191 protein-coding genes, 14 tRNA genes, 3 pseudogenes and 1 riboswitch (1 of these 209 running past the window's edge) are annotated in these 230,686 nt (G+C 48.9%); of the genes and pseudogenes, 122 read left to right on the plus strand and 86 right to left on the minus strand.

What is annotated here, in order from left to right; translation table 11 throughout:
* Positions 1 to 9 precede the first annotated feature (9 nt).
* Positions 10 to 312, plus strand: a complete 303-nt coding sequence (locus tag EZMO1_RS09335; protein ID WP_145912547.1) for a hypothetical protein — start codon at positions 10 to 12, stop codon at positions 310 to 312.
* A 24-nt stretch (positions 313 to 336) separates the two neighbouring features.
* Here the strand turns inward: EZMO1_RS09335 and EZMO1_RS09340 are convergent.
* Positions 337 to 422: transfer RNA gene (locus EZMO1_RS09340), tRNA-Leu, on the minus strand.
* A 470-nt stretch (positions 423 to 892) separates the two neighbouring features.
* Here EZMO1_RS09340 and queA point away from each other — a divergent pair.
* The 5 genes from queA (at position 893) to secF (ending at position 6,582) form a co-directional block, all read left to right on the plus strand.
* The gene (queA, locus tag EZMO1_RS09350) at positions 893 to 1,921 is read left to right on the plus strand and encodes a tRNA preQ1(34) S-adenosylmethionine ribosyltransferase-isomerase QueA (RefSeq protein ID WP_034873014.1); all 1,029 of its coding nucleotides are present in this window, start codon (positions 893 to 895) and stop codon (positions 1,919 to 1,921) included.
* A gap of 133 nt (positions 1,922 to 2,054) precedes the next feature.
* Positions 2,055 to 3,170, plus strand: coding sequence for a tRNA guanosine(34) transglycosylase Tgt (tgt, locus tag EZMO1_RS09355; protein ID WP_086936472.1), 1,116 nt, complete (start codon positions 2,055 to 2,057; stop codon positions 3,168 to 3,170).
* A 140-nt stretch (positions 3,171 to 3,310) separates the two neighbouring features.
* Complete coding sequence (gene yajC / locus EZMO1_RS09360) at positions 3,311 to 3,643, plus strand: preprotein translocase subunit YajC (protein WP_034873016.1); 333 nt, start codon at positions 3,311 to 3,313, stop codon at positions 3,641 to 3,643.
* Between the two features lie 133 nt (positions 3,644 to 3,776).
* On the plus strand, positions 3,777 to 5,648 hold the full coding sequence (gene secD, locus EZMO1_RS09365) for a protein translocase subunit SecD (RefSeq protein ID WP_034873017.1): 1,872 nt from the start codon (positions 3,777 to 3,779) through the stop codon (positions 5,646 to 5,648).
* A 10-nt stretch (positions 5,649 to 5,658) separates the two neighbouring features.
* Positions 5,659 to 6,582: a protein translocase subunit SecF gene (gene secF, locus EZMO1_RS09370; protein ID WP_034873018.1), complete on the plus strand. Its 924-nt coding sequence runs from the start codon at positions 5,659 to 5,661 to the stop codon at positions 6,580 to 6,582.
* Positions 6,583 to 7,783: 1,201 nt separating this feature from the next.
* Here secF and EZMO1_RS09380 read toward each other — a convergent pair.
* Positions 7,784 to 9,145, minus strand: a complete 1,362-nt coding sequence (locus EZMO1_RS09380; protein WP_034872820.1) for a transposase — start codon at positions 9,143 to 9,145, stop codon at positions 7,784 to 7,786.
* Between the two features lie 148 nt (positions 9,146 to 9,293).
* Between EZMO1_RS09380 and EZMO1_RS28070 the strand changes: the two genes are divergently transcribed.
* A protein-coding gene (locus EZMO1_RS28070) for an IS1 family transposase (protein WP_420809906.1) occupies positions 9,294 to 10,051 on the plus strand; the annotation gives its coding sequence in 2 pieces (ribosomal slippage) (positions 9,294 to 9,561 and positions 9,561 to 10,051; 759 coding nt in all).
* Positions 10,052 to 10,186: 135 nt separating this feature from the next.
* On the plus strand, positions 10,187 to 11,185 hold the full coding sequence (locus EZMO1_RS26175) for a hypothetical protein (protein ID WP_145912548.1): 999 nt from the start codon (positions 10,187 to 10,189) through the stop codon (positions 11,183 to 11,185).
* Here the strand turns inward: EZMO1_RS26175 and EZMO1_RS28075 are convergent.
* Positions 11,173 to 11,930 (minus strand): IS1 family transposase gene (locus tag EZMO1_RS28075; RefSeq protein ID WP_420809906.1). Its coding sequence is split into 2 segments (ribosomal slippage): positions 11,173 to 11,663 and positions 11,663 to 11,930, totalling 759 coding nucleotides; the frame shifts between segments, so codons are not numbered across the junction. The genes EZMO1_RS26175 and EZMO1_RS28075 overlap by 13 nt on opposite strands.
* Before the next feature lie 100 nt (positions 11,931 to 12,030).
* On the opposite strand from EZMO1_RS28075, the gene EZMO1_RS09415 reads away from it, so the two are divergent.
* Complete coding sequence (locus EZMO1_RS09415) at positions 12,031 to 12,498, plus strand: hypothetical protein (RefSeq protein ID WP_152557005.1); 468 nt, start codon at positions 12,031 to 12,033, stop codon at positions 12,496 to 12,498.
* A gap of 60 nt (positions 12,499 to 12,558) precedes the next feature.
* Here EZMO1_RS09415 and EZMO1_RS09420 read toward each other — a convergent pair whose 3' ends face one another.
* From EZMO1_RS09420 to EZMO1_RS09430, 3 genes are all read right to left on the minus strand, one after another.
* Entirely contained in the window at positions 12,559 to 13,512 is a 954-nt protein-coding gene (locus EZMO1_RS09420; RefSeq protein ID WP_061509408.1) for a transposase, read from the minus strand.
* 184 nt (positions 13,513 to 13,696) lie between these two features.
* The gene (locus EZMO1_RS09425; RefSeq protein ID WP_086936403.1) at positions 13,697 to 13,882 is read right to left on the minus strand and encodes a transposase; all 186 of its coding nucleotides are present in this window, start codon (positions 13,880 to 13,882) and stop codon (positions 13,697 to 13,699) included.
* A complete protein-coding gene (locus tag EZMO1_RS09430) occupies positions 13,879 to 14,190 on the minus strand; it encodes a hypothetical protein (protein ID WP_061509412.1) in 312 nt (103 codons plus the stop codon). The genes EZMO1_RS09425 and EZMO1_RS09430 overlap by 4 nt, the downstream gene beginning before the upstream one ends.
* 258 nt (positions 14,191 to 14,448) lie before the next feature.
* On the opposite strand from EZMO1_RS09430, the gene EZMO1_RS25455 reads away from it, so the two are divergent.
* The gene (locus EZMO1_RS25455) at positions 14,449 to 15,192 is read left to right on the plus strand and encodes an RNA-guided endonuclease InsQ/TnpB family protein (protein WP_082211707.1); all 744 of its coding nucleotides are present in this window, start codon (positions 14,449 to 14,451) and stop codon (positions 15,190 to 15,192) included.
* Here the strand turns inward: EZMO1_RS25455 and EZMO1_RS09445 are convergent.
* Positions 15,189 to 16,616, minus strand: a complete 1,428-nt coding sequence (locus EZMO1_RS09445; protein ID WP_145912468.1) for a transposase — start codon at positions 16,614 to 16,616, stop codon at positions 15,189 to 15,191. The two genes, EZMO1_RS25455 and EZMO1_RS09445, sit on opposite strands and share 4 nt — an antisense overlap.
* A 167-nt stretch (positions 16,617 to 16,783) precedes the next feature.
* Between EZMO1_RS09445 and EZMO1_RS09450 the strand changes: the two are divergent.
* Positions 16,784 to 17,188 (plus strand): annotated as a pseudogene (locus tag EZMO1_RS09450) (RNA-guided endonuclease InsQ/TnpB family protein); the annotation flags it as partial.
* Between the two features lie 494 nt (positions 17,189 to 17,682).
* Here the strand turns inward: EZMO1_RS09450 and EZMO1_RS09455 are convergent.
* Positions 17,683 to 17,940, minus strand: a pseudogene (locus EZMO1_RS09455) (ATP-binding protein); the annotation flags it as partial.
* Positions 17,941 to 18,036: 96 nt separating this feature from the next.
* On the opposite strand from EZMO1_RS09455, the gene EZMO1_RS09460 reads away from it, so the two are divergent.
* Complete coding sequence (locus EZMO1_RS09460; RefSeq protein WP_145912550.1) at positions 18,037 to 18,246, plus strand: hypothetical protein; 210 nt, start codon at positions 18,037 to 18,039, stop codon at positions 18,244 to 18,246.
* Between the two features lie 278 nt (positions 18,247 to 18,524).
* Here the strand turns inward: EZMO1_RS09460 and EZMO1_RS09465 are convergent, their stop codons facing one another.
* Positions 18,525 to 19,322: an inositol monophosphatase family protein gene (locus EZMO1_RS09465; protein WP_420809932.1), complete on the minus strand. Its 798-nt coding sequence runs from the start codon at positions 19,320 to 19,322 to the stop codon at positions 18,525 to 18,527.
* Between the two features lie 371 nt (positions 19,323 to 19,693).
* Here EZMO1_RS09465 and trmJ point away from each other — a divergent pair, with 371 nt between their 5' ends.
* From trmJ to iscX, 10 genes are all read left to right on the plus strand, one after another.
* Positions 19,694 to 20,494 carry a tRNA (cytosine(32)/uridine(32)-2'-O)-methyltransferase TrmJ gene (gene trmJ / locus EZMO1_RS09470; RefSeq protein ID WP_236631936.1) on the plus strand — a complete coding sequence of 267 codons (801 nt, stop codon included), beginning with the start codon at positions 19,694 to 19,696 and terminating at the stop codon, positions 20,492 to 20,494.
* Between the two features lie 85 nt (positions 20,495 to 20,579).
* Positions 20,580 to 21,374 carry a serine O-acetyltransferase gene (gene cysE / locus EZMO1_RS09475; protein ID WP_034873026.1) on the plus strand — a complete coding sequence of 265 codons (795 nt, stop codon included), beginning with the start codon at positions 20,580 to 20,582 and terminating at the stop codon, positions 21,372 to 21,374.
* Between the two features lie 439 nt (positions 21,375 to 21,813).
* Positions 21,814 to 22,290, plus strand: a complete 477-nt coding sequence (gene iscR / locus EZMO1_RS09480) for a Fe-S cluster assembly transcriptional regulator IscR (RefSeq protein WP_034873027.1) — start codon at positions 21,814 to 21,816, stop codon at positions 22,288 to 22,290.
* Positions 22,291 to 22,352: 62 nt separating this feature from the next.
* Positions 22,353 to 23,567 carry an IscS subfamily cysteine desulfurase gene (locus EZMO1_RS09485; protein ID WP_034873028.1) on the plus strand — a complete coding sequence of 405 codons (1,215 nt, stop codon included), beginning with the start codon at positions 22,353 to 22,355 and terminating at the stop codon, positions 23,565 to 23,567.
* A gap of 74 nt (positions 23,568 to 23,641) precedes the next feature.
* Positions 23,642 to 24,037, plus strand: a complete 396-nt coding sequence (gene iscU / locus EZMO1_RS09490; RefSeq protein WP_034873029.1) for a Fe-S cluster assembly scaffold IscU — start codon at positions 23,642 to 23,644, stop codon at positions 24,035 to 24,037.
* 54 nt (positions 24,038 to 24,091) lie between these two features.
* On the plus strand, positions 24,092 to 24,415 hold the full coding sequence (iscA, locus tag EZMO1_RS09495; protein WP_034873566.1) for an iron-sulfur cluster assembly protein IscA: 324 nt from the start codon (positions 24,092 to 24,094) through the stop codon (positions 24,413 to 24,415).
* Between the two features lie 119 nt (positions 24,416 to 24,534).
* Positions 24,535 to 25,104 carry a Fe-S protein assembly co-chaperone HscB gene (gene hscB / locus EZMO1_RS09500; protein WP_034873567.1) on the plus strand — a complete coding sequence of 190 codons (570 nt, stop codon included), beginning with the start codon at positions 24,535 to 24,537 and terminating at the stop codon, positions 25,102 to 25,104.
* Between the two features lie 28 nt (positions 25,105 to 25,132).
* The gene (gene hscA, locus EZMO1_RS09505; RefSeq protein WP_034873030.1) at positions 25,133 to 26,998 is read left to right on the plus strand and encodes a Fe-S protein assembly chaperone HscA; all 1,866 of its coding nucleotides are present in this window, start codon (positions 25,133 to 25,135) and stop codon (positions 26,996 to 26,998) included.
* Between the two features lie 2 nt (positions 26,999 to 27,000).
* Positions 27,001 to 27,339 (plus strand): ISC system 2Fe-2S type ferredoxin, encoded by a 339-nt coding sequence (gene fdx, locus EZMO1_RS09510; RefSeq protein WP_034873031.1) that lies wholly within the window; start codon positions 27,001 to 27,003, stop codon positions 27,337 to 27,339.
* 32 nt (positions 27,340 to 27,371) lie between these two features.
* Positions 27,372 to 27,572 carry a Fe-S cluster assembly protein IscX gene (iscX, locus tag EZMO1_RS09515; protein WP_034873032.1) on the plus strand — a complete coding sequence of 67 codons (201 nt, stop codon included), beginning with the start codon at positions 27,372 to 27,374 and terminating at the stop codon, positions 27,570 to 27,572.
* Between the two features lie 84 nt (positions 27,573 to 27,656).
* On the opposite strand, the gene EZMO1_RS26180 is transcribed toward iscX, so the two are convergent.
* Positions 27,657 to 28,580 carry a coiled-coil domain-containing protein gene (locus tag EZMO1_RS26180; protein WP_145912551.1) on the minus strand — a complete coding sequence of 308 codons (924 nt, stop codon included), beginning with the start codon at positions 28,578 to 28,580 and terminating at the stop codon, positions 27,657 to 27,659.
* 997 nt (positions 28,581 to 29,577) lie between these two features.
* Between EZMO1_RS26180 and ndk the strand changes: the two genes are divergently transcribed.
* The 9 genes from ndk (at position 29,578) to EZMO1_RS09570 (ending at position 38,532) form a co-directional block, all read left to right on the plus strand.
* Positions 29,578 to 30,009 carry a nucleoside-diphosphate kinase gene (ndk, locus tag EZMO1_RS09530; RefSeq protein WP_034873035.1) on the plus strand — a complete coding sequence of 144 codons (432 nt, stop codon included), beginning with the start codon at positions 29,578 to 29,580 and terminating at the stop codon, positions 30,007 to 30,009.
* 46 nt (positions 30,010 to 30,055) lie between these two features.
* On the plus strand, positions 30,056 to 31,201 hold the full coding sequence (rlmN, locus tag EZMO1_RS09535; protein ID WP_201772135.1) for a dual-specificity RNA methyltransferase RlmN: 1,146 nt from the start codon (positions 30,056 to 30,058) through the stop codon (positions 31,199 to 31,201).
* An 81-nt stretch (positions 31,202 to 31,282) separates the two neighbouring features.
* Positions 31,283 to 32,053 (plus strand): type IV pilus biogenesis/stability protein PilW, encoded by a 771-nt coding sequence (pilW, locus tag EZMO1_RS09540; RefSeq protein ID WP_082211617.1) that lies wholly within the window; start codon positions 31,283 to 31,285, stop codon positions 32,051 to 32,053.
* Positions 32,043 to 33,116, plus strand: coding sequence for a helix-turn-helix domain-containing protein (locus EZMO1_RS09545; protein ID WP_034873036.1), 1,074 nt, complete (start codon positions 32,043 to 32,045; stop codon positions 33,114 to 33,116). Before pilW ends, EZMO1_RS09545 begins: the two co-directional genes overlap by 11 nt.
* 105 nt (positions 33,117 to 33,221) lie before the next feature.
* On the plus strand, positions 33,222 to 34,493 hold the full coding sequence (gene hisS / locus EZMO1_RS09550) for a histidine--tRNA ligase (RefSeq protein ID WP_034873037.1): 1,272 nt from the start codon (positions 33,222 to 33,224) through the stop codon (positions 34,491 to 34,493).
* A gap of 77 nt (positions 34,494 to 34,570) precedes the next feature.
* On the plus strand, positions 34,571 to 35,245 hold the full coding sequence (locus EZMO1_RS09555) for a YfgM family protein (protein WP_034873038.1): 675 nt from the start codon (positions 34,571 to 34,573) through the stop codon (positions 35,243 to 35,245).
* Between the two features lie 3 nt (positions 35,246 to 35,248).
* Positions 35,249 to 36,400 carry an outer membrane protein assembly factor BamB gene (gene bamB / locus EZMO1_RS09560; RefSeq protein WP_051789360.1) on the plus strand — a complete coding sequence of 384 codons (1,152 nt, stop codon included), beginning with the start codon at positions 35,249 to 35,251 and terminating at the stop codon, positions 36,398 to 36,400.
* A 291-nt stretch (positions 36,401 to 36,691) separates the two neighbouring features.
* Positions 36,692 to 38,167 carry a ribosome biogenesis GTPase Der gene (gene der, locus EZMO1_RS09565; RefSeq protein WP_034873039.1) on the plus strand — a complete coding sequence of 492 codons (1,476 nt, stop codon included), beginning with the start codon at positions 36,692 to 36,694 and terminating at the stop codon, positions 38,165 to 38,167.
* A 50-nt stretch (positions 38,168 to 38,217) separates the two neighbouring features.
* Positions 38,218 to 38,532 (plus strand): cupin domain-containing protein, encoded by a 315-nt coding sequence (locus EZMO1_RS09570; protein ID WP_034873040.1) that lies wholly within the window; start codon positions 38,218 to 38,220, stop codon positions 38,530 to 38,532.
* A gap of 85 nt (positions 38,533 to 38,617) precedes the next feature.
* Here EZMO1_RS09570 and xseA read toward each other — a convergent pair whose 3' ends face one another.
* The gene (xseA, locus tag EZMO1_RS09575) at positions 38,618 to 40,006 is read right to left on the minus strand and encodes an exodeoxyribonuclease VII large subunit (protein ID WP_082211621.1); all 1,389 of its coding nucleotides are present in this window, start codon (positions 40,004 to 40,006) and stop codon (positions 38,618 to 38,620) included.
* Between the two features lie 172 nt (positions 40,007 to 40,178).
* Here xseA and EZMO1_RS09580 point away from each other — a divergent pair, with 172 nt between their 5' ends.
* The 6 genes from EZMO1_RS09580 to EZMO1_RS09605 all read left to right on the plus strand — a co-directional run bounded on the left by EZMO1_RS09580 (position 40,179) and on the right by EZMO1_RS09605 (position 51,116).
* Positions 40,179 to 41,498, plus strand: a complete 1,320-nt coding sequence (locus EZMO1_RS09580) for an anaerobic C4-dicarboxylate transporter family protein (RefSeq protein ID WP_034873041.1) — start codon at positions 40,179 to 40,181, stop codon at positions 41,496 to 41,498.
* Positions 41,499 to 41,681: 183 nt separating this feature from the next.
* On the plus strand, positions 41,682 to 43,151 hold the full coding sequence (guaB, locus tag EZMO1_RS09585; RefSeq protein ID WP_034873042.1) for an IMP dehydrogenase: 1,470 nt from the start codon (positions 41,682 to 41,684) through the stop codon (positions 43,149 to 43,151).
* A 154-nt stretch (positions 43,152 to 43,305) separates the two neighbouring features.
* Positions 43,306 to 44,883 (plus strand): glutamine-hydrolyzing GMP synthase, encoded by a 1,578-nt coding sequence (guaA, locus tag EZMO1_RS09590; protein ID WP_034873574.1) that lies wholly within the window; start codon positions 43,306 to 43,308, stop codon positions 44,881 to 44,883.
* 298 nt (positions 44,884 to 45,181) lie between these two features.
* A riboswitch (Lysine riboswitch) is annotated at positions 45,182 to 45,375 on the plus strand.
* A gap of 169 nt (positions 45,376 to 45,544) precedes the next feature.
* Positions 45,545 to 47,140: a Na+/H+ antiporter NhaC family protein gene (locus EZMO1_RS09595; RefSeq protein ID WP_034873576.1), complete on the plus strand. Its 1,596-nt coding sequence runs from the start codon at positions 45,545 to 45,547 to the stop codon at positions 47,138 to 47,140.
* Positions 47,141 to 47,274: 134 nt separating this feature from the next.
* A complete protein-coding gene (locus EZMO1_RS09600) occupies positions 47,275 to 47,703 on the plus strand; it encodes a CesT family type III secretion system chaperone (RefSeq protein WP_034873043.1) in 429 nt (142 codons plus the stop codon).
* A gap of 11 nt (positions 47,704 to 47,714) precedes the next feature.
* A complete protein-coding gene (locus tag EZMO1_RS09605) occupies positions 47,715 to 51,116 on the plus strand; it encodes a glycosyltransferase (RefSeq protein WP_034873044.1) in 3,402 nt (1,133 codons plus the stop codon).
* Between the two features lie 6 nt (positions 51,117 to 51,122).
* On the opposite strand, the gene EZMO1_RS09610 is transcribed toward EZMO1_RS09605, so the two are convergent.
* The 4 genes from EZMO1_RS09610 to sctD are packed head-to-tail and all read right to left on the minus strand — an operon-like array spanning position 51,123 to position 53,519.
* On the minus strand, positions 51,123 to 51,497 hold the full coding sequence (locus EZMO1_RS09610; RefSeq protein WP_034873045.1) for a tetratricopeptide repeat protein: 375 nt from the start codon (positions 51,495 to 51,497) through the stop codon (positions 51,123 to 51,125).
* A gap of 20 nt (positions 51,498 to 51,517) precedes the next feature.
* Positions 51,518 to 51,772: an EscF/YscF/HrpA family type III secretion system needle major subunit gene (locus EZMO1_RS09615; protein ID WP_034873046.1), complete on the minus strand. Its 255-nt coding sequence runs from the start codon at positions 51,770 to 51,772 to the stop codon at positions 51,518 to 51,520.
* Between the two features lie 27 nt (positions 51,773 to 51,799).
* On the minus strand, positions 51,800 to 52,051 hold the full coding sequence (locus EZMO1_RS09620; RefSeq protein ID WP_034873047.1) for an EscE/YscE/SsaE family type III secretion system needle protein co-chaperone: 252 nt from the start codon (positions 52,049 to 52,051) through the stop codon (positions 51,800 to 51,802).
* Positions 52,029 to 53,519, minus strand: a complete 1,491-nt coding sequence (gene sctD / locus EZMO1_RS09625) for a type III secretion system inner membrane ring subunit SctD (protein WP_160174010.1) — start codon at positions 53,517 to 53,519, stop codon at positions 52,029 to 52,031. The genes EZMO1_RS09620 and sctD overlap by 23 nt, the downstream gene beginning before the upstream one ends.
* Before the next feature lie 333 nt (positions 53,520 to 53,852).
* On the opposite strand from sctD, the gene EZMO1_RS09630 reads away from it, so the two are divergent.
* Positions 53,853 to 55,556, plus strand: a complete 1,704-nt coding sequence (locus EZMO1_RS09630) for an AMP-binding protein (protein WP_034873049.1) — start codon at positions 53,853 to 53,855, stop codon at positions 55,554 to 55,556.
* 111 nt (positions 55,557 to 55,667) lie between these two features.
* Here EZMO1_RS09630 and EZMO1_RS09635 read toward each other — a convergent pair whose 3' ends face one another.
* Together EZMO1_RS09635 and EZMO1_RS09640 are read right to left on the minus strand one after the other, a co-directional pair.
* Positions 55,668 to 56,069, minus strand: coding sequence for a hypothetical protein (locus EZMO1_RS09635; RefSeq protein ID WP_034873050.1), 402 nt, complete (start codon positions 56,067 to 56,069; stop codon positions 55,668 to 55,670).
* Positions 56,070 to 56,420: 351 nt separating this feature from the next.
* The gene (locus EZMO1_RS09640; RefSeq protein ID WP_034873051.1) at positions 56,421 to 57,002 is read right to left on the minus strand and encodes a DJ-1 family glyoxalase III; all 582 of its coding nucleotides are present in this window, start codon (positions 57,000 to 57,002) and stop codon (positions 56,421 to 56,423) included.
* Positions 57,003 to 57,280: 278 nt separating this feature from the next.
* Between EZMO1_RS09640 and EZMO1_RS09645 the strand changes: the two genes are divergently transcribed.
* Genes EZMO1_RS09645 through EZMO1_RS09655 form a run of 3 tightly spaced genes read left to right on the plus strand, consistent with a single transcriptional unit; the run spans position 57,281 to position 58,705 of the window.
* The gene (locus EZMO1_RS09645; RefSeq protein ID WP_145912552.1) at positions 57,281 to 57,877 is read left to right on the plus strand and encodes a transposase; all 597 of its coding nucleotides are present in this window, start codon (positions 57,281 to 57,283) and stop codon (positions 57,875 to 57,877) included.
* An 8-nt stretch (positions 57,878 to 57,885) separates the two neighbouring features.
* Positions 57,886 to 58,098, plus strand: a complete 213-nt coding sequence (locus EZMO1_RS09650; RefSeq protein WP_222842240.1) for a hypothetical protein — start codon at positions 57,886 to 57,888, stop codon at positions 58,096 to 58,098.
* Between the two features lie 43 nt (positions 58,099 to 58,141).
* Positions 58,142 to 58,705, plus strand: a complete 564-nt coding sequence (locus EZMO1_RS09655) for a transposase (protein WP_051789638.1) — start codon at positions 58,142 to 58,144, stop codon at positions 58,703 to 58,705.
* Between the two features lie 83 nt (positions 58,706 to 58,788).
* On the opposite strand, the gene EZMO1_RS09660 is transcribed toward EZMO1_RS09655, so the two are convergent.
* From EZMO1_RS09660 to acs, 9 genes are all read right to left on the minus strand, one after another.
* On the minus strand, positions 58,789 to 59,679 hold the full coding sequence (locus EZMO1_RS09660; RefSeq protein WP_051789364.1) for a patatin-like phospholipase family protein: 891 nt from the start codon (positions 59,677 to 59,679) through the stop codon (positions 58,789 to 58,791).
* 47 nt (positions 59,680 to 59,726) lie between these two features.
* Positions 59,727 to 59,803: transfer RNA gene (locus tag EZMO1_RS09665), tRNA-Met, on the minus strand.
* 55 nt (positions 59,804 to 59,858) lie between these two features.
* Positions 59,859 to 59,935 (minus strand) — tRNA-Met (locus EZMO1_RS09670).
* A 103-nt stretch (positions 59,936 to 60,038) separates the two neighbouring features.
* Positions 60,039 to 60,115: transfer RNA gene (locus EZMO1_RS09675), tRNA-Met, on the minus strand.
* A 103-nt stretch (positions 60,116 to 60,218) separates the two neighbouring features.
* A tRNA-Met gene (locus EZMO1_RS09680) sits at positions 60,219 to 60,295 on the minus strand.
* Between the two features lie 105 nt (positions 60,296 to 60,400).
* Positions 60,401 to 60,477 (minus strand) — tRNA-Met (locus EZMO1_RS09685).
* A gap of 105 nt (positions 60,478 to 60,582) precedes the next feature.
* Positions 60,583 to 60,659: transfer RNA gene (locus EZMO1_RS09690), tRNA-Met, on the minus strand.
* Positions 60,660 to 60,761: 102 nt separating this feature from the next.
* Positions 60,762 to 60,838 (minus strand) — tRNA-Met (locus EZMO1_RS09695).
* A gap of 375 nt (positions 60,839 to 61,213) precedes the next feature.
* Positions 61,214 to 63,175, minus strand: a complete 1,962-nt coding sequence (gene acs / locus EZMO1_RS09700; RefSeq protein WP_034873052.1) for an acetate--CoA ligase — start codon at positions 63,173 to 63,175, stop codon at positions 61,214 to 61,216.
* 422 nt (positions 63,176 to 63,597) lie between these two features.
* Between acs and EZMO1_RS09705 the strand changes: the two genes are divergently transcribed.
* The gene (locus EZMO1_RS09705; protein WP_034873578.1) at positions 63,598 to 67,077 is read left to right on the plus strand and encodes a hybrid sensor histidine kinase/response regulator; all 3,480 of its coding nucleotides are present in this window, start codon (positions 63,598 to 63,600) and stop codon (positions 67,075 to 67,077) included.
* Here EZMO1_RS09705 and EZMO1_RS09710 read toward each other — a convergent pair.
* Entirely contained in the window at positions 67,059 to 67,730 is a 672-nt protein-coding gene (locus tag EZMO1_RS09710) for a response regulator transcription factor (RefSeq protein WP_034873053.1), read from the minus strand. The genes EZMO1_RS09705 and EZMO1_RS09710 overlap by 19 nt on opposite strands.
* A 137-nt stretch (positions 67,731 to 67,867) precedes the next feature.
* Positions 67,868 to 68,512 (minus strand): lysophospholipid acyltransferase family protein, encoded by a 645-nt coding sequence (locus EZMO1_RS09715; protein ID WP_082211627.1) that lies wholly within the window; start codon positions 68,510 to 68,512, stop codon positions 67,868 to 67,870.
* 396 nt (positions 68,513 to 68,908) lie between these two features.
* On the opposite strand from EZMO1_RS09715, the gene dinB reads away from it, so the two are divergent.
* Positions 68,909 to 70,030 carry a DNA polymerase IV gene (dinB, locus tag EZMO1_RS09720; protein ID WP_034873054.1) on the plus strand — a complete coding sequence of 374 codons (1,122 nt, stop codon included), beginning with the start codon at positions 68,909 to 68,911 and terminating at the stop codon, positions 70,028 to 70,030.
* 248 nt (positions 70,031 to 70,278) lie between these two features.
* Positions 70,279 to 70,671: a DUF2721 domain-containing protein gene (locus EZMO1_RS09725; RefSeq protein ID WP_034873055.1), complete on the plus strand. Its 393-nt coding sequence runs from the start codon at positions 70,279 to 70,281 to the stop codon at positions 70,669 to 70,671.
* Between the two features lie 69 nt (positions 70,672 to 70,740).
* Here the strand turns inward: EZMO1_RS09725 and EZMO1_RS09730 are convergent, their stop codons facing one another.
* From EZMO1_RS09730 to recJ, 3 genes are all read right to left on the minus strand, one after another.
* Positions 70,741 to 72,057 (minus strand): hypothetical protein, encoded by a 1,317-nt coding sequence (locus tag EZMO1_RS09730; RefSeq protein ID WP_034873056.1) that lies wholly within the window; start codon positions 72,055 to 72,057, stop codon positions 70,741 to 70,743.
* A 121-nt stretch (positions 72,058 to 72,178) separates the two neighbouring features.
* Positions 72,179 to 72,781, minus strand: coding sequence for a paraquat-inducible protein A (locus EZMO1_RS09735; RefSeq protein WP_034873057.1), 603 nt, complete (start codon positions 72,779 to 72,781; stop codon positions 72,179 to 72,181).
* A gap of 96 nt (positions 72,782 to 72,877) precedes the next feature.
* Complete coding sequence (recJ, locus tag EZMO1_RS09740) at positions 72,878 to 74,596, minus strand: single-stranded-DNA-specific exonuclease RecJ (protein ID WP_034873058.1); 1,719 nt, start codon at positions 74,594 to 74,596, stop codon at positions 72,878 to 72,880.
* A gap of 233 nt (positions 74,597 to 74,829) precedes the next feature.
* On the opposite strand from recJ, the gene EZMO1_RS09745 reads away from it, so the two are divergent.
* From EZMO1_RS09745 to EZMO1_RS09770, 6 genes are all read left to right on the plus strand, one after another.
* Positions 74,830 to 75,948: a hypothetical protein gene (locus EZMO1_RS09745; protein WP_061509418.1), complete on the plus strand. Its 1,119-nt coding sequence runs from the start codon at positions 74,830 to 74,832 to the stop codon at positions 75,946 to 75,948.
* The gene (locus EZMO1_RS09750) at positions 75,945 to 76,265 is read left to right on the plus strand and encodes a hypothetical protein (RefSeq protein ID WP_145912553.1); all 321 of its coding nucleotides are present in this window, start codon (positions 75,945 to 75,947) and stop codon (positions 76,263 to 76,265) included. Before EZMO1_RS09745 ends, EZMO1_RS09750 begins: the two co-directional genes overlap by 4 nt.
* Before the next feature lie 455 nt (positions 76,266 to 76,720).
* Positions 76,721 to 78,157 carry a hypothetical protein gene (locus EZMO1_RS09755; RefSeq protein ID WP_034872942.1) on the plus strand — a complete coding sequence of 479 codons (1,437 nt, stop codon included), beginning with the start codon at positions 76,721 to 76,723 and terminating at the stop codon, positions 78,155 to 78,157.
* Between the two features lie 270 nt (positions 78,158 to 78,427).
* The gene (locus EZMO1_RS26710) at positions 78,428 to 78,586 is read left to right on the plus strand and encodes an IS1-like element transposase (RefSeq protein ID WP_034872907.1); all 159 of its coding nucleotides are present in this window, start codon (positions 78,428 to 78,430) and stop codon (positions 78,584 to 78,586) included.
* 47 nt (positions 78,587 to 78,633) lie between these two features.
* Positions 78,634 to 79,086, plus strand: a complete 453-nt coding sequence (locus EZMO1_RS09765; RefSeq protein WP_244886746.1) for an IS1 family transposase — start codon at positions 78,634 to 78,636, stop codon at positions 79,084 to 79,086.
* A 42-nt stretch (positions 79,087 to 79,128) separates the two neighbouring features.
* Positions 79,129 to 80,565 (plus strand): hypothetical protein, encoded by a 1,437-nt coding sequence (locus EZMO1_RS09770; protein WP_034872942.1) that lies wholly within the window; start codon positions 79,129 to 79,131, stop codon positions 80,563 to 80,565.
* Positions 80,566 to 80,671: 106 nt separating this feature from the next.
* On the opposite strand, the gene EZMO1_RS09775 is transcribed toward EZMO1_RS09770, so the two are convergent.
* From EZMO1_RS09775 to rpsP, 9 genes are all read right to left on the minus strand, one after another.
* Positions 80,672 to 80,869 (minus strand): hypothetical protein, encoded by a 198-nt coding sequence (locus EZMO1_RS09775; RefSeq protein WP_034873060.1) that lies wholly within the window; start codon positions 80,867 to 80,869, stop codon positions 80,672 to 80,674.
* A gap of 114 nt (positions 80,870 to 80,983) precedes the next feature.
* Positions 80,984 to 82,396, minus strand: a complete 1,413-nt coding sequence (gene thrC / locus EZMO1_RS09780; RefSeq protein WP_034873061.1) for a threonine synthase — start codon at positions 82,394 to 82,396, stop codon at positions 80,984 to 80,986.
* Positions 82,397 to 82,507: 111 nt separating this feature from the next.
* Positions 82,508 to 83,809 (minus strand): homoserine dehydrogenase, encoded by a 1,302-nt coding sequence (locus EZMO1_RS09785; protein WP_034873062.1) that lies wholly within the window; start codon positions 83,807 to 83,809, stop codon positions 82,508 to 82,510.
* Positions 83,810 to 84,103: 294 nt separating this feature from the next.
* On the minus strand, positions 84,104 to 84,964 hold the full coding sequence (locus EZMO1_RS09790) for a DsbC family protein (RefSeq protein WP_051789368.1): 861 nt from the start codon (positions 84,962 to 84,964) through the stop codon (positions 84,104 to 84,106).
* Positions 84,965 to 85,086: 122 nt separating this feature from the next.
* Complete coding sequence (xerD, locus tag EZMO1_RS09795; protein ID WP_034873063.1) at positions 85,087 to 85,992, minus strand: site-specific tyrosine recombinase XerD; 906 nt, start codon at positions 85,990 to 85,992, stop codon at positions 85,087 to 85,089.
* A gap of 204 nt (positions 85,993 to 86,196) precedes the next feature.
* Positions 86,197 to 86,550 (minus strand): 50S ribosomal protein L19, encoded by a 354-nt coding sequence (gene rplS / locus EZMO1_RS09800; protein ID WP_034873064.1) that lies wholly within the window; start codon positions 86,548 to 86,550, stop codon positions 86,197 to 86,199.
* Positions 86,551 to 86,596: 46 nt separating this feature from the next.
* Complete coding sequence (gene trmD / locus EZMO1_RS09805; protein WP_034873581.1) at positions 86,597 to 87,349, minus strand: tRNA (guanosine(37)-N1)-methyltransferase TrmD; 753 nt, start codon at positions 87,347 to 87,349, stop codon at positions 86,597 to 86,599.
* A 60-nt stretch (positions 87,350 to 87,409) separates the two neighbouring features.
* Positions 87,410 to 87,967 (minus strand): ribosome maturation factor RimM, encoded by a 558-nt coding sequence (gene rimM / locus EZMO1_RS09810; protein WP_051789370.1) that lies wholly within the window; start codon positions 87,965 to 87,967, stop codon positions 87,410 to 87,412.
* A 24-nt stretch (positions 87,968 to 87,991) separates the two neighbouring features.
* On the minus strand, positions 87,992 to 88,240 hold the full coding sequence (gene rpsP / locus EZMO1_RS09815; RefSeq protein ID WP_034873065.1) for a 30S ribosomal protein S16: 249 nt from the start codon (positions 88,238 to 88,240) through the stop codon (positions 87,992 to 87,994).
* 236 nt (positions 88,241 to 88,476) lie between these two features.
* Between rpsP and EZMO1_RS09820 the strand changes: the two genes are divergently transcribed.
* Positions 88,477 to 89,526: a hypothetical protein gene (locus EZMO1_RS09820; RefSeq protein WP_034873066.1), complete on the plus strand. Its 1,050-nt coding sequence runs from the start codon at positions 88,477 to 88,479 to the stop codon at positions 89,524 to 89,526.
* 1,124 nt (positions 89,527 to 90,650) lie between these two features.
* Positions 90,651 to 90,866 carry a serine protease family protein gene (locus EZMO1_RS28080; RefSeq protein WP_034873067.1) on the plus strand — a complete coding sequence of 72 codons (216 nt, stop codon included), beginning with the start codon at positions 90,651 to 90,653 and terminating at the stop codon, positions 90,864 to 90,866.
* Positions 90,867 to 90,999: 133 nt separating this feature from the next.
* Here EZMO1_RS28080 and EZMO1_RS25460 read toward each other — a convergent pair.
* Positions 91,000 to 92,423 (minus strand): ISNCY family transposase gene (locus EZMO1_RS25460; protein WP_244886736.1). Its coding sequence is split into 2 segments (ribosomal slippage): positions 91,000 to 91,979 and positions 91,979 to 92,423, totalling 1,425 coding nucleotides; the frame shifts between segments, so codons are not numbered across the junction.
* Between EZMO1_RS25460 and EZMO1_RS09840 the strand changes: the two genes are divergently transcribed.
* The gene (locus EZMO1_RS09840) at positions 92,410 to 93,123 is read left to right on the plus strand and encodes a S1 family serine peptidase (protein ID WP_061509425.1); all 714 of its coding nucleotides are present in this window, start codon (positions 92,410 to 92,412) and stop codon (positions 93,121 to 93,123) included. The two genes, EZMO1_RS25460 and EZMO1_RS09840, sit on opposite strands and share 14 nt — an antisense overlap.
* Positions 93,124 to 93,312: 189 nt before the next feature.
* On the opposite strand, the gene ffh is transcribed toward EZMO1_RS09840, so the two are convergent.
* Positions 93,313 to 94,719, minus strand: coding sequence for a signal recognition particle protein (gene ffh / locus EZMO1_RS09845; protein WP_034873070.1), 1,407 nt, complete (start codon positions 94,717 to 94,719; stop codon positions 93,313 to 93,315).
* 220 nt (positions 94,720 to 94,939) lie between these two features.
* Here ffh and EZMO1_RS09850 point away from each other — a divergent pair, with 220 nt between their 5' ends.
* The 3 genes from EZMO1_RS09850 to EZMO1_RS09860 all read left to right on the plus strand — a co-directional run bounded on the left by EZMO1_RS09850 (position 94,940) and on the right by EZMO1_RS09860 (position 98,857).
* Complete coding sequence (locus tag EZMO1_RS09850) at positions 94,940 to 95,761, plus strand: cytochrome C assembly family protein (RefSeq protein ID WP_051789372.1); 822 nt, start codon at positions 94,940 to 94,942, stop codon at positions 95,759 to 95,761.
* A gap of 97 nt (positions 95,762 to 95,858) precedes the next feature.
* Positions 95,859 to 97,109 carry an HlyC/CorC family transporter gene (locus tag EZMO1_RS09855; protein WP_034873071.1) on the plus strand — a complete coding sequence of 417 codons (1,251 nt, stop codon included), beginning with the start codon at positions 95,859 to 95,861 and terminating at the stop codon, positions 97,107 to 97,109.
* Positions 97,110 to 97,222: 113 nt separating this feature from the next.
* A complete protein-coding gene (locus EZMO1_RS09860) occupies positions 97,223 to 98,857 on the plus strand; it encodes an IS1182 family transposase (protein WP_061509427.1) in 1,635 nt (544 codons plus the stop codon).
* A gap of 63 nt (positions 98,858 to 98,920) precedes the next feature.
* Here the strand turns inward: EZMO1_RS09860 and tnpA are convergent, their stop codons facing one another.
* Positions 98,921 to 99,343: an IS200/IS605 family transposase gene (tnpA, locus tag EZMO1_RS09865; RefSeq protein ID WP_413783201.1), complete on the minus strand. Its 423-nt coding sequence runs from the start codon at positions 99,341 to 99,343 to the stop codon at positions 98,921 to 98,923.
* A 47-nt stretch (positions 99,344 to 99,390) separates the two neighbouring features.
* On the opposite strand from tnpA, the gene EZMO1_RS09870 reads away from it, so the two are divergent.
* Positions 99,391 to 100,563, plus strand: a complete 1,173-nt coding sequence (locus EZMO1_RS09870; RefSeq protein ID WP_034873072.1) for an RNA-guided endonuclease TnpB family protein — start codon at positions 99,391 to 99,393, stop codon at positions 100,561 to 100,563.
* Between the two features lie 46 nt (positions 100,564 to 100,609).
* Here the strand turns inward: EZMO1_RS09870 and EZMO1_RS09875 are convergent, their stop codons facing one another.
* The 3 genes from EZMO1_RS09875 to EZMO1_RS09885 all read right to left on the minus strand — a co-directional run bounded on the left by EZMO1_RS09875 (position 100,610) and on the right by EZMO1_RS09885 (position 104,826).
* On the minus strand, positions 100,610 to 102,247 hold the full coding sequence (locus EZMO1_RS09875) for an IS1182 family transposase (RefSeq protein WP_086936405.1): 1,638 nt from the start codon (positions 102,245 to 102,247) through the stop codon (positions 100,610 to 100,612).
* Positions 102,248 to 102,499: 252 nt separating this feature from the next.
* Positions 102,500 to 104,122: a patatin-like phospholipase family protein gene (locus EZMO1_RS09880; RefSeq protein WP_034873073.1), complete on the minus strand. Its 1,623-nt coding sequence runs from the start codon at positions 104,120 to 104,122 to the stop codon at positions 102,500 to 102,502.
* A gap of 80 nt (positions 104,123 to 104,202) precedes the next feature.
* A complete protein-coding gene (locus EZMO1_RS09885; RefSeq protein WP_034873587.1) occupies positions 104,203 to 104,826 on the minus strand; it encodes a CoA pyrophosphatase in 624 nt (207 codons plus the stop codon).
* A gap of 248 nt (positions 104,827 to 105,074) precedes the next feature.
* Here EZMO1_RS09885 and EZMO1_RS09890 point away from each other — a divergent pair, with 248 nt between their 5' ends.
* Entirely contained in the window at positions 105,075 to 105,644 is a 570-nt protein-coding gene (locus tag EZMO1_RS09890; protein WP_051789539.1) for an NUDIX hydrolase, read from the plus strand.
* Here the strand turns inward: EZMO1_RS09890 and EZMO1_RS09895 are convergent.
* Complete coding sequence (locus EZMO1_RS09895) at positions 105,610 to 105,942, minus strand: YqfO family protein (RefSeq protein ID WP_034873074.1); 333 nt, start codon at positions 105,940 to 105,942, stop codon at positions 105,610 to 105,612. The two genes, EZMO1_RS09890 and EZMO1_RS09895, sit on opposite strands and share 35 nt — an antisense overlap.
* Positions 105,935 to 107,080 carry a 1-acyl-sn-glycerol-3-phosphate acyltransferase gene (locus EZMO1_RS09900; RefSeq protein ID WP_034873075.1) on the minus strand — a complete coding sequence of 382 codons (1,146 nt, stop codon included), beginning with the start codon at positions 107,078 to 107,080 and terminating at the stop codon, positions 105,935 to 105,937. The genes EZMO1_RS09895 and EZMO1_RS09900 overlap by 8 nt, the downstream gene beginning before the upstream one ends.
* Positions 107,081 to 107,443: 363 nt before the next feature.
* Between EZMO1_RS09900 and EZMO1_RS09905 the strand changes: the two genes are divergently transcribed.
* The 15 genes from EZMO1_RS09905 to EZMO1_RS09980 all read left to right on the plus strand — a co-directional run bounded on the left by EZMO1_RS09905 (position 107,444) and on the right by EZMO1_RS09980 (position 124,537).
* On the plus strand, positions 107,444 to 107,959 hold the full coding sequence (locus tag EZMO1_RS09905) for a tetratricopeptide repeat protein (RefSeq protein WP_160174011.1): 516 nt from the start codon (positions 107,444 to 107,446) through the stop codon (positions 107,957 to 107,959).
* Positions 107,960 to 107,971: 12 nt separating this feature from the next.
* On the plus strand, positions 107,972 to 108,202 hold the full coding sequence (locus tag EZMO1_RS09910) for a putative signal transducing protein (protein WP_034873077.1): 231 nt from the start codon (positions 107,972 to 107,974) through the stop codon (positions 108,200 to 108,202).
* A gap of 45 nt (positions 108,203 to 108,247) precedes the next feature.
* The gene (locus EZMO1_RS09920) at positions 108,248 to 112,702 is read left to right on the plus strand and encodes an OTU domain-containing protein (protein ID WP_145912555.1); all 4,455 of its coding nucleotides are present in this window, start codon (positions 108,248 to 108,250) and stop codon (positions 112,700 to 112,702) included.
* Positions 112,703 to 112,785: 83 nt separating this feature from the next.
* Positions 112,786 to 116,076 carry a hybrid sensor histidine kinase/response regulator gene (locus EZMO1_RS09925; protein WP_051789376.1) on the plus strand — a complete coding sequence of 1,097 codons (3,291 nt, stop codon included), beginning with the start codon at positions 112,786 to 112,788 and terminating at the stop codon, positions 116,074 to 116,076.
* 134 nt (positions 116,077 to 116,210) lie between these two features.
* Positions 116,211 to 116,693 (plus strand): CinA family protein, encoded by a 483-nt coding sequence (locus EZMO1_RS09930; protein WP_034873080.1) that lies wholly within the window; start codon positions 116,211 to 116,213, stop codon positions 116,691 to 116,693.
* A 132-nt stretch (positions 116,694 to 116,825) separates the two neighbouring features.
* Positions 116,826 to 117,869, plus strand: coding sequence for a recombinase RecA (gene recA, locus EZMO1_RS09935; protein ID WP_034873081.1), 1,044 nt, complete (start codon positions 116,826 to 116,828; stop codon positions 117,867 to 117,869).
* Positions 117,869 to 118,339 carry a regulatory protein RecX gene (locus EZMO1_RS09940; protein ID WP_034873082.1) on the plus strand — a complete coding sequence of 157 codons (471 nt, stop codon included), beginning with the start codon at positions 117,869 to 117,871 and terminating at the stop codon, positions 118,337 to 118,339. The genes recA and EZMO1_RS09940 overlap by 1 nt, the downstream gene beginning before the upstream one ends.
* Before the next feature lie 172 nt (positions 118,340 to 118,511).
* The gene (locus tag EZMO1_RS09945) at positions 118,512 to 119,072 is read left to right on the plus strand and encodes a tRNA-uridine aminocarboxypropyltransferase (protein WP_160174012.1); all 561 of its coding nucleotides are present in this window, start codon (positions 118,512 to 118,514) and stop codon (positions 119,070 to 119,072) included.
* A 130-nt stretch (positions 119,073 to 119,202) separates the two neighbouring features.
* Positions 119,203 to 121,824 carry an alanine--tRNA ligase gene (alaS, locus tag EZMO1_RS09950; RefSeq protein WP_034873083.1) on the plus strand — a complete coding sequence of 874 codons (2,622 nt, stop codon included), beginning with the start codon at positions 119,203 to 119,205 and terminating at the stop codon, positions 121,822 to 121,824.
* A 129-nt stretch (positions 121,825 to 121,953) separates the two neighbouring features.
* Positions 121,954 to 123,195, plus strand: coding sequence for an aspartate kinase (locus tag EZMO1_RS09955; RefSeq protein WP_034873084.1), 1,242 nt, complete (start codon positions 121,954 to 121,956; stop codon positions 123,193 to 123,195).
* A 458-nt stretch (positions 123,196 to 123,653) separates the two neighbouring features.
* Entirely contained in the window at positions 123,654 to 123,857 is a 204-nt protein-coding gene (csrA, locus tag EZMO1_RS09960; RefSeq protein WP_034873085.1) for a carbon storage regulator CsrA, read from the plus strand.
* A 219-nt stretch (positions 123,858 to 124,076) separates the two neighbouring features.
* A tRNA-Ser gene (locus EZMO1_RS09965) sits at positions 124,077 to 124,169 on the plus strand.
* 25 nt (positions 124,170 to 124,194) lie between these two features.
* A tRNA-Arg gene (locus EZMO1_RS09970) sits at positions 124,195 to 124,271 on the plus strand.
* A 71-nt stretch (positions 124,272 to 124,342) separates the two neighbouring features.
* A tRNA-Ser gene (locus EZMO1_RS09975) sits at positions 124,343 to 124,435 on the plus strand.
* A 25-nt stretch (positions 124,436 to 124,460) separates the two neighbouring features.
* Positions 124,461 to 124,537, plus strand: a tRNA-Arg gene (locus tag EZMO1_RS09980).
* 17 nt (positions 124,538 to 124,554) lie between these two features.
* On the opposite strand, the gene EZMO1_RS09985 is transcribed toward EZMO1_RS09980, so the two are convergent.
* On the minus strand, positions 124,555 to 125,247 hold the full coding sequence (locus tag EZMO1_RS09985) for an alpha/beta hydrolase family protein (protein WP_160174013.1): 693 nt from the start codon (positions 125,245 to 125,247) through the stop codon (positions 124,555 to 124,557).
* Between the two features lie 466 nt (positions 125,248 to 125,713).
* Here EZMO1_RS09985 and EZMO1_RS09990 point away from each other — a divergent pair, with 466 nt between their 5' ends.
* The 3 genes from EZMO1_RS09990 (at position 125,714) to EZMO1_RS10000 (ending at position 130,018) form a co-directional block, all read left to right on the plus strand.
* Positions 125,714 to 129,604, plus strand: a complete 3,891-nt coding sequence (locus EZMO1_RS09990; protein WP_034873086.1) for an autotransporter outer membrane beta-barrel domain-containing protein — start codon at positions 125,714 to 125,716, stop codon at positions 129,602 to 129,604.
* Positions 129,605 to 129,828: 224 nt separating this feature from the next.
* A tRNA-Arg gene (locus EZMO1_RS09995) sits at positions 129,829 to 129,905 on the plus strand.
* Between the two features lie 36 nt (positions 129,906 to 129,941).
* Positions 129,942 to 130,018, plus strand: a tRNA-Arg gene (locus EZMO1_RS10000).
* Between the two features lie 101 nt (positions 130,019 to 130,119).
* On the opposite strand, the gene EZMO1_RS28085 is transcribed toward EZMO1_RS10000, so the two are convergent.
* Positions 130,120 to 130,332, minus strand: a complete 213-nt coding sequence (locus EZMO1_RS28085) for a DUF4250 family protein (protein WP_034873087.1) — start codon at positions 130,330 to 130,332, stop codon at positions 130,120 to 130,122.
* Complete coding sequence (locus tag EZMO1_RS10010; protein ID WP_034873592.1) at positions 130,329 to 130,535, minus strand: DUF2061 domain-containing protein; 207 nt, start codon at positions 130,533 to 130,535, stop codon at positions 130,329 to 130,331. Before EZMO1_RS10010 ends, EZMO1_RS28085 begins: the two co-directional genes overlap by 4 nt.
* Positions 130,536 to 131,060: 525 nt before the next feature.
* Here EZMO1_RS10010 and EZMO1_RS10015 point away from each other — a divergent pair.
* Positions 131,061 to 132,230, plus strand: a complete 1,170-nt coding sequence (locus EZMO1_RS10015) for a tyrosine-type recombinase/integrase (RefSeq protein WP_222842219.1) — start codon at positions 131,061 to 131,063, stop codon at positions 132,228 to 132,230.
* An 8-nt stretch (positions 132,231 to 132,238) separates the two neighbouring features.
* Here EZMO1_RS10015 and EZMO1_RS10020 read toward each other — a convergent pair whose 3' ends face one another.
* Positions 132,239 to 132,490: a pyocin activator PrtN family protein gene (locus tag EZMO1_RS10020; RefSeq protein WP_034873088.1), complete on the minus strand. Its 252-nt coding sequence runs from the start codon at positions 132,488 to 132,490 to the stop codon at positions 132,239 to 132,241.
* Positions 132,487 to 132,780, minus strand: coding sequence for a hypothetical protein (locus EZMO1_RS10025; protein ID WP_034873089.1), 294 nt, complete (start codon positions 132,778 to 132,780; stop codon positions 132,487 to 132,489). The genes EZMO1_RS10020 and EZMO1_RS10025 overlap by 4 nt, the downstream gene beginning before the upstream one ends.
* On the opposite strand from EZMO1_RS10025, the gene EZMO1_RS10030 reads away from it, so the two are divergent.
* Both EZMO1_RS10030 and EZMO1_RS10035 read left to right on the plus strand, forming a co-directional pair.
* Positions 132,779 to 133,567 (plus strand): hypothetical protein, encoded by a 789-nt coding sequence (locus EZMO1_RS10030; RefSeq protein WP_034873090.1) that lies wholly within the window; start codon positions 132,779 to 132,781, stop codon positions 133,565 to 133,567. The genes EZMO1_RS10025 and EZMO1_RS10030 overlap by 2 nt on opposite strands.
* Positions 133,567 to 133,956 (plus strand): hypothetical protein, encoded by a 390-nt coding sequence (locus tag EZMO1_RS10035; protein ID WP_034873091.1) that lies wholly within the window; start codon positions 133,567 to 133,569, stop codon positions 133,954 to 133,956. The genes EZMO1_RS10030 and EZMO1_RS10035 overlap by 1 nt, the downstream gene beginning before the upstream one ends.
* Here EZMO1_RS10035 and EZMO1_RS10040 read toward each other — a convergent pair.
* Positions 133,943 to 134,449: a hypothetical protein gene (locus EZMO1_RS10040; RefSeq protein WP_034873092.1), complete on the minus strand. Its 507-nt coding sequence runs from the start codon at positions 134,447 to 134,449 to the stop codon at positions 133,943 to 133,945. The genes EZMO1_RS10035 and EZMO1_RS10040 overlap by 14 nt on opposite strands.
* Before the next feature lie 14 nt (positions 134,450 to 134,463).
* Between EZMO1_RS10040 and EZMO1_RS10045 the strand changes: the two genes are divergently transcribed.
* The 3 genes from EZMO1_RS10045 to EZMO1_RS10055 are packed head-to-tail and all read left to right on the plus strand — an operon-like array spanning position 134,464 to position 141,053.
* Positions 134,464 to 138,051, plus strand: a complete 3,588-nt coding sequence (locus EZMO1_RS10045) for a hypothetical protein (RefSeq protein WP_034873094.1) — start codon at positions 134,464 to 134,466, stop codon at positions 138,049 to 138,051.
* The gene (locus EZMO1_RS10050) at positions 138,051 to 139,166 is read left to right on the plus strand and encodes a LamG-like jellyroll fold domain-containing protein (protein WP_034873095.1); all 1,116 of its coding nucleotides are present in this window, start codon (positions 138,051 to 138,053) and stop codon (positions 139,164 to 139,166) included. Before EZMO1_RS10045 ends, EZMO1_RS10050 begins: the two co-directional genes overlap by 1 nt.
* A complete protein-coding gene (locus tag EZMO1_RS10055; protein WP_051789384.1) occupies positions 139,167 to 141,053 on the plus strand; it encodes a hypothetical protein in 1,887 nt (628 codons plus the stop codon).
* Here EZMO1_RS10055 and EZMO1_RS10060 read toward each other — a convergent pair.
* Entirely contained in the window at positions 141,020 to 141,769 is a 750-nt protein-coding gene (locus EZMO1_RS10060; RefSeq protein WP_034873096.1) for a hypothetical protein, read from the minus strand. The genes EZMO1_RS10055 and EZMO1_RS10060 overlap by 34 nt on opposite strands.
* 102 nt (positions 141,770 to 141,871) lie before the next feature.
* On the opposite strand from EZMO1_RS10060, the gene EZMO1_RS10065 reads away from it, so the two are divergent.
* Positions 141,872 to 142,105: a hypothetical protein gene (locus tag EZMO1_RS10065; protein WP_034873097.1), complete on the plus strand. Its 234-nt coding sequence runs from the start codon at positions 141,872 to 141,874 to the stop codon at positions 142,103 to 142,105.
* A 2-nt stretch (positions 142,106 to 142,107) separates the two neighbouring features.
* On the opposite strand, the gene EZMO1_RS10070 is transcribed toward EZMO1_RS10065, so the two are convergent.
* The 9 genes from EZMO1_RS10070 to EZMO1_RS10105 all read right to left on the minus strand — a co-directional run bounded on the left by EZMO1_RS10070 (position 142,108) and on the right by EZMO1_RS10105 (position 153,349).
* Positions 142,108 to 142,911, minus strand: coding sequence for a hypothetical protein (locus tag EZMO1_RS10070; RefSeq protein ID WP_051789387.1), 804 nt, complete (start codon positions 142,909 to 142,911; stop codon positions 142,108 to 142,110).
* 66 nt (positions 142,912 to 142,977) lie between these two features.
* Positions 142,978 to 144,405, minus strand: coding sequence for a transposase (locus tag EZMO1_RS10075; protein WP_145912468.1), 1,428 nt, complete (start codon positions 144,403 to 144,405; stop codon positions 142,978 to 142,980).
* Positions 144,406 to 144,708: 303 nt separating this feature from the next.
* The gene (locus EZMO1_RS10080) at positions 144,709 to 145,134 is read right to left on the minus strand and encodes a GIY-YIG nuclease family protein (protein WP_187300061.1); all 426 of its coding nucleotides are present in this window, start codon (positions 145,132 to 145,134) and stop codon (positions 144,709 to 144,711) included.
* Positions 145,135 to 145,207: 73 nt separating this feature from the next.
* A complete protein-coding gene (locus EZMO1_RS10085; RefSeq protein WP_034873098.1) occupies positions 145,208 to 146,296 on the minus strand; it encodes an HNH endonuclease in 1,089 nt (362 codons plus the stop codon).
* Positions 146,297 to 146,302: 6 nt separating this feature from the next.
* Entirely contained in the window at positions 146,303 to 146,632 is a 330-nt protein-coding gene (locus EZMO1_RS27275; RefSeq protein WP_201772138.1) for an OmpA family protein, read from the minus strand.
* Complete coding sequence (locus tag EZMO1_RS27280) at positions 146,629 to 147,006, minus strand: hypothetical protein (RefSeq protein ID WP_201772139.1); 378 nt, start codon at positions 147,004 to 147,006, stop codon at positions 146,629 to 146,631. Before EZMO1_RS27280 ends, EZMO1_RS27275 begins: the two co-directional genes overlap by 4 nt.
* 2 nt (positions 147,007 to 147,008) lie before the next feature.
* Positions 147,009 to 148,505 carry a MotA/TolQ/ExbB proton channel family protein gene (locus tag EZMO1_RS10095; RefSeq protein ID WP_051789391.1) on the minus strand — a complete coding sequence of 499 codons (1,497 nt, stop codon included), beginning with the start codon at positions 148,503 to 148,505 and terminating at the stop codon, positions 147,009 to 147,011.
* 122 nt (positions 148,506 to 148,627) lie between these two features.
* Positions 148,628 to 151,216, minus strand: coding sequence for a DEAD/DEAH box helicase (locus EZMO1_RS10100; protein WP_034873099.1), 2,589 nt, complete (start codon positions 151,214 to 151,216; stop codon positions 148,628 to 148,630).
* 3 nt (positions 151,217 to 151,219) lie between these two features.
* Positions 151,220 to 153,349: a site-specific DNA-methyltransferase gene (locus tag EZMO1_RS10105; RefSeq protein WP_034873100.1), complete on the minus strand. Its 2,130-nt coding sequence runs from the start codon at positions 153,347 to 153,349 to the stop codon at positions 151,220 to 151,222.
* A 186-nt stretch (positions 153,350 to 153,535) separates the two neighbouring features.
* Between EZMO1_RS10105 and EZMO1_RS10110 the strand changes: the two genes are divergently transcribed.
* Positions 153,536 to 153,964, plus strand: coding sequence for a hypothetical protein (locus tag EZMO1_RS10110; protein WP_034873101.1), 429 nt, complete (start codon positions 153,536 to 153,538; stop codon positions 153,962 to 153,964).
* Between the two features lie 13 nt (positions 153,965 to 153,977).
* Here the strand turns inward: EZMO1_RS10110 and EZMO1_RS10115 are convergent, their stop codons facing one another.
* The 9 genes from EZMO1_RS10115 to brnQ all read right to left on the minus strand — a co-directional run bounded on the left by EZMO1_RS10115 (position 153,978) and on the right by brnQ (position 165,402).
* Entirely contained in the window at positions 153,978 to 154,244 is a 267-nt protein-coding gene (locus EZMO1_RS10115) for a hypothetical protein (RefSeq protein WP_051789541.1), read from the minus strand.
* A gap of 391 nt (positions 154,245 to 154,635) precedes the next feature.
* On the minus strand, positions 154,636 to 154,758 hold the full coding sequence (cydX, locus tag EZMO1_RS10120; RefSeq protein WP_034873102.1) for a cytochrome bd-I oxidase subunit CydX: 123 nt from the start codon (positions 154,756 to 154,758) through the stop codon (positions 154,636 to 154,638).
* Positions 154,759 to 154,770: 12 nt separating this feature from the next.
* Complete coding sequence (gene cydB, locus EZMO1_RS10125) at positions 154,771 to 155,907, minus strand: cytochrome d ubiquinol oxidase subunit II (RefSeq protein ID WP_034873103.1); 1,137 nt, start codon at positions 155,905 to 155,907, stop codon at positions 154,771 to 154,773.
* Between the two features lie 11 nt (positions 155,908 to 155,918).
* Positions 155,919 to 157,508 carry a cytochrome ubiquinol oxidase subunit I gene (locus EZMO1_RS10130; protein ID WP_034873104.1) on the minus strand — a complete coding sequence of 530 codons (1,590 nt, stop codon included), beginning with the start codon at positions 157,506 to 157,508 and terminating at the stop codon, positions 155,919 to 155,921.
* A gap of 493 nt (positions 157,509 to 158,001) precedes the next feature.
* A complete protein-coding gene (locus EZMO1_RS10135; RefSeq protein ID WP_051789394.1) occupies positions 158,002 to 159,987 on the minus strand; it encodes a diguanylate cyclase in 1,986 nt (661 codons plus the stop codon).
* A gap of 172 nt (positions 159,988 to 160,159) precedes the next feature.
* The gene (locus EZMO1_RS10140; protein WP_051789396.1) at positions 160,160 to 161,143 is read right to left on the minus strand and encodes an alpha-L-glutamate ligase-like protein; all 984 of its coding nucleotides are present in this window, start codon (positions 161,141 to 161,143) and stop codon (positions 160,160 to 160,162) included.
* Positions 161,144 to 161,149: 6 nt separating this feature from the next.
* Complete coding sequence (locus tag EZMO1_RS10145) at positions 161,150 to 162,685, minus strand: inactive transglutaminase family protein (protein ID WP_034873106.1); 1,536 nt, start codon at positions 162,683 to 162,685, stop codon at positions 161,150 to 161,152.
* Complete coding sequence (locus EZMO1_RS10150; RefSeq protein WP_034873107.1) at positions 162,682 to 163,851, minus strand: ATP-dependent zinc protease family protein; 1,170 nt, start codon at positions 163,849 to 163,851, stop codon at positions 162,682 to 162,684. Before EZMO1_RS10150 ends, EZMO1_RS10145 begins: the two co-directional genes overlap by 4 nt.
* A gap of 219 nt (positions 163,852 to 164,070) precedes the next feature.
* Positions 164,071 to 165,402: a branched-chain amino acid transport system II carrier protein gene (gene brnQ, locus EZMO1_RS10155; RefSeq protein WP_034873108.1), complete on the minus strand. Its 1,332-nt coding sequence runs from the start codon at positions 165,400 to 165,402 to the stop codon at positions 164,071 to 164,073.
* A gap of 213 nt (positions 165,403 to 165,615) precedes the next feature.
* Between brnQ and EZMO1_RS10160 the strand changes: the two genes are divergently transcribed.
* The gene (locus EZMO1_RS10160) at positions 165,616 to 165,990 is read left to right on the plus strand and encodes a lipase secretion chaperone (protein WP_034873109.1); all 375 of its coding nucleotides are present in this window, start codon (positions 165,616 to 165,618) and stop codon (positions 165,988 to 165,990) included.
* 91 nt (positions 165,991 to 166,081) lie between these two features.
* Here EZMO1_RS10160 and glnD read toward each other — a convergent pair whose 3' ends face one another.
* The 3 genes from glnD to EZMO1_RS10175 all read right to left on the minus strand — a co-directional run bounded on the left by glnD (position 166,082) and on the right by EZMO1_RS10175 (position 171,309).
* Positions 166,082 to 168,790: a [protein-PII] uridylyltransferase gene (glnD, locus tag EZMO1_RS10165; RefSeq protein WP_034873110.1), complete on the minus strand. Its 2,709-nt coding sequence runs from the start codon at positions 168,788 to 168,790 to the stop codon at positions 166,082 to 166,084.
* Positions 168,791 to 168,907: 117 nt separating this feature from the next.
* Positions 168,908 to 169,699 carry a type I methionyl aminopeptidase gene (gene map / locus EZMO1_RS10170; RefSeq protein WP_034873111.1) on the minus strand — a complete coding sequence of 264 codons (792 nt, stop codon included), beginning with the start codon at positions 169,697 to 169,699 and terminating at the stop codon, positions 168,908 to 168,910.
* A gap of 107 nt (positions 169,700 to 169,806) precedes the next feature.
* Positions 169,807 to 171,309 (minus strand): hypothetical protein, encoded by a 1,503-nt coding sequence (locus EZMO1_RS10175; RefSeq protein ID WP_034873112.1) that lies wholly within the window; start codon positions 171,307 to 171,309, stop codon positions 169,807 to 169,809.
* Positions 171,310 to 171,652: 343 nt separating this feature from the next.
* Between EZMO1_RS10175 and rpsB the strand changes: the two genes are divergently transcribed.
* From rpsB to EZMO1_RS10255, 16 genes and pseudogenes are all read left to right on the plus strand, one after another.
* Positions 171,653 to 172,429, plus strand: a complete 777-nt coding sequence (rpsB, locus tag EZMO1_RS10180) for a 30S ribosomal protein S2 (protein WP_034873113.1) — start codon at positions 171,653 to 171,655, stop codon at positions 172,427 to 172,429.
* 162 nt (positions 172,430 to 172,591) lie between these two features.
* Positions 172,592 to 173,455, plus strand: coding sequence for a translation elongation factor Ts (gene tsf / locus EZMO1_RS10185; RefSeq protein WP_034873114.1), 864 nt, complete (start codon positions 172,592 to 172,594; stop codon positions 173,453 to 173,455).
* 294 nt (positions 173,456 to 173,749) lie between these two features.
* The gene (pyrH, locus tag EZMO1_RS10190; protein WP_051789397.1) at positions 173,750 to 174,487 is read left to right on the plus strand and encodes a UMP kinase; all 738 of its coding nucleotides are present in this window, start codon (positions 173,750 to 173,752) and stop codon (positions 174,485 to 174,487) included.
* Complete coding sequence (gene frr, locus EZMO1_RS10195; protein ID WP_034873115.1) at positions 174,484 to 175,041, plus strand: ribosome recycling factor; 558 nt, start codon at positions 174,484 to 174,486, stop codon at positions 175,039 to 175,041. The genes pyrH and frr overlap by 4 nt, the downstream gene beginning before the upstream one ends.
* 107 nt (positions 175,042 to 175,148) lie before the next feature.
* The gene (uppS, locus tag EZMO1_RS10200; protein ID WP_051789399.1) at positions 175,149 to 175,928 is read left to right on the plus strand and encodes a polyprenyl diphosphate synthase; all 780 of its coding nucleotides are present in this window, start codon (positions 175,149 to 175,151) and stop codon (positions 175,926 to 175,928) included.
* Positions 175,922 to 176,722, plus strand: coding sequence for a phosphatidate cytidylyltransferase (locus EZMO1_RS10205; protein WP_034873117.1), 801 nt, complete (start codon positions 175,922 to 175,924; stop codon positions 176,720 to 176,722). The genes uppS and EZMO1_RS10205 overlap by 7 nt, the downstream gene beginning before the upstream one ends.
* Positions 176,723 to 176,731: 9 nt before the next feature.
* The gene (gene ispC, locus EZMO1_RS10210; protein WP_051789543.1) at positions 176,732 to 177,958 is read left to right on the plus strand and encodes a 1-deoxy-D-xylulose-5-phosphate reductoisomerase; all 1,227 of its coding nucleotides are present in this window, start codon (positions 176,732 to 176,734) and stop codon (positions 177,956 to 177,958) included.
* A 111-nt stretch (positions 177,959 to 178,069) separates the two neighbouring features.
* Positions 178,070 to 179,455, plus strand: coding sequence for a sigma E protease regulator RseP (gene rseP / locus EZMO1_RS10215; protein WP_034873119.1), 1,386 nt, complete (start codon positions 178,070 to 178,072; stop codon positions 179,453 to 179,455).
* A 158-nt stretch (positions 179,456 to 179,613) separates the two neighbouring features.
* Entirely contained in the window at positions 179,614 to 181,980 is a 2,367-nt protein-coding gene (gene bamA, locus EZMO1_RS10220; protein WP_034873121.1) for an outer membrane protein assembly factor BamA, read from the plus strand.
* 426 nt (positions 181,981 to 182,406) lie between these two features.
* Positions 182,407 to 182,916, plus strand: coding sequence for an OmpH/Skp family outer membrane protein (locus tag EZMO1_RS10225; protein ID WP_034873123.1), 510 nt, complete (start codon positions 182,407 to 182,409; stop codon positions 182,914 to 182,916).
* 4 nt (positions 182,917 to 182,920) lie between these two features.
* Positions 182,921 to 183,940, plus strand: a complete 1,020-nt coding sequence (gene lpxD, locus EZMO1_RS10230; RefSeq protein WP_034873125.1) for a UDP-3-O-(3-hydroxymyristoyl)glucosamine N-acyltransferase — start codon at positions 182,921 to 182,923, stop codon at positions 183,938 to 183,940.
* 201 nt (positions 183,941 to 184,141) lie between these two features.
* A complete protein-coding gene (gene fabZ / locus EZMO1_RS10235) occupies positions 184,142 to 184,582 on the plus strand; it encodes a 3-hydroxyacyl-ACP dehydratase FabZ (RefSeq protein ID WP_034873126.1) in 441 nt (146 codons plus the stop codon).
* 80 nt (positions 184,583 to 184,662) lie between these two features.
* Entirely contained in the window at positions 184,663 to 185,427 is a 765-nt protein-coding gene (lpxA, locus tag EZMO1_RS10240) for an acyl-ACP--UDP-N-acetylglucosamine O-acyltransferase (RefSeq protein ID WP_222842235.1), read from the plus strand.
* Between the two features lie 44 nt (positions 185,428 to 185,471).
* Entirely contained in the window at positions 185,472 to 186,620 is a 1,149-nt protein-coding gene (lpxB, locus tag EZMO1_RS10245; RefSeq protein ID WP_034873127.1) for a lipid-A-disaccharide synthase, read from the plus strand.
* 89 nt (positions 186,621 to 186,709) lie between these two features.
* Positions 186,710 to 187,282, plus strand: coding sequence for a ribonuclease HII (rnhB, locus tag EZMO1_RS10250; RefSeq protein ID WP_086936475.1), 573 nt, complete (start codon positions 186,710 to 186,712; stop codon positions 187,280 to 187,282).
* A 232-nt stretch (positions 187,283 to 187,514) separates the two neighbouring features.
* Positions 187,515 to 188,578, plus strand: a pseudogene (locus EZMO1_RS10255) (IS701 family transposase).
* A gap of 649 nt (positions 188,579 to 189,227) precedes the next feature.
* Here EZMO1_RS10255 and EZMO1_RS10260 read toward each other — a convergent pair.
* Entirely contained in the window at positions 189,228 to 190,682 is a 1,455-nt protein-coding gene (locus tag EZMO1_RS10260; RefSeq protein WP_034873128.1) for a hypothetical protein, read from the minus strand.
* Between the two features lie 931 nt (positions 190,683 to 191,613).
* Here EZMO1_RS10260 and dnaE point away from each other — a divergent pair.
* The 14 genes from dnaE to EZMO1_RS10330 all read left to right on the plus strand — a co-directional run bounded on the left by dnaE (position 191,614) and on the right by EZMO1_RS10330 (position 208,825).
* A complete protein-coding gene (gene dnaE, locus EZMO1_RS10265) occupies positions 191,614 to 195,123 on the plus strand; it encodes a DNA polymerase III subunit alpha (RefSeq protein ID WP_034873129.1) in 3,510 nt (1,169 codons plus the stop codon).
* Between the two features lie 309 nt (positions 195,124 to 195,432).
* Positions 195,433 to 196,389, plus strand: a complete 957-nt coding sequence (locus EZMO1_RS10270; protein WP_034873130.1) for a hypothetical protein — start codon at positions 195,433 to 195,435, stop codon at positions 196,387 to 196,389.
* 226 nt (positions 196,390 to 196,615) lie between these two features.
* Positions 196,616 to 197,566 carry an acetyl-CoA carboxylase carboxyl transferase subunit alpha gene (gene accA, locus EZMO1_RS10275; RefSeq protein ID WP_034873131.1) on the plus strand — a complete coding sequence of 317 codons (951 nt, stop codon included), beginning with the start codon at positions 196,616 to 196,618 and terminating at the stop codon, positions 197,564 to 197,566.
* Positions 197,566 to 199,002 (plus strand): tRNA lysidine(34) synthetase TilS, encoded by a 1,437-nt coding sequence (gene tilS, locus EZMO1_RS10280; protein WP_034873132.1) that lies wholly within the window; start codon positions 197,566 to 197,568, stop codon positions 199,000 to 199,002. The genes accA and tilS overlap by 1 nt, the downstream gene beginning before the upstream one ends.
* 119 nt (positions 199,003 to 199,121) lie before the next feature.
* Complete coding sequence (locus EZMO1_RS10285; protein ID WP_034873133.1) at positions 199,122 to 200,747, plus strand: CTP synthase; 1,626 nt, start codon at positions 199,122 to 199,124, stop codon at positions 200,745 to 200,747.
* Between the two features lie 117 nt (positions 200,748 to 200,864).
* Positions 200,865 to 201,716 (plus strand): 3-deoxy-8-phosphooctulonate synthase, encoded by an 852-nt coding sequence (gene kdsA, locus EZMO1_RS10290; RefSeq protein ID WP_034873617.1) that lies wholly within the window; start codon positions 200,865 to 200,867, stop codon positions 201,714 to 201,716.
* 586 nt (positions 201,717 to 202,302) lie between these two features.
* On the plus strand, positions 202,303 to 203,595 hold the full coding sequence (eno, locus tag EZMO1_RS10295) for a phosphopyruvate hydratase (RefSeq protein WP_034873619.1): 1,293 nt from the start codon (positions 202,303 to 202,305) through the stop codon (positions 203,593 to 203,595).
* A gap of 151 nt (positions 203,596 to 203,746) precedes the next feature.
* Complete coding sequence (locus EZMO1_RS10300) at positions 203,747 to 204,019, plus strand: septum formation initiator family protein (RefSeq protein ID WP_034873134.1); 273 nt, start codon at positions 203,747 to 203,749, stop codon at positions 204,017 to 204,019.
* A gap of 68 nt (positions 204,020 to 204,087) precedes the next feature.
* On the plus strand, positions 204,088 to 204,822 hold the full coding sequence (gene ispD, locus EZMO1_RS10305; RefSeq protein WP_051789404.1) for a 2-C-methyl-D-erythritol 4-phosphate cytidylyltransferase: 735 nt from the start codon (positions 204,088 to 204,090) through the stop codon (positions 204,820 to 204,822).
* The gene (gene ispF / locus EZMO1_RS10310) at positions 204,822 to 205,313 is read left to right on the plus strand and encodes a 2-C-methyl-D-erythritol 2,4-cyclodiphosphate synthase (RefSeq protein ID WP_034873135.1); all 492 of its coding nucleotides are present in this window, start codon (positions 204,822 to 204,824) and stop codon (positions 205,311 to 205,313) included. The genes ispD and ispF overlap by 1 nt, the downstream gene beginning before the upstream one ends.
* Positions 205,314 to 205,364: 51 nt before the next feature.
* On the plus strand, positions 205,365 to 206,423 hold the full coding sequence (truD, locus tag EZMO1_RS10315; protein WP_051789405.1) for a tRNA pseudouridine(13) synthase TruD: 1,059 nt from the start codon (positions 205,365 to 205,367) through the stop codon (positions 206,421 to 206,423).
* Positions 206,404 to 207,147, plus strand: a complete 744-nt coding sequence (gene surE, locus EZMO1_RS10320; protein WP_034873138.1) for a 5'/3'-nucleotidase SurE — start codon at positions 206,404 to 206,406, stop codon at positions 207,145 to 207,147. The genes truD and surE overlap by 20 nt, the downstream gene beginning before the upstream one ends.
* A 3-nt stretch (positions 207,148 to 207,150) precedes the next feature.
* Positions 207,151 to 207,816, plus strand: coding sequence for a protein-L-isoaspartate(D-aspartate) O-methyltransferase (locus tag EZMO1_RS10325; RefSeq protein ID WP_034873139.1), 666 nt, complete (start codon positions 207,151 to 207,153; stop codon positions 207,814 to 207,816).
* Between the two features lie 82 nt (positions 207,817 to 207,898).
* On the plus strand, positions 207,899 to 208,825 hold the full coding sequence (locus tag EZMO1_RS10330; protein ID WP_034873140.1) for a polyprenyl-phosphate transporter: 927 nt from the start codon (positions 207,899 to 207,901) through the stop codon (positions 208,823 to 208,825).
* A gap of 42 nt (positions 208,826 to 208,867) precedes the next feature.
* On the opposite strand, the gene EZMO1_RS10335 is transcribed toward EZMO1_RS10330, so the two are convergent.
* Positions 208,868 to 210,265 carry an IS110 family RNA-guided transposase gene (locus EZMO1_RS10335; RefSeq protein WP_061509430.1) on the minus strand — a complete coding sequence of 466 codons (1,398 nt, stop codon included), beginning with the start codon at positions 210,263 to 210,265 and terminating at the stop codon, positions 208,868 to 208,870.
* 513 nt (positions 210,266 to 210,778) lie between these two features.
* On the opposite strand from EZMO1_RS10335, the gene EZMO1_RS10340 reads away from it, so the two are divergent.
* The 3 genes from EZMO1_RS10340 to EZMO1_RS10350 all read left to right on the plus strand — a co-directional run bounded on the left by EZMO1_RS10340 (position 210,779) and on the right by EZMO1_RS10350 (position 214,506).
* Complete coding sequence (locus EZMO1_RS10340; protein WP_236631939.1) at positions 210,779 to 211,666, plus strand: peptidoglycan DD-metalloendopeptidase family protein; 888 nt, start codon at positions 210,779 to 210,781, stop codon at positions 211,664 to 211,666.
* A 112-nt stretch (positions 211,667 to 211,778) separates the two neighbouring features.
* A complete protein-coding gene (gene rpoS / locus EZMO1_RS10345) occupies positions 211,779 to 212,807 on the plus strand; it encodes an RNA polymerase sigma factor RpoS (RefSeq protein WP_034873142.1) in 1,029 nt (342 codons plus the stop codon).
* 169 nt (positions 212,808 to 212,976) lie between these two features.
* A complete protein-coding gene (locus EZMO1_RS10350) occupies positions 212,977 to 214,506 on the plus strand; it encodes a hypothetical protein (RefSeq protein WP_034873143.1) in 1,530 nt (509 codons plus the stop codon).
* Positions 214,507 to 214,594: 88 nt separating this feature from the next.
* Here EZMO1_RS10350 and fdxA read toward each other — a convergent pair whose 3' ends face one another.
* The 5 genes from fdxA to EZMO1_RS26725 all read right to left on the minus strand — a co-directional run bounded on the left by fdxA (position 214,595) and on the right by EZMO1_RS26725 (position 220,199).
* Positions 214,595 to 214,918: a ferredoxin FdxA gene (gene fdxA, locus EZMO1_RS10355; RefSeq protein ID WP_034873144.1), complete on the minus strand. Its 324-nt coding sequence runs from the start codon at positions 214,916 to 214,918 to the stop codon at positions 214,595 to 214,597.
* Positions 214,919 to 215,116: 198 nt separating this feature from the next.
* Complete coding sequence (mutS, locus tag EZMO1_RS10360) at positions 215,117 to 217,732, minus strand: DNA mismatch repair protein MutS (RefSeq protein WP_034873145.1); 2,616 nt, start codon at positions 217,730 to 217,732, stop codon at positions 215,117 to 215,119.
* Between the two features lie 395 nt (positions 217,733 to 218,127).
* The gene (locus tag EZMO1_RS10365) at positions 218,128 to 219,555 is read right to left on the minus strand and encodes a transposase (RefSeq protein WP_145912468.1); all 1,428 of its coding nucleotides are present in this window, start codon (positions 219,553 to 219,555) and stop codon (positions 218,128 to 218,130) included.
* 151 nt (positions 219,556 to 219,706) lie between these two features.
* Positions 219,707 to 219,877 carry a hypothetical protein gene (locus tag EZMO1_RS26720; protein WP_187300062.1) on the minus strand — a complete coding sequence of 57 codons (171 nt, stop codon included), beginning with the start codon at positions 219,875 to 219,877 and terminating at the stop codon, positions 219,707 to 219,709.
* Between the two features lie 151 nt (positions 219,878 to 220,028).
* Entirely contained in the window at positions 220,029 to 220,199 is a 171-nt protein-coding gene (locus tag EZMO1_RS26725) for a hypothetical protein (RefSeq protein WP_187300062.1), read from the minus strand.
* 412 nt (positions 220,200 to 220,611) lie between these two features.
* Here EZMO1_RS26725 and EZMO1_RS10370 point away from each other — a divergent pair, with 412 nt between their 5' ends.
* From EZMO1_RS10370 to EZMO1_RS10385, 4 genes are all read left to right on the plus strand, one after another.
* Positions 220,612 to 222,918: an McrB family protein gene (locus EZMO1_RS10370; protein ID WP_244886737.1), complete on the plus strand. Its 2,307-nt coding sequence runs from the start codon at positions 220,612 to 220,614 to the stop codon at positions 222,916 to 222,918.
* A complete protein-coding gene (mcrC, locus tag EZMO1_RS10375; protein WP_034873146.1) occupies positions 222,918 to 224,006 on the plus strand; it encodes a 5-methylcytosine-specific restriction endonuclease system specificity protein McrC in 1,089 nt (362 codons plus the stop codon). Before EZMO1_RS10370 ends, mcrC begins: the two co-directional genes overlap by 1 nt.
* A gap of 123 nt (positions 224,007 to 224,129) precedes the next feature.
* On the plus strand, positions 224,130 to 225,536 hold the full coding sequence (locus tag EZMO1_RS10380) for an AAA family ATPase (RefSeq protein WP_222842220.1): 1,407 nt from the start codon (positions 224,130 to 224,132) through the stop codon (positions 225,534 to 225,536).
* Positions 225,520 to 226,185, plus strand: a complete 666-nt coding sequence (locus tag EZMO1_RS10385) for an RloB family protein (RefSeq protein ID WP_034873148.1) — start codon at positions 225,520 to 225,522, stop codon at positions 226,183 to 226,185. The genes EZMO1_RS10380 and EZMO1_RS10385 overlap by 17 nt, the downstream gene beginning before the upstream one ends.
* A 66-nt stretch (positions 226,186 to 226,251) precedes the next feature.
* On the opposite strand, the gene EZMO1_RS10390 is transcribed toward EZMO1_RS10385, so the two are convergent.
* The 3 genes in view from EZMO1_RS10390 to EZMO1_RS10400 are tightly spaced (at most 42 nt apart) and all read right to left on the minus strand, a layout consistent with a single transcriptional unit that may run on beyond the window.
* Complete coding sequence (locus EZMO1_RS10390; protein WP_034873149.1) at positions 226,252 to 227,967, minus strand: hypothetical protein; 1,716 nt, start codon at positions 227,965 to 227,967, stop codon at positions 226,252 to 226,254.
* The gene (locus EZMO1_RS10395) at positions 227,904 to 228,845 is read right to left on the minus strand and encodes a hypothetical protein (protein ID WP_034873150.1); all 942 of its coding nucleotides are present in this window, start codon (positions 228,843 to 228,845) and stop codon (positions 227,904 to 227,906) included. Before EZMO1_RS10395 ends, EZMO1_RS10390 begins: the two co-directional genes overlap by 64 nt.
* Before the next feature lie 42 nt (positions 228,846 to 228,887).
* Positions 228,888 to 230,686: the 3' portion of a hypothetical protein gene (locus EZMO1_RS10400; protein WP_034873151.1), read on the minus strand. The gene runs 265 nt beyond the window's last position; 1,799 of the gene's 2,064 nt are visible here — the last part of the coding sequence; the start codon falls outside the window, past its right edge; the stop codon is at positions 228,888 to 228,890.

Below are 230,686 nucleotides of genomic sequence, written 5' to 3' on the forward strand. Positions count from 1 at the left end.
CTGGCTGCCATGGCGCAGGGCAAATTGCCGGCATTTTTAAAAAATCAGCCGCAGCCCGCAAAAAATCTGGCTCCCCGGGAAAAAAACACTCATTCGCCCCACCCACCTGCGGCCTTTTTGGCTCGTTTTGTGCAACTTTTCAGGGTGGGTGCAGTGCCTTCCAGCCCGCGCCAGTTGTGGCGTGTGCTATATAAATCCTTTATTGCACGCAGTGCAGGAAAACGAAAGGGTGTGCAAGCTGGTTGCGTAAAACAGGATAAGGGAGGAATGCCGGAAAGGCGCAGAAATAGAAGGCTTGAGCCGTTTTTTTGAAAAATCAGACTTTTATTTGAAGATTGGTACCGGTGGGCGGACTCGAACCGCCACGCCCAGAGGGCAAGTGATTTTGAATCACTCATGTCTACCAATTCCATCACACCGGCACTGTATCACGCTGCAAATTTTTAACCTGTGTCAGCAGCATTTTGTTCCCTGTGTCAGAAAATTTTTTGACACGGTTTTGACACAAATTAGCGATTTTTCGCCTTAAAACCCTTTTGACACATCGATGACACGAAGGCTTAAAAGGTTTTGTTTTCTATCTGTAGCTCTTTATTTATAGGGCTTCTGCCGTTTTTCTGAAGTTGGAGAAAGTCGAGATTTAAAACCTTTTTCAGGATTTTGAATCCCCTATGTCTACCAATTTCATCACACCGGCAGAACGTTGTGGAAAGCTGCTCGCTGTCCCGTTCAGATGCTGCGTAGTATACTGAAAGCTCTTTGATTATCAAGGGCTTGTTTAAAAGTTCATGACCAAAGAGTCGGTGAACCGTGTTTAACACGCCTGACAGACTGCCGACTTTGCAGTATCCTTCACGACCTTCCCTGTAATTTGTAGACAAACCACACGTTCATGCGCGTCAGTGATTTTGATTTTGATCTGCCTGATGAGCAGATTGCCCGTTTTCCTGCCAAGGAAAGAACCGGAAGCCGCCTGTTGTGCCTTGAGGGCGACTCGGGTGAGATCGCTCATCGTCAGTTTGCAGACATAGAAAGCTTTTTGAATCCCGGCGACCTGCTGGTGATGAACAATACCCGGGTGATTCCTGCCCGTCTGTTTGGTCGTAAGGAAACCGGCGGTAAACTGGAAGTTCTGATTGAGCGGGTATTGGAAGAGAAGAAGGTGCTGGCTCACGTTCGTTCCAGTAAATCCCCCAAGCCGGGCAGTCGTATTTATCTGGCGGATGACCAGATTATGGCTGAAGTGACCGGGCGACAGGGCACGCTGTTCCTGATCGACTTCGACAAGCCGGTTCTGCCACAGTTGCAGGAATACGGACATATGCCTCTGCCTCCTTATATAGACCGTGAAGATGGCAGTGCTGACCGGTTGCGCTATCAGACCGTTTTCGCCGAAAAAGACGGTGCTGTTGCAGCTCCTACCGCCGGACTGCATTTTGATGAAGCCATGCTGGAACGTCTGGAAAAGAAAGGCGTTAATAAAGCGTTTGTAACCTTGCACGTTGGTTCTGGTACGTTTCAGCCGGTGCGGGTCGATAATATTGCCGACCATGAAATGCATTCGGAATACATTGAAGTGCCTGAAGCGGTTTGTCAGGCGGTTCGTGAAACCCGTGCCCGCGGTAATAAAGTGGTGGCAGTGGGTACCACGTCGGTGCGCAGTCTGGAATCGGCATCGACTTCCGGCGAGATCCAACCTTTTACCGGCGATACCGACATCTTTATCTATCCCGGTTATCAGTTCCGTTCGGTCGATGCCATGATCACCAACTTCCATCTGCCGCAGTCTACTCTGCTGATGCTGGTGAGTGCCTTTTCTGGTCAGGAAGCCATTCTTGACGCTTATAACGAAGCGGTGAAAGAAGGCTATCGCTTCTTCAGTTATGGCGATGCCATGTGGTTAACCAGAAAGAGTGGTTAACACGCAAAGAATTCTGATCAGCCCTTGAAGTTTATGGGATTTATACCCATTAACCTGTCTATTGCCTGAATACAGCCACAGCCTGTTTAGCTGTGGCTGAAACGAGAGAGTCATGAAAAGAGAAGAATGCTTCATGCAGTTCGAGCGTCTTGCCACTGATGGCAAGGCCCGACGAGGACGCCTGACGTTTCCGCGCGGAACCGTTGAAACCCCCTGTTTTATGCCGGTGGGTACTTATGGCACGGTGAAAGGTATGATGCCGGACGACATCAAGAAAATTGGTGCCGAGATTATTCTGGGCAACACCTTTCACCTGATGCTGCGTCCCGGTACTGAAGTGATTAAAGAACACGGTGATCTGCATGATTTTAATCAGTGGGAAGGCCCTATTCTGACCGACTCCGGCGGCTTTCAGGTCTTCAGTCTCGGCAAAATGCGCAAAATTACAGAAGAAGGCGTTTCGTTCCGTTCTCCGGTGGATGGCTCCAAAGTCTTCCTGAGTCCGGAAATCTCCATGCAGGTGCAGAAAGATCTGGGTTCTGACATCGTCATGATTTTTGACGAATGCACCGACGGTGAAGCGACCGAGAAAGAAGCGGAAGAATCCATGGAATTGTCCCTGCGCTGGGCAGCTCGTTCCAGAAAGGCTCACGGTGACAGCCCTTCAGCACTGTTTGGCATTATCCAGGGCGGTATGTTTGAGCACCTGCGTGACCGGTCCATGAATGCGCTGGTGGATATCGGCTTTGACGGATACGCCATTGGTGGTCTTTCAGTGGGTGAAAGCAAAGAAGACATGATGCGCATCCTGTCTCACACTGCCCACCAGATTCCGGATGATTATCCGCGTTATCTGATGGGTGTTGGCAAGCCGGAAGATATTGTGGAAGCGGTGCGTCGTGGTGTGGATATGTTTGACTGCGTAATGCCAACCCGTAACGCCCGTAATGGTCACCTGTTTACCGAATCCGGTGTGATCAAGATTCGTAACGCGGTGCATAAGCGTGACACCTCTCCGCTTGAAGAAAACTGTGACTGCTACACTTGCCGGAATTTCAGTCGTGCCTACCTGCACCATCTCGATAAATGCGGAGAGATTCTGGGGTCAATGCTGAACACTATTCATAACCTGCGTTATTACCAGCGTGTGATGGCTGGATTGCGGGAGGCGATTGAACAAGGTAAATTGGACGCCTTTGTTAACGAATTTTACCAGAAGCGCGGTCAGCCGGTCCCTCCGCTGGATTAATGCTGTCCGCTGTTAACGGTTTTTACCAAAGTGCTGCAGTCATTGTTCGGGAGCTGTTCCTGATGGATTGCTTCCTGATAGAGTGCTTCCTGATAAGGAAAGCAGCACGATTTATAACTTCCAAGAGCAAGGAGTAGTCAATGATTCCATTTATCAGCCCGGCGTTTGCTGACGGCGCAGTACCAGCAGGTCCAAGCATGATGGGACAACTGATCATGCTGGGTGGCTTTGTACTGATTTTCTGGTTGCTGATCTGGCGTCCACAGTCCAAGCGTGCCAAAGAACACAAAAACCTGATTGCCGGACTGAACAAGGGTGATGAGGTGGTGACCACCGGCGGTATTCTGGGCAAAGTCACCAATAGTACTGAAGAGTTTGTCACTCTGCAGGTGGCTGACAACATGGAGCTGAACTTTCAGAAAGCGTCTGTAGCGGCTACCCTGCCTAAGGGCACGATCAAGGCGATCAAATAAATAAACGACGGGCTGCTGGCTCGTGCGTTTATGTTACTGCGCCGGGAATGATGAATTCCCGGTTTTTTTGGAGAAATGGATATAGTCGGGCGATCCGACGATTCATACTTAAAATATCAGGAACCGGTGAGCCATGCTCAATCGTTATCCCCTGTGGAAATACCTGCTCATAGCATTTGTTGTGGTACTGGGGTTTATTTACTCCCTGCCCAACCTTTACCCCGATGATCCGGCAATTCAGATTTCCGGCTCCAGCTCTTCAACCGTGCTGGAACCGGCTGTGTTGGAACGGGCTGAAAAGACCCTCAATGAGGCGGGTATTGCTATTAAAGCCGCCGAAGGCGACGAACGCACCCAAATGATCCGTCTGGTTCAGGCCGATCAGCAGCAACTGGCCAGAAGTCTGGTTAAAGATGCACTGGGTGATGATTATGTCGTTGCGCTGAACCTTGCGCCAACAACCCCTGACTGGCTGACTGCTATTGGTGCTTACCCAATGAAACTGGGTCTGGACTTGTCAGGTGGTGTGCACTTCCTGCTGGAGGTCGATACTGACCGGGCAGTGAAGCAGCGACTGGATATTGCCAACAGCGAAATTCGTGCCCAGCTGCGTCAGGAACGTCTGCGTTATCGCACCATGCCGGAACGTGAAGACGGTGCCCGTCAGCTGGCCTTTCTGGATGCGGCTACCCGCAATGCCGCCCAGCGCGTGATTGCCCGTGAAAACCCTGATCTGCAAGTTGAGACTGACGATCAGGGTGAACGTTATGTTGTGTCTTTTGGCTTCAGTGAACAACGTATTCGTGAACTGGAAGACGACGCTGTACGTCAGAACCTGACGTCTATCCGTAACCGTGTGGACGAACTGGGTGTGTCCGAGCCGCTGGTTCAGCGACAGGGTCGCAACAACATTGTGGTGCAGTTGCCGGGTGTTCAGGACACTGCAGAAGCCAAGCGTATTCTGGGTCAGACTGCGAACCTTGAGTTCCGTCTGGAAGCGCTGCCCAATGCAGCACGCACCAGTACAGAGGCTTTCTCGTTCCGCGATGAGCGTCGTCCGGATGCATTACTTGAGCGTGACATCATCATCACCGGTGACCGTGTTTCCAGCGCCCAGTCTAACTTCGATTCCGAAAGTGGTCAGCCGCAGGTTAACATCAACCTGGATACCACCGGTGGTCGTCGTATGAACGATGCGACCCGTGGCAACATTGGTCGTTCCATGGCGGTGCTGTTTATTGAACAGAAGCCGACGACTCGTGTCGAGACCCAGGAAATCGACGGGGAAATGGTGCGTCTTGAGGTGCCTGGCTTCCGTGAAGAAAAGCACATCATCAGTCTGGCGACTATTCAGTCTGCATTGGGTAACCAGTTCCGTATTACGGGTCTGAACTCTGTGGCGGAAGCGTCTGAACTGGCGCTGTTGCTGCGTGCAGGTTCTCTGGCGGCGCCGATGTACTTCGTCGAAGAGCGAACTGTGGGTCCAAGTCTCGGTGCTGAAAACATCAAGATGGGTGTTGATTCCACACTGATGGGTCTTGGTCTGATCGTCATGTTCATGATTGTGGTCTATCGCGTGTTTGGCCTGCTGGCGAATATCGCGCTGACCATCAATCTTATGCTGTTGCTGGCGGTAATGAGCCTGTTTGGCGCCACCCTGACTATGCCGGGTATTGCCGGTATCGTACTGACTCTGGGTATGGCAGTAGATGCCAACGTGTTGGTGTTCTCGCGTATTCGTGAAGAAATAAAGCTGGGCCGTCCGATACAGCGAGCCATTCACGATGGTTACGATCGTGCCTTTATCTCCATCTTCGACGGTAACATTACCACCCTGCTGGTCGGTGTGATTCTGTTTGCGGTGGGTACCGGCCCGATTAAAGGTTTTGCCGTGACTCTGTCCATCGGTATCTTAACGTCCATGTTCACTGCGATTATGGTGACCCGTTCACTGGTTAACCTGGTGTACGGTGGTCGTCGTGACCTGAAGAAACTGAACATCTGAGGTGACAGCGATGACTGATAAGACAGATGAAAAAATCATAAACTTTATGCGCCTGCGCTTCATCGCTACCATCCTTTCGGTGGTGCTGGTGGCGGGTTCTATCGTGTCCCTGGCGACCAAAGGTTTGAGCTGGGGGCTGGACTTTACCGGCGGTACGCTGATCGAGCTGGTGTATGATAACCCTGTATCCACAGAGGAGATTCGTGAACAGCTGGTTGATTCTGGCTATACGGACGCTGTCGTGCAGGAGTTTGGCTCTGCGCAGGATATTCTGGTACGTATGCCGGGTGAAGACCCTGGGCTTGCCCGGGTGTTGTCTGAGCTGCTGAACGACCAGTATGACGGTGTGGTCGAGGTGAAACGCGTTGAGTTCGTTGGCCCGCAGGTCGGCGAGCAGCTGCGTGAGCAGGGCGGTCTGGGTATGCTGTTGGCGCTGGGCATGGTAATGCTCTACATTGCTTTCCGCTTCCAGTTCAAGTTCTCCGTAGGTGCGGTTCTGGCGCTGGCGCACGACTCTATTATTGCCATGGGTCTGTTCTCGGTGCTGGGTATTCAGTTTGACCTGACTGTTCTGGCTGCGATTCTGGCACTGGTGGGTTACTCCCTGAACGATACCATTATCGTATACGACCGTGTTCGTGAGAACTTCCGCAAGCGCCGCAAGGGTTCGCCGGTAGAAATCATCAATGTGTCCCTGACCCAGACTCTGGGTCGTACATTGGCGACTTCCGGTACCACCTTGATGGTGCTGATGGCGTTGTTCCTGTTTGGTGGTGAAATGATTAATGGTTTTGCCACCATGCTGATTGCCGGTGTACTGGTGGGTACCTACTCATCCATCTACATTGCATCGAACCTGTTGCTGTACATGAACATCAGTCGTGAAGATCTGGTGGTACCAGTGAAGGAAGATGAGGTTGATGAGCGTCCATAAAAGGTGCTGTTCACTCTTCGAAGCGGTTCACACGACTTTCTTCAGAAAAAACAGATTATGTTCGGTAATCCGAAGTTGTTTAGCGAAGTGCTCTAGCGTGTCTGTCCGTTTATAACGAAAGCCGTGGGGGCGTTAAGCAAACACCTCGACGGCCTCTGTTTTTGCTGTTTGGATACTAGCATTCCAGACAGCAGAAACATTAATGAACTGTGTAATGCCAATTCCACCTTCTGAGTAACTCACTCCACAAGCCCTGTTGTCACTGGATTTATATTTTTGATAATAAAGTACAAGAAAGGGCTTATTGGAACGTTAGTTACTCATAGATGTTTGGCCGCGTTCGGCCTGGGGCGCTTCTAAACATGAATTGCGCAGCCATTCAGAATCACGGGAGCTGCGTTGGAACTCCTTGCAATAGCTCGTTATTACTCGTCGTACCGCCTTTGTGCCCTTCAGGGTATTGTCCCGTGACCCATATGACGTGCTCATGGTCATATTTAGAAAGCGGAATTGGTATAACACTGCATACCATCAGGAGCTGTTATGATTTTCCCCTTATCTGGATGTGTGCAAAACCCTCCACTGCAGTAATCAGGGTCATTGTCATCACCTTCCTTTTTCTTGTGCCAAAAAGTCGTAGCCCCACTACAGTAATATGGATGCGGAGGGGAGGGCTGCAAAGTGATGCGAGCAAGAATGACGGTAACTACTGCTAATACTAATTCCGTCTTCTAAACATGAATTGCGCAGCCATTCCAAACCGCTGGTTCTGCGTCAGAACTCCTCGCAATAGCCAGCTATTACTCGTCGTTCTTCCTTGCCCAGCGATTTGGATTGGCTTGCTCATGGTCATATTTAGAAAACGGAATTGGTATAACTGTTGAAAAGCATAGGCCTGCTCCTCATCCTCCTGATGAATATGGAGGGCAGCGACCTTGTTTGAAAGCCTTGATGATTGAAAAGGCGTGGCAGCGTTTCGTGTGTTGAAAGTTCTCAGGTGCAACTCCGGGTAGCTGCTATGCTTTCTCATTCTTTGGACATATCAACAAGTTGTCAGCTATTCCCGCTGAATATACGTCTTAAGACGTTTAAGTTGGTGTAGGCAAGGAACATTTAATACGTTCAGGGAGTGTCCTTCACTTCCAGCGAATCTTGAACGAACAAAAATTTTGAACCCTGAAACCAGACTGCCCCACATTCTTTATGAACTGTCGTAAGGCACTATTCCCGCGACGGTACGGCTAATGATGGCATCAAACAACCCTTCCCAGGTTTTGATCAGCCAGGTCTGGAAATAACCTTTCATCAACTCCCACAGATGTATTCGTACACCTCGCGTTCGTTCTTTCAGGGCTTTTTGAAACTCCGGGCTGCCCAGTTGTTGCAGCTGGTCAACCAGAAAGGCCAGTACCGTCAGGTAAGCCAGATTGGTGGCAAGGTGCTGTTCACCGTGCCCGTAGTTGTGCTCAAGGTGGTAGTCTTGTTTCTTCAGGGTATTGAACGTTTGGTTTTCAATGTGCCATCGGCATCGTCCTCCTTTCATCAGGGCTTCAATGGTCTTTTCTGTCAGAGGTATGTCAGTGATCCAACTCCAGGTGTGACGATCACCTTTTTTGTCCGTCTCAACAAAATCCAGCACGTTGACATGCTCAACGGGGTTAGACTTGTTGAGGGGCACATCGTTAGTAAAACGATACCAGTACTTGATGCCAGTCACCGGGTCAGTTTTGAGGCAACGTGCCACTTTTCCTTGCTTATCCAGTTCATCTACAGCTTCAATCAGCGAGCCGTGATTGCCGTCTTTCGCAATGATAATGTAATGCCAGCCGTAACTCTTGATCAGGCGGATAGTTGGTCCGTCAGCATACAAGCCATCCAGTACGATAATCAGTTTCAGGTAGGGGTGGTCTTTTTTTACGTTGGCAAGAAAGCGCTTAAGGGCACTCTTTTCACAGTCGTTCTTGGTACAACCATCCTGTCGTACAATAGCTTCGGGAGCCAATGGTATAACGACTTTCTGGTCGGGGTGGACAATGCAACCGCCCATCAGCTGGTGATAATAAGCCTCATTGGCTTTGCCCTGATTTTTTACGCAGCAGTCGTCGCAGTGTAGCTTTCCGGAGAAGAAGGTTTGTGTACCATCAATGGCCAGCAAATAATGGTTTTTAAGGTGGCCGATGTGAAACTCAAACTTCTGCAGGTGCCCCGAACGCTGAAAGCGTGAGAAGATTTTTTTGTAAGGCTTCTGAAACCAGTGTGGAGAAAGCTGGTCAAGTACTTCTCGCATCCGGGTGTCACTGGGAACTCTGCCATTGACGACATCAAACAGGGTTTCCAGATTGTGAGCCTGGACAGGGTCTTCCCTTTGGCTATCAAAGCGGAGCATGGACGGCATTTTCATTTGCATCATGGCAAAAGCGGACTTGGCAAAGTTGCCAAAGGGAATGCCATTCTTGCAGTGATTAGGTCGGTGATCGGGAATGTCAACCAGACAGTCAGTAACCTCTTTAATAAGGTGGCTGGCAGTCAGGTGCGTGCAATTTTTTTGAATGGGCTTGGCCATGGTTGCAACCGGTCAGATCATGCAGCATAAGGTCAAAAATAGTCGTTCAATTGTGCGGTTGCAGATTTTGGTAGTGGCACAGTTCTGTGATTCTAGCCCTGTCTGCTAAAATACGACATTCGGCAACTTTGAAAAATGCGGTTTAAAAATGTGCCTTACGCAAGTCCTCTGTACAACATGTGGCAGTAACCAAGTTCGGCCTTTCGGATACAGCACTCATGATGTTCCACGATACTATTGCTGTAATGACAAATGTGAAATCAAAACCTTCATGCTTGAATATCGCTACAAGGCCTGTGAGCCTGGCGTTAAAGAAAAAATCATCGATATGGCAATAAATGGCAGCGGAATCAGGGATACAAGTAAAGTACTCGGAATAAGCAAGACAACAGTAATAAAGACTCTAAAAAAAAAGAAAGCGGTCTGGTAAAGGTCAACCCAAATATTCAAACTATTGATCTCAAGTCAGATGCAATTATTCATGTAGGGCTTGTCTGCCAAGAGGCTGAGCTAGATGAGCAGTGGTCGTATGTTCATGATAAATCGAACCAACGCTGGCTTTGGTATGCTGTTGATCACGCTACAAATACCGTGCTTGCTTATGTTTTCGGAAAACGGAAAGATGAAGTTTTTAAAGAACTCAAAACACTTCTGAAGCCATTTGGTATTAATAAATTTTACACCGATGATTGGGGAGCCTATGAGCGACACCTTGATGAAAACATGCATATTATTGGTAAAGCAAACACTCAGAAGATAGAGCGTAAAAACCTTAATTTTCGGACTTGGATTAAACGGTTGGCCAGAAAGACAATTTGTTTTTCAAAGCTCGAAAAGATGCACGATATTGTTATTGGATTATTGATTAATAAAGTTGAGTTTGGGGTCAATATTCACGCGATATAACAGTTCTGGCCCACTACCCAGATTTTTTTATCACGCTCTAAAGCCTGATAGCTGGGGGCTTTTGATAAAGGTCGGGAATTGCTGACAAGTTGTTCTGTCGGGTATCCATCTTTTCAACCAACCTGAGTCTGGTTTATGAATTCCATAAAAATACATTGCAGGCTGCTTTTGGTCTTGACTCTGTTTTCTTCTTCTCTCTGGGCTGTAAATGCTGAGGCCGAAGCGAATGATGAGGCTGAAGCTGATGGCTTGTTGAGTGCTCTGTACGATGATCAAGAGCCTGAAACCGCTGCTTCTGAAAGAAGTAAAAGGGCGGCACGAGGTGGAGGGAGAGGCGGAAGCTCTTCCAAAGGAAGTTCCAGAGGAAGTTCCAAAGGAAGTTCCAAAGGAAGTTCCAGGGGCGGTGGTGGCTCCAAAGGAAAAAGCAGCTATAAAAAAGGCTCTCTTGTTTTTCATAACGTTGGAGGTAATAGATACCGGGCGATCAAGGGAGTGACAAGCTATATAAAGTCATTATCAGGCACCATGGTTAAACTTGACAGGTTCATGAAAGGTTTTTCCATGACCACGCCTAAGAAAATATTCGTTTCCGTTAATCCGCTGGGTAAAACTGTGCGGGGAAGTCAGCCAATCAGAAAAATTGAGTCGAAAGTCCGGTTTCAGGCTAAAGAGTCAGATTTTCTCTACTATAAGATCAGGGGGGGCCGTTCAAAGACCTTCTTCCATCTGGTTTTAATGGAACAGGCGACTAATTTTTCGAAACTGTATCTTGGTTACTATGAAGAGGATGAGGATAGGGTTATTAATGTGGCTGATTCCCGTGCAACGCCTGCACCCGTTTTTTTGCGGGACGTTTTAGGTAGACCTGACGAGCCAGATACTGCAATCAATGGTACTGCTATTAACAGCACAGCTTCAACACCCCATTCAGGTCAATCTCTTAATGACACGTTTACAAACGCTACTGTGAATTCCCGTAATGCAACCGGGTTGTGGGATTTGATGTCAAAAAGGCCTGATTTTAAACTCTTCAGACCGATCCTTAGTTTGGACAAGGAACAGGAATATTCTATTGAAGTAGCCTGGATATCGATAGATGCAGCGGTAGTGGGCCAGAACTGTTATATCGCGTGAATATTGACCCCAAACTCAACTTTATTAATCAATAATCCAATAACAATATCGTGCATCTTTTCGAGCTTTGAAAAACAAATTGTCTTTCTGGCCAACCGTTTAATCCAAGTCCGAAAATTAAGGTTTTTACGCTCTATCTTCTGAGTGTTTGCTTTACCAATAATATGCATGTTTTCATCAAGGTGTCGCTCATAGGCTCCCCAATCATCGGTGTAAAATTTATTAATACCAAATGGCTTCAGAAGTGTTTTGAGTTCTTTAAAAACTTCATCTTTCCGTTTTCCGAAAACATAAGCAAGCACGGTATTTGTAGCGTGATCAACAGCATACCAAAGCCAGCGTTGGTTCGATTTATCATGAACATACGACCACTGCTCATCTAGCTCAGCCTCTTGGCAGACAAGCCCTACATGAATAATTGCATCTGACTTGAGATCAATAGTTTGAATATTTGGGTTGACCTTTACCAGACCGCTTTCTTTTTTTTTAGAGTCTTTATTACTGTTGTCTTGCTTATTCCGAGTACTTTACTTGTATCCCTGATTCCGCTGCCATTTATTGCCATATCGATGATTTTTTCTTTAACGCCAGGCTCACAGGCCTTGTAGCGATATTCAAGCATGAAGGTTTTGATTTCACATTTGTCATTACAGCAATAGTATCGTGGAACATCATGAGTGCTGTATCCGAAAGGCCGAACTTGGTTACTGCCACATGTTGTACAGAGGACTTGCGTAAGGCACATTTTTAAACCGCATTTTTCAAAGTTGCCGAATGTCGTATTTTAGCAGACAGGGCTAGAATCACAGAACTGTGCCACTACCGATGCAGCAACATCGGTTTCAATGTCTGATGCGACTAGAATGACCTATACAACTGTTATCCCTTCACCCTCACCGACATTCTCTTCACCAACATTGTCCTCAACAGCCTGGATAATGCCAGATGCCTCAGCAGCAATTCCCGAAGATGTCGGCACTCAGATTATTGTCAGAAATAAAGAAGGGGAGATTCTGGCAACAGTAAATCTTGACCTGAAGCCCGATTACTTCTCATTCAGTGGTAAAAATGGGTATTTATTAGAATACGGGATTGATGATTCCGGGATTCATCAGTTAACCAAAATTCATACAAAGCCTGAATATGTGTACGAAGATCACAATTATTCTTTCCCCAATTCCAATCAAGAAGAAACGAAATTTAACATGAAGGTGTTTTGGGCGACTTTGGGGGGGGTAGGTGTAACTATTTTGATTGGAGTAATGTACTGCGCTTGGGATTCTTGGAAAAAGAGACATAATCTTAATCCCTGAATTTTTACCGGATTGAGTGAAAAGCCCCGTACTTTTAGAGGGTGTCTTAAAAGCCAAAATTTAAACCCAGTGAAGCACTTTTCTCTGCAAAGAATGACGCTTCACTGGATCTCTTTCCCAGCTGCCCCATTTTCTGTCAAATGGCCGATACCGCTCAAAGTACAACCAGAGAATCCTGTTGTACCTGAAAATAGCTTGAAAACTGGCTTTTACAGCCCGGCTCAGGTTATAGGCCAGCAGGTGTAAGCCAAACTCCAGTTTAACTTTCTCCAACCCCTTGCGACGAAAACGGTTTAACCCCTGTATATCCCGTAAATAGGCAAAGACAGGCTCAACCATCGCCTTTCTTTTGCTGAAAGACTTTTTAGCTTTCGGGTGCTGCATAACCTGCCTCAGTGCATCCTTGGCATCATCCATCGCATAGCGTTTTATGCGGCGCCCTTTCTTATTGGTCGTACACTGATCTTTGAGAGGACAACCTTCACACGGTCCATTGCCATATATCTTTTGCTCTTTTGTGCGAATGCTTCCCTTTATCTGCCCGATGAGAACCAGCTCTTTTCCTGCAGGGCAACGATAAACGTCATTAGTCTCATCATAATAAAAATGTCCCTTCTGGAACTTTTTGGATTCTTTGGGCTTGCCTGGCTCTTTACCCTCAGGGCATAGCAGGCTGATGTCGCGTTCCAGACTGGTTGAAATGACTTCATCATTGAAGTAACCAGCATCCAGAAGCATTTCATCTACTGGTTTGCCCGTGATCTGCATTGACTGATCAAGCATTGGACTTACGACAGTTGTTTCATTGGTGGGATCAACAGCCTGAGCCAGTACCACCCGCTTGTTATTGGCTAACACGGATGGTTTGTAACCCGTTGTATAACCTCGCCCCCGTTTCATCTTTTGAACAACGGCTTCAGGCTCTGTAGGGCTAACGACAGCACTTCCTGATTTACCATTCTTTTTTCGCTTCTCGTTGCGTTCAATAACTGCTTCGAGAGTACTGCTGGCCATCTCCAGTTTTTTTTGTTTTCAGGACAGTCTGGATGGTTGTCAGCTTGCTTTGGTGCTGTTTCATGAGCCTGTTGTGCAGCCTCCTGCTTCATCAGGTTGTAGCTTGAGCAGGCGGCTTCTATGACCGTTCCATCACCAGCCAGACAGCTACCATCAGAGTTCGTCTTTTTGAGGACGGCTCGTGTCAGGCTTTCAAAAATGCACCGCCCATGGACTTGCTATGCATATTGATGAAGCGACCAATAATGGCGTGGTCTGGAAAAATCCCACCGGTAACCCACATACAGCCAAGATCAACACGAGCTAGTCGCTCCAGAGTTCTCAGCGAGGTAATGCCCTGCATAATGCCATAGAGAATCAAACCCATCATGTTACGGGGTGAATAAGGAGGCGACCTTCTGAGGCATATCTTTGCTCAAAATCTGACCAGTCTTGCTCATCAAGAAGGGATGCAACAGTAAAAGGTGTTTTTTGACCAGTTAGCTCAAGGTGTTCTTTCAGGTTAGTGTTGCCAAGGGTGATGCCGTTGGGGTCGGGAGCAACAAAACGTCGTTTGTCTGTTTTGTTGCCTGATCCTTTGGGCTTATCGTGTTTTTTGTGATCCGGACTACTGGCTGCACCTGAAAAAATATCGAGCTGTGGAGCTGTATTAATCTTGATTTGCGGTCTTGCTGTCATACTGAAGCCGGTAAAGCTACTTTATATCCAGATTACCGGCTTGTAGTGGGTTTTGCGACACCCTCTTTAGTGCGGGGATGGATAGCTCGCAGTCTGAAAGACTGCCTATACTCGATACTTGTTTTGGTTACAGATGTTGAGAGATACTGTAAATATGACTAAGGATTTGTCTGAAAATAAGTTCCTTATTTCACTATCGCTTACCTCAAGCCATTACTGGCTGATGATTGCAGCAAATCGGGAAGTTATTTTTAGACGATTCCTAAGCGAGCCTACAAATACCGATTCTATCCAACCCCTGAGCAGGAAAAATTACTTGCTCAATCGTTTGGTTGTGTTCGCTTTGTCTATAACAATACTCTCCGTTATCGCACTGATGCCTACTACAAAGATGGAACCAGTATTTCTCATGCTCAAGCTGAAAAACGCCTTGTATCACTCAAGTCTGAGTTTCCATTTTTAACCGATGTTTCCAGTGTCATCCTGCAACAGACTCTCAGAGATCAGCAGGAAGCATTCAAGAATTTCTGGGCTGGCAGAGCTAAGTACCCAAAGTTTAAGAAAAGACATTCAAGGCAGAGTATCAGGCTGACCAAGGTGGCATTCAAATACAAAAACGGGCAGCTATTCATTGCCAAGAGCAAAGAACCTCTGAATATCCGGTGGAGCCGTGAGCTGCCTTCAGCACCTTCCAGTATCACCATCAGCAAACACAGAGCCGGACGGTACTTTGTTTCCATGCTGTATGAGTTTGAAGCTAAACCAATGCCCATTAGTAAAAAGACAGTGGGTATTGATTTAGGTTTGAATGATCTGTTCATCACATCAGACGGCGAAAAATCCGGTAATCCGAGGCACACCAGATGCTACGAGCAAAAGCTCGCCTACCTTCAGCGTAAATTGGCGAAAAAGCAGAAAGGCAGCAGCAACAGAGCCAAAGCAAAACTGAAACTCGATGCTGCAGTTTTACCTAAACAAGTAACGTATTTATCTCGATTCTAAGCTGCATCTAAAAGTTTAAACTTCCGGGCGTGTGCTTTGAGTGAGTCAGTTGCCTTTTGTTCTCCCAGGTCTCTACCAGCCATATGCCTGCTCGACTCCCGCTTGGGCAAAGTATGCTCTAAGGCTAAGGCCAGAGCCTTAAGCTCGGTATCTGGATCTTCCGATTCAACCACTGATTTCACCGTAGCAAGCAAGGCTTCTGCATTGAGGCGTTCGATCAGACAGCCTGCGGGCATTCCGGCCTGTTTGTTTTTCAGTAGGACGAATTGCTCAGGGTGCAGTAACAGCATGTGTTCGCACAGCAGGCTCAGGATCACGCCGCGCTGCGATCCGTCAGCACCTTGCTGTTTGCTCAACCTGTTCCAGCCACAATGAGCTTTCCAGTCTTGAATGAAAACCTCGACCAACCACCTCAAGGTGTAAATCCTGGCTATGTCGGTATGCCGCCATGACATATCTGAAGCCACCAGATAGCGATAATCCTCTTCACCCTCATACTTCAGGGCAATAACAAAACGTCTTTTCCCATGAGCCTTAACATACAGCCGAGCAGCCAGCATCGTGACCTGCTCTTCTTTGCCACCGCGTATTATGAGTTGAGTTTCAGCGCCTTTCTGGCGCGAAAAGTAAGCTTTGAGAGTCGCTTCCGAGTGGTTTCGGTTGGATACTTTCTGATTCGAGCGCAGTTGGCTGACAACCTGGGCTCCGCCTGTTATTTCCGCAGCCTTATCCATAAAGTCTCCTGTGCCATACAGTGCATCAGCGAGAATTGCTTTGATCGTAATGTTGGGAAACGAATCAACAAATTCTTGCAGCATAACCAGCGTCAACGACTGCATGGTGGGGTAACGAACATGATCTGGCTCAGGACGGTTCGGTCGTTCTTTTTTCTGAATGCCTTGCTTCCTGAGCGCCTTGTCTTTCTTCCTCCATGCAGATAACTCAGGGTCAGGAATATAAAAGCGAAACCCTACTGGAAAGGTAGCTACTTCAGTAACGAGCACCATAAACACCAGTTCCTGCCCATTAAAATAACCACCTGTTGATTTGTCTTTTATCTTATGGGCACCGTCGATTTTTGAAGTCCTTTTAGTGCGCTTTTTTCCTGTATCGTCGATAGCAAGGGTTCCACTTTGTATTCCATAGCGTAGAAGAATATTTCTGACGCTGGCCTGTAGCAGGCTTTGCCATGCAATTTCTGCTTGATAAAACATCCAGCACAGACGGGTCGCTTTGAATCTGCCTAAGCTTCTGCGCTCAAAAGCAGCCCAGTTAATAGTTTTAGTTACCACGATTCCCATGATAAAAACGCCCAGTGCCACTTTCTGGGATCTACTCAACTGCGCAGAGGAATTGATGGACTTGAGCGAATCATTCAAAGCATCCAGAAAGGCAGTGACAACGGGTAATGGGCGAATTAGCAAGATACGACACTTGACGGTTATTAAGTTCCTATGAGATCTTACCTCCAACCTGCTGCTGTGGCTATGATGGAATCTCGCAAGGCTTGAATTCGGAGCTGCAGTAGTAGTCTGCTCTTATGCCACCCTGCCATTTCCTGCTCTCCCTCAAATATCAAAAACTGCAGCATCGAGTGAAAGTTGCCCGTGTACATGCAAAGATCGCTGACTGCCGGATGGAAGCTACCCACAAAGCATCCCGCAAACTCATAAACGAGAACCAAGTTGTTTGTGTAGAGTCCCTGAATGTGAAAGGCATGATCAGAAACCCGAAGCTGGCAAAGCATATAGCTGATGCAAACTGGGGCGAATTTGTCCGACAGTTGCAGTACAAGGCTGAATGGGCGGGGAGGCAGGTCGTTCAGATAGACCGATTCTTCCCAAGTTCAAAGCGTTGTCCGGGTTGCGGGTTCGTCCATGAAAGTATGCCGCTATCAATCCGTGAATGGGATTGCCCCGAGTGTAAAACCCACTGGGACAGAGACATAGCGGCAGCCATGAATATAAAAACCGCCGGACTGGCAGGGTTAGCCTGAGGAGCGACTGGAACGGGGATGGCTGCGTAAGCAACCATCTAGGGAAAGCGTGTTGAAACAGGAGCCCTATTTGGTGACGAATAGGAATCCCCGTCCTTCAGAGGTTGTCGCAAAAGTAATGGAATGACGGAATTAACTCTCAATCGTCATCTCCGTGAAGACGGAGATCCACTATTTATGGTGGGTTCCCTGCGCAGGAACGACGAAGTTTTAATACTTCGCGTTTTCAGGACTTTTGCGACAGCCTCTTCAGGGCGGGGAGGATGTCAAAACAGGCTACCACGATGCCTCAGGACTATATCTTTGGCATTAACCCATTTTCTGACCAGCTGGGTGATTGATATTGGAAGTATCTGAGAATCCCTTGGGTGCGGTTCTCTTCCTGCGGTTAACTCCGCTTTGAAATGACTTTCTTCCACTGGTTTGAGATGACCCGTTTTCAGCGATACTTTTGAACCGCATTCAAAAGGTTAGGTTCACTGTGGTTTTCAGATTTATTTTTTGGTGGTAGTACCTTTAGGGAGTCCGACTTTGCGCTTTTCTTTCAGACGGTAGCTTTCACCTTTGATATTCAGAGTGGTTGCCTGGTGCAGCAACCGGTTAAGTATCGCTGTGGCTATGGCCTGATCACCAAAGATTTCACTCCAGTCTACAAAGCTTTTATTCGAGGTCAGGATGATGCTTGCCTTTTCGTAACGGCGAGTTATAAGTCGAAAGTGGCGAGCTTCGCGTTGTCTGGGAAGAATTGCCAAAAGGGCTCCAAGGTTAATGGCACACTGGCGTATTGGCTGTGTGTCAGCGGTTGTATAAGAAGAGCCTTATGAGCTGAGAGGTTCAAGTACGGTTCCGTGAGCAGCCATGATGAGATGGGTTTGCTCAGTCTGATTGAGGTGGCAGTAGTTATCTTTATTATGCCTTCAGTTTTGCAAGGTGAATACTCGTTACCGGAGCGACTTTCTGGAAATCATGAGTTTAAACCGGTAACCCGTACTCATCCAGACTATCAATATTATTACTGGAACGGGGCGAAGTTTGATCGTCGTCCGGGGGGGTGGTGACGAGTCTGGTTGTGGTCGTGGAGGAATTCGCAGAGCCTCCTATTCGCAGAGCCTCCTAGAGTAGGGGTGCATGTATTGGGGCCTGGTAATCAGTGTTATGCAATACATTAACTGATGTTACGCACTTTAAGCGAAGGAATCAGGGCTACAGAGTGTAATGACCTCGTTCGGAAACCTTGATGATTCGTAGAGGGTGCGTAACTCCAGACATTAATGCTTTTGCTGTCTGAAATCGTGGTTGCCAGACAGCAAAAAGCACAGATTGGTCAGGCTGTTACTCAGCGCCCCATGCCTTCCGCAACAAACGGACGAATGCGCTTCAGCATTTCTTTGAAGATCTTAGGGTTACCACAAACGATCTGGTTCTTGTCCAGAAAGTCGTGACCGCCCATAAAGTCACCACACAGGCCGCCTGCTTCCTGAATGATCAGGGAGCCTGCTGCCATGTCGTAGTTCTGCAGACCGAATTCCCAGAAGCAGTCCAGCTTGCCGGAAGCCACGTAAGCCAGATCCAGAGATGCAGCGCCGCAACGACGGATGCCGGCGGTATCGCCCAGCATGGCGCGCATCATGTTCAGGTAGCCGTCCAGGTAGTTCAGGTTGTTGCCGGAGAAAGGAATACCGGTACCTACCAGAGCGCCTTCCATGGAACGACGATCAGTTACACGAATGCGCTTGCTGTTCAGGGTTGCGCCCTGACCACGGCTGGCGCAGTAGGTTTCGTCCTTGATTGGATCCAGAATAACAGCGTGCTCAATGCGGCCGCGGTACTGGCAGGCAATAGAGATAGCGAACTGAGGGATACCACGGATGAAGTTAGTGGTACCGTCCAGAGGGTCGATGATCCAGAGGTAATCCTTGCCTTCACCTTTACCTTCAGTGTGGCCACTTTCTTCACCGAAGAAACCGTGGTCCGGGTACGCTTTACGCAGAGAGGAGATGATCATCTCTTCAGAAGCGCGATCCACCTGGGTAACGAAGTCGTTGCGGTCTTTCGCTTCAACTTTGAGGCTCTCAAGATCACGGTAAGCGTGAACAATAATTTCGGCAGCGGCGCGAGCGGCGCGCAGCGCCATGTTTACCATCGGTTGCATAGGCTGGATTACATCTGAAATGTGAAAGATCGAATATGAATATCGGAAGAAGTTGCCATAGGGGTAGCCCCCGGTACCTTCGAGCCAGTGACAGACTGACTCTGATTTCATATCACATGCATTAACTGTCTAGGAACTCGTTAAGAGCTTGTTCAGAGCTTGTTCAGAGCTCATGCAAAGAAAGCTACGCGAAAAAGTGCGCGGATTATAAAGAAGAATGCACCACTAATTCAAACCTATTGTTCATTATTTGTGGGGTTTTCCGGTAAACTGCCGGATTTGGCTTTGAAAGCTGTCGGCGCAACAGGCAGCTTTTCAGAACCCCTTCTGGATTAAAAAGGAGATGGTCTGTAGTGAACGACTCCGTTGTGAACGAGCCGGCAGTAAACGGCTCGCTGGCTCTCGATAATATTTCCATTGTCCTGATTAATACCACTCATCCCGGTAATATCGGTGCGGCTGCCCGGGCTATGAAGGCGATGGGGCTCAGCAAGCTGGTACTCGTCGGGCCGGCCGATTTTCCTTCCGGTCATGCCACTGCTCTGGCATCCGGTGCGGACGATATTCTTGCCAATGCAAAAGTGGTTGAGACGTTGGATGAGGCGCTGGCCGGTTGTGAGTTTGTTGTGGGCACCAGTGCCCGTGTGCGTGGTGTGTCGCTGGACCTGGTTGAGCCGAAGGCGTGTGCCAGTCAGATTCTGGATGAAGCCGAACAGGCGCAGGTGGCGCTGGTATTTGGCCGGGAAGACCGGGGGATGACTAACGAAGAGTTAAGGCGTTGTCATTTGCAGGTGCATATTCCAACCAATCCTGACTTTAGCTCCTTGAATCTGGGAGCGGCGGTTCAGGTAATGGCTTATGAGTTGCGGATGACGCATCTGGCTCGTCAGGGGGGTGTTGAGGTGCCCAAAACCAAACAGATGACGCATGCTTCTCAGGACGATATGGAGCGGTTTTATCAGCATCTTTATGAAACACTCGTACAAATAGGCTTTCTTGAGTACAGCAGTCATGAGAAGATCATGGCGAAATTGAGACGACTGTACGGACGCATTCGTCCGGATCGGGTGGAGCTGAGCATCCTGCGCGGCATTCTGTCCGAAACCGGTAAATTTGCGAAGGAATCTTCAGAACACTCTTCAACAGATGCATAGAAGCTGTTTATAAGTAGCTTCTTGTTATAAGTAGCTCCTTAGCGATGCTGTGAAGAGTAACAGGAACAAGACTGACGATTGAATTATGTTTGAGCGACTCAAAGAAGACATCAGAACCGTCATGCAGCGTGACCCTGCCGCCAGAGGGACGTTTGAAGTGGTGACGAATTATCCCGGTTTGCACGCGCTGTTGATGCACCGCGTTGCCCACAGATTGTGGAATGCCGGGTTCTGTTGGCTGGGTCGCAGCCTTTCAACGTTCAGTCGCTGGTTTACCGGTATTGAAATTCACCCCGGGGCGACCATCGGGCGACGCTTCTTTATTGACCATGGTATGGGGGTGGTGATTGGTGAAACCGCGATTATTCACGACGATGTCACCCTGTACCACGGAGCAACGCTGGGCGGTACCTCGCCCAATAAAGGCAAGGATCATCCGGTCAATCAGGGTAAGCGGCATCCGACACTGGCCAATAACGTAGTAGTGGGTGCCGGTGCCAAGATTCTCGGGCCTTTTACCGTCGGTGAGGGGGCTAAGGTTGGATCAAACGCTGTGGTGGTAAAAGAGGTGCCACCGCGTGCGACTGTTGTCGGCATTCCCGGGCGCATTGTTGAGAAACGCACGGAAATCGATTCCCGCCGCCAGCAAATGGCTGAAAAAATAGGCTTTGATGCTTATGCGGTAACGGAAGATATGCCGGATCCGACGTCGAATGCCATTACCGCCATGCTGGATCATCTGCACGCGATGGACGACAGAATGCTGGAAATCTGCAAGGTGCTTGAGGATCGCGAGTTGTGCGGTGATATGAATCCTATCCCCGAGTTGAAAGATGAGGATTTTGCCTCTTTGAAAAGTCGGGAGCAGGCAGAGGCGTAGCTGTCGCTCATAAATCTCAGACCTGTTGGATTTAAGTCTGGCAGGCTCTGGTTTGTCTCTGCAGTCGGGTATCTTGATCCAGATTAATGACTTCGGGCTGTTTAAAGTTGATCGGTGATGACGAAGTCTGTGGACTTGTATAAAATAGCCTGCCGCTATAAATAAACCTCTTTTTAATTCACTCCTGTTTGCTTCTCTCCAATATTTTCTAGAATTCTATTAATACTTGACTGTTTTACTCAGGTATTTCATAATCCGCTTAAATGCTACCGTCAGGTTGTGTTTCAGATGCATGAATCAGCCGACCGGAACCCTGCAAAAGGCTTGTAAGCTGGGCAGGATTTTCGAGCAAATGATCGGGCAAAGATAGTGCAAAGATAGCGCAAAGCAAAGATAGTGCTGATGACGATAACCAGCTTATTGAGAGTGAGAATCCAGCATGCGATTGACCACAAAAGGACGCTATGCCGTAACTGCCATGTTGGACCTGGCGCTGCATGCGGATCAGGGGCCGGTAGCCCTTGCTGACATTTCCGAACGTCAGGGTATTTCACTCTCCTATCTGGAGCAGCTGTTCTCTCGCCTGCGCAGAAGCGAGCTGGTGTGCAGCGTGCGCGGGCCGGGTGGGGGTTACCGCCTCAGTCGTGACTGTGAAGCCATTTACGTGGCTCAGGTGATTGATGCGGTGAATGAATCCGTTGATGCAACCCGCTGTCATGGCGACGGTGGTTGTCAGCAGGGTGCCAAGTGCCTGACGCACCATTTATGGCATGACCTGAGCAAACAGATTCACGAGTTTCTTGGCAATATCAGTCTGGCTGATCTTGTCGCAAAAAGAGAAGTTCAAAATGTCGCTGTTCGTCAGGACGAACAGCAGGGCCAGGACAACAAGAGTGTGATTAACAGCCTGCTGTAATGCTGTTTTCACAGGGATAATACGACAGCCTGGAGCGTGTGAAACGCCTGGAGATGTACGGGATGAAACTACCAATTTACCTTGACTACTCAGCAACGACACCGGTCGATCCTCGTGTCGCCGAAAAAATGAGTCAGTGCCTGGTTGCTGAAGGTAACTTCGGCAACCCTGCCTCTCGATCGCATGTGTTTGGCTGGAAGGCCGAGGAAGCCGTGGAAGATGCACGTCGCAATGTCGCCGACGTGCTGGGTGCCGACCCCCGCGAAATTGTCTGGACTTCCGGTGCGACCGAGTCAGACAACCTTGCGATTAAAGGTGTTGCTCACTTCTATGCCAAAAAAGGCAAGCACATTATTACCTCCAGAATCGAACACAAAGCGGTTCTGGACACCTGTCGTCAGCTGGAGCGTGAGGGCTATGAAGTCACTTACCTCGATCCGGATGCGGACGGCATTATTACTCCGGAAATGGTGGAATCCGCCCTGCGTGATGACACAATTCTGGTTAGCCTGATGCATGTCAATAACGAGATCGGCGTAATCAACGATATTGCGGCTATTGGTGAAGTCACTCGAGCCCGCAAGGTTCTGTTCCATGTGGATGCTGCCCAGAGTGTGGGTAAAATTCCTCTGGACATGAACGCTGTGAAAGTCGATCTGCTCTCTGTTTCTGCCCACAAAATGTACGGACCCAAAGGTATTGGTGCGTTGTATGTGCGCCGTAAACCCCGTGTGCGTCTGGAAGCCCAGCTTCATGGTGGTGGGCACGAGCGCGGCATGCGTTCCGGCACTTTGCCAACACACCAGATTGTTGGGCTGGGTGAAGCCTGTCGTATTGCCAGAGAAGAAATGGTCACAGACCATGAACATTGCCTGAGCCTGCGTCAGCGTTTCCTGAACCACTTTGAGGGTATGGAAGAAGTACACGTCAATGGCAGTCTGGAGCAGAGAGTGGCTGGTAACCTGAACATCAGCTTCGCTTTTGTGGAAGGTGAATCCCTGATCATGGCGCTGAAAGACGTTGCGGTTTCTTCGGGTTCCGCCTGTACTTCAGCCAGTCTGGAACCTTCTTATGTGTTACGTGCGTTGGGGCTGGATGATGAACTGGCACACAGTTCCCTGCGTTTCAGCTTCGGGCGTTTCTCGACACCCGAGGAAGTGGATTATGCCGCTACCCAGGTGAAGGATGCAGTGGTTAAGCTGCGTGAACTGTCGCCTCTGTGGGACATGTACAAGGACGGCGTTGACCTGAAATCTGTGCAGTGGGTTGCACACTAAGTGAGTTTCGGTGCCGGCTCCGGCCTGAATGACCGGAACCGCATCATCGCAGAATAGGGTGGGAGGATAGAACCATGGCTTACAGTAAAAAGGTGGAAGACCATTACGAGAACCCTCGTAATGTCGGCAAGCTTGATGACAAGGCCGAAAATGTCGGCACCGGCATGGTGGGTGCACCCGCCTGTGGCGACGTGATGCGTCTGCAGATTCAGGTGAGTGAGGAAGGGGTGATTGAAGACGCCCGTTTCAAAACTTACGGTTGCGGTGCTGCCATTGCTTCCAGCTCTCTGGCAACAGAGTGGATGAAAGGCAAAACGCTGGAAGAGGCATCCGAGATCAAAAACACCGATATCGCGGAAGAACTGGCACTGCCGCCAGTCAAGATTCACTGCTCGGTACTGGCTGAAGATGCCATTAAAGCGGCAGTGGATGACTATCGTAGTAAACATGACGGTGAATCCGCAGCCTGATTCACCGCAGTGACAGGCGGAACCTGTCGCGGTTAATTTTAGTTGGAGTATTTCATGGCGATCACCATGACCGCTGCCGCAGCAAGGCATATCAGGGATCAGTTGAAAAAACGCGGTAAAGGCGTTGGCATCAAGGTGGCTGTTCGTACGTCGGGCTGTTCCGGCATGGCCTACGTGCTGGAATTTGTCGATGTAAAAGCCGACGAAGACAGCATGTTTATCAGTCAGGATCTGGAAATTCATTCTGACCCGAAAAGCCTTGTTTATCTGGACGGTACCGAGCTGGACTTTGTGAAAGAAGGCTTGAACGAAGGTTTCCAGTTTAATAATCCTAACGTCGCCAGTGAGTGCGGCTGCGGTGAAAGCTTCAACGTCTGATTTTATAGTTAACCCGGCCTTTTCTCAGGTCGGGTTTCTTGTTTTATCCCCTCTAAATTCTTACTTCCGGATAGCAGCATTTTTTGCCACTCCCGAAGCCATTTGGAACAAGCATCGCCGTGGTTGATATATCGAAGAACTATTTTGAACTGTTTCAGCTTCCTGTTGCCTGTCAGGTTGATCTGTCACTGTTGTCGGAACGGTATCGGGAACTTCAGAAAACCGTACACCCTGATCGTTTTGCCGGTGCTGACGACCGTCAACAGCGACTGGCTATTCAATACGCGGCCTATGTTAACGAAGGCTATGAAACGCTGAAGTCGCCTATGACAAGATCGTTATATCTTTTGGATCAGGCGGGTTATAAGGTTGATCTTGAAAACAATACGGTGATGGATCCGATGTTTCTGATGGAACAGATGGAATTGCGCGAGGCTATATCAGAAATGCGCGATCATGCTGATCCTGAATCAGAACTGGAGCGTCTGGTTGATGACGTGGGTGAAGGGATTGAAGCCCTGTTTGGTACCTTTGAACAGCTGTGGCTGATTGCTAGCGAAGCCGGTACTGATGCGCCCGCCAGAGACGATGCGATGAAAAAGGCACAGGATACTGTACGAAAGATGCAGTTCATGGTTAAGCTTGCGGCTGAACTGGAACAGCTGGAATCCGAGCTGCTTGATAGCTAAAGACCAGTTGCAGATATAAGGCAATAGAATGGCATTACTACAGATTTCCGAACCGGGGCAAACGCCTGAACCGCACCAGCGTAAAAGGGCGGTGGGTATTGACCTGGGTACAACCAATTCCTTGGTGGCGTCGGTGCGTTCTGGCAACGCGGATACGCTGCCTGATCATCAGGGTGAACATATACTGCCTTCTGTCGTGCATTACGGGGAGCAGGGTGTCACTGTTGGTCAGCAGGCTGAGCAACATATGATCAGCGATGCACTGGATACCATTGTTTCCGTCAAGCGTCTTATGGGGCGAGGGTTGCACGATCTATCGACTCTGGGTGGTGTGATGCCATACCGTTTTGTCGAGTCTGAAAGTCAGATGCCTCTGATTGAAACTCGCCGCGGTGCAGTCAGTCCGGTGGAAGTTTCTGCTGAAATTTTGCGTTCCCTGGCAGTGCGTGCCACTGAAACGCTGGGGGGCGAGCTGGACGGAGCTGTGATTACCGTACCGGCCTATTTTGATGAATCCCAGCGACAGGCGACGAAAGACGCGGCTAAGCTGGCAGGTCTTAATGTTTATCGCCTGTTGAATGAGCCAACGGCGGCGGCTGTCGCTTATGGACTGGATCAGGGTGGTGAAGGTCTGATTGCTGTTTACGACCTTGGTGGCGGCACGTTTGATATTTCCATTCTGCGTCTGCAAAAAGGTGTGTTCGAAGTATTGGCAACCGGTGGTGATACAGCGCTTGGGGGCGATGATTTCGATAAAGCGGTTGCAGGCTGGATGTTGGCTCAGGCTGGTGTGAATGAATCCACCCTGACGAATGAACAGCATCGTCAGATTATGCTGGAAGGTCGCCGTGCTAAAGAAGCATTGACTGATCATGAAAGCGTGGATGTGTCGTTTAATGGCTGGTCTGGTGTGTTAACCACACAACCGTTTAATGCGCTGGCTGACGAGCTGATTGACCGAACCCTGCGAGCGTTCAAACGCGCACTGAGAGATGCAGGCTTTAAAGCCAAAGATATTGAAGCGGTGGTGATGGTCGGCGGTTCGACCCGAATGCCACGGGTTCGCTCGCGTATTGCCGATTTTGCCAAAAAGCAACCGTTGACGTCTATTGATCCGGATCGTGTTGTGGCCGTCGGTGCTGCTCTGCAGGCGGACGTGTTGGCGGGGAATAAGTCAGGCGACGATATGTTGTTGCTGGATGTTATTCCACTGTCGCTGGGTCTGGAAACCATGGGCGGCCTGATGGAAAAGGTGGTTCATCGCAATACCACCATTCCGGTTGCCAGAGCTCAGGAGTTTACCACTTATAAAGACGGTCAGACGGCAATGGCCATTAACGTCTTTCAGGGTGAGCGAGAGCTGATTAAGGATAACCGTTCTCTGGCGCGCTTTGAGCTTCGTGGCATTCCGGCACTGCCTGCCGGTGGTGCTAAAATTCGTGTCACTTTCCAGGTCGATGCAGACGGCTTGCTGGGTGTGTCGGCGGAAGAAATGTCTACCGGTGTCAAAAGCAGTATTCAGGTGAAGCCGTCCTATGGCCTCACGGATGATGAAATTGCCCGTATGCTCAAAGACTCTTATTCTCATGCGGTGGATGATCGAAACAGTCGCCGTTTGCTGGAGCAGCAGGTCGAGGCGGACCGTCTGTTGGAGGCTCTGGTAGCCGCCATGCAGGCGGATGGTGAAGCCCTCTTGAATGAAGAAGAATACCGGTCTGTTCTGGCAGATATGGAGCAGCTGAAAGCGACCCGTCAGGGTGACGATGCTGACGCCATTACCCGCGAGATTGAACGGGTGAGCAAGGCGACGGAAGAATTTGCCGCGCGTCGTATGAATCAGGGTATCCGCAAGGCCCTGTCCGGCCATAGTATTGATGACTTTGAGGAGTCCTGATTATGCCTCAGATTGTATTTCTGCCCCACGATGAACTCTGCCCGGAAGGAGCGGTGGTTGAAGCTGAAGCCGGTGTGTCGGTGCTGGATGTTGCTCTGCAGAATAACATCGAGATTGAGCACGCCTGTGAAAAATCCTGTGCCTGTACCACCTGTCATGTCATTGTTCGGGAAGGGTTTGACAGCCTCGAAGAGTCCGACGAGCTGGAAGACGACTTGCTGGATAAGGCATGGGGTCTTGAGCCAGAGTCCCGACTGAGTTGTCAGGCCGTGGTCGCGGATGAAGATCTGGTGGTTGATATTCCCAAGTACACCATTAATCAGGTTTCCGAGCGTCATTAAGGGGCGCTTGTTCATAACGAGGGGGAAGTGTTATGAGTCTGAAGTGGACCGATATTTACGATATTGCCATTGAGCTATCGGAAGCTTATCCGGACACCGATCCGCAGTATGTCAATTTTGTTGACCTGCGCAACTGGGTTCTGGCGCTGGAAAACTTTGATGATGACCCTGAGCACTGCGGTGAAAAGGTGCTGGAGGCGATTCAGATGGCCTGGATTGAAGAAATCGGTTAATGGCCGTTATCGTGAGTCAATGCTGATGGGTGGTCGTCCCTGCTTCCTGTAGACAGGGACGTGCTTTAACTAACCATTATTATTTTACTCAGTAAGCTGGAACTCAAACAATAAGTCGTCTGCTGCCTGAAGTTGTTGTTTTAGGGATATAATCTGATTTTCAGCCTCCTTCAGGAGCGTACTCAAGTGTTCAATTTCTTCTGTTTGGGCAGACTGGCTGTTTCTTTGTTCCGCAAGCTTTGCTGAATTTTCTTCAAATGTGTTCTCAAGGCTTTCCTTTTCCAGAGTGATGTTTTCTATGTCTTGCTCAAGGCTTTCCTTTTCCAGAGCGATGCTTTCTATGTCCTGCTCAAGGGACTCAATCTGCTGATTTCTTTGTCTTAAATTTTCTAAAATAACGCTCACGTTGTTTTGACTGCTTTCTAGCTTCTGTTCCATTACCCTGTTGGCTTCCTGTAACCTCAGGCGCTCGCTTTCCTGAAGTTTGAGTTCGTTCTCCAAAAACTGTAACTGCCCTATGAAGGATCGACAGCGGCATTGTAAGCCTTCAAATTGCGCTGAAAGCTCGGTAAGGGTAGCCTCTTTTGTAGTCAGGGTGCGGACTAATTCAGCTTTTGTCTTGCTTAGCCTTATAATGCGACCTTCCTGTATGTCCTGATATCTTTTTCTGGATTCGAGAGCTTGAGTCAGTTCTTCTTGGCTTTCATAGGATTGTATCTTGGCCAGTTGCAGATCCTTGGTCGCTTTTTCAAGTTTCTGATTGAGTCTGAACTGCTTTCTATCGGTTTGCATCGACCGTTCGGTATTGCTTTTCTTTAGTCTGGTATATTCTTCCACTAATCCCTTGCAACCCAGTTGCGCTGTTTCGAGTTTGTACTCCAATTGTCTAATGGTTTTTTCCAAGTTTTGCCTGACTGCGGTTGTACGACGATTAGTAGATTCACGTTCTATTCTGAGTTGCTCTTCTTCCTCCCATTTTTGTGCCTGTTCTGCCAGTCTCAGGCTCATCTGTCTTTCCTGTTTCGCGGCACTGGCTTCTGATGCTTTTGTTCGATCGTCACTGATGCAGTTAACAGCGTAACTGACTGCGCTGGCTAGAAGAGAGAGTGGTGCGCCAATGGTAAGAGTTCCCAAAAGTGGTATGCCTGTGGAGAGTATTGAGGAACTGTACGATGTGTCTGATAGGGCATTGGACTCATGAGCGGAAGCCAGTGTATTGATTCTGCTGGCCTGATTTCTGACATCATGAATGGCTTTAGCATATTCTCTGTTTTTGATCAGACTACCGGCTTCGCACACGATCTCGTAATTACTATGTTCGAGTGCCGATAGCTCACTGGCTTGTTGATTTTCCTGCAAAAGCATTCTGGAGACCGGGCCGATGACTGGAGTGATACTAAAGGCGGTCTCTAGGGCTTTTGTGGCGGGCAGGTAATGATCCAGCTGTTGCAGTAGCCGGTTGCACCCATTGGTTACAGCGTCAACAGCATGGCCGAGAAAGCTGCGTTTTGGCACGATGCCGGACGGTTTCCATGACTCAAACGGTGTGGTCTGGTCGGTAAGTGTTCCGGCTAATCCTGCAAAGTCCATAGATTTCATCCTTGAATCTGGTCGTAAAATTACTCAGATCATTGAGACAAGGCTCGGGTGTATTGGTTCCCATTTAAACCGGAATACTTCAGGAAATTCACGGCTCATTTTCTGTACGGAATGCTGGAATGTATTGTGGTCTTTACCACTTCCGGGGTGGTAGTTATTACCTTCTGACTGGACACTTCCTATGCTATTTGCCGCCTTGCTGCGGGTCATAAAGACTGACAGTTTCACTGTCATCGTTTACAATGCCGCCATGCCATTCTTCATGATGTCCCTGTAAGTAAAGCTCTATGATTTGCAGTTGGTTGTGAAGAATGTCTCGAACTGAATTATAAGAACGGTCCCTTTCCGGTCGCTGAGCAGGCCGGGACTGGCGGGCCACGAACAAAGACAAGTTTGGAGAGTCTAAATGGCCGTAGAACGCACTTTGTCGATTATTAAGCCGGACGCTGTTGCCAAGAATATAATCGGTAAAATATACAAGCGCTTTGAAAAAGCGGGTCTGAAAATCGTTGGCTCAAGGATGATCCATTTGAGTCAGGAGAAAGCAGAAGGCTTTTATGCAGAACATAAAGAACGGCCATTTTTCCCTGATCTGGTGGCCTTTATGACGTCGGGCCCTGTGGTGGTCTCTGTTCTGGAAGGGGACAATGCAGTGGCTCTGCACAGAGAGCTGATGGGCGCAACCAACCCGGCTGAAGCGGCACCAGGAACCATTCGTGCGGATTTTGCTCAAACCATTGACGAAAACGCCGTACACGGTTCGGACTCTCCAACATCAGCAGCTCGGGAGATTGATTATTTCTTTGATGAAGCGGAACTCTGTCCGCGAACGAGATGATAGTACGATTGCCGGGCTTTGCGCCCGGCAATTTTGAGGTATAGAAATGTCAGAAACAGTCGGTCAGTCCGTCTCTGAAGTGAATGAAATGGCTAAAACGAACCTGCTGGGTTTGTCCCGCAGCAAGATGGAAGCCTTCTTTGTCAGCATTGGTGAAAAGAAGTTTCGTGCCCAGCAGGTGCTGAAGTGGATTCATCATGAGCGTGTTGACAGCTTCGACGATATGACCAATGTCAGCAAGGCTTTGCGTGAGCGACTGAAACAGGTCGCCGAGATTCGCGGGCCTGAAATTGTCAGCAGTCATTTTTCTGAGGATGGTACCTGTAAATGGGTGGTCAGGGTGACCAGTGGCAGTTGTGTAGAAACCGTTTACATCCCGGAAGGGGATCGTGGCACATTGTGTGTGTCTTCTCAGGCAGGTTGCTCGCTGGACTGCAGCTTCTGTTCAACGGGCAAGCAGGGTTTTAACTCGGATCTGACGGTCGCCGAAATCATTGGTCAGGTCTGGGTAGCAGCCCGGCACTTTGGTAACGTGCCTGCTAAAATCGATCGTCGCATTACCAATGTGGTGATGATGGGCATGGGTGAGCCACTCATGAACTTCGATAATGTGGTCGATGCCATGAATCTGATGATGGATGACTTTGGTTATGGTCTTTCCAAGCGTCGGGTGACACTGAGTACTTCCGGTGTGGTGCCCATGCTGCGCAAGCTGGGTGAAGTGACCGATGTGTCACTCGCGGTATCGCTGCATGCACCCAACGACGAACTTCGTAATGTGCTGGTTCCGATCAATAAGAAGTATCCGTTGGCTCAATTGATGGATGCTATTGATTTTTACATGAATTCACTACCGGACAACCGTCGTGTGGTGACGATTGAGTATACCTTGCTGGCAGGTGTGAATGATCAGCCTGAGCAAGCCGAACAGCTGATTGAGTTGTTGAAAGATGTGCCCTGCAAGCTGAATCTGATACCCTTTAATCCATTCCCTCATTCCGGTTACGACCGACCCAGCAATAATGCGGTTCGTCGTTTTCAGGAAAGAATGCAGGCTGCCGGTTTTAATACAACGGTACGCAAAACCCGTGGGGATGATATTGATGCTGCCTGTGGTCAGCTGGTGGGACAGGTGAATGACCGAACACGCCGAAGCCAGCGCTATATTGAAGCAAGGCAGCTGGAAGCCTGAATAAGCCCTGATAAGGCAGTGCTCTTTCTCAATAAGGTTGCACTGTCTTTTGCGGGCAATACTAATAATCAGGGGAGTAGCATGACTGCAAGAAGGAAGCCTTGTTCAGCTTTCATGTGTGCAATGCTGGCGGTTGTATTAACCGGTTGTGTGTCAACAGGTGGCCGGCAGACGGATGAAAATCAGGCTGTGCGTAGCTATATTGATCTCGCCAGAGGCTATGTGCAGGAAGGGTATACGGAGAATGCCATTAAGCCGTTGAACCGGGCTTTGGAAATTCAACCAGGTTCGTCTGATGTACATGCTATGTTTGCTCTCGTCTATCAGCTTCAGGGCGAGAACAGGTTGGCAGAACAATCGTTCCGCAAGGCGCTTTCTCTCAGTTCCGGCTCTTCTGAAATACACAACAACTATGGTGCATTTCTTTTCAGTCAGAACCGTTTGAGCGAAGCTTACCGTCAGTTTACACTGGCTGGAGATGATGTCCGCTATCCTCAGCGCAGTCGCGTTTTCGAGAATATGGGGCTGGTTGCACTGCAGCAGGGGCAGCGCGACAGGGCTCGGCAGAATTTTGAAAAATCCCTGAAACTGAATGCCAATTTACCCAGGGCCAGGCTTGAGCTGGCGTCTCTTTTCTATGAACAGGGACAGTACCCTCTGGCCTGGGAGCATTATCAGACATTTGTCACAATGTCGTCGCAAAATGAGCGTAGCCTGCAGCTGGGAATCAGGCTGGCAAGAGCTAACGGCGACAACAGCGCAGCAGCCCGTTATGCTGATGAGCTGCAGCGTTATTATCCCAACTCAAAAGCGGGGTGGGATTCCCGGAGTCGAAGCAGTTATGACTACTGACTTATTAGAAGCAAAGACCGAAACAGAAAGCGAAAGCCTCTTGGATGAAACAGTAAATGCCGATATTCAGTCGGCGCACGATCAAAAATCCGCTCAGGCAGAAGAAAGAGGTACCCTGTCTCCCGGTGAGAGGCTACAACGATCCCGTGAGATAAAAGGGCTGACACCGGAAGAGGTGGCGGACCTCCTCAAAATTCCTGCATCTTATATTGTTGCTATTGATCAGAATGCTTTCGATAAACTGCCGGGGCTGATGTTCGCCCGGGGGTACCTGCGAAGTTATGCCCGACTGGTAGAGCTTGATGCGGATGAAATTATCCATCACTTCGATCAGTTTACCGGTGACAACGGTAAGGAAACCCCCAGGCTTTCCGAGGGGAAGGATGTAGAAATTCGCCGCCATGTATCGCCGGTGGTGAGTGTTGGTGGAGTGGTCAGTATTGTTTCCATTCTGCTGGTGGTAGCTTTTAGTTATTACAACTGGGGCGGAGGACGCACCGATGCGGCTTCGGAAACGGACGTTGCAGAACTTGTAGCCCCATCGCTGCCTGATACTGCTGCTCTTCAGCCTGTGGCTGTCGAGCCAGAGATTTTGCCTCAGGTGACTGAGCCAGACCCTGCTGTTCTGATGCCTGATGACCTGGGTGAGCCCGTGGCTGATACTCGTCAAGACGAAATAGTTCCTGCAGAGGTCGTTGCGTCAGAGGCTCCGGTTCAGGAAGTCGTTAACCCGGTTGAGACTGTTAATCCGGTTGAGACTACAGCACAAGCAATTGTTCCTCCTGTGGAACCGGCACTGCCGGGTATGACGCATCTGGTGATTCGCTTTATTGAGGATTGCTGGATTCAGGTGCGTGATATGGCGGGTAAAAGTCTCTATACCGATGTGCAGAAAGCGGGTTCCAGTCTGGATCTGGAAGTGCCTGATACCATTCAGGTTCGGTTTGGTAACGTGGCGGGTGTGCAGTCGGTAACTTTCAATGGTGAACCGGTTGAGGTGAAGGCCTCGGAACCGGGTCGTAATGTGGTCAGTCTGGTGCTTGGCTCTGAAGATGCCGGTTAATCAGTATTTTGACTGTTATCATTAAGCCGGAACCGTTATAGTTGCTCCCTTTGTCCGACCGGCCTGTCTGGTTGGCATAGTTGAGGATTGAGAGGACGTCAGAAGTTGGCAAAGCAACTGAAAGCTATTCGTGGCATGAACGATCTCCTGCCAGGTCAGAGTCCGGCATGGCAGTATCTTGAAGGTAAGTTTCGGCAGCTGATGGCCCATTATGGCTACAGTGAAGTTCGTATGCCGATCGTTGAGCCCACTGATCTGTTCTGCCGTGGTATTGGTGCTGGCACCGATGTCATAGAAAAAGAGATGTACACCTTTAATGATCGCAACGGTGAAAGTCTTTCTTTACGCCCGGAATCAACCGCCAGTTGTGTGAGAGCGGCGATAGAACACGGGCTGCTTTATAATCAGGTTCAACGCATGTGGACGTCAGGTCCGATGTTCCGCTATGAGCGTCCTCAAAAAGGTCGCTATCGTCAATTTCATCAGTTTAGTGTTGAAACCTTTGGCATGGCCGGCGCAGATATTGATGCTGAACTGATTCTTCTCACTGCCCGCTTCTGGAAAGAACTGGGATTGACTGAGCATGTTCGGCTAGAGTTGAATACGCTGGGGACGCTGGAAGCGCGTAAGGCCTATCGTACCGCTCTGGTTGAATACCTGAGCCGCTACGAATCTGAACTGGATGAAGACAGTCAGCGTCGCCTGAGCATCAATCCGATGCGCATTCTGGATAGCAAAGATGCACGTACTCAGGAGATCGTAAAAGATGCGCCTGTATTGCAGGACTATCTTGATGACGAGTCCAGAGAGCACTTTGAAACCCTGAAAAGCATTCTTGATGCTGCCGGTGTTCAATACGTCGTCAACCCGACGCTGGTGAGAGGGCTGGATTACTACAGTCGAACCGTGTTTGAATGGATTACAGACAGTCTGGGCGCTCAGGGCACCGTCTGTGGCGGCGGGCGCTACGACGCTCTGGTTGAGTTGCTGGGTGGTAAGCCAACGCCTGCGGTAGGTTTTGCCATGGGTATCGAACGCCTGGTGCTGTTGCTGGAAACCCTGAATCTGATTCCGGACAGTGTCAGTAAAACCATTGATGTTGCAGTGGTGACCCGTGGTGAAGGCGTTAGCGGGCGTGCCATGCCAATGTTGGAAACCCTTCGCAATGGCTTGCCGGAACTGCGCATGCAGGTGAACTGCGGCGGTGGTTTCAAAGGACAGATGAAGCGTGCTTATAGTAGTGGCGCTGATATTGCCCTGATTATTGGTGAGGACGAGCTGGCGAACCATTCAGTCACCGTTAAACCACTGAACAGTGACGAGCCTCAGCAAACGATGGACGTGAATGCAGCGATTGAGTATCTGCAGGCAAAATAACCCTGACATCTGCTGTTTGATGTGGCACGTTGCCCGACAGTTAAGATGATTAGAAAAGGTTTCTCAGGAGTAAGAGTGTGAACCGTACTGACGAAGAAGAAATTGAGCTGCTTAAACGCGTCTGGTCTGAATACGGTAAGCCAGCCGTTTATGGTGTGGCGATTACCATGGCGGTTATTTTTGGTTACAAGGGTTACCAGAAGCATCAGTATGAAACGGCTTCTGCCGCATCTGCCCTGTACCAGAATCTGTTGGAGGCCACACAGGCTGGTCAGATGGCTCAAACGCTGTCTGAAGATCAGAAGAGCACGATGACTCATGTGGTCAGCAGCCTTCAGGATGACTACAGCGGTACACGTTACGCGTCGTTTGCCACCATGATTCAGGCGCAGCAACAGGTGCTGGAGAATGATCTGGACTCGGCACGCGCCTCTCTGGAGTGGGTGTTGAATAACAAGCCTGAAGCTGAGGTAGAGCAGGTGGCTCGTGCCCGTCTGGCTCGTGTCATTCTGGGTCAGGGTGACGAACATGCTCAGGCGGCTCTGGATGTTCTTGCCAAGGCAAAAGCGGACGAGGCCTTTGTAGCGACTGTTGAAGGTGTTCGTGGTGATGCTTACGTGGCTCTGGGTCAGCTGGATCAGGCACGCGATGCATACCAGAAAGCGCTGGATGCGGCTCGTGATCATGGCGAGTCCCTGCCAATACTGCAATTTAAACTGGACGATCTGGCAGCTAACGTACAAGAGGGCTAATGCATGGAACGGTTTTTCAGGTCGCTGATGGTGGTTACTCTGTCAGTGGGTTTGACAGCCTGTGGTATGTTCTCCAAGGATGACGAGGAGGTGCGTACCCCCAAACCCCTGACCAGCTTTGAAGCCAGTGTCGAAATGAAGCAGGTCTGGTCCCATAACATCGGTGAAGGTGTCAGAGACAGCTATGAACAGCTGTTGCCTTCCGTGTTTGGTGATGTCATTTACACCGCTGGTGCTAATGGAACCGTTACCGCGCTGGAATTGGAATCAGGCAAACGGGTCTGGAACCGCAAGCTGGGCGTTCAGGTAGGTGGTGGTATCAATGCCATGCAGGGCATGCTGCTGCTGGGTACGCTCGATGGCCGGGTTCTGGCTCTGAGTGCTGAAGATGGTAGCGACCTCTGGGAAACCCGTGTTAGCAGTGAAGTGATTTCGATCCCTCAGATGAGTGGCAATACGGTTATTGTGCAGAGCATTGATGACACCGTATCGGCGATTAACGCTGAGACCGGCGAGATTGTCTGGACGCAGGAGAATCTGCAGCCTGCTCTGACATTAAGGGGTTCCAGCTCGCCACGGATTGAAAGTGGTGCGGTGTTTGCCGGGTTCCACAGTGGTGAAGCCCGGGCGTATCGCATTGAAGACGGCACGCCGCTCTGGGCCAGCAAGGTGGCATTACCTAAGGGTTCCTCGGAACTGGAACGAATGGTTGATATTAATGCATCGCCGCTGATTGTGGGTGATAACGTATTTATGGTCAGCTATCAGGGTAATGCGGCTGCACTGGATATGTACAGTGGCAGGGTGCGCTGGAATCGTGAGATTTCCAGTTACAAGCCGATGTCTTCCGGTTTTGGCTCTCTGTACCTGACGGATCAGGACAGCTATGTCAGCTCCATTGATCAGCGAACCGGTGCGGTTGGCTGGCGTCAGGATCAGCTGGAGTATCGTCAGGTGAGTGCGCCGGCAGCTTACAGCAGCTATGTTGCAGTGGGCGATCTGGATGGCTACGTGCACCTCCTGTCCCAGGTGGATGGCAGTATGGCAGGCCGCTATAAGGTGGGTACTGCGATCAGGTCGCAGCCAGTCTCTGCCGGGAATCTGTTGCTGGTGCTGGATGCTAAAGGCAAGCTGTATGCCTTTGCTCAAAAGTAGCTATCGTAAGTAGCTTCTAAAATAATTTATAACCGGAATCAGCTGGTTCCGGTTGTTTGTCTCTCATCGGGCTGAATCCTGAACAGGTTCAGCCCGTTTTGTGTTTTTAAAACAGCTGCGAAAGTCACTGTACTTGCGTTGTTGTTTCTATTGAAATGTTGCCTGATGGTTTTCTGTTCAGAAGCTTTCGGAGCGTGGCTTGGTGTTCGAATAGTTTAATGTCCGAATAGCCTGAAGTCCGAAAAGCTCGTAGTCAGAAAGTCATCTGGCAACGTTTATGGTAAGAGAAGTATGGTTCCTGTTATTGCTCTGGTGGGGCGCCCTAATGTCGGTAAGTCCACCCTGTTTAATCGTCTGACGCGCTCCCGTGATGCGCTGGTAGCCAATGTTGCCGGTCTGACCCGCGACCGCAAATACGGTGAAGGTAAAATCGGTGCCAGTCCTTATATTGTTGTTGATACCGGCGGTATCAGTGGTGATGAGGAAGGTATTGATTCTGTTATGGCTGAGCAGTCTCTGGCGGCTATTCGGGAAGCGGACATTGTCTTGTTCCTGGTGGATGCCCGTGCAGGTTTGACCGCTGCTGATGAAATGATTGCGGATCATTTGCGCAAACAGAACAAACGCTACCACCTGGTGTTGAATAAAACTGACAGCATCGATGCCGATCAGGCTGAGACCGATTTTGCCGTACTGGGTTTTGGTGAAGCGTTCCATATCGCTGCGGTTCATGGTCGTGGCGTGCGCGGCATGATTGATGGCGTACTGGAAGAAAACAAGGCGCTCAACCCTGAAGAGTTTGATGAAGAATACGAAGCGGAAACCGTAAAAGCTCGCGGCATCAAGATTGGTATTGTCGGTCGTCCGAATGTGGGTAAATCCACACTGGTTAACCGTCTGCTGGGTGAAGACCGGGTGGTGGTTTACGATCAGGCCGGTACTACCCGGGACAGCGTTTATATTCCTTACGAGCGGTTTGGTCAGGAGTACACGCTGATTGATACGGCCGGTGTGCGTCGTCGTGGCAAGGTGCATGAGATTGCCGAGAAGTTCTCGGTGGTCAAAACCCTGAAAGCCATTGAAGATGCCAACGTGGTCGTACTGGTGGTGGATGCCCGTGAAGGTATTGTGGAACAGGACCTGCATATGCTGGGCTTTGTTCTGGATGCCGGTCGTGCCGTTGTGATTGCGGTCAACAAGTGGGACGGTATGAAGGAAGAAGAACGCAAGCGGGTGAAGGAAGAGCTTTCACGTCGCCTTGAGTTCATCAACTTTGCCCGGATTCATATGATCTCTGCGCTCCACGGTACCAATGTGGGTCACCTTTACGAGTCCATTGATGAAGCTTATGAGTGTGCTACCCGCAAGCTGTCCACTAATCAACTGACCCGTATTCTGGAAGATGCGGTGAAGATTCATCAACCGCCCATGGTGCGTAACCGTCGAATCAAACTGCGTTACTGTCATGCCGGTGCGATGAATCCGCCAACGATCATCATTCACGGCAACCAGACGGAAGAAGTGCCAGCGTCTTATAAACGTTATCTGGAAAATACCTTCCGTAAAGTACTGAAAATCATGGGAACACCGATTCGTATTGAGTTCCGCACCAGTGAGAACCCGTACGAGGATCGCAAGCGCGAGCATCGCAAGAATACCGGTGAAGGCCGCAAGGTGACCCATAAGCGCCGTACCATTGAAGTCAGTGAGAAAAAGCTGAACAAGAAAAAGAAGAAGGTGCAGTCGCGCAGAAAAGGTACGTCCTGAAGCCTTGATGTTTTAGAGTAAAGGTTGGCAAGTGCTTTCTGGAGATGACAATGAATCTGTTTAACAATGTTCCCCGGTCACTACCTCAGGAATTTATCGAGGTGCTGGCTGAAGGTAAAGACGTAACGATTGAACGCATTGTTTCCAGAGGGCATGTGACGCCTGAGGGCGATTGGTATGATCAGGAGAGGCACGAATGGGTGGTTCTTCTGACCGGTGCTGCGGCAATAAAAATAGAAGGAAAGCCAGAGCTGATTCGTTTGGCTCCCGGCGATACTCTATACCTGCCTGCGCATTTGCGACATCGGGTGGAGTGGACCGACCCGGATCAGGATTCTCTATGGATTGCTGTTCATTACCGATAGAAAACAGACTGTTGCTGTAACCAGAAAGGCCGCGAATCAATCGCGGTCTTTCTGGTTTTGGGGTTCTTCCTTTTAAGTGCTGGCTTCAGGTTTCTGATATTTCTGGATAAAGTGTGTCCACCGTACAGGCTGCTGAGCCTGAGCTGAAGCGGGCAGTGATCTGATCTCCCGGCTTGAGTGAGTCTGCCGTTGTGATGATGCCTTCATCCTTCTGTACGATTGAGTAACCCCTTGAAAGCGTGGCAAGCGGGCTGACAGCGTTCAAATGTCCTGATAGTTGTTGTAGCTGGTGATTGCGGCGTTCCAGCTTTTGTTGCACCAGATGTTGCAGGTTTTCTGATGCTTGTTCAGTGCGATGTCTTATCTGTTCGAGTAATCTGTCCGGGGATTGTTGAAATAACCGGTTTTGTAGCTGTTGAGCCTGTCCGGACTGCTGTTGCAGTGAAATTCTCATACCCTGATGCAATCGTATTTCAAGGTCGTTCAGGCGTTGGTGGTGTTCTCGCAGCCGTTCACCCGGGTGCCTCAGGCGCAGGCTGATGCTGTCCAGTGACTGGCTGGTGGATTGCAGCTTGTGCTGAATATGGATGTTGAGTTTGCGATGCAGCATATCCAGTTTGTGCAGCCACTCCTGTCGGTCAGGGCTAAGAATTTCTGCGGCGGCTGAAGGTGTGGGTGCCCGGTAATCAGCAACAAAATCGGCAATAGTAAAATCAATTTCATGTCCGATGGCGCTGACAACCGGAAGTTGGCTACCGGCTATGGCTCTGGCAACAGCTTCTTCATTAAAAGGCCAGAGATCTTCCAGTGATCCGCCGCCTCTGCCCACAATCAATACATCAAGGTTGGGCATCCGGTTTGCCAGAGTGATGGCATCAACGATCTCTCGGGCAGCACCTTTGCCCTGAACCGCAGCAGGAATGATGGTGATCTTAATGGCAGGAAAGCGTCGTTTAAGTACCGCCACTATGTCTTTAATGGCTGCTCCGGTGGGCGAGGTGACTACGCCGATATGGCGGGGTAGTGCCGGAATCTCTCTTTTGCGTTCTGCGCTGAACAGCCCTTCGTCGGCCAGTTTGGTTTTCAATGCTTCAAAAGCCCGTTGCAGGGCTCCGGCACCTGCTTCTTCCAAGTGATCCACAATCAGCTGGTAGTCGCCGCGCCCTTCGTACAGGCTGACCCTTCCTCTCAGAAGCAGTTGCATGCCTTCAGTTGGCGAGAATTTCAGGCCGCTGTTTCGGTTTTTAAACATGGCGCAGCGTATCTGCGCATTGGCATCTTTTAAAGTGAAGTACCAGTGTCCGGAACGTGGGCGTGCCAGTGCCGACAGTTCGCCTTCAACGCGAACATTGCCGAAATGCGTTTCCAGCATGCGGCGACTACGACTGTTCAGTTCTGTGACAGTCAGTGGGCGATGTGTTGACGATTGTGAGAATGAGTCGTCAGAAAAATTGTATAAGTTTTGACCGCGCATTATTCGGCTCAGGCTTGGTGGTGTTTGAAAATGTCTTCGTATTTCCGTCTATATCACTGAAAAGCAACGGAAATTACCTAATAATTAATACGTTATCACTAATATGTTAATTAATACGTAATGCTTACAATTCAGACGTTAACTGTTTTTTAGTTTCCTGTTAAGGATTGTTATGTTTCTTGTGCAACTTCTGGTCGTTCTGGCCTGTATTCTGATCGGTGCCCGCATTGGTGGTGTGGGTCTTGGTTTGATGGGTGGTGTGGGTCTTGCCATTCTGAGTTTCGTCTTCGGTCTGCAGCCAACCAGCCCGCCGATTGACGTTATGCTGATGATTGTTGCTGTGGTGTCTGCTGCTGCGTGTATGCAGGCTGCGGGTGGTCTGGATTATCTGGTTCAGGTCGCTGAAAAAATTCTGCGTAAGAATCCTAAGCGTATCACCTTTATGGCACCTGCGGTGACTTATGTATTCACCATGTTTGCCGGTACGGGTCACGTAGCTTACTCTGTACTGCCGGTGATTGCTGAAGTATCCCGTCGTACTGGTGTTCGTCCTGAGCGTCCACTGTCCATGGCGGTTATTGCTTCCCAGGTGGGTATTGTTGCCAGCCCGATTGCGGCGGCGACTGTTGCCATGCTGGGCTTCCTGAGTGGTTTTGAGGGCGTGACCCTGGCGACTATTCTCGGTATCACCATTCCTTCGACGGTGATCGGTCTGGGGCTGGCGGCGCTGGTGACCAACAAGCTGGGTAAAGAGCTGAAAGATGACCCTGAATTCCAGAAGCGTATGCAGGATCCTGCGTTCCGCGCCAAGATGGAAGAAGAGTCTGGTGATCTGGTTAAAGAACTGAAGCCGGGTGCCAAGAAGTCTGTGGCGATCTTCCTGCTGGCGGCTGTATCTGTAGTGGTAATGGGTGCGTTCCCGTCCCTGCGTCCTGTATTTGAGTCCGGTGCCCGCATGGGTATGGCTCACACCATTGAAATCATTATGCTGTGTGCCGGTGCGGCCATGGTGGCGTTCTGCGGTATCAATGTTGCTGATGTGACCCGTGGTGATGTATTCATCGCTGGTATGCGTGCGGTTATCGCGATTTTCGGTATCGCCTGGTTGGGTGACACCTTCTTCGGTGCCCACGACGCTATGCTGAAGTCCGGCATCGGCGAAATGGTCAGCATGTACCCATGGGCCTTTGCTATCGCACTGTTTGTACTGTCTGTGATGGTGAACAGTCAGGGCGCCACCACCGGTACCCTGATGCCTCTGGGTGTGGCTCTGGGTCTGCCAGCGGGTGCTTTGATTGCTATGTTCCCTGCGGTAAACGGTTACTTCTTTGTGCCTAACTACGGTCCGATCATTGCTTCCATCGACTTTGATAGCACCGGAACCACCAAGATCGGTAAGTATGTGTTCAACCACAGCTTTATGCTGCCGGGTCTGATGTCGATCATCTTCTCCGTGATCGCTGGCTTTGTGATCTCCGGTATTGTGATGTAATACTCTGATAATAAAGAGAAAATTACATATTCTGCAAAAACCGCAACCGAGAAGTTGCGGTTTTTTTGTATTGGCATTCGAATAATTTCAAGGTATTCTGCGTTTGATAGGAATGCGGACTGCGGTAGGATCCCAGAAATTTTATCCGCGATTTTTATCAACGTACTGGATCGGTAACAGGTAATGCTGAGAATTGCCCAAGAAGCCCTCACCTTCGATGATGTCCTGCTTTTGCCAGGTTATTCCGAAGTCCTCCCGAATGATGTTTCTCTTAAAACCCGTCTGACCCGTGACATTGAGCTGAATATTCCTCTGATCTCTGCTGCTATGGATACAGTGACTGAAGCTCGTCTGGCGATTGCCATGGCTCAGGAAGGCGGTATTGGTATTATTCACAAGAATATGACCGTTGAGCAGCAGGCGCATGAAGTTCGCAAGGTTAAGAAGCATGAAAGTGGTGTGGTGAAAGACCCGATCACTATTGATTCTTCAGCCACGGTGCGTGATTTGCTGGAATTGACCGGGAAGCACAAGATTTCCGGTGTACCAGTGCTGGACGGTGACGACCTGGTGGGTATTGTAACCAGCCGTGACGTTCGTTTTGTCTCTAATCTGGACAAAATTGTGTCCCAGATCATGACCCCTAAAGACCGTCTGGTGACGGTTGTAGAAGGCACAGATCAGGAAACAGTGCGCAAGTTATTGCACAAACACCGCATTGAAAAAGTGCTGGTCGTTGATGAAAGCTTTGGCCTGGTCGGCATGATGACCGTTAAAGACATCAAGAAAGCACAAGACTATCCTCTCGCCAGTAAAGATGACCATGGTCAGCTGCGTGTCGGTGCTGCTGTAGGTACCGGGCCGGAAACACCGGAGCGTGTTGCTGCGTTGGTTGAAGCGGGTGTTGATGTGGTCATTGTTGATACGGCCCACGGTCACTCCAAAGGTGTCATTGATCGCGTTCGCTGGGTCAAGGAGACTTACCCGCACGTTCAGGTGATCGGCGGTAACATCGCTACGGGTGCAGCAGCACTGGCGCTGGCTGAAGCCGGAGCCGATGGCGTCAAAGTGGGTATTGGTCCGGGTTCTATCTGTACCACCCGAATTGTAACCGGTATCGGAGTGCCGCAGATTTCCGCAGTCGCCAATGTCGTTGAGGCTCTGAAAGGTACTGATATTCCGGTCATTGCAGACGGTGGTATCCGTTTCTCCGGTGATCTTGCCAAGGCGATTGTGGCCGGTGCCGGTACGGTGATGCTGGGCAGTATGCTGGCCGGTACGGAAGAAGCGCCGGGCGAAGTTGAGCTGTTTCAGGGTCGAAGCTATAAGGCTTACCGTGGTATGGGTTCACTCGGTGCCATGGCTCAGGCTTCAGGCTCCAGTGACCGTTATTTCCAGAGCACGGAAGACGGCACAGAAAAACTGGTGCCGGAAGGTATTGAAGGTCGTGTGCCCTACAAAGGCCCGCTGAATGCCATTATTCACCAGATGGTGGGTGGTCTGCGTGCAGCAATGGGTTACACCGGTTCTGCCGATATGCTGACCATGCGCACGGTGCCGGAATTTGTCCGGGTGACCAATGCCGGTATGAAGGAATCTCATGTACACGACGTGACGATTACCAAAGAAGCACCGAACTATCGTGTTGGCTGACTTCAGTTGAATACATTAAAGAACAGTCGGATTTATTCCGGCTGTTCTGCTTTTAGTTTCCATATAAATGTTGGAAATGATTGGCTGTTTGCAGTCATTTTCTTTTGCCCAAGGCTGTTTTGAGAAGACTATGTCTAACGCAATGTCTAACGCAATGTCTAAGGATATTCACGCTGAACGAATTCTGATTCTGGATTTCGGTTCCCAGTATACGCAGCTGATTGCCCGTCGAGTGCGTGAAATCGGTGTTTACTGTGAATTGCATCCGTGCGATATGAATGAACAGAAAATTCGCGAATTCGCTCCTAAGGCTGTCATTCTGTCCGGTGGCCCGGAATCGGTGACCGGTGATGATTCCCCTCGGGCGCCAGACGTTGTTTTTGATCTGGGCGTGCCGGTTCTGGGTGTCTGCTACGGTATGCAGACCATGGCTGAACAGATGGGCGGTAAAGTATCGACCTCCAATCTGCGTGAGTTTGGTTATGCCCAGGTGACGCTGGAGGAAAAGAGTCGTCTGTTTGATGGCATTGAAGACCATATCTGTGATCACGGCCGTCTGAGTCTGGATGTATGGATGAGTCATGGAGACAAGGTCAGCCAGTTGCCGGAAGGCTTTGCGCTGGCCGCTTCTACTGAATCCTGCCCGATTGCAGCTATGTCCTGTGAAGAAAAACAGTTCTATGGCATTCAGTTCCACCCTGAAGTGACCCATACCAAGCAGGGTCATCGCATCCTTGAGCGTTTCGTGGTGGATATTGCCGGTTGTGAAAAGCTGTGGACACCGGGTCAGATTATTGAAGACGCTATTGCCCGTGTGCGTGAGCAGGTAGGTGACAAGCAGGTACTGCTGGGTCTGTCTGGCGGTGTGGATTCCAGCGTTGTGGCGGCACTGTTGCACAAGGCGATTGGTGATCAGCTGGTCTGTGTATTTGTTGATAATGGTCTGCTGCGCCTGAACGAAGGCGATCAGGTGATGTCCATGTTCGCGGAAAACATGGGTGTGCGCGTGATTCGTGCGGATTCTGAAGATCTGTTCCTGGGCAAGCTGAAAGGTGTGGATGAGCCGGAAGCCAAGCGCAAGATCATCGGTAACACTTTTATTGAGGTGTTTGATGAGCAGGCAACGGCTCTGAATGGTGTTGATTTTCTGGCGCAGGGTACCATCTATCCGGACGTGATTGAGTCGGCTGGTGCAGAAAGCGGCAAAGCGCACGTGATCAAGTCTCACCACAATGTGGGTGGTCTGCCGGAAGACATGAAGATGGAGCTGGTTGAGCCACTGCGTGAGCTGTTTAAGGACGAAGTGCGCAAGATTGGTCTGGAGCTGGGTCTTCCGTACGACATGGTTTACCGTCATCCGTTCCCGGGACCAGGTCTGGGTGTGCGTGTGCTGGGCGAGGTGAAGAAGGAATACTGTGATATTCTCCGTCGTGCCGATGCCATCTTTATTGAAGAGCTGCGCAAGGCGGACTGGTATCACAAGACCAGTCAGGCATTTGCGGTATTCCTGCCGGTGAAATCTGTGGGTGTTGTGGGTGATGGTCGTCGTTACGAGTACGTGATTGCTCTGCGAGCAGTAGAGACCATTGACTTTATGACCGCACGCTGGGCGCATTTGCCTTATGAGCTGCTGGAAAAAGTATCGGGTCGTATTATTAACGAAATTGAGCATGTCTCTCGTGTGACATACGACGTTTCCAGTAAGCCGCCTGCGACCATCGAATGGGAGTGATTTGCCTGTCGCTATGCTGAGCAGTAAAGGTAAATGAGTTGTACTATTGATCCCCCGTCATCCTGTATGGCGGGGGTTTTTAGTTAAAAAGTGTTTGAAAAACATTAATTTACGGAACCTTTTGCTAGAATATTGATCTATTTCAGGGAATGGGAGAAGTTTTTGTGCTGGTCACGGTTGTCAGGCTGTGATCATTGTGCATAATAGTCTTCCATCAGGGGTGACGTGGCAGGAAGCCGTCGCTACGTCCCTGCCTGTGATCCTCTTGAATGAGTACTCTTGAACGAGAACTCTTGAACTAGAAAGTAGAGGCGCACTGTTTTAATAGTAATCCGGAGTAGGGTGACTCCGTTGGTCTGAGCATTTCAGCCAGTAAACCGGATGAAAGGAAAAAGTGCCGAAGTGGATACGATGGTCATGTCGGTCCGCTGGTGGTGCATCGAAGAGGTGTACTACTGTCACGGTTTTTAACTGTGGAGAGCTACTGGAAGTCTGCGTGGTCTGGTGTTTGAACCATCAGTGCGTCACGCAAATAGAAGTATGAACAAACCCGTCGTGCTTCTCATCCAACTGCCTCCTGATCTGACACCTGCAAGTTCAACTGAACAGTCTGTTATGGATAACGGCCTATGGAATGACTTGTTATTACGAGATCAGTTTTATGGATTTATTAAGTTTTAGTCATTCGCCATTATCTCTGACCGCCCCGGTTGTCGCTATTTTGCTGGCGATTCTTACCCGTAAAGTACTTCTGTCCCTGGGAGCGGGTATTCTCACCGGTACCCTTTTGCTCACCGGCTACAGCCCGCTGGACTCTCTCACCTACATCGGTAAAAGCTTTGTTGCTGTTTTCTGGGAGGAAGGCATCAATGTAGACAGTGTTTTCATTCTGCTGTTTCTGATGCTGTTGGGTGTGATTACCACCCTGATTGATATTTCCGGCGGTGCCCGCGCCTTTGGTGACTGGGCCCGTGCACGGGTAAAAACCCGTCAGGGCTCGCAGCTGCTGACGGTTCTGCTGGGTGTGATTATATTTATTGATGATTACTTTAACAGTCTGGCTGTGGGTAATATCAGCCGCCCTTTGACCGATCGTCATGGCGTGTCTCGTGCCAAACTGTCTTATCTGATTGACTCTACAGCAGCGCCTGTCTGTGTTATTACACCAGTGTCCAGCTGGGGAGCCTATATTATCGCCCTGATTGGTACCATTCTGGCGACCCATGAAATTACGGATATCAGTGCCATTTCTGCCTTTGTTGCCATGGTACCAATGAATTTGTACGCCGTGTTTGCTCTGGCTCTGGTGATCTGCAGTGCCTGGATGGATCTGAACGTTGGCCCGATGCGCACTCATGAACGTCGTGCCCGTGCTGGTGAACTTTATGATGCCCGTAAGGGGAATCCTCCGGGTGCCAGTGTTGAGCTGGGCCGAAGCTCTAAAGGAACGGTATCTGATCTGGTGATTCCGGTGGTCACTCTGGTGGTAGCTACCACTGCTTCTCTGATTGCGACGGGTGGCGCTGCATTGTCTGAAGCAGGCGAAGCATTTTCTGTTCTGGGCGCTTTTGAAAACACCGACGTCGTTCACTCTCTGGTCTACGGTGGTCTGATTGGCTTGGCGGTGACCATGGTGCGTATGGTTCGTCACGATCTGGACGGTCCTGCATGGAGCAAGGCGATTATCGAAGGTGTTCGTTCCATGCTGCCGGCAATTTACATTCTGGTCTTTGCCTGGATGCTGGTGGACGTGATCAGTTCTCTGGAGACGGGTCGTTATCTGGCGGGACTGGTGAGCAGTTCTTCTCTGGAGCCTGGTTATCTGCCAATGATTCTGTTTCTGGTGTCCGGTGCCATGGCTTTCGCGACCGGTACCAGCTGGGGGACTTTTGGTATTATGCTGCCTATCGCGGGTGATATGGCGGCAGCCGCAGAAATCTCCATGATGTTGCCCATGCTGGCTTCGGTTCTGGCGGGTGCTGTGTTTGGTGATCACTGTTCACCTATCTCAGATACAACAATTCTGTCTTCTACCGGTGCTTCCTGTCACCATATTGACCACGTTACTACACAATTGCCTTATGCTCTGGGTGTTGCCTTTGTCGCTATGTCAGGTTATCTGGTCATGGGTATGGCAGACTCTGCAGCGGCAGGATTTACCACGGCACTGGTGGTGTTCGGACTGCTTCTGATGCTGTTCCGCAAGCTGTCTGGTTGTTCGGCAAGTCCTGAAGATGCTGTGCTGGTCAAGGAATAGCCCCCTACACTGAAAGAATGAAGTCGAAAGACAGAAGACAGGGACGTCTTTTTATTCATTTGACCTCAAGCTTGCTCCTGAGATGGTGATCGGACCCGCCAGAGCAAGTTGAGGTACCAGCAAGCAGGGATGCTATGAGCTTTGATAATCTGATTAAATCCGTCGCCCAGCGCAACCAGATGGGAGAGCTGGAGTTCAGGGATAACCGTTACTACATTTCTATAGATGACCGCATTGAGCTGGCCTGCTTTCAGGCCAACGGCAAGTTCTACCTTCACGGCGTTATCGCCGAATTACCTTCTAAGCCCGATGAGCAGGAAAAGCTTCTGAAAAAGATTTTGCAGAAGCATCTGGGGTTGATTCAGACCCAGCGTATCAGTTTGTGTATTGAGCCGGACTCAAATGAATTGTCGCTATCAACCACACGGACGGCGCTCGGGCTCAATGAAGATATTATTGAAGAGGCTCTGGCCGAGTTTGCCAATAACTTTGATTACATTCTGACACTGATTAATGAAGATGCGCTGACCATGCCTTCTGCGCCCATTATGATTATGCCTTGACGGGAGGCTGAATGAGCGTTTTAAGCAATGGTCTGTTTGGTTGTCTGGCGACTCACCGGCCCGGCGAGCAATTGGGGTACAATGGCCTTAACAGTGCCAATGATTCATTTTTAAAAGCCATTATTCGTTACAGTCAGTTCACCGAGTTACATCTGTTCCTTATGCCTGTGGAAATGGATGCCTTCCGCAATGAGTGGCAATCCTATTTTGATACTTTTGGTTCCGATAAAATCATCCGGCTGATCAGCGTTCATCAGCTGCCAGAGCATTTCTCCCGTTGCCAGTATGCCGTTTTTCACTCTGGTGACCCCTATATTTCAGATTTGGCTGCGTTGCGTGATTATCATGCTGAACGCTGCTTTCCTGTAGTAGGCAGAGCGCACACTATGAGCGACGATTTACGGCTTTCCAGAATTCGAGACCTCGTTATGTCGCCGGTAAAAAGCTGTGACGCCATTTTATGCAGCTCGGATGCTCAACGGCAGGTGCTGAAGCGGCTGCTTTCAACGGCTTCTGCCTCAATCAGCAATAGCCTGGGGATAGCGCTTCCTTATCGAGGTCGGCTTGAACGGCAGTTGTTGGGTTTGGATGGTGAATCTGGGTGTCAGGATGGCAAAGAAGCCGCCAGAGCGTCGCTTAACTTGCCGGACGATAAAAAAATAATTCTTTGCCTTGGCCGCTTATCTCCCTTCGATAAAATGGATCTTCATCCTATGCTTCTGGCGTTGAATGACCTCATTGAGGAGTGGCGGGTTGATGACTTTCTGCTGGTGATTGCGGGTTCCGGGGATGCGGGTGGGGCGTATGTTCAGTCTCTGCTCCGGCGAGCTAGTGAACTGAATATTGAAGATCATATTCGTTTAGAACTGTCGCTGGATGAAGACAGGAAATATCAGCTCTACAAGGCTGCCGATCTATTCGTATCGCTGGCGGATAGCGTGCAGGAAAGCTTTGGAATTACGCCGTTGGAAGCTATGCGTGATGAAGTGCCTGTGGTTTTGTCAGACTGGAATGGTTATCGGGAGCTGGTGGAGAACGGAAAAAGTGGTTATCTGATACCTACTACGGGCGTGGATAATGATGATATTAATCGCTCCCTGACCATTTTGCATGCCCCCCAGGCTCGCTTGCTCGAATCCCAGAGCGTTTCAGTGGATCTTGATTCGCTGGTTTCAGTGCTTGCCAGTTTGCTCAGGGATGATGGCCTTAGAAGACGAATGGGCCAGGCAGGCCGACAGCACTTTGATGAGCGATTTACCTGGCCCGGACTTGTTGATGCTTATCAGGAAATGGTGTTGGCACTGGGTAAAGAGGCGGCTTCGGTACCGTTTCGAAAGGGTAGGCCGGCAGGATTGTCACTGGATCATGTCTTTGGTCATTATCCCTCAGAACAGCTTGATGCTTCTCATAAGCTTGTGGCAACGGATCGGGGTCTTCGAGTAGTGATGCAGTCGGAGCATGGTTTTTATTTTTCCGAACTGGAAGGCTGGTTGAATCAGGAGCTCATTTACCGCCTTCTTGAACAGTGTATAGAGCCGAAATCAATCGAAGTGTTGGAGGAAGTCAATGAAGATTTGTCTACTCGATTTGCTCTCGCCTGGATGTTGAAGTATCAACTGTTGCAAGTATCTGATGGTAAGCCTGTGGCTTCCTCATTTGTCAAAATCATTCAATGGGACGAGCCTTTTGATGGGAGCAGATTAACCTTTCCTGAGCAGAGGCGTGCTCGGTTTCTGAGACCATTTCTGGCACCGGGAATGGCGGTCTTATCCAAAGCGGTGTCTCCTTTTAACGATTCCAGCGGGTCATTATTGAAGTCTCTGGGAGATGAGCTGGTCAGTATTCTGGACAATTCATTGCTTCAGGCCGTTGGATGGTTTGCCAAAGAAAAAAATATTAGCGCTTACAGTGATGTGTTGGAGCAGCTTGAACAGTCGGGTGGTGTTGAGTATCTGGCTCGTTCCTATCCCTGCTGGTATCGCTCCCGTCGGGCACTGGTTTTCAGGTATTTACGGACTGTACGGTTTTTGCTGCGCAGGGTTGAGCAAGATACAGACCTTATTCAGAGAGCTTTTGGTGAAGGCTCAGAAAACCCGATAGATGCATTGGCTGACATTAATTTCTTTTCGCATCATCACGAATACTCGGTGTTTCTTTTGACATTTAATTATGGTCAGAAGTTGGTCTATAAAGCCAGGGATATGCGGCTGGATTGTGCGCTGACGGGCACAAGTGGCAGTGTGGTGAGTTCGGTGAATCAATGGCTGTCGAATGTCAGTATTGGTACGCACCAATTTTTGTGCTGTCAGGAGGTTCTGAAGGGTAAAACGGTTCATTATGGCTATGTCGAGTATCTGGATGGCAGTGATCAGGGCATTGATCTCTCCGAGAATGAAGCTGCGCAGTACTATCGGCAGTCAGGTGCACTGATGGCCTATGTGCTGCTGCTGGGTGTAGCGGATCTGCATCAGCACAACATGATCAGCCATAACGGTATGATGTATTTGATTGATCCTAAAACCGCTTTTCATCGTCGTTGTCATCAGAGACTGTTAAATGAGCTGAAGCAGCCTGAGATAGCGTTCTTGAGGGGACTTGATGGTAGTAGTTTGGAAGCGACTGGCTTCTTCCATGTCTGGCAGGGTTTTCATATGGCCAGTTTCAATCATTCTCCGGTCAGGTTGGTCAATGGTGAATTACTGGATGCGGAGCGTCAGACTTTCAAGCCGGTTTTGAAGCATCTGGTTTCTATTGACGGGGTGAGTTGTCTGGAAGTAAACCCTATGGACAGGTTTTTCGGAGATGTCCTGTCAGGATTTACTGAAGTGGTTACGAGCATTGTAGAGCATGCTGATGAATTCAGAGAGCAATTGTCAGGGCTGGCCGGGTATCAGGTTCGCTATCAGCCGTTTATAAATCTGGGTGAAGCCAGAAAATTGTTATGTGACATGCATTCTGCTTATCCGCTGCAGTCGCTGGGGCGAGAGCGTATAGAGAGATTTGTGCGTCGCTCGTCCAGAAGGGTCACGATAACAGGGGAAGTCAGTCAGCGTTGGGTTGAGCCTGAGTGGCAGGAAGCTGTTACGGTATTGGGAGACTCGTTGGCGGATCATATTCTTGCACTGGATTTGCCTCTTTATGTTAGCCAAGTGGGCGAGCGCAGTGTTTCTGTTTGTCATAGCAGTGGCGTAATTGATCCAGTGGCTGAGAACTTTTTTAATACTGATGTTCTCGATAACACGGTGGAAGTGTTGCAGGCGTTAAGCGATGAAGAGTTAAGGCAGCGTTTTGTTTCGGCTTATTCTAATATGCTGCAACTATGGCTGACGCAGCAGTTGGTACCTGGCGAAGGGATGCCTGAAGAGATCAGGCAGGCTGTTGATAAGCTAAAGACAAATAAGGGCTTGAGTTAGACCTACTTAGCGTTTGTGAATGTGGCTCAGAAGTTCATTGGCCATGATTTTAGCACTTTCATCATCGGCAGCAGATACATCTGCCAGATAGTCTTCACTCTCTTTATTTCTTCCTTCAAACATCAGTGCCATCCCAATGAATGCCTTGGTAACCGGGTTGTTTTCATCCAGAGGCAGGGCTTTTTTGTGCAGTATATCCAGTGCATCCCTGTGCAGCTTTTTGTTCATATATTGAAAGGCGTAGCCAATGTGGGGAAGCGGGCTGTCGGGGCGAGCTTTTTCCAATCCGTAAAAAATGGCAAAGGCCTGCTTGGGCATATTGTTGGAGGTGGCCATAAAGCCGATGTCAGCCAATGTTTTAACCAGTGAGTCGTCAGCCATGACTTAAGCTCTCCCTGTGCTTAAAGCTTCTGAATAATACTTTGAATGGTATCTTTGATGGATTTGATAATGCTGGATCGCAGACCCTCAATGATCATGTATTTGTTAAAGTCAACCTGAAACTCCACCATATCCTTGGTGCTGTTCGGATCCATGGTCGAAACTTTGTTTTTAAGAGCGATGTCCAGTTCGTTGGCTTTGGTACCAAACTCTGACTGAATTTTGTCAAAATTGAAGTTATTACCGCCTGTTGATCCTGTTCCGCCTTGGGACATGATGCGTGCTCCTTGTAAGGGTCTCCCTTAGGGTTCTTTATGGTGCTTTTCCCATGTCTGGTCAACGACGTCGGCAGCTGCCAGAAGTGCCAGCATCATGCTGGTGTTTTTCTCGAATTCTTCAGGTGAGTTGCCACGATCCACCAGAGCCTTGAGGCGTATGGCTTCATCCATCAGCTCTTTCAGCAATTGCTCACGGTATTCGCCGCTTTTATCGTTAATCAGGAGATCTTCAGTACCGGAGAGGTTGATCACCTCACTGTTTTTTTTGTCCGTCACGGTTCCCTCCAAGACGGTATTTGACCCGATCTGTTCCTTTTACTAATAAAAGATAGTCGAGGTTAATATCTTCAATTATATACCCGTTCGCCAGTTTTGCCCCGATCAGGTACTTTCCGCCGTCTTCCATAATCACATACGGTACCCTGCCCATGCTGATGCCGCGGATGCTCAAAGAGGGTATTAGCCCGCCCTGTGAGCCTTTTGCATCGTTAGCGGTGCGGGTTGCTACCTTCAGCACCGGGTTATCTCGATACCTTTTTCTGAAACGACTGACAATATCATTCAGGTTATATACCTGTTCATCGTCCAAAAGGTGGCCTTCTATAGTGATGAGGTTGGGTTTTTGTACCAGATGAATGCGGGCGCTGAGATTTTTTTCCCTGAGCATGGATTTGAGGGTGTTCAGGCGACTTGACTGGTTTTCAACCTGATCAACAATCGAGACCAGTCCATGAATTTCCTGTTTCAACATGTCGATCAGGTTTGTCAATTCTTCGGCACTGGCGACATAACCGGTCATCACCAGTGAGCCGGGCGTGTTGTCCAGTTCCAGTCGAATATCGGTATAGTCTTTGTTCTGGAGCAAAGCGTCGGCACTGGCACGTAATTCATTCATTATCACCAGTTTTGAGGTAAAGGGGACTCCCTGCTCATGCAGACTGCGTTGCAGGTTCTGTTTGTCTTTAAGGGTGCTGGTGTAACCTGTGACCAGTATGCTCTGGTCTGGCAGGGTTTTGACCCGGACGTGTTTCTGGTTCAGCTTGTCTCTGATGGTTCTCGCTGTCATGGCATGATCCACCGGCTGGTTTTCCGGGGCGAGTTCTTCGGGTTCTTCATTCAGAAGCAAAAAGACGACTGTGAGTGAAATGACACAGATCAGAGCGAGTGGCAGTCCGATCAGGATTTTTTTGACAATGGGAGGCGGCGATGGGCGAGATTCATTTTCGTCAATGTCGGCACCTTCTTCGCTTGACAGAATGTCTGATTCATCGCCCAGATCAAGGTCATCATCAAGGTTTTCATCGTCTTCATTGTCGTCGTCGAGTTCGACATCAGGAAGTCCATCATCGTTGTCGATGTCTTCGGAAGGTGTCTCACTATCGGTTTCCCCGGGCTCCGGCTCTGGACGCTGAAGTTCTGGAAGTGTTATTTCAGGCCAGTCGGCATCGGTAGGGCCAAGGGTAAAAAACAGGTTGTTGGCAGTCACAACATCAAAGGCTGCTATTGTGAAGGGTTTTTCAACAGGCTGGCCGTTGTGGTAAAGCGGTTCCTCTTCGTGTTTGGGGAAGATATTCAGTTGCCCTTCCGGGGTAATCTGGATAACCAGCTCACTGTCACGAAGACTGGCATCGCTCAATACCAGGTCACAGCTTTCATCTTTGCCAAGGGAGTATTGCCCCGGTTCGAGAGGTATTTCAGCTCCGATGTGATTGCCTGACAGGATTTTTAGATAATATTCACTCACAGAGGCACCTCGGCAGAGTGTCAGTGCCAGCATGAAAGAAGGAGTCGATGGCTGAATGGGAAAAGTTACAGTCCCTGTCGTTTAATCTGATCATCCTGATCCACAGCCGTGAAGGTGTTCAATATTAGATTAAGTGAATACGCAGGGCTTTACCACCCTGAAATTTCAGAGGTATCCGGTTTGTTGTTTTGTGATGATGTAGAGAAGTTTTCTGGAATCTTTTGTCAGTTACTTTTAATATTATCGCGTCAGTTTCCTGATGTCCGGTTGCTTTTGGCGCTGGTATTTTGACCATTCATAACGATAAAAATAGTACGATGGGGGCGGTAATTGATGGAAACCAGTTTTTGGAGTGGTAAGCGACCTGAGGGGGTTGCGAATACAGTTGATCCTGATAGTTACCCGAATGTTCTGGCGCTGATTAACAGTATGCTTGCCAGAAATGCAAGTCGTCCGGCGTTTACCAGTATTGGGCATACCCTGACTTTTGCAGATATTGATCAATACAGTCATCACTTTGCCGCTTATCTTCAAAGTTGTCGGGGCCTCAAGCCCGGGGATCGTATAGCGATCCAGATGCCTAACCTGTTGCAATACTGTATTGCTGTTTATGGAGCCTTTCGTGCCGGGCTGGTTGTCGTAAACACCAATCCTCTTTATACCGCCAGAGAAATGCTGCACCAGTTCCGGGATTCGGAAGTAAAGGCTCTGGTGTATCTGGAAAACTTTGCACACCTTATTGAAGAGGTGGTTGAAGATACCAGCATAGAAGTGTTGATTGCTACACAGTTGGCTGACATCCTGCCCGCACCAAAAAGACAGCTGATTAACTTTGCGGCAAAGTATGTAAAAAAAACGGTGCCACCCCATGGTTTGAAGCCTACGGTCACATTTCGGGAGGCTCTGAAAAAAGGCGGTATCCTGACTTATCAGCCGCCGGAAGATGCAGACCTGAATGAACCGGCTGTACTGCAATATACAGGAGGTACAACGGGTGTAGCGAAAGGTGCCGTGCTGACACATCGAAACCTGATCGCCAACATGCTCCAGGCCAAGGAAGTGTTATCGCAAAAAATGGAAAAACAACAGCTGGGACTGGAGCCGGGTAAAGAGATTATTGTGGCACCTCTGCCGCTTTACCATATCTATGCTTTCACCGTGCACCTGTTGTGTATGCCTTACCTTGGAAATCGAAATATTCTCATTGCCAATCCCCGGGATACGGAAACGTTTATCAAATTTATTAAACCATGGCGGTTTACCGGCTTTGTCGGGCTGAATACATTATTTGTCAGTCTGATGAATCACCCGGATTTTGCTGAATGTAATTTTTCCGGGTTGAAGTTCACCCTTTCCGGAGGGACGGCATTACAAGAGGATACCGGTCTGCGCTGGCATAAATTTACGGGCTGCCGGGTTTCAGAAGCGTATGGTCTGACTGAATGCACGCCTGCGGTGTGCATCAACCCGATGGGGGAGTTGTCTCAGCTTGGTACAGCGGGATTACCGGTGCCTGACACAGCCCTGAAGATCGTGGCAGATAGTGGTGATGAACTGCCCGTAGGGGAAGTCGGGGAGCTGTGTGTCAAAGGCCCTCAGGTGATGAAGGGTTACTGGAAAAACGATGAAGCAACCCGGAAGGCCATTGATGAAAATGGCTGGCTGAGAACCGGTGATGTGGCTCTTATTCAGGATGATGGTTTCGTGCGAATTGTTGATCGCATCAAGGATATGATTCTGGTTTCCGGATTTAATGTTTATCCCAATGAAATTGAAGATGTTGTCAGTGGCTTTGACAAAATAGACAACTGTGCAGCTATCGGGGTGCCTGATGACAAGACCGGGGAGGCGGTTAAATTGTTTGTCATTCCCAAGGATAAAGAGTTGGGTAAAAACGAAGTAATTGACTACTGTCGTCAACATCTGGCGGGTTATAAAGTGCCGAAACAGATTGAATTTCGCGACGAGCTTCCTATGACGCCAGTCGGGAAAATTCTGAGAAAAGACCTGCGCCGGGAAGAGCGGAGTAAAGGTTGAATCCTGCCTTTAACAGTTTAGATCGCGCAGTTGCCATTAAAAAAAACGCCACCTTGCCTCTCGGGCAGGTGGCGCTTTCGTATTTCATAGTCGTTTATTAGATAAGGGTCTTCAGGTGTGATTGGCGGGCTCTTTGTCTGAAAAGTAACGGCTGAAGCACTCGGGGTCGTCTTTCAGGGCTTCGCTCGCTTCTTCATTGGTAACGGGAGTAATGCAGGTGGAGTGGACTTTCATTAATCGGATGCTGGCATCAAACCAGAACCATTCATTGTTTTCTGTCAGGCAGAGTGCGCGGACACTGAAATTCACAGAGGGAATGCAGGGAAGGTTAGGAAAGCTGAACAGTTTTTTTTTGACAACCGTTGAATCCTGACAGGTGTAGGTGACATTGTTGTAACGACGTTCAAATCGTTCAAAGGCTTCGGCAAACATTAAGTTTGCCATATAGTCCTGTTTCAGACTCAGATAATAAAGAGCAAAAGCACTGATAGCGATTAAGATAACGCTTTCCATTGAAGACCTACCCCTTGGGTTTATTATAAGTAGTGCTAGCGTCCGTACTGGCTTTTTCTAAACCCTTATTTTCAATATAAGCATAAGTACTCGATCAAATGAAATCACCTATTTCTGACTCATTGTTCAGGCACTGCTCTGCGTTGCAACTCTGGTCACATAGCCTGCTATGCTCCCGTCGTTGCGCCTTGCTCAGTACCTGCCCAATAAGCTATGAATAGTGGATTCCATATGAACGAGTACTTAAGTCTTTTATTAAATGAATGACTGCTAAAGAGTTGTCGCTTGGAGACGGTCATGCAAGTATCTTCAGTATCAGGTTTTGAATGAAATTCGCTCAGGTTTGAATAGCTATTTGATTGCCCAGTAAGCGAGCATCTGTTTGGCAATGGGCCGGTGTGTATCTTTGCCATAAAGGGCATCAATCAGAGCAAAGCTGAAACCCATGGCATTACCAGGTCCCTGGGCAGTGATGACTTTACTTTTCTGATCAACCACTACCGGATCGCTTGGTCGGGGGAGTGCGCCTTCCAGTTGGTCGAGAAAGCTTGGGTAGCAGGTGGCGCTGACATTATCCAGCAACGAGTGGTGTGCCAGTACCACGGCTGGAGCCGCGCAAATAGCAGCATACCAGCGGTCAGCTTGCTGCTGTTCATGAAGCAGTTGGATCAGGGGTTCGCAATCTCTCAGGTTTGCCGCACCGGGCATACCGCCCGGGAGAGCAATCATATGAAAGGTTTTATCCTGACACTGGTCAATTTGGGTGTCAGCAGTCAGTTTTACGCCTCTTGAAGCCTCAATGTCCAGATCGCCATCAATGGTGCAGGCAGCCACCGTTACATTGGCTCCAGCCCTGCGCAGAGTATCGATGATAGTCACTGCTTCAATTTCTTCGCAACCTTGTGCGATGGGAACGAGAACAGGTCTGGACATGGGAAGCCTCTCGTAACGGAAGTAGACCGTAATAATCACTATCGGAAAACCAGCACTACAAGCCTAGTCCGTAATTGAAAGAACGCCAGATGGTTGTTTTTTTGATACTCGATGCTGCAGTTTTTGATATTTGAGGGAGAGCAGGAAATGGCAGGGTGGCATAAGAGCAGACTACTACTGCAGCTCCGAATTCAAGCCTTGCGAGATTCCATCATAGCCACAGCAGCAGGTTGGAGGTAAGATCTCATAGGAACTTAATAACCGTCAAGTGTCGTATCTTGCTAATTCGCCCATTACCCGTTGTCACTGCCTTTCTGGATGCTTTGAATGATTCGCTCAAGTCCATCAATTCCTCTGCGCAGTTGAGTAGATCCCAGAAAGTGGCACTGGGCGTTTTTATCATGGGAATCGTGGTAACTAAAACTATTAACTGGGCTGCTTTTGAGCGCAGAAGCTTAGGCAGATTCAAAGCGACCCGTCTGTGCTGGATGTTTTATCAAGCAGAAATTGCATGGCAAAGCCTGCTACAGGCCAGCGTCAGAAATATTCTTCTACGCTATGGAATACAAAGTGGAACCCTTGCTATCGACGATACAGGAAAAAAGCGCACTAAAAGGACTTCAAAAATCGACGGTGCCCATAAGATAAAAGACAAATCAACAGGTGGTTATTTTAATGGGCAGGAACTGGTGTTTATGGTGCTCGTTACTGAAGTAGCTACCTTTCCAGTAGGGTTTCGCTTTTATATTCCTGACCCTGAGTTATCTGCATGGAGGAAGAAAGACAAGGCGCTCAGGAAGCAAGGCATTCAGAAAAAAGAACGACCGAACCGTCCTGAGCCAGATCATGTTCGTTACCCACCATGCAGTCGTTGACGCTGGTTATGCTGCAAGAATTTGTTGATTCGTTTCCCAACATTACGATCAAAGCAATTCTCGCTGATGCACTGTATGGCACAGGAGACTTTATGGATAAGGCTGCGGAAATAACAGGCGGAGCCCAGGTTGTCAGCCAACTGCGCTCGAATCAGAAAGTATCCAACCGAAACCACTCGGAAGCGACTCTCAAAGCTTACTTTTCGCCAGAAAGGCGCTGAAACTCAACTCATAATACGCGGTGGCAAAGAAGAGCAGGTCACGATGCTGGCTGCTCGGCTGTATGTTAAGGCTCATGGGAAAAGACGTTTTGTTATTGCCCTGAAGTATGAGGGTGAAGAGGATTATCGCTATCTGGTGGCTTCAGATATGTCATGGCGGCATACCGACATAGCCAGGATTTACACCTTGAGGTGGTTGGTCGAGGTTTTCATTCAAGACTGGAAAGCTCATTGTGGCTGGAACAGGTTGAGCAAACAGCAAGGTGCTGACGGATCGCAGCGCGGCGTGATCCTGAGCCTGCTGTGCGAACACATGCTGTTACTGCACCCTGAGCAATTCGTCCTACTGAAAAACAAACAGGCCGGAATGCCCGCAGGCTGTCTGATCGAACGCCTCAATGCAGAAGCCTTGCTTGCTACGGTGAAATCAGTGGTTGAATCGGAAGATCCAGATACCGAGCTTAAGGCTCTGGCCTTAGCCTTAGAGCATACTTTGCCCAAGCGGGAGTCGAGCAGGCATATGGCTGGTAGAGACCTGGGAGAACAAAAGGCAACTGACTCACTCAAAGCACACGCCCGGAAGTTTAAACTTTTAGATGCAGCTTAGAATCGAGATAAATACGTTACTTGTTTAGGTAAAACTGCAGCATCGAGTGATAGGGGGAAGAAGAGTGACAGTCTGAATGGCTGTCACTCGGTTGCAGGTTTGTCCTGACCAAACAGGTTATAACCAATGGCATAACCCCGGTGATAATCGGCGACCAGTCTGTTGCGGTTGCGTGTGCTGCGGGTCGAGTTCAGAGGGGTATCAGGGCAGATTTCAGTAATGGAAATGCCTTTTTCACGAAAGTCGTCCAGCTGGTCAAGTGTCTCGTTATAGAGAGTGTACTGCTGGCGAATCAGGCTGGACAGGGCGGGCTGTTTGCGAAATTGCCAGGCGAGCAGACGGTTGCTGGAAGATGCGGTTTTGCGGTAATTGCTTTCTCTTGTGCGAATGATGACCAGCTCTTTAAAGCCATCTTCAATAGCCTTGATAACCGGCAGGGGGTCGGAAAGACTTCCGTCCATGAGGATGCGTTCTCCAATATGGATGGGAGAACGATAAATCATCGGCAGAGCGCTGGAGGCTTTAAGAACCTGAAACAGTTCATCGTTTTCAGTATCCGGTGTTATATCGTGGTAGACCGGATAACCTGTGCGGGTGCAGGTGGTTACCACTGTCATCCGGCTTTTTTCAAGGGTTTGATAGAAGCGGCGACTGTCAATGGTAAATTGCTTGCTGATTCTCTCGAAAAACCAGTCCAGATCAAACAGATTGCCACCTCGAATGTGACGGGCAAGACTGATGAAATTGGGTTCGAGACAAGTGCCGGTATAAATATCGAGGTTTCGTCCTCGTTGACCAGACAAGAATGAAAGCAGATTGAGAGCGCCTGCAGAAACACCGTAGTAGCCTGCGAAAGGCTTGTGTCTCTTGTCAAGAAATGCATCCAGCACGCCTGCAGCGAAAACACCGCGCATGCCACCGCCTTCAACAATTAAAGCGGTTTTTGGCTGATTAGAAGAATCGGAGGTTTGCATTGACCTGAAAAACAAAAAAAATCGGACAAGCCGATTTGATCAAATGATGGTAGCGGGGGCCGGATTCGAACCGACGACCTTCGGGTTATGAGCCCGACGAGCTACCAGACTGCTCCACCCCGCATCTAAATTTGAGAATCAGATCAGACCTGACATGTATGTCTGAAATAGTAATAAGTTGGTAGCGGGGGCCAGATTCGAACTGACGACCTTCGGATTATGAGCCCGACGAGCTACCAGGCTGCTCCACCCCGCATCCATTCTCTATAAAAGAGTCTGTAGACTGATCACTGGACTGGTAGATGTGACCGTCGTTTTTACTTAAGCGTTACAACTGCAAAGATTGCTGCTGTAAAAATTGGTAGCGGGGGCCAGATTCGAACTGACGACCTTCGGGTTATGAGCCCGACGAGCTACCAGGCTGCTCCACCCCGCATCCATACTCTGTAAAAGAGTCTGTAGACTGGTCACTGAACTGGTATATGTGACCGTCGTTTTAACTTAAGCGTTACAACTGCAAAAAATGCCGTTGTAAAAATTGGTAGCGGGGGCCAGATTCGAACTGACGACCTTCGGGTTATGAGCCCGACGAGCTACCAGACTGCTCCACCCCGCATCCATACTCTGTAAAAGAGTCTGTAGACTGATCACTAAACTGGTAGGTGTGACCGTCGTTTTACTTAAGCAGTTACAACCGCAAAAAAAATGCTGCTGTAAAAATTGGTAGCGGGAGCCAGATTCGAACTGACGACCTTCGGGTTATGAGCCCGACGAGCTACCAGGCTGCTCCATCCCGCATCCATTCTCTATAAATAGAGTCTGTAGACTGATCACTAAACTGGTAGATGTGACCGTCGTTTTACTTAAGCGTTACAACTGCAAAAAAAATGCTGCTGTAAAAATTGGTAGCGGGAGCCAGATTCGAACTGACGACCTTCGGGTTATGAGCCCGACGAGCTACCAGGCTGCTCCATCCCGCATCCATACTCTGTAAAAGAGTCTGTAGACTGATCACTGAACTGGTAGGTGTGACCGTCGTTTTACTTAAGCGTTACAACTGCAAAAAATGAAGTTGTAAAAATTGGTAGCGGGGGCCAGATTCGAACTGACGACCTTCGGGTTATGAGCCCGACGAGCTACCAGGCTGCTCCACCCCGCATCAACGAGGTGCGAATCTTATGGACGATCATTCTTAAAGTCAATAACAAGTTGCTTTTTTATTGATAAATAAAGGTTTTTTATTTCGAACGATAATTCAGAGAGGTGCAGGCCGATGGTGTCAGGCTGTCGAATTAAACGTCTTTGAACGGCTAATAATCACAGGGCAGGTAATGCCGTAGCCGGTGGTTTTATCCACCGGCTACGGTTGAGCTTAAGTACTCCACCTTAGGAAAACGCATATTTCTGACTCAATGGTTCAGCCACTCTGCCGCGTTGCAACTCCGGTCACATAGCCAGCTATGCTCCCTACGTTGCGCCTTGCATAGTAGCTGTCCCATTGGCCAGAAATATTAGTTTCCATAAGGCGAAGTACTTAACTGGCTAAAGCCCGGTCACTGATCAACTGTTCAACAACACCGGGATCAGCCAGAGTAGATGTGTCTCCCAGGTTTTCATATTCACCTGAGGCTATTTTACGCAGAATTCGTCGCATGATTTTTCCGGAGCGGGTTTTCGGTAGACCGGGAGCCCACTGGATAATATCCGGTGTGGCGATAGGGCCTATCTCTTTACGAACCCATTGTCGTAAATTGGCTTTGAGTTCATCCGAGTATTCAGTGCCAGAGTTCAGGGTGACATAAACGTATATCCCTTCCCCTTTAATATCATGGGGGAAACCGACAACGGCGGCTTCGGCAACATTTTTATGTGCCACCATGGCTGACTCAATCTCGGCGGTTCCCATGCGATGCCCGGAAACGTTCAGTACATCGTCAACCCGTCCGGTTATCCAGTAATAGCCGTCTTCGTCTCTTCGGGCGCCGTCACCCGTGGTGTACATGCCTTTAAAGTGGGTGAAGTAAGTCTGTATAAAGCGATCATGATCACCAAAAACGGTTCTGGCCTGTCCTGGCCAGCTGTCAAGAATCACCAGGTTGCCTTCGCCTGCACCCTCAATCAGCAGGCCTGCGTTATCCACCAGTGCAGGTTGCACTCCAAAGAAGGGACGTGTGGCAGAACCGGGTTTCAGGTCTGTTGCGCCAGGCAGTGGCGTCAGCATGGCTGCGCCGGTTTCTGTTTGCCACCATGTGTCAACGATGGCACAACGCTCTTCGCCGACGGTTTTGTAATACCAGTGCCAGGCTTCCGGGTTAATGGGTTCGCCGACGGTGCCCAGCAATCTAAGGCTTTTACGACTAGTGCCTTCTACAGCCTTGTCACCTTCAGCCATCAGTGCCCGTATGGCAGTAGGAGCAATATAAAGAATATTAACGTTATGCTTGTCCACGATTTTGCTGACGCGGTTCACTTCCGGATAATTTGGCAAACCTTCATGCATCACAATAGTGGCGCCATTTAGCAGCGGGCCATAAGTGACATAAGAGTGACCGGTGACCCAGCCGATATCCGCGTTACACCAGAATACTTCACCGGGTTTGTAGTCAAAGACGTACTCATGGGTCATGGAGGCATAAACCAGATAACCTCCGGTGGTGTGCAATACGCCTTTGGGTTTGCCGGTTGAGCCGGAGGTGTAGAGAATGAAGAGCGGATCTTCGGCGTTCATTTCCCTTGGCTGACAATAGGGAGAAGCAATGGCGGTCATGTCGGTCCAGGACACATCGCGGTGATCGTGCCAGGCAATTTCGGCCTGGGTATGGCGATAGACGATGACTTTTTCAATGGTTTTGATGTCCGGGTGGGTCAGGGCTTCATCGACGTTTTCTTTCAGTGGTACCTTTTTGCCGCCACGAACGCCTTCGTCTGCAGTGATGACAATTTTGGCACTGGAGTCAATAATTCGACCTGCCAGCGCTTCCGGCGAGAAACCGCCAAACACCACCGAATGAATAGCACCTATCCGGCTGCAGGCCTGCATGGCGACCACAGCCTCGACAACCATGGGCATATAAATCGCCACCACATCACCCTGACGAACGCCCTGACTCTTGAGTGCATTGGCAAAGCGGCAGACCTGTTCATGCAGTTCTTTATAGGTGACTTTTCTGGCTTCACCTTCGTCATCGGGTTCCCAGATAATAGCGACCTGATCACCACGGGTTTCCAGGTGTCGGTCAAGGCAGTTGTATGAAGCGTTGGTGGTGCCGTCGAAGAACCAGTTGATATCGACAAAGTGGTCGTCGAAGGAGACTTTTTTAACTTTTGTGAAAGGGTTGAACCAGTCGATGCGCTGGCCATGCTCACGCCAGAAACCTTCGGGGTTTATAATGGACTGCTGATACATGGCCTGATAACGCTCGTTATCCACCAGTGAGCGGGCTTGAAGTTCTGGAGAGACAGGGTAAACAGTGCCATGGGCGGTGCCGGTACTCATACAATGTATCCTGATGTTGTTATTTTTATAATGCTCCGGATGTCAGGGACTTATCTTACGGATGACAGCGCTTCAGAAAATTAGACCTTTGTCTTAATCAGGGAGTTTACGTGGGGTGGGTATTGTCAGGCCCAGAATAAAAAAAGGCGGAGGGCATAACCATCCGCCAATAGCACCTACTTGCTAGTAACCAGAATCACACAGGGCGTTAAGTAGTGAACCAGGTTCACACTGTACAATCTGGTTACGAGACAGAAAATTAGCAGTCAAAGACCATATCACCATGAGACTTTAGTCGAAGACCGGTGTATAACTGCGCATAAGAACAATAAACCTCCCCAGACTGCCTGCTGAAGGATATGATTCGAATTAGCTGAATGTTGACTGTGGCAGCGGCCTGACGTATCGGGAAGATAATGATTATGACGGGTTGGTTACTGGCATTAATCGCTATGTTGTACGTGGCAGGCCTGTTTGGAGTGGCCTGGTACGGTGATCGCATTGATCTGAAGAAAAAAAAACAATTGCGATCTTACATTTACTCTTTTTCCTTGGCGGTTTACTGCTCTTCCTGGTCTTTCTTTGGCACGGTCGGTCAGGCCAGTGAAGAATCCTGGTCTTTTGTACCGGTTTTCCTCGGGCCTATGCTGATGTTCACACTGTTCTGGAAAGTGCTGAACAAGCTGATTCTGGTCAGTAAAAAAGCCAATATCACGTCTATTGCCGACTTTATCGCTTCCCGCCATGGTAAGTCCCGCGGGCTGGCTGCACTGGTAACCGTTATTCTGGTGATGGGTTCGCTGCCGTATATTGCCCTGCAGTTGAAAGCCATTGTTATGGGGTTTCAGCTACTGTCGTTTCCGGGCGACAAGTATCTGAACCTTCAGGATCTGGTGTTGGTCGTGACAATATTGCTAGCGGTATTTGTCATCATCTTCGGAACCCGGCGGATTGATACCACGGAACACCAGCAGGGGGTGATGACGGCGATAGCGTTTGAATCGGTTTTGAAGTTGGCAGCCTTTCTCGTGGTGGGTGGCTGGGTGTGCTGGCAGGTGTCGGCTTCCGGCGCGAGTCCGGTTCAATTGCCCGAAGCCAGAGAGTGGCTGCAGCCGCCGGAAAGCTGGTTCCAGACACTGGTTTTTCCCACCTTTATCATGATGGCTTCGGTCATTTGTCTGCCCAGAGAGTTTCACACGATTGTGGTAGAAAACTCGGAAATTAAGGATTTTCATCGCTCCCGCTGGTTGTTTCCTCTCTATCTGCTTTTGATCAGCGTTCTGGTACTGCCCCTGACGTATGCAGGGAAACAGGTGTTCGGAGATACCGTGTCTGCGGATAGTTATGTGATTCTATTACCTCAGGCACTGGGCTCGGAAGCATTAGCGGCACTGGCTTATATGGGCGGTGTGTCAGCGGCCATTAGTATGGTGATCGTTGCCACTCTGGCGCTGTCAACCATGGTATCGAACGAGATTTTCATGCCGATGATTCTGCGCAGCTCTGGCGATGGGGAGAGAAACTATTATCGCTTCAGTGGTCTGCTGCTGAATGTCCGCCGAACCGTCATTATTTCTTTGCTGTTGTTAACCTATCTGCTCTACCGGTTAATGGAAGCCAGCACTGGCATGCCCGGGCTGGCGGGTTTGGGGCAGCTGTCACTGGGAGCGGGCATTCAGCTTTTGCCAGCCGTTCTCGGTGGGTTGTATATTCGTGACAGTAACCTCAAGGCGGTCTATCTGGGATTGCTGACGGGGGCGTCCATATGGTTTTTTACTCTGGTTGTGCCGCTGTTTGTTCAGGCTGGCTGGCTGCCAACGTCTATTACAGAAGACGGGTTGTTTGGCCTGTCGGCTCTGAAACCCCAGTCTCTGTTCGGTTTTGAAGCGACGTCTGATCCGTTTAGCGGGACACTAATCGCTTTTGCTGCGAATACCTTGCTGTACATTGCCGGTTGTTTCTGTATGCGTCCCTCGTCAGTGGAAGTGCGTCAGGCGGTTCAATTTATGAATGTGTCTGAAAGTGATACGGAGTCCTATCGTCATGTGAGGGTGAACCGGAAAGAGTTAAAGGCACTGCTTACCCGTTTTGTTGATGCGGATAAGGTTGAAGGGTTGATTCATTATCAGCTTCATGATGTTCCGGATAACGGTCTGGTGAACCGGGAAGCCCTGTTAGCCGCCGAGCGATTGCTGGCCGGTGTGATGGGAGCGACCTCGGCTAAAGTGGTTATGAAAACTTCGCTAACAGGTGGGCAGGTGCGCCTTGAGGATGTCGAGGCCATTGTCGATGAAGCGTCAGAGGTGCTGCAGTTTAATCGGGAATTATTACAGGGAGCCATCGAAAACCTGGAACAGGGTGTCAGTGTCGTCGATAAAAATCTGCAACTGGTCGCCTGGAATCGCCGTTATGTCGAGTTGTTTGATTATCCCGAATCCCTCATTAAAGTGGGTCGCCCTGTGGAAGAGATTATTGACCATAATGCCCGACGGGGTTTATGTGGTCCGGGACGGGCGGAAGATCATGTGAACAAACGTGTTGCTTATATGCAGCAAGGCTGCGCACACAAATCGGAGCGGATGCATCCCAATGGCAAAGTGATAGAGATTCGCGGCAACCCCATGCCGGGCGGCGGGTTTGTTATGAGCTTTACCGACATTACCGAATTCAGGGAGGTTGAACAGGCTCTGAAAGAGGTGAATGAAAGCCTTGAACAGCGGGTACATGAACGCACGCAGGCATTGTCAGAGCTGAACCGTGAACTGGTTTCAGCGAAAGCCCAGGCCGAAGCCGCCAATCGCTCACGTTCGCGCTTTTTTGCTGCGGTCAGTCACGACCTGATGCAGCCGATGAATGCCGCAAGGCTGTTTTCAGCGTCACTGGAATCTTCTCCGTTGCCTCCGGAGTCCCACGTTCTTACGACTCATCTGAGCAGCTCTCTGGAGTCGGCCGAACGATTGTTGAATGACATACTGGATATGTCGAGGCTGGAGGCTGGAAAGCTGCGAGCCACTGTTCGTGAGTTTTGTCTGTCTGAGGTGTTGGGGCCATTAAAATCGGAATTTGATTTGCTGGCCGAGCAGGATGCGCTGACATTCAGGCTGTCTTCCCGGGCAGTCTGGGTTCGCAGTGATCCGAGCTTGCTGCGGCGAATTCTGCAGAACTTTTTGACCAATGCTTTTCGTTACAGCGGTTCCGGTGTCAGCCCCGGCAGGGTGATGTTAGTGGTTCGCAGAGCGAATGATCAGCAGGTTCGCATAGAAGTCAGGGACAATGGTTCAGGCATTCCTTTGGATAAACAGGAGCTGATTTTCAGTGAGTTTGAACGCCTGCGAAATGATGGCAAGGGCTTGGGGCTTGGGCTGTCTATTGCCAAGGGTATTGCTGATATTCTGGGGCACCGGTTGCAGTTACGCTCGCTGCCAGACAAGGGCACCGTTTTTTCAGTCTGCCTCAACACGGTTGAACGGAAAGTGGTGCAGCAGCACAGGGTGTCTATGCCGGTAGGTTCTCTTAATCACCTGAAGGTTCTGTGTATTGATAATGAGCAGGAGATTCTTGTGGGCATGTCCAGTCTGTTGCAGCGGTGGGGGTGCTCGGTCGTCTGTGCTGGCGGGCGGGAACAGGCTGTTGCTGAAGTTGGGCGACATGCGCCTGATGTATTGCTGGTTGATTTTCAGTTGGAATCTGACTGCGATGGCATCGAATTAATTCAGGAACTCAGGGTGCTTATCGATAATGATGTTAACGACGAAGTACCGGCAGTTCTGATAACTGCAAATACCCGTCAGGGATTGCGCGAGCAGTGTCGGGATCAGAATATCCGGTTTCTCAATAAGCCCGTTAAACCGGCTGCTTTGCGGGCGTTGCTCACTTCGTTTGCTCAGTCGTCGAGAGTTTGAGAGTCATTTTGATTGCCTGGCTGGTCAATTTCCAGTTCCTTCATGGCAATGACCGCCTGAGTTCGGTTGCGCACGCCCAGCTTTTTAAAAATCGCGGTGACATGTGCCTTGATAGTGGCTTCTGACACTTCCAGATCGTAGGCAATCTGTTTATTCAGCATACCTTCGCTGATCATACCCAGTACCCGGAACTGCTGGGGAGTGAGTGAAGCCAGCTTCTGTTCGATATCGTGGGTTGCCTGCGGTGTGGAAAGGCCAGCGGCACTGCCGGGCAGCCAGACTTCGCCATCCAGTACATGGGTGATGGCTTCTTTCAGGGTATCCAGCGGTGAAGACTTGGGAATGAAGCCGTTAGCACCGTGTTGCATTGCCCGTTGAATGACCTGCTGGTCTTCGGTGGCTGAAACAATGGCAACAGGCACTTCGGGATAATGCCCACGAAGAAAAATAAGTCCGGAAAAACCATGTGCTCCGGGCATATGCAAATCAAGCAGAATAAGATCCGGGCTGGGAACCTGCTGCAACACAGATTGCAGCGCTGCTATTGAGCCTGCCTCGTGTATTTCAGGATTTTGTAACCCCTGTCGAAGTGCAGCCTGCAGAGCCGTTCGGAACAGAGGATGGTCATCGGCAATTATTATGGTGTGTTCCATAACATTGAGATTGCCATCATGTTTCGAAGGTGTAAAGCGATAGTTTGTTATGAAAAAGCGGTTTTCATAATCGGGGAGTTAAAAAAACGACGGTCTTTAGTTAATGAGACTTTGTGACAGCCTCATTAGCCTGAATACTATTTTGCCAGTGCCGTTTTAGCAGGAGTATCGCAGTACTGGGCGCAACAGTTTTTAGAGAGTACCGGGCTGAATCGCTCGGGGAACTTACCGTTGATGCCATCGTAAAAAGCCTGAATCTCGCAGAGGTCTTTTTCCATGTTATCTGTTGGCTTGATGATGGGGCCAAAACCACCGACTTTGCGTTTAAAATCCAGATAACCCAGCACGATAGGAATGTTGGCATTTTTGGCCACATGGTAAAAACCTGTGCGCCAGCGATCACCTTTGGCCCGGGTGCCTTCAGGGCAGATAACCAGACGGAGCTGTTTATTACCTTTGAAGCAGCAGACGGTCTGATTCACCATACTTTTAGGCTTGGTGCGGTCAACCGCTATGCCACCCAGCCATCTCATGACAGGGCCGAAAGGCCCCCAGAACAGGCTGGATTTACCCATCCAGTAACATTGTACACCGGTGCAAAGACTGATAGCGATGCCATAGAAAAAATCCCAGTTACTGGTATGGGGGGCAGCAACAATTATATAACGTGGTGCCTTGGGTTTTTTGCCTTCAATTTTCCAGCCGGACAGAAACAGTGCCAGTCGGGCAATCAGAGAGCATATCGGACGAATAACCGGAGTATTGAAAATCGTAAAGCGCATATTGCAGAGCCGTGATTCTCTCGCTGGATAAATGAGCTGTTTAGCAACCTTTATGCAACGATGTTGTTGAAATAATGGTTATGAGGCATCCCTCATAAATGCACTGATGCAACACACTTATGAGGAATGGCTCGTAAAATGAACCTGTCTGGTTCACTGCCGGGTTTTGGATTTAGCTTGGTCTTATGGCCCGGTAACGAAGTCAGTGGAGCGCATTCAACGCCTTTCTGGGCAGCATGGGAATACGGGGAAGTGGCTATTGTCAAAATGATGTACTTTTGGTTCATATAGCCAGTAGGTTCGCTTATATTGCTGTATAAAAAGACAGTTTTTCTTGCGCATCTGACTTCTGAATCAGTACCATAGAAGTACTTATTTTGCTGTTAATAATCCGTTATGTCTGATCTGTCTTCTACTTCACTGCCAGACGAACAACGCAAAATTCTGCATGTTGATGCGGATGCGTTTTACTGTTCGGTTGAAGAACGTGAAGACCCGTCCTTGAAAGGTAAGGCTTTTGCGGTGGGTGGAAGACCGGAACGACGTGGTGTCATTGCCACCTGCAGCTATACGGCCAGGGCATCAGGTGTGCGCTCGGCCATGGCATCGTTTCAGGCGGTCAGATTGTGCCCTGAATTGAAAATTATCCCTCCACGTTTTGATGTTTATCAGGAAGCATCAAAAAAAATGCACGACATCTTTCACCGTTATACATCGCTGATTGAACCTTTGTCGCTTGATGAAGCTTATCTTGATGTCACTGGCGTCGAGTTGTGCAAAGGCAGCGCCACATTAATGGCTCGGGAAATTATGCAGGCAGTCAGAGATGAAATAGGCATTACGGTGTCGGTGGGCGCTGCCCCGAACAAATTTCTGGCCAAAATTGCCAGTGACTGGAATAAGCCTAATGGTCTGTTTGTTATTCCCCCTGCTGATATTGAAGACTTTGTGTTCGAATTGCCCGTAGAACGAATACACGGCGTTGGTAAGGTCACGACAGAAAAAATGCACAACAAAGGTATTTTTACCTGTGGTCAGCTGCGTCAATACTCGCCATTGGAGCTGTGTCGCTGGTTCGGTACATTTGGTGAAAGGCTCTGGGAAATGGCTCGTGGTGTGGATGATCGCCCTGTTGAAACCGGTCGCCGTCGTAAGTCATTGTCCGTTGAGCATACTTACGACACTGATCTGATGGATGAAGCTGCTATTGTGTCAAAGGTGAAGCCGCTATTTGATGATTTGTCCCGGCGCTTTTCCGACATCAGTTCGGAATACGCGGTGCAGAAGCGGTTTGTGAAAGTTAAATTTGCCGATTTCAGTCAGACTACGCTGGAAGAGATTCTTGACCGGGATGATCTGGATGCGCAATCGCATTTTACCACCCTGATGATCAGGGCCTGGGAGCGGGGGAAAAAGCCAGTGCGGTTGTTGGGGCTGGGAGTCAGGCTGATTGATTTGCGTGCGCCGGAGCAGTTTTTGCAACTGGAACTGTTTGAGCGTAAACGTTCCCGAGTCTGAATGCGGAAATTTTAATATTCAAATCATTTGACAGTTAGGTATTTATCGAAATAATAAGCACTCAACCATACGAAATCATATTTTCTGACTTATTGTTCAGGCACTGCACGGCGTTGCAACTCTGGTCACATAGCTCGCTATGCTCCCGCCGTTGCGCCTTGTTCAGTACCTGCCCAATAAGCCAGAAATATGCGATTTTGTATGGCTGAGTACTTAAGTCTTTTTTCTTGAACCTGACCGGTTGTTTTATGCAGTTGACCCTGACGACGCCTGCGCTGTTATTTCCAGCCATTTCCCTGTTATTTCTGTCCTACACCAATAAGTTTCTGGCGCTGGCCTCCCTGATCCGGACGCTGCATGCTGAAGATCAGGAAAACCCTGATAGCCGGATCATCAGAGGGCAGCTTGAAAACCTCCGGCGCCGCATGAAGCTGATCAAGCATATGCAGGGTGCAGGCATTATGAGTTTTATCTGTTGTGTGGTGGTGATGTTTCTACTGCATCTCAACCTGTTTCAGTGGGGGTTTGTGCTTTTTGGGTTAAGCCTTTTGTTTTTGCTATTGTCGCTGGTGATCTGCCTGATGGAAATCAAGATATCCATTGATGCACTGGAATTGCAGGTTCAGCAGATGGATCATTGATATATCAAACAACACCTGATCAGGCTTCCTTTTTGATCAGGTGTTGCTTTTAGCTTTGTTGTGAGTGTTTTAATACCCCAGAACTTGTTGATTAGGTTGTTGATTCAATGGTTGATAGGACTGTCCAGAGGCTGGTTGTGTTGAGGCTTCAATGCCTGATTTTGCAGCAGGTATGGTGCCTTTTAAAGAATTTGCATTCAGCTTTAGAGTGACTTCCTTATTAAAGTCAGCCTGAGATTTAATACTAAGCCAACTTTCTTCCTCAGACAGATAGTTTGTTCCGTTGGTTGATTGTTCTACAAGCCAGTTATGCAATTTGAATACGTGGGTGGTTGCAGAGTTTTCTTGCTTTCCACCTTTGCCGTCATCTGATGTTCCTGTGTTGCCCTTGCCTCCATCTTGACTTTGCTGCGCGTTATTTCCTGTAAAAAGGTTTACGAATGGAAGATTTGCTAGGTATCCTCTTATTCCATTCGGAGAGGGCTTGCCACCTTTGTCATCATCGTCATCTTTTTTATATTGGTCATCACGTTTTTTGCCGTATTCCGGAGCGCCTAGAGCAAGAGAATCAGAGGCATTTGGAATAGCTAAAGTTATGCGTAACAGTTTGTAGTTGCCGTGCTTGTCCAGTTTGATGCGAATTTCAAAAGTAACAAAAGTCAAACCCTTATAGCTAGCCAGACAATTTCCGAATAGTTTGCATTTAGCCATATATCCCAGTCCAGAGTGTACATATGAGCCTATGCGGAATGCTCTCAGACTGGTGGAGGTTACTCTTCCCTGGGTGAACATGCTGTCAAGTTGTCCGGCAAAGACAGGGTGACGGAGGATTTCTTGTATAGCTTTAGCTTCAATTCTGTCGTTATTTCGATCTTTCAATGCGACTATTAAGCGGGAAAAAAAACTGCTGCCTTCTGCTGGAGGCTCCGGAGTGTAATATGGGTTTTGCGGAGAACCCTGAGAGTCGTCTACATGAAAGAGCACTGGATTTTCAGTGCCGTGTCTACTCTCTACGATCATCCAGTCTTCATGTTCTGGCACTGGTGTGATGGCCAGGTGTTTTTTTTCCTGAAAAAGGCGAAAGACGGTGTTGTCATCGTCGTTCGACGTTGAGGGGCAGCCCTGATTGGGTAGTGGTTGATCCTCAATTTTAGATTCTTCTTGTGAGACTGTGTCATTTCCCTCTGAAGTCTCTGAGGTTTTCTCTCCGGTGACGACTGTTTTCTGACCTGAATATTTTGAGGTGATATGAATCTGGTTATCGTCCTCTGAGACGGTGAAGATGTGATACCCGTTGAGCCAGCCTTCGAGATCTTCACCCGAAGCGGTATTGATAAAAAATAATAGGAATGCTGCTAATATCGGCAGCACTTTAGGCTTGTCCATGAATCTGACCCCTTGAATTGAAGGTTTCAATTAGCAATAGCCATCGCTTGACGACATGCAGAAAAGTCTAGTTCATAGAGTCGTTTGTATTGTAATTTACACAGTCATGTCAGCTTGTATTTCAATCTTTTCTGATCAGAAGCTGTGACCCAACCGTAGATAAAAGACAGTAGGCAACAAACCAGTAGAAGCCACTGTGCAGTTGGGCATTGAAATTGACAGCAGCGGTTTCTGAGGAAGCTGCATTGGCAGCCAGTAAGGCAATAATCACGCCCATGGCAAAAACATCAGACATAGACCACTTACTTAACAGGGCGTTGGCTTTAAGCAGTCTGGTTGATGACGATGAAAGGCAGGCCAGCGTCAGCAAGATCGATTTAATGGCCGGAATCACAACACTGAACAGCAGAATCAGTACCGCCACAAACCGGTAGCCAAACTGCCATAGATCTTCGGCAGTGCCAAGAATGCTACGCGTTTTGTCATACACCAGACTGTCCCCGCTCACTTTCAGGCTTCCCAAAAATTGACTGGCCATGGATTTCATCGCCGGGTGCATATCCTGCTGTTCAACCAGTGTTTGACCGGTTTCCACCATGGCCTGATGGCTGAGTGATGCCTGTAGTGTAATTAATGGCTGGGTAATGCCCGGAATAAGCAGGGCTAGGGAAATGATCAGAATGATCAGGGGAGCCAAGCGTTTTGTTCGGGTGTTTGTCGTCATTGTTATAGCCAGATTGTTATAGCCAGCGAATGATAGGAATCCTGATTACATCAGGTTAGAGTAAATAGTGACTAATGCAAACGCTGGCTGTTTATGTCAGCTTACCGGTTCAAAATAATCAACCAGCAATTGCAGCGATTGTTGCCCGCGAAATTCGTTGATGTCCAGTTTATAGACCACGCGAATGTTGTTAATGGCCGGATTGGGCCAGAGCTGTGGGTCGATATTAAACGCAATGCCATCCAGAAAAAATTCGCTGTCAGGGACTTTCAATACCATTTTCAGGTGTTTTTGTCCTACCAGTCGTTGCTGAACCAGCTGAAAGGTGCCGTCAAAGCACGGTTCCGGAAAGCTCTGTCCCCAGGGACCGGCATCTCTGAGCATTTGTGCATTTTGCAAAGTGAACTCGTGGGTCTCCAGTGAACCATCGGTATGAATTTTGGCTTCCAGGTCATCGGCGTCCAGCTGTTCCCGAACAACCTGATCAAAACAGTCGGAAAAGGTCGCAAGCCCGCTTTGTTTGATGCTCAGTCCCGCAGCCATGGCATGACCACCAAACTTGATGATCAGATCCGGATGCTGCCTGGCAACAGCATCGAGTGCGTCACGCATATGCAATCCTTTAACGGAACGGGCAGAGCCCTTAAGTTCGCCATTTTCGGCTGCAGCAAAGGCAATAACCGGACGGTGTAGCCGGTCTTTGATGCGCGAAGCCAGAATACCAATGACCCCCTGATGCCAGCCATCCTGATACAGACTGACACCCCAAGGCAATTCGGCGGTACTGTCCAGATTCAGTTTGGCCAGCTCTGCCAGTGCTTCCTGTTGCATACCTGCTTCTATGTCTTTCCGGTCACGGTTCAGTGTGTCCAGTTCCGAGGCAATCTCTCTGGCCTGTTCCGGGTGAGGTGTCAGCAGTAGCTCGATACCGGTGGACATGTCGTCCAGTCGTCCTGCTGCATTCAGTCTTGGCCCCAAAGCAAAGCCCAGATCACTGGCAACCAGCCGGGACTGGCTTCGACCTGACACTTCGATTAAGGCTTTGATGCCAGGGCGGCACTGCCCGGCTCGAATACGTGCCAGTCCCTGATAGGCGAGAATACGATTGTTTTTATCAAGGCTGACGACATCGGCAACCGTACCTAATGCGACCAGATCCAGCAGATCAAAAGGATTAAAAGCGGGATGATGTTCAAACCAGCCACGCTGGTTCAGCTCGGTGCGCAGGGCGCACATAACATAAAAGATAATGCCAACCCCTGCCGTGCTTTTGCCCGGAAAAGGGCAGTCGGGCTGGTTCGGGTTCACAATGGCATCTGCTTCTGGCAGTTCTCTGCCTGCCAGATGGTGATCGGTCACCACCACCTGCCACCCTCTGGCGCGAGCGGCTGCAACGCCTGAGAGGCTGGAGATACCATTATCAACGGTGACCAGAACGTCCGGCTGATAGCTTTCAGCCACTTCAACGATTTCCGGTGTTAAGCCATAACCGTATTCAAACCGGTTGGGTACCAGATAATCCACTTGTCCGCCCATGGCCCGAATCGCCAGGACGCCCAGTGCGCTGCTGGTGGCACCATCACAGTCAAAATCCCCGACAATCAGAATCTTTTTTTGCTGTACAATGGCATCCGCAAGAATACGGGCTGCTGTGCCAATATCTTTTAGCTGGTTGTAATGATGTAACCCTTTTAGCTGGCGTGCGATGTCATCTTCGCTGGCAATGCCGCGGGCGGAGTATATACGTACCAGAAGCGGGGGGAGAGATGACGACAGTAACTCGGTGACATTGCGACGGATAATCTGTTTTTGCATGATAGCCAGAAAGCGGAACTGTGATCCGCTTAATGATGGGGAAACATGGCAGGATTCTCAATAGCTTGATGATGAAATGATTGGGTGAAAGTCTCATACTGACCATTTTTTCTGGGCTTGCCGTCCGTGGTTTATACAGCAGCTACAAATTTTCTCTGGACTTACATAGGAACGGCCAAACACCGCTATGATCGTTACTGTAAAAGATACCGCAACAGTGAAAGGCCGCCCCGATGCAAGTATGTCAGCCACTAGCTGAAGCCGCCAATTTTTCTTGTCATGCTATCCAACAGCTTGAGCAAAAACTGGCCGTTCTTCGTCAGGAACACAGCCCAATCAAGCACTTTGAAGACTATGAAGGTGAGATCCATAAACTCTTTATCGAAGCAGAGCAAAGCGTTCTGGCAGAAGACCTGACCGGGCTTGATATTGACGTTCCTGCGATTGAGGTAAGCGGTGTCTGTTACCATCGGGTGTTGCGATCTTCAGAAACTTATCAATCCGCTGTCGGCCCTGTCCGGGTTTTGCGTACGCTCTATCGTAACGGTAAGGATCACTCTATCATCCCTTTGGAGCTACAGGCAGGTATTGTAGAGGGGTATTGGACACCAAAAGCAGCTAAACAAGCTGTCTGGATGGTTGCGCAAATGCCTCCCGGAGAGGCTAAAAGCCTACTTGATCTGATAGGGAACATGACGCCCTCGGAAAGCTCTCTGGCCAGACTACCCAAAAAGTTCAATGCGCAGTGGGAACCCAATAGGGAAGCCTTTGAAGACTTTCTCTGGGAAAGCGTCAAGGTTCCTGAAGAAGCTGTGACTGCCGCCGCTTCTCTTGATGGCGTCATGTTGCCGATGAAAGATGGTAAACGTCAGGAAAAGCGGGAACAGAATAGAGTCGATGGCAAGCGAACCCGTGGCCCTGCTGGCTGTCAGGAGGCCAGTTGTGGAACATTGTCGTTTTACGATGCACAGGGTGAACGCCTCTCAACGGTCAGGATGAGTCGAATGCCTGAAAGCAAGAAAGTGACTTTGAAACAATCACTCTCCGCACTCCTGAGCGAAGCTCTTCGACAGAGGCCAGATCTGACGCTTGTTAAAGTCGCTGATGGGGCAAAAGACAACTGGACCTACCTTGCCAATGAACTCCCTGAAGGTCACGAGGTTGTAGACTTCTATCATGCCGCAGAGCACCTGAAGAAAGCGTTTGACCTGTCCTATGGTGAAAACAGCAACAAATCCAGAGAAAAGTTCATCACCTATCGCCACATCCTCAAAGAGAGCCCGAAGGTGTTGAAAAAGTCATCAAAGCTCTGGCTTACCAGCATAAACGACACCCTCGTCGATCGAAGTTGAAAACAGAGCTGGAGTACTTCAGAAGTAATCGAACCCGCATGAACTATGCTGAACACTTGTCGCACAACTTGCCAATAGGCTCAGGGGTTATTGAGGCTACTTGTAAAACCTTGGTAACGCAGCGAATGAAGTGTTCTGGAATGAGGTGGCGGCATCCCGGAGGCCAAGGTATTTTGACAGCAAGGTCATTAATTCAGAGTGGCATGTTCGACAATGGCTGGAAGTTACTGGCGGTGACCTACTGCGCCAAGGTCACGAAAGTGGGTATGGACAATGTCATCCCATTCCCCATGCAGAAAGGTGACTTGGAATTATAGTACCAGTCAATATGAGACTTTCACCCAAATGATTCATTTTTGACTGAACTGCTTCAGCCGGGGTGTTTATGGAATCGCATGAGGATGTTTTGTGGTAACGGGCATCAACCTGTTCCAGTTAGCTCAAGCCATTGACTCTGGTCGTAGCAGTGCCATTCATGCTTGTTGAAGGACACTGCATGAGGACTTGAACCGGGTGAGGACTGTCTGCGTATTAGAGGAAGCTTTCCAGCCAGTATGAAACAACTCCCTTGGTAATCGGGGCGAGTGTTTCTTTGCTGTATACTGAGTCCGTCAATAGTTTGGGTGAAAGTCTCATACTGACCATTTTTTCTGGGCTTGCCGTCCGTGGTTTATACAGCAGCTACAAATTTTCTCTGGACTTACATAGGAACGGCCAAACACCGCTATGATCGTTACTGTAAAAGATACCGCAACAGTGAAAGGCCGCCCCGATGCAAGTATGTCAGCCACTAGCTGAAGCCGCCAATTTTTCTTGTCATGCTATCCAACAGCTTGAGCAAAAACTGGCCGTTCTTCGTCAGGAACACAGCCCAATCAAGCACTTTGAAGACTATGAAGGTGAGATCCATAAACTCTTTATCGAAGCAGAGCAAAGCGTTCTGGCAGAAGACCTGACCGGGCTTGATATTGACGTTCCTGCGATTGAGGTAAGCGGTGTCTGTTACCATCGGGTGTTGCGATCTTCAGAAACTTATCAATCCGCTGTCGGCCCTGTCCGGGTTTTGCGTACGCTCTATCGTAACGGTAAGGATCACTCTATCATCCCTTTGGAGCTACAGGCAGGTATTGTAGAGGGGTATTGGACACCAAAAGCAGCTAAACAAGCTGTCTGGATGGTTGCGCAAATGCCTCCCGGAGAGGCTAAAAGCCTACTTGATCTGATAGGGAACATGACGCCCTCGGAAAGCTCTCTGGCCAGACTACCCAAAAAGTTCAATGCGCAGTGGGAACCCAATAGGGAAGCCTTTGAAGACTTTCTCTGGGAAAGCGTCAAGGTTCCTGAAGAAGCTGTGACTGCGGCCGCTTCTCTTGATGGCGTCATGTTGCCGATGAAAGATGGTAAACGTCAGGAAAAGCGGGAACAGAATAGAGTCGATGGCAAGCGAACCCGTGGCCCTGCTGGCTGTCAGGAGGCCAGTTGTGGAACATTGTCGTTTTACGATGCACAGGGTGAACGCCTCTCAACGGTCAGGATGAGTCGAATGCCTGAAAGCAAGAAAGTGACTTTGAAACAATCACTCTCCGCACTCCTGAGCGAAGCTCTTCGACAGAGGCCAGATCTGACGCTTGTTAAAGTCGCTGATGGGGCAAAAGACAACTGGACCTACCTTGCCAATGAACTCCCTGAAGGTCACGAGGTTGTAGACTTCTATCATGCCGCAGAGCACCTGAAGAAAGCGTTTGACCTGTCCTATGGTGAAAACAGCAACAAATCCAGAGAAAAGTTCATCACCTATCGCCACATCCTCAAAGAGGAGCCCGAAGGTGTTGAAAAAGTCATCAAAGCTCTGGCTTACCAGCATAAACGACACCCTCGTCGATCGAAGTTGAAAACAGAGCTGGAGTACTTCAGAAGTAATCGAACCCGCATGAACTATGCTGAACACTTGTCGCACAACTTGCCAATAGGCTCAGGGGTTATTGAGGCTACTTGTAAAACCTTGGTAACGCAGCGAATGAAGTGTTCTGGAATGAGGTGGCGGCATCCCGGAGGCCAAGGTATTTTGACAGCAAGGTCATTAATTCAGAGTGGCATGTTCGACAATGGCTGGAAGTTACTGGCGGTGACCTACTGCGCCAAGGTCACGGAAGTGGGTATGGACAATGTCATCCCATTCCCCATGCAGAAAGGTGACTTGGAATTATAGTACCAGTCAATATGAGACTTTCACCCAATAGTTTCAGCTCTTCCTGGCTGGGTGGGGCTACGAAGATTGGTAGTGGCACAGTTCTGTGATTCTAGCCCTGTCTGCTAAAATACGACATTCGGCAACTTTGAAAAATGCGGTTTAAAAATGTGCCTTACGCAAGTCCTCTGTACAACATGTGGCAGTAACCAAGTTCGGCCTTTCGGATACAGCACTCATGATGTTCCACGATACTATTGCTGTAATGACAAATGTGAAATCAAAACCTTCATGCTTGAATATCGCTACAAGGCCTGTGAGCCTGGCGTTAAAGAAAAAATCATCGATATGGCAATAAATGGCAGCGGAATCAGGGATACAAGTAAAGTACTCGGAATAAGCAAGACAACAGTAATAAAGACTCTAAAAAAAAAGAAAGCGGTCTGGTAAAGGTCAACCCAAATATTCAAACTATTGATCTCAAGTCAGATGCAATTATTCATGTAGGGCTTGTCTGCCAAGAGGCTGAGCTAGATGAGCAGTGGTCGTATGTTCATGATAAATCGAACCAACGCTGGCTTTGGTATGCTGTTGATCACGCTACAAATACCGTGCTTGCTTATGTTTTCGGAAAACGGAAAGATGAAGTTTTTAAAGAACTCAAAACACTTCTGAAGCCATTTGGTATTAATAAATTTTACACCGATGATTGGGGAGCCTATGAGCGACACCTTGATGAAAACATGCATATTATTGGTAAAGCAAACACTCAGAAGATAGAGCGTAAAAACCTTAATTTTCGGACTTGGATTAAACGGTTGGCCAGAAAGACAATTTGTTTGGGTGAAAGTCTCATACTGACCATTTTTTCTGGGCTTGCCGTCCGTGGTTTATACAGCAGCTACAAATTTTCTCTGGACTTACATAGGAACGGCCAAACACCGCTATGATCGTTACTGTAAAAGATACCGCAACAGTGAAAGGCCGCCCCGATGCAAGTATGTCAGCCACTAGCTGAAGCCGCCAATTTTTCTTGTCATGCTATCCAACAGCTTGAGCAAAAACTGGCCGTTCTTCGTCAGGAACACAGCCCAATCAAGCACTTTGAAGACTATGAAGGTGAGATCCATAAACTCTTTATCGAAGCAGAGCAAAGCGTTCTGGCAGAAGACCTGACCGGGCTTGATATTGACGTTCCTGCGATTGAGGTAAGCGGTGTCTGTTACCATCGGGTGTTGCGATCTTCAGAAACTTATCAATCCGCTGTCGGCCCTGTCCGGGTTTTGCGTACGCTCTATCGTAACGGTAAGGATCACTCTATCATCCCTTTGGAGCTACAGGCAGGTATTGTAGAGGGGTATTGGACACCAAAAGCAGCTAAACAAGCTGTCTGGATGGTTGCGCAAATGCCTCCCGGAGAGGCTAAAAGCCTACTTGATCTGATAGGGAACATGACGCCCTCGGAAAGCTCTCTGGCCAGACTACCCAAAAAGTTCAATGCGCAGTGGGAACCCAATAGGGAAGCCTTTGAAGACTTTCTCTGGGAAAGCGTCAAGGTTCCTGAAGAAGCTGTGACTGCGGCCGCTTCTCTTGATGGCGTCATGTTGCCGATGAAAGATGGTAAACGTCAGGAAAAGCGGGAACAGAATAGAGTCGATGGCAAGCGAACCCGTGGCCCTGCTGGCTGTCAGGAGGCCAGTTGTGGAACATTGTCGTTTTACGATGCACAGGGTGAACGCCTCTCAACGGTCAGGATGAGTCGAATGCCTGAAAGCAAGAAAGTGACTTTGAAACAATCACTCTCCGCACTCCTGAGCGAAGCTCTTCGACAGAGGCCAGATCTGACGCTTGTTAAAGTCGCTGATGGGGCAAAAGACAACTGGACCTACCTTGCCAATGAACTCCCTGAAGGTCACGAGGTTGTAGACTTCTATCATGCCGCAGAGCACCTGAAGAAAGCGTTTGACCTGTCCTATGGTGAAAACAGCAACAAATCCAGAGAAAAGTTCATCACCTATCGCCACATCCTCAAAGAGGAGCCCGAAGGTGTTGAAAAAGTCATCAAAGCTCTGGCTTACCAGCATAAACGACACCCTCGTCGATCGAAGTTGAAAACAGAGCTGGAGTACTTCAGAAGTAATCGAACCCGCATGAACTATGCTGAACACTTGTCGCACAACTTGCCAATAGGCTCAGGGGTTATTGAGGCTACTTGTAAAACCTTGGTAACGCAGCGAATGAAGTGTTCTGGAATGAGGTGGCGGCATCCCGGAGGCCAAGGTATTTTGACAGCAAGGTCATTAATTCAGAGTGGCATGTTCGACAATGGCTGGAAGTTACTGGCGGTGACCTACTGCGCCAAGGTCACGGAAGTGGGTATGGACAATGTCATCCCATTCCCCATGCAGAAAGGTGACTTGGAATTATAGTACCAGTCAATATGAGACTTTCACCCATTTGTTTTTCAAAGCTCGAAAAGATGCACGATATTGTTATTGGATTATTGATTAATAAAGTTGAGTTTGGGGTCAATATTCACGCGATATAACAGTTCTGGCCCACTACCGAACCTTTATTGGCTTTTTGTTTGAGCAGTTTGATGACAGGATCTGATGTACTGACAGAACGCCCTGAAAACAGGGCAACAAAGTTCTTCAGACTTTTCTGGTTAACGAATATCTGAACCCGTTCGCTGAATGTTAATCGAAACGATGTGTTGGTTAGTTCTGGCATGACCGTCATCCTGATTGCAGGGCTTTCAGGCGTTATCGGCAGTGGTGCGGTGTTTTCTTAGACAGTTAGTGAAGCAGGGGTGGGAATAATACCCCTGCTGATTACTGCCTGGTGTTAGCTGTGGCGAGTCTGTTCTTTGATAAATGAGTGCAGCACGGCCAGATCGTGCTCGAGCACGCTGTAACGTTCTTCCCGTTGCAGCAGGTCGCTCATGGAGGCAGGCAGAGAAGGGGATTGCAGACCGGCCTTTTCAATGGCTTCAGGGAACTTGACCGGGTGAGCCGTTGCCAGCACGACTTTTGGCATTCTTGCATCAAGCTGAAGTTCTCGCAGGGCACGAACACCGGTGGCGGTGTGCGGGTCAGCCAGATAGCCGGTTTCCCTGTGCAGCTCGGCGATGGTTGCGCAGGTATCGTCGTCGCCGGTACGACAACTGTCAAACAGTGTTTTGATGTTCAGCCATTCTGTTTCCGGTGCCTGCAGCTGACCAGTGCTCTGGAACGTTTCCATCAGTTGAGCCAGGCGATCGCCGTCTCGTCCCAGCATATCAAACAGCAGTCGCTCAAAGTTGCTGGATACCATGATATCCATGCTGGGCGATAGTGTATGCTCCAGCTGTTGCTTGCGGTAATCGTTGTCTTTGAAGAAGCGATGCAGAATGTCGTTCTGATTGGTGGCGACCACCAGTTTGCCAATCGGCAGGCCCATTCCACGGGCAATGTAACCGGCAAAAATATCACCAAAGTTACCAGTCGGTACCGAGAACGCGACTTCACGTTCCGGAGCGCCCAGAAGCAGAGCCGCATGGAAGTAATACACCACCTGAGCCATGATTCGAGCCCAGTTAATGGAGTTAACAGCAACGAGTCGTGTGTTATCGGGCAGGAAGGGCTGGTCGGCAAAGGACTGTTTGACCATCGCCTGACAGTCATCAAAATTACCTTTGATGGCAATGTTATTGACATTGTCTGCCATTACGCTGGTCATCTGGCGACGCTGTACTTCTGAAACCCTTTGATAAGGATGAAGGATAAAGATATCCAGAGCATCGCTGTGGCGACAGCCTTCAATCGCAGCTGAGCCGGTATCACCAGAAGTGGCGCCCAGTACAATGGCTTTTTCGCCACGTTCTGTCAAAACATGGTTGAGCAGCCGCCCAAGCAGTTGCAGGGCAAAATCTTTGAATGCCAGTGTCGGGCCGTGGAACAGCTCCATAATCCATTCGTTGCTGCCAACCTGATGCAAAGGAGCCACAGCGCTGTGAGAGAAAATCTCTGATGTGCTGTAGCTGTCGTCAATGAGCTGCTTCAGGGTGCTGTCGTCAATTTCACCGCCAACAAAAGGTTTGATGATGGTAAAGGCGAGTTCGTTATACGGCAGCCCTCTTAACTGACGGATGTCTTCTTTTGAAAACTGTGGCAGCTCTGCGGGCACATAAAGACCACCATCACTGGCAAGGCCAGCCAGCAGCACGTCCTGAAATCCTTTTTCTTCACCCTTTGCGGATCGGGTTGTTATATATTTCACTCTTTATTCCTCTGTAATTCGTGTCGAAGCTTTGTGTTATGGCAAAGTGCGTTATGACATAGTGCGTTATGACATAGTGCGTTATGACATAGTGCGCTATGGCATAGCGGGTTATGCCATAGCCTCAACACGAATAAGTGCAACCCGGGACTGAACTTCCTCGAGCGCTTCAATTTTCTTCACCGCCTGTTTCATGACAGCTTCTTTAACGGTTTCAGTGAGGATAACGACATCGGCGTGCCTGTCGTGTTCCCGCGCCGCTTTCTGGGTCAGTGCAGAGATGTTGATGTTGTACTCGTCCAGTACCGAGCTGAGTGCTCTGATCACGCCGGGGTGGTCGTCTACATGGATGCGCAGGTAGTAAGGGCATTCAACGTCGTCTACCGACAGGACTTCTGTGGGCTGCATAGAATCGCTATGGAAACCCAGCGGGAAGGGCATGGAAGCGGGTGTTTCAAGGTTGCGGGCTATATCGATAATATCTGCAACAACGGAGGAAGCTGTGGGTTCTGAACCGGCGCCAGGTCCAACCAGCATGGTTTCACCAATAGCGTCAGCATTGATGACAACCGAGTTAAGAACGCCATTAATGTTTGCCATCGGGCGATCAGCAGGAATAAGGGCAGGATGTACCCGTAACTCAATGCCCTGTTCTGTCTTGCGCGAGATACCCAGATGTTTGATCCGGTAACCAAAGTCTTCGGCGTACTGAATATCGCCCGGCGTCACCTGGCTGATGCCTTCAGTAAAAGCTTTGTTGAATTGCAGCGGAATACCAAAGGCGATGGAAGCCATGATGGTCAGTTTGTGGCAGGCATCAATGCCTTCCACATCAAAAGTCGGGTCGGCTTCGGCGTAACCCAGTTCCTGGGCTTCTTGCAGCACATCTTCAAACGGACGGTTTTTGTCGCCCATTTCGGTAAGAATAAAGTTGCCGGTGCCATTGATGATGCCAGCCAGCCAGTTGATGTCATTGGCTGCCAGACCTTCACGCAGGGTTTTGATGACCGGAATACCGCCAGCTACCGCTGCTTCATAGGCGACAATAACATTGTTTTCCCGGGCGGCTTTGAAAATCTCGTTACCATGTTCGGCAATCAGGGCTTTGTTGGCCGTGACAACATGCTTGCCATTGTTGATGGCGGTCAGGATCAAATCCTTGGCAACATCGTAGCCACCGATCAGTTCAACAAGGATGTCGATGTCAGGGTTTTGTGCCACATCGAAGATATCGGTGGTGACTGGTGTCTGGCTGGTATCGCAGGCTGGGTTGCCCCGGCGGGTGGCGACCTGTTCAATGATGACCTGTCTGCCAGTTCGGGCAGTAATGCTATCGGTGTTTCGGGTTAATACATTGAAGGTACCACCACCGACGGTACCCAGACCGCATATTCCTACCTTTACCGGTTTCAAGATGCTTCACCTACTTATGAGACGCTTGTTGTTAATGGTCTGTTCGTTGTTATGACATGCTGCTGAAAATCAGGAAGTGTATTGTTGCTGTGATTTTCACACGGATGTGATGTTGACTTCCCGGACAGAGCAGAATAAATCTGGTTTGATAAACGCAGAAGGGCGATTATAGCCGTAAATACTCGACTGATGCGAGCCTTGCCGAAGTCAGGTCGGCTTCAGCTGAGCTGTTGTCCAGTGTGGATAAGGGAATCGACCAGGGAATAGCCCTGTCGTGTGACAGGGCTATCGGTTCTATTTGGCAGGAGCAGGCAGAGCAGGTTTTTCAGAGGCTGGGGTGATCCCCATGATTTTGGCCAGTTCTGAAGCTGGACGATAGCCGGGTATAGACCTTCCGTCTTCCAGAAATAAGGCTGGTGTTCCGTTTACGCCGAGGTTGATACCGAGCTGGTATTGTTCGTCAACCAAGGCGCCGCAAGAGCCTGCTGGCTGTGGACCACCTTTTTTTGCTGCGTCGGTAATGGGTATCTCTTTACCGGTTTTCAGGTCAGTAATGGCCTGCTTGCGATCTTTGGAGCACCAGGCGCTGACCATTTTCTGATAAGCGGGAGAACGATCGCCACCTCTTGGGAATGCCAGATAACGTAGCTCAATGCCAAGGTCGTTCATGGCCTGTAGTTCCTGATGGAGCTTTCGGCAGTAGCCACAATCGACGTCGGTGAACGCATAAACCACTCCTTTTACGTTGCCTTTGGGTTTAAAGGCTATCGTATCGGCCGGTTTTAGTTGGGCGAGTTGTTTGGCGATAGCGGTGGTGCGTACGTTTTCAGTCAGGTTGGTTATGTTGCCGTCGTCTTCCAGTTTCAGCATGTCGCCTCTGAGAATCAGGCGACCGTCGCTGCTGGCATAGATGACGTTGCCGCCACTGAGGACAATCATGTACACCCCCTTCCAGTCAGTGCGTTCCACACGCTCTATGGGGATATTGGGATCGCGGGATTTCAACTGGATTTCAATGGCTTTTGCCACTTCTGCCAGCTCCTTATTCACGGTGGTCACCGCTGTGACGGGGGCTTTTGGGTCTGTTTTGACGTCCGCCTGAAGTGCCGGGGTGGCGATCAGCCCGGCCAGAAGAAGTAGTGCGCTGTAACGCATGAGGAGTCCTCGTTGCTATTTTTGTTGTCAAAGCCTTTTGGCCGGACGATGGCTCAAGCCGAAATGCTACCGAATATGATCGGATGGTATGGCACAGAAGTTTAGCCGGTGTTGTGGCTTTGTCATCCTCGCGGGTGATGTTTGGCGTGCAGTGTTCCCAGCCGGTGTCGCGCTACATGGGTATAAATCTGGGTGGTGGAGAGGTCACTGTGCCCGAGCAGTAATTGTACAACCCGCAAATCGGCACCATGATTAAGCAGATGGGTGGCAAATGCATGGCGAAGTACGTGGGGTGACACATCGGCTGTTATGCCTGCTGTCTGCTGGTGGTGCTTGATTCGATGCCAGAAAGTCTGACGAGTCATGGGTTGCTCCTGTCTTCCGGGAAACATGACCGGGCTGTTAACGTTGTTGAGAAGGTCCGGTCTGGCTTGTTTCATATAGCTCTGCACCCAGTTCAGAGCCTCTTCGCCCATGGGACTTAATCGCTCTTTGCCGCCTTTGCCGCTGATTCGGATGATGCCCTGTCGAAGGTTGATCTGCTCAACCCTCAGGTTGACCAGCTCGGAGACTCTCAGTCCGCAGGCGTAAAGCAGTTCCAGCATGCACCGGTCACGCAGCCCCAGGTTGGTTTCGGTATCGGGTGCATTCAGAAGGGCTTCCACTTCAGACTCTGTCAACGTTTTGGGGAGTGATCGCCCCTGTTTTGGAAGTTCGATGTTGTCAGTTATGTCTCTGTCCAGTTCGCCCTCCCTGAGCAGATAGCGGTAGAAGCCTCTCAGGCTGGAGAGGCTTCGGGCCGTTGAAGCGGGTTTGTAGTGTTGCTGATAACGCCAGGCAAGGTAATGGCTGATGCTGTCTGGGGTGGCCTCTGTTATCGGTATTTTCTCGTGTTCGCTGAGCCATTGTTGAAATTGTTTCAAATCGCGCTGATAAGAGGATCGGGTGTTGTCGCTAAGACCTTTTTCCAGCCAAAGGTGTTGAAGGAATCGTTCAGTGGACGCAGCGATTTGAAAATGTGCAGGCATGGCGATGTCGGAATGATGGTTTGCTCTGATGGTATAGGAGTTTGGTCCGTGCAGGCAAACGGCAAGGGAGGAAGTGGGAATAAGGCAGGAACAAAAAAAAGCGACCGAAGTCGCTTTCCCTGATGTCTAACAAAAGTTGCCGGATTGTCAGAACAATAAATAAAGACGTTTCTGGTTCCGGCCTGAGCCGGAATCAAAGCAATCTTACTTGAGCTTTTCCTTGATGCGAGCAGCCTTACCGCTACGCTCACGCAAGTAGTACAGCTTAGCTTGACGAACATCACCACGGCGCTTGACAGTGATGGAGTCGATCAGTGGGCTGTAAGTCTGGAATACACGCTCAACGCCAACACCGCTGGAGATTTTACGAACGGTGAAAGCAGAGTTCAGGCCACGCTTACGAACGGCGATAACAACACCTTCGAACGCCTGCAGACGCTCACGGTTGCCTTCTTTTACCTTAACTTGTACAACAACGGTATCACCCTGTGCGAACGCAGGGATTTCCTTGTTCATTTGCTCGTTTTCGAGCGCTTCAATAATTCTGTTCTTGCTCATTTTAGCTTTTGCTCCCGATAGTCAAGATTGCCGCCAAATTGGGGTTTTAGCCTTTGCTGGCTTCGCTGTGTTCCTGCTGGAATTCAGCGAGTAATTTCTTTTCCTCGCGGCTTAGCTCACGACCTTCAAGAAGGTCAGGGCGTCGCAGCCAGGTTCTGCCCAGAGACTGTTTCAGTCGCCACTCGCGAATACGCTGGTGGTTGCCTGACATCAGTACTTCCGGCACTTCCTGTCCTTCAAACACTTCCGGACGGGTGTAGTGCGGGCAATCAAGAAGGCCATCCGCAAAGGAGTCTTCTTGGGCGGAATCCTTATGACCCAGGGTGCCCGGTACAAAGCGTGATACTGCATCAATCAGAGTCATGGAGGCGAGTTCGCCACCACTTAATACGTAATCCCCAATCGACCATTCCTCGTCAATTTCAGCGTTGATTACGCGCTCATCAATACCTTCATACCGCCCCGCTACCAAAATGATCCGCTTTTTCGCGGCGAGTTCCTGAACCCCTGCCTGATCTAACGGGCGTCCCTGGGGAGACAGGTATATCACTGTGGCATCGGTTCCAGCAGCTTGTCTGGCTGCATGGATGGCGTCACGCAGAGGTTGAATTTTCATCAACATGCCGGGACCACCGCCATAAGGTCGGTCATCCACAGTCCGGTGTTTGTCGTGGGTAAAATCCCGGGGATTCCAGATTTCTACCGCAACACTGCCTTCTTTAACGGCTCGTCCGGTAATACCGTGATCGGTAATCGCACGAAACATTTCAGGAAACAGTGTGACAACACCGAACCACATTTTATCCTTTAAGGACAATTGCGCCGTTATGGCTGCATCGTTGTGCTGTTCCATAACGGATTAAAATTCCGGATCCCAGTCAATCCGAATGAACCCTTCTTCAGAGTTCACTTCTTCAATCACCTGATCGACCAGCCAGGGCACAAGGCGCTGGGACTTGTCGATACTGCCCCTGCAGGGGCGGATCACCAGAACATCATTTGCTCCGGTTTCCATCAGGTGACTGACTTTGCCCAGAAGGATCTTTTCATCCGCATCGTTGCGGGTAAAAACATCCAGTCCTTCGAGTTCATGCCAATAAATTTCATCATCGGCAGTCTCGGGCAACTCGCTGGAGTGTACCTTGATTTCGGCGCCACAATACTGGCGGGCGATATCCCGGTCATCACAGCCAACGATGTGTGCGATCAAGCCCTTTGCCTGACGGCGGCCCTGATCGACTTCAATGGTCTGCTGGCGACCATTGTGATCCAGAATCCAGTGCTTGTAATCCAGGATGTTCGTCATGGGGTTGGTGTGTGAATACACCTTCACCCAGCCTTTTATCCCGTATACAGCAGTGATTTTTCCCAGAGTCACCAGACTCTTGCTGGATGCTTCAACTGCAGTTTGGGTCACTGGTAAATTCCTTCAAACAGCGGATTAAGCAGCTTTTTTAGCGTCTTTAATCAGCTGGGCTACGCGATCGGACATGCCTGCGCCCTGGCCCAGCCAGAACTCAACACGTTCGTTATCTACACGCAGACGCTCTTCCTGACCACGAGCAGTAGGGTTGAAGAAACCTACACGCTCGATGAAACGGCCGCTGTTAGCCTTACGGCTGTCAGCTACGGTCAGGTGGTAAAATGGGCGCTTCTTGGAACCGCCGCGAGCGAGACGAATTGTTACCATGGAATGGTTTTCCTGTAATCGTGGTCCGGCAACTTTTGCATGGGTATTCTGGCCTGCTTCCGCTGCTTATGAAATAAGCATTTTCTGCAGGTATAGAACACCACGATGGAGTAAACCCCATCACAAAGGGCGCATATTCTAAGGAATAAAATCAATGCTGACAACTGCAAGTGGTTTATTTACAGGACAAAAAGGTCGATAAATGAAGGTATTGGGCAGATTAGAAGGAATATTTGATGAAAATAGCTGGATTTCTGTTGGTCTGTGTTTTGTGGAGTTGCCGGGTGTGGTCAGACATTTTTCCTGAAGGTTTGACGGACTTTGGCGACTTGGCTGATCAGGCCTCGGCCGTTTCCATGCTTTATGACCAGAACTATACGAGTCTGGAGGAATTAGCCAAAGGAGAGGGGGGACAGCATGCTGCCAGCTTTATAGTTGTTTTTGATAATCGAAAATGGTTTGTGAAAACAATAAGAAAAAACAAGTCCATGGAAACTGGTCCGGACAGCATGACGTCTTATATACGAAGCCTATTACTTAAAGTCACAGAAATTCTATTACTTAAAGTCACAGATTGGGGCAGTAGTTTGAGCAATGAAAATATGAACCTTGCTTATGAGTGGGAACTGGTGAAGCGAAAGGCTGACTTTGATTATTTGTCTGAATTTAAAACGGGGCTGGTTCTCCCGGAGAGAGCTGCTTTTTTTTCAACAGCTGGTGAAGAGTTTTATATTGTCAGCTATCCCATGGTATCTGGTAAGTCCATGAAAGCTGTTATCGAAAGTGGGAATTATGCTTCAGAATCTGAAGCAAAAAAAACATGGCTCAAGCTTGCCTACCGGTATGCTCATGCCACAGCAGCACTCAATTTTGGGCCGTATACAGACGGGGATGAGGCAACGGACTTTTATAGACTGAGTGAGAAACCGTCTTATGTACACTTAGATGACAGGAATTCGACTAACCAACTCTATGATAAAGATAATGACTGGGTATACTTTATTGATTTGGCTTCAGAAGAGGGTAAGGCTCGTAAGAATGATTCAGTATTGTCGAGTCAAAGGCAAATGATAAGAACGCTGCTAAAGATATTGAAACAGCCAGCTTGTATGAATAAAGAGTGCTTTGATGCATTAAAAGACGCCATTGTTGATGGCTATACATCTGCCCTTCCAAGGTTTGATAGTAAATCAGTGAGTGAAAAAATTGAAATGATGTTTCGTGTGTCTGTTGATTTAAAGTGTGAAGAATATTACCCACCGGAGTACTGTCAGTTTTCGAAGTGAGCAGTTAACGCCATATTGGTTGATTTACTCGAGTTTAGAGAATTATAAGCACGAAAGTTCTGCATTTTTCAAATAAGAATAGAGTTAAGAAACCGTTTCACCTACCAAGAGGAAACGGCTGCCATGCTCACTTCAGAACAAAGAACAATCCTTCAGGAGCTTTCTCTACATACGACATTTCTTGTCGGAGCGCCATCTTCAAATGCAGTACCAACGTTCTGCGAACTGCTCCTTGGCGGTATGCTGTCCGGTGAAGGCTTTGTTATACCAATTCCACCCTACAAGTAACTCACTCCACAAGCCTTGTTATCACTGGATTTGTATTTTTGATAATAAAGTACAAGAAAGGGCTTATTGGAGCGTTAGTTACATCATAGATGTTTGGCTAAACATGAATTGCGCAGCCATTCTGAATCACGGGAGCATTTAAAACTCTAAATTAGAGAACTAATTAGGAAGTCTGTTTAATGTTGGCATAAACTCTTGTACTGCGTAAAAGTTCAGAAAAGGCTTGAATTCTTATGAACAAACCTTCTTTTTTTATCCGGTTGGCAGTACTGCAAAACTCGTGGGTTTTTGGCAGCTTGCTTTTTGTTTCCGCTTCCGGGTTTGGAGTGTCGATCAAAATCGATAGCAGTACCGCCTCATACCACGCAACTGAAGAGCAGGCTGGGTCACAGGAGGAATCGCTTGAAAATGTTGCTCACCAAAGGCAGCGTCGAGTGATCGGGGGGCAGGCTTCGGATTGGAGACAGTATCCGTGGTTAGTCGGGCTTGAGCAGATTAGGAGGGACACACGTGACAAATTGCTCAAAACCGACCCGGCTTACTCTTTATCGTCAACGACCGCCCCAGCCCCGGCTGACTCTTTATCGTCAACGACCACCCCAGCCCCGGCTGACTCTATATCGTCAACGACCACCCCAGCCCCGGCTCACTCTTTATCATCAACGACCGCCCCAGCCCCGGCTCGCTCTTTATCATCAACGACTGCCTCAGCCCCGGCTCACTCTTTATCGTCAACGACCGCTCCAATAGACTCTCTGACGGTTCCAGTTAGCGTTCTGCCTTCCATTCCGAAGATAAAAAAATATCAGGAAACATCAGGTTTTGAGTGCTCTGGAATGCTTGTGGATCGCTTGTGGGTGATGACTGCAGCGCATTGTCTGGATAGCAATAAAGGAAAAGCATTGAAAAAGTTTGTCAAACTCACCTTTGTTAACCCTCTCACCGATGAAGTGATAGTCCGAACCAGTCGCTTTTATTTAGTGCCTGTCAGAAAACCTCTGAAAAACGGCAGTCGTTCTTGGCCGACAGAAGTTGATAACGGCTGGATTTGAGTTACCAGACGAACAAAGGATGTTTTTTGTACCGCACTGTTCAAAATACAACCTGATTCGACTATCTACAAGCGCAGTAATCTCTCATGCCCGGCATGATCAAAAGTAAACTGACGGAAGCCTGGCTGAAAGGCTACTGACGATCTCTGGTCAGCAGAATTTTACCCAGCCGTTTCAGGTTGCTGGCGACAACAGCCAGTGCGACATAGCGCTCAAAGCCTTCTATCCCTTTATCCGGGCATTTGTCGAGACCATTCGCTTCCAGTGCATTGATATCGGATTCAACGGCTGAGTGCTTCCTTCTTGCCCGGATAAATTCCGGGTGGCATTCCCGTTTTTTGTCATTGGCTGACAGCCTGCCTTTCTTGGGAAGAACTGAATGCTCCAGAAGAACTTCCAGCTTTTCAAGATTGCCCGGACTCCAGAAGCCTTTGTCGTAGCTCACCTGGCTTAATGTCGGGAACCGCTTTTTGGCAGCCTCGGCCATAGGTACTGTAACCTGGTCGTCTGTTTGTTTTTGCATGACCTGATGATGCAAAGTAAAACCGAACTGATCCTGCAACACGCAGACCCGTAACCCCAGTTCAACCGGAGTTCCGGCTTTGCCTTTGCTGATCCATTCTGTATGAGGCTCAAAGATTGAGAACACCTTCTCATTATGGGGAATCTGCTCATGTTCTATCACCCGTCGGTAAATCAGGTTTATCTGGTGACGGCTGTGGGCTATGTGGTATTTGAGGTTTTCCAGCCTTGGCTCATCCGGTTGTTTTTTCAACAGCAAGGACAAGGTCGTTTCAGCTTTGCGGACAATTGAAAGGCTGTACTTTATGTACTCAAGGTGAGCCATTTCAATGTCGTGCTGCCGCTGCTGTTGTTTCAGTTCACAGGTTGCGCTGGAATGCTTCAGGTTTCGAGCCTTGTTGTAGCGTTTGCGATGCTGGTCTTTAAGATATTTGCTCTGACGCCAGCCCGGAAGCTGGTACTGATTGGAGAGAGCGGATGCAAACTCAATGCTTTTACGGCAAGCGTCGCTCAGAAGGCTGATATCCGTGGGGAAATGGACATCGGTTTTGACTACGAAGGAATCGGCACGGCCATGTAGCGGCTCATCTTTTTTTTAACCAGCTGGTGACCTGCATCCACCGTGACCTGGTTAATCTGATCCAGTATCTCCGGTGTGAAGAGGCTGATGTTATCCTGCAATGTTTGTATGTGGTAGGAATGGGTACAATATGGGCCGTGACCGAGCATTTTCCGTAATGTCCCATGTTCATTAGCCAACTCTTGCAGGCGGTCGTAGTCACAATTAGTGACAAGGCGCAGAGTGCCAAAGACCAGAATGTTCCAGAGGTCCATACCGGGACGACCATTGTGCCGACTGGCAGGAATCATGTTCTCAAGCACCTGAAAAACCCTGTGTCGCAGCTCAGGTGTTATCCAGATATGTTGCAGCCCCCGAAGCAGACGGGGAATGTCGTCTCTGGACTTGGGATTAAACGTGATGGCGGAGATATCAACTTCGCCCAACTGCATTTGTGGGTTGATGGTTTGGCGCATAAATGTGGAAACAGCCTGTTTTGGAAAATCTTCGAGTACTATATGGGGCTGCAGGCTGCTGTTTTCAAGTGTTTGTGGGTTTTCGGACAGGCACTATTTACGTCATCCTGATTTTCGTAGTGTTGGTGATGGCAATGACATTGCTTTCATTTTGCTTGACGAGGCCGTTGACGATATCACTCCCGTTAACATTGACTGGAGAGAAATGACCGATGATGAGGTTGAATCAACGAAGCCAGTGGTGAATGCATGTGGCTGGGGGCGAATGAAAGCCAGGGAAGATGTTTACCCTAAACGTTTACAATGTACTCAACTGAATTTGTTATCAGGAAGGTTATGTAATGATCTTTATAACCCTTACAAGGAGCTAGGGTTAATCAGCCATTCAGACTCTGAACTGTGTGCGAGTGTTAGCGATTATAAAAAAGATACTTGTTATGGAGATAGTGGCGGTCCTTTATTTCAAATTAGAATGAATTCGCAAACAAGCAAAATGGAAGCGTATTTGGTGGCTATTGTTTCGCATGGTGATCGCTGTGCCAAAAGAGAGAAACCGGGGGTATATGTACGGCTTTCCCATTTTGAACATTTTGGGCGGTGTATTCTTGAAGATGGCCTTGAGTGTGACTATGTCAGCAATTTCCTCACCAAACACCAAAAGAACAAATTGAAAGGTGGTTTTTTGAGAGCCTCTCCGTAATTTTTTTGCAAGCTGCGATAAAAAAGGCTCCGGTTTTTGATGCTTTTTGTAGCATAACACCATTATGATGCTTCTCAAAAAACCAAAAACAGGAGCCATTCCTTGTGGCTTTTGATATTCACAAAAGATTATGGTCAGTCCGATAGCGTAACAACTTGAACTGACAAGGAAAATGATTGGCAATCCCTGTTAGAAAGGGAACTTCTTGCCACCACCCGGAGGCATCATACCACCCATGCCGCCCGGCATCTGACCTTTCATGCCGCCCAGTCCACGCATCAGTTTGCTCATGCCGCCTTTTTTGGAGACTTTCTTCATCATCTTGGACATCTGCTTGTGCTGTTTAATCAGACGGTTGATGTCCTGAATCTGTGTGCCGGAACCGGCTGCGATGCGTTTTTTGCGCGAACCGTTCATAATGTCCGGGTTGGCGCGCTCGGCAGGTGTCATAGAGTTGATGATGGCCTCCATTTGGACAAAAATCTTATTGTCCATCTGCCCCGGCATATTGGCAGGCATGCCGGGCATTCCCGGTAGCTTGTCCATGACGCCGGCAAGGCCGCCCATTTTTTTCATCTGCTGTAGCTGGTCGCGGAAGTCTTCGAGGTCGAAGCCTTTGCCTTTCTTCAGCTTGGTGGCCAGTTTGTCGGCTTTTTTCTTGTCGAGCTTCTGCTCGGCTTCTTCGATCAGGGAGAGAACGTCACCCATGCCGAGGATTCGGGAGGCGATACGATCCGGATGGAACGGATCCAGTGCGTCGATTTTTTCACCCACACCAATAAACTTGATCGGTTTGCCGGTAATGTGGCGCACGGACAGGGCAGCACCACCGCGGGCATCACCATCGGCTTTGGTCAGAATAACACCGGTCAGTGGCAGAGCGTCGCCAAACGCTTTGGCCGTATTGGCGGCATCCTGACCGGTCATGGCATCGACCACGAACAGGGTTTCTACCGGATTGATGGCAGAGTGCAGAGACTGAATCTCTTCCATCATTTCGCCATCAATATGCAAACGACCGGCGGTATCGACAATCAGAACATCATAGTGACCAATGCGGGCTTCCTGAATAGCGGCATTGGCAATATCAACAGGCTTTTGCTGAATGTCGGACGGGAAGAATTCCACGCCCACTTCGCCTGCCAGTGTTTCCAGCTGTTTAATCGCTGCCGGACGGTACACGTCGGCAGACACCACCAAGACTTTCTTTTTGTGGCGTTCTTTCAGGAATTTGGACAGCTTGGCGACCGAGGTGGTTTTACCCGCACCCTGCAAGCCTGCCATCAGGATGACAGCGGGCGGCTGGGTGGCAAGGTTCAGCTCGTCATTGGCTGCACCCATCACCTCGATCAGTTCGGCCTGAACGATTTTGACAAACGCCTGACCCGGGCTCAGGCTGGACTGAACTTCCTGACCAATGGCGCGTTCTTTGATGCGGCTGATGAACTCTCTGACCACTGGCAGGGCAACGTCTGCCTCCAGCAGCGCCATGCGCACTTCGCGCAGGGTGTCTTTAATGTTGTCTTCAGACAGCTTGGCCTTGCCGGTGACGTTTTTTAACGTTTGCGACAGGCGTTCGGTTAAATTCTCAAACATTCTGTATTCCCGAAGTCACGGTAGAACAAGGTGACTCTTAGAAGATGTGAAGCAGGTTGTGAGGTATTATATCCAAAATTCGCAGAAAAGGGGCAGTGTGATGTGTTGATCAGTGAGGCTGAGGCTGTTGCAATGATTATCCAGATTGAAGCAGGCCGTAAAAGTCTGTTCATTGAGTCTTAACCGGACATGTGACACACTCACCCGATAACAACACCGCATGGTTAAGAGTGTTACAGCCGAAATGAATGTTATGCTGGCGAGTATCGGGGCGTTTGTGTTTTATTCTCTGGGGGCTTTTACCCAGGGGCGCAGGGTATTCATCCAGTCCGGTTCCCGTCAGATGGTGCTGGCGGCTACGGCTGTTGGTGCGGTGTTCCAGACAGTTGCTCTGTACTTTTCACTGCATGGTTCTGGTGGTATCAATCTTGGGTTGTTTAATATTGCTTCTTTAAGCACCTTGATGGTCACCATGGTGGTGCTGCTCAGTAGTCTGAAAAAACCTTCCGAAAGCCTGTTTCTTCTGATTCTTCCTTTTACGATATTAACGGTTCTGCTGGCCTGGCTGGCTCCGGTGGATCATATTGTCTGGCGACCGCCTTCAATGATGGTGGCGCACGTTCTTTTATCGGTACTAGCGTATGGCATTCTGATGGTGGCTGCGTTTCAGGCATTGATGCTGTCTTATCAGGAGCGTCAGCTAAAGCATCATAATCGCCGTAAAATCATGCAGGCACTGCCGCCCTTGCAGACGATGGAAAAGCTGCTGTTTGAATATGTCGCGGTCGGACTGATTTTGCTGACACTGGCCCTGATGACCGGCTTTTTGTTTATGGACGATATGTTCGCTACCCGCATTATTCATAAAACCGTTCTTTCTATCATGGCGTGGGGACTGTTTGCTACATTGCTGATTGGGCGAAAGCTGTACGGTTGGCGGGGGCAGACCGCCATGCGCTGGACCGTGGCCGGACTGGTGATGTTGATGGTGGCTTACTTTGGTTGGCACCTGATGGTTGAATTGTGGCTGTCTACTACATAATCCACTGCATAAATCGTGGTGAAGGGCTGCCTTTTGAGGCGGTCTGACGGTAAACTACTGGCTTACACTATTTTCCAAAAACGAGGCGTTACCCCCCTTGAGTGAAGCATCCCTGAGTGTTCTGGTGGGCATTCTTATTTCCCTGCTGCTGTTCTCTGCTTTTTTCTCCAGTTCTGAAACCGGCATGATGGCGATTAACCGCTATCGTCTGCGTCATCTGGTTCGTAAAGGGCATCGTGCTGCCCGACGCACCCATGGTCTGCTGGAGCGTCCGGATCGGTTGATCGGGGTCATTCTGATTGGTAACAACTTCGTTAATATTCTTGCTTCGGCACTGGCAACGGTGATCGCAACCCGAATCTGGGGCGATAGCGGTATTGCCATTGCCACCTTTGGCCTGACGCTGGTGGTGCTGATTTTTGGTGAGGTCACGCCGAAAACCCTGGCTGCCATGTTTCCCGAGCGCATTGCATTTCCGGCTTCTGTCGTGTTATCGCCTATGCTGAAAGTGCTGTACCCGGCGGTGGTTGCCCTGAACTGGATTTGTGGCATGTTGCTCAGGCCGTTTGGTATCAAGCCTGGTCAAAGGAGTCAGGATCAGTTAAATGTTGAAGAACTGCGAACCCTGGTCAACGATCCGGGCATGTTATTACCGCAAAAGCGTCGTGGTATGCTGCTGGGCATTCTGGATCTGGAAAAGGTGCGGGTTGATGACATTATGGTGCCCCGTAATGAAGTAGTGGGCATTGATCTTGATGATGATATTAAAGATATTATTGACCAGTTACACGACACCCAGCACACACGGCTGCCGGTATTTCGCGGGGATGTGAATAACATTGTCGGTATGCTGCATATGCGTAAGGTTGCCCGCCTACTGAGTCAGGAAGAGGTGAATAAGGCGATGTTGATGCAGGAAACCATTGAACCCTATTACGTGCCGGAAAGTACGCCGCTTCATACCCAGCTGTTCAACTTTCAGCAAACCAAAGAGCGGGTGGCGCTGGTGGTGGATGAGTACGGCGACATTCTCGGACTGGTCACGCTGGAAGATATTCTGGAAGAAATTGTGGGTGACTTTACCACCGATGTCTCTGACAGCAGTCAGGATATAACGCCGCAGGAAGATGGTACCTATATTATTGATGGCTCGGCATCTCTGCGTGATATTAACCGGGCGCTGGGTTGGGCTCTGCCAACGGAAGAAGCGAGAACCCTGAATGGCCTGATTACGGAAGAAATGGAAACCATTCCTGATTCGAGTGTTTGTCTGAAGGTGGGTGGTTACAAGCTGGAAATTATGCTGGTGAAGGATAACCGTGTGAAGTCGGTGAAGGTCTGGCAGTAGTCAGGCCTTCACAGGTTAGCATTTTCGCCGTAAGCCCCCTGACTTTTAGAGGGTGTCGCAAAACCCACTACAAGCCGGTAATCTGGATATAAAGTAGCTTTACCGGCTTCAGTATGACAGCAAGACCGCAAATCAAGATTAATACAGCTCCACAGCTCGATATTTTTTCAGGTGCAGCCAGTAGTCCGGATCACAAAAAACACGATAAGCCCAAAGGATCAGGCAACAAAACAGACAAACGACGTTTTGTTGCTCCGAACCCCAACGCCATCACCCTTGGCAACTCTAACTTGAAAGAACACCTTGAGCTAACTGGTCAGAAAACACCTTTTACTGTTGCATCCCTTCTTGATGAGCAAGACTGGTCTGATTTTGAGCAAAGGTATGCCTCAGAAGGTCGCCCTCCTTATTCACCCCGTAACATGATGGGTTTGATTCTCTATGGCATTATGCAGGGCATTACCTCGCTGAGAACTCTGGAGCGACTAGCCCGTGTTGATCTTGGCTGTATGTGGGTTACCGGTGGGATTTTTCCAGACCACGCCATTATTGGTCGCTTCATCAATATGCATAGCAAGTCCATGGCCGGTGCATTTTTTGAAAGCCTGACACGAGCCGTCCTCAAAAAGACGAACTCTGATGGTAGCTGTCTGGCTGGTGATGGAACGGTCATAGAAGCCGCCTGCTCAAGCTACAACCTGATGAAGCAGGAGGCTGCACAACAGGCTCATGAAACAGCACAAAAGCAAGCTGACAACCATCCAGACTGTCCTGAAAACAAAAAGAAACTGGAGATGGCCAGCAGTACTCTCGAAGCAGTTATTGAACGCAACGAGAAGCGAAAAAAGAATGGTAAATCAGGAAGTGCTGTCGTTAGCCCTACAGAGCCTGAAGCCGTTGTTCAAAAGATGAAACGGGGGCGAGGTTATACAACGGGTTACAAACCATCCGTGTTAGCCAATAACAAGCGGGTGGTACTGGCTCAGGCTGTTGATCCCACCAATGAAACAACTGTCGTAAGTCCAATGCTTGATCAGTCAATGCAGATCACGGGCAAACCAGTAGATGAAATGCTTCTGGATGCTGGTTACTTCAATGATGAAGTCATTTCAACCAGTCTGGAACGCGACATCAGCCTGCTATGCCCTGAGGGTAAAGAGCCAGGCAAGCCCAAAGAATCCAAAAAGTTCCAGAAGGGACATTTTTATTATGATGAGACTAATGACGTTTATCGTTGCCCTGCAGGAAAAGAGCTGGTTCTCATCGGGCAGATAAAGGGAAGCATTCGCACAAAAGAGCAAAAGATATATGGCAATGGACCGTGTGAAGGTTGTCCTCTCAAAGATCAGTGTACGACCAATAAGAAAGGGCGCCGCATAAAACGCTATGCGATGGATGATGCCAAGGATGCACTGAGGCAGGTTATGCAGCACCCGAAAGCTAAAAAGTCTTTCAGCAAAAGAAAGGCGATGGTTGAGCCTGTCTTTGCCTATTTACGGGATATACAGGGGTTAAACCGTTTTCGTCGCAAGGGGTTGGAGAAAGTTAAACTGGAGTTTGGCTTACACCTGCTGGCCTATAACCTGAGCCGGGCTGTAAAAGCCAGTTTTCACGCTATTTTCAGGTACAACAGGATTCTCTGGCTGTACTTTGAGCGGTATCGGCCATTTGACAGAAAATGGGGCAGCTGGGAAAGAGATCCAGTGAAGCGTCATTCTTTGCAGAGAAAAGTGCTTCACTGGGTTTAAATTTTGGCTTTTAAGACACCCTCTTTTAGGCAGGGGATATAAGGCGGGAGTCCGCAAGGACTCCTAATCAGGTCTGGCTTGATTCTCAATGTAGGTTTTGAGCACATCAATGCTTGCGCCGCCGCAACTGCCAGCAAAGTAACTTCTTGCCCATAAAGCATTTTTCAAATAGGCAGGCTTTACCAGTTCTGGATGATGTAGCTTCATTTTTCGGCTGCTGACCCCTTTGAGGCTATTCACTAGCTTTGATAGCTGTACTTTTGGTGGATAGTGAATGAGCAGGTGTATATGGTCAGTTTCTCCATTAAATTCGATCAGCTCTACCTCAAACTCATTGCACACATGCCGGAAAATATTTTCCAGAGTCTTGAGGTGCTTATCATTAAACACTTTACCTCTATATTTGGTGGAGAAAACCAAGTGGGCGTGAAGCTCAAAAGCGCAGTGCCTACCTTTTCGTATTGTCAAAATACACCAACCTGCTATTATGCGTTATAAATATTTAAATCAAAGTATATAGCAGATATACACCAATGCTTAAAGCCACTAAAGTACGCATCTACCCAACGCCAGAACAGACGGTTTTTTTAAACCGTCAGTTTGGTGCTGTGCGTATGGTCTGGAATAAGGCACTGGCGATAAAGACTCATTACTATAAGGTACGGGAGCAAAATCTTTCCCCGAGAAAAGACCTGAAACCTCTGCTGGTCACTGCCAAGAAAAGCCGCAAATATTCATGGCTGAAAGAAGCTGATTCGATTGCCTTGCAGCAGTCTGTTATCAATCTGGACAAGGCGTTCCAGAACTTCTTTAACCCGAAGCTGGAAGCCCGCTTTCCCCGCTTCAAGTCGAAACACGGTAAACAGAGTAGTTACCATTGCATGTCGGTTGCTGTGGGCGAAAACTGGGTCAAAGTCCCCAAGTGCAAACCAATCAAGGCAAGGATTCACAGAGAAATAACCGGAACAGTCAAGTCCATCACTCTGACCAAAACACCAACAGGTAAGTTCTACGCTTCTGTTTTGGCTGAAGATGATATGTCTGAAGCGAGGCAGATAACCGAACTGCAAAGCTCTCGCATAGTTGGCGTTGATGTTGGTTTAACTGACATTGCCATTACCAGTACCGGAGTAAAAACCGGCAATCCCCGATTCATAAAAAATGCACAACGCAACCTGAAGCGAAAACAGAAGGCTTTATCAAGATGCAAGAAAGGCTCTAAAGGCAGAGTCAAAGCAAGATTACTCGTGGCAAAGGCGCATGAGCGTGTAGCCTTTGCCCGTAATGACTTTCAGCACAAACTTTCCAGACAACTCATTGACGAAAACCAAGCGGTGATTGTGGAAACGCTGAAGGTCAAGAACATGCTCAAGAACCATTGCCTTGCCCGATCCATAGCTGATGCAGGCTGGCACTCCCTTGTCATCAAGCTCGACTACAAAGCGAAACAGGCAGGTAAGCATCTGGTGAAGATCGACCAGTGGTTTGCTTCCTCGAAGACGTGTTCCTGCTGTGATCGAAAGCAAGAGGAAATGCCGCTGAATATCCGGTCATGGACGTGTGAATGCGGGTATGTCGCAGATCGTGACATCAACGCTGCCATCAACGTGAAGAAGCAAGGTATTTTGAAATTAAAGGCGGAAGGGCTGTCCGTCTCTGCTGATGGAGGCAAGCGTAAATCCAGCACAGTGCTGGTTGCTGCCTGAGAAGTCAGAAGCCCCCAACTTTAGAGGGTGTCTTAAAAGTCAAAACTCAAATCCAGTGAAGCACTACTTTTTGCAAAGCATGATGCTTCATTGTGATTCTTCCCTTATTCGTTCGTTTGCTGCCAAATGACCAACGTGATCCAGATAGCAACCAGAGAAGCCAGTTTAACCATAAAATGACGTAAATACTGACTTTTACAGCACGACTCAGGTTATAGGCCAACAGGTGTAGGCCAAATTCCAGTTTAACTTTCTCCAGTCCCCTGCGACGAAAACGGTTTAACCCCTGTATATCCCGTAAATAGGCAAAAACAGGCTCAACCATCGCCTTTCTTTTGCTGAAAGACTTTTTAGCTTTCGGGTGCTGCATAACCTGCCTCAGTGCATCCTTGGCATCATCCATCGCATAGCGTTTTATGCGGCGCCCTTTCTTATTGGTCGTACACTGATCTTTGAGGGGGCAACCTTCACACGGCCCATTGCCATATATCTTTTGCTCTTTTGTGCGAGTGCTTCCCTTTATCTTGCCGATGAGAACCAGCTCTTTTCCAGCAGGGCAATGATAAACGTCATTGGTTTCATCATAATAAAAATGCCCCTTCTGGAACTTTGCTGACTCTTTGGGTTTGCCTGGCTCTTTACCCTCAGGGCATAGCAAACTGATATCGCGCTTCAGGCTGGTTGCAATAACGTCATCATTGAAATAACCCGCATCCAGTAGCATTTCATCAACAGGTTCACCCGTTACTTGCATTGACTGGTCAAGCATTGGGTTTACAACAGTCGTTTCATTGGTAGGGTCAACAGCCTGTGCCAGTACCACACGCTTGCTATTGGCTAATACCGATGGTTTGTAGCCTGTCGTGTATCCTCGCCCCCGTTTCATCTTTTGAACAACGGCTTCAGGCTCTGTGGGGCTTACGACAGCACTTCCTGATTTACCGTTTTTCTTTCGCTTCTCATTGCGGTCAATAACTGCTTCGTAAGCACCGCTGGCCATCTCCAGGTTCTTTTGATTTTTAGCGGAATCTGGATGGTTGTCAGCTTTCTGTTGCGCTGCTTCAAGAGCTTGCTGCGCGGCTTCCTGCTTAATCAGGTTGTAGCTTGAGCAGGCTGCTTCTATGACCGTTCCATCACCAGCCAGACAACTTCCATCGGAGTCTGTTTTTTTGAGAACAGCTCGTGTCAGGCTTTCAAAAAATGCACCGGTCATGGACTCGCTATGCATGTTGATGAAGCGACCAATAATGGCATGATCTGGAAAAATCCCTCCGGTAACCCACATACAACCAAGGTCAACACGAGCTAATCGTTCCAAAGTTCTCAGCGAGGTAATGCCCTGCATAATGCCATAGAGAATCAAACCCATCATATTACGGGGTGAATAAGGAGGACGTCCTTCCGGGGCATACCTTTGCTCAAAATCAGACCAGTCCTGCTCATCAAGAAGTGCTGCAACCATGAAGGGCGTTTTTTGACCAGCCTGCTCAAGGTGCTCTTTCAGGCTCGTGTTACCGAGGGTGATAGTGTTGGGGTCAGGAGCAACAAAACGACGATTGTCTGATTTATGGCCTCCTGATCGTTTGGATTTGTCCTGCTTTTTGTGATCAGGACTACTGGCTGCACCTGAAAAAATATCGAGCTGTGGAGCAGTATTAATCTTTATTTGCGGTCTTGTTGTCATGCTGGAGCCGGTAGAGCTACTTTATATTCAGATTACCGGCTTATGAAGGCTTTTGCGACACCCTCTTTAGTTGGGGGAGCAGTCACTTATACCAATCAAAGTTATTATACCAATCGCAGTTATTAGCTATTCTATTGCGCTGGCTTTTTGAGCGATTATCCTGCGTTGGCGATCGTCGCCTTTATGCCCTATGGGTATTGTCTAATCGCCCAAAAACCATGCTCATAACGAAGCTAATAACTTTGATTGGTATTAGTCTTCAAAAAAGGGACGCCAGATATATTGTGTTTCGTCGATAGTCCACTTTGCCAAGGCAACCATCAGGTTGGCAACGGGCGGCTTCAGGTACAGCTCTTTGAAGCCGTAGTGAGGGAAGAGATCAAAGTCTTTATCGGCTTTGATTTTTCCCACAAGGGCTGGCAAGTGTGTTTGAAACCAGTTTTCTGGCAGGTCATTGTATATCCAGATAATGTCTACTTTCTCCCCACCGGGAATGCCGTAACAGTCATTCTTCAAAGTCGTCAGGCCGGTTTGTTTGTAAACAATGGGCTTGCCGTTTTCCTTGGCCTTCCATAATGCCTCGGCCAATGGTTGATAATGCGCATCACCAAAAACCTTATTTCTTGAACTGAGAACGCTACAGTCCTGCTGATGAATGTGCGTATCAGGTTGATAGAATTTTTTTTCTGCAGACTCATCAGGAATAATTCCGAAATAAGAAGGGATGACTTTATCCATCCCAATAATGCCTGTCCCGCCTGTTTTTTTCGGAGTATGTTTTAGCGGAATATCAGTGTGTACGAACGCAATGATTTTTTTCTGTCCGCGCCGTAGCAGGGGCATGATGCTGACATAATCTTCGTTGCCACTGTCTGCAAACATTCGGCTTGAAGATTTAATGGTTTTTTCTTGCAGATTGGGTTCCGGGTACTGGAATTCAGGTGGAAAGTAACTGAATGGGATTGTATCAACATAGTTGGCACCGGTAGTCGCCATGGCATTCGCTACTGTCAGCCCTTTACCCTCACCAAGTTTTACTTCACAGTAGTCATTGCTGCATGACAGCTTTTGCTCTTTGATGTCGCGGTTGAAGCCGCAGGGCGGAAGTGTATAGGCACCCTCTTTAAAGCTGGTTATGGCTCCGCCAACCCATTCAGGCGTCATTTCGATGGGTATCTTTTCTTCATGCTGACCCTTCAGGTAAGCATTGATGATCAGTTCGCCTTTATTGGTCAGACCCGGAAAGGCTGCAGGTGCAAGCTTGGCGTCAGGCTTCAAGTCGAAGCGTTCTAACAGTGCGTAGGAGAGATATTCTTCCCACCCTTTGTAGCCTGGGAAGATGAACGGGAAATGACGCCACAGGAAGAAGGAAAGAGCTGCGGAGTAGTAGCCCAGATGCTGCGCCACACTGGCCAGTCGATCGCCTTTCAGTTGGGCGATATTGTTTTCTGCAGGTGTTTTTTCAGTATCGTCCCAGTAAAGCTTATTCAGTTCAATATTGGGTGAGCCAAGAAATGCCTCTACCTTCTTTGGAGAATGCATCAGGGTAGCCGTAATTGCCCAGGCTCCCCCGGAGGAGGCAGAGAATCGGGATATTTCAGTCTTGTATTCCGGTTGCATAAACTGACTAAGGGCTTCAAGCAGGACTAAAGCCCGGGAGCCGCCACCAGACAGGGCCAGTCCGACTTTTTCAGACAATGCCTGTTGTCTCTTGTAATCAGCATCAGAGGTGTTTTTTTTATTCAGCAGGTGAATGTCAGTGGTTGAATCAAGACATGTCAGGAGAGGGGTGTCGTCTGAATGGGTCATCGGGCAGCTCAGTGCCAAAGCAACCAGACAGGGTTGAATCAATCGCAATCGTTGAAACGGATTCATAGCAGTCTACATCAGTTCACAGTGATAGCTACAAGTTTAGTTCCAATTGTGTGATTTGCCGTCTGATTCTGTTGTGTGCTTTATGATTTAAATCGTTGCCTCGGGCGAAGGCCAAACTCGCGGTCAAAATGCGGAACGTCAAGGGGGATGTTGGTGCCGAATCCGGCATTGAGACACTCTGCCAGCATGATGGCTGTCAGCCCCCAGATCCGGTATTCCCGATACTGAAAAAAGGGCATCCGGTATGTGTGTTCGCTCATCTGCCAGAGATCGCTCTGAAGGTTGTCCGGATTCAGCAGAAATTCCAGGGGGACGGTGAATATTCGATCCAGTTCATCGGTATTTGCCCTCAGTTCCGGAAGCTGGGCAATGACTCCGACAAAAGGCGTGACTTCCAGTCCAAAGCGGGACACTACACTACTGCCTCGTCCGATGATTTTGACTAATCCCGGTTCAAGGCTGATTTCCTCCCAGGATTCTCGTAAAGCTGTAGACAGAAGGTCTGTGTCGGCTTCATCTTTTTTTCCACCGGGGAAGGCGACTTCTCCACTGTGGGTATTCATGTGGGAGGCTCGACGGGTCAGGATCAGGTGGAAACTGTTGTCTTGTCTGACCAGAGGAATAAGAACGGCTGCTTGTGGCAGGTCGCTATTCAGGCTTTGGTAGGGGTAGTTTTGAAATTTTTGTTCTAATTCTCTAAGCATAAACAGTCTGAAGTGTTGTCTATTATTTTTATTATAATTCAGAGCATCTTTATTCAAAATTCAGATTCAGTCTTCGTCAGCTTCTTGGCGATGAAAGATGCTTTTTACCGGTACTTTTCATACTAACACAGTCTTTTAAAATTACCCGTCTTTTGTCGCTTTACCCACACGCCGACCAACAAGTGATGGACAAGCAAGAGCTCCTCGTTTTAATGTGGAATGAAAGACTGGTGAGGAAGGGAGTGAACGTGAAGTATTGCAGCCACTGTGGTGCCCGGGTGCGACAAGAAATTCCGAATGGAGATAATCGACCGAGGGATGTGTGCGGCGAATGCGGCATGATTCATTATCAAAACCCCAGAGTCGTCGCGGGCTGTCTGCCGGTATACGACAACAAAGTATTGCTTTGTCGGCGCGCAATAGAACCCCGTAAAGGTTTATGGACGTTACCCGGTGGGTTTCTGGAGCTTGGTGAAACCATTGAGCAGGGTGCGATCAGGGAGACTTTTGAAGAAGCCGGGGCAGAGGTGACTGTCACACAGCTTTATACGCTGTTTAATGTCCTGCATGTCGGTCAGTTGTCGCTTTTCTTTCTGGCCGAAATGGATGTGCCGGTTTTTTCTGCGGGCGTGGAAAGTCTGGAAGTGCAACTGTTTGGTGAACAGGATATTCCCTGGGATGAGCTGGCTTTTACCACCATTCGTCTGACCCTTGAATACTATTTTTCAGATCGGCGTCGAGGTGAGTTTGTACAACGCATTCAGGATATTAATTACAACACTGCTAAGACTCAGACTCTGAAAGCGGGAAGTGCCTGACGGGCCAGACTTCAAAGGCGGGCTCTTCGTAGGGGTGTGCTTTAATCAGTGCTGTGACAGCGGCTTCAACCTGTTCATCAGGGCACATCATTTCAACCTTGTATTCTTCAAACTGCTCTAATGTTTCGGGTTTTCCACGAAAGGGATTGCTGCTTTTCAGTCCCCGAAACTGCATTTGTCCCAGAGCTTGCCAGCAACACCGATCATAGTGCCTGTATTTCCCAGCCCCGGCGTTAAAAACAGCGTCTTTAACCGTTTCCAGATGAGAGGCCGGGACATAGAAACAAAGCTTATGCATAACGATTAAAGACGGGTGTCGCGTACATGGTTAGCAACCATTTGCGATGATCATTGTCTGCAGCTGCCAGCCTCTGCTCAAACTCCGATCGTTTGCTATCCAGATCCACATCGGGAAACAAGCTGTTCAGGTCTGGAACCGGAGCGCCTGTGTGCAGGTTTTTCATGGCTTTCCAGGCAAAAAGGTTGGCAGGCTGCAGCTGATAGTTCTTATGAATTTGTCGGTCAACTTCCATCACTACATCATTCGCCGAGTCATAGTCGCCTGTCAGTGGTGTGCCAAAAGCAATGTGGACATGGCCTTTCTGGCCTTCGATGCCTTTAACGATGCTGTGCATGTCTTCGCCTTCCGATTTCATGTAGCTACCGTTGTGCTCGGTTTCATACAGTTCTCTGGCTTTCATGGTGTCGCAGGGGTCGTACTCATAGGAAATAGCCACTGGCACAATGTTCATGGAGCGAATACTGTCTGAAAAAGAAGTGTCAGCCCCTTTGCGACTCATATGAAACATCTTGATGATGGCGCTGTCGGTCAGGTCATTGCCGTCTTTGGCCCGGCCTTCACTCTGGGCAATCCAGACGGAATGACCGGTGTCGATGGAGTGGTGGATATAGGCCGACAAGGTCTGGAAAGCCTTCAGTTTTTCCCGGCGCCCGGACACCGAACGCTTAACAATAAAGCTTTTGTTAAGGCGCATCAGGTCACTCACGAACGGTCGCTGTAGCAGATTGTCGCCAATGGCAATACGAACGGTATCCATACCGTTTTTATAAACGCCGTAATTCACAAAAGCCGGATCCATAACGATATCGCGATGATTGGACAGGTAAGTGTAGGCAACACCTGGCTTCAGGTTTTCAATGCCTGAATAGGTGATGTGACTGGTGGTGGATTCAATCACCTGAGACAGATACGGCTCAATCACTTTCTGCAGGGCATCGATATTGTGAACGTCTTTAAGGCGGGAGCGCAGGCCTCTGCCTGTCAGCCAGTACATGATGCCGCCGAGCCACTGGGACAGGCGTGGGAATTGATGATGTGACAGTGCGTGCAGTAACTCATGATCCTGAAGCAGTCGTTCAAGCGTCGGGCGTACTTCATCATCGTGATAGGGTCTTATTTCGTCGAAGCGTTCCATCAGATCATTGTTCTATGGTTGGTTTGTACAGCTATGGTTTGTGCAGCTATGGCTTGTGCGGCTATGGTTGGCTGAATAGCACCAGCGAATTATATAGCCAGTTTTTTTGCGGGTCTGTAGTCAACGTGTTCCTCTTTGTAACCGTTGCTCTGTTATTACAATCTGCCCTCTGTGTTTGTCCTGTCAGGCCTTGTTCGGGTCTTGTTCCGGCCTTGTTCCGGTATAGTGGCTTTGCCTTGGTATTATACGTATTATTCCCGTGAGTGTAATATGCCCTACAAGCCAAATGGCAATTCAGTGCAGTAAGGTTTTTTAAAAATGTCTATAAAAACAAAATGCCAATGCGGAGTCTTTGCAACTTTAATGCTATTTTCAATGTCCGGCTGGAGTTCGGATTTTGAAAAACAGGCTGATTCTTCTGAGTCCGGGGCGTCCGTGCTCGAAGCCGGAATCACTCTTTTAAAGTCGCCGGGTCGATCCGGTTCAGCCAAAGCGGCATCCCTGTTGCAACCTCTTGCCGATGAGGGTAATTCCCGTGCACAGTTATGGCTCGGCAGGGCTTATCGCGATGGTCTGGGAGGTATGGAAAAAGATACCAGGAAATCTTTTCAGTACTTTCAGGAAGCCGGTGGACGCGAGGGGATGAATCCGGAAGCTCAGCTCGAACTCGGGCGGGCTTACATGAAGGGCGAGGGAACGGACAGAAATTTAATTGCTGCTTATATGTGGACAGCATTGAGTGCTGACAAACAGGGTAGCTGGACCAGTGATGCCATTGTACAACGAGATGATTTACTGAACCGGCTGACACCTGCCCAGCGAGAGAAAGCCGGGGAGCTGGTGGAGCAGCTGCGCTCAATTTACCTGAAACAACCCTGATGCTGGTTGCTTATGATCAAAATATACAGTCCCGAAAATGTCATGGAAGCGCAATGTCTGAAAGACTTTCTTGAACAACAGCGCATTAACTGTTTTATAGGAGGTCAATATCTGGCAGGTGCGATCGGTGAACTACCAGTGACCGGCCTTCTCGGGCTGTATGTTGAAGAGATTGACGCAGAGCTGGCGAAAAGTCTGATCTGTGACTACCTCAGTGCAACGCCTGTTTTTCATAGTAAATAATGTTTTTGAAGTACTACTGAATATTTTACAACAACTTAATGATTAATGAAGTCAGGTAATAACAGAAGACAGGGGTCAGGTGGTTTTGTTTGCTGTCTGGCTCTGCTGTTGTTGTTTTGTTCCAGTTTGATGTTCACTGCCGCGTCTGTCTGGGCAGGAGGAAATGAGGATACACCACCAAACTTTCTTTCTACACTTCAGTTGCTGAATTTGAGGCGTGACGAGTTTATTGATGCGATATTGATGCTGATGGCAAGGCGACAGGATCAAAGTGTTCTGATGGATTCAATGCACTACTATCGCATGATAGTCAGATCCCCAAGAGTCTCTTCCTCTCCGAAACCTGGAAGTCCCGCAAAAAAGAGTAAGGTAGAAGGTCACTTTTTGTCACCGTCCCGTAAGTCGTCATCCAGTAGTACACCTCCGTTTTCGCCCAAACGGGCGTCGGGATTATTTTCCAGTTCGCCTCAGCCAATGTGTCCGGCTCGTTTTTCATTCAGTCCGGAGTCAGGCGTCTCTTCTGGCTCCAGTTCACCAATTGCGATGACTTTCAGGTCGAGAAACAGGTCTTCAAACGACTTTGGGGGGCGCCTGAGTATGGGGTTATCAAACTTGGCCCTGTTGTCTCTTCCTACTGATACCAGTCAGTCATCGGGTATTTCCGGTGAAGGGAAAGACGATTTTGTTGAGGGTGATGTTTTCGGTATGTCAATGGAACTGTCGGAGTCCGACAGACCAATAAAAAAAGAAAGTACACAGGGGGCTTTGAAAAAAGATCAGGCAGGCAGGAATTTCCGTCCGGCAGGTTTTGGTCTGAGTTTTTTTATTGAAAAAGACTATATCAAAGAAGATGAGACGGACTCTGTTTTGAACGAGTTGGCTAAATCTCCGTCGAAGTTTGATACCGCAGAGGCAGCAAGCGACAGCCCTCTGGGACGTAGCCCTGCTCTTCTGAGTGGTCTGGATTCGGGTAAGTTACACAAAGACCTGATTGACAGAAATCGTGCCCGAAACAAGCGTCGGCGCAGCTCTCAGCCTAACATTGATGAGTCTGAGCAGGTGGTCGGGTCGCCTCCTGGCTGGTATATACAGTCAGGCCCTAAAGCAAAGGTCTTCGACTGTGACAGGATTGACCTGTTTAATGATGCTAAATTTGGCAAAGCCTATAAGGAGTATGCTCATTGGTGTCGGTATTATCGAAACATTCCTCAGCCTGCGGATCGGGAAGCTGACTTTTTTGAAGTGTTTGTCAGAGTGATTGATGATAGAAAACCGAGGAGCGACAGAGCTTATATTCATGATGATATGTTGTGCATTGTTACCTCTCTGGGCGACTCTGGAACACCAATGACTTTTGAGTTTTGCGCCAAGTTCCAGAGGTATGAGCAATACAGTCTCGCAGCGCTGGCCAGAAATGAATACAAGTCGGCTGCAAGAGCCAGTCCGACTGACCAGGCTTTTGATGCGAGTGTTGAGCTTTTCCTGCGAGAATTCGAAAATAATGCCCGCTTTGAAATGTTCAACGAGTGTGAACAGCAAGTGATTAAAGTGGACGGATATGACAAAGACATTCTGTTTCGATGCATCGGGCGTGGGCAATGCAAGGCGGTCTTTGAAATCGATGAGCTGTTTCCCGGCCTTGCCTTTTCATGGCAGCGGGGTCATACCCAGGACAGTGCCAGACTGCTTGAAGGGCTTCAGTCGGCTAGCCTGACGGTTTACGAAGAGCTTGCCATGGGGCGGGATCCAAAAACCCGGGAGTTGCTCGATACCGACCAGATTAAGAAACCACCGCACAAAAGTATAGATTCCACCCGTATGCCCTCGGTCTATCGTCTGATCCCGGCTGTGGATGGTTCAACCACTGTCGTCGAGATTCAGCACCGGATAAAGCCTGAGAACCTGGCCCAGACTTATATTGTTGAAGCCCTGAGGCATGGGTTAGACCATGCTGTTGAGATAAAGGTGAAGTTCAGGGAAGATATTCCTACCACCGTTATGGACTTTAACCGCGTTCCGAAAGAGGGAAGCTATGTTGCTTATAACTATGAAATAATGCGCTACCCTCTCGTTAATATTTTAGAAGCGATTTTTGAAACACTGATTGACCAGCTGATTCAGTTTACCAACACACTGGGAGAGTTCAGATCATTACGAAATATGCCTGTCAGCATTGGTGTAGACTCAAAACTGCCAAACTATTACGTGTCTTTCTATATGGGTGCAGATGGTTCTCTGAAAGCCGACCTTAAAAATTTTGATAATGAACCGCCCAACCTTAAATTACTTGATAATGGTGAACCTCTTTATCACGGCGGCCCCTTATTCGACTGTATCACAGACCTGTTTCCAGACTCACACCTTCAAGAGGATTTCGTTGAGCGGGTACAGAAAATAACCGCATTTCGCAGTTTGCTAAAAAAACTTCTGGCCAGTATTGCTGCGGATTACATTAAGTATCAGCAGGGCGCTACCTTTGATTTTCAATGGGTGATTGATCAGATTAATGATGAAGCTCACAGTCAGGAAGCCGGAGAGCCGCCTGTGACCTGGAGTGAAATTGAAGAGTACATGGAGAAAAGCAAGAGATCCCATCAGGCTTTCCGGTTGTATGTGTGGGTGTGTCAGCTGGTCGCCAAATTCCGGCCCGATCGAATTAAAATGCCTCAGGCCTTTATTCCTGTCAATCACGACCAGAAAGACTGGCTAAAGCGTATTCAGCAGAAATATGAACGTGCTATTGTTGGCCTGATTTTGCAGAATCGCCTGCAAGAGCTGGATCAGCTCTTGCAGGCGATTCTTTCCGACGAGATTGATTACCCTTCCGACGCGCCTTTACCGTTAACAGCTTCGCCCTGGCTTCGGCAATACATGGCTCGTTTTCATGTTCTGGAACAGAGGTTTGGGGGGCTCTTTTCCCATTATATGAACCAGATGCAAGGTGAGGATCCGGTTGTGTCGGCTCTGGAGGTCTTGCTAGACGACTTTCTTAATTCAACATTGGAGTCGTTAGATAATGATTTAGCCAATGGATACGGTGCCTACTGCCTGAGTGCCCGGCTACCCGTTATCAACCAGTTAGAGCATAAGCACTTTCATAGTTGGTGGAACGCCTGGCGACTTGTGCGGCTGCAGTGCGGTACCGCTTCCCGGCTTACGGATGCACAGCAACAGCGGTTTGTCGGGCAGGCAGATCCAACGTTTGTATTCAAGGCATTGAATGAAAGCTGGAACAGTACTCTGCAGATGGTGCGCTTTGGTAGTCCACAACTGGCCGTTGCTCACCTGTTGGGTTTGAATCGTGACCGGGCCCGGGCACTGTTGCATCGCCTGCTGTTTACTGTACGTGGAGACGGGGCTGAGCCTGCAACCCAATGGCTTTTTGACCTGCGGCAATGGTTTGATGCCCGACAGTTATCCGATGGTGATCATTACAGGTTGTTAGCCTTGTTTGCCGGGCTGCTTTTGAAGGGCGACATTCATGTTTTTGAGTTCGATGGAGGCCGGTTTATAGGTGTGACTGTGTTGGGGATGAGTTATGACTCATCTCAAAGCTGGGTTCACAGTGAGAGATTTATTCCTTTTGAGGAGGTGAACCTGTCGCATTACTCCCCCGGACAAAGGCCGGAGCATTATATTTTATTTCACAATGTTATCCGGGGGCAGACTACTGGATATAGTCCACAGCAACTCTGGTGGAGTGTTGGCGTGCCCTTGCCTCCAGTGCAAACGGATCCTGATTTTGATGAGTTGCTTCACCCGGCACAGGTGTATGATGTTCAGAATCCGGTGAACCGGGCCCGGTTAAATCAGCCCGCCGGGCACCACGCCGACTTCCTGAGACAATATATTGGCAATTGGAGAACGCTGTTTGTGGCTGCCGGTTTCAGGGTTATTCATACCCCCAAAGATAATTCCTGTCTTTATCACGCCATTGCCGAAGTGTTGTCACGAAAGCTGAACCGAACCATCAAAGCTGACGAAGTAAAAGCAATAATCAGGCAGTTTCTGGCTCGACTTAAACATAAGTTTCAACTCAATATGGGGGCATACAATAATCAGGATCCGCGTGTGATTGAGCCTTACACCGGGGAAGAACTGTATCTGTTAAATACGATGGGTGGCATGCTGGATGTACTGGATGCCGAGATTAATGTTGAGGGGCTCTGGAATGATTACAATATGGTGATTGTTGCTGCAAATGCCTTTCAGACACCTTTGCACTTTATTGTGCCTCATCTTGCGCCTATTCAGAACGAGGCGCACGCTGCGGTTAATGTGATACAGGTGAACCCTGCCCAAGACAATCAGGTGATTGACGCCGTGCCCTATGAGGCTGTCATTTTCTACACCGGCGGAGCACACTGGGAAGCAGCTGAACCATCGGGTGAACGCGGTACTTCTTCGCTGGAAGGTACCTTTTCGGAAGAGTGTGCAGTCCATGGTCTGGCTGCTGTACTGGCTTTATTACAAGCGCATGGAATGAATCCTGTTAAGTAATAGTACGCTGATTCTGAAGCATTTTGTTTATAGAAATATGGTCTATTCTTAGCGTTCAATTCTAATAACGTGACAGTTGAGCTGTGCTGTTCTCAATTCGCAAAAAAATCATCTTTTTTACGGTCGTTCCTGTCACGCTGCTTTACAACCTGATTTTTGGTATTCATCTCTATTTATCTATTCATCAGGCAACGGATACCGTGGCCAAACGCCTCACCGAACAGGTCTGGCACTATGCCAACGAGGTAGATGCCTACATTGTTAATCTGGTGCAGCAGGCTGACATTGTTGCGGGGATGATCGGTTCTACTAGTGACGGATTAAGTTGGTTGCCCGGAGACTTGTTGCTGAGAACGCTGGACAGTAATGCGTTGTTGAGAGGGATTGGTCTGATCTGGTTTGATCAGGGTTCCGGCCAGCTGGAAGGTATTCAGGCTTTACGGTATGGGCAATCCATCAAAGTTGTAGAAGGAATTGATACCTTTGGTTCCCTGTTGGTAAAAGCCTGGCCGAGAGTGGACGATGATGACCATAGTCTTTGGGTTGAGTCGGATTCGTTACAGAACGGTGGCAAGATCATCAGCTATGTGCAGCCTTTGTTAAAAGGGGGGAAGCGTCTCGGTATTTTAAAACTGGATGTTTGTCTCAGTGACCTCAGGGTTCGGGTGATTGATACGAATGTGGGGCAGCCCAAATTCTCGATTATCAGCCAACAGGGTGACTATCTCCATACCGACAGTAAAACGGCTCGCAGGGCTCACCACCATACTATTTTCGAGACGCTGGATGTCTATGGTACCCCGGGCTTGTGGGATGATCTGTCAAGGTTGATCGAAAAAGGCAAACCGGTACTGCGTAAATCGTGGATTCCCATGCGTGAACACGAGTACTGGTTTTTTGGCGCGCCTATACGGTCGGGGCCCTGGTGGCTGATTACCCATATCCGGCGGGATGTCGCTTTGGGCATGGTCAGGGAGCAGGCCAAGGTCGATGCCTTGATTATGTTGATCTCGCTGTTACTGATTTTTACCTGCGCCTGTCTGGTGTCTGATCGTATTACGCGTCCGCTGACGCAGCTGAAGCAGTCGATGGATGATTTTACCTACCGGCAGAGCTACCCGATTATCGCCAAAATGTCTGACGATGAAGTGGGCAGTCTGGCAGAAAGCTTTCAGCAATTGCTTGAAAAACTGGCTGAACGGGATCAGGCGCTTCATGACATGCGTGCCAATAATATTGGCCACTTGGTGCAAAAGCTCAGGGGGCAGTACTTTTATTTTAATCTGGATGAACAGGGAAGGATTATTCATGTCAGCCCGTCGATTCAATCGATACTGGGCTATAAGCCCGTAGAGTTTTTAGGTCCATTCAGTCGTTTTATTGTCGAGGACTCACAGCGAGAGCTGTTTAAGGAGCAGCTGCAAGGTGTGCTGTCGGATAACCCGACGACCTTTGAGCTGGAAGTGTTGCACAGCGATGGTCGCCACCGGCGTCTGGAAATATTCTGGAGCGATATGTTCGATGTTAAAGGCAGCTACTCGATAATAGAGGGGATGGCCAACGACATTACCGAGCGTATTAATGATACCCGCAAATTCAAGGCACTGCTGGATTCGGCGCCGGACGCGACGGTGATTTCCACGCCGGAAGGCATTATCAGCATGATTAATGGGCGCGCTGAAAGGTTGTTTGGCTTTGAACAGCATGAACTGGTGAACATGCCCCTGCGTTTGTTGACCCCTCTGAACTGTCGCTCGACGCACCCGTTGCTGGGTGATCTGGGGTCTGTTAGTTGGGAACAGTTTTGCCTGACGGGGTTTGAGTCTTACGGTATTGATCGCAATGGCAGAGTATTTCCGGTTGATATCACCAGTAATCCACTGGAAACCGATGATGGCTTGCTGATTTCCATGGTGGTCAGGGATATTACCGAGCGTAAGCGGATTGAATGCGAACTGACAGAAGCCAAGGAACAGGCAGAACGGGCGAACCGTGCCAAAGGATTATTTCTTTCCAATATGAGTCATGAACTCAGAACGCCTCTCAATGGTGTTCTGGGTTATACGCAGGTGTTGCTGCAGGATCGTGAGATTCGGGCAGAGCATGAAAAAAGTCTGCGTACGATTGAATCCAGTGGAAGGCACCTGTTGTCTTTAATCAACGATATTCTGGATCTGACCAAAATCGAATCGAGCCAGATTGAATTGCATCCGGTGACCATGGACTTGCGGGAAATGTTGTCGGATGTTCGCAACATGTTATTGGAAAAAGCCAATAGCAAAGGTCTGGTATTGAAAGTCGAGTCTTCCTCCGATTTGCCGCCAGTGATTGTTGCGGACGAAATCAAGCTAAGACAGATTCTGCTGAATCTCATGAGCAATGGTGTGAAATACACTCACTCCGGCTGGATCAGGATGCTGGTTGAGCAGAGAGGCGAGACACTTTACTTTGCTGTTGAAGATACGGGAATCGGTATCGATAAATCAGGACTGCAAAGGGTGTTTGAGCCGTTCAGACAGTTAAAGTCAGGCTATATGGCCGGGGGAACCGGTCTGGGGCTGGCAATCAGTCGCCACCTTGTGACTGCCATGGGAGGGGAGTTGACGGTGTCGAGTGAAGTGGGCAGGGGGAGCTGCTTTGAGTTTGATATTCCTTTGGAAGTCGGTAACGTTGAGGACCTTCAGGGGTGTTACCGGGTGCATCGTGATTCCTATTGTCCTGAGTTGCCCGAGAGTTGGAAGGGCCAGTCCATTCTGGTAGTGGATGATATTGACAGTAATCGGGATATGCTGGCGCGTTTGCTGGAAATTCCCGGGTTTTCGGTTCAGCAGGCCTGTAATGGCGCAGAAGCGCTTGAGGCTCTGGATCAGCACGATTTTGTTATGGTGCTGATGGATATTCGTATGCCGGTGCTGGATGGTATTGAAGCCTTGCGTCGTATAAGGCAGCGTCCCCACGGTCGGCGTATCAAGGTGATTGCTGTCACAGCCAGTGTCAGTCAGGAAGCCCGATCCGGATTGTTGATGGAAGGGTTTGACGGGTTTATTGGCAAGCCGTTTGATGCGGCCGAACTCTATGAGCTGATTGAGCGGCAGCTGGGGATCGAGTTTAAATTGACCCGCAGTAAACAGATGCTGTCTGCGGATCTGGATGAACTCATTGCCCGACTGGACAAAGAAGAACGGGAATGTTTTGTCCAATACATTCGGGAAGCAGTGGAAATGGGTGATCTGGAGTCTCTGCAGGAGCGGGTGAAACAGTTTGAAGGCCATCCTGGCTTTCAGGAGCTGAACCTTTACGTTGTGCAGTTGTGTGAAACCATGGATCTAGAACAGCTTGAATGTTTGATTAACAAGATGAACGTGAATGGGTAGTGGTTTATCGGGCATTATACCAATTCATATTTAGAAGACGGAATTGGTATTACTGCTGCTATGTTGTCTGCTTCCGTTCTTGGCGTAAGAGGCATAATATAACGATCTTGCGTAACAGACCCCGGGAGGTTGCAGTGACTGAAACATTATCCGATCTGGCTCTGCAGCTGTCGGTTGAGCTGGAGAAACAATCGTTGACCATGGCGACGGCAGAATCCTGTACAGGTGGCTGGGTCAGTCAGGTACTGACGGCGGTTCCCGGCAGCTCTGGCTGGTTTGAAGGAGGCATTGTCAGCTATTCAAACGCCATGAAGCACCGGCTTCTTGATGTTTCTGAAGAACTGCTGAGCACCTACGGTGCTGTCAGTCAGCCGGTGGCAGAACAGATGGCGCGGGGGGTTGCCAGAAAGCTTGGTGTGCAGGCCAGTATTGCCATCAGTGGAATTGCCGGACCAGGTGGTGGCACGGTTGATAAACCGGTGGGCACTGTACACATCGCGTGGTATCGTCGGGGAAAAACCTTTTCCGAAGCCTTCCTGTTTACAGGTGACCGGCAGCAGGTGCGTGAGCAGTCGGTCAGAGTTGCGCTATCCGAACTGATCAGGCTGCTTCAATAATTTGCAACTGAAACCAAAACTTAAATCGACAAATATACTGGACAAATATACAGATAGTGTTTAAATATACAGTATATGTAGCATTTATACCCGCCATGCCATGCGCAGGCAAGCACTGAGGATGATCAGACAATGGATGATAACAGAAAGAAAGCACTGGCAGCGGCTCTGAGTCAGATTGACCGCCAGTTTGGTAAAGGTGCTGTCATGCGGATGGGCGACCAGAAGCAGGAAGCCATTCCGGCTATTTCTACAGGCTCTCTGCAGCTGGATATTGCTCTGGGTATTGGCGGGTTGCCCAAAGGCCGGATTGTTGAAATTTACGGACCGGAGTCTTCCGGTAAGACCACACTGACTCTGAGCGTTATTGCCGAAGCCCAGAAACAGGGGGCAACCTGTGCTTTCGTGGATGCCGAGCATGCGCTGGATCCTCAGTACGCTGGCAAGCTGGGTGTTAACGTTGAAGACCTGTATGTCTCGCAGCCCGATACCGGCGAGCAGGCTCTGGAAATTACCGACATGCTGGTTCGTTCCGCTGCCGTCGATGTGATTGTTGTGGATTCGGTGGCCGCCCTTGTACCTAAAGCCGAGATCGAAGGTGATATGGGTGACTCCCATGTAGGTCTGCAGGCGCGCCTGATGTCGCAGGCACTGCGTAAACTGACCGGCTCCATCAAGCAGACCAATTGCATGGTGATCTTCATCAACCAGATCCGGATGAAGATTGGCGTGATGTTTGGTAACCCTGAAACCACCACCGGTGGTAACGCTCTGAAATTCTACTCTTCTGTGCGTCTGGACATTCGTCGCACCGGTGCAGTGAAGCAGGGTGATGAAATTATTGGTAATGAAACCCGGGTCAAGGTGGTTAAGAACAAAGTTTCACCACCGTTCAAGCAGGCTGAATTCCAGATTCTTTATGGTCAGGGCATCTACCACATGGGTGAAGTGATTGATCTGGGTGTGAAGCAGAAACTGGTTGAGAAGTCTGGTGCCTGGTATGCCTACAAAGGCACCAAAATTGGTCAGGGTAAGGCCAATGCCTGTAAATACCTGGCAGAAAATCCTGAAACTGCTAACGAAATTGAGACTCAGATTCGTGCAGAATTGTTGAATACGGCTTCTGAAACAGAAGAGTCGAAGAGTGCTGGTCAGGAACAGCTGTTAGCAGAATAATGCCGGAGCTATCCATACAGCAGCCATCTGTACAACAGCAGCCTGAACAGGACGTTCGCCGGGCAGCAATGGACTTGCTGGCCCGGCGTGAACACAGTTATTCCGAGCTGTGTTATAAACTGAAGGGTCGCTTTGAGGCACAGTCTGTTGAAACTGCCCTGAATAAATTGGTTGATGATGGCTTACAGAGTGATGACCGTTTTGCTGAAGCTTATGTACGTGCCAGAGGGAACAAAGGTTATGGCCCGGCACGTATCAGAATGGAGCTGTTGCAAAAAGGACTGTCACAGAGCCTGATTTCAAATTACCTGTTTGACGATGACGACAAATGGTTTGAAGAAGCCAGTCGAATGAAAACTAAAAAGTTGAGAGAAGATAGAAATCCTACATCTGCGGAGCGAGCGAAGTTGTATCGCTTTCTGGCGCAACGAGGCTTTTTAACCTGCCATATCAATGCCTGCCTGAGTTGAGCCTGTCTGAGTTGAACCATCCTGAGTTGAACCATCCTGAGTTGAAATAGTTTCAGTCTTTTAATTCAATTGTTCAGATAGTGCTTTCTGTGTCATAAATGGGAAGCATTTTTTTGAGTTTTTATCCATGTCCTGTTGTTCCCGCTGTGGTTTTGCAGTCTATTCTCGGGCAGTGCCCAACTGCTTCTGTCAGTCTCTGTCAGAATTCAACTGTGAGCATCGATTTTGTCTGCTCACCCATCCGGTAGAATTCGCCAAAACCAGCAATACCGGCAAGCTGGTAAAGGCAATGCTGCCTGATACGTTGGTGGTGCCATGGAATAGAGTCGAACCATCAGAAGAGCTAATGAATGCACTGGATGATCCGGACTGGCAACCGTATCTGTTGATGCCTGAAACCTATGCGATTTACCAGCAGGATGGGTTTGAAAGAAAGCCTGCTGCATCAGGTAAACTCTTTATTCTGTTAGATGCGACCTGGCAGCAGGCGCGAAAAATGTATCGGCAAAGTCCTTATCTACACAATTTGCCCCTGATGTCTCTGGAGCAAGTGCCCGAGTCGTCTTATACGCTGCGCAGAAACCAAAAGTCGGGTCATCTTTGTACTGCAGAGGTGGCTGCTGAAGTCCTCAGGAAGGAAGGAGCAGTGAAATTATCCCGTCACCTTCATCAATCCGTGTTTGATTTTTGCAGTCACTATCGCCAGTTACAGCAGGCTGGACAGCTCACCTGACCAGTGTTCCTGTTGAATATTTGAAAGAAAATACCTCACAGGTGGACATTTCCTGCTGATTCTGCGGCCTGCTTCTATATAATGTCCGGTTTACTATTGCTATCTAAAACCTCCTTGACGGAAGACCTGTATGAAAAGCTCTGAGATACGATCTGCCTTCCTTAACTTCTTTAAGGAAAGAGGGCATGAAATTGTGCCCAGCAGTTCGCTGGTGCCTCACGACGATCCAACCCTGCTGTTCACCAATGCCGGGATGAATCAGTTCAAGGATACATTCCTTGGGCGTGAAAACAGGGCTTACACCCGGGCCACCACGTCCCAGAAGTGTGTACGTGCCGGTGGTAAACACAACGATCTGGAAAATGTGGGTTACACCGCCCGTCATCACACCTTCTTTGAAATGCTGGGTAACTTCAGCTTTGGCGACTACTTCAAGCAGGATGCCATCCAGTACGCCTGGGAATTTCTGACCGGTACTCTGAACCTGCCAGCAGACAAACTCTGCGTTACTGTGTACGAAACGGACGATGAAGCCTATAACATCTGGCTGAAGGAAGTAGGTGTACCGGCTGACAATATCATCCGTATTGGCGACAACAAAGGCGCACCGTACGCCTCTGATAACTTCTGGCAGATGGGCGACACTGGCCCCTGTGGTCCATGTACCGAAGTGTTCTACGACCATGGTGATCATATCCGGGGTGGGCGTCCGGGCACGCCGGAAGAAGATGGTGATCGCTTTATCGAGATCTGGAACATCGTATTCATGCAGTACAACCGTCAGGCTGACGGTACCATGGAGCCTCTGCCTAAGCCTTCTGTGGATACCGGCATGGGTCTGGAGCGTATCTCCACCATTCTGCAGGGTGGTCACAGCAACTACGACATCGATATCTTCCAGGGTCTGCTGAACGATGCTTCCAAGCTGCTGGGTGGCGTTGATACCACGGTTGGTTCACTGCGAGTGATTGCAGACCACATTCGTTCCAGTGCTTTCCTGATCTCTGATGGCGTTATGCCGTCTAACGAAAGTCGCGGCTACACCCTGCGTCGTATTATTCGTCGCGCCTGCCGTCATGGTCACAAGCTGGGTGCAACTGAAACCTTCTTCTACAAGCTGGTGGGTTCTCTGGTACGTGAAATGGGTGATGCGTATCCCGAACTGAAGTCTGATCAGGCTCAGATTGAGCGCATTCTGTTGCAGGAAGAAGAGCAGTTTACCAAAACTCTGGATAAAGGCATGCGACTGCTGGAAGACAAACTGTCTGCTCTGGATGGCTCAGTTATTCCAGGTGATGTTGTCTTTACACTGTACGACACTTATGGTTTTCCGGTGGACCTGACGGAAGATATTGCCCGTGAACGTGAACTGACGGTCGATACGGAAGGCTTTAATCAGGCGCTGGAAGCCCAGCGTGAGCGCGCCCGTGCTGCCAGCAAGTTTGGTATGGACTACAACGAACAGCTGACCATTGATGGTGTCACTGAATTTACCGGTTATCAGTCGCTGCAGGGCGGCTCGGCGGTTAAAGCACTGTTTGTGGAAGGGCAGGCCGTTAACTCTGTCACCGAAGGTCAGCAGGCTACTGTGGTTCTGGAAGCAACACCGTTTTATGCAGAATCCGGCGGTCAGGTGGGTGATACTGGCAACCTGACGTTTGCCGGTGGTGCTATCGAAGTGCTGGATACTCTGAAGCAGGGTGACAGTCACCTGCACATTGCCCGTATTCTCTCCGGCGAACTGAACGTTGGCGATAAGGTTGAAGCTGAAGTCAATGCTGAAAATCGTCACGCAACGGCATTGAACCACTCTGCCACTCATCTGCTGCACGCAGCCCTGCGCAAGGTGCTGGGTGATCATGTGACCCAGAAAGGTTCTCTGGTTGATCCTGAGCGTCTGCGCTTTGACTTCTCTCACTTTGAGGCGGTTAAACCGGAAGAACTGCGTGCCATTGAGCGCATGGTTAACGAACAGATTCGTGCCAATACGGAAGTCACCACCGAACTGCTGGATATGGAAGCAGCCCAGAAGAAAGGCGCCATGGCGCTGTTCGGTGAAAAATACGGCGATGAAGTGCGTGTGTTGTCCATGGGAGCCGGGAACTTCTCTGTTGAATTGTGCGGTGGTACTCACGTAGTTCGTACAGGTGATATCGGTTCCATTCGTATTCTGGCTGAATCAGGCATTGCCGCGGGTGTGCGTCGTATCGAAGCAGTGACCGGCCAGAATGCAGATGAACGTCAGGAAAGTCTGGAAGATACGCTGAAGTCCGTGGCTGCATTGGTCAAAGGCTCTCAGGATTCTGTTCTGGACAAGGTGAAAGGGCTTCTGGAACAGAATCGCAAGCTGGAAAAAGAGATGCAGCAGCTCAAACAGAAGCTGGCATCTGCTGGCAGTGCTGATCTGCTAAGCAAGGCTGTTGAAGTTAATGGTGTGAAGGTTCTGGCAACAGCTGTTGAAGGCGTTGATCCGAAGTCACTGCGCGATATGGTCGATCAGCTCAAGAACAAACTGGAATCCGGTATTGTTTTCCTGGCCGTACCTGCTGAAGGCAAATTCCCGCTGGCAGCCGGTGTCACCAAAGATCTGACCGGTAAGGTCAAGGCCGGTGATCTGCTGAAAATGGTGGCAGAACAGGTAGGTGGTAAAGGTGGCGGTCGTCCGGATTTTGCTCAGGGTGGCGGTTCTCAGCCTGAACATCTGAACGCTGCTATCGAGTCAATTGCTGGCTGGCTGGAAGCAAAACTGTAACGGAGCGGCTAGCTCCGGGCTTAAGTCCGGGGCTTGCCTGACTGGACTGATTGTGCCAGACAGCTTTTTACCCAGGGTCATTCGTGGTAAATTTCTGTCTCGGCACAATGATGTAAGAAAGAAATAAAAATGGCGCTGTTAGTACAAAAATTTGGCGGCACCTCCGTAGGCGATCTGGATCGCATTCAGGGGGTCGCTGACAAGGTGAAAGGATTCAGAGATCAAGGGCATGACATCGTAGTGGTTGTTTCCGCTATGAGTGGAGAAACCAATCGTCTGACCGATCTCGCCACCACCCTTCAGAAACACCCCTCTCCCAGGGAAATGGACGTACTCCTGTCTACCGGTGAGCAGGTCACTATTGCACTGCTGTCTATGGCTCTGGAAGAAAGAGGCTGTCCAGCCCGGTCCTACACCGGTGGGCAGGTTCGAATTACCACCGATGATGCTCACACCAAGGCCCGCATCCGGGATATCGACACCCATCGTATGAAGCAGGATCTGGCTGAAGGCAGGGTGCTGGTGGTTGCCGGTTTTCAGGGTTGTGATGCACAAGGCAATATTACCACTTTGGGGCGTGGTGGCTCCGATACCACTGCTGTAGCCCTGGCAGCTGCCCTGAAAGCGGATGAATGTCAGATTTACACCGATGTCGATGGTGTCTACACCACAGATCCACGGGTGGTAGACAGTGCGCGCCGGCTGGATCAGGTGACCTTTGAGGAAATGCTGGAAATGGCCAGCCTTGGTTCAAAGGTGTTGCAGATTCGTGCCGTGGAATTTGCCGGAAAATACAACGTTAATTTAAGAGTCTTGCATACGTTCCAGGATGGACCTGGTACTTTGATCACGCTGGAAGAGGACGTCGCCATGGAATCACCGGTTGTATCCGGCATTGCCTTTAACCGAGATGAAGCAAAAATCACCATCAAGGGTGTTCCGGATATTCCCGGCGTTGCCTCTCGTATACTGGGGCCGGTCAGTGCTGCCAATATTGAAGTGGACATGATTGTTCAGAACGTCGCGGATGATCGTACCACTGACTTTACTTTCACGGTTCATCGTAACGATTATCACCGTACCATGGACGTGGTGGCCCGGATCTGTGAAGAGCTGGGGGCAAAAGAGCACGATGGCGACAGTAAAATTGCCAAAGTGTCCATTGTGGGTGTGGGTATGCGCTCTCATGCCGGTGTGGCAACAAAAATGTTTCAGGCTCTGGCTTATGAGGGAATTAACATTCAGATTATTTCCACCTCTGAAATCAAGGTGTCTGTGATCATCGCTGAAAAGTATCTGGAGCTGGCCGTTCGGGCTTTGCACTCGGTTTTTGAACTGGATAAGGAACCAGCCGCCGAAAACGATGTCTAACCACCCGAACGTACCTTGACTCGGGTATGATGGCGTCGGGGTAGTATCGACTATTAGGGTCGATAGGAAAAAAACTACCGTCATTCCCAACGGGTGCAGATATATCAACTAGACTGTCTGTGCTCAAACATGCTGTTTAATTTGAATGATTTATGACTACATTTCTCTGCTAGTAAAAATACGCATGGAAATGTTGAGTTCGGCGGCTAGACTTGTTGTGCTGAGTAATTCTTAAGCATGAATCGGTGGGCTGGCATATCCCATGCCCGGGCTGATAACAAGGCAGTCAAAAGAGTAGAAAGCAGGGTAGGCTAACCGCCGCTGTGATTTCGCCTCTGTTCTGGTGAATTATGAACCATTCTGGCTCAGGCCTGATTGCTTCGGTAATAAAACCATTGCGCCGCCGTGCTCAGGATTGACGGTCGTTGACTTACAGAGATGTAAATAAGGAGATTGTAATGCTGATTCTGACTCGCCGTGTAGGAGAGACCCTGATGGTTGGGGACGAGGTCACGGTCACTGTACTGGGCGTAAAAGGTAACCAGGTGCGCATTGGAGTGAATGCCCCCAAAGAAGTCGCCGTCCACCGCGAAGAAATATACCAGCGAATCCAGAAGGAAAAAGAGCATGGCGTCCCTGTTTCCGCACCTGAGAATTACTGATACTCACAAATAAATCAGCCGTTCTGGCTGGCAGAGAATTTGCGGTTAAATAAAACACCTGACTCTTTAGTCGGGTGTTTTTGTATGGCATGTATGACACATGTTGTTTGTCAGAATCGGATTAGATTCGGTTAAATAAAAAGGTTGTGTCGTTTAATGAGTCGTTGAATAAAAAAGCTTGCATTTCAGGGCGTTGAAGGTAATATAGCGAGCGTTCCCGGTGAGGTGGCCGAGAGGCTGAAGGCGCTCCCCTGCTAAGGGAGTATACGGTTTGTAGCCGTATCGAGGGTTCGAATCCCTCCCTCACCGCCATACTTGATTAGACAAAAGAATTTGCGCGCTCGTAGCTCAGCTGGATAGAGTACCTGGCTACGAACCAGGCGGTCGGAGGTTCGAATCCTCCCGGACGCGCCATTTGTTGATTGAATGGCTAATTAAGTATTTGAAAGCTAACGACAATTGTTGTTAGTATTGAGTCGTCTGCTGGTGAGGTGGCCGAGAGGCTGAAGGCGCTCCCCTGCTAAGGGAGTATACGGTTTGTAGCCGTATCGAGGGTTCGAATCCCTCCCTCACCGCCATACTTGATTAGACAAAAGAATTTGCGCGCTCGTAGCTCAGCTGGATAGAGTACCTGGCTACGAACCAGGCGGTCGGAGGTTCGAATCCTCCCGAGCGCGCCATTATATTCAAGCCCACATCATTTGATGTGGGCTTTTTTCGTATGGCACGGAATCTCTTTTTCTAATAATTCAGCCCATTCTGTTGTCCAGCCATCATGATGGTTTGCGCCTTCAATCGCCATTGTCTTGATGCAGTGTGGCTCGGGGAATCGACTGACATAATGCCGGCTGACATCTCCGGTGATGACGGAATCTTTTTTTCCATAAAAGTGAATTTGTGGCACCTGTTTTAACTCATTAATGTGTCTGATTGGGTTAAGAGCGTCTGGCATTGGGCTGACACGATGGAAATGATTTGTGAATGCCGGATCAAGGTTGCCTGCGATGGTGCGGACACTGATCACATCATCGCGTCTGGCTGCAATCAGAAGTGCAATGGTGGCTCCGCCGGAATAGCCAACCAGTTCAAGGGTTTTGAATTTGTACTGGTGCTTAAGACTTGAGATGGCATCATTCATGGAGTTTGCGACACTGTTACTGTATCTGCCAAAGGTCCAGGTGTGAGGGGTGCAACCTTTTTCCATTGAAAACTGACAGGGGCGAGCCAGATAGGCTATTTCCGGTTTGGGGTCCTGCAGCATAAGTTGATGCACCAGTCTGTTGACCGGTGTCGGGTCGGGGGAAGGGCGTCCACTGCGCATCCAGGCTTTGCCATCGCCTTCAATATAGATTCTGAAAATGTCTGATTTTATCGGCTGGTCCGGTTGCATTGATGCAATTGAGTAACCCGTGGTGGGTATTATTTTTTTACTGAAGTGTTTGTGTTTGGTGAGTTGCTCTGTTACTTCCTCAGAATGAAAAGACTGGCAGGAAGTAAGAAGGAAAAGTGCTGATATAAATAATAACCGATGCATTTTTGTTTTGAACTCATCCGTTTTTTAATAGAACGATGTTACCACTCAATAAAATAATGTTCTTTTCTTTCGGCACACTTCACATAGCAAACCTAAGAAAATAGTTATAGAAAAACAGATTGTAAAGTTTTTCACTTTTAGCAACTTAAAGAATTTATAAAACCTTTTTTAATTCTAAAACAATATTTAAGTTTATTGTTCGCCAACTGTACGATACCGAGCCTTCAGGCTGTGTGTCTGACACTTTTATTTATTTGTGAGAGCTCAAAATCGAGATAATTCAACGAGCATAAAATCCAGACTAGAAGTTGGAGTTGGAATAATGAAACAAGTTCAGGTGTTTAAAAAAACACTGCTTTCTTTGGCCGTGGTATCGGCACTCGGTGGTTATGGGACATATCTACAAGCTGATGATCAGCCTAAGTTCAATCCGGAAACTTTTTTGAACGGTAAGCAAGCTGATTCTGATGAGCAAATGAAAATTTTGCGAGAAATTTCGGATGGACTCAAAACAGACCTTGATAAAAATACCGCTAACTTTGGGATTAAGGCGATTTTCGCCGAAATGCAAAAGAAATCAGTGGATGCAGTCAGCAAGCTTTCTGGATTAGAAACTCAGCTTAAGAGTGCCGAGGCTGCTTTCAACGAGCCTAATGGTTCAGACAATAAGCCGAAACCACAAAACATTAAAGACAGTGAAAAGGCAGAAGTTGATAGGCTAACGGGTGAAGTTGAAACTGCAAAGAAAGAAGTGCAAACAGCCCGGGAAGGCGTTCTTAACTACGTCAAAGCAAATAGAGATGCTTTTGGCCTTAAAGATCTTTTCGCCAAGCAGGATGCAAAGAATGATACTGGTGAAGGTGGAAAAAAACCGCAGGCAGGTCGCAAAGAGCTATATGCTGAGCCGGCTGAGAAAGTTGACTTTGCTGCTGCCCGTAATCCAGCCAAGGCGACAGTCGCTTCTGTAGAAGCGTCGTCGGTCGGTATTGGTGCTTTAGCTCCTAAGGCTAAAGGTGAAGACGATGCAAAATACCAAGAAAAAGTTGATAAAGCACTCAAGCAGCTGAGTGAAATCAAATCAGATGATTTTAAAAAGATGTTTCTGGTAAAAGATCCTGCTGCAAAGGATCCTAAAGCCAAAGCGGACACTGCTCCACAGGTTATCAGGCTTAAGGGTTTCGATTTACGCAATCCAGAGCTTTTTGACGCTTTCATGGCGCGCGTTCAGGCAGAAGTGCCTGAGTTGTTTAATAAAACAGGCGATCCTCAAGACGTCGTTTTCACTGAAAGTACGGTAGAGCTGGATAAGTTCAAAACCAGTGCTGCGAAGCCAATGCCTGGTGTGCACTTTGCAACACCTGAAAAGGCCGTAGCTACCGATCCGTATGGTACCTATGTCATCGCAGACAGCTCTGACGTTTATCAGGAATCAGTTGGTAAAGAAAAGCCGGTTGATACCTTTATTGTGACAGAGAAGTCCTCTTTCCATTCGAAAGAAAGTGTGAATGCTGCCAAGGTTCAGATCAAAGACGCTGAAAATGTGGCTGGCTTCACCGCTGACGCCGACGGTAAGGTGACGGAAACCTACCTGCCATTGGTTGGCAAACCTTATGAAAATACAGAAGTTCGTGCAGAGACCAAAGATGGCAAATCTGGCGATGTCATAGCACGCAAGCGTACCCGTGCTGAAATTCAGTCGAAAAAAGGTATGGTGACCGTTAGTGGTTATCAGGATGTAGAGATTACTTCTTCAAACCTGAAATCTGATGGTCTGGGTGTTCCTGTAACCGAGGGAGGTGCAGGTACCCAGAATATGACCATCAGGGATTCTGAAATCGGTATGAAAGACGGTACGGAAATCGTTGCAGAGAATCTGGTGATTGAAGGCAAGTCCACGATTCAGTCAGTCGTTGCAGCTGCCGCTACATCATCTTCGGATAAGAAAGATGAAAAGGCTGGCAAGCAAGATGCCAAGACTAAAGAAACCGCTGGCCTGACAACAATTCGTGGTGCGAATCAGCAGAAAGAGTTCGAAGTTACCACTATCAATAAAGACGGAGAGAAATCTGTCACTCAAGAGCGGATTGCTGGCGTAGATACCTTCAAGATTGGTAAAGACGCTAAAGTCATGGCTAATGTTGAAAAGTTTGAAGAAGGAACCGTTGACGGTACTTTGATCTCTGATCACATTGGTAGTAAAGATGACAGAATCAACAAGTTGACACTGGGTGAAGGTGCCAAGGTTCTCAGGTATTCACTGGCTGGCAATACTATTCACGGTAGCGATAAACTGGATCTCACCGTGGGTAAGGGCGTAACTGTTATTCATGATGTTGATGGTTTCCATACCATTGTTCTGGATGGCGGTTTGCTGGAAGGTAATCTTGCTGGTCTGGATGCTCATGAAACTGCGTCTGAAAACGAGAAGGCTTTTGAAGGGTCTTCTGTTGACTTGAAATCCGGTGTCTATCAGGGCGGTAATGTGACAAATGTTAAGTCATTTACCATTTCTGGTCCTGTTCATCTTGCTCCTGGCAGTACTAAGCTCTCCAAGATGAAAGATGACGGTACTGGTTTTGAGACGACTGAAACTCGGTCAATTATTATTACTGGCAACGTGGATGTCAGAGGTGGTGCGGAACCTGTCATCTACAAGTCAAAAGATCTAGCGGATGATGTCTCCCCAGTGACTGTCAAAGGTAATGTAACCTTCGAGCAGGGTGCAAAGCTTGGGGTTGCCTTAGACCTTGCAGATGTTAATGAGGCTCGACTCAGTACGCCTTATCTGAAAATTGAGGACGGTAGTGGTGCTGTAGCCCCTGCAGAAGTTGGAAATGGAACCTTGACTTTAAAAGGGAACAACAGGGTCGTACTCAAAAATGATTTGAATCAGAGCAGTGAGCAGGACGTTTACGCACGTCTGAAAGCCATCCATGACAAGGCTAAGGAAGGTGATGTCGTTTATGATCTTGCGGTGGTTAGCTACGAGCATAGGGAAGGAGAGTTTGAGAAGCCCGATAGTGACAACCCACTGTTTGATGTGACAGTGAAAGAGCCTAAGGCTAATGATGGTAGTACCACATACACCATTAGTATGAAGTACAACACTGACCTCAGATCTGCATTGCGATCCAAGGGGTTAAGTACTAATGATTCTGAAGTTGCCAATGCTGCATATCAGTCAGCCATGAATGCACCCAGTACTCAGATTGGTACTGAAATGTTGAAAGCTATCAGTACTGAAGGCTATCAGAGAGTGGCTTCTGAGAACCAGTGGGATCCACATGTAGGCATGGGTATGGCTGCTGTCACAGTGACTCAGAAAGCCAATCAGTCTATCAGCCGTCACCTCAACAGACATCGTACCGGTATTGCCACTGGTGATATGTTTGAGTCGCAAGGCTTCTGGGGTGAGTACTTCCACAGCAGCGGTGAGATGGACGACAAGAAAGATATCCGTGGCTTTGAAAACAAAGTTAACGGTATCAACCTTGGTCTTGATGCCATGCTGAATGAGGAGCTGACCGTTGGTTTTGCCTTCACTTATGGTGATGTTAAAACCGAAACCAACAAATCAGGTCGTGACGCCAGTGGTGATACCTTCATGGGTACTCTCTACACTGGCTGGACCATGAATAACTACTTCTTCGATACCATGTGGACCTATGGTCGCGGCGATATCGACATGAAGCGGAAGACCAGTCAGGGTACTTATAAATCCGATACCAAGAGTGACACCCTGGGTGCCCGCTTGGTGGGTGGTTACAACTACCAGTACAACCAGTGGCTCATCCAGCCTCAGGTAGAGTTTAATTACGTCAAGGTTAAATTCGACGACTTCAAAGAAAAGCAGAGTCAGGGTGCGTTTGCACAGTCTGTGAAACTGGATGACTTTGAAGTGATGGAACTGGGTGCTGGTCTGAAACTGATGGCTGACTTCGATGTTTCCAACGGTGTACTGAAGCCTGAGTTTACCCTGATGGGGTACCACGACTTTAAGGACAAGAAGCCAAAAGTTGAAGGTACTTTCCTGAACGGTGGTGGAACTTATCGCTTAACCGGCAAAGGTCGTGAAGAAAATCGAGTACTGGCCGGTGTTGGCGTGAAGTACGAGATGAACAACAACCTGACTCTGGGTCTGAATTATGACTACAACTGGCAGGATGACTACACTGCCCACGGTATTGTAGCCAGTGTTCGTTATGACTTCTGATTCAGGACTGGTCAATTATGATCAGAGACAATTTTAACCACCAGTGTCTGTAACAAGACCTGAACTTATTGCCCCGCTTTCGCGGGGCTTTTTTTATGCGTCTTCATTGAGTAGTCAGTGTCTCTGAAAAACTATTCAATATTCATAATAAAATCAGCCAATTGCGTTAATAACCGTTGACTCATTACCGTGAAATCTCTATAGTTCGCCTCCGTTGACGCAGGGCGCTCGTAGCTCAGCTGGATAGAGTACCTGGCTACGAACCAGGCGGTCGGAGGTTCGAATCCTCCCGAGCGCGCCAAGTTAACAATTTTGAGATGATCTTTGCTCAAATACAGCGTCCGTAGCTCAGCTGGATAGAGTACCTGGCTACGAACCAGGCGGTCGGAGGTTCGAATCCTCCCGAGCGCGCCATATTAAAAAGCCCTGCTAGTGAATTAGCAGGGCTTTTTTCGTATACGCAATCGATAAAATCCATAGTCTGGTCATCGTCGCTATTTAAAATAGCCTTCTCCTTATTCTGTGAGCTTTAGCTGATTATGCTTCTGATCGTAGTGCCAGTTGTTCGATAGTAACAGCTGCTCAGTAAACCCTTCTGATAAATCATAGTAACTTGTCAATTTCTGCCAGGATGAAAACTGATTACGCAGTTTCATATTAATCAGACTAAGGCTAATGGCTGGCTCCATTTGCTTAAGGCTCTGTTCAGTTAATGACAGGTTATTCATATGGCCACCATATTTTGAGGGTTGACTACCTCTTTCCTGAACTTGATCCGCTCCCAGATGCGTTCATGAATTGCATAAGCGACAGTGTTCACCATTGGTTCAACCAGCGCGATAGCACCACCTACAACAAAGCTACCGGTTAAGGGGTAAGCAACGGCGAAAGCAACAGTAAAATGTGTGACGGCAAAGGTGAATGTTTTCATTTCTCTATCGTCGCTGGGCTTGTGTCTTAGTTGCATGGTATGCGAACAAGTCAGTGCAGTTCTAATTGAGATTGTCTATGCAATCGATAGATAAATGATAATTATTATCATTTGATGTTTGTATAGGTAAATTCCCTGCTTAATACTTGTTGGTTAACGTTCCGGGTCAAGAGAATAGCGGGATGAATCTAGAGCTGGCTTTTTTGCTCTTTACTGAACAAAAACAAAACAGCCCCGGCTGAATGAGCCAGGGCTGTTATCACGTGGCAGGCTTAAAGGCTGGATGTAAACTCAGCCCTCTAGCTCGTTGACATCTTCATCAAAACCGCCTTCCTGAAATTCGTACCACATATCACAATAAAATAGGTATAATATCCTAACTAATTGATTTTAATGGATTAAAATCACCTGATAATCTACAAAAGCACACGATAATACCCTATAAACTCATTGCGATTGCATACTGTTTTGCATACTGCGCCAATTCCAATAATACGACTATGGTGTCATATGACGATTCAATGTTTGAAAAGAAAACGACGCAAAGGAACTGTTTATACCTATCAAGTGACTGTACGACAGCAGCACTTTTCTGCCAGAGAAAGCCTGACTTTTCCTGATAAAGCATCCGGCAGGGCATGGGCAAAGCAAGTTGAAAAAGACATGCTTGAACAAGCCGAAAAAGCTGAGCAAGGTCAGTCCAAATATGAGTCTGCAAAATCCAGAACTGGCGATATAAAGCTTAAAGACTATTTGGCTCGTTATCGTGAGAAGCAGAAGTCCTTACCTGAAGACCAAAGAATCAGCAAAAGGGATATATACGCTATAGAGTTCTGGGAGAGAAGCAGGTTGGGAGAAAAACATTCTAACGAGATTCTTGATTCTGATCTTATCGATTTACTTGATGAACGGATTCAAACGGTAGCCCCTGCCACCAATCATTTGTACGTTTCGGTTTTAAGACGAGCTATCGACTGGCAAAAGCGACTGCGGTTATATTTTCGAAAATTTATCACGGATGAAGTGATGAAAGAGCTTTGGAAAATGAAGCTGATTGGCAAGTCTAAAGAAGATGATACACGACCAACCGAAGATCAGGTTTATCTTTTATATGAGCGATTTTTGAGTGGCTATCAATTTGCTCAAGCCAAGATACCGCATCATCACCTAATGCTGTTCAGTATATACAGCACTTTCCGGGAAGGTGAGATTTGTCGCATCAGGCATAGTGATCTGGATATAGAAAATGGATTCATTATTATTCGGGACAGAAAAGACCCCAAGAAAAAGTATGGCAATCATCATAAGGTGCCGTTGTCGAAGGAGTGCTTGGAGATCATATCGATTCAACCCAAAATTGATGGGGAGGATAGAATATTTCCCTACGTTCCAAACACACTTTCAACTGTGTTCTCTACTAAAACCCGGCTGTTAGGTTGTCCAGAGCTGCGCTTTCACTCTTTTCGTCATGATGGAATATCCCGGTTGTTCGAGCAGAAAATGAGCATTCCCGAAGTAGCCATACGAAGTGGGCATAAGACATGGGATAACCTACGACGCTACACTCATTTGATCCATAAAAACCCACCGGATTTATGGAGCCGCTGTAAAGAAATAGAGAGCGAGTTTTGGTCAGAGCATGAGCCAAAAGGTCGGATGACAAAGGCTATTTACAGAGGTGAAGAAGAGTCTTGATCAAGACTCTATTTCACCTTTTCCCAAACTTTGGTGTACTCCTCATGCCGAGCGTCCAGATACTCTGCCAGATCAGACAGCTTGATCATCAACGGTGATTTTCTACTGCCTGTCATTCTTAAAACAGGCACTGGCAATGACTGTGAAGCGGCAGCTTCTTTTGCTTTTCGCTCACACAAATTAAACAACTCCTCACAAACATCTTCCAGCCTTACATAAGGCTTCTCATAGCGGGCAAACAGCATTAATTCAGTGTTCATGGCATGTCCTTATTTGCAGGCTTGATGGTGGCATTGAATTCTGACTTGAGAGTCTGGATGCGTTCGTCGGTCAGCAAAGATTTGTCTTCAGTGTTTTTTATGTCCGCGGATGTGAAAGCATCCGGGTTTTCGCCGGTCACGAACTCCTGATCATTTTGCTTATGGCGGTAACGAACCCAGAACACAACCAAACTGAAATCCACCGGCGCTGGCCTTGCGGCTATTTTTAACCACACCACTGCAGAGCTGTATTCATTAAGCGCACAGGCAGAAGACGCTTTTCTTGCCATGCAGGGTGCTACCCAAATTGATACCAGTGACACCCTTGACCAACTCGGGCAATTAAATTATCAGTTGAAGGAAGCCAGAGAAGAAGCCAGGCGTCTTGCCAATGCAACGGCAGGCTTCGACCCTACCGGCATCGGAAGCTGGCTGGTCGATACTGCTGCGAATGCCGCCTATGTCAAAGCGCAGTTTTTAGAACAGAAGGTGACTCTGGAATCCCTGTTATCTGGTTATGAAGATGGCACCCTGACAGCTCAGGGACTGGCTTACGCCGGACGAGAAGCAGCTAACTCTCTTGATCTGTTGAATCACCAGGACCTTGATCGACTGACGGATGCCATTGACCAGGCTGAAGACAGTATGGAGCAACTGGGCGACAGTACACGCAGCACATTAGAAAGCATGCAGGATGAACTGGATCAGCTTCAGGGCAAACAGGAATCCATAGAGCAACGCCGGTTTGAAAGTCGCAAAAGGAACCTTGGACAACAACTGAAAGAAGCTCAACAAGACGGCAACGCCCAGTCAGTCAGCGATATCCAGCAAGCACTTAATCTTAATCAGCAAATTTACAGTGAACGACGCAGAAAAATTCAACAGGACAAGCTGGAAGAACGACAGCTTGAGTTTAAAAAACTACCAGCACCACCACCTCCTAAACGTGACTGGCGCAACAGTGAAAAAGTCATCCGTCTGGAATATCCGGGCGGTAACGTCAAAGTCGGCATTCGTCACAGTAATGAATCCAAATTACTCGAAGCCTTAAAGCTGGCAGGATTGAGGTCACTGTAATGACTCTGGACGAAATAGAACTGCCTGATGATTTACTCTGGATCAACGAGTTCAACTGGAACCCGGTAGAGCAAACCACAGACCGAAGCTTGTCCGGTGCGTTGCTGGTGCAGGAACAGAGCCTTCTGCACGGTCGTCCTATCGAACTGTCGGGGAACGATGAGTCTGGTTGGGTGCCAAGATCAACAGTAGAAGCCCTGCTGCTGTTGGCACAGACACCCAACAAAATCATGACCCTGACATTGCCTGATGAGCGAACCTTTACGGTGATTTTTGATCGCAGGAATGGTTCACCGATACAGGCGCAACAAGTGCTGCCTTACGCTTATCCGGATGATGGTTATCAGTATCGATTAACCATTTTGTTTTTAACGGTCAGTCACCAATAATTCGATTCAGAATGAATTGCTCTCCTATACCCATTTTTAAAACATCAGCGTAGGTCAGAGTTCTTTTATTCAGGTCAACTAAGCAGCAAAGATAAAGAGAAAATTTATAATCGGCATGATACATATTCTGACAATAGGTTGAGTGGCTAAAATATTTATGTGAATCCGGTATTTTTGATGTTGTTAAATATTCCATAGCAAAGTAGATCGGTATGGGATAAAAGAGCTCTCGCGAGACAGTGTGGACGTGCTTTTTGTCAGACCACAATTCCATAACGCCATCATCCAGCCCATCAAGTGGTCTGTAATGTACGAGTGTATTCGTCTGTTTCAGGAAATCGAAAAGACTTCGTTGATTGGCAACTTCAGAAAAAACAAACTCCAAAGCAACATCGTAGTTATCTAATACGCTCTTGCATTCCTGTTGGGTTAACGCCCACCCATTAGCAGCAATAAAAATAACGACCCAGCTCAACGTTTTTAGTTGGAACAAGGTACTACTCCTCCATGTCAATTAAAAATTCTGATGTAAAACTGTTCGAAAGCCAACGACTCACCGACGAAGAAGACGGCGGAGGTCGGGCAACCGGAAACGAAGTGATTGACGGCAACGTCAACAACCTGTTTCAGGACATCTCAAGGATAGACCGTACTATCGGGGATGTGGCATTACGTAAGGCTTATGTGGGTATCAGCACCGACAACAACGATGCTTATCTGGGCAGCCACCTGATTCTGACCGAGCCACCCAAAGACGAAAACGTCAGCGTTCTTCTATTCAACACCGATGATCAGACCGACGAGCGCAGCAGTGCCAGAAATCGCATAGAGGCTTATGTGGTTCCGGGCACCTCTGCCAGTTTTGAACTGTTGGGTAATCAGCAGGAGGGGCAACGAAGTATTGCAGGTATTCAGCGGGAAGAAAGCAAGCTTCCAGAGGTGGGCGAGGTCTATCGGTTGTACGACCCCACCACCAAAAAAGAACAGTATGTTCGTTTAACCAACGTTGAAAGCCGTCTGGAAGTGTTCACCTATCAATACGGTAATGACAATTTTGTGGACTTTGAACGCCGTCGAATTGATATGGAAATAAGCTCTGCCCTTGTTTACACCTTTCCCGGAGGGATACCTACCCCCGGAGGCACTCGAATAGCGACAGACACAGAAGGTGTTATCACCGAGAAGACGGTCATACAAAGCACACAAATTGCGGATGCTTCCCGCTATTACGGTATCAAACCCACCAGTGCTGACATTAACAAAGGGGATTTAAGTGTTCGGGTTCAAAGCGTTTATGAATCTCTGGTACCCAGTGCCAGAGTGGAAAGCCCTGTAGTGGATCAGTACGGCGGTTACACCGCCAAACGCATGGTGGCAACATCTTCAGCCATAAGAAGTGTCACACCAAAATTTGTTCATCTGACTGGTAACCAGAGTCGTGCATTTTTACAGACCGGAGCGTTACCGGGAAGCATTACTCTGAGCATGGGCGGAGGAAGCTTTACGGATGATGGCAAAGGGTACATGGCTCACAGTGGGGGCACTAATACGTTTTCAGAGATCACCATCAACTATGAAAACGGAGAAATAAACGCCTATCGAAACAGCGGTTATTTCAGTAGTACTGCTTCAGCAACGTATAAACCTGCCGCTGCCATCGTAGGCTCTGCCATCAGTGGCATGGAAGATGTACCGGCTCAGAATCGTGGTTTTAATTACACCTTCAATTTTGCTGAAGCCAAGCCCAAGCCGGGAACGTTGACCATCAGCTATATGGCTTTGGGAAAGTGGCAGGATGTCAGCGATTCAGGCAGTGGGCAACTGGAAGGTTCCGGCAAAGGGAATATAGATTTTAGCACTGGCAGTGTTGCCGTGACCTTTGATGCAGTTCCAGACCCTGACAGCAAGCTGGTGTTCAGTTATATCACGCAGGCTACTGAAGACATTACCCTTCGTACAGGTTCCTTGCCTGTAGAGCAGTTTGCCTTTCGTCATACCACTGAAAAACCGGGCATCAAACCGGGCAGTGTGATCATTCGTTACCTTGCCAATGACCTGAATAGAACCCTGACGGATCAGGGTAATGGGTTATTATCCGGCGATGGTTCGGGCAGTGTTTACTACGCTTCGGGCGAATTAGGCTTTGTTCTGAATGCCATCCCTGACAATGGCACCGAGATAGAGATTGAATATCAGGAGGGTGAGGTCGCCGGAGGTCAGGTTGAAGTCACAGTTGATCCGGCAGGCTTGATGACGGGAATTATTAATGGTGCGCCTTTGCTTCCCGGCTCGGTTCAGATTCAGTTTGCCGTAGAAAGAGAGTCAGTGACGCATAACGGTGCGTATGTGGGTTTTATAGAGTACACCAGCACCTACAACCGCAATAAAACCTTCAGCGATAATGCTCAGGGTGGATGGCAGAACGGGGCAGGCACCATTGATTACCAGACAGGTGAATTCACGATTCAGGCGACAGAAAATTATACTGTCCGAAAAACCAATGCTTATTCTTACATCCATTCTTTTCAAAGCTGGGGTGTTACAACGAGCCGAACTATTCACACAATGGCCTCTGCCAATGTCACCAAAGCTGAAGTGTATTCCGGTAGCACCGTCACCAGTAAAGCCCAGAGCAACACGCTCAGCCATCTGCCCAATACTGAAGCTTTGCCTTCACCGGAACTGACTATCGACCTGTTACCACTGATCGAAGAACCATTGATACCGGGCAGTCTGATTTTTGAATGGAATGGCGAGTCTTACTTTGATCGTGATGGATTGCTTTATAAAAATATCAGTACTGAAACCAATGCCGGTACGCAGGTAGGCACCATCGACTATACCGGCGGTGTGGCGACCATGACGGTTTATCCGTCCGGTACAGTCGGCAACGCCACCCTGACATCAGCAGCCACCTTCTCCGCTGACTTTAAAACAAACTCTGTCGCCTTTCGTACACCCGGCGCACCCGTGAGAGCAGGCAGTTTGCAACTCACCGCTATTCGAGCCGACAACGCTGATATTCTCACCGGAACAGCCGACTTCAACGGCGACATTAACACCTCTGAAATGCAGGGATACTTTGATGCCACGACAGGCTGGTGCGAGGTGTTTTTCAGGGGTGGTCATTCACCAGAAAACGACCCTATTCAGATTATCCCGCAAAGCGTTCGTTATAACTGTGTCATAGAAACCAGTCTTCCAATGGATGCTGACCTTATTGGACTTGATCCGGTTCGTCTACCTTCGGACGGGCGAGTGCCTATCTACAGACCCGGAGATATTGTAGTTATCAGCCACAAGCAGCAAACTGATGTAGCGACCCCAACAGCAGGGCAGAATGTTGTTCTGGCAAGAGATCATCAGGCAGAGATAACGGTTCAGGATTTTGATGGAAATGATCTTGATCCTGCACAATTCAACGCCGACAAGCAGGCTGGCACTCTGACCTTTGCCGATCCATTACAGCTTCAGGACATCGAGGGCAACAACCTAACTGCACCCTTTACCATCACCGACAGAGTGGAGCATATGAGTGTGGTCAGCGATGCACAGATTAACGGGGAGCTTTCTATCATTGCTCCGGTGCCTTGGGATTTACCGGCAGGTGAAACAACCGTCAGCAGTGCACTGGTCTATGGCGACTTACAAGCGAGAGTCCATCACTTCTTCAGTCAGAAGGTCTGGGATAACGGCAATCCTAACTGGACGGACGAGCGCAACGAGGACAACACCACAGCTCAATACAACACCATTAACTACCCAATACAGGTAGCCAACCGTGGAGCTATCTATGGCAAGTGGGCACTGATTTTTACCAGCGGTGCCAGCTTTCAGGTGGTAGAGGAAAAACTGGGTATCATCGAAACCGGTAATACTGCCACCAATACAGCACCGATGAACCCGGAAACCGGAACCCCGTATTTTTCTATTCTGGCTGATGGTTGGGGAACGGGCTGGGCAGCGGGTAACGTTGTACGGTTTAACACGGATGGCTGCTTGGCTCCGGTGTGGATTTGCCGAACCGTTCTTTCAGGACAAGGAACGGAATCAGACGACAAGTTTACCCTACAGATCAGAGGGGATGCTGATTAATGAGCGACTTTACTGATCTGGTGAATAGCTTGCACCCTCTGGCATGGTATCGGCTCAACGAAACCGAAGGTAGTTCTTTAAGCGACAGTGCCCGGTTTTATGATGCCACGGCAACAGACATTCAGGTGCAAGAAGCTTTATCCCTGTTTCCCGGTACATACGGTGCCCACTTCAACGGAAACACCTCTCTGGCAACAACAGACATTCACTCTGCACTTCAAATAACAGGAGATATAACCATTGCAGGGCTGATTAAGCCGACAGGTTCAATGACTGGATCAAAGTATTTGATTCATTGCAGTACCAGTGGCGAGTCCATGACTGAGAACTTTTTATGGGGCTTTGGTATTCGGGATGGGAAGTTTCGATGGTTCCATGAAAACAGCTTCGGAACCAACGTGAGCGTTTCAGGCGTGACCTTTGACTTCCAACTAGATACCGAATACTTCTATGCAGCAGTAAGAGATTCAGCCAGCCAAACCATTCACTTCTATATCAATGGCATCCTGCAGGAGTCCATCAGTTACTCTTATAATGCAGACGGTGGAGAAGTGTGCCCTGCGATGATCGGAGGTATAGCTCCGGGAGGCAGTAATTTTGAAGGTCATGCTGCCGAGATAATGCTGTTTGATTACCGGCTGACGACAGAGCAAGTTATGGCACTTTATAACGCCGGGATCAATCAGATTGTTACTCAGCAGTACCAAGTGTCCGGAACGATTTATGAGAACGACTCTCCTTCAGAAAAAGACGTTCTAGCTTGCACTTGGGAAACCGGAGAACTCCTTGCCAGAAGCCGAAGTAATAGTGCAGGTGATTATCATTTGATATGGGATAACTACGACAAGGAGGTTTTAGTGGTAGCTCTGGATGACTGGGGAGCCGAGTGGCAGCCCGATACCCTTTATCAAACTGGTGACATTATCAGACCGACGTATTTTACCGGATACGTTTATGAATGTACGGTATCAGGCACTAGCAACAGCGCTGAACCGCAATGGTGGATAGAAGCTGAAGAACAGCAGGCAGTAGGCACCGCACAATTTAAAGTAAAACCCTTCAATCGACCTCTTGCTCATGCGCCCGTCACTCCAGAGCTGGTGGTGGAAAGTTAAGTGCCTTATTTACCCAGCAATAGTCAGGACTTTCAGTTCACGGCAGATCCTTACCAGCCATCGGCAGACTTCAGCTTTTATCCGCAACAGGGTATTCCTTTTCTAACACCTCCCTCCGTCACCAGTACCTATCAGAGCCAGTGGCAAAAAGGGCAGGTCAAACAGCAGGCACATTATGCACTTTACGGCAGTAGTGTGACGATAAACACGGAACGACAGCAAATTAGTCATCAAGCGATGCCCGTACAAGCCAGAGAAACCGGACTGTTCTGGAGCAAGGTGCCTGATTTGCAAGTTCGCGTACAAAGTCGCCACGGTTATAGCCAAAGTAAAAGCAGTCAAACAAGACAGGAATGGAACCAGCTAACAGCACAGGACGTACAGCCAGAAGTCGTATGGGATCAATCGGTAACGCCAAAGAATATTCAGCCTGAATACCAATGGAAACAAGCCAGAGAATTAGACCGGCAAAAGACAGAACGATTTGATCGGGTCGATGAATACAGTACCGTCATCGAGCAGGAAAAAACAGGTTATACCATTGCTCAGCCCAGCCTTCTGAACTTTGCGTTCAACGGCAAGCGTTACACTCCGGCAATATCTCCCAATGTTTACTTCAGACTGGACAACTCAGCAGTCAACCAAACTATACGACCAACAGACAGTCATCAACGAGCCTCTTACAGCAGTAATCAAACCCAAGATGAAGCCATTGTTATCCCTTGGGGCAAAGGGCATAAGCACACCGACAATGAATACACAGGGAACTATGGCGGGGAAACAAAACCTGAAGACCCGAAAAAGCCAGAACCTATTCAGCCAGATATTAGAGAGAGCTATCTGCTTATGAATACTGTAACCATTGTCACCCTGCCAGACAGAACCCCCATAGAGCTAAAGCAGATAAGCATTAATCTGGATATTGATAGCTTTAGTTGGGAATTTAGCGGTGAACTGTGGGGAGCATCCAGCCTTGCGTTAGTGGAACCCAATCATAATGGGATAAAGCAGATCGAGGTGGATATCAACGGCTGGAAATGGATATTTATGGTCGAGCGTTACACTAGCCAGAGACAGTTAGGGCAGGAACAGTACACAATATACGGAACCAGTCGCACACAATTACTGGCAGCCCCTTACGCACCCCAACGAAGCAAAAGCAGTTCAAGTAATATCAACGCAAAGCAAGCCATTAGTGAAGAATTACAGAACACAGGATTCACGGCTGAATATCCAGACCTCAACGAATATGCAACGCCGGACTGGATTATCCCCGGAGGCACTTTCAGCTATCAGAATGAAACCCCTATGAAAGTCATAGGCGGATTAGCGACAACAGCGGGATCGGTCATTATTCCAGCCAGAGACAGCGATACACTGTTCATTCAGTCAAGATACCCTGCTAGTCCTTGGGCGTGGGATGCAGCAACGATGGACGCTGTTATACCTGCCAGTATGGTCATTAGTTTGAGCGCGAGCTGGCGACCCGAACCACAATACAATGCTGTTTATGTATCCGGTACTCATTCAGGCGTTTCCGTCAATGTGAAACGGACAGGAACAGCAGGGGATAAACCAGCCCCGGATATTCTGGAAGACTGGCTAACCGAAACGCAGGTCAATACAGAACGGGGCAGGAACGAATTGGCCAAAGGAGGGCATCAGAGCGTGATAATGGTAGATATTCCGCTGACCGATACCAACACAGCACCGGGACTCATACAACCGGGACAGTTGGTAGAAGTTATGGATTCTCTTAATGGGCAAAGTGGCAACTGGCGGGCTTTATGCCTGTCTACCAGCATTAGCTTATCAGGTGGGAAGGTAACTCAGAGCATAGAGCTGGAGCGACATTATTTTACAGCCAGCTCATCAGGCAGCCAGTAGAACTTATCAGACCCAACAACCCAGTCAGTGTCCAGTTCAAACTGATCAACATCTGTTACTTTAGCCTTCTGCTCCAGCCATTCTTTAGCCACAGTGTCTAATAGTGAGAAGCGTTTGCAAACCATTTGCACCATTCGTCTGCAAATGTAGCCATAGCACTTTGTTGGAAGTTTCTGCCAGGCGGCATCATAAATCCCCATGGAGTGCCTGATGGTTTTAAAAACAGCGCGTAGTCTGGTGCGGGTTGATGTTTCGTGGAATTCGTCAGGGTATGTCTGTTTGGCAACTTCCAGCCAGTCCTGATAGGACAGAACATAAGGAATAATAATGGTGTTGTTGCTATCCACCAGAATTTTTACAGAACCATCCACAAACGGAATCACTGATTCAAGATTGAAGTTGGCCTTAATCAGAGGGATAAGCCCTCTCTTTTCCAGCATCACCATATTGCGTTTGATGTAGGTTTCCCTCAAGCCTGTCGCCAGCTTTTTTGCCTGAAGACCTTGAATATTATTGAGCAGTAAAGGGTGCGTTTCAGAAATCAGGAAGTCGGTCTTTAATCGGTGAGGGTCTTTTGTTGCCAGTCCGATACACTTTTCATTGAATTGATCTGCCATTTTCTTGTTGCACACCATACCCCTGATCATTCGAAGCTTTTCTTCTTTTTCTTCGAATAACGAGGCATACATGCACTTTTCAAGAAAATGAGGGTTCATTGACTACTCCTTCGCCCAGATATGACAGTCCTGAAGGCTTAGAGCTTTTTGTCGGTATAAAGTTCCTTTTATAACAAACAGTTACCAATGGGGTGGTAAAGCATGGCAACAACCAATATTTGGCAGCAGTTCAAGGCTCTGATTCCTCAAGGAGCCAGAACTGTGGTGATGATAACAGGTAATAATGGGAATGGTACGAGTACGGCGGTTTTGCGGGATGGGACAGCGGTTGTAGTGAAGGGTGAGTCTGTGGGGGCCGGGAAGAAGGCGTTTGTGCAGGATGGGGAAATTAAAGGGGCTGCGCCGGAGTTGGGGCATTATGAGGCAGAGGTTTGAAACTATTCATCCGGAGCTACCAGCCGCCCTTTAAAGGCTGGAATATCAAGATAATCACCCTGATCTTGCTGAAGCATTAAAGCAGCACATTTCCCTTCTCTTGCAAGATGGTCGAGATCCGTCTCTGAATAAGCAAGATGAACTGACTCATTACAGTGATCGCAGAATCGTTCATTCGGGTTGTCGATTACCTTCAGCTCGCTCCATTCTTTTGGACAGACATAGTCAAAACGACAACGGATTTTATCGACCTCCATTACTTCTTGAGGTTCCCGTTCAGATCGCATAGAAATATGTATACCCCGTGTCATTAGTAACAAGTGACCTTCCGGGCAGAGCTGACGGTTAAAATTCCAGCCCGGCAAGCCCCGGTCATTATCAGCGGTCAGCTTGCTGACATCGTAATAAGTCTGGCAGGTCAAACAGTGTACCTCACCCAACCCATCATCGATCAGTTGATTGGCTATGTACTCAAAGCGATGCCATGTTTTCGGAACAGAAATCGGGTCAGACAGGTTGGGGTTATAGTGCCTGGTTACCCAGTTCAGGATAGCGCCCTCATGGTCATAATGCAGGTGTGGGTTTTCAGATAGCTTTCCTTTCAAGTGTTCTTCCACATCTTTTCTGGAAAAAATGAAGCCACCGCAGGCTTCAGTAGAGTCGATTCCCTGATGGAAAAAGAGTCGTTCCCCACAAGGAGGTGGTATATCTCTTAAACGGGCTTCATCGGCTTGTAGGGAACCATCGTCTAATATTTCGGAAGGATCGATCAGAAACTTGGGTTTGAGAAAAAACAGAGGCCACAACAGTGAAAATACAGTGATACTCGATGCTGCAGTTTTACCTAAACAAGTAACGTATTTATCTCGATTCTAAGCTGCATCTAAAAGTTTAAACTTCCGGGCGTGTGCTTTGAGTGAGTCAGTTGCCTTTTGTTCTCCCAGGTCTCTACCAGCCATATGCCTGCTCGACTCCCGCTTGGGCAAAGTATGCTCTAAGGCTAAGGCCAGAGCCTTAAGCTCGGTATCTGGATCTTCCGATTCAACCACTGATTTCACCGTAGCAAGCAAGGCTTCTGCATTGAGGCGTTCGATCAGACAGCCTGCGGGCATTCCGGCCTGTTTGTTTTTCAGTAGGACGAATTGCTCAGGGTGCAGTAACAGCATGTGTTCGCACAGCAGGCTCAGGATCACGCCGCGCTGCGATCCGTCAGCACCTTGCTGTTTGCTCAACCTGTTCCAGCCACAATGAGCTTTCCAGTCTTGAATGAAAACCTCGACCAACCACCTCAAGGTGTAAATCCTGGCTATGTCGGTATGCCGCCATGACATATCTGAAGCCACCAGATAGCGATAATCCTCTTCACCCTCATACTTCAGGGCAATAACAAAACGTCTTTTCCCATGAGCCTTAACATACAGCCGAGCAGCCAGCATCGTGACCTGCTCTTCTTTGCCACCGCGTATTATGAGTTGAGTTTCAGCGCCTTTCTGGCGCGAAAAGTAAGCTTTGAGAGTCGCTTCCGAGTGGTTTCGGTTGGATACTTTCTGATTCGAGCGCAGTTGGCTGACAACCTGGGCTCCGCCTGTTATTTCCGCAGCCTTATCCATAAAGTCTCCTGTGCCATACAGTGCATCAGCGAGAATTGCTTTGATCGTAATGTTGGGAAACGAATCAACAAATTCTTGCAGCATAACCAGCGTCAACGACTGCATGGTGGGGTAACGAACATGATCTGGCTCAGGACGGTTCGGTCGTTCTTTTTTCTGAATGCCTTGCTTCCTGAGCGCCTTGTCTTTCTTCCTCCATGCAGATAACTCAGGGTCAGGAATATAAAAGCGAAACCCTACTGGAAAGGTAGCTACTTCAGTAACGAGCACCATAAACACCAGTTCCTGCCCATTAAAATAACCACCTGTTGATTTGTCTTTTATCTTATGGGCACCGTCGATTTTTGAAGTCCTTTTAGTGCGCTTTTTTCCTGTATCGTCGATAGCAAGGGTTCCACTTTGTATTCCATAGCGTAGAAGAATATTTCTGACGCTGGCCTGTAGCAGGCTTTGCCATGCAATTTCTGCTTGATAAAACATCCAGCACAGACGGGTCGCTTTGAATCTGCCTAAGCTTCTGCGCTCAAAAGCAGCCCAGTTAATAGTTTTAGTTACCACGATTCCCATGATAAAAACGCCCAGTGCCACTTTCTGGGATCTACTCAACTGCGCAGAGGAATTGATGGACTTGAGCGAATCATTCAAAGCATCCAGAAAGGCAGTGACAACGGGTAATGGGCGAATTAGCAAGATACGACACTTGACGGTTATTAAGTTCCTATGAGATCTTACCTCCAACCTGCTGCTGTGGCTATGATGGAATCTCGCAAGGCTTGAATTCGGAGCTGCAGTAGTAGTCTGCTCTTATGCCACCCTGCCATTTCCTGCTCTCCCTCAAATATCAAAAACTGCAGCATCGAGTGATAGGGAAAGCTACTTCTCGGTACTTTCGGTCATATTGGTCGTATTTAAAAATATAATGCCATCCAAGCCTGAGAGCCGCTAAAAGGGCAGCGGAAAAGTAAATAACCAGAACGGAATAAAATGTACTCATCAGACTCCCAACGATTTCTTCGTCACTCGCTCCAGCTCAAGCTGTTTTTCCGTCTCTCTTCGAACTTGAGTCAGAGGTTTATAAGTCTGTTGAATATTCAGGATATTGCTGCGAGAGTCAAATCGATAGAGTTGCCGAAACAGCCCTTCCAGCTCCTGAATTTCAGTATCAGTGATGTTGTCCCACACTTCGAAATAAGAGAAGTGCGTCCAGTCACCGACTCGTTTCCGCTTGTGTGAAAACAGGCGTTTACGGATTTTACCGTTGGCATCTTTGCCGGACATGCCGATGTAGACGAGGTTGTAGGACTTGCCCTTTTTTTGGTATAGGGCGTAGATGCCTCGCAACTGCATGGGAACTGCATCAAGCTCGGTGATGTGGCGGTATTCCAGAGCTGATTTGATGAAGTGCATGGGGCTTTTCAATGTGATTTCTCTTTAGAGAAGTTCACTATTGATAGCGGAATGTTGTGGAAATTCTGAAGACCCTTGATCAGACCTATAAATCTTTTGACAAGTATTCTTCTGGCGTAAATAATTTCCAACCTGAAATTTTACTCTCAGGTTTTACGACGACGATTGCAAACCTCTCATTTGGCCAAGCGACATCGGCGGTGTAAATAGTATCATTGCTGGATATAGAGTAGCCGATAGTTGGTGGTTGATAACCCTGATCTTGAAGCTTTTTCAATACGCCATAAAGTGCTGGATCTGCGAGTCTCAATATTGAGTCCCAATTTTGCTCGATTACTCCCTGATCACGCCTAAGCTTTGTTATTGTCTGCATTTCTGTGTGACGAACATACATATGCCCATGTTCTTTACGGTGGCAGTCAATACAAAGAGCTAGCAGATTAGAATAATTATTGTTGCCAGGAATGCCATCAATGTGATGAGTATGAAGAAGATTTCTGTGATCATTTAAATCAACATGACAGTGCTCACAGGTGTAGTTTTTAGACTGTCGGTAGCTTGTTGATATTTTACTCCAATTCTTAGGATAATTGCTGTTTGCTGGATTGGCTGCCATACCATTGGGCATAAATGGGAAAAATGAGCTATAGATTGAAAAAAATTCAGCTATATCAAAGGAATCACGTACTTGCCTTCTGATAGAAGTGCTGGAAGCACCTTTGTAGTTCAGCTTTTTTAAGCAGTACATACAGACATTTAACTCAACTTCACCTTCTTTTAACGTTCTGCTCTGCTTACTAGTGCCAAATATTTTAAATAACCCTGTTAACCGATTAGTTGCAATATATCGATCAATAGTGTTTTGTTTTTTTCTTTTTTCCAAGTATTCGCAATAGGTGACATGGAATTTATTTCTACTTTTTAACTCTGATAAAGATTTTTCTATATCCCATGAGTGATTGGGTATGTAGAGAACTACTTGTCGGCCTTCATACTCAAAAGGACCACCTCTTAGTTTGAGATTTGAAGGGTCAGCCTCAATGCCTTGCTCATCGAGTATCACGTCTATCGGGTCAACAGGATTGATTTCATCATTTAATACAAAATCAATCTCATTGGCACCTATTTCATTTGCAATACTTCTTAGCTCCAAAAAATCTACATTTATAGGCATGTCTGATTATTCCGTTAGAATTTTTCTAATTTGTGTTTCAGCATTAGTAACAACTTTAAAATCAACACGCCGAGATCGTTCCCGATCCTCTAAACCATCTTTAGTCAGTATTAGCCTTGATGAAGAGTAGCCTGCGGCAGCCACATTTTTTCTGATCCACTTACGCATGTCAGAATCATCTTCTGTAAAATGAACATAAGTTAAAACTGCATTGGTTCTGTCCTGTGAAAGTTTCATGTTGAAAAAATAAGCATCTTCTTCGCTTGCTCCAACCCAGATAGAGCTGGTGTGTCCTTCTATTCTTATTTCTTCAAGAACACCATGAAATGAGTTCAATGTGGAAAGGAATCTTGGAAAAAGTCACTAAGAATCACCTGAAAGGAATTGGTTAGATTAGATTTCCCCGAGGCAAATAAAATATCCGGGGACTTAAATCGAAATGCAAGTGAGTCTTTGTCAATCTCTGCATCCCACTTGTCAAGATCATCCTTAAATTCGGCCATCAAGCTTTCATAAATGGCAACTTGGTTGCCCTGGTAAGCAACAGCGACCTCTTTAATCTTATCTCGTTCAATGAGTGCAGAACGCATCAAAGCGATAGAGATAAAGAGAAAAACCATCATAAGACCTGCCATGAGGTCGGAGACATTCATCCAATGCTCGCTATCATGATGATTTGACTGGCTGGCAGCTCCGATTATTTTTTTCATTGCTACCTCCTGTCGTTACCGGGAGGGGTATGAGTCACCATCCTGTTATATTCTTCTGTCATCTTGCGGGCAATGCCACCCAATGTACTACCAAGCTTCTCCATGACTCTTGTCAATTCTTGCTGTAATGCATCATCCATTGCTTTAAGCTGAGTATTAACATTCTTTCCGGTCTGCTCCACAACACCTTTAATATGACTTTCTACACCTCCAAGAGTTGTTTCGCTATTATCTTTCAGTGATTGAAGGGCCGCCGTAATTCTTCGCTCAATTTCAGCTTGCAGGTGTTGGCTGCTGTGATCCAAACGCCCTACCATATCTCGGGTTTTGTTGCTGACTTCTGTCGAACCATCCCGTAAGGTTGTGGTAATTGAGTCAGCGTTTACAGTGAGGCTATCAGCCATACTAATGATAGCGGCATTGGTTTGGTTGACGGAGTCTGAAAATTCGGTAGCCCCTTGGGACACAACTCTCTGCATTTCCTGTGCGCCCTGCTGTAATTGCAGTCCTACATCCTCTACCTTTGACTGAATTTCTGGAACTGCTTCGATAGCCCTATCTCGCATACTGACAAAGGCTTCAAGATGGCGCTGAAGTTCTGCGATCTGATGCTGGTTCACTTCCATCACACCTTTAAGCTGATCCATCGACGCAGGAATTTCTCCTGTTTTTTCACTGATAATGGATACAGCTTCTCTTGTGCTGTCAATCGCACTGACACCTTCACCATACTGAACACTCATTTGGTTGAGCTGCTCCATGTACTGCTCCTGCCAGACAACCAGCTTTTTAACGGACTCATCAAGGGCTTTAAAGTTCTCACCAAATTCGGTAGTCAACTTCTGATTAAAGTCTTGTATAACATTATCAAGTGCCTTTATTGCTTGTTCAGTTGCAGATTTGGAAAGTACTTCTGCGAAATTCTCCATTTGGCTCCATAATTTTTCGGCGAATGCTTTTTGATCACTTTCACGTTTAGTTGTTGCCTGTTGAAGATCAAAACGAAGGTTTTTTAACTGACCATTGAGAGAGCCATCTTCATTACCAGAAAGGCTTTCACGTAGCTGGGTAAGGAGGTCGGTCTGGTCGGAAAGCTGACTGTAGATATCCTTTGGCGTGATATCTTCCTTTACATTGTCGGCATCTCGCATGGGTGCAAACTTCCAAGCATCCAGACCCTTAAACACGATAGAGGCAAACAAACCTACCAGGCTGGTGATAAAGGCTGTTTTTAGACCTTCCAGAAGCAGGTTAATACTGGTGTCAATTTGATCAGGTTGGAAATGCAGTAGACCAATAACAATACCGGTAAACGTCCCCAGAATACCCAGCGATGTCATAACATTGGGGGCATGCTCAAGAAATCGGGAGTGCTTTTTCCTACTGGCCTCGTAAACAGCAAGGACAAAAATACCAAGGATCAGGCAGATAAAAATATCTGTCCACAATTCAGATGGGGCTTTGTAAAACAGTTCTTCAAGAAATTTGCCGGGCGACATGAAATTACCTGTAAATATTATTTTTATCTGTAAAGGTAAGATTTTGTAAGCATTGAGGTCAGCGGTTACCCATAAGCTGACCTCTACCTTTGCAAAAGGTTAATGCAGGTATTGCGCTACCTTCAATAATTTATTGCCAAGGCACTTTCAAAAAGACTTTTTGCATCTTCTGACTCATTGACCGCTTTTCGAACAGCGGGATCAGTAAGGTCAAGTACACGCAAAGTGTCTCTTACTTTAGCGATGGATTCAATACGGCGATAAACCCTCGAATGTTCTTCGGCGTAACGTGCCAATCCTTGAAGTTTCGGCAGTGCATCACTGAAATGAGTGCCGTGGGGGTCTACAATATCAGCCACGACCTCGCCGTCATTCTTTTCAGAAAAGAAGATAAAGTCAGGTCGCATGATTTTGTATTCAGAGCTTTCTATGTGCGAAATGCCAAGCGAATCTTGAGTAGGACGAGAAGGGTTGCGATACCATGCTCTAAAATCAGAACGTTTGGTTTCAGTGTCAACCACTTCCTTTTCCCAATCATTCATATCTGCAGGGAATTCGCCCTTGTCATTACACAACATATGTTGCTTATAAGTAGGCAAAGGAGTGACCGTTTCATCAGCCTCCATTACTGCGGTCGCTTCCATCCATGAGTGGGGCTTAACAAGATCAAGGTCTTCAGGCTCTTTACTCATTTCCTTTAACTGACGGTACGCTTCTTGACGTTCATCAGATAAATTCTTGATGTCGATTCGATACGAGTTTAACCACCTTTTTGCCATTTTATCCGCTTCAGCATCAAGATATTCCTGAACATCAGACACCAAACCCATCGCAGCGATATCAGCGTGAGCGTCCATCAGGGCTTCTTCAAGAAGATCTGGGTCAGTATTCTGATAAGCCAGATATTCAGCATAGGTTCTGGATAAATCCGGGCTGAACATTCGTGAAGCCCGACGATAAGCATCTTCTATCACGGCGTAATCGGCGGCTTCGCAAAAGTCATCGAATGACATGTCCTTGCCTTTCAAGTCCGCTCGCAGGCTTTTTCCTTCAACCGTCATGACTGCTTTTCGAGCCGTCGCAATTTCAGCCGAATAGCGGGCGCTGGCAGCATCCAAGACTTTGTGCATCTCTGCATGAGCCAATTTTCCTGCGCCTGCCAACAGACCGTCGGCTGCCAGCTCATGGGCGATGGCAGTTAAACGCTTTACAGGTTTAGCATTACGTTTGGGTAGTGACTGGGACGGTAGAGAGGTTAGCTTGTCCCACACCGATTCTGGCACCGATGGGTTTGGCTTCATCTCTTCTGGATTGATAAGCACGCGGCGCCCCGGCAATGGGCTACCATCACTGCCATCCCCTCCTGTCATCAGGGCTTGAGCCACATCTTCAACTGACTTTTTATCAAAGAAAGGCAACAGGCAGTCTACAGAATTCAGGCGATCATTCCCCGGAATCCTGCGAGCAAGAGGTGTGCGAACCATACGTCCTAATAGCTGGGTAATGTGCGTTTTATCTTTTGCGGGACGAAACGACACCATTACTTCAGCTCTTGGGCAGTCCCAACCTGTGCTGATTGCGTCCTTGGCGATCAGTATCCGAATACCCTTGGCATCCTGCACCCGTTCAGGAGAGATATGAGGAACATGATAACCACCGAATGACTGGCTAGTGTGATCACCAAAAACATGAGCCACCGAGTCTCGTTTAAGATCAGGCCATTGTTGGAAAATTGTATCCAATGCCTGACCAATATCATCAGAATCGGGTTTGTTGGGTACTTGCAGAACCATCAACGGTTCCACAGTCTCAGTGTCTGCTTGTTGTTTGGCGTATTCTGCCCACGCTTCACTGGAAGCTTTTATCTTGTCCGTAGCTCGGCGTACCAGAACAGTATCGAACTGACCGGTTTTTTCTGGAATATCCAGATTGATCGTATCTTTAAGCAGGCCGGAGTCTTGCACTTTGGCAGCGTCTACTTTTACGTCTGGCAGAGTGCTGCGCCCCTTGGCTTCCGCCATCGCTTTTTGAAATCGCTCTACTGTTGCTGAAATACCCCATACAACGGGAACGGCAGGAACGGAACCAGACCCGTTAATCAGGCGCTTTACGATAGTAGATTTGTCATTTTGTGCTTGTCTGGAGGTTTTACCCATGCCTCTGTGTGCTTCGTCCAGTACCAAGTACAAAGTCAGTTCGGGATCTTCAATGGTATTTTGAATGGTATCCCAGATACTGTGCGCTCTCAGGTCTGGTGGCGTTGAGGGAAACAGTTCATCATTTTTACCTTCCGGTTCATGACCGCGAACCAAAAGGCTTTTCTTGCCCAGTTTCTGAGTATTCAGAAAATAAACCTTTCCGGCCTCAAACGTTTCTCGGCTGAAGCTGTTGTCAATCACTTTAAGGTCGCTGGGGTTCAGGCGGTCAGAAGCTTCAAACAGACGAAACCGGGTCTGCTCATTCAAAGACGGATCATCACTGAACCAGAGCACCACAGCGCCAGGATCGGCTTCAAAGTTGAGATCATCGTCGCCATGAAACAGGGCTTCAAAAACAGCCGCAGCCATAACGGTTTTACCGGCACCGGTAGTCGCAGTCAGGGAAAAAGAGTGGATGTCCCTGTCGTCATGCCACCGTTTATGGGCTTTGTGTAGATTGGAGAGTACCTCAGCGACAGCCTCTTCCTGATAGTCTTTTAAGGTAAACTTCATGCATCACTCTCCGATAGCGAATTGAAAGTTCTTTAAATAAGATTCGTAGAGCCGAACGGGTTCCACGGCTTCTGGCAGACGGCGAGCTATGGATTGAAAGCGTCGGTCGTCGTTGGTAACGATATAAGCAATGCGCAGTTTTTGTACCTGTTTAACGGCATTGCAAAACGCAGTAGCCTGATCCAGATCAGTCAGCAAGCCATAGGTGTCTGCTACATCCCAACCTTTTTCCGATGGTTGCTCAATTCGTTGCCCTTGGCTACCAGCCCGCATCCATAATAAAGGAGCTATTCGTTCGAAAGCGAGGTTGTGTCGTATAGCAACCGGCGTTTCATAGGTCAGGGTAAAGAACTCGGCGTTTTCTTCAAAACCATCAGCCATTGGGAATTCATCGGTGAACTTATAGTCACCTTTTATGGGTTCTCCGTCTGGTGTTTGGCCAGTAATAGCCGCCTTTACACGAGGCTTGGTGATATAGTCACAAATGCCCCATTGTTCCCAATCGGCATCTCCGGGGCGCAAACCCTGCTCACGCAGTTTTTTATGTTCATCGGCGGCCACTTCGTTATTGGTAATGGAGATGCACTGGCGCTGGCCTCCGTCCTGGCGATTTAGGCGCATGATGGCGTGAGCCGTTGTGCCTGAGCCTGAAAAAAAGTCAAGGATTGTTGCGTTTGGTTTGTTTGAAACGAAGAATCGTACAGCGTCTTCAACCGCATAGAGGCTCTTTGGAAAAGGGAACTTGCGACCGGGAATAAAGGACTTTTGTAAGTTGGTTCCGCCCTGTTCGGCATTGTGAGAAGCAATACGCCATTGAGTGCCGGGAATAAACGTGGGTTGATATGCGGCATCATCAACGATGACTGAGTTGTCAATGCGCCTTCCAATAACAGGAAAAACTCCACCTTCAACTTTGGTTTGTTCACCACGCTTTAAGTAGGTCACAGCGGTTTTGTCTTCCCTCCATCGTCCTAACTTCGCAAACCCTTTCTCGATCAGAACACGCAGGCTTTCCGCACTGTTTTGCCAGTTACCTTCAGTCCCGTCTGAGCGTATTGGCCAGATGGCAAAGCATCCTTCGGGCACTGTCATAGATCGCCAATCATCTCCGAAATACGCCTCGCCTACCGAATGAAAAGCGGGGCCGCATTCAAGTTGGTGAACGAAGATGGGATAAAACTGGTTTGGGCTGTCTTCTCGCTGTGTATTCGAACCAGAGCGCAACAATTCTGCCCAGCGGAGTTTTGCCGCTCGTTTATCCTGCACAACTTTCCATTCGCTGGGCAGCGGTACAGGTGTTGGCGCTGCGTTCCCTTGAGAGACAAAGAACAAATACTCATCCGTTCGACCAAATGACGATTGTCGGGTTGCGCCTTTAGGGTTGATTACACTGGAAACCATTTGAACTCGACCTTCGGGAAACACTTGCTCAAGAAGCAGGCCAAGTCGTAGGTATTCCTTTTCATCAATAGACACGATTAGTGTGGAGTTTTGGGGGTTGAGCAACTGTGCAGCAAGTTTCAATCGCCGCTCCATAAACGCCAACCACTTTGAATGACGATAGAGATCGTCCCCTTCCACATAATCGTTGTTGTACTTCCAGTCTTTCGCCCCGGTATTGTAGGGTGGGTCGATATAGATAATGTCGATCTTGCCCCAATGGGTATAAGTCAGGGCTTTCAGGGCGTGGTAGTTCTCACCATTAATCACGGTATGGCAGGGCTTATCACCGCCCCGTTCAACTTTGCCCGTACTGACCAGCCCCGGGAGAATGTGATCCCGAAACTCTGCTACCACCACAAGATCATCTACAGCAATATTGTCAGTTTCCGGCTCTGCATGCCCCATTAGTTCTATCTGGGCAAACCGTTGACCATTGTCTTTTATAATTTTTTTGACCTGCCATAGTCGTTGGTCGCCTTTTTTAACCGTGCCACGCTCTGGCAAAACCCGGACTTTATCACCCTTACGAACAGGGCGTTGGGGCAACTCAACAGTTTCCGGGCGGTGCCGCTCAAAATTAAGACCAAAAGCTCGACGTGAAGAGAGTGCTTTAAATTCACGTTCAAGGTCAGCTCCCATCTGGGGATCTTTTGCCTTGGCTTGGGCTATGAGATCTGTGAGTCGTGACACATAAACTCCTTAATAACCGTATTCGACAGCAGCAAACTGCAAAGAAAAATAGAAGGGTTTGATTGTACCCGTAAAGCACCACCTTTCAGTAGACGTAATACTACAGAAAAACCGTTGACTGTATTTATATACAGTACTAAAATTTTGAGTCCCCCAATAAATAATCAGACACACACGGACAGTGCTATGATGATCGACTTTTTCCAGCTCTACCTGCATTCTCTCGGACTGAAAACCCCACTGAAAGAAGTGACCATTCAGCCTCTGCCTACTTACCTTAAACACTTGAACTTGCCTGTTTCGGGAGGCCATAGCTCCCAAACCGTTGCAGAGACTATTTTCAATCTGGAAGTAGACGGCTGTAGCCATCTTTCTTATGTATTGGGTTATGGGTTGTATCGGATTCCACTTGAGCAGGCGGTGATTGGAGCAGGTGAGTATTATTATGACCCGATTGAACGGTTGCAGGCGGGCTCAAAGCTGGTGGTTGTTTGTGAGTTGTCGGCTGATGAGCTGACGGAGTTTGCTGCGGCGAATAATCGTCCTCCAGAGCTGTATGATTGGCTGCAATGGCAAAGTAATTGCGTGAAAAAAAGCCCCAGCATGGGGCTTTAGATGTTCTGATTCATCAGGACAGTTTGAATGATTCCTCCTTCTCTTCGCCATTCTCAAACCTTGCCTTCATCCGATCCAGTGACTCTTTCAACGCTTCATAAATCTGCTTGATCTGTTTGTCGGTGTATTCGTATTTTTCCTTGTCCGATAAGTTAGCCACCATGCCGATCTGTTTCAGAGCTTTGGGAACCCGGGTTTCGGCCAGTTCGATGAACTTGTCTTTTTTACTTTTGGCTTCATTTTTTGCAGCGGGTTTCTGTTCGTTCTTTGCTTTTGTCATGATCGTTCTCCAATCGTTTTGTTGTTTGTAGTACGCCAGTTTGGACAGATGATTATCTGCCGCATGACGTGTACTCAAAGTAGGGTCAGGCTTGAGGGTTTTGTAGCTGGATGTAAGAAGAACTGTGGTTCTACAAAGCTAAACAAAAGTGCAATTTGTGTGAGGGCGGCAAGGACAACGCTGGTTGGGTCGTTTTTTTGATGATACGTCTGGATCGTTTGAAAATGCACTCGTTGAATAAGGCGTTAGAAGGGCGTTCAGGGTGAAATGAGGTCAGGGGAGAGGGTTCTCCCCTGTGAGATTGATACATTATTATGTACTATAGTTTCGTACACGATAACGCACTATTTTCAGCGGCAGTATGCAATGAAATTGTATACTAAAGTTAAACTCAGCCTTCTAAGTCATTGATATTATTATCAAAACCGCCTTCCTGAAATTCATACCACATAACATTAATAATCCCGAAAGCGCAGGCCAGAAGCACTCCAAGAATCCAGGCAAAATACCACATTGTCGAACTCCTTCAGTACAGTGAGTGGTTGTTTTCAGTGACGTGCTCGGCGGTTATTCGCCCCCACAAGTGGTAGAAACACCATATTGTGTAGCCGAGTATGGTGGGCACAAAAATAGCGGCAACAAAGGTCATTATGCTCAGGGTCATATGGCTGGATGTTGCGTCCCAAAGGGTCAGGCTGGCATCCGGCATGGTGCTGGACGGCAGAATGAATGGGAATAGCGAAAAGCCAGCGGTGAGAATAACACCGGCCAGCGTGAGGCTTGAGCAGACAAAGGTTAAACCGGCAAACCGGCTTTTTGCCAGCAGCAAAACGCCTGTGCCGCCAAGATAGGCCAGAACTGGTGCGATCAGTGTCACTGGATACAGGCTGTAGTTAGCCATCCAGCGTCCTGATTCAACAATGGCGACGGTTTTGTTCAGAGGGTTTGAAACCGCAGCCGGATCCAGTTGGCTGGTGACTTCGTACCCGGGAATGGAGGCTACCCAGATGCCGCCAATGGTAAACAGTACCAGTGTTATCATGGCACCAAAACGGGCGACAGTGGCCGCACGTTCCTGAATGGGCTCGCCTGCACGCAGTTTCTGCCATGTCGCCCCATGGGTGGTCAGCATGCTGACACTGACCAGTCCGCACAGCAGTGCAAATGGGTTGAGCAGGTGGAAGAAGTTTTCCGAGAAAGTGGAGCGCATGGTGCTGTCCAGCTCAAAGCCAAAGCCCTGGAACAGGTTGCCAAAGGCAACACCAAAGACCAGAGTAGGAATCGCGCCACTGGCAAACAGTCCCCAGTCACAGGCATTGCGCCAGTTTGGATCGTCTATTTTTGAACGATAGTCAAAGGCCATTGGGCGTACCAGCAGTGCAAACAGTACCAGCACCATTGCCCAGTAAAAGCCTGAGAAAGCGGTGGCGTAGACAATAGGCCAGGCAGCAAACAGTGCGCCACCGGCGGTAATGAGCCATACCTGATTGCCGTCCCAGTGAGGGGCGACGGCGTTGATCATAATTCGACGCTCAGTGTCGTTTTTAGCCATAAAGGGCAGCAGGTTGGCAGACCCCATGTTGTAGCCATCCATAATGGAAAAGCCAATCAACAGAACGCCGATCAGAACCCACCATATAAACTTTAATACTTCATATTCCATAGCGTGGCTCCTTATCCCTGCTGTGTTGTAAGTTCGTGCACACGAGGTTGTGGGCGCTCAAAGTGATAACGTCCGGTGTGTAGACAGCTGGGGCCTTTTTTAGCGTATTTCACCATCAGCCAGACTTCGATGACGGCAAAGATGCCGTAGAACAGGGTGAATCCGGCGATACTGAGATACAGGTCGGTCACTGTCCGACTGGATGCAGATAGGTAGGTGGGCAGGATGCCTGAAATGGACCAGGGTTGGCGCCCGTACTCGGCGACAAACCAGCCCATTTCGCTGGCAATGAAGGGGAGCGGTAGTGACCACAGGCAGAGCTTCAGGAACAGTTTGCTCTTATGCTCTCTACGACGGGCGGTCTTGTAAAAGGCGGTCAGTAGCAGCATCAGCATTAGTACACCGCAGCCCACCATGATGCGGAATGAGAAAAACAGCGGCCACACGGTTGGAATGGCATCTTCTGCTGCCTGTCGAACCAGTGCCGGTGAGGCATTGGGAATGTCATCGGTGTAACGAGTCAGCAGTAGTCCATAGCCAAGGTCGTCAACCACGTCGGCAAAAGCAGCACGGTTTTCCGGTGTATCGCCGTCTTCTGATTTCAAGGTATCGAGCAGGGCAACGGCGGTTTTGCCGTTTTCTACACGAATTTCCTTGTCGGCAATCAGTTCTTTGATGCCGGGCACTTCTTCATCAAGGGAGCGGGTTGCAATCAGACCCATCAGCCAGGGGATTTTAATGGCGTATTCGGTTTCCATTTTCTCCTGATTCGGAATACCAATCACGGTAAAGCTGGCCGGTGCGGGCTGGGTTTCCCATTCTGCCTCAATGGTCGCCAGTTTAACCTGCTGAACATCGCCCAGTTCATAGCCGGACTCATCACCCAGCAACAGGGTGGAAAGAATGGCGGCAGTACCGAAACCGGCAGCAATAGCAAAGGAGCGACGGGCAAAGCCAATGTCACGATTATTCAGCAGATAGTAAGCGCTGATGGACAGAACAAAAATGGCACCGGTGGTGTATCCCGCTGCAACGGTGTGAACAAACTTAACCTGCGCCACCGGGTTGAGGAACAGCTCGGCAAAGCTGGTCATTTCCATACGCATGGTTTCAAAATTGAATTCAGCACCCACGGGGTTCTGCATCCAGGCGTTGGCAACCAGTATCCACAGTGCGGACAGATTGGTGCCGATGGCCATCAGCCAGGTGCAGGCAAGGTGTTTGACCTTGCTTAGACGATCCCAGCCAAAGAAAAACATACCGACAAAGGTAGACTCCAGAAAAAAGGCCATCAGGGCTTCGATAGCGAGCGGGGCACCGAAAATATCGCCAACGTAGTAGGAATAAAAAGACCAGTTGGTGCCAAACTGGAACTCCATGGTCAGGCCGGTGGCCACGCCCAGGGCAAAGTTGATACCAAACAACTTACCCCAGAATTTGGTCATGTCCTTATAGACCTGTTTGCCGGTCATCACATAGACCGACTCCATGATGGCCAGCATAAAGGTCATACCCAGGGTGAGCGGGACGAACAGGAAATGGTAAAGTGCCGTTATGGCAAACTGAAAGCGCGACAGCTCTATGACTTCTGCGGGGATCATAACGTTCCTCGTGACATCTTCAGGGAAACTTACTCCGGTTTCCACGAGACCCGGGAAGTGATGGCTTCCTGCCAAAACCATGAACCATTTATTGCATCAGGGTGTATCTGCAGCATCTGCATGCCTGCAGCTATACGGTTATTGATGCACTTTGGATCAGGTTAATGCATTACAGTGCATCCGGTCATAGGGAACCGCGCGGGTTCCTGCTGACTTACTTCCCTTGGTGGTGAGCCCTTAATCGATAATGCTGTCTGAACCCGGCAGACGTTTTAGAAAAACGCAGCGGGCGCAGCAGGTGGATATTTCATAGGGGAATTGACCACGTCTGCGGACATCCTTTGAGACAAGCCGAATGGTACAACGTTTTAATACGTATCTGAACTTCGGTAAAGTCCCGGGATTGATATAAATCAATAAAGATGTAAATCATTTGAATAAATAGAGGATTATCATCTTTATTTTGCAAATGCGTTATTAAAATTCTGCGAAGTTACGGTTCTTGCCAGCTCAATCGAATGTCTGAGCAGGAAGGACCGGGTTCCAGCCGGTTTTTGCCACGCTTCTTGGCGGTGTACATTGCATTATCGGCTTCGTTGATCAGCTGATTCAGACTGGAGAGTTCACTGCTCAGGGTGGCGAGCCCAAGGCTGAGGGTGGCAGGCGTCGGGCTGGCGTTGTATTGCTCAACACGTTTTCGGATTCTTTCTGCAATCTGTGCGCCCTGCCATGCCGAGGTTACAGGTAACAGAATCACGAACTCTTCTCCACCGTAGCGGGCGATAAGGTCCTGATGTCGCAGGCTATCCCGGATCAGGTGGGCAATATCCACCAGAACCTTGTCGCCTGCCGGGTGCCCGAGTTTGTCGTTGATTCGCTTGAAGTCATCAACGTCTATAAACAGCAGGCAGCAGGGGGTTTGTTGTTGCTTACAGGCTTCGACCTGCTTTTCCGCTTCGTGAAAGAAGTGGTTGCGGTTCAGTAATCCGGTCAGGGGGTCGAGACTGGCCTGCAATTGCCAGAAGCGGGTTTGCTGATTAGCTTTCAGAATGGTTTTGATATAGCTGCACAGGTCAAGTGCCTGCTGTCGGCTGATGGTTTCTTTTTGATACTTGCCGGGAAACAGTAATAAAAACAGCTGGCGTTCGCCGTCGTCGTTTAAATGAAAACCCCAGATACTGTTACTGTGTTTATCCTGAAAATGGATCTGGTCATCTGAACCTTGGGTAAGGAGTTTTGTCAGCGGTGTAACAAAGTACTCCAGCTCTTTTTCAACCTGACGCTTCACCCTGGGGGAGAGAGAGCTGAGTTGCCATTCATTGTTTTCAAGCGTTAGTAAAACAGCCGGGGCTTGATCTAATGTAGCGTCGATAATGGCAAGAATGGGAGCGGACAGCTCTGTGGTGTTGTCGGACAGATTCAGGTCAGCGAGATTGTCGCGAAAGTGCTGGCTGAACACCCTGCGTTTCTTGTCACTGCTTTTAATCAGGTTGATGGTGAAAGGTTGTCCTTTGCGATCAGGTTGTAGCAGATAATGAAGCACAGACAGTGAAATGGACTGCAGGCAGAGTAAGAGTACCAGTGGCAGCGAGGGAATGGTGTTGCCGGTGGCAAATATGAAACCAAACGTCAGGCCGCAGGCCACCAGTATTGCACCTGATAGAATCATCGTGCTTCTGGGCGTCGGCCGGGTGGTTCGGAACAGATTCAGGTAACAGGTGAGGGCGGACAGCATTGTGAGTACCGTCAGTATCGAAATCAGCTGGGCCGGGTCAAAACTATGGGGAATCACCCGGAACAGTCTGCCATTCAGGGCCACCATAAGCAGACTCATGGCACTGAGGTGAAGACTGAGTGGCAGGTAAAGCAGAGTTCTTTTCACCACCATGACGGCCAGGGCTGCAGTCAGGATGACCAGTAAAATAGTTTGCAGAGAGGCTGCCAGTGCATGATAGCGATATTCGCTCAGAGAATAGAGTGAAGCGGGCCAGAGTTCCGGGTTCAGTGTCTGGACGGATTGTTGGCTGACTTTGAACAGTAATCGGTGTGACTGTCCGCTGGTGAGAGGTAGCCTTATGGTTCTTGCGTCAGGGTTTGCTGCTGATAGTCCGTCAAGCCCCATTCTTTTTACCTGATAGTTGCCATTCTCAGGCAGATAGACGTCCAGTGTAAGATGGGGAATGCGGCTGAATACCAGAAACCAGTCCGTTGAAAAATCCGGGCTTAACACCAGATCGAGTTGATACCAGGAAAAATCGGAAGGTGTGTTGTTGGCTGTGGCGGCAAAAGGGTCTGTAATGGGCGTCAGGTGTGGACTCAGGCTGACCGGTTTGTCGATTGTGCCTGTAGCAGCCGATGAAGAAGCTGCAGGGCTTGTCAGTGTGCTGGCTGTTGCCGGGACCATTAACAGGATGAGTAGCAATGAAAAGCTACTCCAAAGCACGGACTGCAGATAGCGTCTGGGTAAATTAACCATCATTGCAGCTGCCCTCCGTGGTGGCTGTATGAGGTGAATCGTTATCAGTATGTATCGACCAATTGTGACATAGCTGTTTTTATTGTGCTAGAAGGCTGCTGTGCCTGATGGGTCGTTAGGCGTTTAAACAGTAAAGCCATGGCTATGCAGGTTTTACTGTTTAGGGTAGGAAGTCTTACAGGCTGGAGAAGTGCTGTTTGGCAAAGGCTACCTTTTCCGGTATCGGAAGGTTCCAGTCAGGCATGGCCTCAACTTTCTGTAACCTTGGGTGAATACCACAGCCGTTGGCAATCTGAATAGCCAGTCCTGGTCGTGCATTCAGTTCCAGAATTAACGGTCCGTGGTGTTTGTCCAGCACCATATCCACACCGAGATAGCCCAGTCCTGTCATGCCATAACAGGCAGCGGTCAGTTCCAGTAGCCGGTCCCAGTGTGGAACTTTAAGGCTTTCAAAACTGTGATTGGTATCGGGGTGAAGCTCAATCGGTGTGTCAAACTGCACAGCCCGCAGGCTTTGCCCCGTGGCAATATCCAGCCCGACACCAACAGCACCTTGGTGCAGGTTGGCTTTGCCGTCGGATGCCCGGGTTGCAAGTCGTAACATCGCCATGACCGGAAAGCCCCGAAAAACGATCATACGGATGTCGGGTACGCCTTCAAAGCTGTAGTCATTAAACACCGGGTCGGCCTGAATCAGGCCTTCAATCATGGCGACATCGGACTTGCCGCCCAGTGAATACAAACCGCCGAGGATGTTAGACACATGTCGGTTAATATCCTCAAACTCAAGGGTATCACCACTGGCTTTGACATAGCGGTCACCGTCTCGGCCAGTGATCACCAGAATACCCTTTCCGCCGCTGCCCTGGGCCGGTTTGATAACGAAATGCTCGTGTGCCTGAAGCATTTGACGGAGATTTTTGATCTCCGACTGGTATGACACGACGCCCAGCAGCTCCGGTACAGCTACGCCAGCCTGTTGAGCCATTTGTTTGGTGGTGAGTTTGTTATCCACCTGTGGCAGCAGTTTTCTGGGGTTGTACTTGATAACGTAATCCAGATTTCGGCTGTTCATGCTCAGGATGCCGGCTTTTTTGAGCTGCTCGGGTCTGGCAAAGCTGTCTGCGAGCTGGGTAACGAAGCGACTAATTACTCCCATGGTCGTTTATTCCTGAGCCAGAGGTTTAAAGCGTCGCAGTTCCAGCAGGCGGTACCCTGTGTACTGTCCCAGCATCAGCGTTACACCCAGCACCGCAAACAGAAGTTCCGGGAAGTTAAACGTCAGGTGTTCAACGGTCGGGTTGGACATCAGCAGGTAGCTAATGCTGGCAACCAGCAAACTGCCAAAACCTTCTATGAGTACGTCCCTTGGCCCTTCTTCTTCCCAGAGAATTGACATCCTTTCAATGGTCCATGCCAGGATGATCATCGGGAAGAAGGTAACGGTCAGTGCCTGGGTGATGCCCAGCTTCCAGCTCAGGATACTCATGGCGCCCATAATGCCGATGACCACTATCATTACGGCGGCCAGCCTTGCGACCAGAAGCATATTTAACTGACTGAGTATCGAGCGCATCCACAGCCCGATGGAGACAATGGTGATGAAAATGGTCAGACCGGGTAATAACTGGGTTTCCAGAAAGGCGACGGAAATCAGAACCGGCATAAAGGTACCTGATGTGCGCAGGCCCACAATGATTCGCATGAACAGCACGACAAGGGTGCCGATCGGAATCAGCAGAATACTTTTGAAGGCATTCTGTACTTCCAGAGGCAAGGCATAAATCGAGAAATCAACCAGAGCGACTTCATCAGCCTGCGAGTTCTGGATAGCCAGCTCTCTGGCAGGAACAGCCTGAGAAATCATGGAGAAGCTGACCCTTGAATTGGTGCCGCCCATGACGTCCAGCAGGGACTTGCCACCCCGTTGCCACAGGAAGAAGTTGGCAGGGTTGCCAGACTCGCCAGTGACCGGATCAAACATCAGCCAGCCATCGCTGGTATAGACTTCCAGCATATCGAGCATAGGCTGACGTCGTCGTCCGTCTTCAAGGTATAAGCCTCTGACCATGCGCACCGGAATGTCTGCCATGGTCAACAGGTCAATGAGCAGGCGTGTACGGGATTCCCGGTCGCTGACCATGCCCAGCAGCATATTGGTGTTCTGGCCTGGGCTTTGCTGTAAGAATTCATTGATCAGAGTGCCGGTAAAACTGCGGGCATCCGCCGAGCGTTCCGTGACCGATTCGATCAAACTTTCTGCAGCAGTCTGGTAAGGCTCTGGCAGTCTTGGCTTGACCGTGAGCGTGTCACTTTCAACGGGTGGTTCTTCATCCGGTGCAGCAACAGAGTCAGGGTAGAGGTTTACTTTGTAATAGAGTGTCTGTCGGCCTTTGGCCTCGCGGATACTCCATTCCGCCCGTCGTTGGCCATTGTCGTCAAACTGGTTGATACCGTAGCCGGGCGAGGCAAAGGATTCATCGAGAATGCGGACATCGGACTGATGATCGGGCAGGGTCAGGGTGGCTTTGGCCGGGCCGCCATCGGCAGTAAAATCGACTTCGGCCTCAATACTCCAGATGGTATTGGTTTCACCCCTGAGCAATGGAAAGCCGAGCGCAAAGTGCTTGTAAAGAGTAAGACCCAGTCCGAGTGCGACAAGCAGCACTACGGCCAGACTGAGTTGAAAACGGCCTTTCATTGGTTACCTCGTGGCATTTTGTCCGCAATGAATTCCTGACTGACATCCACCAGTGCGGTGTTAGCCAGAAACTGTTCTGCGAGCAGAACCGGAAACTCGTAACTGCTCCGATCACGCAGTGTGAATTCGGTGGTTTTTGTGATGTTGCCTACCTTTGTCTGCATGTTGACAACAGGACGCCTCTCGGAATCAAGGCCGCCATGACGTTTGATGAGAACAAAACGGGAGACAGGGAGTTCAAGGCTAAAAGACTGTTCACCGGAGATCAGTTTGAACCGAACCCAGGGCTGGCCGTCTTTTTGGAATTCTTCCAGCTCGCGTGCATCCAGTGACGAGGTTTCTGCTCCGGTATCGACACGGGCTTTAAGAGGTTCGTCAACACCGTTCAGGCGAACCATTTCCAGTGCGCCAAAAACGGGCAGGTCATTGAGGCTGACTTTTTGGTAAATAGTTTGATCAATAGTTTGATCAATACTGCCTGTCTGGGTGACAGGAACGCTGCGTTGAATGGTTTTTAATGGTTTTTCAGTGGCGATATAGGTTTTGCCGACGTCTGCAATAGCCAGATCCTGAAGGAAGTCACGACCGACCAGCATCGGGTATTCGTAAGTGCTGCGGTTGTTCAGAGATATGTTGGCAGTCTGGGTCAGGTTACCAATCTGAATGGCAAGGTTGACCACCGGGCGGCGCTGGGATTCTTCCCCGGGGCGTTTTATGGAAATGAATTCCTGTATAGGGAGTTCCAGTTCCTGTGTGCCTTTGCTGGTGCGGTGAAGCTCAAACCGTACCCAGGGGCGGCCGTCACGTTCGAACTGTTGGATATTGCGTGCATCCAGAGAGCTTCGCGCGGCTCCTGTGTCTATTTTGGCAGACATGGCTAAACCGAGGTCGGGTAAACGACCTTCTTCAGAAAATCCTAGAACCAGTTTGCCGTCAAGGTAAGCAGGCGTTTGTATGTAGGTCTGGGTAACGGTGACTTCCGGTACCGGAGCGGGTTTTTCTGCGGTTGGTTTTTCCTGAGGTTCAGACACCGGTTTTTCGGCCTTTGGTCGATCCTCTGTGGTTTTTGTTGTGTCTGCTGGTTCCTCGCCGGGCGGGAACGTCTGGCAGCCAGTCAGTGCCGCTGCAGTAAGGATCAAAGCGGTAATTGCCGGGAAACGGATCATGGGGAACACTTGTTGAATTAGATAAATGAACCTATGGATGATTGGCAAACAATCAAATGCTGCGCAGCTTACTGTAAGTCCTGACACTTGCCAATGGCGAACAGCCGCAATCCAGCCGAATTTTTGAGGGTTAATTGACGTAGGCAGGCAGAATGCAGAAATGGCTGCACCCGGTTGCTCAGAATTAAAGCAGAAGTCTGGCAGGCACTATTGCCAGTGTTACAAGTTATCTTTCACGGGTTCTGGTGTGATGAGCTTTCCCATTATGCCTGTGACTAAAACACACAGAGCGCAGGGGAGAACCCAGCCGAGATTGGCATCAAACCCGGGTAGCATCTTGCAGGAAGAGGTGACTAACTGAATGAATGGATGCTGTATCTCTTTCACGGCATCAATGGTGCTGAAAACCAATGCGATCAGCAGGGTCGAGCGGTAGACCAGTGTTGGGTTGGCAAACAGGTCGCGTATCAGTCCTAGCAATATCAGTACAATGCAGACCGGGTAAAGGATCAGCAGTACCGGGATAAACAGCTCTATGATCTGGTTCAACCCCAAGTTGGCAAAGGCAATGCAGCTGGCTGTAATGGCAATGACCAGTGGGCGGTAACTGAACTGTTTAAACACATCGTCAAAATATTCTGCAGCAGCGGTTATGCAGCCAATAGCCGTTGTCAGGCAGGCGAGTGTCACGACGCCTGCCAGCAGACTTTTGCCTGGTGTGCCGAATAGAGTATCAACATAGATAGACAGAATCTGGCCTCCATTATCCGGGTTCGGGGCAATGTCCCGGCTGGTGGCGCCCAGATAAAACAAAGAGACGTAAACCAGTGTCAGTCCAATAGCGGCTATAAAACCGGTCACAACACTGTGCCGGAACAGAGCCCGTGTTGACGTAATACCGTGAGAGCGTAGGTTGGTGATGATGACGATACCAAACAGCAAAGCTGCTAAGGCATCCATGGTCATATAGCCTTCAAGAAAGCCCGTCAGAAAAGGGTTTTCAGAGTATGGGTCGGTGGCTTTGGAGGGCGTTCCCTGGGGAGATAGAACGGGTGACAGACCAAGCACTGTCAGCAAGATAATTAAGGCCGGGGTTATAATCTTTCCAACCGATTCCAGCAGACGTCCGGGGTTCAGGCACAGGTAGGCGCAGATAACAAAGAACACCAGGCTGAAGATCAGGCGGGAAAGCGTATCAGGCGCATCAAGGAACGGCACCATTCCCACTTCATAAGCCACCATGGCTGTTCTCGGAACTGCGTAAAGGGGGCCAATCACCAGAAAGATAAAGCTTCCCATGGCAATGATCAGCCATTTGGGTAATTCCCGGGTGATTTCGTTAAAGCCTCCTCCCACTCTGGAAATAACGACGACACCCAACAGCGGAAGCCCGACGCCGGTGACCAGAAAACCGGCAGCAGCCTGCCAGACACTGGTACCAGCCATCTGGCCGGCCAGTGGGGGAAAAATCAGGTTGCCAGCACCAAGAAACATGGCAAATACCATGAATCCCATGCCAATAATGTTTTGCAGACTTAATCTCTGTTTCATTGCAGCTGCCGTCGTCAGGCGTTCATTTTAGAGGCTAATCAGAGGCTGTTGTGTATGTAATTACTCAGCCACTTAATAGCTTAGCTTCCATGATAGCTCTCAAGTATGGACGCAATTTTTGAAAGTGGTAGCAACGTTCGTCGCACGATCTGCAATATTTGACTGATTGACATAGAAAATGTTCCAAATCCTTCGGTTATCAGGATCTGGCGCATGTTCTCGGACAGACTCCGGCTTTTCTTTTATTGTTATTCGCAGGGTTATGGAGCCGGATCTGAGGGGGCAGTTCCTAAGCGGGTGCAGGCGATCAGACAGCAGCCGCAAAGTAGTCAGTACAACCTGCTCGCAGCCGAGTTTGGTGATGACGTGGCTGAACGAATGACTCGGACATGGGATCAGCAGGCGCTCTGGCAACAGCGTGTTCAGGCTTTCGTTGTTGATAAAGAGCGTATTCTTGCCGATCAGAGCTTGAATGGAGTGCAACAGGCTGCACAGATTGCCGAGTTACGGAAGAGTAGATTCAGTTCTCAGGAGCAGAAGCGTTTCAGGGTGTTTTTGGAAAATCCGAACTTGATCGTCATTAAATAACAGAAAATAAGAGCCTGTTGTATTGGTGAAAGAGCAGCTCTCCTGACTGAAGGCTGCTCGTACTCGTTGTTTTTTGATCTGTGCTCACAGTTTAGCGCGATGAAATATGGTCGGCCTGAGTGGCTCTCTGCAAGGTTTCCTTTAATGATTCACAGATGGTTTTGGCAAACTCGGGATCATTGATAGGCTGTTGCCGGTCATCAGTAATGTAAAACCGATCTTCTACTTTTTCACCAAACGTAGCAATTTTCGCGTTATGTACCTGCAGGTTGAGTGACATGAAAGTTCGTCCGATTTTAGCCAGCAGCCCGGGGCGGTCAGTGGCTTTAATCTCCAGGAGTGTGCGACGTATGCCGGGTATATTGCTGATTAATACCTCGGGTCTGCGGGCAAAGTGGCGAAGCTGCCTTGGGGTGCGACGGCTGATCAGGTCGGGGAAGTCCTCGGTGTTTTCCAGAATGAGCTGCAGATGACGTTTGATTTGCTGGATGCGCTTTGGGTTCTGGCCTATGGCCCGGCCGTCGTCTTCCAGTACGGTAAAGGTGTCCATGCTGTAATTGTCGGACGATGTGATGATTTTGGCATCCTGAATGCTCAGGTGCAGCTGATCCAGTGCTGCCACAGCTGCAGCAAACAGGTTGGGCTGATCCGGGGTGTAGATGAATACCCTTGATCCTCCCAGCTCCTGCTGGTCAATATCGGTTTCCTGAACGATAACGAGGGGTTTGCTGCTGCCGTGTTTCAGGATGTTTTCTGTGTGCCAGGCAATTTCTCTGGAGCCATGACGGGTAAAGTACTCAACCCCCAGCGTTGACCAGAGTTGTGAGATGGCCTGATGATCCAGTGACTGTCCGGCCAGTCGTTTTATGGCTCTTTCTTTAACACCTTCAACCCGTTCTTTAATGTCGGTGAGGCTGCTCATGTCGCCTTCCAGCATGCGTCGTGTGCGACGGTAAAGTTGCTGAAGCAGCGAAGATCGCCAGCCGTTCCAAAGCTCCGAGTTGGTCGCGTTGATGTCGGCCACCGTGAGCAGATAGAGAAAGTTGAGGTAGTTGACGGAGCCCATTTTTCGGGCAAAGTCCTGAATGACCTGAGGATCGGACAGGTCCTGCTTCTGCGCTGTGGTGGACAATGTCAGGTGCTCCCTGACCAGCCAGATAACAAGGCGTGTGTCGTTTGCTTTCAGGCCGTGCCGGCGACAGAACAGTTCGGCATCCACCGCCCCCAGCTGGGAATGATCACCGCCACGCCCTTTGCCGATGTCGTGATAGATGGCAGCAATGTAGAGCAGTTCAGGATTTTTAATCTCCTTAATCAGCTGGGAGGCAACCGGGTACCTCTGTTGGTTTTCCTGATAATTGAAACTGCGCAGGTGTTTGACCAACAGAAGCGTGTGTGCATCGACGGTGTAGGTGTGAAACAGGTCAAACTGCATCTGTCCGATAATTCGTCCGAACTCTGGCAGGTAGCGCCCCAGAATGCCATAGCGTGCCATGCGGCGGAGGTTGGCTGTAAGAGCATAGGGTGCTTGCAGCAATTTGATAAACAGTTTGGCGCAACGGGGGTCTTTGCGGAAGTCGCTGTCTACCAAATGCCTATGTTCTCTGAGGCGACGAATGGTTTCAGCCGTTGGGCCGAGAATGTCTGAATTTCTTGTCATCAGGACAAACATTTCAAGCATCGCCGGGGGGTGCTCGTCAAAGACGTTTTCGCTGGTGGTTTCGATGTACTGGTTACGTATCTGAAAGCGTTCGTTGATGGATGTAATGGTCTGAGGCTGGTCGGCGTTCAGGATGGCGTCGTCAAAGTGTTGCAGCAGCAGGTCTTTTAATTGTCCGACAATCAGTACCGTGCGGAAATAGCTCTGCATGAACTGTTCAACCGCCAGCGAGTCGTTGTGGTCGTGGTAACCAAACAGGGTTGCCAGTGTGCGCTGGTGGTCGAACAACAGGCGGTCTTCGCAGCGACCGGCAATGGTGTGAAGACCCCAGCGGACTTTCCACAAAAAAGCTTTACAGCGTTGCATCTGTTGGTGTTCGTTCGGACTGAGAAAGCCAATGTCCACCAGTTCTTTCAGGTCGTGAGTGCCAAAGTGGCGGCGAGTAACCCAGCCCAGCATATGGATGTCGCGAATACCGCCCGGGGAGCTTTTAATATTGGGTTCCAGATTGTATTCCGAATCGTCGAACTTCCTGTGCCGCTCCCGCTGCTCATCAAACTTCGCCTGCAAATACGTTTTGCTGGGCCACATGTGCAGTGGGCTGATGCGCTCCTGCAGCTGTTCAGGCAAGGTTTCAGGCCCCGACAACAGGCGTGCTTCCAACAGGTTGGTCATAATGGTCAGGTCGTCTTTTGCCTGAATAGCGCACTCATCGACTGAGCGGACGCTGGAGCCGACTTTCAGACCAATATCCCACAACAGCGTAAGAAAGCGTTCAATGTTGTCTTTGTGGCTTTCGTAGTGGTTATCTGCCAGCAAGAGCAGGATGTCGATATCAGACGCCGGGTGCAGTTCTTCCCGGCCATAACCGCCAACCGCCAGCAGGGCAATATCACAGCCGTTGCTCCAGTCCAGATGCTCCCAGGCAACCGTCAGTATTTCATCCATAAACCAGGTGTGGGCTCCGATCAGGGATTCAATATCCCTTTCTTCTCTGAACCACTGGTTCAGACGTTCTCTGGCCGAACTGATGGCTTTTTTGTAAGCCGGTATGGCGCTGTTGGACAAGGTGATGTCAGCACGAAACTGACTGCGGTTGAATAACTCGTTTTGCAGAAGGTGGGAAGTGTGGGTGGTCATGATATTGAAACCTGAAGGCTGGCGCTGTTGTTGTATTTTTATCCTTGTCGGGGTAAGTGAATAGCTGGTGAGACCCCGATGACGGGAGCCTGTTGGCAACAGGCTCCCGGCTGATGATCAGAAGTTTTCTTCTGAACGGCGGGTCAGTACTTCTACACCGTCAGCTGTGACCAGCAGGGTGTGTTCCCACTGGGCCGAGGAACGACGGTCTTTGGTGACAGCAGTCCAGCCGTCACCCAGTAGTTTGGTGTTTTTCTTGCCTGCGTTGATCATCGGCTCAATGGTAAACGTCATGCCTTCTTGCAGTATGCAATCGTTGTTTTCGTTGTAGCCGTTGTAATGCAATACTTGCGGATCTTCGTGAAAGCCTTTGCCAATCCCGTGACCACAGTATTCTTCTACCACGGTAAAATGGTTAGCGTGGGCGTGTGCCTGAATAACCCGGCCGATATCACTCAGGCGCGCACCCGGGCGAACCAGATCGATGGCTTTATACAGGCATTCCTGAGTTACCTGTACCAGTCGTTCATTAAACGGCTGGGTATCACCAATGATGAACATTTTACTGGTGTCACCGTGGTAGCCGTCTTTGATGATGGTGACGTCGATGTTCATTACGTCACCTTTTTTTAGCTTCTTCTCACCGGGAATGCCGTGGCACACCACATGGTTGATGGACGTGCAGATAGATTTAGGGAAGCCCTGACGACCTGGGGCGGCACCGTAGTTCAAGGGTGCCGGAATGGCTTTCTGTTCATTCACGATGTAGTCGTGGCACAGGCGATCCAGCTCGTCTGTAGTGACGCCAGCCTTGACGTGCGGGGTGATCATTTCCAGCACTTCTGCTGCCAGACGTCCGGCAACGCGCATGCCTTCGATATCTTCAGGGGTTTTGATAATTACGTTCATAGAAATAAACTGGTTGTCAGCCGTTGGATCGGATGATTGGGTATTAATGGTTCGATTCTATCAGAAGTTGTTGGTTTGTGTATGCAGTAACGGTTTTTGCTGAACTGTCAGATTTTAAGCCAGCTCCTGGCCTGCTCAATATGTTCTGATGTCCAGCCCTTGAGTTCGTTCAGGTGTTCTGTTTCCATGCTGGACAGGCTCCATAGCTTTGCCAGCTCACTCATCGATTCCGGTTCGCCTTCGTTTTCAATCCGCTGTTGAATCTCGGTTAATTCATCATGGACCCGGGCTTTTTCTCCAATAAATATCTCCAGCTGTGCCTGTTTTGGAGCGTTGTTTTCTGCTGACTTTATTAGCGAAGCCAGTGCGAGCAGGTTGCCATGGCCGGATTTGAGTGCGGTAAAATCATGACGCCAGTGGTCGCTGGTGTCTGACTGAGATGTTGTCAGCTGATTGGCTTTGTCAAATTCTGCCATCAGCTGGTCATGGGGAAGTTTAGAATTCTGAAGCAGTTTTTCAAGCTGGTCGCGCGCCAGTAATCGTGATTCAGAGTCGCTGGTCTGTGATACTTGGTGTTCATAAAGTGTTGCAGCCGTGCTGATCAGTTTCTTCTGAAGCTGGCTTTGGATAGCCGGATCTTCAACGACACTGCTCATCCAGGTCTGAAAATCTTTCAGCAGGAACAGGTTCAGGTCGTCCGGATTGCCGCTTTTGGCTTCTTTCCTGCACTCATCGAGAAATGCACTGGCATCCTGACAGAAAGGCTCGGGATAGGCTTGTTCTTTTAAAGCGTCCAGCCGGTGTGAAAACGGAAAGTTTAGCATGTTTTCCAGCTGGATTTTCCCCCAGCTGTATTTGGTATGGCCGGCTGTTAACTGAGTCTCTTCCAGAGTGTCTTCAGGGAATTGAGACTCTTCCAGAACATCTTCAGGATCGTCCGGACCCATTCCCTGCATCTGCGCCTGATAGATAGCCAATATGTCATCATCATCCATTTCGGCTTCCGTGGTGATCTGATCAAGGAGGTTGGCAATTTTCTGTTGAACGGATCGTAATGACGGGTGTTCATGCAAGGTTTCCAGAAGTGTTTCAAGATCCTTTTGTTGCTCTGAGCCTGCCTGATGAGTCGCCAGCTTATCCCATTTTTTTTCGATATGTTCAAAGAGATGTTTGGCCAGTCGCCTTCTGGCTCTTGGAGGAAGGGTGGATATTGTGTCGTACAGCTCAAGCAGTTGTGAAGGGGTGTCAGCCTGCTCTATCTCAGGTTTGATCACCTGCTCCAGTCTGGCGTTGTATGTGCTGGTGAGGGCTTCCTGCTTTTCCGGTTTCAGACTGATGATATGACTTTTCAGGCTGAGCAGTTCATTAATGCTGTTGGCCTGATCGAGCTGACTGGTCAGATGGCTGGCGGATATCTGTTTTGTGTGAATGGTTTGCCCGGAGCGGCTGGTGGTGTTGCCCTTCAGGCCGCTGGTGGGGCTGGCGCTGGTTTTGCGAACCTTTCGATGCTCGTGTTTACCGGTGGAGATTTGCTCGGGAATATCGGGTTGGGCAGAAATCAGGCTGTCGCTGGCGTTGATTCCCTGCAGATTGCTAATATCCCTTGACATTGGCCTGTGTCCACCTTCGTTGATAACGTCTACTTCTAAGAGTAGTCACCGGGTCTTCAGGGTACAGATCAGGAAATATCCTGACTCTGAAGGTGAAAGGTTTTAGTTCGATTTTTTTTGTGGTATAAATCGCCGTCTTCGTTCAATGGGGTCTGTGTGCAAACCGTTCCGGCTGCACTCTGAATCCGTTAGCGAAGCTTTTTTAACGACTTACAGAACTCACATGCACCGTCACATGACTCAGGGTGCCCAAAGGTTTGATGGTTCATCGGAAAGATCAAACCTGCCAGGGGTCGAACTCATGGGGTGCGTGGAGGCATAACCCTGTATCAGGAGAGATAAAATGGCGCAAGCCCATAACGTTACCATGCGTGACATGCTCAAGGCGGGCGTGCACTTCGGTCACCAGACCCGTTTCTGGAACCCAAAGATGAACAAATTCATCTTCGGTGCGCGCAACAAGATTCATATCATCAACCTTGAGCACACCATGCCTGCGTTCACCGAAGCTATGGAGTTTATCCGTAAGCTGGCTGAAGGCAAGAACAAGGTTATGTTCGTAGGCACCAAGCGTGCTGCGGGCAAGATCATCCGCGAAGAAGCTGCCCGTGCCGGTCAGCCATTCGTTGCTCACCGCTGGTTGGGCGGTATGCTGACTAACTACAAGACTATTCGTCAGTCTGTACGTCGTCTGCGTGATCTGGAAGCTCAGTCTCAGGACGGTACCTTCGAGAAGCTGACCAAGAAAGAAGCTCTGATGCGTACTCGTGATCTGGAGAAGCTGGATCGCTCTCTGGGTGGTATCAAGGAAATGGGCGGCCTGCCAGACGCGCTGTTCGTTATCGACGTTGAGCACGAGCGCATCGCTATTCAGGAAGCCAACAAGCTGGGTATTCCTGTTATCGGTATCGTTGATACCAACTCCAGCCCGGAAGGCGTAGACTTCGTTATCCCAGGTAACGATGACGCTATCCGCGCTATCCAGTTGTACGTTAAAGCTGCTGCTGACGTTATTCTGGAAGCTCGCGCTGCTGCCAGCACTGGCGCTGAAAGCGAATTTGTAGAAGTTGAAGTTGAAGCGGAAGCTGAAACCAAGGCTGACGACGCCGCGGAAGCTTAATCTTCCAGGTGTTAGAAAAAGGGGGGGGGCTGAAGCCCCCTTTTTCGGATTACGGGTATACCGAATTTAACCTGAAAATGCCGATGAAATGTATGAGTTGTTCGATACTTCAATGGGCATTTTTCAGGAAATGACATTGAACTTTTGCGAGAGGAATTCACCATGGCAGCAATTTCTGCAGCACTGGTAAAGGAGCTGCGTGAGCGCACCGGTCTGGGCATGATGGAGTGCAAGCGCGCTCTGAAAGAAGCCGGTGGCGACATCGAGAAAGCCATCGAAGAGATGCGTAAGTCCGGTCAGGCTAAAGCCGCCAAGAAAGCGGGTCGTACCGCTGCTGAAGGCATCGTGATGACCAAGGTAGCTGACGACGCTTCCTTCGGTATCGTTGTTGAAGTGAACAGTGAAACCGACTTCGTTGCCCGTGACGACGGTTTTGTTGCTTTCGTTCAGAAAGTAACTGACGCTGCATTCGAGCGCAAGGAAACCAACATCGCTGCACTGATGGAAGGTGAACTGGAAGCTGCTCGTCTGGAACTGGTTCAGAAAATCGGTGAGAACATCAGCGTTCGTCGCGCTGTAATCGTAGAAGGTGGTGTTGTTGGTTCTTACGTGCACGGCAACAAGCGTATCGCTGTTCTGGTTAGCCAGGAAGGTGGTGACGTAGAGCTGGCTCGTGATGTATCTATGCACGTTGCCGCTGTTAACCCTCAGGTGGTTAACAAGGAAGACATGCCTGCTGAGCTGGTAGAAAAAGAGAAGGAAATCTTCAAGGCTCAGGCAGAGCAGTCCGGTAAGCCAGCTGAAATCATCGAGAAGATGATTGTTGGTCGTATCAACAAGTTCCTGTCCGAAAGCAGCCTGGTTGAACAGCCTTTCGTTAAAGATCCTGACACCAAAGTGGGCGCTCTGGCTAAGAAAGCCGGCGCGACCATCAACAGCTTCGTGCGTTTCGAAGTGGGTGAAGGTATCGAGAAAGAAGAAGTGGATTTTGCTGCTGAAGTGGCAGCAGCAGCTGCAGGCGCTTAATTTCTCTGCAGTATGCCGGGGTTTGTTGCATTGACATCCTCCGGCCTTGCCAGGCTGGAAGCAGTTGGTTATCAACGGTTTGCCGTTCTTTGTAGCGGGTATGCTGGTGGTAGTCTGGTGCTGTGACGGCTTCAGGCGACAAGGCTGAAAGCTTCCAGCCGGAAGCTCTCTGAGTTCGGAGAGCTTCTGATCCAACATCCGGTATTTCTGACAGCAGGATTTCTGACAGCAGGATTTCTGACAACAGAGGCACCGGGTGTTATTATCCGCCTATCTTTGATACGGAAGCTGAACATGCCGGTAAATGATCGACAACCGAAATACAAGCGTATTCTTCTCAAGCTCAGCGGTGAGGCACTGCAGGGCTCCAATGATTTCGGCATAGACCCTGGTGTACTGGATCGTATGGCCCTGGAAATTGGTCAACTGGTAGGTATCGGTGTCCAGGTTGGTATCGTTATTGGTGGTGGTAACCTGTTTCGTGGTGCAGAACTGAGTGCTGCGGGTCTGGATCGCGTCACTGGCGATCACATGGGTATGCTGGCAACGGTAATGAATGCCCTGGCTATGCGTGATGCCCTGGAACGTTCCAATATCAATACCCGGGTTATGTCTTCTATCCCGATGAGTGGTGTGGTTGAACACTACGATCATCGTCGTGCAATGCGTCACCTCAGTGAAGGTGATGTCGTAATTTTCTCCGCCGGTACCGGCAATCCTTTCTTTACCACTGATTCTGCTGCCTGCCTGCGCGGCATCGAAGTCGATGTTGACGCGGTGCTGAAAGCCACCAAAGTGGATGGTGTCTACGACAAAGACCCTGTTAAACATTCCGATGCGGTCAAGTTTGAGCACCTGACTTACGATGAAGTGCTGGACCGTAAACTCGGCGTGATGGATCTGACAGCAATCTGTCTGGTGCGTGACCAGAATATGCCTTTGCGTGTATTTAACATGAACAAGCCCGGTGCATTGCTGAGTGTTGTAGTAGGTAGTAATGAAGGAACACTTGTTTCAGGGGGTCAACAATGATTAATGAAATTAAAGACGACGCTAAAGAGCGTATGGGGAAGACACTGGATTCCCTGACAATCGCGTTTAACAAAATCCGCACAGGTCGTGCACACCCAAGCTTGCTGGATGGTATCAAGGTTTCTTACTACGGTTCCGAGACACCACTGGGGCAGATGGCCAACATCTCTGCTGAAGACGCTCGTACTCTGGCAGTACGTGTCTGGGAAAAGTCCATGGTGCCTGATATTGAGAAGGCCATCATCAAGTCTGATCTGGGTCTGAACCCTTCAACCGCTGGTGAGGTGATTCGTATTCCTCTGCCGCCTCTGACCGAAGAAACCCGTAAGGGTTATGTTCGCCAGGCGCGTGCTGAAGCTGAAAACGCCAAAATTGCCATTCGTAACATTCGTCGCGATGCTCTGTCTGACTTCAAAGAGCTGGAGAAAGAAAAAGAGATCAGTGAAGACGAAGAGCGTCGTGCAGCTGATGATACTCAGAAGATCACTGACAGCTTTGTGGCTGAAGTGGACAAGGCGCTGGCTGCCAAAGAAAGCGATCTGATGGAAGTCTGATCTCTGCCAGTTACTTTGCAGGTGCTTGCTTTTTTGGGCTGGCTCCTGCAAGGTTTTCTTATAAGCCTGTTGTTTCTCTTCAATTTTTTCAGATCAGCATAGACTTCATGGCAATGACACCGCAAATGGAAACCGGCAGTGCGCAGGGAATTCCCAAAGATAAGCTGCCACAACATATTGCCATTATTCTGGATGGCAACAACCGCTGGGCAAAAAAACGACGACTGCCTGGTCTGGCGGGTCATCGCGCCGGTGTGTCAGCAGTACGTAATATTGTTGAAGCCTGTGGTGAATATGGCGTAAAAGTACTTACGCTGTTTGCCTTTAGCAGTGAAAACTGGAATCGCCCCCGTAACGAAGTCAATGGCCTTATGGAGCTTTTTCTCCGGGCCCTGAGGCGGGAAACCCGTCGCCTCAAGCGCAACCAGATTCGCCTTAAAATTATTGGTGATGTGTCCGGTTTCAGTCCTGATATTCAACGTCATATCCGTGAAGCGGAGGCTCTGACCGCTAATGAGCATAAAGTAACGCTTGTGATTGCTGCGAACTATGGTGGCATGTGGGATATTGCCCAGGCCAGCCAGCAGATAGCGCGAAAGGTCAAGCAAGGCGAATTGCATGCTGATGAAGTGACTCAGGAAGTGATTGAATCGCACCTGAGTACAGCAGGTTTACCGGCTCCGGATTTGCTGATTCGTACCAGTGGTGAACAGCGGATCAGTAACTTTTTGCTATGGCAGTGTGCCTACAGCGAGTTTTATTTTACCGATACTCTGTGGCCGGATTTTGACCGGGCAGAGTTTCATCGTGCGCTCCTGGATTATGTAGGCCGACAGCGACGTTTCGGCAAGACCAGTGAGCAGGTGGAGGCTGAGGCTACGTGTTAAAACAACGAATTCTGACCGCGCTGGTGTTGGCCCCTCTGGCCCTTGCTGGCGTGATTTTTCTTTCCCCGGCGGTTTTTTCTGTCCTGACAGCGCTTATCATCATGCTGGCTGCCTGGGAGTGGGCTAATCTGGCTGGTTTTGAACAGTCAGGGAAGCGGATATTATTTTCCCTGTTTACCGGATTGGTTTGCTGGCTGGTTTCCGGCTTGTCTCATACTCTGGTGCTAAGTATCGGAGCCGCCTGGTGGGTGGTTGCGCTGGTGCTGGTGAAAGGTTACCCAAAGACTGCAGCCTATTGCCAGAATCAGGTGTTACGCCTGTTTATGGGTATTCTGACTCTGGTACCTGCCTGGTTTGCGCTGGTTCAGCTGAAGCAGTTTGACCATACGGGTATGACCATTTTATTTGTCTTTTTCCTGGTCTGGGCTGCCGATGTCGGCGCTTATTTTGCGGGCCGGGCACTGGGTAAGCATAAGCTGGCTGTGAATGTCAGTCCCAAGAAAACCCTCGAAGGTCTGGTAGGTGGGCTGTTGCTGTCTTTGCTGGTAGCGGCCTGTGTCGGCTTGTACTTCGAGTTTACTTTCGCCAGAGGTATGGGGTTGCTGCTGTTGACCGTAGTGGTTGGCATTGTGTCGGTGCTGGGTGATCTGTTTGAAAGCCTGCTCAAGCGTGAGCGAGGCATAAAGGACAGCAGTAACCTGTTGCCGGGGCATGGCGGTATTCTTGATCGCATCGACAGTCTGACGGCTGCAGTCCCTGTGTTTGCTCTCGCACTGCTTGGCAGTGGAGGTTGATAGATGGTTATGGGACAGGGTAAAGCCAGTCAGCAGGGCATTGTCGCCGGAAGTAGAGTGCAACAACTTTGCGTGCTGGGATCGACCGGTTCGATCGGTAAAAGTACGTTGGATGTTGTAGCCCGCAATGCTGACCGTTATAGAGTACGTTCACTGGTGGCGGGTAAAAATGCCCGTATGATGCTTGAACAGGTGCGTCAGTTTGCTCCGGAATATGCGGTTATGGCCGATCCGGAAGCGGCGGATACGCTGAGGGAATGGGTCAGGCAAGAACAGCTGGCCACCGAAGTGTTGTCTGGTACTCTGTCTGTTGCACAAGCGGCTGCAGACAGTGAAGTTGATGTAGTGATGGCTGCCATTGTCGGGGCGGCGGGGTTGTTGCCAACGCTGGCTGCGGTTAAGGCGGGTAAAAAAGTTCTGCTGGCAAATAAAGAAGCGCTGGTGATGACGGGGGCGCTGTTTATGGACTCGGTTAAAGAGTCAGGCTCGCTGCTGTTGCCCATTGACAGTGAACATAATGCCATTTTTCAGTGCATGCCGCCTGATTATCAGCAAGGGTTGGAGCAGGTGGGTGTGGAGCGTATTCTGTTAACGGCTTCTGGTGGCCCCTTTCGGGATACCCCGCTGGACACCTTTGCCGGTATTACGCCTGAGCAGGCTTGCGCCCATCCAAACTGGAGCATGGGGCGCAAAATTTCCGTAGATTCGGCCACCATGATGAACAAAGGTCTTGAGTATATTGAAGCCTGCTGGCTGTTCGGGGCAACGCCGGATCAAGTGGATGTGGTGATTCATCCGCAAAGTATCATTCACTCGCTGGTGGACTATAAAGATGGTTCCATGCTGGCGCAAATGGGTAATCCGGATATGCGCACCCCTATTGCCCATGCCATGGCCTGGCCAGAACGTATTCAGTCGGGTGTGAGGTCATTGTCTCTGGCTGATATCGGTCGCCTTGATTTTTATGATCCCTGCATGGAGCGTTTCCGTTGCCTTAAGCTGGCACAGGATGCCGCTTTTGCAGGTGGTACAGCAGCCGCTATGCTGAATGCTGCCAACGAGGAGGCTGTTGATGCTTTTTTGGAAAAGGGTTTGCGTTTTGACCGGATTCCGGAAGTGGTTGATGCAACCCTTCAGGTATTGCAGGTGCATAATGCGGGAGATATTGAGCAGGTTCTGGATGCTGACCGGCAAGCCCGTAAACTGGCGCGGCAACAAATAGTTCGCTGGCATTGAACAACCTGCCTGTTTGAAATGATGATAACAGTTTCCGGCGTGGTGCCGGACTAATGATAATGATGATTACTACGAATTTGCAGGAAGCAGCTGGGAGGCTTTAGGTACTCTATGATTTTTGGGTCTTTACAAACGCTGGCTGCTTTTGTCATCACGCTGGGAATACTGGTCAGCATACATGAGTTCGGACACTTCTGGGTGGCGCGTAAATGCGGTGTCAAAGTGTTACGATTTTCGGTTGGCTTTGGTAAGCCTCTCTGGACCTGGACAGACAGGTTGGGCACCGAATATGTAGTGGCGCTGATACCGCTTGGCGGCTACGTTAAAATGCTGGATGAGCGCGAAGGGCCGGTTGCCGAAAGCGAGAGGCACGAGTCATTCAACTCCAAGCCTGTGCTGTCTCGTATTGCCATTGTGGCCGCTGGGCCAATTGCCAATTTTATCCTGGCTGTTTTTGCCCTTTGGCTGATGTACATGGCAGGTATTCGTACCATTGTTCCCCAGGTGGGCAGTGTGTTGCCCGATTCGCCAGCCGCAGTGGCTGGCATTATACCAGGCGATGAAATTGTCAGTATTGATGGTGAGGAAACCCCGGGCTGGCAGCAGGTAAATCTGGAATTATTGTCTTCCATTGGAGATACGCGCAATCTTTCGGTTGCAACGCGGGCAGGCGTTCCCGGTGAGTTGTCGTCCGCGGCGGTGCGAAATAAAACCGTTGCCATTTCTGACTGGCTGGTGGATGACAGTGGAGACGGTATTGCTGATCCGGTCAGGGCGCTGGGTATTGAGCCTTATACGCCGTTAATTCCTGCAGTGCTGGGCGAATTGAGCCCGGACGGTGCTGCCAGAGCGGCCGGACTGCAAGCCGGTGACCGGATTCTTACCAGTAATGGGCAGCCTGTTAAAGACTGGCTGAGCTGGGTTCAGGTGATTCGTGCGAATGCCGGAAAGACTATTCAGGTTGAGCTGGAGAGGGAAGGTCGGCGGCTGAATCTTGCCTTGACGCCGGGTACCCGGGAGTTGAATGGTGAACCTTCCGGTTATATTGGTGCAGGTGTTCAGCAGGTAGGCTGGCCGGACGATATGGTTCGAAAGCTCCAGTTTAATCCGGTTGCGGCTTTACCGAAAGCGCTTGACAGTACCTGGACTCTGACCAGTATGACGGTGGAGTCGTTGTGGAAAATGGTGGCCGGACTGGTTTCAGTGAAAAACTTGAGTGGCCCGATAACCATTGCTAAAGTGGCTGGCGCATCGCTGCAATCCGGACTGGAAAATTTTCTCTATTTTCTGTCGATGTTGAGTGTCAGCCTGGGTGTTTTGAATCTGTTACCGATACCGGTACTTGATGGTGGACACCTGTTGTTTTATCTGATTGAACTGGTTCGGGGTAAGCCGGTTTCGGAACGAGTGCAGGTACTTGGTCTGAAAATTGGTGTAACCTTTGTGGTCGGTATAATGATGCTGGCTCTGTATAACGATTTGAGCAGACTGTTTTGATGTAGACTGGATGCCACGGGCGGTCAGTGATTCTGGCCATCAGGCGGTATCTGGTCATTGGTTAATAGCCATGAGCGAAGAAAGTTGCGTTTTCATCGCGTCACGAATTGAAAAGCGACTTTTATGGTAAAAACGAACACGGACAAAGAACGGATTCCATGAAGCGATCATTGTTGTCTTTGCTGATTGGCTCGATGGCCTACGCGTCAGGCGCCAACGCATTTGTTGTGTCTGATATTCGAATTGATGGCCTGCAGAGGGTGTCAGCAGGTACCGTATTTAATTCACTGCCTATTGAGGTAGGCGACGATGTTCTGTCGCCTCAAATTGCCGATGCAGCCAAGTCGCTGTTCCGTACCGGATATTTTAAGGATATCCAGATGGGGCGTGACGGTGATGTTCTGGTGGTTTCAGTAGTTGAGCGTCCTTCCATCAGTCAAATTAAAATTGAAGGAAACAAGGCGATCAAAACAGATGACCTGATGAACGGTTTGCGTTCTTCAGGCTTATCCGAGGGTGAGATCTTTCAGCAGGCGACGCTGGAAGCCATTCGTCTTGAACTTGAACGCCAGTATGTATCTCAGGGGCGTTATGGCGCCAGTATTTCAGCCAATGTTGAGGCATTGCCGCGCAACCGTGTCAAACTGACGATTAACGTCAAGGAAGGCAAGGTAGCAACCATTCGACATATTAACGTCGTAGGCAATACCGTCTTTCCTCAGAGTGAAGTTCTGGATCTGTTCGAACTCAAAGAGACTGGTATGTTCTCTTTCTTTGGTTCCAGTGATAAGTACTCTCGAGAGAAACTATCCGGTGATCTGGAACGTCTGCGTTCTCATTATCTGGATCGTGGTTACATCAACTTTAATATCCGGTCTACTCAGGTTTCCATTAGCCCGGACAAGCAGAGTGTATTTATCACCGTCAATATTGACGAGGGTGATAAGTACACCATTAATGAGGTCAAGCTGGCGGGTGACCTGATTATTGATGAGGAAGAAGCCCGTAATCTGGTGCTGGCGAAGCCGGATCAGACCTTCTCCCGTCGTGTTATCACCACCACGGAAGAAATCCTCAGTCGCCGACTGGGTAATGAAGGTTACACCTTTGCCAACGTGTCGGGCATTCCGACACCGGATCATGAAAATAAAACGGTTGATCTGACCTTCTTTGTTGATCCTGGTCGCCGGGCTTATGTGCGCCGTATTAATTTCTCGGGTAATACCAAAACGGAAGATGAGGTGCTGCGTCGCGAAATGCGTCAGATGGAAGGTGCCTCAGCCAATACCCAGAATATTGAGCAGTCCAAAGTCCGTCTTGAGCGCCTCGGCTTTTTCCGTCAGGTGGATGTAGAAACGCCGCCAGTGCCGGGCAGTAGTGACCAGATTGATGTGAACTACACCGTTGAAGAGCAGCCTTCCGGCAGTATTACCGCCAGTGTCGGTTACTCCCAGTCTGATGGTCTCTTGTTGGGTGGTTCCATCAGTCAGAGTAACTTTCTGGGAACCGGTAACAATGTTTCGGTAGGTCTGAACAAGAGTGACGTCAGTCAGCTCTATAACTTCAGCTTCACAGATCCTTATTACACGGTCGATGGTGTCAGTCGTGGTTTTGGAGTGTATTACCGAACCTATGACTATGACGATTCTGATATTTCCAGTTATGCGGCAGATACCTGGGGCACCGATGTTCGCTTTGGTTATCCGATTTCTGAAACCCAGTCGATCAATTTCAGTGCGGGCGTTGAAGGAACGAAAATTTCAACCGGTAATGATACGCCGCAGTACATCCGGGATTACATCGCCAATGAAGGTAATCAGTTCACTAACGTGAAAGGTACTATTGGCTGGTCTGAGTCTGAACTGAACCGTGGTTTGCTGCCAACGCGGGGGTACTCGCAAAGTGCCTCTGCTCAGGTGACGATTCCCGGGTCTGATGTCACGTTCTATAAGCTGAATTACCGTGCGCAGTACTTCCAGCCACTGACAAAGAATCTGACGGCTCGCTTTGCCGGTCGTCTGGGTTATATTGGTGGTTATGGCAGTACCAACGATATTCCGTTCTTTGAACATTACTACGGTGGTGGTTTTGCCTCGGTACGGGGTTACAAGGATAATACTCTGGGACCTAAAGCCAAGGAGTTTAATGGTAATAACTATAACTCCATTGGTGGTGATGTGATTTTTGAAGGTACCGCTGAAATCCTGTTCCCGCTGCCGTTCGTTAAAGATCAGCGCTCTTTGAGAACCAGTTTGTTCCTGGATTTCGGTAATGTCTATGACACCAGTTGTAGCAACAAGAAGAACAGTGGGTCTAACCTGCCCGACAAAGAGCCGTTAAGCAGTCAGCCCAATATTGTGGATTGTTACAGCCCTGATCTGAGCCAGCTGCGATACAGTGTTGGTCTCGGGTTGACCTGGATAACTCCTCTGGGTCCACTCACATTCAGTTTGGCGAAAGCACTGAATGCTGACGGTGAAGACGAGACACAAGTGTTCCAGTTCTCTCTGGGCGCTCCGTTCTAAGCTGATTTCTTTGGCTGATTGACTGACTTCAGGGGCTCAAATTGAGCCCCTGATTCTATTCTGGACTACTATTCATCTTCGTGAATGACTCGAAAGTGTTGTCCTGAGACAGTTTTTTATTCGGTTTTTCAATGGGTTGCAAATATCTGGTTGATAAATTGATGCGTTCCAGCGTCTTTTCATTATAATAACCATTTGCTTAATTCTGCCTAAGTGCTCGTATGGTCGAGTGCTTATACTCGGAGCCTGCGTGACTTTCGCATCTGCTACCGTCGGATTGCTTAAAGTTGCTAAGTCTCATTATTGCCCCCTGACAGGATATGGTACTGAACTGCTTTTAAGGCAACAGGCTTTTGTTGCCTCAGTTAGTCCCTGAATGTCAGGCGCTTAATAAGCATGTACATTATTTCAGGAATTATCAGGAGAATGAGTTTGAAACAGATTGGATTGGCGCTGCTGGCTCTGGTCATGCTGGTACCTGCAGTGGATGCTGCAGAAATGAAAATTGCTGTCATTGATTCAGAGATGGCGGTACTGGAATCTGATGCGTCCAAGCGTTACGCAAAAGAGTCGGAGAAGAAGTTTGCGCCACGTATCAAGCTGATTCAGTCCCTGCAGGAAGAGTTGCAGAAGATGGAGGCGGATCTGGAGAGAAATGCACCGACCCTCTCCCAGACTCAGGTAGAAGCTAAACAACTGGAGATGCGCCGTAAATACGAAGATCTGCAAATGCAGGATCGCCAGTTGCGAATGGATAAAAACCAGGCCGATCAACAGGAGCTGAGCCAGCTTCGCCCCAAGCTTGAGAAAGCGATTGAAGAAGTTTCCAAAGAGCTCAAATACGATATGGTCATCGAGCGTGGTGCGGTGCGCTATGTTAAACCGGATTACGACATTACCCGTCAGGTGATTGAACGCCTGAACAAGATGAAGTGAATCGATGAAGCAGTCTTATTCCTACACACTGGCAGAGCTGACGGACAGGCTTGGAGCCAGTTTGAAGGGTGATGCCGGCAAAGTGATCACGGGGCTGAATACGTTGCAGGAAGCCAACGAGTCCGAGTTGGCGTTTCTGGCGAATCCGGCTTATGCACGTTATCTGCAAACCAGTCAGGCTGCGGCGGTGATCCTGTCACCGGAATCGGCAGAGGGCTATTCAGGTAACGCACTGATACTGGCTAACCCTTATCTTGGTTATGCTGAAGTATCGCACCTGTTCGACACTGATAAAGGTTTGCCGGCCGGTATTGCTGAATCAGCGGTTGTTAGTTCCGATGCCGAGGTTCATGAAACCGCGGCTATCGGTGAGAACGCAGTGGTTGAATCCGGGGTGGTGATTGAAGCGGGTGCCCGTATTGATGCGGGTGCTGTGATCGGACATGACTCCGTTATCAGTAAGGACGCTCACATTTGCCGTAATGTCACCATTTGTCATGGTGTGTTTATTGGGCAACGTACCATTATTCACGCCAATGCCGTTATTGGTGCTGACGGTTTTGGCAATGCTCATGCTGATGGACGTTGGCATAAAATTGCCCAAATCGGCGGAGTCGTGATTGGCGATGATGTTGAAATTGGCTCGTGCACTTGTATTGACCGGGGCGCATTGGGCGACACCATCATTAAAAACGGTGCCCGATTGGATAACCTGATCCAGATAGCCCACAATGTGGTGATTGGTGAAAATACAGCCGTCGCAGCGAATGTCGGTATTTCCGGCAGTACAGTGGTTGGTAAAAACTGCACCATAGCGGGTGCAGCAGGTCTGGCGGGTCATATTACCATTGCTGACAATGTTCATCTCGGTGGTATGGCAATGGTGACCAAGTCGGTCAATAAGCCAGGTGCCTATGCGTCAGGAACCGGATTGATGGAAGCAGGGGAATGGCGACGTAACGCTGTTCGATTCCGCAAGCTGGATGATATGGCCCGGCGGATCAGGGTACTCGATAAACGTTAACCTGCGCTGCGGATTTGACCGTGACTTTGCACAGAGGCTGGAGTTTCCAGCCTTTTTGTATAAGTAGGTGTCAGATTATCGTATAAGCTGTATTCCACTACTGGCGGAGGTTCTGTTTTTATCTGGGCCTTTGTGGTTTTTCCACTGTTTACACGCTTTGCTGTGTGATCTTTTTCAATTTAACAGTTGAGTCGATATTACATGATCTCAATCGAGGAAATCAGGAAAATATTACCCCATCGTTACCCTTTTCTTCTGGTCGATCGGGTGCTGGATGTAGATCTTGAAAATAATGTGATTGAGTGCATCAAAAACATCTCCGTCAATGAGCCCCAGTTTAACGGTCATTTTCCTGAGCACCCTATCATGCCCGGAGTGTTGTTGATTGAGTCAATGGCTCAGGCGGCGGGTATACTGGGCCATCAGATGAGATCCAAAGATGTCAGGGATCAGAAGATTTATTATTTTGCCGGTGCTGACAAGGTTCGTTTTCGTCAGCCAGTGGTTCCGGGTGATCAGGTCAGGCTACGGGCAGAATTTGTTGCAATGAAACGCGAGATATGGAAATTTTCCTGTAATGCCTCGGTTGATGGTAAGATAGTCTGCTCTGCTGATGTAACCTGTGCAAGAAAGGAACTTTAGTCTTGGCTGATTCTGATTCCAGCAACCTTTCCAACCATGCCACCGCTGCTGATCAGCTGGCGGTGCACCCAACGGCCGATATTCATCCTGCGGCCATTGTAGATCCGACTGCCCGTATTGGGGCAGGCGTAAAAATCGGCCCCTGGACATTGATTGGCCCCGGTGTAGAAGTCGGTGAAGGAACGGTTGTTCATTCAAATGTTGTGATTAAAGGGCCAACCCGAATTGGCCGAAATAACCAGATTTTTCAGTTTGCCAGTGTTGGTGAAGACTGTCAGGACAAGAAGTTTGCCGGTGAGCCAACCCGTCTTGAAATTGGTGACAGCAACATCATCCGTGAAGGATGTACGATTCATCGCGGTACCATTCAGGATCAGAGCCTGACTCGTATTGGCAGTAATAACCTGCTGATGGCTTATGTCCATATCGCTCACGACTGCATGCTGGGTGACAACATCATCATGGCGAATAATGCGACTCTGGCCGGGCATGTAAAAGTGGGTAACGGTGTTATCCTGGGCGGTTTCACCACTGTTCATCAGTTTTGTCATATTGGTGACTACAGTATGAGTGCAGCCCAGGCTGCCATTTTCAAGGATGTGCCTGCTTTCGTAATGGTCAGCGGTAATCCTGCCAAACCTCATGGTATGAATTTCGAAGGTATGCGTCGTCGGGGTTATGCTCCGGAGTTGATTCGCACCTTGCGCAACAGCTACAAAGTGATCTACCGTCAGGGGTTACGCACGGCTGAAGCCATTGATCGTCTGGAAACCATGCCTGCCTGCAATGAAGTACAGCTTCTGATTGATTCTCTCAAAGCCTCTACCCGTGGCATTACTCGATAACCGCTGTGCAGCTAAAGGGGTTGTGCAGCAGAAAGGGATAGTTCATGTCTGAATCTCTGACGTTTGCCATGGTGGCTGGTGAAGCATCGGGTGATTTGCTTGGAGCCGCTCTGGTTCGGGAAATTAAACGACATCACCCTGACGCTCGCTGCTATGGCATTGGTGGTCCGAAAATGATTGCCGAAGGCTTTGAAAGCCTGTTTCCCATGGAAAGGTTATCGGTCATGGGCTTGGTAGAGGTGCTTGGGCGGTTGCGTGAGCTGCTGGGTATTCGTAAACGACTGCGGGACACCTTTCTGGCGGATCAGCCGGATGTATTTATTGGCATTGATGCACCGGACTTTAATCTGGCTCTTGAACGTCAACTGAAAAGTGGTGGAATCCCTACTGTTCACTATGTCAGTCCACAAGTCTGGGCCTGGCGCGAAGGACGGTTGAAAAAGATTCGTCGCTCTGTTGATCATATGCTCTGTCTGCTGCCTTTTGAAGCAGATTACTATCAGGGACATGGTGTACCCGTGACGTTTGTAGGTCACCCGCTGGCAGACCAGGTGGCAATGGAGCCTGACCAGAAAGCTGCCCGACAGTCGTTGCAAATGGCTGAAGATGGTCCGGTGATGGCGATTCTGCCGGGTAGTCGTAAGGCAGAGGTGGCTCGTCTGGCTGAGTTGTTTCTGGATACTGCCCGTGAGGTTCGGAAAAAGATTCCATCCATTCGTTTTCTGATTCCTGCTGCGAATGACCGGCGAAAGCAACAGTTGTTACCCATTCTGGAAGCCTGCCCTGATCTGGATATTGTTCTGACAGATGGCAGGGCTTCCGAGGTGATGGCAGCCTCCGATGCGATTTTGATTGCTTCAGGCACGGCTTCACTGGAAGCGGCATTGCATAAACGCCCGATGGTCATCAGTTACCGTATGGCCAGACTCAGCTTTGCAATTTTAAGCCGTCTGGTGAAAGTGAAGCACGTCGGGTTGCCCAATCTGTTGAGTGATCGGCCCATGGTGCCTGAGTTGTTACAGGATCAGGCGACAGTTGAAAATCTTACCAGTGCCATGCTGAAAGCACTTCAGGATGAATGCTGGCGTCAGGATGTCACCAGTAATTTTGCTCATATTCATCAGACTTTAAAACGGGATGCCAGTGTTCTTGCCTGGCAGGCCATTCAGTCAGTGATTGGAAAAACAGAATGAGTACTGACAAACCAGTCATTAATCAGACTTCTAACAGCAGCCAGCAGGTTGAACTCGATCTGTTTGCTGAACCAGAAACCACTGTTCACATGGTTTGTGGTGTTGATGAGGTAGGCCGCGGCCCTTTATGCGGGCCGGTGGTGACGGCCGCCGTTATCCTTGATCCTGCCAGACCGATTGAAGGTCTGAACGATTCCAAGAAACTGTCTGGGAAAAAGCGTGAAGCCCTGTTTGATGAAATCAGGGAGAAAGCTCTGGCCTGGTGCATTGCGCGGGCGGAGGTTGAGGAAATTGATGAACTCAACATCCTTCACGCCACCATGCTGGCTATGCAGAGGGCGGTTGTCGGTCTGGGTGTAAAGCCAGACTTGGCATTGATTGACGGCAATCGTTGCCCAACACTACCCTGTCGTGCCGAGGCAGTGATAAAAGGTGATGGAAAAGTGCCGGAAATTGGCGCGGCTTCCATTCTTGCCAAAGTGGCCCGTGATCGGGAAATGTTGGAAATGGAAGAGAAGTACCCCGGCTATGGAATTGGCGGGCATAAGGGATACCCGACTAAAGTGCACATGGAAGCACTGAAAAAACTGGGTGCGACGCCTATACATCGTCGTTCATTTAAGCCGGTTCGTGAAGCGATTGAATCGAGTTCGCCATCTTAAGATGAAGGAAATTCGGCACTACTCATGCGAGGTCAGTTGAAGGATTTAACTGATCCATCGCAGCTGTTCATACAATCGGGTGGACACTTCGCTTATTCTATCCCTTTCAGTCACAGGTGCGTTCATCGGAAGTTTTGTTAAGCCTGCCTGCTATCGACCCGGACTTGCTGATTGTCAGATGTTCTTATTAACTGGAGTTACGCACCCAGAAAAATCTGCCATGCTTTAGAGCATGAACACAGAGCTGTTTGAGCTGTATAGCGATTACCTGCTGTCCTCATTCGGCAAAACGACAGCTACACAGCTGTCATCTTTGCTGGACGGCGCATACAGCCATGATCAGGTAACACGCCTTCTGTCCCGTAATCACTTCGACAGTAAGACTCTTTGGCACCATGTTAAAGCCGTTGTGCGTCAGGAAGAGCGCGATGATGGAGTACTTATTGCCGACGACACTATTCAGGAGAAACTCTACACTGATGAGAACGACCTGATTGCATGGCACTTTGATCACACCTTTGGTCGTTCGGTAAAAGGTATCAACCTTCTCAACTTTGTTTACCATGTCGGTGATATCTCTATTCCCGTGGCCTACAAGCTTATCAAAAAGCCTATTCAATACTCCGACGTAAAAACTCAAAAAGTTAAACGCAAGGCTGAAACCACCAAGAACGAAGACTTTCGGGAGATGCTGAAAGTTTGCTGTGATAATCAGATCAAATATCGTTACGTGCTGGCAGATAGCTGGTTCTGTTCTAACGACAACATGCTGTATATACGACATGAATGCGATAAGCATTTTGTCATGGCCAGCAAGTCAAACCGAAAGCTTTCGCTGAGTGAGGAAGATAAAAGCCAGGGGCGCTCACAGCGTATAGATTCCATTGACTTCTCAGAAGAAAAGCCCATCAAAGGCTGGATTGCAGGCGTGGACTTCCCCGTTCTGCTGTTCCGGCAGGTCTTTACAAACAAAGATGGCAGTAAGGGCATTCTCTATCTGATATGCAGTGATCTTGAGTGTGACGCAAAGGCTTTGAAGGCGATCTACAAAAAACGGTGGAAAGTTGAAGTCTTCCATAAAACACTTAAATCTAATGCATCAATGGCCAAGTCACCGACTTATACAGTTTTGACGCAGAGTAATCATCTGTTCATGTCGATATATTCGGCATTTCGTCTCGAGTTTCTGGCTAATAAGCTTGATTTAAACCATTTGAGTTGCGGGCAAAGCTTTATCTTACTGCATTGAAATCATCGTTCCAGAAACTTCAGTCGATGAAGGGGTGCGTAACATGAGTTATTTTCAGACAAATCCTAAGTCAGTCCTTTCGCTCCACTTCCATTACAGAGGCTTCATCACTACACCGGACTGATCCTTCTCTGTGTTCTGTATTGGTACTCACAGCCTCCGCAGTTCAGCTGCCTGGCTGGCTCCCTTAACACCAGAACGACAGGCTCCCACGTTCCACAAAAGAGCCTGAAATCAGTTCATGCCACCTATGCCCCGGACACCATTCAGGCAGTAACCGGATTTCCCCTGAACTTTTCACGAGGCAGGCATACCCCTCGTTTTTGATGTCATCGGAACCCATTTCGAGGCGTCATCAGTGGTTTACTTGCGTTCATCTCCTGATTTCATACCTGACGCAGTCAAGCTACGCCTTTTCCGTAACGCTCACCACACCGGCTCTTTACCGGCGCAGCTTACGGTGGTTTGATGGCCGCTTCCAGAAGCCGCCACCGGAGGGCCTACCTCCATCTCAATTGCAGTTACGAGCAGACCGACTCTGCTCTCGTGTCACACTATGCCCTTCAGGGTATTGTCCCGTGACCCATAATGACTTGCTCATGGTCATATTTAGAAAGCGGAATTGGTATTATACCCACGCCTGAAGTATACGACGTGGGTTCTTTTGTTGTTGAGACAGAAGCCTGCTGAACGGGGTTAGTCGGTCCGGGGAACATTAGGTTCTGTTGTTGTTATTATTGATTGAGTGCTTAAATTCTTGCTGTACTTGTCTACAGGATTGAGTCTTAGCCTTCTGAACATGGAAAGTATTGGTGTGCGGAAATTCCAGAGGATTGTTGCTGTTTCAATCGCGACGGTTATAGCAAGGACTGTAGTGGCTGTTTGGTAATGTTTGATTGTGTCGTGCAGGTTTTTAGTATCATACAGGTTTTTAGTATCATACAGTTTCTGAAGGTTAACCGGGCTTGCCGTGCTTTGGGCATCTGTATTGGCGACAGGCTGATAGTGATGCAGAGTATTCTTCATGGTGCTGTCAAAGCGTTGTGGACAAAAATACGCCATTTCGAAAGTCTTCTGCCTTGGTGTGTAGCTGTTGCCTATTTTTGTGTTACTGATGGTTGTTGACAGGCTGCCGTGGAATGCCTCCTCTCTGGTTACGAACAGAACTTGCTCTTCCGTAGCGGGTTGAAAAGTTAAATCGTCATCATAGGGTGCGAATAGTACCCTGTTACAGACACTCTCCTGGAATTTTATCATTCCAGCAATACTGAGGAAAATACCGATATCGTGCTCGAGAGGTGTTATTTTTTCAGTTGCAGTGGTTAAAGGTGATGGTGTGGTAGTGCTATTAGTCAGAGTGTCGGGTGAAGCATTGTTGGTATGTTTTTGCAGCAGCAGTTCGCTGGCCTTGAGTATTATTTTAGAGAATGCGAATTGTACTATGAAGGAATGCTTTGGATTCATGCAAACGGCACTAAGGCCGTAGGCGTTATTTTCAGGTAGTACCAAGTAAGAATTGACAATGTTGATGTGCGTTTCTGAATTCTTGCCAGCGCACTCAAAACTGAGAGCTCGCTGGTGATACAAGGACTTGATTGTCAGCTCGTTTGCTTTAACCGTTTTTGCGGACTGGATATCTATCAGGCTATCCGGACTTAGTCCTCCTATAGGCAAAATAATGTAGGGATCATGGTCACTAAAAACAATATTATAAAACATCAGTTCACCGTCAGGACTATTAAACCTGAGAGATGTGCCTGCTGGTCCATGATGCGGCTTTGGATCTAAAACGATATAAGCGGGATTTTTTCTATCCACCCCGATGAACGCAACATTGGTATTATTGATTAAAATAGATTCATCTAGCGTGTACAAACTATCAGTAAGAAAGAAGACAATACTGCTGTTGGCTTTATCCTTGAGTATGTCTGTAATTGTTTTAAAAACACTGTCGGTACTAGGGATAACATACGGGGTATAATCTTTAAATCTTTCATCCTGAAAAAAGTTAGTGCATACATCCAACAGTTGGTCATTGTCACTTTTGGTCAGAGTCCGGCACTGTTCAGGCAGCAGCGGCTTAGAATGACACAGCAGGGAAAACGAGAACAATAAACCAGCTAATAAAATCTGAGCAGCGCGATATATCATGGCGAACACCTTCTAGGTACTTTCGTACGAATAAAACACGCAGCAGCCGTATGCTGTGCCAGTCCGGTGTATATGTTTTATTCGATCATAATGACAAGCTTTTTTATGACAATACTGTGGGAAGTTTTCTAAAATTCTACACTGATGCACAAAAGCTTGTGCCATAAGGGCTGGTAGGCTGCACGGGAATGAAAAAACCGCTTTTGTTCGTTGAATAACTTGCTATTCACCTTTCAAAACCGAATTCTTATCCTCAATTTTCTACGATCCTCGCTACGGGCGCTATTCTCGGACAGCCTCCCGGGATCACGGGGCTTCGCTTGCTTGGCGCCTACCCGTATCTCCAAATTCAATGGGTATAACATTATTGATTTTTCAGTAACAAATTCTTTAAAACAGCCTTTTGATTAATCCTTTAGCATCATAGCAGAGCTTCTGTAAAAGTGGTTTCTTTCTGAAGAAAAAAAAACGGGCGGCAATGTTAACAGTTGTTTGCCGTGAAAATTCCTGAACCCAGGCAAAGAGTTACCCGCTAAAAGCCAGCAATTCCCGATATTTATATGACACTGGAAGCCTCGTATGCCAAGGTTTCTTACTGAACACATTGGCTGCGGGAAAGGTGGTGCGGCTAAAAACACAGATCAAGCAGAGAATCGAATAAGCAGTGAATCGAATAAGCAGTGAATCGAATAAAAAGGAGCAGGGCGATCACGGACACAAGCTGATACTGTGAACCAGACTGCGATGTGTGTAAAAAACTGTACTCTGCTGCCAAAAGTACAACTTGTTCGCTCACTGCTTTTGTTCGCTCACTGCTTTTGTTTGCTCACTGCTTTAAAGTTAAGCGGGAGTCAAGGTTTTTTCCGGGGCTGGAGAAGGGGCAGCCAGAGCTGTTAAACTATGGCTTTACGGTTTCCGGTTTCCTATCTCCATGTCCGCACGTTTTATACACCTGAGATTGCACACTGAATTTTCCCTGAGTGATGGCTTGGTTCGGGTCAAACCCTTAATCAAGGCTGCCTCGGCGGCGGGTTTTCCTGCCATTGCGGTGACGGACCAGTCGAATCTGTGCTCACTGGTGAAGTTTTACAGTGGCGCCCAGGGGGCGGGTGTTAAACCCATCAGCGGAGCCGATTTGTGGGTCTCCAACAGTGATCCGGAACTGGAGCCGGTTCGTTTGGTGCTGCTGTCCATGAACGAGAAGGGTTACCGTAACCTCACCGAACTGATCTCTCAGTCTTTTCTGGAAAACCAGGTGCATGGCAGGGCTATCGTCAAACGTGAGTGGATCCGGGAGAAATCGGAAGGCTTGATTGCCCTGTCGGGTGCCAAAGACGGTGATGTCGGGCAGGCGATTATTAATGGTAATGAAGAACTGGCTGAGCAGTTGCTAACGGAATGGATGGATGTTTTTCCGGACCGTTATTATCTGGAGCTGCATCGTACCAACCGAACCGGTGATGAAGAGTGCGTGCACGGTTCTGTCGCGCTGGCGTCGAAGCTCGGTTGTCCGGTGGTGGCGACCAATGATGTGATGTTCCTGACTCGTGAGGAATTTGAAGCTCACGAATCCAGAGTGTGTATCGGTGAGAGCATGACGCTGGACGACCCTCGCCGTATTAAGCGTTACAGTGAAGAACAGTACCTCAAATCTGAAGATGAGATGATTGAACTGTTCTCGGACATTCCTGAAGCGATTGAGAACAGTGTCGAAATTGCCCGCCGCTGTTCGGTGTATGTGCATCTGGGTGAATACTTCCTGCCGGAATTTCCGGTGCCGGAAGGCATGACCATGGATGACTATTTCCGCAAGTTTTCCCACGATGGTCTGACCGAGCGTCTGCAGTTTATTCTGAAGCCGGATGATCCTGAATACGCCGAAAAAGAAAAGATCTACCGGGATCGCCTTGATTTTGAGCTGGATATTATCTTGCAGATGGGATTTCCGGGTTACTTCCTGATCGTAATGGACTTTATCCAGTGGTCCAAAAACAATGGTATTCCAGTGGGACCGGGGCGGGGTTCCGGTGCCGGTTCTCTGGTGGCTTATGCCCAGAAGATTACCGACCTCGACCCGATTGAATATGACCTGCTGTTTGAGCGATTCCTGAACCCTGAACGGGTTTCCATGCCTGACTTTGACGTTGACTTCTGTATGGATGGACGGGATCGGGTAATTGATTACGTGGCCCGGACCTATGGTCGTAATGCGGTTTCCCAGATCATCACCTTCGGTACCATGGCGGCCAAAGCGGTAGTACGTGACGTGGCAAGGGTGCAGGGGAAGTCCTTTGGTCTGGCTGATAAGTTGTCCAAGCTGATTCCCTTTGAAGTCGGCATGACCCTGAACAAAGCCTATGAGCAGGAAGGCATGTTGCGCGACTTTCTCGAGGGTGATGAGCAAGCGCGTGAAATCTGGGAAATGGCGCTCAAACTCGAAGGTGTGACCCGGAACGTTGGCAAGCACGCGGGTGGTGTGGTGATTGCTCCCACCAAGCTGACCGACTTTGCGCCTTTGTATTGTGATGAGCACGGTCAGGGCGTGGTGACCCAGTACGATAAGAACGATGTGGAATCGGCGGGTCTGGTTAAGTTTGACTTTCTGGGTTTGCGAACCCTGACCATCATCGACTGGGCGCTGAAGATGATCAACCCCCGTCGTCAGCAACGGGGTGAAGAACCGCTGGATATTATGCAGATCGATCTGGAAGACAAGACTTCCTACGATATGCTCAAGCGTGCCGAAACCACAGCGGTCTTTCAGCTGGAATCGCGGGGTATGAAAGACCTGATCAAACGACTTCTGCCCGACTGTTTTGAAGACATTATCGCACTGGTGGCTCTGTTCCGTCCGGGGCCTTTGCAGTCAGGCATGGTGGACAACTTCATTAACCGTAAGCACGGTCGGGAAGAGTTATCGTTCCCCGATGCCCAGTACCAGCACGAATGGCTGCAACCCATACTGCAACCCACCTATGGCATTATCCTGTATCAGGAGCAGGTCATGCAGATTGCCCAGGTGCTGGCAGGTTATACCCTTGGTGGTGCGGACATGCTACGCCGGGCCATGGGTAAGAAAAAGCCGGAAGAAATGGCCAAGCAGCGCTCCATCTTCGAGGAAGGTGCCATCAAGCAGGGCATTGATGGCGAGCTGGCCATGAAAATCTTCGACCTGGTGGAAAAGTTCGCCGGTTATGGTTTTAACAAGTCCCACTCGGCTGCCTATGCGTTGGTGTCCTATCAGACGCTGTGGCTGAAAGCCCATTATCCCGCCGAATTTATGGCAGCGGTGATGAGTTCCGATATGCAAAATACCGATAAAGTGGTGACCTTTATCGAAGAGTGTCGGGATATGGGGTTGACCGTGTTACCGCCGAACGTGAACAGCGGTGAATATATGTTCGGTGTGAACGACGATGGTCACATTGTTTACGGCCTTGGTGCGATTAAAGGGGTGGGCGAAGGACCTATTGAGGCCATTGTCGAAGCCCGTCAGCAAGGTGGTGACTTTAAGGATTTGTTTGATTTCTGCGAACGAGCGGATGCCAAGCGCATTAATAAACGCGTGCTGGAAGCTTTGATTCGTTCGGGCGCTCTGGATCTGATGGGCCCCAGACCCGGTGCGAAGAAAGCTCTGAACTTTAATCGTGCGGTGCTCGAAGCCAGTCAGACAGAAGCCATTAAGGCTGCCGATCAGGCTGCAAAGAGTTTTGACTCCGGACACACTGACTTGTTTGGTGCTCTGGTGCCTGCCGGTGAAGAGAATGTGTACGACAGTTATCACTCGGTGACAGAGTGGACGGATAAACTGCGTCTGAACGGTGAAAAAGACACCCTTGGGCTTTATCTTACCGGCCATCCTATTGATGAGTACGAGCAGGAAATTAAACACTTCATCCGAAACCGGATCAAGGACTTGCAGCCTGCCCGGGGATCTTCCCAGAATATTGCCGGTTTGATCGTGGCGATGCGAGTGATGAAAAACAAGCGTGGTGACAAAATGTGTTTTATCACGCTGGATGACCGGACAGGGCGGATTGAGGTCTCTATTTTTGCCGATGTGTTTGAGCAGTTCCATGAACTGTTGAAAATGGATGCGGTGATTGTGGTTGAGGGCGAAGTGTCCCATGATGACTATTCAGGCAGCTTGAAGGTAAGAACCAAAAAAATCCTTAATATTGTGGATGCCCGCAGTCATTATGCTCGACAGATTGTATTGAATCTGGCCGTTGAGCAGGTAGATAGAGGGTTTAATCAGCGTCTGTCAGGTCTGCTACAACAACATCCGGGGCGACTACCGGTGCAGATTGACTACTGCCGGAACGATGCGTCGGCCAGTCTGGTTCTGGGTGAACAATGGAATGTCAGTCCGAGTGATGACCTTGTAGCCAGCTTGCGGCAGTGGTTAGGTAAAGAGGCCGCGAAAATCGAATATCGCTGAGTGATTGATGTTTACGGAGTAGCAGGGAGAGTATTTGTTCTTCTTTGTTCTTCTTTGTTCTTCTTTGTTTTTCTTTGTTCTTCTTTGTTCTTCTTTGTTGCTCCGGTTTGATTTCGTATGGTTGAGTACTTAAGGTTTAACGATCCAGACTACGCAATGGCGCATAATGGACGACTTATATTAAATACTGGAGTTACGCACCCTCTACGAATCATCAAGATTTCCGAACGAGGTCATTGCTCTGTAGCCCTGATTCCTTCGTTTAAGGTGCGTAATATCAGTTAAGTACTCAAATGGGCAGGGAGACATATGGCTATCAATGGGCCATCAGGCCGTCCGTTCAAGTTGCGTACTGGTGTCAGTAAAGTTTTCAAAAAGCTGAAAATTGATAACAAAGTCAAAAGGCTTAAAGAGAGCCTGAAGCCGAAATGGGGAAGGAACATAACACCGACCAAGTTGCAGAGACAAAGTGCTAATAGCGCTTCCTCAGAAGCGGCGCCTTCAGTTGTCGCCGATATTCCCCTTAAAAGCCGAAAGGTTAATAAGGAAGCCCCTCAGGTTGATGCGTTGATCCGTTCGGCATTCGATACAGGGTCTGAAGAAGCTGCGTCAGCAGATGAGCCCTGGTTTGATGGCTTTGGTCCAGTCAGTCAGCCCGTTGTCCAGAAGAAAGCTGAACAGCAGGATTCAAAGCAATTGAATAAAGAAGTCATAAAGCGGCTTGAGTTGTATAAAAATGATGTTGTAGTCGCAGACCTTCTTGAAGAGCGGTCTCTGGAAACGCTGAGGCAGCTATCAAAGTCGGATGATTTGCCTGAACAGGCCCTGACGGTTTTAAATGACAAACTGTTAAAAAAACAATTGCAGAGCTATGCCGGTCAGGCACGATATAACATTGATTTGTCACGCGAAATTAAGAAAGAGCGTTCTGGACAGGCGGTAGTCAGTGATATTCATAAAAAACCTGTTGACGATAACGCGCTAAAGGTTGAAAACGCCGGTACTGCAATGGTGGATGTCTTCAGAAGTCTTCTGAAAGAGCCTTACCACAAACTGGATTCGGCAGAGGTTGGTCAACTCTATAACGACCTGTCAAAACAGGATCAAATTCTATTTCAGGATATGGTCGATACAGCTTATTTGCTGAAAAGCAGCAAAGGTATCCCCGGTTGGGATGACGACAGTGATGCTGTTGGGCTTGTCAGCAAGATAGCGGAAGATCAGTGGGCAAAGGTGATTCGGGAGCAGGAAGGAAAAGGTGTGTGACTGCCAATGCTTACGTCAGACACTGAAGGTTTGATGGTCTGATGTATAACCGGATAACGGATGTTTACGTTTTTTAACTCGACATGTCTGTTGCTTTTACGTATTTTGATGCCTGAAGCTGGCGCTGCCGCGGCCAAAACCGACAGCGCGCATGGCACTGCATGCTGAGGCACAAAGAACCTGCCGGCTGAATCGTGCAGGTTTCTGAAGAATTTAAGTGGATTCTATGAACCCGAATTATCTGGAATTTGAACAGCCGATCGCTGAACTGGAAGCGAAAATCGAAGAGCTGCGTCTGGTCAGCAGTGATGCAGAACTGAATATTACGGAAGAAATCAGCAATCTGCAGGAGAAGTGTAACACTCTGACCCAGCAGATTTTTTCTGACCTGTCGCCCTGGCAAGTGGCCCAGCTGGCTCGTCATCCCCGTCGTCCCTACACGCTGGATTACATCGGGCATTTGTTTACCGAGTTTGATGAACTTCATGGCGACCGGCACTTCGCCGATGATCCGTCCATTGTTGGTGGTATGGCCCGTTTGAATGGTCGTCCGGTGATGGTGATTGGTCATCAGAAAGGGCGGGAAATCGAAGAAAAGGTGCGTCGTAATTTCGGGATGCCCAAGCCGGAAGGTTATCGTAAAGCCTGCCGTCTGATGGAAATGGCCGAACGTTTCAATATGCCGATTCTGACCTTTATCGATACGCCGGGTGCCTATCCGGGCATTGGTGCGGAAGAGCGGGGGCAGAGTGAAGCCATTGCCTATAATCTGGCCGTCATGTCCCGGTTGAAAGTGCCGGTGATCTCTACGGTCATTGGTGAAGGTGGTTCCGGTGGGGCTCTGGCGATTGGTGTCTGTGATTCTCTGATCATGATGGGCTATTCCACCTATTCCGTAATATCGCCGGAAGGCTGCGCCTCGATTCTGTGGAAAAAAGCAGAATACGCATCAGTGGCTGCCGAAGCCATGGGTGTAACCGCTGAACGCCTGAAAGAGCTGGGTCTGGTGGACCATTTGGTGCCTGAGCCTTTGGGTGGAGCGCATCGCAGTCAGGCGGTGGCAGCAGCCAGTCTGGGTGAAGTGCTCGGTGCCGAGCTGGATCGACTGTGTGAACTGGATATCGACACTCTGCTGGATCAGCGCTACAAGCGTATCAGGTACTACGGTTCTGTTTAATGTCCCTGTCTTCTGAATCTTCCTTGAAACAGGCGCTTTCACCACTGGTGGCAAGTGTCTGTTCTGCGATTGAATCATTCACCGATTGTTCCTCAACATTTTCCTTGCCGTCGCCTCACTTTGTTGTTGCCTTCAGTGGAGGGGTGGATTCTACCGTTCTGCTGCATGCAATGGTGCGATTGCGTGATGCCGGTGTCATTCATTCTTTGTCTGCCATTCATGTTCATCATGGCCTGAGTATTAATGCGGACAGTTGGGCTGAACACTGTGAGCATCTTTGCCGGCAATGGCAGGTGCCCTTGACGGTTCGGCAGGTTGATATCAGTGAAGCCTCTGGCGATGGTGTAGAGCAGGCTGCCCGTGTTATGCGCTACCGGGTCTTTGAAGAGTGTCTGTCGGAGCAGGGCTGCCTGTTGCAGGGGCATCATCGGGACGATCAGGCGGAAACCCTGCTGTTCCGGTTGTTTCGTGGCTCCGGTCTGGATGGTCTGGCCGGTATCCCTGTGAATCGCTCTCTTGGAACAGGGCAATTGCTCAGACCTTTGTTGTCCGTATCCAAGGCGGCGATTGAAGCTTATGCAGCCGAGTATCAGCTCGGTCATATTGAAGATGAGTCCAATACAGATCAGCGTTTTGCCCGAAACTATCTGCGGCAGAGTCTGGTACCGGAGATTGAGCGACGCTGGCCCGGCGTTTCGGAACGTCTTGCAGCACTGTCCCGCGAGGTTCAGGCCGTTCAGGAAAGTATGCAGCAGGCGGTCACCGCTGCCGCAGAATCGGTGCTGGTGGCTGCGCCAGCCTACTGGAATGCCGGACAGGTTATTCAAATTGACTCATTGCTGGCGTTGCCGGATCACATGGCAATGCGGGTCGTGCGTTACTGGCTGAAGCAGAAAGGCCTGTTGATGCCGGATCGTTCACTGCTGGAAACTCTGTTGACAGAGGTGGTTCACTGTCGTGAAGATGCCGAGCCCGAGATGAAACTGGGTGATTATGCGATTCGTCGCTTTAGCGGTTATCTTGTCCTTGTACCGGTTTTGCAGCCTTTCGGCACCGCTGTGATTGAGTGGGCGTGTGAGGATCAGCCTGAGCTGATGGTGCCTGCTTCTGGCCGGATTGTTTTGTCAGACAACGTAGCCCGACGATTCAAGACAGTGTCGGTTCGTTTTCGCCACAATCTGCCTGAGAGCTCGAAAATAAGAGTGGCAGGCAGGCAGGGGAGTAAGTCGGTTAAACGGTGGTTGCAGGATTACCGGGTGCCGCCGTGGCTGAGAGACCGGGTGCCCTTTCTTTATTTTAATGATGAGATGGTGTGTGCAGCCGGACTCTGGCAGTGCGATTCTGAAGCGTTAAACAGGCAGGGAACACCGTTAGATATTAATGCTATAAGCATTGTGGCTTATTGGCAGTTTGATCCTTATGAAGGTCGGTATTGACCGCATTTTGAGCGAAAAAAGGCCGTTCCTGTTTTACGTTTTATAACACTTTTGGTATCCTGATCTCCCATCTTGAGTATTCTTTTTTTTCCCGCTTTTTAAAGAGTCTGCATAAACTAATGACGCGTTATATTTTCGTCACAGGTGGTGTTGTTTCCTCACTGGGTAAAGGCATTGCCTCCGCATCTCTGGCCGCCATCCTTGAGGCACGAGGCCTGAAGGTGACGATGCTCAAGCTGGATCCTTACATCAATGTCGATCCCGGCACGATGAGCCCGTTCCAGCACGGTGAAGTATTTGTCACTGAAGACGGTGCTGAAACCGACCTTGACCTGGGTCACTACGAGCGTTTTATCCGCACCACCATGAAACAGGGTAATAACTTTACCTCTGGTCGTATTTATCAGGACGTACTGCGTAAAGAGCGTCGTGGTGATTATCTCGGTGGCACCGTTCAGGTAATTCCTCATATCACCGATGAAATCAAGCGCCGTGTGGTGCAGGGTGCCGGTGATGCTGATATCGCTATGGTTGAAGTGGGTGGTACCGTGGGCGATATCGAATCGCAGCCGTTCCTGGAAGCCATCCGCCAGTTGAAAGTAGAGCTGGGTTCCAGCCGCGCTATGCTGATGCATCTGACTCTGGTGCCTTATATCAAAACAGCCGGTGAGACCAAAACCAAGCCAACCCAGCACTCGGTGAAAGAGTTGCGTTCCATTGGTCTGCAGCCAGACATTCTGGTGTGCCGCAGTGAACAGTTCATTGAGGCCTCTGCCCGACGCAAGATTTCCCTGTTTACCAACGTTGAAGAGCGTGCGGTTATCTCTCTGGAAGATGCTGATACTATCTATCGCATTCCGGAAATGCTGCACGATCAGGGGCTGGATCAGTACGTTGTTGATCAGCTGCGCCTGGATTGCCCTCCGGCCGATCTGGCTGAATGGGCGGATGTTGTTGATCGTGACCTGAACCCTGAAAAAGAAGTGACCATTGCCATGGTGGGCAAGTACATGGAGCTTCTGGATGCCTACAAGTCCCTGATTGAAGCCGTTAAACACGCTGGTCTGAAGACTCGTACCAAGGTAAACATCCGTTACATCGATTCAGAAGTTCTCGAGCAGGAAGGTCTGAGTCGTCTGGAAGGGGTGAGCGCCATTCTGGTGCCGGGTGGCTTCGGTCATCGCGGTGTGGAAGGCAAGATCGAAGCTGTTCGTCACGCCCGTGAAAACAATATTCCTTTCCTGGGTATTTGTCTGGGTATGCAGGTGGCTGTGATCGAGTACGCTCGTAACGTTGCAGGTCTGAAAGGTGCGAACAGTACCGAGTTTGACAGCAAGGCCGAGCATCCGGTGGTGGGCCTGATTACTGAATGGCTGGACGCGGAAGGTCAGGTCGAGACCCGTACCGAACAGTCTGATCTGGGTGGTACCATGCGTCTGGGTGCGCAGGACTGTAATCTGACAGCGGGTACCCACGCTCACAGCGCTTACGGTGCTGATATGATCACCGAGCGTCATCGTCATCGTTATGAAGTGAACAACAATTATGTCGGTCAGCTGGAAAAGGCTGGTCTGGTGATTGCGGGTCGCTCTGTGGATAACGCTCTGGTTGAAATGGTTGAAGCGCCAAACCATCCATGGTTTGTTGCCTGTCAGTTCCATCCGGAGTTCACTTCAACGCCTCGTTACGGTCATGGCCTGTTCACTGCCTTCATTGAAGCTGCGCTGAAACATCAGGACCAGTAATATCAAAGCGCTTGTGATCTAAATCGCTGGTGCTATAGAATGCCGCCGACTCTGCTTTCAGACGGCGGCATTCTTGTTTTCAGGTTTGCAGAAACGTCTGTAGAAAAAGGAATAGTTATGGAACAGAAGATCATAAATGTTGGCGACGTTCAGGTGGCCAACGATAAGCCCTTTGTGTTGTTTGGCGGTATGAATGTGCTGGAGTCCCGTGACCTGGCCATGACCATTGCCGAGCATTACGTCAAGGTGACTGAAAAGCTGGGTATCCCCTATATCTTCAAGGCATCTTTTGATAAGGCCAATCGTTCGTCTGTTCACTCTTACCGCGGCCCGGGTATGGAAGAGGGTCTGAAAATCTTTCAGGAGCTGAAAGAGACCTTTGGCATGCCCATTATTACCGATGTCCATACGGAAGATCAGTGTCAGCCGGTGGCCGATGTCGTTGATATTATTCAACTGCCTGCGTTTCTGGCGCGCCAGACCGATCTGGTTGTTGCTATGGCAAAGACCGGTGCTGTGATCAACGTCAAAAAGCCTCAGTTCATGAGTCCGGGGCAGATGGGCAATATTGCCGAGAAGTTTGCCGAAGCCGGTAATGAGAAGGTGATTCTGTGCGAGCGTGGTACCTGCTACGGCTATGACAACCTTGTGGTTGATATGTTGGGATTCCGTACCATGAAAGAAGTCAGCAAGGGTCTGCCTGTGATTTTTGATGCGACTCATGCTCTGCAGTATCGTGACCCGATGGGGGCTGCTTCCGGTGGTCGTCGTCATCAGGTGACCGAGTTGTCTCTGGCGGGTATGGCAACCCGTCTGGCAGGACTGTTTATTGAGGCACACCCTGATCCGGATACTGCGCGTTGCGACGGTCCTTCCGCTTTGCGTCTCTCGCAGCTGGAAGGCTTCCTGACCCAAATCAAGGCGATTGACGACACCGTGAAGTCTTTTCCTGAGCTGGATACTCATTAAGATCTTGTCCTTTTAGTTGTCCAGCTATTAGTTGTCCAGCTAAGTTGTAGTTCCATTCTGTTTACGTGTTGGGGTGTGAAGCTTAAAGGTTCACTCCCGGCACGCTCACTTTTTGTTTTTCTCTTCTCTGTTTTTCTCGGATATTTCTTCTATCTTTGTGATATTTGCTGTGTTTGAGTGTGCGTTTTCAAGCGAGAGAATGTCCGATTCTGCAATAGTTGATAACCGCCCGAGAGTTGGTATAGTTGCGTCGTCAAATGGGTGATGCAGCCTAATTACGGGGCTTGTAGCCACGCAGTTGCGCTCGTTGACCTGCGTCAATGGTTCGCACGATGTGGCGAAATATCCATCACTGGTTCGGTACTTTCGGTCAGGGAATCAGGTAGTATTTCCGGCTTTGCCCGTTCAGGACTCTGGTTCGGACGGCAGTCCGCCCGATACCGGTCAGGCACGACAGATTTTTTTGCAGAAGCAGGGCTCTTCGTGTTGAGCTATGTTTTAAGTATCTCTTTCACTGATGCGCTGCTACTGGATTAAGTTCCCCCTTACGTTTCTCTTTAATGAGAAGATGCTGAGAGAAAATACCATGTCTAAGATTGTTGAAATCAAAGGTCGCGAGATCATGGACTCCCGCGGTAACCCAACTGTAGAAGTTGACGTTACTCTGGAATCCGGTGCTATGGGTCGTGCGGCGGCTCCTTCCGGTGCTTCCACTGGTTCCCGCGAAGCTCTGGAACTGCGTGACGGCGACAAGTCCCGCTACCTGGGCAAGGGCGTTCTGAAGGCAGTTGCCAACGTAAACGGCCCAATCCGTGAAGCCCTGCTGGGTCGCGATGCTCTGGACCAGAAAGGTCTGGATCTGGCGATGATCGAGCTGGACGGTACTGACAACAAGGAAGTACTGGGTGCGAACGCTATTCTGGCGGTTTCCCTGGCTGCTGCTAAAGCCGCTGCTACTTCCAAGAACATCCCTCTGTATCAGCACATTGCTGACCTGAACGGTACTTCCGGTCAGTTCACCATGCCTGTTCCTATGATGAACATCCTGAACGGTGGTGAGCACGCTGACAACAACGTAGACATTCAGGAATTCATGATTCAGCCTGTTTCTGCCAAGACTTTCTCTGAAGGTCTGCGCATGGGTGCTGAAGTATTCCACGCTCTGAAGAAAGTACTGTCTGCTAAAGGCCTGAACACTGCAGTAGGTGACGAAGGTGGTTTCGCGCCTAACCTGGCTTCCAACGCTGACGCTCTGGCAGTGATCAAGGAAGCGGTTGAAGCGGCTGGCTACAAGCTGGGTTCCGACATCACTCTGGCGATGGACTGTGCAGCTTCCGAATTCTACGTTGACGGTCAGTACAACATGAAGGGCGAAGGCAAGATCTTCTCCTCTAACGAATTCTCTGACTACCTGGCCAAGCTGTGCGAAGAGTACCCAATCATCTCTATCGAAGACGGTCTGGACGAGTCTGACTGGGACGGCTTCAAGTACCAGACAGACATTCTGGGTGACAAGATCCAGATCGTTGGTGACGACCTGTTCGTAACCAACACCAAGATCCTGAAAGAAGGTATCGACAAGGGTATCGCCAACTCCATCCTGATCAAGTTCAACCAGATCGGTTCCCTGACCGAAACTCTGGAAGCGATCAAGATGGCTAAAGACGCTGGTTACACCGCTGTAATCTCTCACCGTTCCGGTGAAACCGAAGACGCTACCATCGCTGACCTGGCGGTAGGTACTGCGGCTGGCCAGATCAAGACCGGTTCCCTGTGCCGTTCTGACCGTGTGTCCAAGTACAATCAGCTGCTGCGCATCGAAGAAGTTCTGGGTGAAAAGGCTCCATACCGCGGTCTGGCTGAATTCAAGCGCGCTTGATAGTGCTGCTTGAATCACCTCGCGTGATTCCGGGTTAACCCCATAAAAGGGAGGCATTTTTGCCTCCCTTTTTGCTTTCTGCCTGTTTAGCGCCTTTTATCATGCGCCGGTGGTTTGTTAGACTGAAAGGCTGTGGCTCAGGGATTAATACATGCAACGAGTGGTCATTTCGGTTTTAACCATCACATTTCTTTTACTGCAGTCTCAGCTCTGGTTCGGGGAAGGAAGTATTACAGAACTTCTTTACACCCGCGAGCAGATAGAGCGTCAGCAGAATGAAAATGAACGTCTGTATCGTCGTAACCGCCTGCTGGCAGCGGAGGTTGTCGAGTTGCAGAACGGACTGGAAATCGTTGAAGAGCAGGCCCGTCTTGATCTGGGCATGGTTCGCAAGGACGAAACCTTCTACCTTATCTATGATTAACTTCCCGTGCTGTCTGGCGAAATCGTCTGTCAGATTAATTGTCCGCCGGATATATAGTGAGTACCGCAATGACTCGTTCTCGTGAAATTCCCCGTGACAGGCTCTGGGCTATTGTCCCTGCTGCTGGTGTTGGACGTCGCATGAATGCCGATGTGCCCAAGCAGTATCTTGAAATTCAGGGCAAAACCCTGATGGAACATACCCTGCAGCGCTTACTGGATTTTCCGCTATTGGAGAAAATAGTGGTCGTTCTGGGCGCTGATGACGACTACTATCCCGAGGTGGCTCTGCTGCGTGATCCACGCATTATTCTGGCAAAGGGTGGCAAAGAGCGTTATCACTCGGTGATGAATGGTCTGGCCGTGCTGGATGAGCTGGCTGAAGACTCCGACTGGGTACTGGTACACGATGTGGCTCGCCCATGCATTCGCCAGTCGGATCTGGACTGGCTGGTGAAATCCCTTGAAACGGATCCGGTGGGCGGTTTGCTGGGTATGCCGGTGAGAGACACCATGAAGCGATCTGATAATGACGGTGCGGTGTCGCAAACCGTTGATCGTGACAACCTCTGGCATGCTCTGACGCCCCAGATGTTTCGTTTGAAACCGCTGATTGATGGACTGGGCAAGGCAATGGAAGCAGGTATTAACATAACCGACGAAGCCAGTGCTATGGAGTTTGCCGGTCACAAACCCCGAATGGTTGAAGGTCATGGGGACAATATCAAAGTGACCCGGGCCTCGGATCTGGCCCTGGCTTCACTGTATCTTCAGCAACAAGCAAAATTGATAGAGACGGTCTGATGCGAATAGGACATGGTTTTGATGTGCACCGTTTTGCCGAACCGGGCGACGGTGATCATATAATTCTGGGAGGTGTCAGTATTCCCAGCCCTCAGCGTCTGCTGGCGCATTCCGATGGGGATGTACTGCTGCATGCTGTCTGTGATGCTTTACTGGGTGCTGCAGCGCTGGGTGATATTGGACGACACTTTCCTGATACAGACCCTCGCTATAAAGGCATCAACAGTCGTGAACTGTTGCGGCATGTTGTTGCACTACTGGTAGAAAAAGGTTTTTCTGTCGTTAATCTGGATTCAACCATTGTGGCTGAGGCGCCGAAGATGGCGCCACACATCGAGGCAATGCGGCGTCATCTGGCTGAAGATATGAAGGTTGAGCCTGACTGTGTCAACGTCAAGGCCACCACCACCGAAAAACTGGGCTATACCGGTCGTAAGGAAGGTATAGCAGTTCACGCTGTTGTTCTGATCGAGCGTGCCCATTTTGCCTGAACACATTTCTCCTGAACAAGTAATTCGGCTTTTATTTGAAGTGATAAGCTAATGAGTGATCTTTCCTATCCCATGGATTGGACCTATGCATGGGGTGGCCCTGCAGGTAAAGCGCTGTTTAAAGAGCAGCCTGAAGACTTTATTGTTGAAGAACAATTACCGTTCGAACCCGACGGCGAGGGCGAACACGTTCTGCTTTATGTTGAAAAACAGGGTGAAAATACCGACTGGGTGGCGGGACGGCTCGCCAAATTTGCCCGGGTAAAACGACTGTCGGTCAGCTATGCCGGTCGTAAGGATCGTCACGGTATTACCCGACAGTGGTTCAGTGTCTGGATGCCGGGTATGGAAGAACCGGACTGGAACACTTTTCAGGATGAAAACATTCGTATTCTTGAGGTCAGCCGACACCGACGTAAACTGAAAACCGGTGCACTGAAAGGCAATCGCTTTATCATCACCCTGAAAGAAGTGGAGGCTGACCGGGAGCAGCTGGATGCCTTGCTTGATAACATCGCAGCCAGAGGCGTTCCCAATTACTTTGGTGAACAGCGCTTTGGTCGGCGCGGTGAGAACCTTGAACGAGCCGTTAAAATGTTTGCCGGTGAGTTTCGTGCCCACAAAAATAAACGCTCCATGTACCTGTCTGCCGTACGAGCCTGGCTGTTTAATCGCATTGTGTCTGAACGGGTTCATCAGAATAACTGGCTCACTTATATCGAAGGTGATGTGCCGGGCTTCCAGGACAGTGGCAGTCTGATTCTCAGAGATCATGACGAGGCATTGATGGGAAGGATTGACCGGGGTGACGTCGTGCTCACGGCTCCGCTCTGGGGAGAAGGTGAGCTCTTGTCCGGTGCTGACTGCATGGCTCTGGAGCAGACAACGCTTGAGCCTTACTCCGAGCTTAAATCGGGGCTGGAAGACGCTCGCATGAAACAGGAGCGTCGCGGGATTCGCCTGACGCCTGATCAGATGCAATGGCAGTGGCTGGATGATGCCGCTCTTCAGATTAGCTTTACACTGCCTAAAGGGTGTTTTGCGACATCGGTACTGAGAGAGCTTCTGCACTGTGAAGAGAGGGATCGTTTTGAACCTGCTGCTGTGTAATGACGATGGCGTCACCGCCAGAGGGCTAACGGTTCTTCATCAAAATCTTCAGAGACTGGGGCGCTGTTCAGTCTATGCACCGGACCGGAATTGTACGGCAGCCAGCAGTGCACTGACACTGAATCGTCCCTTGCGTCCAAGTCGGCAAAGCAATGGTTTTTATGCCATTGACGGAACGCCGGTAGACTGTGTGCATCTTGCTGTCAACGCTCTGTTGGAAAACAAGCCGGATATTGTGATTTCCGGCATCAATCACGGTGCTAATCTCGGTGACGATGTACTGTATTCCGGTACCGTGGCGGCAGCGCTCGAAGGTCGTTTTATGCGTTATCCGGCGATTGCCGTGTCTCTCTGTGGTGACAGTGAGGCAGGCTTTGCAGCGGCAGGTCAGGTGGTTGTTGAACTGGTCAGAAAACTGGATCAGCTGAAGCTGCCACCCGGCTCTGTTCTGAACGTTAATGTACCAAATCGTGCTTATGACGATATAAAGGGAATAAAGGTCACTCGTCTGGGTCATCGCGAGCGGCCGGATGCACCGTTAAAAGTGGTTGATCCTCGGGGGCGTGAAGCCTGGTGGATTGCCCCGGTGGGTAAAGAGCAGGACGCCGGAGAGGGTACGGACTTTCATGCCATCACCACCGGGTATGTATCGATAACGCCTCTGCAATATGACCAGACTGACCATAACACGCTGACTCAGGTACAACACTGGCTGGGAGACTGAAGGATGAGGGATGCCGAACTCAAGGGAATAGGAATGACATCCCGGCGAACCCGTGACCGGCTGATTAATCGTCTGGCGCAACAAGGTATTGAGTCTGCTGATGTGCTGGATGTCATGCGTGAGCTGCCTCGTCATATCTTTGTGGATGAGGCATTGGCGCAGCGAGCCTATGAAGATACGGCTCTGCCCATTGGTCATAACCAGACTTTATCCCAGCCTTATATTGTTGCGCGCATGACCGAAGCACTGTTGGCTGACGGGCCCTTAAACAGTGTGCTGGAAGTCGGGACAGGTTCCGGTTATCAGACAGCGGTTCTCGCTCAGCTGGTCAATAAGGTCTATTCAGTCGAGCGAATCAAGCCACTGCAGGAAAAAGCCCGCGTCCGGTTGCGTCGTTTGGCCATACGCAATGCGCATCTTAAATTGAGCGACGGCACTATGGGTTGGCCGGTGATGGCACCATTTGATGGCATTATGGCGACGGCGGCACCGGGTAAGGTGCCGGTTGAATTGCTGGAGCAGTTGTCTGAAGACGGCGGGCGTCTGGTGATTCCTGTAGGCGACCACCATCAGGAACTGCTGCTGGTGGTCAGGCATGGGCAGGCGTTTTCTCAGGAAGTTCTGGAGCCTGTCCGTTTTGTTCCTATGCTGAGTGGTGTTGTACGCTAACTTTTAACCTTTCAATAAATCGTTTGTTTAACAATGACATTCAGGCATCAATAATGCCTGCTTAATTCAGGACGACAGGACTATGTCTGATAAAACAGATTGCCTTGGGCTCTTACTCAGGGGAATGGCAATGGGAGCTGCAGATGTGGTGCCCGGTGTGTCGGGTGGCACCATTGCGTTTATTACCGGTATTTATGACCGTTTGTTGAATTCCCTGCGCAGCTTTTCCCCAACGTTATTGTTGTTGCTGAAAAACGAGGGAATCAAAGCCTGCTGGAAGAAAGTAGACGGCACTTTTCTGGTGTGTGTATTCAGTGGCATTTTAATTAGTATTCTCTCTTTTGCGCATCTGATCAGCTATCTTCTGGCTGAGTACCCTGTACTGATCTGGTCGTTTTTCTTCGGACTAATACTTGTTTCCGGCTTGCATATGGTTCGACAGATAGAGCATTACAGCATAGGTGGTGGAGTGCTGTTTGTATTGGCGGCAGTGGGGGCCTATCTGATTGGTACGTTGACGCCGGCCAGTTTAACACCGACACCGGTGATGCTGTTCTTTGCCGGTTCCATTGCGATCTGTGCCATGATCTTGCCCGGAATATCCGGCAGTTTTCTGCTATTGCTGATGGGTTTATACGCGACGGTTTTACAGGCCGTTAAAACTTTTGACCTGTTTGTGCTGGCAATATTTGCTTCAGGCTGTGTGGTCGGGTTGTTAAGCTTCTCCCATGTTCTGTCCTGGTTGTTGCGAAAACATCGCGATCTCGCTTTGTCATTGTTAACGGGGCTGATGATGGGGGCACTGGGTAAAGTCTGGCCCTGGAAGCAGACGCTGGAAACCCGTATCAACAGTTCTGGTGAGGTAGTGCCTTTTCTGGAAGTGAATGTTTCACCACTCAACTATGAATCACTGACCGGAACCCCCGCCTTCCTTATGCCGGGACTGCTGCTCATGGCAGCGGCGATTATTATGTTTCTGATGATCGAGTGGCTGGGGCATCGTAAGTAACCTTCTGAGTAACTCCCCATGAGCTCGCCGGTTAGCAAGCCCCTAACCGACAGCAGTTTCAACCGGCGTTAATGTGAAGCCCATATCTTTAGCCTTCTGCTTCAGGGTTTTCAAAACTCTTTCTCTGTACCGCTGCTCAAAGTATTCCTGACCTTCATCTACATACTGGCTCCCATGCTTGAGCATACTGTAAACCAGCCTTGCCAGCTTATGCGCTGTTGCCGTAATCGCCTTTGGAGCACCAAGCTTGCTTCGCATTCTTCGGTAATAAGCACCCAAAGCACTTTTTGATCTGGTCAGTGAATAAGCCGCCAACCTGAATGCTGTTGCGGCTGCGCCTGGCAAACGCTTGGTTTTCCGGTTCAGAACTTTACCACCGGATATTTTGGTTCCGGGACAGAGCCCTAACCAGGAGGCAAAATGTTTAGCGGAAGGCCATCGACTCATATCCAAACCGATTTCTGAAACAATCTTCAGAGCCGTATTTTCGTCGATGCCGTCGATATCAGTCAGATCGACACCACTCACCCGGTTGAGCTCTGAACGCACATCAAAGTCTGGAGCGCAACGGGACTTCCGTTTTTTTGAAGGCTTATCTGGCGTAGAAGGCTTTTGAGAGTCTTTATCATCTTTGCTGTCAAATGTGTTGAGCTTCTGTTCCAGAGCTTTGTCACAAGCCCTGATTTTTTCATCATAAGTATCGTAAAGTTCAACAGCTTGCCGCAGAGCAAATACATGCTCATCCCGATAATGCCCCTTCAGGGATTTGGCGATTTCTTCCTCGGATTTTTTGCAGTGCTTGTCACGATATCTGGCCAGCTCCACAGGATTCCGCTGCCCATTCAGTATGGCGCGGATAATAGTCATACCGGTTTTTCCGGTAATATCAGTCACCACATTATCCAGTAACAGATTCATCTGTCGAAGTGCCTTTTGCATATGCTGGATGTGGGAAGCACGGTAGCCAACAAGAGTGTCACGTTGTCGTCTATAGGATCGCAATGAACAAACCTGTTCATCCGGGCGGAACGCGCCATTGAGCAATCCGTAAGTATGTAACTGCAAAAGCCATTGGCAGTCCAGAACGTCAGACTTACGTCCGGCAACATTCTTTACATGTCGTGCATTGACCAGTTTTACATCAAGCCCCCGGGATTCCAGTATTTCAAACGCAGGTATCCAGTAAATTCCGGTTGACTCCATCACAACGGTGGTAATGCCAAGCTTTACGAGCCAGTCAGCCATAGCTTCAAGGTCTGCGGTAAAACAGCCAAACGAACGCACCGGTTGTTCATCTAACTCTTCTGGCACAGCAACAAAATGTGACTCTGACCCGATATCAATACCAGCAGCAAAGAGATTGATTTTCTCCAGATGTCCGGCAATACGCTTTTTGACTCTGTCAGAATGGGAACGGTTGGATTTGCTGCGGCGAGACATGGTTTACCCTCTATACTTCCGTGCGAAGGCATATCCGGATATGGGGCTGTCGATGATTCGCATTCTTCCGAACGAGATCGCATATTGCGTCATCAGTGATGTTGTCGCCAGCTCCCCGACCACGCTTTCGAACGGGCAAAAGGCACCAGTGTGTTTACGGTCTCTGGTCCGGGTATGTCTTCCTTTCTATCATAGGCATGTAGGCAGTAGTTGGGAGAAAAGTTACTCATAGATGTTCAGCCGGGGGCCCGGCTTGGAGCGCTTTCAATGATCAGTCGTGCATGAAGCTTATTGCATGCTTCTGTGTTTGAGCATTATGTACGGCTGGTTCCTTCTGCGCCCTTTCAATCGGTTGTTCCGACTTTTTCCGTAAGGTTTTTGCAAAAGCAGAGACTTGCCATTGGCATTGTGCGAGTATTTGTGGACGTGCGTCTTATGGCGGGTATTAATGTTTTATCAAACAGGACGTTTATTAGCCTGTTAAGGATGATCTGTATAAAAAACGAAACATAGATGAGTCCGGCAACTTGTATATATTTTTTTGACTTAAATTTGACCATAAAAAATCAATTTAGTTATAAATTCTGTGGGTCATACGTGGCGAATGTTGGGATAAAGAAGATGGTTTTGTTCGCAGAGCGCCATCAAATTAAATTGAGTGTATGCTCAAAAATAAGCCTGATTGCACTGCTTGTTTTTACACTAACAGCCTGCAGTCATGACCCATCAGGTGTTGTGGTCAAAGAGCTACGATCGCCCCCCCGGATCACTTCGGGTACCCATATTGTCAGAAAAGACGAGACCCTGTATTCCATTGCCTGGCTCTATGGCAGGGACTTCCGCGAGCTGGCAGACAATAACAGTATCCGTTCACCTTATATCATTCATCCCGGACAGCATATCTCCCTGGAACAACGGGCCCGCCCTGTTGCTCCGCCACCGAAGAGGCAGCCTGTCACCACACCTCAAAAACAAGTGGTTAAAAAATCGCCAGCATCAAAAAGGCCTTCAGTCAGTCCAAATCCTCAGACAGTTACCTGGCGGTGGCCAGCAAAGGGGAAAGTTATTCAGGGTTTTTCTTTGTCAGGTTCTGTTAACAAAGGGATTGATATCGATGGCAATTTGGGAGAGCCTGTAATGGCAGCTGCTGCTGGTGAGGTGGTCTACGCAGGTAGTGACCTGGCTGGCTATGGCAGGCTGATTATTATGAAGCACAATAACAGCTATCTGAGCGCATATGCTCATAACAGGGAACTGCTTGTAGGTGAGGGAGACGCAGTTAAAGCAGGCCAGAAGATAGCCGAAATAGGTTCTACAGGAACTACAGAGCCTAAGCTGCATTTCGAAATTCGGCGTGATGGCAAACCAGTCGATCCCATGCGATTCCTGCCTAAACGATGAGATGAGAAGTACAGCGTCTGTAGAGGGATCTCACGGGAGTTGAGAAATCTGGACAGTCAGGTTCAGTGTTGACTCAACGGTAGAGTGGGACTTTCGGATAGGACTGACTCTTATGGCAGCGAAGAGGGATGACTCAGAGCAAGGTTTTGCTGAGGAAATGATCCAGGGACAGGATGAAATTGAGAATTTGTCGGACATCGGGCTGTTAGAACCCGACGAAGCGCCGGAGGCGGCAAACAAAACCACCAAGGCGGCTGCTTCCCCGACTGAATATACCCGCCAGCGACGTGATGACGATGGCTTTTATAAAACCATTGATGCGACCCAGTTATATCTGAATGAAATTGGTTTCTCTCCGTTGTTGACTCCGGAAGAGGAAGTACATTACGCGCGTCTTGCCCGAAAAGGGGTTGAGGCGGGTCGCCGTCGTATGATCGAGAGTAATCTGCGTCTGGTGGTAAAAATCTCCCGTCGTTATGTTAACCGTGGGCTGACACTTCTGGACCTGATTGAAGAGGGTAATCTTGGTCTTATCCGTGCGGTCGAAAAGTTTGATCCTGAACGAGGATTCCGCTTCTCGACTTATGCCACCTGGTGGATACGGCAGACCATCGAACGGGCGATAATGAATCAGACCCGAACTATTCGTCTGCCTATTCATGTGGTTAAGGAACTGAATGTTTATCTGCGTGCAGCCCGTGAGCTGACCCAGAAGCTTGATCATGACCCAACCCCGGAAGAAATTGCCCAGCTACTGGATAAACCTGTAGAAGACGTTAAACGTATGCTGGGGCTGAACGAACGGGTGACATCGGTGGATACACCGCTGGGGCCTGATTCGGACAAATCCATACTGGATACTATTTCCGATGATAAGGAGTCAGATCCTGCCGAATTGCTGCAAGATCTGGATCTGAATGACAGCCTTGATAAATGGCTCGGTGAATTGTCGGAGAAGCAGCGTGAAGTAGTCGCCCGTCGCTTTGGTTTGAGGGGTTATGAAACCAGCACACTGGAGGAAGTGGGCAAAGAGATCGGGCTGACCAGAGAAAGGGTTAGCCAGATACAGGTTGAGGCCCTGAAGCGTTTGCGGAGCATATTGGAAAAACAGGGTTTATCCGGAGAATCACTGTTCAGTTGATAGGGGAGGGTCCAAATAAACAGTGGGTCCGAAGCAACCGAACATGATTACAAAAGCCATGTGCTGTTCAGGTACATGGCTTTTTTGGTGTATGGAGAGTCTGTCAGAAAGGTGGTTAGACCCATTCCAATTGAACGACAGATAACGTCAACAAGGGAACGACGTCGAAATGGCACAGGTCGAAACCACCATTTTTCGCCAGTGGGCGAATACCTTGCAGGACAGGGTTGATCAACATAGTGACGTGCTCTATGGAAAGCAGCATGATCTTTTAAGAGATAAAACTGGCATTCCTCATGAAATTGAAGATGTTCTCGCCGAGACACATGAAAAGAGTAAAAGCTCAAAGAAAGGTCTTTCTCAAGATAAAGTAATCAGTGATGAGAGAGAAGCTGACTGGCACAGCTTGTCCACCGATTCATCAAGGCGTGTTCGTCCATTAACTGAATCCTATCAGCCTTCCCCAAGCCTTCAAAAAACCGGCGAAAAAGCCAGTCAACCTTTAACAGAACCGGCTACCCCTCTGAGAAAACGAAAAGTCAGCATTTTAAGACGGTTTCGATTATGGCTGATGGTCAAAGTTGCCAACAGTCTTATCAAGAAATTAACAAAACTGGATGACTTTCTTGTCAGGCGATTTTCTTCTGATGAGAAAGCCACTGAAAAGTCAGAGAAACCGGTTCAAAATCGGAAGGTGACACGGTCGCCAAGTAAAACAACCCGTGAATCGATCATTGGTTCCCTGATTTCTGAAAATACTGAAGACCTTATAGGTGTCGTATACCCCAACGGTATTCCGGAGCAGGAGTTGAAGCTATATACCAACCCAAGACTGATCGTGCTTAAAGGGGAAGTGTTTAATCAGTATGGACATGCATTACTTGCTTTTGGTGATCCGACGTCAGATACCGACCGGTATGTCCAGATCAGCTCTGCAAACTGGTACCCAGAGCATATGAATGGCACCGAGTATCATGATTATCTTCATAAATGGAATGCAGAAACGGCCTATGAAGTTAGCCTTGACTGCAAAAATGAAGAAGCAATGCGAGCGACTCTGGATGAATTGTCGTCCAAAAAGTGGCTCTGGGGCGGACCTGTTCATAATTGCATGACGTTCTGCAAAGAGATTGGTGTGGCAGGTGAGATTGATTTCGAATTTTTTACTGGCGCTACATTTGATAACCGGTTTCAAAACGCCATTCTTCAGGGTGCCCTCTCTGGTCTCTCCGAAGCGTTTAATTATCTTAGACAACAGGATAAGGCATCGGAAGCAATGGTTGAACAACTGGACAGTGTAGAAAATACGATCGCTGACACCATTACCCGTGAGCTTGAGAAGCAGTTAGAAAAAGTGATTAATGAGCGTTATGAAAAAGACCTGGCTATTTCAGAAGATATGGTGCCCACTTTGCCTGTTGCCCAGACGCTATTACAGAGTGTTATCGATAAAATGCCTGATCAGGCAGGATTTGATAGTCTGCCTGCTGACTATCAGGAGATCGTTCAGAAACGATTTCTTGCTTCGGCAGGCAACGCCATAAAAGAAGGTATTGAGCGGGAAAGCAGGCTTATTCTGGAGAATGATGTAAGAGATCTGGCGGACTTGCCTATGGCTTCGGCCTACAACGCCCCTGTCGATAAGCGAAAGGTCGGGCCCCAGTCTACAGCATCATGGTTTGATGATTCTGATTTATAGCCAGATGGTTATCAGGCAGGCATGGATTGTGTAACCGGTCGCCTACCTGCTTCATATTTACTGGTTTGAGAAGCCAGTCAGGTAAAGATCAACGTTCCAGGTGTTCCAGCTTGCCTTTGACACCATCCCACTCTTCGGCATCCGGCAACGGATCTTTCTTCTCGGTGATATTGTCCCAGACATCAGCCAGTACGGCATTCAGTTCAATAAACTCCTGCTGATCTTCAGGCACTTCGTCTTCAGAGAAGATTGCGTTGGCAGGACACTCGGGTTCACACAATGCGCAGTCAATACATTCGTCCGGGTGGATGACCAGAATATTGGGTCCTTCATAAAAGCAGTCTACCGGACATACTTCTACACAGTCAGTGTATTTGCACTTGATGCAGTTTTCACCCACTACGAAAGCCATGGTTTAAACTCCGTTTGTTCAGGCTGATACAGCAATCGATGTTACGGTGACTCGTTGCTGTTGCTCGTTACTGTTGTAAGATGTGACCGGCCCTATCGCCGTAATGGCGCAAAGTCTAACAGCAATAGAGCCGGGGTTGTAGGTTAAGCCCGTGAATGGCTTAACAAAATCTATACCGTTGCTTTATAAGCTAACGCATTATTTCGTCAGATTTTTCAGATCATAGATAAGATCCAGTGCCTGCCGTGGTGACATTTCATCCGGATCGATCTCGTCCAGTCTGTCAACCGCCGGATGTGGTGCAGCCGCTGCAAACAGTTCACTCTGCATGGGTTGTTCCCTGACGACCATTGTAGTTTGTTGCGTTTTTACGCTGGTCAGCTCGTGATTCGATGAAGTCTGTTCCAGCTGTGCCAGTTTGGTTTTTGCCTGATTCACCACATGCCGTGGTACGCCGGCTAACTGGGCAACCTGCAATCCGTAGCTCTGGCTGGCAGGGCCTTCCTGTACTGCGTGTAAAAATACTATACGATCGTCGTGTTCGGTAGCGTTCAGATGAACGTTGACAACCGTATCACATTCGTCTGGCAGTTGGGTCAGCTCGAAATAATGGGTGGCGAAGAGGGTAAATGCCTTCACCGAGTCAGCAAGGTAGTGGGCGCAGGACCAGGCCAGTGACAGGCCATCAAAGGTGCTGGTGCCGCGGCCTACCTCATCCATCAGTACCAGGCTGCTTTCCGTGGCGTTATGCAGGATATTGGCGGTTTCGGTCATTTCGACCATGAAGGTTGAGCGACCACCGGCCAGATCGTCCGATGAGCCAATGCGGGTAAATATACGGTCTACGACGCCTATGCGTGCCTTGCTGGCAGGTACAAAACTGCCTACATGAGCCATCAATACGATCAACGCTGTCTGGCGCATGTAGGTCGATTTACCGCCCATGTTCGGGCCAGTGATCACCAGCATACGACGTTGATGGTTAAAGTTGACGCTATTGGCAACGAAGGGTTCATCCAACACCTGTTCAACCACCGGATGACGACCTTCTTCAATAGCGATACCCGGCGCAGGTGTCAGTTCCGGTCTGCAGAAGTTGAGTGATTCGGCACGCTCGGCAAGATTGGTCAGAACATCCAGCTCCGCCAGACCCATGGCCGTTTCCTGCATGGGCCCAAGGGCTTCAACCAGTTTGTCCAGCAGCTCGTCGTACAGAGCTTTTTCCCGACTCAGGGCACGGCTCTTACTGGACAGGGCTTTGTCTTCAAACTCTTTCAGCTCCGGAGTAATAAAGCGTTCAACATTCTTCAGAGTTTGACGACGAATGTACTCTACCGGAGCATCTTCTGATTCACGACGACTTAATTCTATGTAGTAACCGTGTACGCGGTTATAGCCAACTTTCAGGCTGGCCAGCCCGGAACGTTCACGTTCACGCTGTTCCAGTTGTACCAGGTAGTCTCCGGCATTTTCGCTGAGTGCTCTGAACTCGTCCAGTTCAGCATCATAGCCACTGGCGATGACACCGCCGTCACGAATCACAACCGGAGGGTTTTCAATAATGGCACTGTCCAGCAAACCGGCCAGCTGCGGATGTTCGCTGATCACCATTGAAAGATTGTGAATGGCTTCGCTGTCGATGGTGCGCAGAATATCCTGTAGTTCAGGCAGTTGCAGAAACGCATCGCGCAGTCGGGCCAGATCTCTTGGTCGTGCCGATTTCAGAGCCACACGCGCCAGAATCCGTTCGATATCACCAATGCCTTTCAGCACCGGTTGCAAGGCTTCAAAGTGAAAACCCTGTTTCAGAATGTCAATACTGTTCTGACGGTGTTTCAGTTTGTTCAAATCCCTGAGCGGGCGGTTAATCCAGCGCCCCAGCAAGCGACTGCCCATGGCAGTAGCCGTATGATCCAATACTGACATCAGGGTATGATCCCGACCGCCGGAAAGGTTGCTGGTCAGTTCCAGATTTTTACGGCTGGCAGCGTCCAGTACTACGCTGTCTTCGCGGTTTTCCAGTTGAATACCCCGAATATGGGGCAGAGCCGTCCGCTGGGTTTCCCGGGCGTACTGCAACAGACAGCCTGCGGATTCTATGGCAACGGTGAGCTTGTCACAGCCGAAACCTTGCAGGTTTTTAGTCTGAAACTGTCGTGTCAGTTGTTCAACGGCGGTTTCACGGTCAAAGTCCCAGGGCGGGCGTTTGATGGTGCCGGGACGAGCGGACAGGCTCTCTGGCCATTGAAATTCATCGTTAACCAGAATCTCTGCCGGGCTGAGACGTTCAATTTCTGCCAGCAGGGCTTCTTCGTCTTTTACTTCCAGCACCGTAAACTGACCACTGCTGATATCCAGCGAGGCAATGCCGTACAGCGTTTCACGGCGGTTCACTGCGGTCAGCAGATTATCCTGATGATCATCCAGCAAGGCTTCATCGCTGACCGTTCCCGGTGTCAGGATGCGCATTACCTTGCGTTCCACCGGCCCTTTGCTGGTGGCCGGATCGCCCACCTGCTCACAGATGGCAACGGACACTCTTAAGCGCACCAGTTTGGCCAGATACCCTTCAACGGCATGGTAAGGAATACCGGCCATGGGGATAGGCTCTCCATCGGACTTTCCCCTAGCGGTCAGGGTTATATCCAGCAGCTTGGCAGCTTTTCTGGCATCGTCATAAAACAGCTCATAAAAATCCCCCATGCGATAAAACACCAGATGTTCCCGGTGCTGTTGTTTGATGCGCAAATATTGCTGCATCATCGGGGTGTGTTTCGATAACTGAACGTCAGTCTTATCTTCGGAATTTGCCATTAATCTCTCTGAAAGCAACGTAATTCATGGGGTTTACAGCTATTTGGACGTTAGAGCTCAATCTCATCAAGTTCCAAACAAGACCAACAATATGTGGTGTAGCGCGTTTGCTAGTATAGGTTTTTTGTTCTAAGAGGGAGTTCGAATCTGATAACAGTAAAAACCTATACTGAATGTCGTCAGGCCTTGCGGATAAAGCCTTTCGGGCCAGGTAATAAGACTTCGAGGCCGATGATAATGACACTGTTGTGATATCCGCTAATGGCATGATGACAATGAATGACCAGAATGATTGAGGACTGGTTTTAGTGAGCGCAAATAATAACAAAGAGCACAAAAAACCTCTAACTCGATGCTGCAGTTTTACCTAAACAAGTAACGTATTTATCTCGATTCTAAGCTGCATCTAAAAGTTTAAACTTCCGGGCGTGTGCTTTGAGTGAGTCAGTTGCCTTTTGTTCTCCCAGGTCTCTACCAGCCATATGCCTGCTCGACTCCCGCTTGGGCAAAGTATGCTCTAAGGCTAAGGCCAGAGCCTTAAGCTCGGTATCTGGATCTTCCGATTCAACCACTGATTTCACCGTAGCAAGCAAGGCTTCTGCATTGAGGCGTTCGATCAGACAGCCTGCGGGCATTCCGGCCTGTTTGTTTTTCAGTAGGACGAATTGCTCAGGGTGCAGTAACAGCATGTGTTCGCACAGCAGGCTCAGGATCACGCCGCGCTGCGATCCGTCAGCACCTTGCTGTTTGCTCAACCTGTTCCAGCCACAATGAGCTTTCCAGTCTTGAATGAAAACCTCGACCAACCACCTCAAGGTGTAAATCCTGGCTATGTCGGTATGCCGCCATGACATATCTGAAGCCACCAGATAGCGATAATCCTCTTCACCCTCATACTTCAGGGCAATAACAAAACGTCTTTTCCCATGAGCCTTAACATACAGCCGAGCAGCCAGCATCGTGACCTGCTCTTCTTTGCCACCGCGTATTATGAGTTGAGTTTCAGCGCCTTTCTGGCGCGAAAAGTAAGCTTTGAGAGTCGCTTCCGAGTGGTTTCGGTTGGATACTTTCTGATTCGAGCGCAGTTGGCTGACAACCTGGGCTCCGCCTGTTATTTCCGCAGCCTTATCCATAAAGTCTCCTGTGCCATACAGTGCATCAGCGAGAATTGCTTTGATCGTAATGTTGGGAAACGAATCAACAAATTCTTGCAGCATAACCAGCGTCAACGACTGCATGGTGGGGTAACGAACATGATCTGGCTCAGGACGGTTCGGTCGTTCTTTTTTCTGAATGCCTTGCTTCCTGAGCGCCTTGTCTTTCTTCCTCCATGCAGATAACTCAGGGTCAGGAATATAAAAGCGAAACCCTACTGGAAAGGTAGCTACTTCAGTAACGAGCACCATAAACACCAGTTCCTGCCCATTAAAATAACCACCTGTTGATTTGTCTTTTATCTTATGGGCACCGTCGATTTTTGAAGTCCTTTTAGTGCGCTTTTTTCCTGTATCGTCGATAGCAAGGGTTCCACTTTGTATTCCATAGCGTAGAAGAATATTTCTGACGCTGGCCTGTAGCAGGCTTTGCCATGCAATTTCTGCTTGATAAAACATCCAGCACAGACGGGTCGCTTTGAATCTGCCTAAGCTTCTGCGCTCAAAAGCAGCCCAGTTAATAGTTTTAGTTACCACGATTCCCATGATAAAAACGCCCAGTGCCACTTTCTGGGATCTACTCAACTGCGCAGAGGAATTGATGGACTTGAGCGAATCATTCAAAGCATCCAGAAAGGCAGTGACAACGGGTAATGGGCGAATTAGCAAGATACGACACTTGACGGTTATTAAGTTCCTATGAGATCTTACCTCCAACCTGCTGCTGTGGCTATGATGGAATCTCGCAAGGCTTGAATTCGGAGCTGCAGTAGTAGTCTGCTCTTATGCCACCCTGCCATTTCCTGCTCTCCCTCAAATATCAAAAACTGCAGCATCGAGTAATAGTTTTAGTTACCACGATTCCCATGATAAAAACGCCCAGTGCCACTTTCTGGGATCTACTCAACTGCGCAGAGGAATTGATGGACTTGAGCGAATCATTCAAAGCATCCAGAAAGGCAGTGACAACGGGTAATGGGCGAATTAGCAAGATACGACACTTGACGGTTATTAAGTTCCTATGAGATCTTACCTCCAACCTGCTGCTGTGGCTATGATGGAATCTCGCAAGGCTTGAATTCGGAGCTGCAGTAGTAGTCTGCTCTTATGCCACCCTGCCATTTCCTGCTCTCCCTCAAATATCAAAAACTGCAGCATCGAGTAATAGTTTTAGTTACCACGATTCCCATGATAAAAACGCCCAGTGCCACTTTCTGGGATCTACTCAACTGCGCAGAGGAATTGATGGACTTGAGCGAATCATTCAAAGCATCCAGAAAGGCAGTGACAACGGGTAATGGGCGAATTAGCAAGATACGACACTTGACGGTTATTAAGTTCCTATGAGATCTTACCTCCAACCTGCTGCTGTGGCTATGATGGAATCTCGCAAGGCTTGAATTCGGAGCTGCAGTAGTAGTCTGCTCTTATGCCACCCTGCCATTTCCTGCTCTCCCTCAAATATCAAAAACTGCAGCATCGAGTTATAGTCATCGAAGTGGGTGCCAATTTAGCACCCACTCAACAGGGAAATTAATTATGGATTCATCCAAGGCAGGGGCAGGCAGCATTGAACTCTTACCCTTTATTACCCAGCTGGCCGAAAGGGAAGATCTGAAGTTACCAGCTACTCATCTTGAGTCTCTGACACATGGGCTGGAAAGCGACATAAGCAACATTATTCATTACACCGACTGGTCCGTTAAAAGCGATACCGTTGCCGAATTGAAAGCCAGAATTCGTCTGGCATTGAACACTATGCAGTTACCTATTAGCGACATTAACTACCAAGACAAGTTCACCGACTCTATTTGCGAAGAGATTATTCGTCAGGGGGCTGAGCAGAATCAGGAGCAACAGGCTCGTAAGGCTGAGCCCAAAAGCTACTGGTTTGTTGGTGCCATGCATAAAGATAAAGATGGCAACAAACTTGATAAGACTGAGAGTTTTTTGAAGGAAGGAATCTGGGAAAATGGTTACGACGATAAGTATCTGGATAAGGTAAAAGCTGCTCGTTCAGGTGATCGCATTGCAATTAAAGCGGCCTACACTCGCAAAAACGGTCTCCCCTTTGATAATCGCAAAAATATTGTCTCGGTCATGTCTATCAAGGCAACGGGGGTCGTATTATCAAATCCTGGTAATGGACAGACATTAAAAGTCGATTGGCAAAAGGAGTATGAGACACCGCGTGAGTGGTACTTTTACACCAATCGAGGAACGATCTGGCAAGTACAAAAAAGACGCTGGCAGGATGAAGAACTGATTCAGTTTGCCTTTAATGAGCAAGCACAAGATGTTGATCGCTTTAGAAATTCACCTTTCTGGAAGGAACGTTTTGGTGACAAGCCGAAAATGGAAGAGCGATTTCTATGGACAAAGTTCTATGAAGAACTGGCCAATAAGCTGCTTGATTACCAGCATGATCGCTCTGAACTGGTTGCCTTTACACAATTTCTGGCAAAAGAGTTTCAATTGTCTTATATGCTAGGGAAAAATCAGACAGATACATGCCCATTTACCGTAATGGGCATGTTCAATCGTGGAATTACAGTGACTAACCGTCGTGCAATCGCTACGAAGCTGGCTGCGTTTTTGAACGTTGAAGCTGAAGTTCCACAGGCTTTTGACGGTGTCCCTATTTTAAACAATCAGAAATCCTGGTTTTTTGGCTTTGAAGACCGACGACAGGAAGGGGATATTGATGCCCTCTGGGCGTTGTTTGAATCAGCTTTGATTTATACAGATACAGATCTACCCGATGCCAGAGATGTTTTATGTCAATCTTTTGATAAAACGGCTGAGCAATACGGTACAGGCTGGAATTTGACCATGGGTTTGTATTGGATTCGTCCCTGGGATTTTGTTCCCTTGGACAGTCAGTCTAGAGAGTATATTCAAAAAGGTCTTGGAGAGACTATCGGGACTAACGGTCATAAAGGGCGTTGCAGTGCCAGTGACTATATGGCGCTCATTGACCAGCTTTTGACGCGATTCAACGAAGATGCTTATTCAGTACATTCATTTCCAGAACTGTCCTTGTCAGCATGGCAATATGATGCCAGTGATCAGACAAAGGCTGCTGAAAATGATCCGGATGATGAATTAATTTCGGCAGATGCTCAGTCAGTAACGCCTGCTTTTGAACCATACGGTTTGGAAGACATAGTGAATGATGGCTGTTTTCTTGATAAGGATCGACTTCAGCAACTGCTGAATCGCTTGAGAACAAAGAAAAATCTGATTTTGCAAGGACCACCGGGAACGGGGAAAACCTGGTTGGCCAAGCGATTAGCTTATGCCCTTATGGGACAGAAGAATCAAAATGCTTTGCGTTCTGTGCAGTTTCATCCGAACCTTTCCTATGAAGATTTCGTCAGAGGCTGGCGTCCATCAGGTGATGGTAAACTGGAGCTGGTGGATGGCCCGTTTCTGGAAGCAATCAAAAAAGCCCGCAGCGATTCGGACACTCTTTATGTGTTCGTGATAGAAGAAATTAATCGTGGAAACCCAGCCCAGATTTTTGGTGAGATGCTGACGCTTTTGGAAGCAGATAAACGAACACCGGCAGAGGCTTTGGAGCTTTGTTATCGGCGAACTCCCGATGAGCGTGTTCATATACCAGATAATTTATATGTGATTGGAACAATGAACGTGGCTGACCGTTCTCTCGCATTAGTAGACCTAGCCTTGAGGCGACGCTTTGCTTTTGTTGATCTTGCACCGGCTTTTGGTGAGGTTTGGCAGAACTGGGTGCATGATAAGGCTGGTATTGATAAAGCTGTTTTACAGGATATTGAACGACGACTGTTAACTTTGAATGAAGCCATAGCAGCTGATCGTAATCTTGGTCAGCAGTTCAGGGTAGGGCACAGCTTTGTGACTCCGGCGTTCAGCCACAAAATCGATAATGCCTACGAATGGTTCCGGCAGGTGATTCATACAGAAATTGGACCTCTGTTGGATGAGTACTGGTTTGATGATCTTGGTCAGTCAGCCAAAGCACAAAAAACATTGCTGGAAGGGCTGTGATGGCAGCCATTCCGCAAGCCAAGCCTGGTTTTATTGGCAAAATACCCATCAGCAACCTCTGGTTGCTGATGCTGTATGCCTCTAACCTGTTCAGGCAATTGGATAAATCTCAGGCGGCGGTTGAAGATAACCCTGATGAGATTGCTGATCTGGTTGCAGAGTTACTGTGCCATCAGGTTAATCGTCGTCTTCAACGTAATCTCAGTTTTGGTTATCGATCTGAAAAAGAAGAGTTGAGCCGGGTTCGGGGCAGGATTGACTTGCTTACTACGGAGCGAAGGCAGTTGCTGTCAAAGGGCAAAATTGCTTGTCGCTTTGAAGAGCTGACGGTTGATACTCCAAGAAATCGCTATGTCCGAAGTGCTCTTGATGTTGCTGCGGGTCTGGTTTCCAGAGCGGGTCTTGCACAGCGTTGCCGTAATTTTTCACTTCACCTGCAGCGGTTGGGTGTTTCAAAAGCGCCGCCTCATGCCTATAGCAGTAGTCAGGATCGTTTTAGTCGTCATGACAGTGATGACCAATTCATGATTGCTTTGGCTGAGCTGGTATTTAACCTTGCTCTTCCTACTGAGCTATCAGGCCGTTATCACCTGCCAGAACCAGACAGGGAAGAGGTCTGGGTTCGGAAGCTGTTTGAGAAAGCAGTTGCAGGATTTTATGCCTTTCATCTGCGTGATCTGGGGTGGGTGGCGAGTGCGGGTAAGAGAATCGACTGGCAAACCAGCGATTGCACTAAAGGTATGAAAGATATTCTTCCTTCGATGGAGATAGATATATTTCTGGAGCATGAAGAGCAGAAAAGACGCTGGATTATTGATACCAAATTCACCTCTATTGTTAAGCCTAATCGCTACGGTCAGGATAAGTTGAATAGCGGTTATCTTTATCAACTTTATAGTTACCTGCGAACCCAGGAACATGCTGAGCAGCCTTTGTCTATGTCGGCTTCCGGGATGTTGCTGCATCCTTCTGTTGGGGTAACCGTAAAGGAATCTGTGAAGATTCAGGGACATGAAATGTGGTTTTGTACGGTGGATTTGGCTGGTGATGCCAAGGCGATACGGAGTGAGTTGTTGGGGTTGATTTAAAACATGCGTCAAAATTTACGGGGCATAAGCTGCAAGGAATATTAAAACTGAATGGCATTTGGGTGAAAATTTCTCCTTAAAAAAACAAAAATGCTAATATTGTAAAAATTAGTATAAGTTAAGGTGGGTATATCACCTAATGGTCAGAATATGTTACTGCGCTTTTCTGTAGAAAATTATCGCTCATTTCGAGATCGTGCCGAACTCTCCATGGTGCCAAGCCGTGTCCGTAGCCATCCGGGACAGGTGGTTAAACCCGTCAATACCCGCGATATTGGTGTTTTAAAAACGGCTGTTATCTATGGAGCCAATGCGTCCGGAAAATCCAACTTGATCAAGGCGATGCAGCATGCGCGCACTATGATTGTCAGGGGAAACGCTCTTGGTCGTAATCTGGCCTATGAACCTTTCCTGTTGGACAGAAACTGCTTGCAGCAGCCATCCCGCTTTGAGTTCGAAATCAAGTATGGCGAAACGAATTATGCCTATGGTTTTGTTGCTGACCAGAAATCTATTCATGAAGAGTGGCTATATCGAATAGATCGACAGAGCGAATCGCCTGTTTTTGAACGCACGCTTACCGATGGGGAAAGTCATTTTGATTTTTCCGGTATTCGTTTTAACAGCAAGGAAGATGAGCAGTTCCTTGCGTTTACTGCCAAGGCAACACCCGATTACCGTTTGTTTCTGTATGAATGCCTGGACCGGAATGTCGTTAAGGACCTTAGCTACATCAAGGCTTTAGGTGAAGTGAATGACTGGTTTCATGAAAAACTGAATATCCTTTTTCCTGATACCAAATACCATGGGTTGGAAATGGCAGTACATTCTGCGGATGAAACGAGTCAGCAGCTGTCTGATATTTTAAAAGGGTTTGATACCGGTATTGAAAGTCTGGCTCTGAAAGAGGTAGACCTGATGCTTGATGTGCCTGAACTGCCGGAAAACCTCAAGCAGGAAGTTCTGGGAACTATTGATGAAGGCGACGCAGTACAGATTTCCGGTCCACACAATACAAGGTATCAGGTAGTAAGAAGTACGAATGGTGTCGTCCAGACCTTCAAGTTGATGACTTCACACCTGAATAATAAAGGTGAGCAGGTACAGTTTGATATTAATCAGGAGTCGGATGGTACACAGCGGCTGCTGGATATAGCGCCGGGATTGCTGGATATTTTTTCCAAAGATAAAGTTTATATCGTAGATGAAATCGACCGCAGTCTTCACCCTGAAATTACTACCTCATTATTAAATCACTTCCTTTCCTGCACCGAGGGTGTGCATAGTCAGCTGATTATGACCACTCATGAGTCGAACCTTCTCAATCTTGACAACATCAGGCGCGATGAAATCTGGTTTACCCAGAAAGAACGGAGCGGCTCATCGAGTCTGTATTCTCTTGAGGAATATCAGGCCAGACCTGACAAAGATATTCGCAAGGGGTATCTGGTCGGGCGATACGGTGGTCTGCCAATGATTGGTTCTTTCATTAAAGATCAGAAAGGTAGTACTGATGCCTCGCGAGCGTAGATCATTCAAGCGCATTACTGGTGTTCGGGATCCGTCACTGATCGTTATTGCATGTGAGGGGGCTGCGACGGAGCCGGTTTACTTTGAAGGTGTAGAAAGTCAGTGTAAAGCCATTGGCTCCCGCCTCAAACTAAAGATACTGCCTCCCAGAAAAGGAAACCTGAGCGCACCCAAGCATGTCTTGGAACAGATGGACAGTTACAAAAAAGAGTTTGGTCTCAATACAGGAGATGAACTCTGTCTGGTTATCGACAGGGACCCACAATCCTGGACTGAGCAGGCAATATCCGATATCGCCAGAGACTGTGACAGTAAACAGTATCTGCTGGCACTGAGTAACCCGGCTTTTGATCTCTGGTTGTTACTTCATCATGTGGATGTTGATGACCACCCAGCGGAGGAAAGGGCGACTCTGTTTCAAAACCGCAATAGTGCCCTGAAGAACAAGCTTCGTGAGAAAATCACTGGTTATCGTTCCTCTTCGCCTGATATTGATGACTTTTGGCCGTATACCGAGTTGGCTATTGCAAGAGCTCAGGCTCTGGATACTGTCCCCGGTACTCGCTGGCCGAATACGCTAGGAACGCGTGTCTATCTGATTCTGCAGAAGATACTGGATGCTTTGCATAAGGCAGAGCATCGGGCCTGAGAAAAAATGGGTAGTGGGGCAGATCTAAGATGTTCATATAGTTTTCCCCACTTCCTGACCTTTTTATCAAAACTCCATATTTTCCATTTCTTTGTCAATGTCTGAGTCTTCATTGCTGCTGGTTACTGTGGGCATTCTGGCAGGAGGGCTTTCAAGGGTAGCCACTGCGACCGAATTTCGTCCGTTCGCGAACTGTTCCATTCGTGCGTATTCTTTTACATGCTGAACGAGCCAGGGATATACTGTGGTCTGGCCGTTGCGGACACTGGTGGTGATAAACCATTCATGAGCGTTTTCCGGAACACCGCCAACGTTGATTATTTCGTAGATTTTGCAAAACCCTGCATGTTTGCCTGCCTTAAATGAACCGACTCGTCCAGCGAAATAGCGGTTTGCATCAGTGGAAAATGAAAAGCCGTCCTGGTGGGAGACCTGATGATTTCCGTCGCTGGATTTAAGGTTACTGTGCCATGTGATACTAAGCTCTTCGAGAATTATGTTGTAAATGTAAGAGCGTTGGGCGCTACTGAGGGATTGGCGTACTGCACTGAAGTCATTAAAAGAGAAACTGTCGAAGGTATTGCCTGAATCATCTCTTATTTTCAGTAGTTTTGCGGTGGCGGTTCGATCCCTTTCCGGATGATTGTCATTAATGACATAGCACTTAACCCACTCACGAGAAACGCACCTTTCTGTATCATTCTTCAGGGCGTGGCGCTTTTCCTCCAGATCATAGTGATTGGGCATGGCATGGGCTTTTGTGCTGACAAAGATCATGTAGTGACCGTTTTTTTCATCAATCATCAAAGGGTGCCGGTCATGTCCGTATTTTGTTTTTCCCTGACGGGTTTTATAAGGCTTGCCAAAAACATATATACGACTGTTATCAAGCAGTTCGGCAATTTTTTCTAATCGTTGCTTATCCATAATGGCAAACTCAAGCCCATCGCCGCGAAGGGTGGCGCAGCAATAGTCATAACCAGAGAGAGGCGTTTGATAAAGAGTGTCGTCTTCGTCATCGTCTCCATTCAGATCTTCATCGAGAATGTCAGAGTTATACTCTTCTGTGGCTTTAGTTCGATGTGGGTAGACAATAGTGTAATTCTCAGGAAATTCACCACAGGCGCGATCGACCAGTATCTGCTCATAAAAAACTTCTGCCTTAATCAGCAACTGGGCCAGAATGGTGTCCAGAACGGATGACTTGTCGCCATAGGAGTCTTTATTTTTGTTGTATTTCTGTCCTTTAATGATAGGCGTTTGAATCTCTTCACCGTTATCATCCAGCCTCTTATGGCTATCAAAAAGGTTAAAGTAGCAGACATTCTGACTAACGCCATCATGGTTACGTTTGAAAATGGGGTAGGGGTCAACTCTTGTTTCGTTGTAGTATTCAGTTTTATCTGTGACCAGTAGGACTAGTTCGGGTTTGTTATTCGGTCCCTGCATTTCTTCAGTCAGAAAGCGGAGGCCACCTTTAATTTCTTTTTCCTCCCCTGTATTGATATCAATCTCCTTGCTCTTAAATTGCGTCAGCCGATGAAGTTGATCAATATAACCTGACTTGATTTCCCGTTTACTTCCTTCCCTGTCTTCCGCCCGGTTGATTATACGTACATTAAAGTTCGCTGCCAGAGCAGCAAAAATGGCTTGTCGCTCTTTTCTTTTCTTTCCCTCAATGACCTTTCCCGGGTAATGCACATCAAAGTTCAGGTTTTTCAGTTCGATGTTAAAATGGCCAGCATAAGTACTGTAAAGGTCTTCTTTAAATTTGAATGCCATCCCCCCTCTGGTCTGGTCTGGTCTGGGTTTTGGCCTACGTCGCCTGTCTCTTTACGGTCATGATCCAGAAGATAGGCATCCACCCGGTTTTTGCTATTTATATCGAGGTTGCCACGGACGTAATTGCCAGTAATAAAACCCTTGTTGTGCTCTTTCCGGGGTATCAAAAGCCCTTTGTCGTGGATATTAAACTCTTCGCGGTTGAGCATCCTGTGTTTGACTCGCACGGCTTTCCTGCTTTTGGCTCTAAACGCCCGAATGCTCTCAAGGTCAGTAAAAGTGACACCACCCGCACTCAGAACCTGCCATTTCGGAGTAGTCCCTGTACTTAATGACCAGTCGCCCTCAACTTTAACTTCAACGGTCTGACAGATGTTCACCTGTTGGTCACTGATTTTTTGTGTTTCTCCATCAATGGCTCGAAGGTAGCTATTGCCATTGTGGAAGCAGTTTCGATCTTTGACGGTGTCGTTCAGCATAAGAGCAGGCAACGAATTTGCCAGTATAAGAGGCTGAATAAACTGGAAGGGTGGCTCCAAAGGCAGGCTCACTTTTTCCAGCTTCAGAGTACGGAAATCCTCGAGGCTGATTTTCTCGAGATCGCCCTTGAGAGTCATGACAAAGCGTTTTTTCTTTTTCTGGTAGGTGAATCCACCCAGCACAACGCCACTGTTCTTCAGTGCCTTTGCAGTTTGTTTGGCAGCCTCTTCAAACTTCAACCCTGGCTTCGTATTGATATGTACGATGCCAAAGTCATAATTTTCATTCATGTGCTGATAATCAATACAGCGGGCAGGGTTGGCAATGATATTGGTGCCTATCATGCGATCCTGTAGAACTGGGTTAATCCTGCCCGACCGCATTTTTTTAAAGGACATAACAACTCCTTACCGGAACCACCGGAGATGTGACCATAGTGATTATGAGCGAATATAGTGTTTGATGGCCTTGATATGATTTTTCAGAACGTCGCCGTTTTCACTTAGAATTCCCGGTACTTTCATGAAATCAGAAGCCGCCATGGCGCAGTCGATCTCTTCCAGCTTGCCAGTCACTTCATTCCTGACAAGTGCCGCGAAACCAAACTCTGCTTTTGCCTCATTAAACAGGTTGATGTAAATAATTTTGGTGATGCCAGTCTTTTTCGCCATGTCGATAATTTTGTATTTATGCGACTCCTTCAGAAACCGGGTTCGCTTCCAGAATTTTACATCGACCATGGCTTTCTGGCCGGTTAGCTGATCGACAATAATGCCATCGAATTTTTCCGTCCATTCAAACGGCATGTCTTCCCATTTCATACCGCTGGCGGTCAGCACTGCAGCGACTGCCTGTTCTGCCACCGCAGGACGATAAATATTGCGAAATGCGGCCGGACTCATCATAAACCGCTTAGGTTTCCAGTCCGTACAATAATCGTTGCGCTCAAAGTGATTCCGCACTGCAGGGTTTTTCAACACCACACTGAGTTCTGCTTCTTCCTGACAAACCAGGTGAGTAGGCGCCGTGAAATCAGTGAATAGTTCAAAGCTATCGGCAAAACGCACTTCAGGCGTTCCCGAATAACTATATTCAGTCGTATAGCTGCTACGCCTGAGGATTTCACAATCGATATAAGCATGCAGAAACTCGCCGGGTAACTTATGAAGGGTTGGGTTTTGCAGCAGACCTTCACGTAGGCGTGACCAACCTTTTACCTCGTCATAACGTGCAAGGAACCGGAAGTTTCCACACATTTTGGCTAGTTTCTGGCAGAGCAGGGCTCTGGCTTGTTTTGGTGTTTTGTGGCTCCCTTCAGCTGCCGCTACTTTAATTTTATTATTGAAATCTGTGATCACCTCCCAGTCATGGCTAAAAAGAACGAGTTCCCTGAACACATCGGACGGGTGACAACTAGTGACGTCTATCAGTTCGTAAATAGCCGAAAAGGAAGGCTCTTTCAGTACCTGCAACTGACCCAGAAGATCGCTGAGAATCCGCTCGCAAGTGGCGTACTGGTGGAATTCGTCAGACAGCATGAACGGCACCAGGGTGTCGAAGTAATCCAGAGTCTTTTTGTTTTCCTGTTTGGCTTTGCGTCGGGCAGTTTCCATAGGGCTTGGAATGACTGGTTCATCGTTCTTGCCACTTCTGTCGCAGGCTCTTGCCTTGTTAACTAGCGCAAAATACTCAATGCTTAATGCTTCTTTCGGACGGTCGTCGTCTGCCAGGTAGGGAGCCAGCTGCCAGTTGGCAAATACCATGATTTCCCTTGATTTATAGGCAGTTCTGCCAATTCGTCCGGTAGCCTGTTCGATCAGCATACGCAGAGAGGCGATATAGTCCTCGGCATTGTTAAATGTAAAATCCACGTCAGTCTTGGATTTATAGGCACCACCCAGTCTCATTTTGATGGCTTTTCTGGATGTGCTGTTCAGAACAAACCTGCAGAATTTTTTTGTGGTTCTGGCATCAATAATGCCACCAGAATACAGAGCCGTGATGTCATACAGGCAGGAGCGTTTAAACATGGCATCAGGGTAATCAAAATGACCACTGCCGTTTTCCTCATCTTTAATGGAGAAGACGTTTGTGGGCATCGCCATATAAATGCAATCGGCATCAGCACTTGGTTTTTTGGGTTTAAAACCGCTATTGTCAACAAAAGTCAGTCGTTTTTGTGTCTCTTCGTCGCCGTGAATCCTGTAGTCAGGGTTTTTACCAGCTCCCATCGAGGCAT

It is taken from the genome of Endozoicomonas montiporae CL-33 (assembly GCF_001583435.1).
In the GTDB taxonomy this organism is placed as follows: Bacteria; Pseudomonadota; Gammaproteobacteria; order Pseudomonadales; family Endozoicomonadaceae; genus Endozoicomonas_A; species Endozoicomonas_A montiporae.

Excerpts from the sequence above, each read along its gene's own strand:
- EZMO1_RS09335 (WP_145912547.1), top strand. The coding sequence starts at position 10 with ATGGCGCAGGGCAAATTGCCGGCATTTTTAAAAAATCAGCCGCAGCCC.
- queA (WP_034873014.1), top strand. The coding sequence starts at position 893 with ATGCGCGTCAGTGATTTTGATTTTGATCTGCCTGATGAGCAGATTGCC.
- tgt (WP_086936472.1), top strand. The coding sequence starts at position 2,055 with ATGCAGTTCGAGCGTCTTGCCACTGATGGCAAGGCCCGACGAGGACGC.
- yajC (WP_034873016.1), top strand. The coding sequence starts at position 3,311 with ATGATTCCATTTATCAGCCCGGCGTTTGCTGACGGCGCAGTACCAGCA.
- secD (WP_034873017.1), top strand. The coding sequence starts at position 3,777 with ATGCTCAATCGTTATCCCCTGTGGAAATACCTGCTCATAGCATTTGTT.
- secF (WP_034873018.1), top strand. The coding sequence starts at position 5,659 with ATGACTGATAAGACAGATGAAAAAATCATAAACTTTATGCGCCTGCGC.
- EZMO1_RS09380 (WP_034872820.1), bottom strand. The coding sequence starts at position 9,145 with ATGGCCAAGCCCATTCAAAAAAATTGCACGCACCTGACTGCCAGCCAC.
- EZMO1_RS26175 (WP_145912548.1), top strand. The coding sequence starts at position 10,187 with ATGAATTCCATAAAAATACATTGCAGGCTGCTTTTGGTCTTGACTCTG.
- EZMO1_RS09415 (WP_152557005.1), top strand. The coding sequence starts at position 12,031 with ATGTCTGATGCGACTAGAATGACCTATACAACTGTTATCCCTTCACCC.
- EZMO1_RS09420 (WP_061509408.1), bottom strand. The coding sequence starts at position 13,512 with ATGGCCAGCAGTACTCTCGAAGCAGTTATTGAACGCAACGAGAAGCGA.
- EZMO1_RS09425 (WP_086936403.1), bottom strand. The coding sequence starts at position 13,882 with ATGATGGGTTTGATTCTCTATGGCATTATGCAGGGCATTACCTCGCTG.
- EZMO1_RS09430 (WP_061509412.1), bottom strand. The coding sequence starts at position 14,190 with ATGACAGCAAGACCGCAAATCAAGATTAATACAGCTCCACAGCTCGAT.
- EZMO1_RS09465 (WP_420809932.1), bottom strand. The coding sequence starts at position 19,322 with ATGGCGCTGCGCGCCGCTCGCGCCGCTGCCGAAATTATTGTTCACGCT.
- cysE (WP_034873026.1), top strand. The coding sequence starts at position 20,580 with ATGTTTGAGCGACTCAAAGAAGACATCAGAACCGTCATGCAGCGTGAC.
- iscR (WP_034873027.1), top strand. The coding sequence starts at position 21,814 with ATGCGATTGACCACAAAAGGACGCTATGCCGTAACTGCCATGTTGGAC.
- EZMO1_RS09485 (WP_034873028.1), top strand. The coding sequence starts at position 22,353 with ATGAAACTACCAATTTACCTTGACTACTCAGCAACGACACCGGTCGAT.
- iscU (WP_034873029.1), top strand. The coding sequence starts at position 23,642 with ATGGCTTACAGTAAAAAGGTGGAAGACCATTACGAGAACCCTCGTAAT.
- iscA (WP_034873566.1), top strand. The coding sequence starts at position 24,092 with ATGGCGATCACCATGACCGCTGCCGCAGCAAGGCATATCAGGGATCAG.
- hscA (WP_034873030.1), top strand. The coding sequence starts at position 25,133 with ATGGCATTACTACAGATTTCCGAACCGGGGCAAACGCCTGAACCGCAC.
- fdx (WP_034873031.1), top strand. The coding sequence starts at position 27,001 with ATGCCTCAGATTGTATTTCTGCCCCACGATGAACTCTGCCCGGAAGGA.
- iscX (WP_034873032.1), top strand. The coding sequence starts at position 27,372 with ATGAGTCTGAAGTGGACCGATATTTACGATATTGCCATTGAGCTATCG.
- EZMO1_RS26180 (WP_145912551.1), bottom strand. The coding sequence starts at position 28,580 with ATGAGCCTGAGACTGGCAGAACAGGCACAAAAATGGGAGGAAGAAGAG.
- ndk (WP_034873035.1), top strand. The coding sequence starts at position 29,578 with ATGGCCGTAGAACGCACTTTGTCGATTATTAAGCCGGACGCTGTTGCC.
- rlmN (WP_201772135.1), top strand. The coding sequence starts at position 30,056 with ATGTCAGAAACAGTCGGTCAGTCCGTCTCTGAAGTGAATGAAATGGCT.
- pilW (WP_082211617.1), top strand. The coding sequence starts at position 31,283 with ATGACTGCAAGAAGGAAGCCTTGTTCAGCTTTCATGTGTGCAATGCTG.
- EZMO1_RS09545 (WP_034873036.1), top strand. The coding sequence starts at position 32,043 with ATGACTACTGACTTATTAGAAGCAAAGACCGAAACAGAAAGCGAAAGC.
- bamB (WP_051789360.1), top strand. The coding sequence starts at position 35,249 with ATGGAACGGTTTTTCAGGTCGCTGATGGTGGTTACTCTGTCAGTGGGT.
- der (WP_034873039.1), top strand. The coding sequence starts at position 36,692 with ATGGTTCCTGTTATTGCTCTGGTGGGGCGCCCTAATGTCGGTAAGTCC.
- EZMO1_RS09570 (WP_034873040.1), top strand. The coding sequence starts at position 38,218 with ATGAATCTGTTTAACAATGTTCCCCGGTCACTACCTCAGGAATTTATC.
- xseA (WP_082211621.1), bottom strand. The coding sequence starts at position 40,006 with ATGCGCGGTCAAAACTTATACAATTTTTCTGACGACTCATTCTCACAA.
- EZMO1_RS09580 (WP_034873041.1), top strand. The coding sequence starts at position 40,179 with ATGTTTCTTGTGCAACTTCTGGTCGTTCTGGCCTGTATTCTGATCGGT.
- guaB (WP_034873042.1), top strand. The coding sequence starts at position 41,682 with ATGCTGAGAATTGCCCAAGAAGCCCTCACCTTCGATGATGTCCTGCTT.
- guaA (WP_034873574.1), top strand. The coding sequence starts at position 43,306 with ATGTCTAAGGATATTCACGCTGAACGAATTCTGATTCTGGATTTCGGT.
- EZMO1_RS09595 (WP_034873576.1), top strand. The coding sequence starts at position 45,545 with ATGGATTTATTAAGTTTTAGTCATTCGCCATTATCTCTGACCGCCCCG.
- EZMO1_RS09600 (WP_034873043.1), top strand. The coding sequence starts at position 47,275 with ATGAGCTTTGATAATCTGATTAAATCCGTCGCCCAGCGCAACCAGATG.
- EZMO1_RS09605 (WP_034873044.1), top strand. The coding sequence starts at position 47,715 with ATGAGCGTTTTAAGCAATGGTCTGTTTGGTTGTCTGGCGACTCACCGG.
- EZMO1_RS09610 (WP_034873045.1), bottom strand. The coding sequence starts at position 51,497 with ATGGCTGACGACTCACTGGTTAAAACATTGGCTGACATCGGCTTTATG.
- EZMO1_RS09615 (WP_034873046.1), bottom strand. The coding sequence starts at position 51,772 with ATGTCCCAAGGCGGAACAGGATCAACAGGCGGTAATAACTTCAATTTT.
- EZMO1_RS09630 (WP_034873049.1), top strand. The coding sequence starts at position 53,853 with ATGGAAACCAGTTTTTGGAGTGGTAAGCGACCTGAGGGGGTTGCGAAT.
- EZMO1_RS09635 (WP_034873050.1), bottom strand. The coding sequence starts at position 56,069 with ATGGAAAGCGTTATCTTAATCGCTATCAGTGCTTTTGCTCTTTATTAT.
- EZMO1_RS09640 (WP_034873051.1), bottom strand. The coding sequence starts at position 57,002 with ATGTCCAGACCTGTTCTCGTTCCCATCGCACAAGGTTGCGAAGAAATT.
- EZMO1_RS09650 (WP_222842240.1), top strand. The coding sequence starts at position 57,886 with ATGCTGCAAGAATTTGTTGATTCGTTTCCCAACATTACGATCAAAGCA.
- EZMO1_RS09655 (WP_051789638.1), top strand. The coding sequence starts at position 58,142 with ATGCTGGCTGCTCGGCTGTATGTTAAGGCTCATGGGAAAAGACGTTTT.
- EZMO1_RS09660 (WP_051789364.1), bottom strand. The coding sequence starts at position 59,679 with ATGCAAACCTCCGATTCTTCTAATCAGCCAAAAACCGCTTTAATTGTT.
- acs (WP_034873052.1), bottom strand. The coding sequence starts at position 63,175 with ATGAGTACCGGCACCGCCCATGGCACTGTTTACCCTGTCTCTCCAGAA.
- EZMO1_RS09705 (WP_034873578.1), top strand. The coding sequence starts at position 63,598 with ATGACGGGTTGGTTACTGGCATTAATCGCTATGTTGTACGTGGCAGGC.
- EZMO1_RS09710 (WP_034873053.1), bottom strand. The coding sequence starts at position 67,730 with ATGGAACACACCATAATAATTGCCGATGACCATCCTCTGTTCCGAACG.
- EZMO1_RS09715 (WP_082211627.1), bottom strand. The coding sequence starts at position 68,512 with ATGCGCTTTACGATTTTCAATACTCCGGTTATTCGTCCGATATGCTCT.
- dinB (WP_034873054.1), top strand. The coding sequence starts at position 68,909 with ATGTCTGATCTGTCTTCTACTTCACTGCCAGACGAACAACGCAAAATT.
- EZMO1_RS09725 (WP_034873055.1), top strand. The coding sequence starts at position 70,279 with ATGCAGTTGACCCTGACGACGCCTGCGCTGTTATTTCCAGCCATTTCC.
- EZMO1_RS09730 (WP_034873056.1), bottom strand. The coding sequence starts at position 72,057 with ATGGACAAGCCTAAAGTGCTGCCGATATTAGCAGCATTCCTATTATTT.
- EZMO1_RS09735 (WP_034873057.1), bottom strand. The coding sequence starts at position 72,781 with ATGACGACAAACACCCGAACAAAACGCTTGGCTCCCCTGATCATTCTG.
- recJ (WP_034873058.1), bottom strand. The coding sequence starts at position 74,596 with ATGCAAAAACAGATTATCCGTCGCAATGTCACCGAGTTACTGTCGTCA.
- EZMO1_RS09745 (WP_061509418.1), top strand. The coding sequence starts at position 74,830 with ATGCAAGTATGTCAGCCACTAGCTGAAGCCGCCAATTTTTCTTGTCAT.
- EZMO1_RS09755 (WP_034872942.1), top strand. The coding sequence starts at position 76,721 with ATGCAAGTATGTCAGCCACTAGCTGAAGCCGCCAATTTTTCTTGTCAT.
- EZMO1_RS26710 (WP_034872907.1), top strand. The coding sequence starts at position 78,428 with ATGCTTGAATATCGCTACAAGGCCTGTGAGCCTGGCGTTAAAGAAAAA.
- EZMO1_RS09770 (WP_034872942.1), top strand. The coding sequence starts at position 79,129 with ATGCAAGTATGTCAGCCACTAGCTGAAGCCGCCAATTTTTCTTGTCAT.
- EZMO1_RS09775 (WP_034873060.1), bottom strand. The coding sequence starts at position 80,869 with ATGCCAGAACTAACCAACACATCGTTTCGATTAACATTCAGCGAACGG.
- EZMO1_RS09790 (WP_051789368.1), bottom strand. The coding sequence starts at position 84,964 with ATGCGTTACAGCGCACTACTTCTTCTGGCCGGGCTGATCGCCACCCCG.
- xerD (WP_034873063.1), bottom strand. The coding sequence starts at position 85,992 with ATGCCTGCACATTTTCAAATCGCTGCGTCCACTGAACGATTCCTTCAA.
- rplS (WP_034873064.1), bottom strand. The coding sequence starts at position 86,550 with ATGAGCAAGAACAGAATTATTGAAGCGCTCGAAAACGAGCAAATGAAC.
- trmD (WP_034873581.1), bottom strand. The coding sequence starts at position 87,349 with ATGTGGTTCGGTGTTGTCACACTGTTTCCTGAAATGTTTCGTGCGATT.
- rpsP (WP_034873065.1), bottom strand. The coding sequence starts at position 88,240 with ATGGTAACAATTCGTCTCGCTCGCGGCGGTTCCAAGAAGCGCCCATTT.
- EZMO1_RS09820 (WP_034873066.1), top strand. The coding sequence starts at position 88,477 with ATGAAAATAGCTGGATTTCTGTTGGTCTGTGTTTTGTGGAGTTGCCGG.
- EZMO1_RS28080 (WP_034873067.1), top strand. The coding sequence starts at position 90,651 with ATGCTTGTGGATCGCTTGTGGGTGATGACTGCAGCGCATTGTCTGGAT.
- EZMO1_RS09840 (WP_061509425.1), top strand. The coding sequence starts at position 92,410 with ATGGTTTGGCGCATAAATGTGGAAACAGCCTGTTTTGGAAAATCTTCG.
- ffh (WP_034873070.1), bottom strand. The coding sequence starts at position 94,719 with ATGTTTGAGAATTTAACCGAACGCCTGTCGCAAACGTTAAAAAACGTC.
- EZMO1_RS09850 (WP_051789372.1), top strand. The coding sequence starts at position 94,940 with ATGGTTAAGAGTGTTACAGCCGAAATGAATGTTATGCTGGCGAGTATC.
- EZMO1_RS09860 (WP_061509427.1), top strand. The coding sequence starts at position 97,223 with ATGACAGCAAGACCGCAAATCAAGATTAATACAGCTCCACAGCTCGAT.
- EZMO1_RS09870 (WP_034873072.1), top strand. The coding sequence starts at position 99,391 with ATGCTTAAAGCCACTAAAGTACGCATCTACCCAACGCCAGAACAGACG.
- EZMO1_RS09875 (WP_086936405.1), bottom strand. The coding sequence starts at position 102,247 with ATGACAACAAGACCGCAAATAAAGATTAATACTGCTCCACAGCTCGAT.
- EZMO1_RS09880 (WP_034873073.1), bottom strand. The coding sequence starts at position 104,122 with ATGAATCCGTTTCAACGATTGCGATTGATTCAACCCTGTCTGGTTGCT.
- EZMO1_RS09885 (WP_034873587.1), bottom strand. The coding sequence starts at position 104,826 with ATGCTTAGAGAATTAGAACAAAAATTTCAAAACTACCCCTACCAAAGC.
- EZMO1_RS09895 (WP_034873074.1), bottom strand. The coding sequence starts at position 105,942 with ATGCATAAGCTTTGTTTCTATGTCCCGGCCTCTCATCTGGAAACGGTT.
- EZMO1_RS09900 (WP_034873075.1), bottom strand. The coding sequence starts at position 107,080 with ATGGAACGCTTCGACGAAATAAGACCCTATCACGATGATGAAGTACGC.
- EZMO1_RS09905 (WP_160174011.1), top strand. The coding sequence starts at position 107,444 with ATGCTATTTTCAATGTCCGGCTGGAGTTCGGATTTTGAAAAACAGGCT.
- EZMO1_RS09910 (WP_034873077.1), top strand. The coding sequence starts at position 107,972 with ATGATCAAAATATACAGTCCCGAAAATGTCATGGAAGCGCAATGTCTG.
- EZMO1_RS09920 (WP_145912555.1), top strand. The coding sequence starts at position 108,248 with ATGAAGTCAGGTAATAACAGAAGACAGGGGTCAGGTGGTTTTGTTTGC.
- recA (WP_034873081.1), top strand. The coding sequence starts at position 116,826 with ATGGATGATAACAGAAAGAAAGCACTGGCAGCGGCTCTGAGTCAGATT.
- EZMO1_RS09940 (WP_034873082.1), top strand. The coding sequence starts at position 117,869 with ATGCCGGAGCTATCCATACAGCAGCCATCTGTACAACAGCAGCCTGAA.
- alaS (WP_034873083.1), top strand. The coding sequence starts at position 119,203 with ATGAAAAGCTCTGAGATACGATCTGCCTTCCTTAACTTCTTTAAGGAA.
- EZMO1_RS09955 (WP_034873084.1), top strand. The coding sequence starts at position 121,954 with ATGGCGCTGTTAGTACAAAAATTTGGCGGCACCTCCGTAGGCGATCTG.
- csrA (WP_034873085.1), top strand. The coding sequence starts at position 123,654 with ATGCTGATTCTGACTCGCCGTGTAGGAGAGACCCTGATGGTTGGGGAC.
- EZMO1_RS09985 (WP_160174013.1), bottom strand. The coding sequence starts at position 125,247 with ATGCAACCGGACCAGCCGATAAAATCAGACATTTTCAGAATCTATATT.
- EZMO1_RS09990 (WP_034873086.1), top strand. The coding sequence starts at position 125,714 with ATGAAACAAGTTCAGGTGTTTAAAAAAACACTGCTTTCTTTGGCCGTG.
- EZMO1_RS28085 (WP_034873087.1), bottom strand. The coding sequence starts at position 130,332 with ATGAATAACCTGTCATTAACTGAACAGAGCCTTAAGCAAATGGAGCCA.
- EZMO1_RS10010 (WP_034873592.1), bottom strand. The coding sequence starts at position 130,535 with ATGAAAACATTCACCTTTGCCGTCACACATTTTACTGTTGCTTTCGCC.
- EZMO1_RS10020 (WP_034873088.1), bottom strand. The coding sequence starts at position 132,490 with ATGAACACTGAATTAATGCTGTTTGCCCGCTATGAGAAGCCTTATGTA.
- EZMO1_RS10030 (WP_034873090.1), top strand. The coding sequence starts at position 132,779 with ATGCAGGGTGCTACCCAAATTGATACCAGTGACACCCTTGACCAACTC.
- EZMO1_RS10025 (WP_034873089.1), bottom strand. The coding sequence starts at position 132,780 with ATGGCAAGAAAAGCGTCTTCTGCCTGTGCGCTTAATGAATACAGCTCT.
- EZMO1_RS10035 (WP_034873091.1), top strand. The coding sequence starts at position 133,567 with ATGACTCTGGACGAAATAGAACTGCCTGATGATTTACTCTGGATCAAC.
- EZMO1_RS10045 (WP_034873094.1), top strand. The coding sequence starts at position 134,464 with ATGTCAATTAAAAATTCTGATGTAAAACTGTTCGAAAGCCAACGACTC.
- EZMO1_RS10050 (WP_034873095.1), top strand. The coding sequence starts at position 138,051 with ATGAGCGACTTTACTGATCTGGTGAATAGCTTGCACCCTCTGGCATGG.
- EZMO1_RS10060 (WP_034873096.1), bottom strand. The coding sequence starts at position 141,769 with ATGAACCCTCATTTTCTTGAAAAGTGCATGTATGCCTCGTTATTCGAA.
- EZMO1_RS10065 (WP_034873097.1), top strand. The coding sequence starts at position 141,872 with ATGGCAACAACCAATATTTGGCAGCAGTTCAAGGCTCTGATTCCTCAA.
- EZMO1_RS10085 (WP_034873098.1), bottom strand. The coding sequence starts at position 146,296 with ATGCCTATAAATGTAGATTTTTTGGAGCTAAGAAGTATTGCAAATGAA.
- EZMO1_RS27280 (WP_201772139.1), bottom strand. The coding sequence starts at position 147,006 with ATGAAAAAAATAATCGGAGCTGCCAGCCAGTCAAATCATCATGATAGC.
- EZMO1_RS10095 (WP_051789391.1), bottom strand. The coding sequence starts at position 148,505 with ATGTCGCCCGGCAAATTTCTTGAAGAACTGTTTTACAAAGCCCCATCT.
- EZMO1_RS10100 (WP_034873099.1), bottom strand. The coding sequence starts at position 151,216 with ATGAAGTTTACCTTAAAAGACTATCAGGAAGAGGCTGTCGCTGAGGTA.
- EZMO1_RS10110 (WP_034873101.1), top strand. The coding sequence starts at position 153,536 with ATGATGATCGACTTTTTCCAGCTCTACCTGCATTCTCTCGGACTGAAA.
- EZMO1_RS10115 (WP_051789541.1), bottom strand. The coding sequence starts at position 154,244 with ATGACAAAAGCAAAGAACGAACAGAAACCCGCTGCAAAAAATGAAGCC.
- cydX (WP_034873102.1), bottom strand. The coding sequence starts at position 154,758 with ATGTGGTATTTTGCCTGGATTCTTGGAGTGCTTCTGGCCTGCGCTTTC.
- cydB (WP_034873103.1), bottom strand. The coding sequence starts at position 155,907 with ATGGAATATGAAGTATTAAAGTTTATATGGTGGGTTCTGATCGGCGTT.
- EZMO1_RS10130 (WP_034873104.1), bottom strand. The coding sequence starts at position 157,508 with ATGATCCCCGCAGAAGTCATAGAGCTGTCGCGCTTTCAGTTTGCCATA.
- EZMO1_RS10135 (WP_051789394.1), bottom strand. The coding sequence starts at position 159,987 with ATGATGGTTAATTTACCCAGACGCTATCTGCAGTCCGTGCTTTGGAGT.
- EZMO1_RS10140 (WP_051789396.1), bottom strand. The coding sequence starts at position 161,143 with ATGGGAGTAATTAGTCGCTTCGTTACCCAGCTCGCAGACAGCTTTGCC.
- EZMO1_RS10145 (WP_034873106.1), bottom strand. The coding sequence starts at position 162,685 with ATGAAAGGCCGTTTTCAACTCAGTCTGGCCGTAGTGCTGCTTGTCGCA.
- EZMO1_RS10150 (WP_034873107.1), bottom strand. The coding sequence starts at position 163,851 with ATGATCCGTTTCCCGGCAATTACCGCTTTGATCCTTACTGCAGCGGCA.
- brnQ (WP_034873108.1), bottom strand. The coding sequence starts at position 165,402 with ATGAAACAGAGATTAAGTCTGCAAAACATTATTGGCATGGGATTCATG.
- EZMO1_RS10160 (WP_034873109.1), top strand. The coding sequence starts at position 165,616 with ATGTTCTCGGACAGACTCCGGCTTTTCTTTTATTGTTATTCGCAGGGT.
- glnD (WP_034873110.1), bottom strand. The coding sequence starts at position 168,790 with ATGACCACCCACACTTCCCACCTTCTGCAAAACGAGTTATTCAACCGC.
- map (WP_034873111.1), bottom strand. The coding sequence starts at position 169,699 with ATGAACGTAATTATCAAAACCCCTGAAGATATCGAAGGCATGCGCGTT.
- EZMO1_RS10175 (WP_034873112.1), bottom strand. The coding sequence starts at position 171,309 with ATGTCAAGGGATATTAGCAATCTGCAGGGAATCAACGCCAGCGACAGC.
- rpsB (WP_034873113.1), top strand. The coding sequence starts at position 171,653 with ATGGCGCAAGCCCATAACGTTACCATGCGTGACATGCTCAAGGCGGGC.
- tsf (WP_034873114.1), top strand. The coding sequence starts at position 172,592 with ATGGCAGCAATTTCTGCAGCACTGGTAAAGGAGCTGCGTGAGCGCACC.
- pyrH (WP_051789397.1), top strand. The coding sequence starts at position 173,750 with ATGCCGGTAAATGATCGACAACCGAAATACAAGCGTATTCTTCTCAAG.
- frr (WP_034873115.1), top strand. The coding sequence starts at position 174,484 with ATGATTAATGAAATTAAAGACGACGCTAAAGAGCGTATGGGGAAGACA.
- uppS (WP_051789399.1), top strand. The coding sequence starts at position 175,149 with ATGGCAATGACACCGCAAATGGAAACCGGCAGTGCGCAGGGAATTCCC.
- ispC (WP_051789543.1), top strand. The coding sequence starts at position 176,732 with ATGGGACAGGGTAAAGCCAGTCAGCAGGGCATTGTCGCCGGAAGTAGA.
- rseP (WP_034873119.1), top strand. The coding sequence starts at position 178,070 with ATGATTTTTGGGTCTTTACAAACGCTGGCTGCTTTTGTCATCACGCTG.
- bamA (WP_034873121.1), top strand. The coding sequence starts at position 179,614 with ATGAAGCGATCATTGTTGTCTTTGCTGATTGGCTCGATGGCCTACGCG.
- EZMO1_RS10225 (WP_034873123.1), top strand. The coding sequence starts at position 182,407 with ATGAGTTTGAAACAGATTGGATTGGCGCTGCTGGCTCTGGTCATGCTG.
- lpxD (WP_034873125.1), top strand. The coding sequence starts at position 182,921 with ATGAAGCAGTCTTATTCCTACACACTGGCAGAGCTGACGGACAGGCTT.
- fabZ (WP_034873126.1), top strand. The coding sequence starts at position 184,142 with ATGATCTCAATCGAGGAAATCAGGAAAATATTACCCCATCGTTACCCT.
- lpxB (WP_034873127.1), top strand. The coding sequence starts at position 185,472 with ATGTCTGAATCTCTGACGTTTGCCATGGTGGCTGGTGAAGCATCGGGT.
- rnhB (WP_086936475.1), top strand. The coding sequence starts at position 186,710 with ATGGTTTGTGGTGTTGATGAGGTAGGCCGCGGCCCTTTATGCGGGCCG.
- EZMO1_RS10260 (WP_034873128.1), bottom strand. The coding sequence starts at position 190,682 with ATGATATATCGCGCTGCTCAGATTTTATTAGCTGGTTTATTGTTCTCG.
- dnaE (WP_034873129.1), top strand. The coding sequence starts at position 191,614 with ATGTCCGCACGTTTTATACACCTGAGATTGCACACTGAATTTTCCCTG.
- EZMO1_RS10270 (WP_034873130.1), top strand. The coding sequence starts at position 195,433 with ATGGCTATCAATGGGCCATCAGGCCGTCCGTTCAAGTTGCGTACTGGT.
- accA (WP_034873131.1), top strand. The coding sequence starts at position 196,616 with ATGAACCCGAATTATCTGGAATTTGAACAGCCGATCGCTGAACTGGAA.
- tilS (WP_034873132.1), top strand. The coding sequence starts at position 197,566 with ATGTCCCTGTCTTCTGAATCTTCCTTGAAACAGGCGCTTTCACCACTG.
- EZMO1_RS10285 (WP_034873133.1), top strand. The coding sequence starts at position 199,122 with ATGACGCGTTATATTTTCGTCACAGGTGGTGTTGTTTCCTCACTGGGT.
- kdsA (WP_034873617.1), top strand. The coding sequence starts at position 200,865 with ATGGAACAGAAGATCATAAATGTTGGCGACGTTCAGGTGGCCAACGAT.
- eno (WP_034873619.1), top strand. The coding sequence starts at position 202,303 with ATGTCTAAGATTGTTGAAATCAAAGGTCGCGAGATCATGGACTCCCGC.
- EZMO1_RS10300 (WP_034873134.1), top strand. The coding sequence starts at position 203,747 with ATGCAACGAGTGGTCATTTCGGTTTTAACCATCACATTTCTTTTACTG.
- ispD (WP_051789404.1), top strand. The coding sequence starts at position 204,088 with ATGACTCGTTCTCGTGAAATTCCCCGTGACAGGCTCTGGGCTATTGTC.
- ispF (WP_034873135.1), top strand. The coding sequence starts at position 204,822 with ATGCGAATAGGACATGGTTTTGATGTGCACCGTTTTGCCGAACCGGGC.
- truD (WP_051789405.1), top strand. The coding sequence starts at position 205,365 with ATGAGTGATCTTTCCTATCCCATGGATTGGACCTATGCATGGGGTGGC.
- EZMO1_RS10325 (WP_034873139.1), top strand. The coding sequence starts at position 207,151 with ATGAGGGATGCCGAACTCAAGGGAATAGGAATGACATCCCGGCGAACC.
- EZMO1_RS10330 (WP_034873140.1), top strand. The coding sequence starts at position 207,899 with ATGTCTGATAAAACAGATTGCCTTGGGCTCTTACTCAGGGGAATGGCA.
- EZMO1_RS10335 (WP_061509430.1), bottom strand. The coding sequence starts at position 210,265 with ATGTCTCGCCGCAGCAAATCCAACCGTTCCCATTCTGACAGAGTCAAA.
- EZMO1_RS10340 (WP_236631939.1), top strand. The coding sequence starts at position 210,779 with ATGAGTCCGGCAACTTGTATATATTTTTTTGACTTAAATTTGACCATA.
- rpoS (WP_034873142.1), top strand. The coding sequence starts at position 211,779 with ATGGCAGCGAAGAGGGATGACTCAGAGCAAGGTTTTGCTGAGGAAATG.
- EZMO1_RS10350 (WP_034873143.1), top strand. The coding sequence starts at position 212,977 with ATGGCACAGGTCGAAACCACCATTTTTCGCCAGTGGGCGAATACCTTG.
- fdxA (WP_034873144.1), bottom strand. The coding sequence starts at position 214,918 with ATGGCTTTCGTAGTGGGTGAAAACTGCATCAAGTGCAAATACACTGAC.
- mutS (WP_034873145.1), bottom strand. The coding sequence starts at position 217,732 with ATGGCAAATTCCGAAGATAAGACTGACGTTCAGTTATCGAAACACACC.
- mcrC (WP_034873146.1), top strand. The coding sequence starts at position 222,918 with ATGGCAGCCATTCCGCAAGCCAAGCCTGGTTTTATTGGCAAAATACCC.
- EZMO1_RS10385 (WP_034873148.1), top strand. The coding sequence starts at position 225,520 with ATGCCTCGCGAGCGTAGATCATTCAAGCGCATTACTGGTGTTCGGGAT.
- EZMO1_RS10390 (WP_034873149.1), bottom strand. The coding sequence starts at position 227,967 with ATGGCATTCAAATTTAAAGAAGACCTTTACAGTACTTATGCTGGCCAT.
- EZMO1_RS10395 (WP_034873150.1), bottom strand. The coding sequence starts at position 228,845 with ATGTCCTTTAAAAAAATGCGGTCGGGCAGGATTAACCCAGTTCTACAG.